Here is a 228,733-nt window from a genome sequence, read left to right as displayed (position 1 = left end):
CGACGTGCCTCACCTAATATGCCCGCGAAACACTTCCGGTGCATCACGTAAAAATGCCCGCGAAACGGAATCATCAGTTTCATGGGAAGTGGGCTATCAATGCGTGCCAGACACGAGATCACACGAAAGTTCGCGAAGCAGTATGCCGCAGCGGCCAAGAAGGAGAAGAGCCGTCTCCTTGACGAGGTATGCGCGATCACGGGCTGGTCCAGAGACAACGCGCGCAGACAGTTACAAGCTGCGCTGAAACCGCGTCGGGTAGGGGCCCGGCAACGTAAGCCGCGCCCGCTGAAGTACTCACATGACGCGTTGAAAGTGCTGCAGAAAGTGTGGGCGTTCGCGGGCGGGATCAGCGGGAAATACTTGGCCGCGTCAATGGAACTCCAACTCATGCTGCTGGAAGCGCACGGCGAACTGGTCCCAGGCCGGGGCAGGTACAGTCACCACGTCGCGGACGAGTTGCTGGCAATGTCACCGGCCACGATCGACCGCTACCTCGCCCCAGCCCGCGCGAGGGACCCACTCCGCGGGATCGCCACCACCACGCCAGGCCCGCTGCTGCGGAACTCGATCACGATCAGGAAAGCCGGTGACGAGATCGAGGCCGTACCCGGGTTCTTCGAGGGCGACACCGTCGCACACTGCGGGCCCGTCTTGAAGGGTGAGTTCTGTCGCAGTGTTGATCTCACCGACATGCACACCGGTTGGACGTACACGCGCTCGATCCGGAACAACGCACACCTGCACATTCGTGACGCCCTCGACCGATTCATCAGCGAAGTGCCGTTCGAGGTGACCGGGGTGGATTTTGATAACGGGTCCGAGTTCATCAACTACGACGTCATCGGTTGGGCTGCAGAACTTGACATCTACTTCACGAGGTCCCGGCCGTACAAGAAGAATGATCAGGCCACGATCGAGTCGAAAAACAATCAGATCGTGCGCCGGTACGCGTTCTACTGGAGGTACGACACCGCGCCTCTGCTGAAGCTATTGAACGAGTTATGGCCGCTGGTGAACGATCGCCATAATTTCCTCACCCCCACGAAGAAACCCATCGGTTGGGCGACCGATCAAAGGGGGCGCCGTAAACGTGTCTACGATGAGCTCGCGACACCATTCGACCGGCTCCAGCGTTCCGGTGTGCTCAGCGCCGAGAAGACCGCCGAGTTGACCGGGTACCGTGACAGCTTGAACCCGGCCCACATCGCTCGCGAGATCGACCGAATCCAGCAGCGCCTCACCTACCTCGCGGCCGAGAAGACTCGCACGCTCGAAGCGATCGAACTCGCGAAAGCACCAAACGCGGCAGCCGGGGTCAAGCCGGCCCGCGCGAGCAGGAAACAGGCAAGCTAAGCTCGAGAATTACGCGGGCATTCTTATGTGAGTCACCGGTGGTGTTTCGCGGGCATATTTATATGAGGTTCCTCGCGATCCGGGGCACCGAATCTCCCCAGATCTGCGCCCCAGATCCGCGCCCCTGATCCGCGCCCCTGATCCGCGTCCCAGTGGATCACCCGGCCGCCTGCGCCTTTTTCGCGCGCCGCAGCTCGTGCAGAATCGGCTCCGTGTAGCCGCTCGGCTGCGCAGCGCCCTCGACAATGAGCCTGCGCGCCGCGGTGAAGGCGATGCCGGGCGTGCGGCCGTCCGCGCCAAGCAACGCCTCATAGGTGGGGTCGCCGGAGTTCTGCCGATCCACCACCGATGCGAGCCGAGAGAGTGCCTCGTCGACCTGTGACTCGGTGATGATCCCGTGCGCGAGCCAGTTCGCGAGCAGCTGGCTCGAGATGCGCAGCGTCGCACGGTCCTCCATCAGCGCGACATCGTGAATGTCGGGCACCTTCGAGCAGCCGACACCCTGATCGACCCAGCGCACGACGTAGCCCAAGATCGATTGCACGTTATTCTCGACCTCGGTCGCGACCACTTCGGGTGTGAGATCACCGTCGCGCGCGAGCGGCACCTGCAGCAGCGTGTCGAGGCTATCAGTCGGCAGCGGCGGCAGCGACCGACGCGCCTCGAACGCGTCGAGCTGGTGGTAGTGCAGGGCGTGCAGCGTGGCGGCGGTGGGGGAGGGCACCCAGGCGGTCGAAGCGCCGGCCCGCACATGTCCGATCTTCTGTTCGAGCATGTCGTGCATGAGGTCGGGCATCGCCCACATCCCCTTGCCGATCTGCGCGCGCCCGTCGAGCCCGCACGCGACCCCGATCGCGACGTTGCGCGCCTCGTAGATGCCCAGCCACGGCTGCGTGCGAATGTCGCCCTTGGGCAGCATGGTCCCGGCGTAGAGCGAGGTGTGGATCTCATCGCCCGTGCGGTCGAGGAACCCCGTGTTGATGAACACCACCCGGTCGCTTGCCGACTGAATGCACGCGGCGAGGTTCACCGAGGTGCGGCGCTCCTCGTCCATGATCCCGATTTTCACGGTCTTCGCGGGAAGGCCGTAGAGTCGCTCGACCCGCTCGAAGAGCTCGACGGCGAAGGTGACCTCGGCGGGCCCGTGCATCTTCGGCTTCACGATGTAGATGGATCCGGTGCGCGAGTTGCCTCCTGCACTCTTCCCGCGCAGGTCATGCAGCGACCCGAGCACCGTCATGATCGCGTCGAGGATCCCCTCGAAGGTCTCCTCGCCCGCGCGATCGCGCACCGCGTCGGTGCGCATGAGATGCCCCACATTGCGCACAAAAAGGGTGGATCGGCCCGGCAGTACGAGCGGTTCGCCACCCGGGGCAGTGTACTGGCGGTCGGGGTTGAGGGTTCGCGTGAAGCTGCGGCCACCCTTGCTGACGGTCTCGGCGAGGGTGCCATCCATGAGACCCCGCCAGTTGCGGTATCCGAGCACCTTGTCTGCCGCGTCGACCGCGGCGACCGAGTCCTCGAGATCCATGATGGTGGTGAGCGCGGATTCGACCAGGATGTCTTCGACACCCGCGCGGTCGGTGCGTCCGATGCGCCCAGCCGGGTCAATGACGATCTCGAGGTGTAGGCCGTGATGGCGCAGCAGCACCGCGGTGGGAGCGCCCTCCTCACCACGGTACCCGGCGAAGGCCTGCGGGTCGACGAGCGTCGTAGTCTCGTCGCGCCCGAATACTACGCGAAGCGCGCCCTCCGAAACCGTGTACGCCGACGCATCCGCGTGTGACCCGCGTGCAAGCGGGGCGACGCTATCAAGCATGTCGCGTCCGAACGCAATTACGGCCGCGCCCCGCTCAGCGTTGTACTCGGCGCCAGGGGCGAGGTCGCCCGTTTGATCGATGGCATCGGTGCCGTACAGCGCGTCGTAGAGGGAACCCCAGCGGGCGTTGACCGCGTTCAACGCGAAACGTGCATTGAGGAGGGGTACCACGAGCTGCGGGCCAGCGAGGGTGGCGATTTCTGGATCGACGCCGGTCGTGGTGACCGCGCAGGTGTCGGGCTCTGGCTCGAGATAGCCGATCTCGGCGAGGAACTCGCGGTACTCGGCCCTGTCGGGGATGCCAGGCCGGGCCCGATGAAACTCGTCGATCTGGCGCTGCAGGTCGTCTCGGACCCGCAAGAGCTCAGCGTTCTTCGGCCCGAGATCGTGAATGATCTCGCTGACACCGCTCCAGAATTCCTCGGGCGTGAGGCCCGACTGATCGAGCGATTCCTCGACGAACGTTGCGAGGGCCGGGTCGACGGTGAGGTCTGAGTGGGTCAGGGGCTGGGGCACGGTGTTTCTCCGATCTGCTGGGCGCCTGAGCGCTGGCGCCAGGGGTGTCGAAGTCGAGTCTAGACAGCGGATCCATAATTTGAAATACTGATTCCGTAATGTGAAATACGATGAGAAGTATTTCGACCTTGGTCGGTGCTGTTGCCAGATCGGGGCGCGCGATAGCGACCCAAGATCTTGAATGAGACCGGGCAGGCCGGTGTGGGTCATCAACAACAAATAATGGAGTTGGCGTGAGCGGAACCGAATCTGGAGGCGTGCAGTCGGTGGAGCGAGCCTTCGACGTGCTGGAAGCTCTGGCCAGGGCCGAGCACGAACTCACGGTCGCCGAGGTCGCTGCCGCCACACAGCTTGCCGCGCCGACGGCGCATCGACTCCTTCGCACCCTGCTGAGCCGCGGCTACGTGCAGCAAACAGACTCTCGTGGCTACGCACTCGGCTCTGGCCTGATCCACCTGGGAAAGCGTGCGACACCCGAACTTGCGACCCTGGCGCAGGGCGTGCTCGCTGACCTCGAAGAGGCATCGGAGGAGACGGCGAACCTCGCGGTGCTCGACGGTGACCTGGTGGCCTACATTGCTCAGATGCCCTCGCGCCATCGCATGCGCATATTCACCGAGGTCGGCCGGCGGGTGCTGCCTCATGCTTCGGGCGTCGGTAAAGCTATTCTTTCGACGCTGCCCGAGACGCGGGTGCGGGAAATCATTGCACGAACGGGGCTGCCGAAGTACACCCCATCGACCCTGACAACAGACTCTGCGCTGCTGGCAGACCTGCGCGAGTCACGCCGTCGCGGTTTTGCCGTAGACGACGGAGAGCAGGAGGTGGGCGTGCGCTGCATCGCCGTCCCGATACCCGGGTCGTCGCCCCCCGCAGCCGTGTCAATTTCGGGTCCGGTCGCCCGGGTTACCGACGCGAAGAGCAGCGCATTGACCGTGGCGCTCATGCGGGCGGCCGCGAGTCTCGCCTCGGCTGCAACCCGCGGCTGAAGTGTGTGACCTAGGCTTGCAGCGTGACCCAGAAATCGTCGCTGCGCGCCATTCCGACTGCCGATCGCGCGTGGCTGCTTGCCGCGCTCGCCGATGCATTGCAGGGTGGGGCGCCCGTGCTGCCGGTGAGCGAGGGGGCCGACCCGGAGGCGATCCGCCGGCTCCAGTACGAGACATTGCCTCCGGGCACCGCGCTCGTCGTGCGTACCTCGGGCTCGAGTGGCGTGCCCAAGGCAGTCGCGCTTTCGGCCGATGCCCTGCGCGCGAGCGCGGAGGCGACTCACGAGGCCTTTGGTGGCGCTGGGCAGTGGCTCGTCGCGCTTCCCCCACACCTGATTTCCGGGCTTCAGATGCTCGTGCGCAGCGCGGTAAGTGGCATCGCCCCCGAGTTCTTCGACGGCCCGTTCGACCCGGCCGAACTGCTCGCGCGCGCCGAACACATGCGGCACGAGCGACGGTACGTGTCGCTTGTGCCCGTGCAGTTCACGCGCCTGTTGACGCTCGCAGAGGTGGATCCCGCCGCCGCTGATGTCTTGCGTTCGTTCGACGCGGTGCTCGTGGGCGGTCAGGCGGTGACGCTCGAGATGCGTCGCCGGGCGCACGACCTGGGCATCGCGCTCAGGCGGAGCTATGGCATGACCGAGACGGCCGGCGGTTGCGTCTACGACGGTGTCGAGATCGGCGACACCCGGGTGCGCATTCGGGGCGGAGAGGTGCAGCTCGCGGGCCCGACGCTCGCGCTCGGCTACGTGGGCGACGCGAAGCTCACGGCGGATCGCTTTATTTCCGACCAGGGCGTGCGCTGGTACCGCACCGGAGATGCCGGCCACCTGCTTGGCGGAATGCTCACCGTCACTGGTCGTCTCGACCGGGTGATCATTTCGGGCGGCGTGAACGTCTCGCTCGACGAGATCGAGCGTGTCGCGAGTGGGCATCTGGGCGGTGCGGCGGTCGCCGCGGTGGGCATCGCCGACCCCGAGTGGGGAGAGCGGCCGGTGCTCGTGATTGAGGGGCTGGATCACGTGATCCACGAGCGAACCGAAGAGCTGGGAGCGGCTCTGCGCGCGCAACTGGGCCCCGCGGCGATCCCGGCGCGGTTCGCCCTGCTCGCGGAGCTGCCTCGTCTCGAGGGCGGGAAGCCCGACCTGCGAAAGATCGCGGCCCTCGTAAGTTGAACATGGAGACCGTCCACGAGGAAACACTGCACTGCGTGTAGGAATTTCCCACAATTCGGTGCACGGTGTCCTAGACTTACCTCACTTCTGAGGCGGCTGTCCTCGGTAATTGTGTGCGCAACGGGGACGCACAGAGGGAGAAACGCTATGGACTCCGCAACAGAGAAGCAGCTCGAGGCCCGCGAGCGCCCAGTCGTCGGGCCCGCGGTGGCGCTCACCGCGCCGGTGATGTTCGCCTACGCGAGCCATTTTTTACTCTTCCACCGGGTGACGGGTCGCAGCATCGAGTTGCTTCAGCGCGCATTTCCGCGTCGCTTTCCGGCGGCACGTGACCAGGTGGTGCTCGACGCATCCTACCCGGGCGAGGGATCGGTACTTGGGCGATTTGTGGAGGCCGGTTATCTCGAGACCGCGCCTCGCGTTCCGCACCGGAATCACGCCGGGTGGATCGTGCCCGCAGGCGCGAGAGACCTTCTTGCGCATGAACTTCTGCGTTACAGTTCGGTGAACCACGAGGAGGGTCGGCTTCACGAATCGCTGTCAGCGAGCGATGCCCTGCTCGGCTTTCGCGCACCCCTGTTGGAGACGTTAAAATCCGCCGCGGCCGATACCGCAGACGATGAGCCGCTGATTGGAGAGCTTGCGGTGCAGCTGCGGTTCGCCAGTGACTGGGCCGAACTCGAGCATCTTTGGTATCGCTACGGCATGCGCATCATGGTGACAGACCCGCTCGCAACCCACACCGCTTTCGGCGCGCTTCCGGAGCCGGTACTGCATCAGTTTCCCGGCCTGTGGCTGGCGCATGTCTACGTCGAGTCGACGTCGGTGATGCAGCGCGTTCGCGACCTTCCCGAGGGGGAAGACCTCGATCTGCTCGTTGAACGGCTGTCTCTTCAGGTTACCGAGTGCACAGCTGCACTTGGGCCGAGGTGGCGCGAGTTGAGTTCGCCAGATGCCCGGGTGCACGTTGGCGTGAACTGGATGCGTTTCCAACGGCTGCGCGGCGATTTTGCGGGTGCGCAGGAGACCCTGGGCGAGCTCCAACAACAGGTTCAGGCCGCGGCCCCGCTGAGTCGGCCCGCCTCGGATCGGAATCGAGCATTTTTCAAACTGGAACAGGGCATTCTTCACTTTTTCGTGGAGCGATGGCCCGAGGCGATGGAGTCCCTGCGGGAGGCGACGCTCCTCTGGCAACGGCCGGGCTATGGCGATTACGTGCCGGCCTTCGCGTTCGCGTTGATGGGGTTGATGCACGAACTACGCGGGTCGCGGGATCGCGCCGCGGAGTGCCTCGTGCAGGCTCAGGGCATCTTCGGTGAGGTGCAGGATTATGCCTATGTTTCGGTGCTGACAACGACGGTTGAGGCCATGCTCGCCCTCGACCGGCTAGAGACTGATCGCGCCCGTGAACTCCTCGACAGGATTGAGCGAACCGCCCCAGAATCTGAGCTGTGGCCGATTGTGCTGCTCGCGCGTCACTGGACCGATGTGATCTCTGGAGACCCAGCAGCGACGGCAAGAAAGCAGGAACAGCTGAGCGGCCGCGCGACCGGCGCTGGGCGACTCAGCCCGCTGGCTGTGCGGCTGGTGCACCGCGTACGCGTCGAGACGCTGCTTGCGCAGGGCCAGGCGCAGCGTGCGCGGGCAGTGTTGGAGCGGCAGACTTCGTCGTCGCACGGCTGCTGGGCGCGGGTGTCGCTCATGGGAGGGCGCAACGAACAGGCCCTGAGGTACGTCGATATCGTGGTGCACGATTCGCGTGCTTCGGCGCGCGATCGCGCACAGGCGCACCTCATCGGGGCGGCCGCGCAGCATGCGCGTGGTGACGATTCCGCGGTGGATCACGCGTGTTCGGCGGCGGTGGAAGAGATGCGCCAGGCCGGCACTCTCCTCCCGCTCGCGACCTTGCCGCCGGGCGTGCGTGTCGAGCTCGTCGAGCGCTGTGCGCGCAAGCCCGGTTGGCAGGAGCTGCTGCTCGATCTGGGACTGACACCCGCAGCTGCTGCGGGCCGGTTCGCCGCACTTGCCGGGGGATTTCCCGATCGCGCGGTGCTCGTTGACCTCACATTGCGAGAGGGCGAGCTGCTGATGCTTCTCGATCAGCGGCTCACACAGACTGAGATCGCACGCAGGCTGCACCTCGCGCTCTCCACCGTGAAGAAGCAAGTGGCTGGTCTGTATCGCAAGCTCGGCGTCGAGTCACATGGTGCAGCGCTCGAACAGGCCTATCGCATCGGTCTCTTCGACAACGCATAGGCGGATCACGCTCAGCGCGCTCCTGCTCTCACGTACATTCGGCGCATCGACGGTACCGATTTAGGTACCGCATCGCCGTCACGCGACGTGGCCTGCGCCTCAGACCGCTATAACTGTGCCCGGTCTCGACCCCAATTTCACGGGTCAGTACACGGCGAAAGGGCACACGACATGTCACTGCGGGGTACCCAAAGCGGTGCGTGTCACGTTGCTGATCCACACTCGTCATCTACCGCGGGGGATCCCGGATCTCATCGCCTGTGGCCTCGCTCAGGTTGCTGTCGGCGAGAGCCTGGATAGCTGCTCCAACTTGGGGTGCCAAAAGAACTTTCAAAAATATATTTCAACTTCGCGTCATATTCGCGACCCAACAGGACTCTCTCTGAGTGGGTCCACAACTTTTGGGCTCATTGGAAGACGTAGCCAAGGGGGCTTGTCATGAAGGGTTCACGTTCCAGACCCGCGTTTATTGCCGCACTCGTACTGGTTTCCTTATCGACTGCAATGGGTGTCGCCGGCTGTACTTCAGTGCCGAGCGCCGAGCAGGTGCGTGTCAATCAGGCCTACGATCAGGTTTCCGCAGATCCGGAGCTGCAGCTGCAGTTGCAGGGGCTGTCGGACAGGATCGACCGGGGGCTTGTGGAAGCCACGCGGGCTGACATCACATTTCATTCGGAAGTTCTTCACACCGCTCAGGTCGTGATCATCCTCGTCGACGAGGAGACAGCGCCATCGCCACAGGATCTCTCGACGGTGCTCGACGAGCTCGAGCGGTTCACCGCCTCAGAAATTACGGAGTGGTCGGTGACTGCGATGTCACCGACCGGAGCGACGGTTTCTCTCGCCTCAGCGGCCGACGCTGCCGGGGTTCCTGCTGAACAGGTATCCCCGTTCGGGGCCATCAGCATCGCAACTGCTTCACCTCAGGGGGAATGATCATGGATTACACACCGCAACATGCACGGGTGTCTCGCATCCGACGCGACAGGCGGAAGGTGGCAGCTGCGCTGCTCTCCTTCCTCTTGGTCGCTGGGGCAACGCTGCTCGGCACCACGAGCGCGCAGGCAGCCAGCGTTGGCTCTATCGCGATCACCACCTCGTCTCCGGCTATTCAGGAGGTGTCAAGCGTCTTCAATTTCGAGGTCACGTGGTCGTGTTCAGGCCTGACTGACGAGGACTGTTTCAACCCGCGGATCGATATTCCGATCTCACTAAACAATCTCCCCGGTGGCATTGAAGACATGGACTCTTGGGGTGTCACCATCACGCCGCCGAGCCCCTCCACAGCGAATTTCACCTCGACGGTGGTGCGCACCCCCACGGGGTTGACTGTGCAGCTGACTTCCACGCGCACGGTTCCTGCCGGTGCTCAGGAAATGCTCCTGGTTTCCGTCCGCCCCCACCCTTCGACCGGTGACGGTGTCGGATTCACCTTCGGCCCGGCCACATTCAGCTCACCCAGCTTTCCCTCCGTCATCTCAAACAGCCTGAGTGGATCAGTGACGGCACGTGACCTGCTGCCCATCCAGAAGGTTTTCCTGGGCGGGAGCGCCGCATCGGGAGCGACCACGGCTCGGGCCACGTACCAAATCACCCCGAACATCGCCGGCGTCTGGAACCCTGCCACGAACCAGTGGGCCTCATGCTCATCCCAGGACAACAACCGGAACGTCACAGATACCGCTGTCGCCGGCACGGTACAGATCGTGGATCAGCTCCCTCCGGAGGTGACGTTCGTGTCAGCCACCGGTGGCGGGGTGTACGATCCAGGCACCCATTCGGTTACCTGGTCAGACTGCTCAAATTATCTTGAGCAGCCGTACTTCGTGGTCGTAGAGATGCCTGCCGCAGCAAACGCTGCTGACCCCGCCTACCTCAACCCGATCACAAACACGGTCACTCGGTCCTTCATGGACACCGCAGGGGTGCCGCAGTCATCAACCAGCACGGTCAACCACAACAACATTTTTCAGGCACGACCCGACCCTCTCTTTGCAAAATGTGGCGAAGGTCGAGTGATCCCCAATGCGTCGCAACCTTCGCCGGCCGGACAGTGCCGATGGCGATTCTCACCCACCTTCGCGTACTCAGGCGCCTTGGGAGTTCACTACTACAGGATGAGTGCAACACGGCTGCTGCAGGGTGACGAGGTCACGATCACTGACTGGGTGCCGTGCCAGTCAAATCCCAACCCCGCAGGGTTTGGTTCTGATACCGGATGTCTCGATCCGCTTGAGCGCATCACCGATCTGCGGTTCACATCCACTGCTGGGTCATCCTCGGCCCGCACGATTGGGTATCAGGAGCTGACATTGTTTTTGAGCGATGGCACGCAACAGGTCTTTGATGCCACCACCCCCATCGCCTCCCTCTCTCCGCTTCCTGCCGCACCTGCGGGAACCACGTACGTTGGATTCAGTGTGCGGCTGAACGCGCTCACGCTTGATGGTGCGGTGCAGGTGGAGATGGACACGAGGGTGGAGCCTGGCGCTGATCGCGACATGGACCTGCGAAACACCGTCTCGATGTCAGTGGCCAACCCCACTTCGTCGTACTTCTATGAGGATGATGCAACCGGCATCGGCGCCGTGCGCGCTGGCATTTCGGGAACCTCGTACGCAAGCATCAACGCGTCAGGTTCGGGAATCCGTTACGCAAACGGTTCATTCGGGGCGTATGCCCTCGACCCGAACATCGCCTACCCGACGTACACGCAGGTGCTTCCTGCCGGATACAAGGTAGCCGGAGACTCACTCAACTCGATCATTGTGAATGACGCAGAGGGGCGATCCAACCGCAGCCACTACGACATCGAGTTCGTGCCGGAAGACCCTGCGACGGGAACCCCAGCACTGGTGCGGTTCACTCCGCTGCCAGGCACTCCCGCAGTTCCGGCTGATCCGTCCCAGGGATGGCCGTATGTGAGCGTCAGAATCACACTGGAACGCACCTGGGGCAACCAGTACGGAGCGCTCTACACCGAGTCGTACTCTTCGGTGACGGGCGACACCGGCGGACAGATGGCGAACTGTTTGCAGTACTCCCCATTTGTGGTGGGTGACCCTCGTGACCTTGACGGTGACGGACTGACCACCGGAGACACCGGCTGCCTGTCGCTCGGAGGCGCAACCTTCAGCTCTCCATTGGCTCCCGCAACCAGCGTGGTCACGAAGCATGTACGCGATGTGAACTCCGCAGCATGGTCGGGCGCAAACCAGGTTGCCGGCATCACCTCAGGAGCCGCGGAGTACCTGGTGCACTGGGAGAATTCGGGCCAGCCTGCTCTGTCTGACGTTGTGCTTTATGACCTTCTGCCACACGTCGGAGATACCGGAGCAACCGAAGCCAATACTGGCTCGCGTGGCAGCGCGTTCACCCCCGTGTTTGACGGTCTGAGCCGTGCAATTCCCGCAGGGGCAAACGTCGCCTACTCGGCGTCAAGCAACCCATGCCGTCCGGAAGTTTTCCCGTCGCAGCCCTCCTGCGATAACGACTGGACTGCCGACCCCGCAACGCTCGGCGGGAATGCGAATGTCAAAGCGCTGCGCATCACCCTCCCGGGCAACTGGGCGTCAGGATCCAGCGTCAACATCGGATTCCGCATGCTGGTGCCCTCAGGAACCACCAGCGGTGATGTTGCCTGGAACACGGTTGCGCAACGCGCACTCAACGGTGGCGTCCCGTTGGTCTCCGCAGAAACTGCGCGAACCGGCATCATGTCTCCCGCTGAAGTGCGCGTCGAGAAGTCGAGCCCACAAGCAGGGAGCGAGCTCGGCGTCGGCGAGATTGTGAGCTACGAGATCACCGCGGAGAACCGTCTCGAGACACTCGCAAACGGAGTGCGCGTGGTCGACGATCTCAGTGAGGTATTGCAGCACGCAATATACAACGATGATGCAACCGCCACATCAGGTGCCGTCGCCTGGGATCCGATTGCAGAGCAGTTGATCTGGACCGGCAACCTGGGGGTCGGTGACGAGGCAACAATTCGCTTCACCGTTACCACGACCAGCCCCACGCCCTCAACCGGACTCACCAACCGCGTCATCGGGAACATTGGCACCCTGCCAACCAACTGTGTGACCGGTCTTGAGCCAGAATGTACCGTGCAGGCATGGGTCGTTGCGCCTGAGGTGGGCCTGGTGAAGTCCGCGGTGGGAGTTGCGGAAGGTTCCACGATCAACGGCTTCACCGATGTGACCTGGAACTACCTGGTGACGAACACCGGCAATGAGCCGCTGGAAGCTCTCCTGGTTACAGATGACCAGGGCGTGGCAGTCACCTGCCCGGCCACGACCCTCGCGGTCGGAGCCTCCATCACGTGCACCGGAACCGGAAACATCGGAAACGGGGCAAGCTACGAGAACATCGGTGGTGTCGAAGGGGTGGGCGCCATCACCGGTGACCCCACCGCAACGGCAGATCCGTGGTCGGTCAACATTGACCCCGTCGAGCCCACGGTTCAGATTGTGAAGAGCGCGAACGGCATCGCGGAGGGAGCCGCAGTGCTCGCTCTGACCGACGTAACGTGGACGTATGCGGTCACGAACACCGGAGAGGAACCACTCACCGGCCTGGTCGTCACTGACGATCAAGGGGTCGCGGTCTCGTGCCCAGCAGCAGATCTCGCCGTCGGAGCAAGCATGGATTGCACCGGTACGGGTTCGGTCGGAATCCAAGCCTCCTATGCAAACACGGGAATGGTCATCGGAATCGGCACTCTCTCTGGTGGAGCGGTTACCGATGACGACGACTGGTCTGCGATCGTCACACCGCTCTCGCGCACGTTGTCGCTCGTGAAGTCCTCCCCGGACGTCACCGAAGGCGGCATGATCGACGGGTACTCGGTCATCAGCTGGGACTACTTGGTCACCAACACTGGCCAGGAACCCGTCGTTGATCTGACAGTCGTAGATGATCAGGGCGTGACCGTCGATTGCCCTATTACCTCCCTCGCTTCCGGCGCTTCGGTGACGTGCACGGGAAGTGGATCAGTCGGTGCCGGTCCGGAATACCGAAACGTCGCCACCGCTCAGGCGGTCGGCGCGATCACCGCTGGTCAGGTTTCCGCAGTCGATGATTGGTCTGTGGGCGTTCGCCCCCTGACCGTGAACGTCACGATCGACAAGCGATCCACCAACGCCACCGAAGGGACGCAGGTTCGCCCGAACACTCTTGTGGATTGGACATACCTGGTCACGAACACGGGAGAGGAGACGCTGCTCGATCTTGATGTCACCGACGATCAAGGAGTTGCCGTCACCTGCCCGCATACACAACTGCTGCCAGGTGAGTCGATGACGTGCCTTGGAAGCGGTTCGGTTGGCGGGGAAGGTGAGTACGTCAACGTCGGTGCTGTGATCGGCGAATCCGAGCTCAGCTCCACTCCGGTGAACGCCGAGGATCCGTGGACGATCACCGTCCGGGAACTGGTTCCGGCGATCTCCATTGTGAAGGGCGCACTCAACGCAGTAGATGGCGGGAGTGTGCGGGCCGACACGGTCGTGGATTGGCAGTACGCGGTCACGAACACGGGAGAAGAAGTACTCACCGACATCGTGGTCACCGACGATCAAGGCGTGACAGTGACCTGCCCCGTGACGGACTTGCTCCCCGGAGCGAGCATGGTGTGTGAGGGCAGTGGTTCCATTGGCCGCGGGGCGAGCTACACCAACATTGGTGCGGTGGTTGGTACCGGGGTGCTCACCGGCGGTGACGTCACCGCAGAAGATGAATGGACTGTGAGCGTCACGATGCCAACGCCGCTCGTCTCGCTCGTGAAGGATGCTGACGGGATCGCGGTCGGCGCCACACTTCCCGAGAACACGGTGGTGAGTTGGACCTACACCGTCATGAACACCGGCGAGGAAACCCTGCAGCAGATTGAGGTGACTGATGACCAAGGTGTCCAAGTCACCTGCCCGGCTACAGTCTTGGAACCTGGTGAATCGATGGAGTGCACCGGATCAGGCTCCATCGGAGACGGTGCCACCTACGAGAACATCGGTTTGGTTCTCGCGGTCGGTGCGGTCAGCGGAGGTGAAGTCGAGGATGAGTCGACCTGGACTGTTGTGGTGAGCGACCCGCCAGTCCCGAGCACCCCATCGCTGACACCTCCGGCAACCCCACCTGCGACACCGCCGGTTTCGGTGCTCGAGCACACCGGTGGACCGGGTCAGATCGGTCTCCTGATGGTTGCGCTCGCACTCATTGGTTGCGGACTGATTGCGACAGGAGCGAGCCGCCTGCGGAAGCACGAGGAGTGATCCGCTAACCCCCAAGATCGGCCCCGGTGAACAGTGTCATCCTCACAACTCACCGGGGCTGAGTCCCGCGCGCGGCTAGGATCGTTGCGGAGTGAGGAGTGTTCCATGAACGCAGCGACCAGAGACGGACGTAAGTCGGGCAACCCGGCAAAGCGCGCCGCCGCGACCATGCAGGTTCGCACCAGCGGCTCCCCCACAATTACCTGGCGCAACTGGGTGGCAGGGGCACGGCTTCGCACGTTGCCGCTCGCCGTCGCGCCGGTCGCGGCCGGAGCGGGCATCGCACATATGGTGCAGGCATTCTCCTGGCCACTGACTCTGCTTGCGCTGGGTGTCGCGGTGTTCCTGCAGATCGGCGTCAATTTCGCAAACGATTACTCAGACGGTATCCGCGGCACCGACGAATTTCGGGTCGGGCCTGCAAGGCTCACTGGTTCGGGGCTTGTCGATCCCAAGCGGGTGCTCGCCACCGCGCTCGTATTCTTTGCGCTCGCCGCAGCGTGCGGGCTCGTCGCCGTGCTCCTGAGTGGGCGCTGGTGGTTTCTTGCGCTTGGTGCCGTCGCCATCGTCGCCGCGTGGTTCTACACCGGCGGTAAACGACCCTATGGGTACGCCGGGCTCGGCGAGGTGGTTGTGTTTATCTTCTTCGGGCTCGTCGCCACGGTGGGTACCACCTGGCTGCAAACCGACGTGCAGACTCAGGAAGTCTGGTGGGCAGGTGCCGGGGTGGGGCTATTCGCCGTCGCCGTGCTGATCGCCAATAACACCCGCGATATCGCCACCGATCGGCTCGCAGGCAAGCACACACTCTCCGTCCGCATCGGGGATCGCGCATCCCGAATTCTCTACGTCGTGTGTGTGCTGCTCCCATTTGCGGTTCCCGCGCTGTACGGGGCGGTGCATCCGGGCATGCTACTCGTCTGGCTGGTGCTCATCATCGTGATCCCGAGCTGCGTGATCACGCTCTGGGCGCGCACCGCGCGCGAGCTCATTATTGTGCTGGGGTTGACCAGCCTCGCCGCACTTGCCTACGGCGTTCTACTCGGCATCGCGTTTGCGTTCTAGGAGGCTCTGATGATCAACGGACAGGTTTCTCACTGGTGGCAGCAGGTCGGCGCTCCAGTTCCACGACCCGAGTTGCCCGGCGACCTCACTGCCGATGTGGCCATTGTGGGGGCAGGCTACACAGGCCTTTGGGCCGCCTACTACCTCAAACAGGCCAGGCCCGAGCTCAGGGTGGTCGTGATCGAGCAGCGACACGTCGGGTACGGCGCGTCTGGGCGCAACGGCGGGTGGCTCACCAATGCCATCACCGGCGGGCGAGAGCAATACGTGCCGAGCCACGGACGAGATGCCGCCGAGCGTTTCCAACGTGCCATGAACGAGACGGTGGATGAGGTGATTCGTGTCTCCACAGCCGAAGGCATCGACGCGGATATCCAAAAGGGCGGCGAGTTCAACGTCGCCTACACGCCGGCGCAAGAGGCGAGGATCCGCTCCTTTGCCGCATCTGAGCAGCAGTGGGCGCACACCGATCTTGAGTTGCTGGAAGCGTCAGCCGCGACGGAGAAGATTAATGTTGCGCACACTCGCGCCGCAGTCTGGCACCCACACTGCGCGCGGATTCAGCCGGCAAAGCTCGCCGCAGGGCTCGCCGATGCCGTCGAGCGTCTCGGTGTGGAAATCTACGAGCGAACCCGTGCGGTCGAAATCGCCCCGCACCGCGTGCGAACGACGCATGGCACAGTGTCTGCCGACATCGTGGTGCGCGCCACCGAGGGATTCACCGCGAATCTCGCAGGCCTACACCGGCTCTGGCTGCCCATGAACTCATCGCTCATCGCAACCGAACCACTCTCGTCCGAGGTCTGGGACGAGTTGAACTGGAGCCAGGGGGAAACCCTGGGGGATTTCGCCCACGTCTACATGTATGCCCAGCGCACGGCTGACGACCGGATCGCGATTGGAGGGCGCGGTGTGCCCTACAAATTCGGCTCCAAGACCGACACCGATGGGCAGACCCCTGCGGTGACGGTGGAAACGCTGAGCGAAATCATGCACCGATTCTTCCCGGCCACCCGAGGCGCCGAGATTGACCACGTCTGGTCGGGTGTGCTGGGCGTGCCCCGCGACTGGGCCGCGACGGTGGGTCTCGACCGTCAGACCGGGCTCGCATGGGCCGGCGGATACGTTGGAACCGGCGTCACCGCCACGAACCTCGCCGGGCGCACGCTCACCGATCTGATTCTCGAGCGTGACACCGAACTTGCTGGGCTTCCCTGGGTCAACCATCGTGTGCGCAAGTGGGAACCCGAGCCGCTGCGCTGGATCGCAACGAAGGGCCTATATGCGGCATACGGCATCGCCGACCGCACGGAGCTGGCTGGTCGCGCGAAGACCTCCCCGATTGCTCACCTGGCCGACGTGGTCACCGGCCGACACTGAGCGGGTTCGCCACGAGGCTTCGCGTGCCTCGTGTGCGTAGGGGTCTATTGGGCTTCTCGGGGCGCGTTCCCGTGGTCTGAGGCAGCGCCTTCCGAAGATCCGCCGTCGAGCGCCGCGTCCTCAGCAATGTCATCTGCGGTGCGGCCGCGGTGTCGCCACTCGTACACGCCGACAGAAGCCGCTTCGCGCGGTTTGGAGAGAAAGATGATCGAGAGAGAAACCGCCGCGAGTGTGGCCACAACTGCTGCAAGCCACCAAGGCCATCCGATGAGCATGAGCGCTGCGAAGGGCACGGCAAATACAGCGAGGCGCGCGAGTGAGTAGACGATCCAGGCGGTGCGAGGTTTCACATCCGTGAGTGTACCGACTGCTGCTGAGCAGCCACCCAGCGGGCGTGCTCTCAGGGGCGATGGGTAGCATAAGGGCATGGTGCGGTTCTTGATTATTGGTGCCGTGATCGCAGTGGCGTTTATCCTCTACGCGCTAGTCGACGCGGCGATGACCGACGCGTCCAGGGCGCGCGGGGTGCCGAAACCTGTGTGGGTGGTGCTCGTCGTGGTTTTGCCGGTGATCGGCGCGATCCTCTGGTTTGCGATCGGCAAGGGGCGGCCGGGGGCGGCTCAGGTGGCAGGTCCTGCGCCAGACGACGATCCGCGCTTCACCGGCGCAAAGCTCAGCGATGCCGAACTCGAGCGACTGCGAGAGCTTGAGGAACGTCTGCACGCGCTCGACGAGGAGACGTTTCCCGGCGAGAGCACTGACCACCCCGACAGTGAAAACGAGCCGGAAAGCGGCGCGGGCGAAGACCAGTCGGAAAAGAAGTGACATCCGTTTCACCAGCCTCGGTATTTGCCGTCGGACTGTTGGCCGAGTTCATCCGTGGCGGAGTTCGCGATGTCGTGGTGTGCCCGGGATCTCGGTCGCAGGCCCTCGCCCTCGCGGCTGCTGAGGCGGAAGGCGCGGGGGCGTTGCGCCTCCATGTCCGCCTCGATGAGCGCTCCGCAGGTTTCTTCGCACTCGGCATCGCTCGCGAAACGGGCTTTCCAGCCCCGGTGATCGTCACGAGTGGCACCGCGGTCGCAAATCTCATGCCTGCCGTTCTCGAAGCACACGAGAGTCGCGTCCCACTGATGCTCCTCACAGCCGATCGTCCGACTGAGCTTCGCGGGATTCGCAGCAACCAGACCACGAGGCAGGCTGGCCTCTTCGAGCGGTTTGCGCGACTGTCGCTCGACGTACCGGCTCCCGAGCGGGCGGATCCCATCCGCACTAGTTCGGGCTTCGCTCTGTCACTCGATCCGGTAGAGATCGCCCAGAGGGCTCTCGCTGCCGCTTGCGGGGCGCCCGGTCGGCAGCCCGCGGGTCCTGTGCACCTCAACATCGCATTCCGTGAGCCCCTCTCCGGGTCAACGGAAGAGATCGGCTCTGTTCCCGTCGGGTGGGAGACCATTGCGAGTGACGCTGCACCTGCATCGGAGAATCGCTCCGGCGAGACCGACACGAGCGACTCGGAAACTTACATCCATTCAGGTGATGCGCTCACCGTCGTGATCGCAGGCGAAGGAGCAGGGCCGGAAGCCGAACAATTCGCGCGCGCGGCGGGGCTGCCTCTGCTCGCCGAGGTGGTGAGTAGCGCTCGATTCGGACGTGAAGCGATCACCTCATACGCCTCGCTGATCGATGACCCTCAGGTAGGGGAGTTGGTTGAGCGCGCGATCGTATTCGGGCACCCGACGCTTACCCGGCAGCTTCCGTCGCTCCTTCGGCGAAGCGATGTTGATGTCGTCGTGGTTGACCCGCACGCAGGCGCGGGGGCCGAGCACTACGACCCCAGTGGAGAGGCGCGGATCGTTCGTTCCGCAAAGGTCTCCGACACATATTCTTCGAGGAGCATGCACCGCTGGTTGGGTGCCTGGGTGGTGGCTGATCGCGCCCTGCGCGAGCAGCGATCCACTGGGCACACGCCTGACCCGTCGGCGAGTCGCGGCGCGGACTACAAACAACTGGCCGCGCTAGCTCGCGCTGAAGTGGCGGCGCGACGTGAGCCAGTGACCCGTGAAATGCTTGTGGAGAGCACCTGGCGTGCGACGTGGCCGCACGACCGGCTGGTCCTGGCCGCCTCGAGGCTCGTGCGCGTGCTAGATGGGATTGCCGCGCCACGGCACATTCGGGTGCACGCGAACCGCGGGCTTGCGGGCATCGACGGTACTGTTGCGACCGCACTCGGCATCGCCTCCGCAAGTCAACGGGACGAGCGCTCCGCGCATATGACCGGGGTGACGCGCGTGCTGATCGGCGATCTCGCGCTCTTGCATGATGCAGGTTCGCTCCTGTTGCCCGAATGTGAGCCGCACCCGCGCGTGCAAGTGATCGTCGGAAATGACGGCGGAGGCACGATCTTTGACACCCTCGAGGCCGCGAGTACCGCTCCCCGCGAGGCGTTCGACCGGGTGATGTTTACCCCACAACGGGTGGATCTCGAGCGCCTCGCGACCGCCTACGGATGGCAATATCAGTGCGTGAAGACCCGGGGTGAACTCGAGGCGCTGTTCACCCGACCGGTGACCGGGCCGACCATCGTCGAGGTACCGCTCGCCCGCTGAGAGACTCCACACGGGCACCGCCCTCGGGACGTTTGGGAACACGGCGAGGTAGGCCATCGTGAGGCTTCGCTCCGCTACGCGCCAAACGCCTCGGCAATGGGAGTGAACTTCGACACAGTTTCTCCAAACTCGCGGTCGGGATCAGAGCCCGCCACGATCCCACCACCAGCGGTCGCAGTAACCTCGAGTCGCCCCTGGTCGGTAGGGGTCACCTGAGCGCAGCGCAGCGCGATAACCCACTCGCCGTCGCCGTCGGCGTCGATCCACCCGACTGCGCCAGCGTAGCGACCGCGGTCAAACGGCTCGATCTCGGCGATCGATGCCACGGCCTGGCTGGTGGGGGTTCCCGCCACGGCTGCGGTTGGATGCAGTGCGGCGGTGAGCTCGAGCGACGTGCCGCCGGCACCGGGAGTCGCGCCCAGATCGGTCGCGAGGTGCCAGACGTTGGGTAGTTGCAGCGCGAAGGGTTCCTCGCTCGTGTGCAGCTTGGCGACGTGCGGAGCGAGCGCCGTCACCACACTCTGCACCGCGAAGGAGTGTTCGTGCTGTTCCTTGGTGCTTGTGAGGAGTTCGTCGCGCGCACGCGCATCGGCCGCTGGATCGGGCCTGCGCGCTCGCGTGCCTGCAAGTACCCGAGCCGAGATCGCGCCATCGGTCTGACGAATGAGTGTTTCTGGACTCGCTCCGATCAGGCCATCGACCGCGAACGTCCAACAGTCGTCGTAGCGTTCGGCGAGGCGCCGCAGCGGCACGCGCAGATCGTCTTCGGCGCGGATCCACCCGTGAACCTGGCGCGAAAGCACGATCTTTTCGACCGAACCGCGGGCAATGCGGGCGGAGGCCTCCCGTACCCCGGCCAGGTACGCGGCATTCGGTTCCGTTGTGGGCAGGTCTGTGCCGATCCACGCACCGATCGGTGACGAGGCGGGCAAGAGCGGATCGCGGCCGATCGGCGCTTCGGCGATCTCGGTGACCCAGGCCGTGCCGCGATGCCGTGCCACGATCATGCGCGGCACAATCAGCACGCTAGTCGATTCGCTTGCCGACGAGAAGGCGAAGGTGCCGAACGCAAGCAAGCCGCTGCCGGGCAGTCTTACCGAATCGTCTACCTCGGCCGCGGCCGCGATGCTGCGCCAGACGGCGCTCGCTTGCGTGAAACGATCGGGGCCGGTGAAGCTCAGCCGCTGGGTTTCGCCGATGCCCACGCAGCCGCGATCGCCACGCGTCCACAGCAGCGGCTGGGAGGAATCGGCGAAGCTGAGCAGGTCGTCGAGTGAGGGCAGGGAAGCCAGAGGGCGCGTGACCGCATAGAGGCGGTGCGGCGATCCACTGTTCATCCCACTAACCTACCCGGTGAGCTCGTGAACTCAGCGTGCGCGCAGGGCATGACCGGCTAGCATAGGGGGGTGACCCGCCCCGATACGGCCACCAAGCTGGCCACCGACGTTTCCACGATGTTCGATGAGGTGTCTCCGCGCTACGACCTCATTAACGACGTGCTTTCGGCCGGAAATTCGCGCCTCTGGCGCATTGCAATGACCCGCGCCCTGCAGCCTCGAAAGGGTATGCGAGTGCTCGACCTTGCCGCGGGCACCGGCACGTCAAGCGCGGCGATTGCGCAGCACGGTGCGCACGTCACCGCGGCCGATTTCTCCGAGGGCATGCTGGCTGTGGGCCGCGAGCGGCAGTCGGGCAACGAGCTCATTGACTTTGTGTGGGCCGATGCCACTGAACTGCCGTTTGACGACGCGAGTTTCGACGCGGCCACGATCTCGTTCGGGCTGCGCAATGTCACCGAGCCGAAACGGGCGATCGCCGAGATGAAGCGCGTCGTGAAGCCGGGCGGGCGAATCGTGATTTGTGAGTTCTCCAGGCCGGCTGATGCGATTCGCGGGCCCTACACCGCCTACTCGCGTCACGTGCTGCCGCGCATCGCCGGGGCGCTGAACAAGAGCGCTGAGGAGGCATACCGCTACCTGAACGAGTCGATCGAGAAGTGGCCGGCGCAGGATGAGCTCGCGGCCTGGATGCGTGAGGCGGGACTTGAACGGGTCGCGTACCGCAACCTGACGTTCGGCATCGTCGCGCTGCATCGCGGGTTTGTGCCGCGCGCGGCTGATGCGGCAGGCGGTGCATCTTGACACTGCCCATTGCCGAAGACACGGCGACACAGGCGCTCCCCATGCGCCTGTTCCAGGGTCCGGCCGAGCGCAAGCATTCACAGCGCATGCGTGAGCAACTCGCGCTGATCGAATCGGGGCTGCTCGAGCACCTGAGCTTCGCTTCGGAGGTCGCCGATGCGCCCGCAAGGTACCTTGCGGAGGCGGGCGGAAAGCGGATCCGCCCCATGCTCACGCTGCTCACCAGCGAATTGGGAGACGGCCCGAACGACCTGGTGCGGCGAGCCGCGCAGTCGGTCGAGCTCACGCACCTCGCATCGCTCTATCACGACGACGTGATGGACGATGCGAAGATGCGGCGAGGGGTGCCAGCCGCGCAGACGGTCTGGACGAACTCGGTCGCGATTCTCGCTGGCGATCTGTTGTTCGCGCGCGCTTCAACCCTTGCCTCGGGCATGGGCGAGGAAGCGATTCAGCTGCAGGCACGCACCTTCGAGCGGCTCTGCCTCGGGCAGTTGCACGAGACGGTTGGCCCGCAGCCCGGCGAAGATCCGATGGCTCACTATCTGCAGGTACTCGCAGACAAGACGGGCGCACTCATCGCGACTGCAGCCCGCATGGGAGTCATGTTCTCAGGGGCGCCCACAGAATATGCCGATCCGGTTATGGAATACGGCGAGCGGATCGGTGTCGCCTTCCAGCTCATCGACGACGTGATCGATCTGTCGCCGAAGGCGGATCTCACGGGCAAGCGTGCGGGAACCGATCTGCGCGCTGGAGTGGTCACGATGCCGCTGCTCCTGTTGCGTGCGCTGGCGGCGACGAACCCCGCCGATGCCGAGCTGCTGGCTCGCATTGAGGCCGGTGTGGCACAGATCGCCGAGGGTGCGGATCCGGGAATTCTCGACCCCGAGGTTGAGGCGTTGCATCGTCACGAAGTCACGACCGAGACCGAGGCTGAGGCTCGCCGTTGGGCCGCAGACGCGGTAGTTGCGCTCGATCCACTGCCGAAGTCGGTTATCAAGCGCGGGCTTGAGCGAATGGCCGAGTCGATCGTGACGCGCGAGGGCTAGCAGGGCCGGCTTCGGCCGTGAGTTGTGGAAGAAGTGAGACGTCTCGTCCGCGGTGTATACCAGTGGGGGAATGGAAGGAACTCAGTATGACCAAGATGCGACTGGCAATCGTCGGTGCGGGCCCGGCCGGAATCTACGCGGCAGACCTCCTGATCAAGGCGGAGCGCGACTTCGATGTCGAGATTGACCTGTTTGAGCAGCTTCCTGCACCCTACGGACTCGTTCGCTACGGAGTCTCGCCTGACCATCCGCGCATCAAGGGAATTGTCACCGCACTGCGCGAGGTGCTCGACCGCGCTCGTCCCGACACCGGTGACACTGATACCGACGCTGACGGGGAAGGTGTTCCGAGCGGCACTGTTCGTTACTTCGGCAATGTGCGCTACGGCGAAGACATCACGCTGGAAGACCTGAAGCGGCACTATCACGCGGTGATCTTCTCGACCGGCGCGATCCGCGATGCATCACTGAGCATTCCCGGGATTGATGCGGAGGGCTCATACGGCGCCGCCGACTTCGTGAGCTGGTTCGATGGGCACCCTGACGTGCCACGCACCTGGCCGCTCGAGGCAGCCGAGGTTGCGGTGATCGGCAACGGCAATGTGGCTCTCGATGTCTCGCGCATGCTGATTAAGCACGCAGACGACCTGCTTCCCACCGAGATACCCGCGAATGTCTACGAGGGTCTCGCAGCCAACCCGATCACCGATCTGCACCTGTTCGGACGCCGCGGCCCCGCGTACGTGAAGTTCACACCCCTTGAGCTGCGCGAACTGGGCGAGGTGCGTGACGTCGACATGGTGATCGACGAGCGCGACTTCGCATTCGACGACCCGTACGCCACCGAGGTGCTGGGTAAGAACAAGCAGGTGCTCGTCATGACCCGCGTCATGAACCAGTGGCGTGAGGCGCAGAAGGAGCGTGAAGCCTCCGGCCAGCACGCGTCGCGCCGTCTGCACATGCACTTCTGGTCGAAGCCCGTCGCGGTGGTCACCGAGAACGGGCGCGTGGCCGGCCTGAAGATCGAGCGCACCGCGCCCGACGGCCAGGGTGGCATTCTCGACACCGGTGAGTTTGAGGTCATTCCCGTGCAGTCGCTGTATCGCGCGATCGGGTACTTTGGGTCACCGCTCGAAGAGATCCCCTTCGACGACGAGCGCGGGGTGATTCCCAACGCGCAGGGCAGGGTGCTGGGCGCAGACGGCGAGCCGGTACCCGGGGTGTACGCAACGGGGTGGATCAAGCGCGGCCCCGTGGGCCTCATTGGGCACACCAAGAGCGATGCCATGGAGACGATCGAGTGTCTGCTCGCGGATCGCGAGAGCTGGTGGCAACCCATCGATCCGTCGCTCGAGGCTGTTCCCGCGCTGCTTGAATCGCGCAACGTGCCCTACACGACCATCGAAGGGTGGCAGCGGCTTGACGAGCACGAGCTGGCGCTCGGCGAGGCCGAGGGCCGCACCCGCATCAAGGTTGTACCGCGCGAGGAGATGACCCGGGTTTCCCGCGGGGAATAGTGCTCCCGGCTACCCGTCGGTCTGATGTCTGCCCGGAAGAGCCGCGGCAAGGGCGCTGAGCGTCTCGCTCGTGCCGCCCTCGATGCGGGTGTGCAGGGACGGCCGGCGATCCACCGCGGTCGGGCCACGATTGATCACCGCGATCGGGATGCCACGGGCCTCGGCCCGGTGTACGAGGCGGATCCCGGTGTTTACCGCAAGCGAGGACCCCGCAATGATGAGCAGGCGGGCATCGGCGATGATCCGCTCGGCGTGCGCGAATACGGGCTTGGGTACGTGTTCGCCGAAATACACCACGTCGGGGCGCAGCGTGCCCCCGCAGGCCGGGCATACCGGCACCCGCACGCTGTCGGTATCTGACACGTCGGCATCGCCGTCTGGGTTTGTGGGTGCGTGAGCGTTGCGCTCCACAAATCCGGGGTTCGCGGCATCGAACCAGGCGAGTGTCTCGGTGCGGGTGAAACGGTGCCCCTCGTCTACGCACCGCATCGTGGAACCGCTGCCGTGCAGTTCGGCGACGTTTTGGGCACCCGCAGCCGTGTGTAACCCGTCGACGTTCTGGGTGATCACCCCGGTGAGGTGGCCCGACTGTTCGAGGTGGGCCACAGCCTCGTGCCCGGCATTCGCGCGCAGGTGCGCCATGCGCAGCGCCCCGATGCGGGCACCGGCCCAGAAGCGGCTGCGATACCTGGCATCGGTGGTGAACTGCTCGATGTTCATGGGGGTGCGGGGAGGGGAACCCGTGCCACGGTAGTCGGAGATTCCTGAATCGGTGCTGATGCCGGCGCCGGTCAGGATCGCCGCGGGGCCTGCCTCGAAGAGACTGGCCAGTCGTTCGAGGTGCTCGCGCGGTGCGGGGTTCTCGGATTCGCGCCCGGCATCGGCGTGACTGTGCGCGTCGCGATCCACTGTGTGCATGATGACAGGGTAGCCGGGTGACCTTTTTTACTCATGCCGGCCACTGCCACCTCTGGCACCTCTGTCAGTACCTCCAACCGGTCACGTCTCAGAATCCGCGCAGGTTCCCCTCGGTATAGCTGGTGAATACCGGGACAAACCTGCACAAATCCAGCGTGAGATGTGGTTTCCGGGGGTGTGGATAACTTCTGCGGAGCATCTGAGCAAACTCGTAGGGTGAGCACATGCGGAAACCTCAACCTATTCCCGGGCTACGTGCCGGAGAACTCGCAACGGTCCAGTCGCTGCGACTCGCCGGGGTATCGCAGTCGCGGCTCTCGCGTACAGATGTTCATCGCCCGTTGCGCGGCGTGGTGAGGCTGGGAGGGGACCAATCGCAGTCCGATTTTGCGGAGAAGGTGGCGGCGCTCAGGGTATTGCTTCGCGAGGGCCACTTCATCTCGAGATGGACCGCAGCGGTATTGCTGGGGATGCCCGTGACCGGCGGCACTGAGTTCCTGGACGTTGGCGCGATCCGCCCGAGACGACCGCCAAGTCGCCCTGAGATTCGTGGGCACCAACTCGGCGCGGGAGTACTGCTCGACGTTCCATCGAAGCCACCCTTGCTTCCACATCCCGCCGATGTGTGGGCATCGCTCGGCGCAGTTGCCACAGTTGATGAACTCGTGATCGCCGGGGATTACTTGATTTCTGGTCAGAGTCGCTGGGACGAGCCGATGGTCAGCCGTGAGGAACTTGCGGCCGCGATCGGGCGATTCGCTGGTTGTTCCGGGGTGACCAAGCTGACCAAGGCCATCCCGCAGCTCCGAACTGGTGTTGAGTCGCCTGCCGAATCAAAGACCCGCGTGCTCATCGTGAGGTCGGGCTTGCCCGAACCACGCACGAGCTGCCCGGTAGCTGTGCGGGGGCGCACTCTATATGCCGACCTCGGGTACCCCCAGTGGCGCATTGCGATTGAATATGAAGGGGCGTACCACTTCACAAACGGTGTCGAACAGGCACGCAGAGATAATGACCGTGCCGAAGCAATGCGCGATGCAGGGTGGCGCGGGGGCGACCGCATCGAAGGCAGCCGCGAGTAGGATCGAAAGCATGGCAACCGCGCGCGAACAGCTCATCGAACTCATCAAGACCGAGGCCGTCTTCCACGGCGACTTCACCCTCACGAGTGGCAAGAAAGCAAGCTACTACATCGACCTCCGCAAGCTGAGTCTCGACCACCGGGCGGCCCCGCTGATTGGCCAGGTCATGCTCGACCTCATCGACGACATCGATGGCGTCGTCGCGGTGGGCGGGCTCACGATGGGGGCTGATCCGATCGCATCAGCGATCATGCACCAGGGGGTCGCGCGTGGCAAGATTTACGACGCGTTCGTGGTGCGTAAGGAGCCCAAGGATCACGGCCGCGGTCGGCAGGTTGAGGGCCCTGATCTTGCGGGCAAGCGCGTGGTCGTGGTCGAGGATACTTCTACGACGGGCGGGTCACCCCTCGCGGCGATCGAGGCGCTCGAAAAGGTGGGTGCCGAGGTGGTCGCGGTCGCTGTGGTGGTGGATCGCCAGGCCCCTGCGAAAGCGCGGATTGAGGCGGCCGGCTACGAGTATCGCCACGCAATCGGGCTCAGCGACCTGGGCCTCGACCCGCAGTGACCGAAATCCTGCGCCCCCGTCCACTGCCGCTCATCATAATTGGCATCGCGGCTGGCCTGCTTTCAGGCATGTTTGGCATTGGCGGCGGCACGCTGATCGTGCCGGCCCTGGTGCTCTGGCTCGGCATGTCGCAGCGCCTTGCCGCGGGTACGTCGGTCGCCGCCATCCTTCCTACCGCGGTGGTCGGTGCGATCACCTATGGGGTGCAGGGCAACGTTGACTGGATCGCCGCGGCATGCCTCGCTGTCGGTATCATCGCGGGTGCCCAGCTCGGCAGCTTCCTGCTCGCGAAGTTACGCATCTCGGTGCTGCAGTGGAGCTTCATGGTGTTCCTCGCGGTGATCATCGTGAGCCTGTGGTTCGTGGTTCCGCAGCGCGATGCCCAGATCGACATGGGCGTGGTTCCGGTGATCATGCTCATTGTGACTGGTTTCGTTACCGGCATCCTGTCGGGACTCTTGGGCGTAGGCGGCGGTATCGTTGTTGTGCCGATTCTCATGTTCTTCTTTGGCGCGAGCGATCTCACAGCAAAGGGCACCTCGCTCGTCATGATGATCCCCGGTTCTATCTCGGGCACCCTCGGCAACGCGCGTCGACGCAACGTGGATCTGCGCACCGCCCTGTACGTGGGTATCACGGCGAGCGTATGCGTGCCCGGGGGTGCGTTTCTCGCTGCCTGGGTTGACCCGTTCTGGGGCAACGTCGCGTTCTCGGTTTACCTTGCGATTCTGCTGGCGCAACTGCTGATGCGGCAACTGCGCCGCCGTCGCAGTGAGTGAAGAGATGCCTGAAAATACCTGATCAAACGGGTATTTGTGCTCCCTGGGTTGAAGTTGTCTCGCCTCCGCGCTACGTTGATAGAGGTATGTTTTCCGCAAAAGAACTACTCGAGACCACCCGCTCACCTCAACGCGAGATTGAAATTCTCGCCCCCGAGATTGACCATGGCGCCGATATCTGGCGAGTCGCCAAGGCCGCTTCCGAGCTCGACCTGAACTCGTCGTACATGTATCTGCTGTTCGCCCGTGACTTCGCACACACCTGTCGGATCGCGCTTGTCGAGGGCGAGGTTGCCGGATTTGTGCTTGCGTATCGGCGCACGGAAGATCCGAGCTGTCTGTTTGTATGGCAGGTTGCCGTCGATGTTGCCTATCGCGGCGAAGGCCTTGCCCGTCGCATGCTCAACGACCTCATCATCTCCTCGGTGTTTGACGAGACCCCGGTGCGCACGATCGAGACAACGATCACCGACGACAACATCGCCTCACGCCGGCTCTTCACTGATCTTGCCGAGCGCTGGAACACCGTTCTCAAAACCCGCGCACTGTTTGATGAGAGTCATTTTCCAGACGATCACGACGCAGAGCGACTGCACTTGATCGGCCCGATCGACCAGGCCAGCTCGACAGGCCCGATCGCCTCGGTCGCCCCACTCGGCTCAGCCGCGCGCGCGTAGCGTCCCACGCGAATCCTCGCGCAGCCTGGGAATAGCTCCCAGCCACGACGCTTCATCGCGCCGTGACATCGTGCCGTCGTCGTCGCGGCGAACGTACCTGGAGGTACCACGCAATGTCCGTTATCGAACAATCCGACACTTCCATTTTCACGTCACTCGAGTCACAGGTTCGCAGTTACTCGCGTTCGTGGCCGGTGGTGTTTGACCGAGCCTTGGGAAGCACTATGTACGACGAGTCAGGGAATGGGTACCTTGATTTCTTCGCTGGTGCCGGAGCCCTGAACTATGGGCACAGCAATCCCCTCCTGAAGAAGGCCCTGATCGATTACCTCTCGAGCGACAGGGTGATCCACTCGCTCGATATGTTCACCACCGCACGCCGCGACTTTCTGCGGGCATTCGACGAAATAATACTGAAGCCGCGAGAACTTGACTATCGGGTCATTTTTCCCGGCCCGGGCGGAACAAACGCGGTCGAGGCAGCCCTGAAACTCGCGCGGAAGGTGACGGGTCGCGAGTCGATCGTGAACTTCACCAATGCATTCCACGGCATGACACTGGGTGCACTGTCCGTCACTGGCAACGCGCTGAAACGAGGCGGCGCGGGGGTGCCCTTGGTGCACGCAACACCGATGCCGTTCGACGACTACTTTCAGCAGGATTACCCGGATTTCTTTTACTTCAAGCGGCTGCTCGCTGACAGTGGCAGCGGTTTGAACATCCCCGCCGCCGTGATCGTCGAGTCGGTGCAAGGTGAGGGCGGAATCAATGCCGCCCGCGCCGAGTGGCTGAGAGGGCTCTCCGAGCTATGCCAGGAGAACGGAATTCTGCTGATCCTCGACGATGTGCAGATGGGCTGTGGGCGCACCGGAGGGTTCTTTAGCTTTGAGGAAGCTGGCATCAAGCCAGATATGGTCTGCCTGTCAAAGTCGATCAGTGGATCAGGCCTCCCTCTTGCGCTCACCCTCGTGAAGCCTGAGCTCGACATCTGGGAACCAGGAGAACACAACGGCACGTTCCGCGGCATCGCTCCGGCGTTCGAGACGGCCAGGGTCGCGATCGAAGAGTATTGGCAGGATCGCGGTTTGGAGGAGTCCACCCTCGCGAAGGGGCTGCGCGTGGAGAGTCGGTTTAATGCGATTGCGGCCAGCCATGAGGCCGCTGGCCTCGTGCCGAAGGGGCGCGGTTTGGCCCGAGGGCTGCAGATGCCAAGTGGGGAGCTTGCGAGCCGGGTGTCTCAGATCGCGTTCGAAAACCGCCTGCTCGTCGAAACCTCTGGGCCCGAGGGTGAAGTGGTGAAGGTGATGCCGCCCTTGACCATCGCCGACGGTGAGCTTGATCGTGGACTTGACATCGTGGCGAATGCGGTTGCTGAAGCGCTTGCTGAACACGGAACGGGCTGACGTGCCCGCACGCGAAGCACCAGACGATTCAACGACCCGGAAGGATTCTCATGATCGTACGAACCCTAGATTCCATCACCGACACTGAAGCCGACGTGCAGTCCGAGAACTGGCGCAGCAAGCGCATCATCCTCGCAAAAGAGGGGGTGGGCTTTTCGGTGCACGAGACGACACTCTACGCTGGCACGGAATCTGAGTTCTGCTACCAGAACCACATCGAGGCTGTGTTCATCGTTGAGGGGGAGGGCGAGATTGAGGATCTCGGCACGGGGGAAGTGCATGCGCTTGCGCCGGGCACGCTCTATCTCCTGAACGATCACGATCGGCACCGGGTGCGCCCGCGCACCGATGTTCGTACCGTGTGCATCTTCAATCCACCGGTCACCGGCCGAGAGGTTCATGACGAGAACGGCGTCTACCCCCTGATCACCGAGGCAGCGGGCGGGGAGCTGCGCGATCGGCCGACTGCCGCAGAGCAGCCAGCGCCAAGATAGCCGGATCTGAGAACAGTAAGAGAACGACAAAGGAGAACTGGAACTATGACCACTCACCAAGAAGATCTCTACCCAACTCGCTTGAGTGAAGCGCGAGAGCGGCTTGAACGGCCGCATCCCGCCGTCTGGGGAAGCGCCGAGGACGGACCCTTCTCGCAGGAAGAACTCGATGCCCATGAGGCACGCGGTTTCACCATCATCGATGAGTTCATTTCGCAGGAGGAAGTGGATCGCTACTCCCAGGAGCTCGACCGTCTCGCCAGTGATCCCGCACTCGAATCCGACGAACGCGTCGTGCGCGAGCGCAGCACCGGTGACGTTCGATCGATATTCGCGGTGCAGCAGTTGAGCGAACTCATGGACGCGCTCTCGCGTGACGAGCGACTCCTTGACCGTGCGCGCCAGATCGTGGGCGGCGACGTGTACCTTCACCAGACCCGCATCAACTACATGCCGGGGTTTAAGGGCACGGGGTTCTACTGGCACTCAGACTTCGAGACCTGGCACGCGGAAGATGGAATGCCGATTCCTCGCAGCGTCAGCTGCTCCATCGCGATGACCGACAACTACCCCTTCAATGGTGGGCTCATGGTGATGCCTGGCTCGCACAAGACCTATGTCTCCTCTGTCGGAGAGACGCCGGCGGACAACCACAAAGCTTCCCTGCAAGCACAGGAGGTCGGCGTTCCGACCGAGGCCGACATCACCTACTTGGCCGAGAAGTACGGTATTGATCAGTTCACCGGAAAGGCGGGGTCTGCCCTCTGGTTTGATTCGAACATCATGCACGGCTCCGGTAGCAACATCACACCGTTCCCGCGCTCGAACATCTTTATGGTGTTCAACAGTGTTGAAAACTCCCTGCAGGATCCGTATGCTGCTCCGGCCCCGCGGCCCGAGCACATTGCGCACCGCGACTTTGCGCCGCTGAAGTCCGCGGTGTAAATCACACTGCCGCACTGCAGGCAGTTGCGCAGGCGCACCAAGTGGCGCCTACGAGGTGACAGTAGATGTCGTTTTGGCGCGTCAATCCGACATCTACTGCCCACGTGCACGGAGCGGAAGCGCCAGGTAACGCGGCACGGCGCAGCGGCGGCACGCTGAGCGGTGCAGCGGGGGCCGCGCGATCCACCCAGGTATTGGGGATGCGCCCGGAGCGCAAGATCGACAAGATAGACCCATGGGTAAGAACAACTGGACCGACGCGGCACCGGATCTGCTGCGCGTGGGGGCGGGTTTCTCACTTGCAGAGGTTGACCCCGACAGCACACCGGGTTTCGCTGGGAAGAACGGGGATGGCGCGAGGGCGCTCGCTGAGGGCCACAGTGAGCTCGGTGCGCTCCAAGAACGCCTGTACGCGTCGACACGCTCGGGCGCGCGAAACGAATCCGTGCTGCTCGTGCTGCAGGCGATGGATACCGCGGGCAAGGGCGGCATCGTGCGCCATGTCGTCGGCATGATGGACCCGCAGGGGGTGACGGTCGCCGCATTCAAGAAGCCGACGACCACCGAGCTCGCCCACGACTTCCTCTGGCGGATCGAGAAGCGGTTGCCCGAGCGCGGGTTCATCGGGGTGTTTGATCGCTCCCACTATGAAGATGTGCTGATTGGCAAAGTGCGGCAGCTGGCACCAAAATCCGAGATCGAACGCCGATACGATGCGATCAACGATTTCGAGAGTCTGGTCGTCGACTCGGGCACCCGCATCATCAAGGTGATGCTGCACATCTCCCGCGATGAGCAGCGCGGGCGCCTCGCCGAGCGTCTCGAACGCCCCGACAAGCATTGGAAGTACAACCCGGGCGACGTCGACGAACGATTGCTGTGGGACGACTACATGCACGCGTACCAGACCGTGTTCGAGCGAACGTCGACCGAGGTCGCACCATGGTACGTGGTGCCCGCAAACGCGAAATGGTACGCCCGCCTTGCGGTGCAGGAACTCCTGCTGGCCGAACTGCACAGGATCGACCCGCAGTGGCCCGCAGCCGATTTCGACATCGAGGTGGAGAAGCGCCGGCTCGCCCAAAGCTGAGGCGCAACGAACTCGCTCGTGTGCTCCCCGGCCGCTGCTGGCAGACTAGAGCCATGCATGAGCGCGCAGGCGAACTCGCCAGGGAAGAAGACCTCGTCGACCTTGAGGCGCTGCTCGCGGCCTTCAGCGAGATTGTGCCCGATCCGGCCGATCCGGCACAGCGGGTCGCCTTCGGCACGTCTGGGCATCGCGGCTCGTCGTTGAGTGGGTCATTTAATGAGGCACACATCGTCGCGATGAGTCGGGCCATCGCCGAATACCGCGCCGCGCAGGGCATCGAAGGTCCCCTGTTCCTGGGCGCAGACACACACCCGCTTTCGGCACCCGCAGAGGAGGTGGCCCGCGAGGTACTTGCGGCAGCCGGGGTGCACGTGCTCGCCGCTGCAGGCACCGGAGACGAAACGTACGTGCCAACGCCGGCGCTCAGTCACGCGATCCTCACGCACAATCGAGACCGCGGCGCACACGACCCAGAACTCGCCGATGGCGTGGTCGTGACGCCGAGCCACAACCCGCCCCGCGATGGCGGGTTTAAATACAATCCGCCACACGGCGGCCCGGCCGACACCGATGCGACGGGGTGGATCGCGCAGCGCGCAAACGAGATCCTCGCCCGGGGCACCCATACCGTTCCCCGCGCCGGCCTCCCCGGGGTGGAGTCGGCACCGATTGGTCTCTACGACTTTCTCGGCGAGTACGTCGACTCGCTCGACCAGGTCATCGATTTCGACGCGATCCGCCGCGAGAAGGTACGCATCGGCGCGCACCCGCTGGGGGGCGCGAGCGTCGCCTACTGGAGCGCGATCCGCGACCGCTACGATATCGACCTCACCGTGCTCGGCCCGGGGGTCGACCCGCGTTGGGCGTTCATGCACCTCGACTGGGACGGCAAGATCCGCATGGATCCGTCGTCGACGCAGGTGATGGCGACGGTCGCCGACTACCGCGACGAGTTCGACATCGTCACCGGCAACGACGCCGATGCCGACCGTCACGGGATCGTGACCCGAGACGCGGGGCTCATGAACCCCAATCACTTCCTCGCGGTCGCCATCGACTACCTCCTGACGCATCGGCCCGACTGGCCGACTGCCGCGGGCATCGGGAAGACCCTCGTGTCCTCTGCGATTATCGATCGGGTCGTCGCCGCCCACGGTCGAACCCTGCTCGAGGTGCCGGTCGGGTTCAAGTGGTTCGTGCCGGGTCTCGCGGGCGGAACGGTCGTGTTTGGCGGCGAGGAGAGCGCCGGAGCCTCCTTCCAACGCTTCGACGGCACCGCGTGGAGCACCGATAAAGATGGCATCATCATGGCTCTCCTCGCCGCCGAGATCCAGGCGGTGACCGGGCAGTCGCCGAGCGAGAGGTACGCTGCGCTCACGGAGCGTTTCGGGGCCCCCGCTTACGCCCGCACGGACGCCCCCGCAACCCCAGAGCAGAAGGCGAAGCTCTCGGCGCTGACCCCCTCGGCGGTCACTGACACCGAACTCGCCGGCGACCCGATCATCGCGATCCTCACGGAGGCACCGGGTAACGGCGCGGGCATCGGCGGGTTGAAGGTGCAGACCGAACACGCCTGGTTTGCGGCGCGCCCGAGTGGCACCGAAGACGTAATGAAGATTTACGCCGAGTCATTCAGAGGGGCGGATCACCTCGCCCGAGTGCAGGATGCCGCCCGTCAGCTCGTCGACCGGGCGCTACGCTAAGAGGCATGCCCGAGACCCCCGCACCGCCTCGCCGTTACAGCTACCTGGGCCCGGCCGGCACGTTCACCGAGGCCGCACTGAAGCAGGTGCCTGAGGCCGTGGGGCAGGAGTGGAACCCGGTCTCGAACGTGGGCGAGGCCCTCAGCGACGTAATCACCGGCTTCAGTGACGCGGCGATGATCGCGATCGAGAACTCGATCGACGGAGGGGTCACGGTCGCGCAGGACGCACTTGCGACGATTCCGGGTCTGCAAATCTTCGGCGAGTACCTGGTTCCGGTGCGGTTCGTTCTCGTGGCGCGCCCCGGCACCCGGCTCGAAGACATCACCGTGGTTGCTGGGCATCCGGTGGCGTACGGGCAGTGTCGCGCGTGGCTCGACGATCAACTGCCGAGGCACCGCCACCTTCCGGCCACCTCGAATGTGCAGGCCGCGGCCGACCTGTTCGAGCCGGCGGCCGGCGCAAACGCCGCGATCGCCCCGCCCGGTATCGAAGAGCATTACGACGTCGAGGTTTTGGCAGAGGGCATCGCGGAGAACCCCGACGCGGTCACGCGCTTCGTGCTGGTCGGGCGCACTGCACCAGTGGGCGAGCCCACCGGTGCCGACAAGACGAGCCTGATCGTCGAGCTGCCGGAGGATCGGGCGGGTGCCCTGCTCGAGTTGCTCGAACAGTTCGCCACCCGGGGTGTGAACCTCACGCTGCTTGCCTCGCGACCCATCGGCGACCGCATGGGACGCTACCGTTTCGTAATCGATGCGGAGGGCCACGTGCGCGACGAACGGGTTGCTGATGCGCTCCTCGGCGTCAAACGATACAGCCCGCGCGTCGTGTTCCTCGGCTCGTACCCGCGCGCCGACCGCATCGCCGCGACCACGCATGCGGTGCACGACGACGGCGCGTTCCGTGATGCCCGCGAGTGGCTGCACGGGGTCACCGAAGGTCGCGTGGCCGCAGAGGGTGTCTCCGAAGCTCGTGCCTCGAGCAGCGGATCAGCCGACTGACTTCCACTCGGGCAGCATCCGCAAGAGGAGTGAACCGGGGTCAACTCGACCGCTTGCCGCGAGGGCCAGCCCGAAATCGTCGCCGTCGAGCTGAATGGGCTCGGGATGATGCACCGACAGCGCGAATCGCTTCGAGCGCAGGTACGTGATCGACCGAGTGTCGTTCACCAGGTCGATGATCTGACGGCCGGCCTTGGATTTGCGAAGCACCCCGTTCTCCCAGCCGATCTTGCGCCAGATCCGCAGCCACGAGAACGCACCGAGCGGGTTGAGGGCGACGACATCGAGATACCCGTCGTCGAACTTTGCGTCGGGTATGAGGAGTACGCCACCCGGCATGAGCCCGCAGTTACCGATCATGACCGTGTAGACCGAGAGTGACTGCGCTGGCGACCCGTCGAAGGAGTACTGAATCTCCAGGGGGGAGTCTTTCAGCATCGTCCTGACCCCGGCATCCACGTAGGCCAGCCATCCAAGCCGCTTCTTCAAGCTCGAGCTGGTGGTCGAGATGGTGCGTGCGTCAAGCCCCATCCCCGCGAGCACGAGAAAGACGTGCTCGTTCTCGGATTCGTCCTCGCGAGTGATGGTAATCACTCCCAGATCGATCGGCCGATTCGCCCCCTGAAACGCGGCGCGCACCGCCACCTCGATGTCACCCAGTGGCATCCCGATATTCCGCGCCAAGAGATTGCCGGTGCCCAGAGGCACCACCGCGAGCGGAATACCTGATCCACGCAGCACCTCGGCGACCGCACGCACGGTGCCATCGCCACCCGCGGCGAGCACCATGTTCGCACCGTCTGAGACTGCCTGCTTGGCCGCACCGGTGCCCGAGTCTGCTTCGGCGGTCGGGTACCAACGGGTGGGTGACCAGCCGTTTGCCGACTGGAACCTGCCCACCACCGACCGCAGACGCGCCAGATCGGTCTTGAGTGGGTGGTACACGACTGCCGCGGCGGGCTGGGTGCCAACACGGGAGTTCAGCATCCTTCAACGTTACCGCCCAGCACCCTCTCGATTGCCCTGACTAGACTGAAGGGGTGATCGATCCAGTCTTGCTCCGCGCAGATCCTGAGGCCGTCAAGCGTTCCCAGCGCGCCCGAGGCAACAATGAGTCGGTGGTGGATCTGGCGCTCGCCGCAGACGCAGCGCGTCGATCCGCCCTCACCGAATTCGAGCGGCTCCGTGCTGAACAGAACGAGTTTGGCAAACGCGTGAAGGTCGCCGGCAAGGAAGATAAGCCCGCCTTAATTTCCCAGGCCCAACAGTTGGCCGCCGCGGTGAAGGCCGCCGATGCTCGCGCGAAGGAAGCGGAAGCGGAGTTCGAGCGGGTCGCCGGGAGCATCCAGAACCTGATCATCGACGGAGTGCCAGCGGGCGGCGAGGAGAACTTCGTCACGCTGCGTGAGGTCGGCACGCTCCCGGTGTTTGACTTCGAGCCGCGTGACCACCTCGAACTTGGCGAACTGCTCGGTGCGATCGACATGGAGCGGGGGGCAAAGGTCTCCGGCTCGCGGTTCTACTTCCTCCGCGGAGTCGGTGCCAGGCTTGAGCTTGCCCTCATGAGCCTCGCGCTCGACCGCGCGCTCGCCCACGGGTTCATTCCGCTCATCACCCCCACCCTGGTAAAGCCCGAGATCATGCGCGGCACCGGCTTCCTCGGTGAGCACGCGGCCGAGGTCTATCACCTCCCAGAAGACGACCTGTTTCTCACCGGCACGAGCGAGGTTGCCCTCGCCGGGTACCACTCAGACGAGATCATCGACCTCTCTGCGGGGGCACTGCGTTACGCCGGGTGGTCCACCTGCTACCGCCGTGAGGCGGGTTCGCACGGAAAAGACACGCGCGGCATTCTGCGCGTGCACCAGTTCAATAAACTCGAAATGTTCGTCTACGCCGACCCGAAGGATGCCGAGGCCGAGCACCAGCGTCTCGTGGGCTGGCAGGAGGAGATGCTGCAGGCGCTTGGCCTGCACTACCGGGTTATCGACGTCGCAGCTGGTGACCTCGGTTCGAGCGCCGCGCGCAAGTTCGACATTGAGGCGTGGGTGCCCACCCAGGGCGCGTACCGCGAGCTGACTTCTACGAGCAACTGCACGACCTACCAGTCTCGCAGGCTGGCAACTCGGCACCGCGGAGAGAACGGCAAGACCGAGCCCGTCGCGACGCTCAACGGCACGCTCGCAACGACCCGGTGGATCGTCGCACTGCTCGAGACCCATCAGCAGGCCGACGGCAGTGTTCTCGTGCCCGAGGCGCTTCGGCCATACCTCGGCGGGCTAGCCGTGCTGGCACCCGTGGCCCCCGCGCAAAAGGCGTAGGGTATGACCGGTTCAGCGACTGACGCCAGTTCGGTGACGACCGTTCGGCCCGACGAGAAACACCTCATCGCGCTCGACATCGACGGCACCATCATGAACCACGGAGCGCTTGCGCACGGGGCTGATAACGAGGGCGGGCACATCGACCAGGAGCTCGCTGACGCGATCCGCACCCTGCATCGGGTGGGTCACGAGGTGGTGATCGCGACCGGGCGATCGACCGATTCGACGCTGCCCGTGGTCGAGCACCTGCGCATTCGCCCAGACTGGGTGGTGGCCGCGAACGGGGCGGTGACGCTGAAGCGTGATCCGCTCGCGACTCGGGCCTACCGTCGTGAGTACGTGGAGGCCTTTGACCCGACCGAGGCGCTGCTGCGGATCCGCACGCATCTCGTGAAGGCGCACTATGCGGTGGAACTCGCCGACGGCGGGTTCCTGTACACCGACGAGATTCCGAGCGGTACCTTGCCATCGGCGCAGCGTCGGGTGTCGTTTGACGAGCTGCTCGGAGTGCAGGCATCGCGTGTCGTGGTGGTGTCACCCGACTACCGGCTCGAGGAGTTCTTGCAGGTCGTCGAAACGATGGGTCTGACTAGTGTCACCTACGCCGTCGGGCGTACCGCGTGGCTCGATATCGCCCCGCACGGGGTGACCAAGGCCAGCGCGCTGGAGACCATCGCCGGACGGATGAATATCGATGACGCGCGCATTTTCGCCGCGGGTGACGGGCACAACGATCTCGACATGCTGCGTTGGGCTGGTCGGTTTGGTGACTCCGTAGCGATGGGGCAGTCGGCGCCCGAAGTGCAGGCGGCGGCGACCCGTGTCACGGGCACGATTGACGAGCAGGGGCTGCTTTCGGCGCTCAGAGATCGCTTCGCTGACATACTCGCCCGCTGATTCCAGTAAGCTCTTCCTCGGAGGGTTGTCCGAGCGGCCGAAGGAGCTTGTCTTGAAAACAAGTGGGCGGAAACGCCTCAGGAGTTCGAATCTCCTACCCTCCGCCATCTGAAAGGGCCTCGCGTGCGCGGGGCCCTTTCTGCGTGCTACTGATCCAGCAGTCGCACAGAGGAACGCGCTACAGTCGAAACTTGCGCGGATCCACTCGCGCGGAGACACGGGAGCGAAGGGCACGACATGGGGCAGGCGAAGCGCCGGGCGGAGGGATCGCCCACGAGTGTGCGGCATGGCGTGCTGCGTCGGTCGAACTCCTGGGCCAATGCTGCCAAGGTGCTGCTGACAGCCGTCATTGTTGTGGCGCTCAGTGGCGTTTCCGTCGCCGCGTATGCGGTGTGGGGGCTCGTGCAGGGCGTGCAAACGGTCGACCTCGTTGCACCCGCCGAAGACCCAGAAGCGGTGGGAGCTGGCGTGCAGTCTCTTGACGGAGCGTTGACGGTACTGCTTGTCGGATCGGACTCACGCGCGGGGCAGTCACTTGACGACGGTGAGGAGGGCGAGCTTAATGATGTGAACCTCCTGCTGCACGTCTCCGCCGATCACCAGAACGCCACCGTGGTGAGCTTTCCGCGAGACCTCATGGTGCCGATTCCGAGCTGCCCAGGGCCCAATGGCGAGCCGAACTACTACGCAGCGATGAGCGAGCAGCAGCTGAACTCGGCACTGTCGTACGGCGGCCTGCCGTGTGTCGCTCTCACTATTGAGAAACTCACCGGCATGCCGGTTCCCTATGCCGGACTCGTGACCTTCGATGGCGTGATCGCCGTGTCGAACGCAATTGGCGGGGTTGAGGTGTGCCTCATCGAGCCGATTAGCGATGATTACACGGGGCTGTATCTCCCTGCTGGCGACGTGACGCTGCAGGGGTATGACGCGCTCGCTTACCTGCGCACCCGGCACGGCGTCGGAAACGGCAGTGACGTGAGCCGCATCAGCAACCAGCAGATCTTCATGTCGTCGCTCGTGCGCGAGATGCGCAGCGCCGACACCCTGACGAACCCTGTCAAGGTGTATGGCCTCGCGAAGGCCGGGGTCGAGAATATGACCCTGTCGAGCAACATGGCGACGGTACAGTTCATGCAGGCCCTCGCGGGTACCGTTGCCGACATTGATCTCGAGCGGATCAACTTCGTGCAGTACCCGAGCTTCAGCCACCCGTATCAAGAGGGGCGACTGACACCTGATTATCCTTCGGCTGACACGCTGATTGAGATTCTCCTTGCCGGGCAGCCGTTCGAGGTCGGCAGCATGGGCGAGGGGGTCGCCACCGTTGATCCGGAAGGTGCAGTCGACGCAGCACCCTCTGATGGTGCCGGGGTACCGGGTGAGGTCACGGACCCCGCGGCACCGACCGATGGAACGACCCCGCCGGCTGATGGAACCGCAGTGGAGACCGGGCCGGTCGTCTTGCCACAGAACATCACCGGTCAGAGCGCGGCGACAGAGACCTGTTCCCAGGGGCGCACGCAGTATTAACCGGTTTCGGGCGCTCTCCGTATCTTGCCCCGCGCTGCGGGCCATTTCGGTCTGCAGGGAGTCAATTTCCGGTGAGGCCTTGGGGTGGCATAGGATAGTTCTCGGAGACGTGCCGGAGCGGCCGAACGGACTTCACTGCTAATGAAGGGTGGGGGTTAAACTCCACCGGGGGTTCAAATCCCCCCGTCTCCGCCAGAGAACACCCCCCGAAATCGCTGAAATCATGCAAATCTCGGGGGGTTTCTTACTTCTTGCGCTGGGGGCGGGACAACCCGGGTTATTGAGGCGTTTGGGTGTGGGAGTTGGGGGTTGCGGTTTATAGGACAGAAATAGTTGCCGGCCAAAAGAGTAGGTAGCGTTGGGCGTGTCAGCCTCTACCCACCTACCCGTGGCGTAGCCAGATCCCTCTATGCCGCGACCGGCGCTGAGGGGCCAGAATGTGTTCTTCCACGGGTCGTGCGATAACAGATTTTGGCCTTTCGCGGCCAGGGATCGGGCGAGGATGTCAGACCGGCGACAGTCGAGCGTGTACGCAAGCTTCCGAAGCTCGGTGAACCAGGCTGGCGTGGTCGCTCTCACCGTGCCGATGAACTCCAGCAACCGCTTCCGCCCGAGACCCGCATGCTTCTCTCGGTACGCGGCTAAAACCTGCTGATACACGCGCCATGTCCACCACACATCCGCATGACGTGGGTCAGTGAACACTGCATTCAGTCGTGCTTTCACCCGCACCAAGCACCAGCGTCGGGGACGATATCTTTGCCAACTCTCCAGGGCGCTTCACTTTGTGGATACGATGTATCTTGGTCTCAACAAGCTTGTCGATACGACTTCTGAATGGGTGAGATTGGTGTCCGATGAGGCTATAGAATTTGACCTCGTTGCAACCCGAGATCGGCTTCAAGACCAGCTCGGAACTGATTCTGCATCGTTACATCAGGTATTAAAGCTTGCCGATCTCGGGGTTGTATTGCTTGCGTGGCGTAACGGTCCGGTTGAAGACCTGCACGCAGGCTCTGGTCCGCTGAGCGACGGGGATATGCTGCGGATCAACTCGTATACGACATGGCGAATAAGAGGAATCACTGATCGATGGCGACGAGAAACGTCGCCATCTGAAGGCCTGGCTAGCTTCGCACCACAGTCTGTCTCATATGAGGACTTCGAATCTCTCGCCATCCGCTGGTACCGATGGTTGGTGCGCCCCAACCGAGTTCTCCCGGGCAACGTAACGTTGAGCGCCATTGCTGGACCGGAACTCCATGAACTGCAGTCGCATGTTGACAGCACCTTGGGTGGGATACTGCACCTCGCTGAGCAGAAAGGAGCCGCAGGTGCATTGCTACTTCTTGCGACGCAAGGCGCATTTCAGGCTTCCCAATGGTGGGGGCATCCACGATGGCCTCAGCTTGTCGACCGCTTTATCGTCGCCCTGGATGATGCAGGTGACGATCACTGGAGAACTGCATCTGACAGGTGGGACAGGCTGTATCCTGAACCTCCTGAGGTAGCAGATCGCCGGCATTTTCGGACATCGCTTCGGACAGCACCTTGGGGGCTTGAACCGGAAACTGCCGAATGGGTTGTTAGAGCAGGAATTGGCTTTACGCGACTCGTGGAAGATCGGTGACTTTCGCAGAACTGGTTGTGCATGTACCGCGAAGAGATCTTTAGGATTCTCAGGTCTCCGCATGTACCCTTGTCCTCCTAGCTGCCTACAGATACCCCTGATGTGTCAGGAGTTAGGAAGGTCGCGTGTTGGCGAATGAGGTTGCATCTCCGACAGTCTCCTAACATGCAGCAGCAGGAGAGTACACCTACAACGAGCTGCGCAACCTCGCACAGCTCGCAGCATCAGAGTCTGCCCAGATTTCGTAAGCGGTTAGTCGTTCGAACTAGGCGAGCACATTCCCGTACTGAGCACCTCGATAGTGTGCCAATTCACCTGAGCAGTTGAGCGACGTAGGCTCGGCGTCGTGCGAGGTCTGGCGCATAGGGCCCGCCAGCCGGGAGGACGAAATCGCGGGCGAGCACGTCAAGATCCTGCTCCTTCCAGCGCCGTGCGAGGTCGTCACGGTTGGCTGGTGACAGCTGCGCTGCCACATCCAGGCCGAGCAGCCGGACCGCGGCAACCTCGGCGTCCATCTCCAAGTAGGTGAGCACCTCGAACCCGGCGTCGGTGTCGTAGACGCGATCTTGAATTTCAGGTGCCTCCTGGTACCAGAACGCTGCGAGGGCGAGGTCTTTCGCGTCCTTGTCATACCCGTAATAGACGGAGCGATCGATCCAGGACCGCATCTTCAAAGCGACGTACCCTGCCGGCTGCGGCAGCCGGATGGTCTGCCCATTCGGCAAGGCCAGCGGGAGCGCGCGTTCGTAGACGTCTCGGAACCCGAACACCACCAGTTCTTCCCCGCGCGGGGCAGGGCTGCTGATGCCATCGGGATCCTCGACCTCGCCGAACGGCATGATGTCCACTGCGATGCCCGCGATCCGGTACCGGATCCCGTTGCTGCCGATCCGGGAGAAGCATGCCTCGATCCGTTCTGAGATCGTCCAGTCGCTCACCGCGATCCCGAGGTCGGTGTCCGTGGTCGCTCGGGCTGGGAACGTGTGTCCGAAAGCCGCGTGCAAGACATCGCGGCACCCGGCACCCACCAGGAGGATGCTGTCTGGATCCACGCCGACCTTCGCGGTTAGCTCCTCTACGACCGGGGTGATCACGTCGTAGATGCGCGCGTCGACACGCTCCAGATCGATCATCGTTGCTGCTCCCGGAACTGCTCGGCCGCGTCGCGCTGGCGGCTGTCGTTCGATGCGAGCAAGTCGGCGTAGACCAGCAGCCACGGCGCTTCATGGACCCCGGGTCCGGTGGGTGCATCGGGTGACTGCCAGAACTGGCGTCGGAGGAAGATGTTCGGCTGCGCCTCGTTCCTGCGCCACCGATTCGCGCGGATCAGCTCCGTCGGGAACTCGTCCGTGTACAGCACCACGGTCTCAGGCCGCAGCAGGCCCGGTACCGCAGCCTCACCGCTCACAAATACCATTGTCCCGCCCGGCTCGAAGCCCTGCCACTGGCCGGAGAAGCGTCCGGTCTTCGCTTCCACCCCGAGGCTCGTCGGGAAGGCTGTCGCCCACTGATCGATCAGACGATCCCGCTGTGACCGTACAAGCTGACGGCGATCATCCAAGAACCCGTACTGCGTGAGCAACTCCAGGGTCTCCTGCGCCTGCCCGAGTGACACCCCTGCCGTTCTCGCGATCTCGCGGATCGGGCTCTCGAGGAGTTCGGGCCAAGACAGGATCGCGAAGATCACTTGCGAGCGCTTCGCGCTGAACAGGTTCACCCCTCCACGAGTCAACCGCGGCAGGCCTGCAAGGACGGGCGCCTGCGGGCGCCTGCCTCGCACGTCGATGCGAACGCCGTCGAACGTGATGAACGCGTTGCCTGCAGCGTCGAGGTAGTTGATGCCCAACTGCCGGAACATCTCCGCGCTCCGCTCCGTCACTCGAGGACCCAGCAGCAGCAAACGCTCGTTCCCCAGGAAATGGGGCTTCGCCCAGTCCAGTGAGGAGACGATGAGTGTGTCGGCATACCCCACGCGATAGGCTGCACGCCCTTGCTCGTGGGAGAGCGTAACTGGCACCGTCTCCCGGGGGGAGATTTCGGTGAGATCGATCGGTTCCAGGAACCTCAGTCCGAACTCGTCGAACCGCTCCGCCAGTTCTCGTGCGAGCTGCTCGTCCATCACGCACCTTCCGTTCGATTTAGCCTCATGTTCATTCTAAATGAAAAAGCCGTAAGAATGAACAGTGTGGTGGTGGTAGTGGTGTACAAGCGCCGATCCTGCTCGAGGGGTTTTCGGAACGCATCCCCAGTTCAGCCTGGTGAGTATATCCAGGCTGAACTAATGCAACGCATCACCACAAGAGCCCTCATCCATCCAGCACTTCCGCACGCCCGTAGCACAGCAGAAGTGGGTGCATCTGAGGCAATGCCTCGCACTCCAATCGGCACTCACTGGCGCATATCCTGCAAGCGGCTCCGTAGTGGTCGCTACGCGCCTCGACCCCAATCAAAGCAATACTGGGCGAGCGCCAGCGTGAAGGCGGCATGGAGGACTGCGCGTACCCCCTTGCCATGAGCCGAGCGCCGTTGGTCGCCAGCGATGATGTCGCGACTCATCGGTCAACGATCACGGCATGGGGGGTTGTCATCGATGTCGCGACTCATGTGCCAACGATCATGGAGCAGATCGGCTGGGGAGCTTGTCAACGATGTGGTGAATTCGGACACCCCCGTCTCCGCCACAGAACACCCCCCCCCGAAATCGCTGAAATCATGCGGATCTGGGGGGGTTTCTTACTTCTTGCGCTGGGGGCGTGACAACCCGGGGTATCGAGGCGTTCGGGAGTTGGGGGTTACCGGCCAAAAGAGTAGGTAGCGTTGGGCGTGTCAGCCTCTGCCCACCTACCCGTGGCGTAGCCAGATCCTTCCACGCCGCGACCGAGGCTGAGGGGCCAGAATGTGTTATTCCACGGGCCGTGCGACAACAGATTCTGGCCTTTCGCGGCCAAGAATCGGGAGTGTCTGGGCACGTGGGGGTGGACATGTGTGTGCAAGTTTGGAGATGAGGCAGACCTCGCGTTTCCATTCTCTTGAGTGCCCTCAATTCTGAACCTAATGGTTGAAAGGAGGCGACACGCGGTTTGTGAGGCGCGAACACCGAGACACGCCTGCACGATCTTCTCGCCTTCAGCGCTTCAGCGAGGGCACTTCAAATGGGTCGGCTTTCCTGGACCACCGCGGTCAATCCGGTGGTCTTTCATGGAGGTAGCGCACACCGGGCACGTCGGATTGGCGGCTGGTACGTAGGCTGGCTCGTTCGGATCGCCGAGTTGTGCCGTTCCTTCGAACTGGTAGAACAACCGTCTCCAGGCGGCCCAAAACCCTGGTTGCCCATCCCAAGGTGTGGAATGCCACAGCTGTCTTTTTCGTTTGCGCACAAACAAAACAGTAGCAGATTTCATTAGGGCACGAACGGGTTAGGATCATGACTATGGACGATGCCCCGGAAGACGCGCTCGAACTAGACCGGCAAGTCTGTTTTGCCCTTGCCGCAGCCAGCAGAGGTGTCATCGGGATCTATCGGCCGATCCTTGAACCGCTCGGTCTTACCCATCCTCAGTACCTCGTCATGTTGGCGCTTTGGGGCGATAGCCCACTGCGCTTCGGAGAACTTGCGGAAATGCTTTGGCTCGATCCGGCTACGCTGTCTCCGATCGTGAAACGACTCGAACAGCGTGGCCTCATCGAGCGGGTGCCGATTGACGGTGATGAGCGCACGTTTGCTCTGGTGCTGACCGAGGTCGGTGGGGCTCTACGCGAGCAGGCGCTTTCCGTGCCCCCCGCCGTTATCGCGCGGCTCGGCCTACCTGTGGAGCGACTCATGGCACTTCGCGACGAGCTTGCGACGGTGATCGCAGCAGTCGGGAAATCTGGCTGAGCGCGCTCCTCGTGATCGAGGCGCCTGGCACTCGGCGCGGCATCACCGGAGAGCTTCGGCCGTTTAGGTGCCTGTGACAGTCGGGAGCCAGGACTGGTAATCGTCAACCCAGCGTTCGATGATGCTCGCTGCGTAATGGGTAGGATCCCACCCCGCGTAGAGCGAAATGCACAGTCGCGACCCATCAGGCAGCACGGGGATCGCCTGCAGCAATCTCCACGCCCTGCTCCTACAGGACGCGAATGACCGACTCGACTGCATGCCCCTGAGTGTGCATCTGAGCAATGAATCCCACGATCACCGGGTGCGGGGGCCTGGCCTATCCGCTAAGAATGTCGTCGCTGCTTCCAGCATCGCGATATCTTCCCGAAGGTGTTTGTTTTCCGCCTTCAACCGCTTAATTTCGGCATGCTCTTTGCTGGTGCGGCCTCCTGGTTCACCGGCATCGATGTTGGCTTGCCGCACCCAACGCCGCAGCGTTTCGGCACCGACGCCTTCCTGATGTGCGACCGCGACGATGGCCTGCGCACTTGAAAGGTACTCGCTGCGATGCTAACGCACGAGCCTGACGGCACGCTCGCGGAGCGCGGGATCGATTTTCTTTGGCATGATGCCATCCTTTCAACTCGAAAAGATGCGGCACCAAACCTGGAGCGATTCACCTCCCAGATTGCTGAAATCATGCGGATGGGGGGCCTGCTTCTTGCGCCGGGCGCGTGACAACCGCGTTTTGCCGATGTTCCGGAAGATGCGCCGTGCCGTTCACGTTTTGCGGGTGTACACATGGCTGAGATTGAGCCGCTTGCCTGGCTCAAATTCGATGTCATTCCGCCCACAAAGATTTGGTCACTCACATCTATGTCGAGGCTGCCGTGGTTCACCTCCGAGAGGTCTGCGCTCTACACGTAACGATTCTGGTTGCGGTAGCGACCCGCCGACATCACGCGAGGCAATCACGCGGACTCTAGTGTCAACGTCTTTTCCGAAGCCGCCCCCTCTCGCAGTTGAGTGTGTGCAGCCCGATCACAACTCGAGTTTGAGTAAAAAATGAATGTTCACTACCGATTTCTAATCAACATCACCTCGATGCGCGAGGGTAGTGTTCGGTAAGGCATGTGGCGCAGCATGAAATATGATTCCGATATATCAAATAAACAAAAGGATGTTGTCGGACTTGAGTCCCTGGAAGCCGCTGTGAAATTACTTCGTGGACAATCTGACAATTTCAATAGTACACTCTCATCATTCTCGTACTTTTCTGGCGACGTTAAAGCATCGCGAAAAGGGTGCCAGAGTTACCCGCGCGTCATCGGCGCTCCTCAGCGCAGTGCCGCCCCGAAAGAAAGGAAACCCATGACCCAGATCATTACGCATTGGGTGGACGGAGCACCGTACTCAGGTTCTCCGGAAGACAGCATCCCCGTCGAGAACCCTGCTACCGGACAGGTGGTGGGCGAGCTTCTTGCGGCCAGCCAGGCAGATCTGGACCATACCGTTGCTATTGCGAGACGGGCGCAGCTCGCATGGCAGAAGGTTTCCTTAGCTAAGCGCACGGAAATCATGTTCAAGATGCGCAGCCTGGTTCTGGAGAGCCAGGACGCCCTCGCCAAAGCGATCGTCGCCGAGCATGGCAAGGACTACAACGACGCGATTGGTGAGATCCAACGAGGTCGAGAAACCTTAGACTTTGCCTGCGGAATCAACGCAGCACTGAAGGGCGAGCACTCCTTCGACACGTCGAGCAATGTCGACATCCACAGCATTCGACAGCCGGTCGGTGTCGTGGCTGGCATCTGCCCCTTCAACTTCCCGGTGATGGTGCCCATGTGGATGCATCCCGTCGCAATCGCCACGGGAAACGCATTCATTCTGAAGCCAGCGAGTTCCACACCCACCGCATCGCTCATGATCGCAGAGCTGTATGCTCAGGCCGGCCTGCCGGCTGGGGTGTTCAACGTCCTGTCGGGCACGAGAAACCTGGTCACCGAAATCCTGGAACACCCGGGAATCGACGCAATCTCCTTCGTTGGATCCACACCAGTTGCTGAGATCGTCATGGAGCGCGCAACCGCCACCGGAAAGCGCGTTCAAGCGCTTGGCGGAGCAAACAACCACGCGATTGTCATGCCCGACGCAGACCTCAACTTCGCCGCCGGGCATATCTCCGCGGCAGCATTCGGCGCAGCGGGCGAACGGTGTATGGCGCTGCCTGTGGTTGTTGCTGTTGGTGGCATCGGCCCGAAGCTGGCCGAGATGGTCAAGCTTCACGCGGAGAAGATCACGGTGGGCTATGGGCTCGATGCCGGGGTCAACATGGGGCCGGTGATCACACGCCAGAACCAGCAACGAATTAGCGAGTGGATCACGGAGGCCGAACGAGCAGGCGCTTCCGTCGTGTTCGACGGTCGCAACTTCAGCGTTGAGGGGTACCCGGATGGCTTTTGGCTCGGACCGACGATCCTTGACGAAGTGCCCCTTGAATGCAGGGTCTACTGCGAGGAGGTGTTCGGGCCTGTGCTCACCATTGTGCACGCCGATACCTATGAGGACGCTATCGCCCTGGTGAATGCTTCCCCATTCGGCAACGGTTCAGCAATCTTCACCAACGACGGCGGTGTCGCACGACGATTCTCACTCGATGTGCAAGCTGGCATGGTGGGCATCAACGTCCCGATTCCTACGCCGGTTGCCTACTACTCATTCGGCGGCTGGAAGGCCTCACTGCTCGGGGACACCCACATCCACGGCCCCGAGGGCGTCAAGTTCTACACCCGACTCAAGGCAATCACCTCCCGTTGGCCGTCGGAGTCGGGTCTCTACGCCGCCAGCATGTCCTTCCGAAGAGAAGAGTAGCCCTCCGTCGCTCCCCGACCAGAGATGGCGGTTTACGAGGCATGACGAGATCGGCAGCCACTCCTGGTCGCGGGACGCGACTCCCCTGGTCCACCACATACATACCCTGACTGGAACGCATCGCACGAACTGAGCCTTCCGACAGCACTGCTATCCAAGGAAACACCTTGCAACCATCACAGTATCAAGCTCCCATCATCCTCGTTGCCCCGCACCAATTCCCCCACCTCGATCGCGAAGAGAGATTGGCTGCAGAGTTGAATGCCGAACTCCGCGTCGCAACCTCGGTCGAAGATTTTCAGCGGCACCTGCCCGAAGCAACCATCGTGATGTTGACGCCCTACGCATCCGTCCGCGCAGAGGATTTCTCCCTAATGAGTCAGTGTCGGGGCGTTATTCGATATGGAATCGGATACGACAACATTGATATTGGAGCCGCAAAGGAATTTGGAGTTCCCGTCTCAATCGTGCCTGATGCCTCGACGCAAGAGGTCGCATTTCATGCGCTGACCCTCGGGTTAGCTCTGGTTCGGCAGCTTCCCGTCGCCGACGCGACAGTTCGGTCGGGGGGCTGGGCAGGAAACCTGTTAATGGACGCGCCTGCCCTTGAGGAGCTCGAAGTCGGCATCGTGGGACTGGGCCGTATCGGCATGAAGGTTGCACGCTTGTACGCCGCGCTCGGTGCGAGAGTTCGCGGATACGACCCCTATGTCGATTGTGAGTTCTCAGCAGATCTCGACGACATCATCACCAAATCCGACGTGCTCTCCCTGCATGTGCCTGCCTCCACGGAGAACTCCCATTTCTTGGGCGCGAAACGACTGAGCCAGATACGGTCGACAGCCGTCGTCGTGAATGTGTCGCGAGGCGCGCTCATTGACGAAGTCAGCCTCAGTGAGGCCCTTCGCACGGGGCGAATCGGAGGAGCCGGTCTTGACGTTTTCTCGTCAGAGCCGCTTCCCACTGACCACCCGCTTCGCGAGACGCCAGCGACCATCTTGACCCCGCACATTGCCTGGAGATCTCAGCGGGCACTTGGCGCACTCCAGGAGGCCGCCGTGTTGCGGGCGCGACAGGCGCTCACTGGAGCCACCATCGCCGACCTCGTGTAGTGAGGCCAGCGGAAGACTCGGGCATTCACACCTGAATCGCTCAAATTCGGAAAACAATAGGAGGAGTCATCATGGGAAATCTCGAAGGCAAGGTCGCTTTCATCACCGGTGCGGCGCGAGGTCAAGGCCGATCTCACGCAGTCCGGCTCGCGCAAGAAGGCGCCGATATCATTGCCGTAGATATTTGTGAGGACATCGCTAACATGCCCTATTCCATGGGCACCGAAGACGACTTGCAAGAAACGGTTCTGCAGGTCGAAGCACACGATCGACAGATCCGGACGTTCAAAGCAGACGTACGCGACCGTGAGTCGTTGGAGGCCGCGTTCCTTGCTGGCTCCGAGGAACTAGGTGGCGTGGATATCGTTCTCGCAAATGCAGGTGTGGCAACGCTCACGCTCAATCCTCACGCGAGTGATTGGTATGACGTTCTCAATATCAACTTGACCGGCGTTTACCACACCGTCGACATCGCGGTACCCCAAATGATTGAGCAAGGTCGTGGTGGCTCGATCGTTCTCACGAGCTCGACCGCTGGGCTCATTGGCATTGGCGGCAACACCCCAGGCGGGCTTGCGTACACCGCAAGCAAACACGGGCTCGTTGGCCTCATGCGCGCATACGCCAACTATCTCGCTCCGCATAATATCCGGGTGAACACTGTCCACCCAACCGGAATCGGTACGCCGATGGTCGCGGGTCCTGCCGCTCAAGAGTGGTTGGCTGCGGCGGGCGACAACACACTCACGAACGCACTGCCAGTCGGACTGATCGAAGAGATCGACATTTCGAATGCGATCGCATGGCTGGTGTCAGATCATGCTCGGTACGTCACAGGGGTGACGTTGCCTGTCGACGCGGGTTGTGTGAACAAGGCCTAATCAGGCGCCACACCGTGCGCCGCACTGCGGCCTCCGACTCGAGAATCGCGTGCGGCTGAAATCTGTCGCTGGCCCTCAAAAAGGATGAACGAATGAGTACCTTTGCAACCACGAGCCCCCGCGATGGGGCTGAACTTTCTAACTATCACACCATGACGAAAGATGAACGCGCGGCGAGCGTTGATCGCTCTGCTGCTGCATTCGAGAGCTGGTCACGCGCGACTCTCGAGGAGCGCGCCAGAGTCTTGCGTGAGATCGCACGCCTGCATCGCGAACGTGTCGATCAGCTTGCAGTACTTGCAGCGAACGAGATGGGGAAACCCATCTCGCAGGGCCGCGCAGAAGTAGAGCAGCTCGCAAAGATTTTTGATTTCTATGCGGATCATGGACCCGAATTTCTTCAGGATGAGCACCTCGAACATGTCGAGGGTGGGCGGGCTCTGGTGCGTTCCGCGCCCCTGGGCCCTGTTCTCGGTGTGATGCCGTGGAACTTTCCGTACTACCAAGTAGCCCGCTTCGTTGCCCCGAACCTATTGCTCGGCAACACCATACTCTTGAAGCATGCACGCTCCTGCGCAGCTACGTCGATCGAGATTGCCCGAATCATCGCTGAAGCGGGTGCCCCCGAAGGTGTGTATGAGAATCTCCTCGTCAGCGGTCCAGACATCAACGAGTTCATCGCAGACCCCCGAGTTCGCGCGGTCTCCCTCACAGGGTCCGAGGAGGCGGGGCGTTCGGTAGCGCTCAGCGCGGCACAGCACCTCAAGAAGTGTGTGCTCGAACTTGGTGGCTCAGACCCGTTCATCGTGCTGCCCGACGCAGATATCGATAGCGCAGTTGAATTCGCCTCAAGCGGTCGTTTCAATAACGCCGGTCAGGCGTGCACGTCTGCCAAACGAATGATCGTGCACGCCGATGTCTGGGATGAGTTTCTCGAGAAGTTCCTCTCGGAGACGCAGAAGTGGAGCACCGGCGATCCACTCGAAGAATCAACGAAACTTGGCCCGCTCTCCTCTGAGGCTGTTCGCTTCGATGTTGCGAGCCAGGTCGACGATGCTGTCTCCAAGGGGGCGCGGGTACACGCGGGCGGCAGCGTTCCGGAAGGGCCCGGATCGTACTATCCGGCTACGGTTCTCACCGGTGTCACGCCTGAGATGCGGGCGTACCGCGAGGAACTCTTCGGACCGGTTGCTGTGCTCTATCGGGTGAGTTCGGAGGACGAGGCGATCGCCCTCGCAAACGATACGCCGTTTGGCCTCGGCGCTGTCGTATTCTCTTCTGACCCCGAGAAAGCCGAACGAATCGCAAATGCCCTCGACACAGGAATGGTGGGGCTCAACACCACCCTTCGTAGTCAGCCTGGGCTTCCCTTCGGCGGCGTGAAGGACTCGGGTTTTGGTCGCGAGCTCGGACGCTTCGGCCTCGAGGAATTCGCGAATAAGAAGCTGCTGCGATACGCGCAATAGGCAGCCAGCGCACGCTCGTGCGTGATGTCGCCCCCGTCGGTGGACTGAGCAATCAGGTTCACCGACGGGGGCTTGTTCATGAGAGATTGAGCTTGTTGCGTGTAATTTTCCGTCACAACAGCGATGGTCTTGGCTGGCGAATTGCCGGCCAAGACCATCGCTGAGTGTGCGTTCACACGTTGCCGGTCGACCTCCGCTTCGAGACGTCAACACCTCTGAAATAGCGCTATGCGACCTCATCGAATACAACGACGCCGCGACCCAAAATCTTTCCGTCAGCGAGGTCTTTATACGCCTCGTTGATGTGATCCAGCGAGTAGCGGTTCGTCACGAGCTTCTCCACCGACAGCGCTCCCTCTGCGGCAAGACTCACCACTGCTGGCAGGTCGACTCGTGTTCGTCCACCGTAGGAACCTTGCATCGACTGTCCGCGACGCACCAAGCCATTGATCGGGACAGAAACTTCAGAATCTGAAGCCGACAGGCCAACCGCTACACCGCGGCCACCTTCGCCCAATACCCGCATTGCCTGCCCGAGCGTGAGGGGACTCCCGAGCGCGTCAAACGCGACGTCGACTCCGCCCCCCGAGAGCGCCTGTACCGCCTCAATCACGTTCGTCTCGTTGCGAGCGTTGATAGTATGCGTCGCTCCCAGCTGCGCGGCAAGTTCCAACTTTCGCTCGTCAACATCGACGGCAATCACCTGACGAGCGCCAAGTGACGCCAAGACCTGGGTGATACTTAAGCCCACGCCACCGACCGCGATGACGCACGCAGAAAGCCCCGCAACATCTCCAGCTCCACGCACGACCGCTCCATATCCGGTCATTCCCGCACAGCCCAGCACTGCGGCCGTGACCAAGTCGACTTGGTCGTCAACCTTCGCCAGAGCACTGACCGGAATCACGGCATATTCTGCGAAACCTGCCGCTGAATACATGTTCAGACGGTTCCCCTCGCCATCTACCAGACGAGAAGTCCCATCGAGCAGGTTTCCCTTGAGCCTGTTCTCTGTGAAGAAGACTTCACAAATGTCATCCCGCCCCTGCGTGCACCTGGCACACGTCGTGCACGGCATGATGAAGCCGCCCACCACTCGGTCTCCCAGCTCGAAACCCTCGGTTTCAGCCCCCAGTGATACCACCACGCCGCTGAGCTCGTGCCCCATCACTGCGGGGCGTGGGAAATCGATCTCTCCTTTGAGTACGTGAAGATCGGAATGACACACCCCACACGCGCTGACTCGAAGCAATGCTTCGCCTGACTTCGGCTGCGGCACCGGAATTCGCTCAAGGGTGAAACTCCGATCCGAACTCGATCGTGTCACTGCAGCCAACATGGTCTGCCCGGGTACGATTCCGTTTACTTCAATGTCCATCACTGATCCTCACTCTCAATTTCTCTCATGAACAACCTCTTATGCGCGATGAATTCGCGATGGCGTGCCATCGCAGACTCACTGGTCTCCATTCGTCGCGGAGCTGCCGAAAGATTCGCACCTCGGTCGGCACACCGATCTAGGTAATCTCCAGCGGTCGCAACTGCGCGACCAATCTCCGTTCGAGTCGCTCCCAAATCGTCTGGGGGTCGAAGTGTCGAACCGGGGTTCGGTCGATCTCGTGGATGAAGGCCCCGTGACAGTTCTGAGCGACGATTGCGGCCTCGATGTCTTCTCGGAGGCTACGGTTTTCCTGTCCCTCGCGAATGATCGATGTCAGCAGACGAATACTGCGGTCCCCCTGAGCGATGTGCCGTGCAACATCGGGAGCATCCGGGGAGAAACCCTCTCTCAAGTACAGAGCAGCGTTCACCGGGTTCTGCAGGTAGAAATCGCAGCGCAGTCGGTAGGCCGCCAATGCGCGCTCGGTGAAGTGCTTTCCCGTAACATTGTTGCCAGCGTTGAAACGGGCCTCCGCGTCATTCTCCTCAGCTCGTGTCAGGATTTCATCAAGCCGATCTCCGTACACCATAGTGAGCAGGGTTTGCTTGCTCTGGATATACCGAAAGAGTGTCGACTCTCCGACACCTGCTGCGGCCGCCACCTCTTTCGTGGTGATCTCGTCGAACGTCTTGGTAAGAAGGAGTTTGCCTGCTTCTTCCTCGATTCTATTTCGTTGTCGCAGCTTGGAGGCCTGCCGAACACCAACCTTCGGTGGCTCTGGTATTGAGGCGAATTCTTGCTTCATGTGGTTGAACTATCCTTCCCAGATAGTCACTCAATCACGGAATTCCGCAGTACGCCAATGTCCTGCACTTCAACTTCAATGACATCACCCGGCTGTAGCCACACCGGTGGAACGCGTTTCGCACCGATTCCGGCTGGGGTACCGGTGGCTATAATGTCTCCCGGCGCAAGTTCACAGTAGGTCGAAAGGTAGCTCACAATCCGTGCAAATGAAAAGATCAGCAAGCCCGTATGCGAACGCTGCATCTCAGTTCCATTTAGTCTCGTGATGACCTCAAGAGGGGATGCCACATCGAGCTCAGTGGTCGTCACGAGGCACGGGCCGCAGGGAGTCGACGCGTCGAGCGACTTTCCGAGCGTCCATTGGGTCCCGCGGTACTGGACATCTCTCGCAGTGATGTCATTCAGTACCGTGAATCCAGCGATGTGTTCGTGTGCTGAATCTTCGGGAATGGACCGGCCTGAACGCCCGATCACTATCGCAATCTCACCTTCAAAGTCGAGCTGATCAGTGATCGAGCGAGCCGGAATATCACACCTAGGCCCGGTAAGCGATCGTGGAAGCTTCGCGAATACGTCCGGGAACTTGGGTAAGTTTCGCTCGGTTTCCGCCACATGATCCAGATAATTGAGGCCGACACACAGCACCTTCTCGGGGTCGGCGATCGGACTGAGAAGTTCAAGCTCGTCGACCAGACCGACACGATGAAGTGTGGTGTCGACTGCACGCAACGCCTGCTCGACCCCAGCAAGATCGCCACCATACAGTTCCAGGAACTCTCGCGCGTTCCGCGTGGCAGTCAAACCGAGACGCTGGAGAGCGAATTCCAAATCACAGACTACGCCCTCGCTGGAGACGACCCCCGCGCGGTCTTCCGTGCCCGAGCGGTAAGTGACGAGCTTCATGTTGTTCCCTTACTTAGGTGGGTGACTTCTGCACACCGGTCAGCGACTGGTGCGTGTCTGGCTCATGTTCCGATTCGCCGCTTCGGCCGAATAAAGGAGTATGCGAGCATTGCGACAAGAATCAGGATGCCCTGCAGCAGGTACTGCCAAAGCTGATCCATACGGAAGAAGACGGTCGCGTTCAGTACCTGAACGAGCAGTATTGAACCGAGTAGCGTTCCGATGAAGGTTCCCCTTCCACCAAAAATGCTGGTGCCCCCGAGAACTACGGCAGTAATGCTGGTCAAGGTGTAGCCGATGCCCTGTGCGGCATCACCAACGCCAAGTTGCTGCGCCAGCACGATTGCCCCCATGAAGGTCAACACTGACCCGGCGACGAATCCGCCGATCACAGTCCAGTTCACCCCGATACCGATTTGTCTGGCATTCGACTCACTCGATCCGACAGCGCGAAGCACCATTCCCCAACGGGTCTTTCGCAGCGAGATCTCCAGCCCAATGGTCACAACGACGAGCACGATAAAGACGACTGGCACAGCACCAAGGGTGGCCCCGAGGAAATCGATAACCTCTCGATCGACCGTGCCGCCCGGGCGTGGGCGAAGCACGAAGCTCACACCCTGCAACCCAATGTACAGAGCCAGAGTCGCAGCAATTGAGGTGAAATGCACGTACCGAATAAGCGAGCCGTTGATGAGTCCGACAGCCACGGAAACCAGCAGCATCACCGAGAAACCCAGCAGTATGGACCCCAGCGCAGATCCATCGCTGAAGAAGAACGTTCCGACAACCACGAGCAAACCGGCTAGTGGGCCCACGGATAGGTCGATCCCTCCCAGCATCATGACAATCGTTTGTCCGAGCGCAATGAATCCGAGGGCAGACACCGACAGCATCATCGTCTTGAGGTTAAAAGAATTCAGGTAATTGCCATTCTGTGCCAGCACGAGAGCGCCAAGCCCGAGAATGACAAGAGTGATCAGGACGATCGGAGGCAACTCACCGTTCAGGAGACGGTCGAACTTTCGCGCTGGCCGACTGTCGCCAACCGCGGCAATTGAGGCCGTACGGGTCGACACTGCAGTGTGCACCATCTTCTCTTCATCGACCTCATCGCCCTGAAGCTCGAGGATCGCTCGACCACGCGACATCACGAGAACCTTGTCACACAGTCCTTCGAGTTCTTTTGCGTCAGATGACACGACAATTACCGGAGTACCATCCAACGAAATCTTGCGCAGAATTTCGTAGATTTCCGCACGCGCGCCAACGTCGACGCCCTGAGTGGGCTCGTCTGCCACCACCATGATGGGGTCACCGAGCACGGTCCGAGCCATGACAATTTTCTGCTGGTTACCGCCGGAAAGTGCAGAGGTTGGCGCCTCTAGCGAAGGCGCTTTGACGCGGAGCGACTGGAGTGAGTTGGAGACGGCGGCCACCTCACGGTTGCGGCTCATCAAGGGGCCCGCGACGAACTTCTTGAGCGAGGAAAACGCGGTGTTCTCTCGAACTGAGAAATCTAGGATAAGGCCTTCGTTATGTCGATCGGCCGGCATGTAGCCGGTCTTATTCCGCAATTCGCGAGAAGACAAAGATCGACCATCTATGCTCACGTGCCCATCGAAATGGTCGAGGCCGACCAGTGCTCGCACCAGCTCAGTCTGGCCGTTGCCAACGACCCCGGCAATGCCGACAATCTCCCCGGGCCGGGCGCTGAACGAGATGTCGGCGAATGCCCCCCCGGTCAGTCCTTCCACAATGAGGTTCGGGCTCTCATTTGTGAATGTGGCTTTCGCTGGAAACGCCGAAGCGAGGCGCCTGCCAACCACGAGCGACAACAGCTCTTCGTCGGAGACCTCGTCGATGCCGATGTCGGCCTTTGCAAGCTTTCCGTCTCGCAAGACAGTCACCCGATTTGCCAGATCACGCACCTCTGCCATGCGATGAGTTATGTAGATAACAGCGGTTCCCGACTCGACCACTTGCCGGACAATGCCGTACAGAAGCTCTACTGAATCGCTTCCGAGTGGGGCGGTGGGCTCATCGAGCACCAGCACCTTCGGGCTGCTGGCAAGCGCCTTCGCGATCTCTAACAAGTGGCGTTCCGCCACACTCAAACGTTCAACACGTTCATCGAGATGCGCTTTGAGCGCCACGCGATCAATCAAAGCCTGCGCGTGTGACCTTCGATCTGATTTGGGAAGGGCCCGTGCGGGGAGTGAGATCAAGAGATTCTCGTACACCGTCAGATCGGGCACGACCGCCGGATGCTGGTGCACGATCGCGATACCGGCGTCTCGGGCTGTCGTCGGTGTGAGCGAGGTGTGCTCCTCCCCGCCGACCACAATCGATCCATTGTCTGGGCCAAACATCCCTGTTGCGATGTTCATCAGAGTCGACTTGCCCGCACCATTCTCGCCGAGCAGCGCGTGCACCTCACCCGAGTACGCAGTGAGAGACACATCCTGAAGCGCCAGAGTTCCGCCGAAGCTCTTGCTGATTCCTTCAAGGATCAGCGCTGCCGTTGTGAGTCCCTTGGCTTGGGTGTCCATGACCCTGCCGGTATCCGTCGTGTTCACGTGAACGTCCTTCCAAATTCCGTGGCCGGTGCGGGGGCGTCAATCATGTGCACGTGACGCCCCCGCAGGTGAGCTATCCGAACAGCTTCACCAGCTCTTCAGCGGGGAGTTCACCTGACAGGTGAACGTCAAGCGGGAGCGTAGGGTCACACTGCACTGGGTACTCCTCAGAGGTCGAATCTTCAAATGTTTCAACGCTGAACTGCTCACTTGGTTCGACACCCCCCGTTGCGATCGCAACCGCATGCTGAATTGCAAGTCGCACGTGATCAATGCCGGTCGTCACTGTGAAGACATTGAAGCCAGGGTTCGCCTCGTGATTTTCTGTCCAGAAGCAGCCGAGCGCGTGACCGTCCTCCGCAGCGATCGAGGGCATCGGAAGCCCCGCACTCTCGAAGGCCTGAAGTCCACCAATAAATGATGAGCCATAAGAACCAACGATCACATCAATGTCAGGGTACTTCGCTGCCGCCGCAGTCAAGACTTGCTGAGTCTTCGCCGGATCCCAGTCAGTCACTTCGAACGGCTGTTCCCCAACCCACTGATACTTCGCATCGGTGAGTACCGAGTCCACACCTCGACGCTCCTCTGTCGACTGGTACCCACCCGCCGGACCACCGGCGAAGATCAGGGTCGCCCCATCAGGATAGGTTTCCTTGATCCAGTTACCCCAGAGCACACCCGAATCGAACGGAGCAGATGGAACGAACAGGTCGTAGTCCTCGCCAGCCTCTCCGCCAACATCTGAACGATATGGCACCATTACCACGCCGGCCTCGTAGGCGCTGCGGATTGCTGGCAGCACGGGCTCACCCATGTCTGCAAAGACGACCATCGCGTTCACACCGGTAGCGGTCATCGCGTTGATGTCCGAGATGGCCTTCTGTGTATCACCCTGAGCATCTGCGTATTCAAATGATGTGACACTCGGGCACTTTGCGACCTCTTCCTCGGCCGAAGCGACAGCGATCTGACGCCACGGGTTGCCGCCGAAGCCGTCGAGCATCGCAAGACTGATCTCCTTGTCAGTGCCGCACCACTCCGGAATATCGCCTTGGGCGACAGCGCCTGCTTCCGACGCGGGCTCACTTGAACTCGCACATCCAGTGAGAATAAGTGCACTCGCCACGAACGCCGAAAGTCCGAGGGTCTTCTTCTTGAATGTCATCATTGCCATCCTTCTCGCTTGTTTTATACCGTCACGTTGAAAGTGTTTCGACGTGAATTCTTCAATGTCCTACACGGGTGCGGGCACCGCGCGATTCTCACGCGCAACGCCCGGTAGTTTCTCGATCAATCGCTTCCAATCGACGGAGTAGATCGCCACACCGACACCGAATGCAAAAGCCTGCACAAGTGTCTGTGCCGCGGAGGTCACGCCCAGCGCCAGGGTGAACTGGTTGAGCTGAGTGAGGAAGAGCGCTGCAAGTGAGGTCGCGACAGGGAATCCCTTACCGCCGCTCAATGCCGTACCGGCGAGCACCACCACCGCGACTGAGGGTAAGAGATAGCTGTTTCCGAGGTACGCCGTCGGCTGCGCCACAATCCCTACGAGAAGCGTGCCTGCGACTGCATAGAGCAATTGCGCGCCAACGTACGCAGCCCCCTTGTAGACTCGCGTTTGCACCCCAGCAGCCTTCATCACGCTGCTGCTTGCACCGACGGCCTCGAACCGCCGACCCGCAGCAGTCTTCTTGAGCACAAGCCCGACCAGCGCAACCACGAGAATCGCAACAATTGCCGAGTTGGGGATACCGAGTACCGAACTGTTGGTGAACGCAGAAATGCTACCGCTTGAGCTCCGAGGCACCCCGCCAGAGACTCCCAAAATGATTCCCATTAGCAGTGCATTTGTACCCAGTGTCGCAATGATCGCGCTGAGGTTCAGCCACCCAATGAGCAGAGCGTTGAGCAGCCCCGCCCCAATGGCACATAAGAACGCGACTCCGATTGCGAGTGGAATCTTGCTGTCGTCGCCATATGAAATGTAGGCAATGAGCACAACGGACAAGGAAATGGAGCCGGGAGCTGACAAATCAAATCCGGCTTGCTGAACAACCAGCATCTGTCCCAACCCAACGACTGCCAGCACTGCCGCGAACGGCAACATTCCTGCAACCGCACCCGACGACAAACTCGATGGTGCCCAGATAAGGCTGGCAAGCAAGAGCAGGGCTATTGCGCCGAGAGTCGTATAGAACCCTCTGCGATTCGCTGCGCGAGATCCAACTGGCAACGACGAACTCAACTCAACATTCATGATGTAGTTCCTCAAAATCATTTCGGACTGGTGAGAGCGCCGCGGGTGTAACTCCCGACCGTCGGCGAGTTATTTCAATCTGCGAACTCAGCTGAGAGCCCTCATGTGCGCGCGGCGCGCTGAAGGCTGGCTCGACGTAGCGCCCGGCCATTTCTGAATACGAGTCGCTCAACCTGTGAGCGCGTGGATTAGCTGTGTCGTAACGCCACCGACGGCACCGCGATTCGATAGGACGAGAATCCCGACGCTGTCTCCTCATTCATCAGCGCAATGTATTCGCGAAGGGCGCCTGTGAAGTAGCTCGCCGTTCGTGACTTCTTCTTCCCCGGGATATTTGCCCCGAAGATCCACGAAGAGGTTTCAAGGAAGAGAGACCCTTCGAGCAGGTCCAAGCAACGCTGCAGCCACTCCTCTTCCGCCTCGGCGGTGAGTTCGATCGACGAACCTCCGTGCTCCGTCAGGTTCTGGAGTGCACGGGTAATGAAGCGCACCTGCAGGCCGATTGCCATCGGGAGGTTCACAAAGGGGCCGAGCGGCCCAAGGACCATGAACATGTTCGGGAATCCCGAAACAGAAACTCCAAACTGCGCTGCCGCGCCGTCTGCCCAGTGTTCGTTGAGAGCAACCCCATTTCGACCTCGAATGTCTAGCGACCGGTAGCTTCCCTCGATCGCGTCAAATCCGGTAGCGAGCACGAGCACGTCGAGATCGTGAAGGGCCCCGTCTTCCGTGATCACCCCGTCTGGGGTGAACTCGCGGATGGGGTTCTCACTGGTTCGCACAAGCGTGACATTCGGCTGATTGAAGATCTCGAAGTATCCCGAGTCACAGATCGGTCGGCGAGCAAAGATCTCGGTCGGGAGAAGCTTCCGCGCAGTCTCCGGATCTACGACGATCTCTTCAATCTTCCGCTTGATGAACCGGGCCGCCGCATCATTCGCCTCGGGATCGCCGAGTACGTCTGCGAAGGTTTCATGTGTGAAGGTAAAGTTTCCGCCCTTCCTCCACGCTGCTTCAAAAATGGCGTCGGCTTCTTCTGGTGAGAAATCGGCGTACTTGCGTGTCACCTCGTCCACATCAAAGCCAATTGCGCTCTGTTCCATCCGATCCCACAGCGCCTGGGGGTTCGCTTTAAAAGCGTGCAGTTCCTCGGTGGTGTACTGGCGGTTCCCGGCCGGAACACTGTACTGAGGAGTGCGCTGGAAGGACGTGAGGTGACCGACCGACTTGGCGAGCTGCGTCATCAGCTGCACGCCAGTGGACCCGTTGCCAATTACTCCTACCTTCTTGCCCGCCAGCTCAAGGTCAGCAGGCCAGTCAGCAGTGTGGACAATCTGCCCAGCGAACTTCTCAATACCGGGGATGTCAGGCACGTTCTTCTGCGACAGCAGCCCCAGCGCGGTGATGAGGAAACGCGAGCGAATGGTGCCGCGCGAAGTTTCTGAAACCCACTCCTCGTTCTCCTCGTCAAACGTTGAGCTCATGAGTTCGGTGCTCAGTGCGATGCGGTCTCGCAGATTCCAGAAGTCGACGGCCTTTTCGAGATACTCACGAATTTGAGGGGCCTGCACGTAGCGCGATTCGAAATCATTAATTTGGTAGAGATCATTTTCGAAGGGCAGCTGATACACGTGCGCCTGGGTATCGGACATTGCACCGGGGTAACGATTCCAGTACCAGGTACCACCAACGCCTGGCGCCTTGTCGATCACGATGGCTTCGAAACCGAGCTCTGCAGTCATTTTCCGCAGGCTCAGAATGCCTCCCAGACCTGCCCCGACAATGAGTACGTCAGTGCTCCGAGAACTTGTCAATTTCTCACTCCTTTGTGTGTCTCTTCGTTCGCAGTCTTGCGCCCGAGGAAAGAAATTATGAATGTATACTATCGCCTTTTTGACGCCTGTCTAGTGTCAATTTCCAAAAAATTTGTCACGATGTGACATGCATACATGCCAAACCTGACCACATGATGCCGCAACAATTTGGCCCGTGCCATCGTGGTTCGCATGACTATCCATAAGTGCGCTTATATTATTTAATTCGCGCTGAGTGCACTTTCCAGTACTTGAGGTTGCACACGCTTTTCATACGAGTACGGCGTTGGATCGAAGGCTCCGTTGAGCCGGCGAAAATGCGTCATGAAGTCGGGCCAAATGGTAGTGAGTCTCCCGTTTCTCGGATCGACGTACCAACTCTTGCACCCTCCTTGCGTCCACACCGTGTCTGACGCTTTGGCCTCGACCATTGCGACGAACTCCTCCTCGGCCTCACGACTCACTTCGATTCGCGAAGCACCGCGCTCGGTGAGCTCGCGAAGTGCACCAAGAATGTACTCGATCTGGCACTCGATGACGAAAATGATCGACCCCGCGCCGAGGCCAGAATTTGGTCCATTCATGATGAACAAGTTGGGGAATCCGTTGACGGTACTGCACGCATACGCTTGACCCCCACTCGCCCAGCGATCTGCAAGCAACTCGCCGTCAACGCCATACAACAGGTGCGAGATTGGGAGATCACTTGCTTCAAAACCGGTACTGACGATGAGCACGTCCAATTCCGTCCGCGTACCGTCGACGAGCACCACATCACTGCCTTCAATTCGATCAATACCCGTTGTCTCGAGAGCAACGTTTTCTCGAAGAAAGGTCGGGTAATACACGTTAGAGATCAGCAAACGTTTGCAGCCTAATTCATAGTCGGGAGTGAGCTTCTCTCGGAGCTCTCGATTTTCCACTTGCGCAGACAAATGATCGAGCGCGAGGTTGCGAACTCGATTGATGAACGTCTCGATGCCTTTTCGCTGGGGGAAACGGGCTTCATTCGCCCAAAAGAGCTCCTGCCGCACTTCCTGCATCAGCTCGGGCATCCGCTCAAACATTCGCTGTTCGGCCGCGGAGTACTCTCGATCCATCCGCGGAACCACGTATGGTGCGGATCGCTGGAAGACGGTGAGGTTGCCCGAGATCTTGGCAACCTCCGGGACGATCTGGATGGCTGACGCGCCCGTGCCGAGCACCCCAACTCGCTTACCCTCTAGATCCACATCGTGGTTCCAGCGAGCAGAGTGAAAGGTGGTTCCGGTGAAGTCGTGAATGCCCGGAATGTTCGGGAACTTGGGATCGGAGAGGTGTCCCGACGCCGCGATCAAAATCTCAGCGAGATAGTCGCCCTGCGATGTCTGTACCACCCACAGCTTCTCCTCCTCATTCCAGGTAGCCCGCTCAAGCGCGGTGTTGAAGCGAAGATGATTCGTGATTCCGCCGCGCTCAACACAATCCGCCATGTAGCCAAGAATTTCTGGTTGTGGCGCGTACACCCGACTCCAGTTCGGATTCGGCATGAATGAGTATGAGTACAGGTGCGACTGTATGTCGCACGCCGCTCCGGGGTACGTGTTATCTCTCCAGCTTCCCCCAAATGAACTTTCCCGTTCAATCAGCACAAAGGAAGATTCACCTTCCTGCTTCAGCTTGATTGCCATTCCGAGGCCGGAAAATCCGCTGCCCACGATCAGCACTCGAACCCGTTCAGCTTGGTTAGTCCCGTTCACGTCTCTCGCTCCATCTTTCATACAGGGGTAGTGTCAGGTGTCCGTCGCACTCAGGCGATCGTTCGTGAATACACGCTCCCTGGCGCGTACTCGTCGGGACGCTCGATGAATTGGTCGATCAGCGCGAAGAGCTCGGCCGGTCGCTCATGCACGACTGCATGACCCGCTGGAACCTCGGCGTATCGAGAGTTCTTAATGGCGCCGAATATCTCGCGTGAACGCCCCACTTGCACCATCTGGTCATGCGAGCACCCGATCACGAGTGTTGGAACGTCAACTACGCAAGCCTCTTGTTCAATGTCGATGCTCCGCAATAGCTGAATGAGTGGCTGAGGGTACGGGTTAACCGAGCCGCTGCGTTCAAGAAGCTCCTCATATTCATTCTGGGTGCGCCCGCTGATGTAGCTCGATGAGTAGCTCGCGAACTGGGTGAAACTCGGAACCAGGTCGGGGGCCGATTCGACAAGGCGATCGTATAGGTCGAGACGCTGCGCCTGATGGCGATCCGTCTTCATCCAACCAGCTATCGAGACCAGCTGATCTACCAGGCGCGGGTAGCGTGCCGCCGCTGCGATCGCGATGACCGCGCCGAGTGAGTACCCAACAAGTACGACCTTCTGCCCCGGGGAGGTCTCCTCGATCACAGAATGCACCTGCTCGACGTAGTCATCTACGGAGAGTGAAGCGTCGCTTGCAGGTTGACTGAGGTTGATGCCCACGACACGGTACTGGAATGCGAGCATGGGGAACAGTGCCCAGAAGTTCTTTTCGATAGTTGATCCAGTTCCATGAACCAGCACTATTGTTGCCTTTTCGGCACCGCTGATGCTGTCTAGAAACTTCACTGAAGATCCGTTGATGTCAATCTCACGTTCAATGAGGTTCGGATAGAGCTTCATTCGTACTCCCTTGAATTCGCGTCCGCTCGGTGACGCATCGTCGTTATTTTGCAATAGTCAACTATCAAATCCAGTCAAATTCGATCGAGAAGATATTCCAATGGATCATCAATCTCATATGCATATTGGACTCTCTGGCGAACTCCGATTCAAAAATAACGATAGCGCACATTCATAATGTAGTCACAAGATCTTCCTTTCGCAAGTGAACATCTCTCACATGAACCGCGGTGGGTTACTTCAGGCAAGGCAATACACCCGGAGCCTTGTCGGAAAGATGCGCACTTGCCGTGGTGGACTTAGCCTGTGGGGGGCCTGAATTCGGTTGCTACGCCGGAAAGCACGTCGCCATTGCGCGTTGGAGAGCTCGGGTGGTTTCAATAGCCATCCCGGTGTCGGGTGGAAGTCTCCGGTATTTTGCCGTGAAGATTCACCTGGGATTCTGATACTGAGACCCGATCTGTTGAGGCCTTAGTGGGCCTGGGCTTCCGTCCCGCCAGGCGGTCTACGTTTCACCATGATTTGCCCACCTCGGCTTGGGTTCGGTGACAACATGGTGACAACAATCTTCAAAGAACGGTGTGTATTCTGCGAAGCTCTGGACGCCCAAGATGAATCGCCGCAGGTTTGGTGCCGCATCTTTTCGAGTTGAAAGGATGGCATCATGCCAAAGAAAATCGATCCCGCGCTCCGCGAGCGCGCAGTCAGGCTCGTGCGTGAGCATCGCAGCGAATACCCGTCAAGCGCACGGCGGCGGCCTCGGCGTTGGCAGCCGCCGAGGCGGACCCCGTGATTTGGGTCGGCGGCACGGCGAACTCGTGCTCAGCGCCGAACAGGTTTCCGCGAAGCGTTCGAACCCGGCAGGCATGATTGGGCAGTGCACCATGAACCCGTCGGCCGTGCTCTCGGCGAAGAGCGCCTCGAGTTGGTCGGCTACCTCTACCGGATTGCCGAGTGCGAGCGGTACGCCCGAATTGGTCATCGAGCGCGCTGCATCGGCGAGCGTCGAACCTGTCTCGGCTGCCGACTCCTTAAGTAGCTGGATTAGGCCGATGGAGCCCTGTTCGGGAACCGGCAGATCTGCGACCGGCAGATTGAGTGGGTAGTCGCGCAGATTGATGCCGGTGAGCGAGGATGCGGAGTCGATCGCTTGGTCGAGATCCACCAGGTCATTGACGGCCTTCCAATCTGCGCGTGCCTGCTCGGTGGACTCTGCCACTATGACCGTCACGGCGGGCACAACGAGCACCTTGCCGCCGCGTTCCGCCGCGGCCGCATCGGCCCGGATGGTCTGGGCGCTGGCCTTAAGCTGTTCGGCTGTGCGTGACATGATAAACACGACATCGGCGAACCGGGCTGCTAGCTTGCGGCCGGCGGGGGAGGCGCCGGCCTGGAGAATCACCGGCCGTCCCTGTGGGCTCTGTGCGACCGGCAGCGGACCGACGACCTGCACATGCGCGCCGGCGTACTCGAACTTGTCCAGTGCATCGGTGTCAACGAACCTACCGGTCTCCTTCTCGAGCAGCACCGCACTTTCCGGGGTGCTGCCCCAGAGCCGGGAGCACGCCTCAAGCATCTCGGTCGCGCGGGCGTATCGATCCTCACGACTCGGCAATTCGCGACCATACTTCTGCGCTTCGCGCGGCGACTGCCCAGTTACTACGTTCCAAGCTATGCGGCCCTGACTGATCGAATCGAGAGTGCCCACCTGGCGTGCGATATTAAACGCGTCGTTCACCGACGAGTTCTGCGTGATGCCAATACCGAGGTTGCTCGTCTCGTGCGCAATGATCGAGGCCACCGGTACGAGATCGAGCAGGTGAAAGTGCCCGCGCTTCGCGTAGTCCGAATCGAACTCGGCACCGTCGGCGAAGAACACCGCGTCGAACTTCGCATCTTCGAGCACCTTCGCCCATTTGGCAAGCTGCGCGGCATTGAAGAACCCAAGCTCAGAATCGGGGTGACGCCACCCGCCCTGGTGATACGCGATGGGGCCGGCCGCGAACCAGCCAATGAGATGCATCTTTCGTGACATTGAAACAGCCTTTGCTAGCGAGAGTGTGTGCGAGGTAAGGAAAGGAAACGATGGGGTGTCAGGCCACGATCAGGCCGCTGCCCGAGTAAAAGACCCCGTCACGGTAGATCATCGCCGGATCCTCCGCTGCCTGTGCCGCGACGACTTCGCCGATAAAAACAGTATGAGTTCCGACATCATGTCGTTGACGGATGAGCAACTCGAACGTACCGCTCGCGCCGTGAATGAGCGGGCTGCCGGTCTGTCCGGGGCTCCACTCGATTCCGGCGAACTTGTCTCCGCCCGAACGTGCAAACTGTTTAACGATACGCAACTGCGTCGAAGCAAGGATGTTGATGGCGCAGCTCTCGGCTGCCGCCAACCATTCGTACGTTGCGGATCCACGGTTCACCGCAACGAGTACGTGCGGCGGATCGAGTGAAACGCTCGAGAACGCGTTCACGGCGAGCCCGGTAGGCGATCCGTCAGGTCGCGCGACCGTGACCACGGTTACCCCGGTCGGGTAGTTGCGGTGCACTTGCTTGATGACATCCGTCAGATCAACGGCGACGGCAGGTGCTGGGGGCGAGAGATATGCAGTGGGCATGATCGAAACTCCTCGTCGAATTTGGTAACGTGTGCCTTCACTTGCCAGCTCAGGGCGGCATGCAGGTCTGACGCTGGTACCTCATCATTCTTTAGGCTGTTACTGCGCACCGATGTGCCGACCGGGCAGCACAGTTGACCTTGGCTGCATTCCGAATCGGGCAATTGAAGATTCCGTTCCCCTGGCGTGTGCAGGTAGCTGGGAATGTGAATGGTTCACGGTCCTGTGTTTCGGAGTTCTCGGGTGGCCGTAGGCGCTGTCGGCTTCGGGGTCCTCCGATAGTTCCGGCATGCCTAGCCTTCTGGGCTCTCCTCAAGACTTAACCGCGTCTTGAAGCCACGTTTCCACTCGGGGCTGACATGCTGCGAGTCTTCAGCGAGAGCCCGTAGCATCGAATCATGAGCGACCCGACTGCGGATGACTACGAGCGGGCGAACCGCATCGGTCGACCCATCGGCCGCTTCATGGCAAAGTGGCGAGGGCGGATCCGCGAGAACCCCTGGCTCAACGTCGTCTATCGCGTGCTCATCACGCTCATCGGGGCCGCTGTAATCATCATCGGGCTCATTCTGGTGCCGCTGCCCGGCCCCGGGTGGCTAATCGTGTTTGTGGGGCTCACGATCCTGGGTTCAGAGTTTCACTGGGCGAGGCGCTTCACCAGCTGGCTGCGCATGCAGCTCGCCAAGTTTTGGGCATGGTGGAAGGCGCGTCGTGCTCGCCGCGATGCTTCGGGTGAAGACCTCGGCAAATGAAGAAGTCCCGGTTGGCCAACGCCAACCGGGACTTCTTGATCCACTGATTACTTAATAATCGGGAAGTTAAACACGAACTCGGGGTGACCGCCCTTGCGGTACGCATCGGGTGCCTTCGCGGCCGCCATGATGTGGAAGACAAAGAGCACGACCGAAGCGATCCAAATGAGCAGGCCCAGGATCCATCCGATGTAAGGGATCATGCCGATAATCCAGCCAACGACCACCACGCCGGTGCGAATCAGCGAAAAGTTAAAGTTTGCGACGTGGAACTCATTCGCGCGCTGGTTGCCCTTGTCTTTCTCAATCATCCAGAAGATGAGCGCGGGGAGCCAGGTGAAAAACACCGACAGCCAGTAGTTCAGCGTGATGGTGTTGGCGGGGTCAGTCGCTGTCGCCTGCGGCTGCTGGTAGCCCTGCTGAGGCTGCTGCGGCTGCTGGTAGCCCTGCTGGGGCTGCTGCGGCTGCTGCGGCTGCTGGTAGCCCTGCTGGGGCTGCTGCGGCTGCTGGTAGGCGCCAGCCGGAGGCGCCTGGTACTGCGGGGCGGCTGGCGGCGGCACCGGCGCCGCGGGCTGCTCAGGTGCGGCAGCCTCGGGCTGAGCGGGAGTGGGCTGCGCGGCAGCTTCGCCGGCGGCGTGCTGGTCGGCGGCCTGGCCGTTGTTTTCTTCGGGGGGCAGCGTAGTCATTGAAGTCTCCTCAATGTGACATGTACGTAGTACACAAGCTACCGCAAGAACCGCGCGCCGCGGTAGAGCGATCAGAGGGTGTGTACAAATGTGTGGTGTGAAGTTGCGGCGCCGTGCCGAGAAGCCGTGCCTAGAAGAGATCGGGGCTCGGCGTCGCACCCTGCAGAATCGCGACGTCGGCGTGCCGGTCGAAGCGGTACCCGATGCCCCGCACGGTGCGCACGATGTCTTGGTACTGAGCCAGCTTCACCCGCAGCCGCCGCACGTGCACGTCAATGGTGCGCTCGCTCGGGATCTCGCTCTCTGCGGCATCGGCCCAGAGCGAAGTGATGAGCTCATCGCGGCTGACGGTGCGTCCCTCGCGCAGCACGAAGTACTGCAGGAGTTCGAATTCGCGGAAAGTGAGTGGTGCCGCCACGTTGTCGAGCAACACACGCTTGCGGGAGAGATCGATAGTGACTCCGCTGGCCGCGCGATCCTGACTCTCTTGAGCAGTCTGCTTCTGGCGAGCGATTGCGGCAGGGTCGCCGAGCGCCAGGCGCACCACGTCGACGTCGCGACCGCCCGCACCCTCGGGCGCCAGCGCTACCGCGGCGTACGTCTCAGCGGCGGGGGAGAGCTGCGCGACAAGCTCCTTGATCTGGGCGACGATGGCTCCGAGTTTTGGGTCTCCGTCTTCGATCTTGTCGTCGGAGAGGCCCACGTAGAGCGCGAATCCGCGCACCTCGGTGCCTTCGGGCACGCGGCGCTCGGGAACGGGTGCGAGATCGGCGACGAAGTCGGGGCGGGCCTGGTCGAGAGTCTGGGTCGTCATGATGAAGTCCTTACAGCGTTTGCCGCGAGATTCGGCGGCGGTGCGGCCGTCAGCCGCTGATGTGCGTGGCGAGCGCGGTTCGAGTCAGTCGAACCGGTACTCGGTGGATCGCGGCCGAAGCCGCGGCGGGCACCCAACCTCCGCAAAATGCGGGTAGGAGTGCGGGCGGGAAATCCTTGCTACATGCACATTCGACAGCGCATCGCACCACGGCGGCACATCATGCCAGCCTCCCCAAAGTTCACCTCAAGGGCGTACTGGGATGTCGTGATGCGAGTCATAACGCTCAGTTAACCAAATCATTGCCCGATGTGTCAACTCTGCGCCTCGCCTGCTCAGTCCGCAGTGCCGTACAGACGGTCGCCCGCATCGCCGAGACCCGGCACAATGTATGCCTGCTCGTTGAGGCCCTCATCCAGTGCGCCAAGCACGAGCGTGACCTGCCGGTCGCCAGCAGCCTCGCGGATCGCCTCGACACCCTCGGGGGTACCGAGCAGGCAGATCGCGGTGACGTCGTCGGCGCCCCGGTCGAACAGGAACTTGATGGCCGCCGCCAGCGATCCACCGGTCGCGAGCATCGGGTCAAGCACGAAGCACTGTCGGCCCGAGAGTGAGTCTGGCAAGCGCTCGGCGTACGTGACTGGCTGGAGGGTCTCCTCGTCGCGCACCATTCCAAGAAAGCCGACCTCCGCGGTCGGCACGAGCTTCACCATCCCCTCCAACATGCCGAGGCCGGCGCGAAGGATCGGTACGACGAGTGGGAGCGGATGCGTGAGTTGCACGCCCGTGGTGGTGGCGACCGGAGTCTCGATGGTGCAGGGCTCGACGCGAACCTCTCGGGTTGCCTCGTACGCGAGCAGCGTCATGAGCTCTTCGGTCAGCATGCGGAAGGTGGGTTGCGGGGTCTTCGCATCGCGCAGAACCGTAAGCTTGTGAGTGATCAGCGGGTGTTCCGCGATGACGAGACGCATGGCACAACCCTACCGAAGAAGGTCCGAGTGAACTCGATTCCGGTGAGCCCGGCCGAAGCCGCGCACATGGAACTCGCGCTTGAGCAGGCCGAGCTGGCGGCGGCGGAAGGCGAGATTCCGGTCGGCGCGGTTGTCATCGATTCGGAGGGCCTCGTGATCGGTGCTGGGCGCAATGCGCGCGAGGCAGGGCAAGACCCGACGGCTCACGCCGAGGTGCTCGCGATCCGTCAGGCTGCGGCCGCGCTTGGCGACCGTCATCTCGATGGGTGCACCCTCGTGGTGACGCTCGAGCCGTGCGTCATGTGCGCCGGGGTGATTCTCGCCGCCCGAGTGCCGCGCGTGGTATTCGGGGCTTGGGACGAAAAGGCGGGCGCCGTAGGCAGCGTGTACGACCTGCTGCGCGATGGACGCCTGCCGCATCCCGTGCCCGAGGTCGTCGCCGGTGTGCGCGCCGACGAGTGCGCACAGCTCCTTGCCGACTTCTTCGCAACACGCCGGTAGCGAGGCCCCGAACTCGGCGCTTCAGTCCTCGAGCGCGCGATAGAGAACCTCCGGGAGTAGCCCCGGCCAAAGCGAGCGGTTAGTCGCTCGACAGCATCACCACCGAACTCGTGGTGGGTTGAGTTGCGTTGGGGTCGATCCACACGTCTGGCTCGATGTAGATAATGCGGGCCGCTGGCACCGCCTCGCGCACGCGGCGCTCGGCGAGATTCACGATAACCGAGACTTCCTTCATCGTGCGATCGGCTGCGAGACTGACCTTCGCGCCGATCATGAACTCGTCGGGACCGACGTACAGGGTCTTCATGTGGATGATGCGGTCGACATCGCTGCTCGCGAGGAGGGCCGCCTCGATCTTCGCGACATCACCATCGCTGGCACCCTCGCCGACGAGCAGGCTCTTAACCTCCCAGCCGATCACCGCGGCAATGAGGATCAGCAGCACGCCAATCGCGATCGTTGCCGCGCCGTCAAACACACTGTTGCCGGTCAGCACGGTGAGGCCTACGCCAAAGAATGCGATGATGAGGCCCAGCAGGGCTCCGACATCCTCGAGCAGCACGACGGGAAGTTCGGGCGCCTTAGACTTCCGGATAAAGGCCATCCAGCTGGAGTTGCCCTTGTGCGGCCGGCTCTCTTTGATCGCGGTGCGTAGCGAGAAACTCTCGAGCACGATGGCGATCGTGAGCACGAGCAGCGGTAGCCACCAGAATTCAAGGGGATGCGGATCGCGAATCTTTGCGATCCCCTCGTACACTGAGAACACCCCGCCCATGGCAAAGAGCACAATCGCCACCACGAATGCGTACACGTAACGCACCCGCCCGTACCCGAACGGATGCTCCTTGTCGGCCTTTTGCTTTGCGCGCTTGCCGCCGAGGAGGAGAAGGAGCTGATTGGCGGCATCGGCGACCGAGTGCACGCTTTCTGCAAGCATCGAGGAGGAGCCGGAGAAGATCCACGCGATGAACTTCGTAATTGCGATGCCCGTGTTCGCGAGAAATGCCGCGATGATCGCTTTGCTTCCGCCGGTAGCGCTCATAGTAGATGGATCCCTTCGTCGCAATGCCTCCATCCTAGACTTGGTGAGTATGAGCAATACATCTGACAGTCAGGCACTCCCGCGCGTCGCGATGCTGGGGGTCGGATCCATGGGCGGAGCGATTCTCGCGGGCCTCCGAGGCCCGGGCGAGCACACCAGTGGCCCCATCACGGTGACGGTGAATTCGGTGGCCAGCGCCGCCGCGTTTGCGGATGCCGATGATGTCGTTGCGTATGCGGCTGAGGAGACAGCGGAAGCTAACCGCTGGGCTGTGCGCGGGGCCCAGCTCGTGATTCTGGCGGTGAAACCCTGGCTCATTCACGACGTTTTGCGCGAGGTCGCTGACGATCTCGAACCCGAGGCCATCGTGGTGAGCGTCGCCGCTGGCATCACCACCGCCAGCATGGAGGCCATCGTGCCCGCAACTGTGTCCGTGGTGCGCGCCATGCCCAACACGCCCGCAAATGTCGGCCGAGGGGTCACCGGGGTGGCGGGGGGTGCTTCAGCAAGCGCAGGCGCGGTTGATGTCGTGCGCCGACTTTTCCAGACCGTTGGAGCGGTCATCGTGCTGGGGGAGGAGCGTCTTGATGCACTCGGTGCGGTGTCGGGATCGGGCCCGGCGTACCTGTTTCTCTTCGTTGAGGAGTTTCAGGCTGCCGCCGAACGACTCGGTTTCTCGGCCGAGGAAGCCAAGGTGCTGGCGCAGGGCACCGTGATGGGTGCCACGGAGCTGCTGTCGCGATCCACTGAGAGCCCTGCCCAATTGCGCCGCAACGTCACGAGTCCGAACGGCACCACCGAGCGTGCAATCGAGGTGTTGCAAAGCGGCGAGTGGGGTGCGCTGTTCGACCGCGCCTTTGCCGCGGCAATGGCGCGATCTCGGGAGATCGCGCAGGGATAGACACCTACGCGATCGCCGCGAAGCGCTCGACGTCAGCTCCGGCACCCGACACGATGATGAGGTCGTGTGTCGAGATCACCGTGTCTTGCGTGGCGTGCGTGAAAGGCTGCCCTGGAGTCTTCACGCCGACCACCGTGATGCGATAGCGCGTGCGCACCCCGCTGGACTTGAGCGACAGGCCACGGATGGATCGCGGCGGGTACATCTTTGCGATGACGTAGTTGTCGTCGAACTGTATGAAGTCGAGCATGCTGCCGCTCAACAGGTGGGCAACGCGCTCGCCTGCCTCGCGCTCGGGATAGATCACGTGATTCACGCCGATGCGCTCGAGGATCTTGCCGTGCGACTGCGAGATCGCCTTGGCCCAGATCTGCGGCACCCCCAGGTCGACGAGGTTGGCGGCGATGAGCACGCTCGCCTCGATCGAGGCTCCAGTGGCCACGACCGCGATCTTGAAGTCCGCTGCACCGATCTGGCGCAGCGCCTCAATCGACTTGGCATCTGCTTGCACCGCGTGGGTGACTCGGTCAGACCACTTCTGCACGAGGGCAGCATCGGTATCGACCACGAGCACCTCGCGGTCTTGGCGGTCGAGTTGACCGGCGGTCGCGGCGCCGAAGCGGCCGAGCCCGATCACGATTACGGGTGCGTCAGAGCGGATGTCAACCAACGATCGGCCTTTCTTCGGGCAAGCGGAACATGCGGCGGCGACTGGTTGCCGCGATGGCGGCGGCGAGCGTCACCGTACCGACACGCCCCGCCCACATGGTGGCGGAGAGCACGTATTTTCCAGCATCCGGGAGCGCCTCGGAGACCCCCGTGGAGAGGCCACAGGTGCCAAATGCCGAGATCACCTCGAACAGCACGAGGTCGAGGGGGAGCTTGGTCATGTGCAAAATTGCGATCGATGCGGCTGCCACGATAGTGGATCCCCAGATCACGATCGAGACAGCAAGGCGGAGCACCTCGGTTGGGATCCGCCGCTCAAACGCCTGCATGTCTTGGTAGCCGCGAGCCTCGGCGTACGCCGCCAGGAAGAGCACGGCGATCGTGGTGACCTTGATGCCGCCGGCGGTGGAGGCCGATCCACCCCCGACAAACATGAGCATGTCCATCACCAGAAGGGTTGACCCGTTCATCTCGCTCGGATCCATGATGCCGAGTCCGCCCGAACGCGTCATGACTGAGGTGTAGCCAGCCGACATGATGGTCTGCCAGAAGCCCTGACTGCCGAGCGTTTGACTGTTGTTGTATTCGAGTGCGCCAATGCCGAGCCAACCGAGGAACACAAAGGCGATCGTCGTGGTGAGCGTGAGCTTTGCGTGGAGGCCGAGCCGCTTGTTGCGCTTCCATCCACGACCAGCGACCATGCGGTAGAGGGCGAAGATCACCGGGAACCCGATGCTTCCCAGAAATACCCCGACGGCGAGCACCGTCAGCAGGTAGAAATCGGTCGCGAACGGTTCGAGGCCGCTTTCGATGGGGACGAACCCGGTATTTGTGAAGGCTGAGGCGGCGAGGTAAAAGCCGTTCCACAGGGCAGAACCGAACCCGAACCCCTCCATCATCAGCCGGGGAACGATCAGCAGCGTGAGTGCCGCCTCGATCACGAGCAGGCTGACAGCAACCGCAGCGAGCAGGCCGCCGATATCGCCGAGACCCACGGCCTGACTCTCGCTGGTGCCCTTACTCGTGCGCGCCGGGTTCGTATCTGCCGCAGCGAGGAGCCGCTGGCGCAGACCGAGGCGACGGGTGACAGTGAGCCCGAGCATGCTCGCGAGGGTGAGAACCCCAATTCCGCCGATCTGGAACCCGGCGAGAATCACGATGTTTCCAAAGACAGACCAGTGCGTCGCCATGTTGACGGTGGTGAGGCCGGTCACGCAAATGGCAGAGACCGCGGTGAAGAGCGCATCGGCCAGCGGGGTGATTTCTCCTCGTGCGCTCGCGAACGGAAGGGAAAGGAGCGCCGTCCACAGCAGGATCAATGCCGTGAAGACGAGCAGGGCGAAGCGGGCAGGCGAGGATTCAATCAGGGCGTGCAGCCATGATTTCTGTGTCGATGGTGCCGAGGCTCGTCGAGCCCGCGTGAGCGCCCTCACACAACCTTCTTCCCGTAGTTCGCACCCGGTTTGGCGAGTTTGCCGCAGGCCGCAGCAACCGCACAGGTCATGCTACAACGCGGATCGCGTTTGCTCAGATACTCTTGTGGCTATGCCAGACATATTCGGGGTCATTGCGGACGCGACCAGGCGAGATATTTTGCAGGTACTCCTCGAACGGCATGTGCAGGATTCAGAGATCAGCGTCTCTGAAATCGTGACTCAGCTTGAGATGAGCCAGCCCACCGTCTCGAAACACCTCAAGGTGTTGCGAGAGGCGGAGCTGGTGTCGGTTCGGGAGGAGGGGCAGCATCGCTACTACTCGCTCAACCCCGAGCCGCTCGAGATGATCGAAGATTTCGTCATCCCGTTTCTTTCGGTGGGTTTTGACACTGAGGTGACCGTCGAATATGTGTCGGAGTCTGGCGAGATCATGACCGACCCTGAGGGGCGCTTCGGAGACGGTTATGGCGACGAAGCGCTTGAAGAGGAAGTGCTCCCCGACTCCACGGCCGCCGCGGCGGAGCGGATCGGGCGTGTCGCCGCGCGCGCCGAGCACCGCGTAAAAGAACTCGTAGCTCGCTTCAAACTGCGGGAATAGGGCGCTCGGGCGGGTCTTCTCGATCCACTTCAGAGTGCACGGTTCGCGCTCGCACCCCCGTCGCGGTATTATTGATGTTTTGTGGGCCACAAACTGGCGGCCCTATAGACGTTGTGAGGTTACCGTGGGTTCAGTCATCAAGAAGCGTCGCAAGCGCATGTCCAAGAAGAAGCACCGCAAGTTGCTTCGTAAGACGCGTCACCAGCGCCGCAACAAAAAGTAGTCAGCGCGCCTTACGGCGCGTTGGTGGCGGGCGTCGGGCTCTGCTCGGCGCCTTTGCTGTGCCCGAATGTTTTGCCGCGGCCTAGACTGGTTCCGTGTCGAAGCCCGTTGCCATCACGCTGCTCTCTAAGCCGGGGTGTCACCTGTGCGACGACGCGCGCGCAGTGATCACAGGCGTCTGTAGTGAACTCGCAGAGCGCGGCATCATTGCGACGCTTGACGAACGTGACATCCTGACTGACCCCGAGCTCGCGCGGCTGCACGCAGAAGACATTCCCGTGGTGCTCATCGGGGGCAGACGCCACGCGATCTGGCGCGTCGATCCGCAGAAGCTCACTCGGGCGGTCGAGCGTGCGTCGGGCTGGCGCGGCGTGTTCTCGCGTGCCACATAGAAATGTGGATCGCTCGGCGATCCACAAACACACCGTACCCGCACTACAACCCGAAGGAACCCCATGACCCTGCGCCACGTTGTCACCTGGAAGCTCAGCGGCGAGAGTCGGGAAGCGCGTGACGCGCAGGCCACCGAGATCATCGCGGCGCTGTCGCCACTCGCCGAGACCGTGCCGAGCGTGCGTGCCATCTCGGTGCACCGCAACGACCTGTTCGATGGTGACAACTGGGACGTGACGCTGATCGCCGACTTCGACGATGCCGAGGGGCTCGCCGCGTACGTGGTGCACCCCGAACACGTTGCGGCGGGTGCAGTCATCAAGCGGCACGCGGCGGGTCGCGTGGCTACCGACTTCACGGTGTAGTCGGTGGCACCCGCTCCGACGCGCTTCCCGGTCGCTGGTGACGTCGCGGCGCTCACCCTGCATGACGGCAAGCTGTGCGTGTTGCTCGTCGAGCGGAAGTTCGAGCCGTTCGTGGGGCAACTGGCGCTCCCCGGTGGATTCGTCGAGCCCGGGGAGATGATCGAGGATGCGGCACGGCGTGAACTCGCCGAGGAAACGGGCCTCACCGACACGCCCGGGATCTTCGTGCAGCTCGGGGCCTACGGGCTCGCCCATCGCGACCCACGCGGCGACACGCTGAGCGTCGTGTACCTCGCGATCTCGGAGGAGTTTGCCGAGGTGAGCGCCGGCGACGACGCGGCAACCGCCGATTGGTACCCGGTCTTTCTGGCACTTTCGCCCGGGCAGCTTGCCTTCGATCACGAGCGGATTCTGCGTGATGCACTCGCTCGGGCCGCTGAGCTGCTCGGCACCGGCGGATCCACTGCGGTTTTCAACCCTTCGTTCGTGCGCGACATGTGCGCCGCGCTCGCCACGCTGGTGACATAGGCGGTTCCGGTTCCGGCATACTCGGCCGCTCGGCGTCCTTGTTGCTCGGCTCCGCGGCCCTCCGGTGCCCCGGCACGGGCGTAAGTGGCGCTTTCGACCTGGTCGAAGCAGCCAATTGCGCCCTCCCAGGCTGAGGTGGATCCCTGTCTGGCGCGCGTGAACCGGGATACGCTCGGGGTGTCACACCTCGTGACCCTCACGGTGTGATCTCATCGAGCTCATTGATTCCGTGGCAGCGACGAACAGGGGTAGGCATGGCATTCACCATCACCGACGGCGGCATCGAAACGGCGCTTACCGAACGGCTCGGTCAGGAGCTGCCGGAGTTCGCCGCGTTTGTGCTGCTCGGTACTGACGAGGGGCGCGCCGCGCTGCGCGAGTACTATCGCCCGTTTCTCGAGATCGCGGCGACCACCGGCACCCCAATCGTGCTCGACACGCCCACCTGGCGCGCGAATCCAGACTGGGGGGCTGCGCTGGGGTACGACGCGCTGGGGCTCGCGCGGGTAAACACAGAGGCTGTCGCACTCACTCGTGAGTGCGCCCGCGAATTCGGTGCTGGTGCCACCGTGCAGATCGGGGGCTGCGTTGGTCCGCGCTTCGACGACTGGGTAGCCGAGCAGCGCATGGCGGCCGATGCGGCGGAGGTGTACCACGCGCCGCAGGTGCGAGCGCTCGCAGGGGCCAGGGTGGATCGCATCACCGCCGTCACTATGCAAGACGCTGCCGAGGCGACGGGTATCGTGCGGGCAGCCAGGACGCTCGGAGTGCCGGTCGTCGTGTCGTTCACGGTCGGCGCCAACGGGCGCCTGGCCGATGGGGCCACGCTGGGCGAGGCGATCCACTCGGTGGATATTGCGACGGGTGGCTACGCCGGTGGCTTTCTCGTGAATTGCGCCCACCCGAGTGAGGCGGTCAGAGCGATTGAGGTGACGTCGGGCTGGCAAGACGCGAGTTCCCTGCCACTGAGCGAGGTTCAGGCCGCTGATGGGGCGAAGACGCTGGCGGATCGCCTCGTCGGGTTCCGCCTCAACGCTGCGGTACACGGAGACGACGCGCCGGGGGATGCCCCCGAGGCGTTCGCGACCGGAGTTGCCAGTCTGCGAACGCTCGCGCCCGCAGCCCAGACGTTCGGTGGCTGTTGCGGCACCGATGCGCCACACATCGCGGCCCTGGCCGCTGCACTGAGCGCTAGGTCGGAGTGGCCGTGAGGCGGCGTTCGAGCTCGTCGAGAATGACATCGAGCCCGTAGCTGAACTCGTCGGTGAAGACGTAGTCTCGCCCGGAGGTGAGCGTCGTCACGAGCTCGGCGAGGTGCGGATATTGCTCGATCAGCGGCATGAACTCGTTAGCGAAGTCACCCGCAGACTCGCTCGCCGACGGGTCGAACGGCAGGCTCTGCTCGGTGAGGGCGAAGCCGTAGACGTAAGCGTCGATCGCTGAGAACGCGTGCGAGGCGAGCATCACGGAGAAGCCGCCCCGGCGAAGGCAACCGATCACCGCGTCGTGGTGGGTGAGGAGGGCGGGGCCCGGGTTGGCCCGAGATTCAATCAGTCCGAGCGCCCAGGGGTGAGCGGTGAGCACTGCCCTGGCCGAGGCGGCCCTTCTCACCATTCCCGCGCGCCAACTGTCTTCCGGCGTGGGCAGCTCGATCTGCGCAAAGACCCAGTCGACGAGGGCATCGAGGAGTTCGTCCTTGTTCGCGATGTGGTGGTAGAGCGACATCGCCTCGACGCCCAGCTCGCGACCCACGCGCCGCATGCTGACTCCGGTCAGGCCACCGCTGTCTGCGGCAGCGGCAGCGGCCTGCACGATGCTCGCTCTGCTGAGCGGTGTCCGTTGCTGCATTCTGCCTCCTTGCGTTCTTACGACTGTAAGGTTACAGTACTCCTGACGGCTTACAGGTGTAAGGAGAGAACATGCAGGCAGCAGTGGTGCGGCGGTACGGGGCGCCCGAGGTAGTCGAAATTGTGGATCAGCCCACGCCCGAGCCGAAGCGCGGCGAGGTGCTGGTGCGTGTCGAGGCGGTCGCCGTGACTGCGGCCGACGGACGTCTGCGGGCTGGGCGCTTCCCCCGCGGCTTCGGTGTGGTGGCGAAGCTCGGCTTCGGGTTCACTGGACCGCGCACGCACGTGCTCGGCATCGCCTACTCCGGCGTGATTGAGCGGGTGGGCGAAGTGGTCACCGGCTTCGCTCCAGGTGACGAGGTCGCCGGCATGAACGGGAAGACGCTCGGCATGCACGCCCAGGTTGCGGCGGTGCCGGTGGATCGCGTCGCTCTGAAGCCCGCTGGCCTTAGCCACGCAGACGCGGCCGGGGTGCTCTTTGGCGGCACCGCGGCGCTCTATTTCTTGCGGGATCGAGCTGGGCTGAGGCCGGGTCAGACCGTGATGGTCAACGGGGCCTCTGGTGCCGTGGGCAGCGCGGCGGTGCAGCTCGCGCGGCATTTTGGCGCCACTGTGACCGCCGTCACGAGCGCAGCGAATGCGGAACTCATGCGCCGAATTGGTGCTGAGTCGGTCATCGACTATTCCGTCACGCCGGTCGCCGAACTTGCGGCGCTTGGCCAGAGCTACGACGTGGTGTTCGACGCTGTCGGAAACATCGACCGCGAGTTGGGCCTCAGCCTGTTGGGCCCGGACGGCACGCTCGTGCTCGCAGCTGCTGACCTCGTCGACACGGTGCGTGCGCGCGGTCGAGTGGTCGCGGGCGTCGCGCCGGAGCGCCCCGCTGACTTCGCGGAGCTCATGCGTCTGGTTGTTGAAGGGCAGCTCGATCCACTGACCCGCAGCCTGGGTTCGCTCAACGCGCTCGTGGAAGCGCACCGCATTGTCGACTCGGGCCATAAGGTCGGCAACATCGTGGTGCTCCCGAACGCCTCCTAAGGCAGCAGGCGCGTCGGGCCGCGGAAGAGGTAGGCCCGCCGAGCTTGGAGCGACGATCATTTCTGATCGTCGCGCGAGGCGAGCCGAGGTCGTCTCGACCTCGGGGGGTCACCTTCTGTTTAGGGGAGCAACCGAGTTGGTCCCCTAAACAGGTAGGTGACCTCGCGGATCGACGACTGCTGCAGCAGCAGCATCAGCACCCGGCCGAGGCCCATGCCGAACCCGCCGTGCGGGGGCACCCCGTAGCGGAAGAAGTCGAGGTAGAACGACAGCTCCTCTGGATCCATCCCCTTCTCGATCGCCTGCGCCTCGAGCACGTCGATGCGGTGCTCGCGCTGCGCACCGGTTGAGATCTCGACACCGCGGTAGATGAGGTCGTAGCTCTTGGTGAGCTCGGCGTCACCCTCGTGACGCATGTGGTAGAACGGGCGGATCGACGAGGCGTAGTCTGTGAGGAACACGAAGTCGTGCCCGAATTTCTCCTTGGCATAGGCGGCAATCTGGCGCTCGCCCTCGGGGTCCATGTCTGCATCGGCGCGAGGCACCTCGTAGCCGCGCTCCTTCACGATCTCTTTCGCCTCGGCGAGCGGGATCCGCGGGAACGGGCGCGACGGCACCGCAACTTCAATGCCGAAGAGCTTGTGGATCGCCTCCCCGTGCTTCTCCTTCACCGCTGCGAGGCCGGCAACCATGAGCTCCTCGTGCAGCTCCATCACATCCTCGTGCGAGTCGATCCAGCTGAACTCGGTGTCGATCGAGGTGAACTCGGTTGCGTGGCGCGAGGTGAACGAGGGGTCGGCGCGGAAGGCCGGGCCCACCTCGAAGATGCCGCCGAAGCCTGCTGCCTGCGCCATCTGCTTGAAGAACTGGGGGCTCTGAGCAAGATAGGCGGTACGCTCGAAGTACTCGACCTCAAAGAGCTCGGCGCGCGACTCGGACGCACTCGCCATCAGCTTCGGGGTCTGGATCTCGATGAAGTCGCGCTCGATCCACACCTGGCGCAACGCGTTCAGGAACGTGGTCTGGATGCGGAAGATGAGGTTCTGCTCGGGGCGACGCAGGTCGAGGAAGCGCCAATCCATGCGCACGTCAAGGCCCGAGTCTTCGGCGACCGGGTTGTCGGGAAGTGCGCTCGCGATAACCTCTATGTCTTCGATCTGGATCTCGACACCGCCGAGCTTGACGCGCTCGTTGTGCTGCAACTCGCCCGTCACGGAGACGAAGGTGCCGTGGGTGAGGTCGCTGATGGTCTGAGTGCGGGGCACCAGGATGTCGGAGCGTGGGTTCTCGGGGTCGGTCTCGCGCAGCACGCCGCCGTTCACGAGCTGCACGGCGCCGCTCTCGTCGCGCAGCACGACGAACTGCACGTAGCGCTGGTCGCGCACCTTCTCGACCCATCCGGCCACTCGCACGGGGCCGTCGGTACGCGCGGCCAGGTCCTTGATCAATACACGCTCAGTCACCCGGCCAGTCTACCCGCGTCGGTGGTGCGGCGCTTCGCGCCGTGCGTCTCTGATTCCAGCCCCAGGGTGGACGTGTGCGCAGGGTTGAGACGCGCTGAACCCTGCGCGAGCGTCCACCCCGACGGACTGCGCCCGGTGCCATGCGGCCCTCGACATTGTGTGGCGCGGGATCGAGGCGAGCGGCGGGAGTTCACAGGCGGGGCAAACCTAGAATGGCTGTGTGAGCGACAAACTCTTGCACCTGGTGCGCCACGGCGAGGTACACAACCCCGATGGCGTGCTCTACGGTCGCATGCCAGGGTTTGGGTTGTCAGAACTCGGCGCGCGCATGGCCGAGTCCGCGGCGCTCGAATTGGCCGCGGCTGACCGGAAAATCGGTCGGCTGATCGCTTCGCCGCTGATGCGCGCGCAGCAGTCGGCAGACCCGATCGCGCAGACCTTCGGTCTCGAGACCGCGACCGACGAACGCATCATTGAACCAACCAATGCCTTCGAGGGCCAGGTCAACCGCGGTGGGGCAGCCTTCAAGAACCCGCGCTACTGGTACCGCTTCTGGAACCCGTTGCGCCCCAGCTGGGGTGAGCCCTATCGCAGCATCGCGACCCGCGTGCGCGAGGCCATGAATGAGGCGTGGGAGTCGACCCGCGAGGGCGACATCGTGATGGTGAGCCATCAGGCTGTGATTTGGGCCGCGCATCTTGACGTTGCCGGCAAATCGCTCGCGCACAATCCTGCGCACCGGCGCTGTGCGCTCTCGAGCATCACGAGCTTCGAGCAGCGGGGCGGCCGGTGGTTCGAGGTCGACTATCGCACTCCCGCGGCCGACTTGCTGGGCGACGCGATCGATATCGGGGCGGTGTAGCGATGAATATGTTTGATGGTGCATATGGTGGATCGCGGCGTGGCGGGGGAATTGGCCGCACCCGCGCCCTGGCGACTTTGCTCGCGCTGCCCCTGGCTGCCGCGCTGGGGCTTGGGCTCGCGGGATGCTCGACGGGTGAGGCCGACACGCTTGCGCAGCAGTGGGAAGATTCGGGCGAGAAGGGCTTCGTCTCGGGCGACGGTTCGTCGCTGAGTATCGCCCCCGCCGAGCGCACTGAGCCGGTGGAATTCTCGGGCATCACCGAGTATGGTGACGAGCTGGGGTCGGCCGACACACTGGGCTCGGTCACCGTGGTGAATTTCTGGTACGCCGGATGCGCTCCCTGCCGCGCCGAAGCGCCCGACCTGGTTGCCGCGTACGACGAGTTCGCGCCGCAGGGTGTGCAGTTTGTTGGGGTGAATACGCGCGATCAGAGTGCGCAAGCAACTCAGTTCGCCAAGGAGTTCGGAGTCCAATACGCCTCGATCATGGATTCTGCCGGGGGCCGAGCGGTGCAGCGGGCGTTCGCTGGTCAGGTGCCGCTCAACGCGGTGCCGACCACGCTGGTGCTCGACACCGAAGGGCGCGTCGCCCATCGGGTGCTGGGGCAACTCGCCGGGGAATCGCAGCTGCGCACCCTGATCAACGAAACCCTCGCTGAGGGCTAGCCAGATCCACTTAGCGGCGTATGCCGATCGGTACATGTTTCGATTCTGAAGGAGCTAGCGCGTGGATGTGACTGATCTCGTGGCGGACGGGCAACTGCTCGTCGCCTCCGTGATCGCACTCGCTGCCGGTCTCGTCTCGTTCGTCTCCCCGTGTGTGTTGCCGCTCGTGCCGGGGTATCTCGCCTACGTCAGCGCCTCTGCCAGCTCCGCAGGCAGGACCTCGGGAAACGGAACGCTCCTCACCGATGCCCGACGCACTCGCCGGCGCATGGTGTTCGGCGCACTGCTGTTCGTGGCCGGATTCACCGCGGTGTTCGTCGCGATCCTCTCACTCGCGGGGAGCGTCGGCTCGTGGCTGATTCAGTGGGAAGACCCAATCACGCGCATCATGGGGGCTCTCATCATCGTCATGGGCCTCGTATTCATCGGCGCGTTCGGTCGAATGCAACGCACGACCCGGTTGAAACTCAAGCCACGCCTGGGCCTCGTGGGCGCACCGCTGCTGGGTGCCGTATTCGCGATCGGCTGGACCCCGTGTATCGGCCCGACGCTGTCGGTCATCGGCTCACTCGCACTGCAGGGTGGTACGGCTGGGCGCGGTGCCTGGCTCGCCCTGATGTATAGCATTGGGCTCGGTGCGCCATTCGTGCTCGCCGCCTTTGGGTTCGGGTGGATGACCACCGCGACCAACTTCTTCAAGCGTCATATTCGCACGGTAAACCTCATCGGCGGCGTGCTGCTGATTATCATCGGGGTACTTATGCTCAGCGGGGTATGGATCCAAATCATGTATGCACTCCAGGCGGTGATGTCGAGCTTTGTCCCGGCCCTCTGATTACGAAGACGGACGTGGCGGACGCGGTTCCGCCACCGTCGAATCCCCCGAACTCGGCCTACGCGGCTGGGGTCGCTGGTTTTGGCGACAGCTCACCAGCATGCGTGTCGCGCTCATTTTGCTCCTGCTCCTCGCGGTCGCGACGATCCCGGGTTCCCTGGTGCCGCAGCGCGGCGCCGACCCGAATGGCGTGCTGCAGTACGAAGCGGATCACCCCACGCTGTTCCCCATTCTTGATGCGTTTCCGATCCAGGCGTTCGACGTGTACTCGTCGGTCTGGTTCTCGTCGATCTACCTCTTGCTCTTCATTTCGCTCATCGGCTGCGTTCTGCCGCGCATCATCCACCATTGGAAAGCGCTCCGCAGCGCTCCACCGCGCACACCCGCGAGGCTCCAGCGCATGGCCGGATTCGCCGAGCAGCGGCTCTCAAATCCGAACGCGACTGATGCCGAGCGTGAAGAGTTCGCTGAGCGCGCGATCGCCGAGGCACAGGCGATCCTGCGCCAGCAGCGGTACCGCACCGAGGTGCAGCGATCCACGAGCAGAAGCGGGCAGCACGAGATCTCGGTGTCGGCCGAGCGTGGGTATCTGCGCGAGACCGGAAACCTGGTGTTTCACCTCGCGCTCGTCGGGGTGCTCGTGAGCGTGGCCATCGGAGGTGCCTTCACATTCAATGGGCAGAAAGTGCTGGTCGAGGGCGAGACGATGGTCAATCAACTCATCGACTACGATTCGGCGACTTCGGGCACCTCGTTCAGGGACGCGAGCCTGGAGCCATTTGGTATGCGGCTTGACTCGCTTGAGGTCGACTACGTTACTCCGGAAGACGGGAATCTCGACGCGATCGGCCTGGTGCGCGAGTACCGCGCAAACGTCACCCTGATCAACCCGGACGCCAGCGAAGTGATCGACGTGATCCGCGTGAATCACCCGCTTCGCGTGCACGGTTCGCCGATTTATCTCATCGCAAACGGGTATGCGCCCACCCTCACGATTCGCGACGCGGGCGGCGAGATCGTCTACAGCGAGTCGATGCCGTTCATCCCCCAGGATCAGAACCTCACCTCGCTCGGTGTCGTGAAGGTGCCGTATGGGCTTGAGTTCGAGGGGGAGCCAACGCAGCTCGGGCTGCGCGGATTCTTCTATCCCTCGAAGATCGATCTCGAGTCGGGTGCCTACAGCTCCAGCTACCCCGATCTGACGAACCCGGTGCTGACGCTCGACGCGTTCGTGGGTGACCTGGGTATCGACGCGGGCCTGCCGCAGTCGGTCTACGCCCTCGACACCGCGAACATGCAGCAGCTCACCGGGCGTGCGATCGAGGTCGACTCGCTTGAGCTCACACTGGGTGACACCGTGGATCTGCCCGGCGGCATGGGAACCATTTCCTTCGAGGCCGCACCGCGGTATGCCTCGTTCGACGTCATGCAGAACCCCGCCCAGGAGTGGGTGCTGATATTCGCCCTGCTCGCCCTCGCGGGACTCGGCGCATCGCTCTTCGTGCCGCGCCGCCGCATGTGGGTGAAGGCGCTTCCCGTGGCAGACGGTGTGGTGCTGCAGTACGCGGCGCTCGCGCGTGGCGACGACCCGGCGCTCGAGCGGGCGACGGAGCAGCTGCGCGACAACCACCGCGCCCGGCTGTAGCTCGCGCTGCTACTTCGCGTCGGAGGCCGATTGCGCCTTCTGCGAGAAGTAGACCGGGATCAGCGACAGCAAGATGATGATCGTCGCGACCACGTTCACCTGGTTAGCCTCGTTCGGGCGCGCCATCTGGTTCATGAACCAGAGCGGCAGCGTCTCCACCCCGGGAGGGGCGGTGAAGATGGTCACCACAACCTCATCGAACGACAGCGCAAAGGCCAGCAGGCCACCCGCGATGAACGCGCTCCGAAACTGGGGGAAGGTCACGAGGCGGAACGTCTGACCGAGGCCAGCACCGAGATCCATCGAGGCCTCTTCAAGATTGGGGTTCATGCGACGCAGCCGGGCGATCACGTTATTGAACACCATGACCACGCAGAAGGTGGCGTGCGCGATGATCATGCCCGCGTAGCCCACCTTGATGCCGATCGGGTCAAGCACCTGGTAGAACGTGTTCGACAGCGCGACACCGGTGACGATACCGGGCAGGGTGATCGGCAGGATGATGAGCAGGTTGACCACGTCGCGGCCAAAGAACTTGAACCGCTGCAGGGCGAACGCGGAAAGCGTGCCGAGCACCAGCGCGATCGCGGTGGCGCCGAGCGCTACCACCACCGAGTTGAAGACGGCGGCGTGCACGGCGGGGTTCGTGAGCGCCTTCTCCCACCACACGAGCGAGAAACCCGAGATGGGCCACCCGGCGATGCGGCTGGGGTTGAAGGAGTTCATGACGATCACGAGCAGCGGCACGTACGTGCTGATGATCACGAGCGCAGCGATGACGGTGAGGGTGATCTTGGCGCCTCGGCCGAGTCTCAACATTGCGATTCCCCTTCGGGCCTAGATGTTCTCGAGCGCGCCGGTGCGGCGAACGGCGAGCAAGTAGATGAGCACGAGCACGATCGGCACGACCGAAAAGGCGGCGGCGACCGGTGGGTTCAGGTTGATGTTCGAGGCGATGATGGTGCCGATCATCTGGGTGGATCCACCAACGAACTTCGCCGCGATGTAATCACCGAGGCTGAGGGAGAAGGTGAAGATCGACCCGGCGATCAGCGCAGGCTTCATGAGCGGCAGCATGACCGACACGATCGTGCGCATGCCGCGTGCCCCGAGGTCGGCCGAAGCATCGAACAGGTTCGCAGGTATCTGCGAGACAGCCACGTATACCGGAATCGCCATGTAGGGAAACCAGAGGTAGACGAGCGCGATGATGGTGACGGTGATGCCGTAGCCGGGGCTCTGGATTCCGAGTGGGCCAAAGAGCCAGTTGAAGAATCCGCCCTCGCTGAACACGATGCGTACCGAGAGGATCTTGACGAGGTACCCGGCCCAGAGTGGCAGGGTGACGGCGACGGCGAGTAGCGCGCGCATCCAGGGGCTCGCGAGCTTCGCCATAAAGATGGCGAGCGGCACGGCGAAGACGGCGCAGATCACGGTCACGGCGGCGGCGATGCCGAGCGTGCGGATCGACGCAGAGACGTAGGCGGGAACAGTGAAGAGATTCACGAAGTTATCGAGGGTGAACCCGGGCTTCACCTTTGAGGTGAACGGATCGGTGACCCAGAACGCGGTGACGAGGAGAAACGCGAGCGAGAGAATGTACACGCCGACGAGCCACACCATGGGCAGCGTCAGCAGCGCGGCCAGGCGCCCCTTCGGGTGGCGTTGCAGCGCCGACGAAAGCGGCTTTGGCTTCGTCGAGAGCGAGAACTGGGTAGTCACGTCGATCCTCATCTGGTGAGCGGAAAACTCGGGTGTGGCGGGCCAGGTGCGCCTGGCGGGTCGTGCAGCCCCGGTACGTTGATGCCGTAGGGGCGGGGGAGTGTGGGGACTGGCCGATCCACCATCAGATCAGCGGATCGGCCAGCCCACTCACGGGGTTAACCCTTGACGGTTGCCCAGGCGTCCGTCCACTGCTGGAAATTTGTGCAGGTGACGTCGGTGCGGCCGTCGATGCACTGCTCGATGGGGGTGGTCCAGAACCAGACCTTCGAGAAGTACTCTTCGTCCTCGGCGTTGAACAGCTCACAGTGAGCTGCTGCCTCGTCGCTGGTGTCGCAGAACGCGGCGTTGGCCGGAGCCATACCGAAGTTCATCGCAATCTTGCCGTTGACCTCGGCGCTGGAGGTGTAATCCATCCAGGCGTAGCCACAGTTGGGGTTGTTGGCATCGGCGGCAAGCATCCACGCGTCAGACCAGCCGGTCGAGCCCTCCTCGGGCAGGGTGCCCTGCAGGTTCGGGTTCTCGGACAGCTTGCGCAGGACCTCCCACGAGGTGCCAACGGTCACGTCGCCCCCGTTGAACGCGGTGATCTGCTTCACCGGGTCGGCCCAGTAGTCGCCGATGATCTCGTTCTGCTGCTTCAGCAGGTCGACTGCGGCGGCAAGCTGCTCCTCGTCGAGGGCGTAGGGGTTCTCGATGCCCAGATCGGGCTGCGTGGCCATCAGGTAGACGGCGGCATCGGCGATGTAGATCGGCGCGTCGTATGCGATGATGCTGCCGGCGGCGGGGGAGTCAGCTTCCCACGCGATGTCCCAGCTGGTGGGTGCCTCGGTGATGACCTGATCGTTCCACTGCAGGATGTTCGCGCCGCGGCCGATGGGTACGCCGTAGGGCACGCCGTTCAGCGTGTCGTAGATCTGACCCTGCATGCCCTCGACAATGTCGTCGCCGAAGTTGGGGATGAGATCCTGGTTGAGGGGCTGCACGTCGCCGCCGACGATGAGGCGGAGGCTTGCGTCGCCGGATGCCGAGACGAGGTCGTAGTTGCCGGTGCGCATGAGCTGCACCATCTCATCGCTCGTGCCGGCAACCTTGCGGTTTACCTTGCAGCCGGTTTCCTCGGTGAAGGTATCGGCCCACTCGGGCTCAACGAAGCCCGACCACGCGACGATGTTGACCTCGTTCTCGAACTCGCCGAGCTCCTCCATCATGGGGATCTCGGGCACGTCGATCTGCAGACCACCACTCTCGGATGCGGTGTCGGCGGTTGCGCAGCCCGTCAGGGCGAGCGCCAGTGCGGCCGCTGCGGCGGCGGGCACTGCCAGCTTGTTCTTCATCGGTACTCCTTTGTGTTGATGCGCCCATTCGGGCCCGGGGTGTGTGGTTTGTAAGTCTGGGTGTCTGTTTGTTTTCAGGTGCGGGGTGGATCGCGTCGCGCGATGCACGCCGCGCTAGGCGGGAACGCTGACGGGGCCGGGCACCGCGGTCGCGTGATCGCGTCGGAACCGCACGCTCACCGTGTCGCCACGGTTCACGCCGGGTTCGGTGCGGGGTGTGTGGGAGTTCTGCTTTTCAGCGATGATGCGAATGCCGTCGACGGTATCGACGAGGTAACGCGTATGCGCCCCGGCGTATACGGTCTCGGCCACGGTGCCGGCGAGCGCCACGGTGTCGGCATCGGTGGGGGAGGTCGGATCCGCCAATTGCACGCGCTCGGGACGCAGGCTGTGCACCGCTCCGCTGCCGAGCACCCGCTGCGACAGCTCGGCCGGCAGGATGTTGGTGACACCGAGGAAGCGGGCGACGAACTCGGTCTGCGGGAACTCGTAGACCTCCCGCGGCGAGCCGACCTGCTCGATCTTGCCGTTGTTGAAGACGGCGACCCGGTCGGAGAGCGTGAGCGCCTCCTCCTGATCGTGCGTCACGAAAATGAAGGTAATGCCGACTTCGCGCTGGATCTGCTTGAGTTCGATCTGCATCTGCTCGCGCAACTGCTTGTCGAGGGCGCCGAGCGGCTCGTCGAGCAGCAGCACCTTGGGCCGCAGGATGAGGGCACGGGCGAGCGCGATGCGCTGACGCTGGCCGCCCGACAGCTGCGTCGGCTTGCGGTCGGCAACGTGACCGAGCTGCACCTGCTCGAGCGCTTCCGAGACGAGTTTTACGCGGGTGGCCTTGTCGACCTTGCGCACGGTGAGTCCGTAGGCGACGTTCTCGGCGATGGTCAGGTGCGGGAAGAGTGCGTAGTCCTGGAAGACCGTGTTGACCTCGCGGTCGAAGGGCGCCGTGCGGGTCACATCCTGCCCGTGCAGCAGGATCTTGCCCGCGGTCGGCTCTTCGAACCCCGCGATCATGCGGAGCACCGTGGTCTTTCCCGAGCCTGAGGGGCCGAGCATTGAGAAGAATTCGCCACCGCGAATGTCGATGTCGAGATCTTTCACCGCGGTGAGATCGCCGAATTGCTTCGCGATTCCCTGCAGTGAGACTGCGGCTTCGGTGGGGGCGTCGTGCGCCGTGCTGGGCTGAGCCATGATGTCGTGTTTCTCCTCAACAACGATGTCGAACGTTCAGAAGGCTAACATACGGTTTTAGATGTATAGTCATCGAAGCGGTGGATCACGCATCACGATTCGGTCACATCGCCCGGGGTTTGCCCGGGTCGTGGGGTCGGGGCAGTACAGCCTGAAAGGCTGTCCGATCCACTTGCTGCGGGTGAGAACCCTGAGCGCAGACTCAGTGTTGCCGCGCCCGCACCGTGCCACACTCGACGACGAGGAAAGAAGGGAGGGCGACCTGTGTCGATCACAGCTCAGCGCTCCCCACATTCCGCCTCCAGCCGTCTGCGCAACGCCGCCTTCGCCCCAATCGGCGACGAGGGTCGGGCCGAACTCGTCGAGACGCGCCTCGTGCAGGCGATCTCTTCGGGAGCCTTCGTCGAAGGCGATCGGCTGCCGAGCGAAAACGAACTGTCGCAGTTGTTTGGGGTCGCGGTCGTGACCGTGCGCGAAGCGCTGGGCACGCTCCGTCACCGCGGGTTGATCGAAACACGTCGGGGCCGCAATGGCGGCAGTTTCGTGCGCTCCAGCCTCGGTGCGGTTGTTGAGGTGAACGCGCGCATGCTCATTGAGATGCCGCGGGTCGATCTCGCTGACCTGGGGGTGCTGTACGAGGTGATCACCGCGGCCTGCGCAGAGTACGCCTGTCTTCGCGCGACACCCGACGAGCTGGATGCCGTGCACCATGTGCTTGCCGCGGCACGTGAACTCCCCGCCGACGCGTGGCGGCGGCGCATCACCGACGTGCAGCTCGAACTTGCTGCGCTGAGTCAGTCGGTTCGCTTGACTTCAGAACACGTGCGCGTGCAGGCGGAGTTCACGCCGTTGCTCGCGCTGCAAGACCTCGACCTCGAGCAACGCCACTTCACCCATGATTCGCTCATTGCGCAGATTGAGGCGATTCGCACCGGCGATGTTGCGCAGGTGCGCGCGGTGGTGCGCCGCAGCATCCGCGGTTCGGTTCGGTGGCTCGGCGCATTTCGCGCCGAACTCATCTCGCAGCCGGCGGGTACCTCCCTTCGTGACACACTTGAGGCATACCGCGCGCGCGCCGAAGCCGCGGGGAGTGCAGGGGAGGCCGCGTGAACGAGCGCACGACGCAGACTACTGATCCAGTCGTCACCGTCATGTCAACGGTCGATCAGTTCTTCGACGGGGTCTTCGCGCCACTTGAGGCATGGCTGCCCACATTAACCGAGCAGCTAGCGGATCGCCTGGCACAGGGCGGTATCACCGGGGCGCAGCTCGCGACCCTCACCGAGGCCGACGCGCGCCGGGTGCTCGCGACCTCGGATCGCCCCATATACGGTGCAGGCTACTGCGCGACCGAGTCGATCGTCACCGAGGGGAATCCACTGGCCTGGTGGCAGGGCGCCGACCGAAGCTTGCTCGCTTCCTCGACATTCGGCCCGGGCCAGGCTGCCATCGACTTGCACCGGCTCGAGTGGTACCGCGTGCCGGCCGAAACCCTCGAGCGGCACGTTGCCGGCCCGTTCGTTGACTACCTGTGCTCAAACGAAATCACGGTGACGGTGGCTCTGCCGGTGATGCTCGACGGTGAGTTCGCAGGAGTGGTGTGTGCCGACGTGCTGATTGCCTCGCTCGAGAAATTGCTCTTGCCGGCGGTTGAGGGGCTCGGCGACGCCGCGCTGGTGAATACGAGCGGCCGGGTCGTGGTGTCGGCGGATGTCGCCTACGAGACCGGGGATCGCTACGCCGGGGTCGGCTTCGAGTCCGATCTCGATGCGCTCGGGGACGAGGTGCGAGTGGTGCGATCCACTCGTTACCCCTTCGCGTTGCTCGTGCCTGTGCGGTAGCGCGGGAATTCATCAGACGGAAGGGATAAACTGCCGCTCGTGCTGGAAACGCTGGAACACTACTCCACCCTCTCTCTGTATTCGGCCATGGCCGTGTACGCCATCGCGTTCGTGTTTTTCGCGGTGGATCTTGCCAACCGCAGTGGGGGTGTTGCCCCGGCGCAGGCTGCCGCCCCGGCGGCCACCACGGGTGCGGCCTCCGGATCCACCCTCACAATCACTCGCGCGCAGGCCCCGGCGGCGGCGCAGACATCGCGGGCACCCCGCTCGCGCTCGCTGCGCATTGGCTTCGCCCTCACCGTGGTCGCCTTCGTGTTTCACGCCGCGGCGACCGTTCTGCGCGGTATCGCCGCTGAGCGTGTGCCGTTCGCGAACATGTACGAGTTCTCTCTCACCGCTACGCTCTCGATTGTCGCGGTCTATCTGCTGATGCAGTTCTTTGTGGATCTGCGCTTCCTCGGTGTGCTCATCACCGGCCTCGCACTGCTCTTTCTCGGCGTGACGAAGGTCAACTACTACGTCGACATCGTGCCGCTGCCACCGGCCCTCGATACGTATTGGCTCGTGCTGCACATCATGGTGGCCGTGCTTGCCGTGGGCTTCCTAACGATTTCGTTCGGGCTCTCGGTGGTGCAGTTGCTGCAGACGAACCGCGAAAACAAGGTCAAGGCGGGCAACACCTCGAGCATGCGCTTTATGTCAACCCTGCCCGATGCGCTGCGGCTCGAAGACTCTGCCTACCGAATGGCCATCATCGGCTTCGTGTTTTGGAGCTTCACGCTGATCGCCGGATCCATCTGGGCCGAACGCGCCTGGAGTCGGTACTGGGGCTGGGACACGAAAGAGGTCTGGACCTTCGTGATCTGGGTGCTCTACGCGGGCTTCATTCACGCACGCGCCACCCGCGGCTGGCGCGGCACGCGCTCTGCGTGGTTGTCGATCGTGGCGTATTCGGCCGTGATTTTCAACTACACGATCGTGAACGTATTCTTCAAGGGCCTGCACGCCTACTCAGGCCTCTAGGCGCAGGTGATCAGTCGGCGCCGTTGAAGCGGTGCAGGAGCGCCCGCAAGTGGGCGAGATCGGACTCGTCCCAGCCGGCGAAGCGCTCCGCGTAGTCGCTGGCCATGCGACCACGTAAATCCTCGATGGCCGCCGCTCCAGCCTTGCTGAGCGTGAGCAACTGCATGCGCTTGTCTTCCGCCGTGGGCGCAACCTCCACGAGCCCGAGCTCACGCAGTTTGGTGACCTGGCGGCTGACGGTCGCTTTATCCATGTCGAGGTGCTGAGCTACCTCTGTGGCGGTGATCTGGCCGCATCGGGTGATGCGCTGCAGCACCATGAGCCCCACGCCCTTGAGGTCGGGATGCACGTTTCCGGCGTGTCCGGCCCACCGGCTCCGGGCGAAGGCAAACGCGGCCGCGAATTCGCCCGCGATATCACGGATCACCTCAGCGACAGGGGGATCGGGAACGCGCGAGGGTGCACTCGAGTCTCCCGCGGTTCCTGAGCTACCCGATTCCCTCAGGTCACTCGAGGTGCCGGTTGCCCCTTGCTCGCTCACGCGTCGAGCCTAGCCGCTCGCTCATTCTCCGCAACCTGCTCGGCAAGTCGCTGTGCGTTCGACTTTGTGCCGAGCGGGATGTTCGGCAGCAGGGCGATCGCGATGATCGCGATCAGGGCGATCGGAGTGGCGGCGAGAAAGAGGTTGCCGATCCCGTGTCCGTAGGCCGTTTCGACCACAAGCTTGATGGGCCCGGGAAGCTCAGCGAGCTTGGGAATTGCCCCGCCCGCCAGCACGTCTGAACCCACCAGTTGATCGGGCGAAAGCTTCGCAAGCTCCTCCCGAATGTAGGTGACCACCTGGCTGGCCAGGATTGCGCCGAGCACAGACATGCCAGCGGTGCCGCCGATGGTGCGGAAGAAGCTCACGCCCGAACTGGCGGCACCCATCTGGTGAGGATCCACCGTGTTCTGCACGATCAGCACCAGGTTTTGCATGCACAGACCGACGCCAGCACCCAGGATGAACATGGACACGCTGACGTACCAGAACGACGTGTCGTACCGCAGCTGGCCGAGCAGGAGGAGGCCGACGAACATCATGACGGCACCGGCCACCATGAAGGCCTTCCACTTGCCGAAGCGCGTGATGAGTTGCCCGGCAATCGTAGAGGTGAGGAGCAAGCCGGCCATCATGGGAATGGTGAGGAGGCCCGACTCGGTAGGAGTCTTGCCGCGCGCGAGCTGCATATACTGCCCGAGGAATACAGATGTTCCGAACATCGCGAGCCCCACTGAGAGGCTGGCAATAACCGACATAGTGAAGGTGCGATTCTTGAACAGGGTGAGCGGAATGAGTGGTTCTTCCACCTTGAGTTCGACGGCCACCGCAATGACCAACACGAGAAGCCCGCCGACAGACATCAGCATTGATGGCCAGGACAGCCAGTCGAAGGCCGATCCACCCAGGGTCACCCAAATGAGCAGGCTGGAGAATCCCGTCGAAATCAGCGCGGCGCCCCAGTAGTCGATCTTCACCCTCCGCTTGACCGTGTAGAGGTTGAGGGTGCGCTGCAGCATGATGATCGCGACGAGGGCGATCGGGGCGGCAACGTAGAAGTTCCAGCGCCAGCCGATGGTGTCGGTGATGAACCCGCCGAGCAGGGGGCCGCCGACCGTCGCGAGGGCCATCACTGCACCCATGATGCCGGCGTACTTGCCGCGTTCACGTGGACTGATGATCTCGGCGAGCACAATCTGACCGAGGGCCGGGATGCCGCCAGCACCGATGCCCTGCACCACGCGGAACGCGATGAGCCAGGCGGGGTCGGTCGCCATGCCCGCGAGCGCCGAGCCGAGGGTGAAGATGACGAGTGAGAGCTGAAGGAGGAGCTTCTTGCTCGTGAGATCTGCGAGCTTGCCCCAAATGGGCGTGCTGATCGCCGAGGCGAGCATGGCCGCGGTGACGACCCAGGTGAACGCTGCCTGATCGCCGCCAAGATCGGCGATGATCAGGGGCATCGAGGTGCCGATGACGGTCATCGACAGCATCGAGACGCCCATGCTCAAGAAGAGGCCGGTGAGGGCGAGGTTCTTGGCGCGGCCCTCGAGAGCCCACGGTCGTTGCTCGGGGGTGCTGGCACTGGTGGTTGTGGCTTTGGCTTTGGCTCTGGTGCGGGGCATCTGTGGGCGGGTCCTCAGTTGGCTGGCGGATCGGCGGCGCCACCCGAAATCTGACCTCCGGGGCGCGCGCTTTGGTTGATGAAAGTCAACTATATGCGATTGGTTGATGTAAATCAACTAGTTGCTCGCGGATCCCGCGGCGTGCGGCAGAATGGGAGACATGGCTCAACACGCAGGCAACGCAGGCATTTCCGGCACATCCGGCACATCCGATGCCCGCGACACGGGCGAGAACCCCGGCATCATTCGTATCGGCGTAATCGGCGGGGGGCAGCTGGCCCGCATGATGATGCCGCCCGCGATCCACCTGGGTCTGCGAATCAGCGTGCTCGCAGAAACGCCGAGGTCGAGCGCCGACCGGGCGGCCGACGTTGTGGGCGACTACCGCGACCCCGAGACCGTGTACGCCTTCGCGAACACCGTCGACGTGGTGACCTTTGATCACGAACACGTGCCGCAACCGATTCTGCGCGAACTCGAGGCACGAGGCGTGCAGGTGCACCCGCGTCCGGAGGCGCTGCAGTACGCGCAAGACAAGATCCTCATGCGGCAAAAGCTCGCCGAGCTCGGCGTGCCCGTGCCCGATTGGGCGGCGGTCGAGACCGAGGCCGACCTGCAGGAGTTCATCGACGCACACGGCGGCCGCGCCGTGGTGAAGACCGCGCGCGGAGGGTACGACGGCAAGGGTGTGCGGGTGGTGTCGCAGGCCGACGAGGTGCGCGACTGGTTCACGACGCTCGCCGAAGACGGGCACGTGGGCCACCTGCTGGTCGAGGAGCTCGTCGAATTCACCCGCGAACTCTCGCAGCTAGTGGCGCGCCGCCCGAGCGGCGAAATGCGCACCTGGCCCGTGGTCGAAACCGTGCAAGAGGGCGGCGTATGCGCCGAGGTGCTCGCGCCCGCCCCCGTCGAGAACCCCGCGACGCTCGCGGAGGCGGCAAGAATCGGCCAGGTGGTCGCCGAAGGCGTGGGTGTCACCGGAGTGCTCGCGGTCGAGATGTTCGAAACAGTGGATCACCGCGTGCTCGTCAACGAGCTCGCCATGCGCCCGCACAACTCGGGGCACTTTTCGATCGAGGGCTCGATCACGAGCCAGTTCGAGCAGCACTTGCGCGCGGTGGCCGACCTGCCGCTCGGCGACACCTCAATGACCGCGCCAGCCGTGGTGATGGTGAATGTGCTCGGCGGGCCGGCCGAGGGCCCGATGCCGGTGCGGTACGCCGAGGCGCTCGCGGCGCACCCCCGCGCGAAGTTTCACAGCTACGACAAGCAGCCCAGGCCGGGCCGCAAGGTCGGCCACGTCACCGTGACCGGTGACGACCTGGAAACGGTGCGCGCGCAGGCCCGTGCCGCCGCCGCCGCCTTCAGCTAGGAGAGAGCGATGAGGGCTCTGGTGCCTGGCCTCGGCGCCCTGGGGCGGGCTCACCGTAATTACAGGGCGCAACGGAGCCGGGTTCCCCAGGCAAGTAGCATGGGGGCATGACTGAAGCGACCCCCCTTGTTGGCGTGATCATGGGTTCCGACTCCGATTTTTCGGTGATGAGCGACGCAGTCGACGTGCTGCGCGAGTTTGGGATCCCGCACGAGGTCGAGGTCGTGAGCGCCCATCGCACGCCCGACAAGATGGTGGCATACGCGCGCGAGGCTGCGGCCCGCGGGCTGAAGACCATCATCGCGGGGGCGGGCGGCGCCGCGCACCTGCCCGGAATGGTCGCCTCGATGACCACGCTTCCGGTGATCGGTGTGCCGGTGCCGCTGGCAAAGCTCGACGGGCTCGACTCGCTGCTCTCGATCGTGCAGATGCCCGGCGGCATTCCGGTGGCGACGGTGTCGATCGGCGGCGCGAAGAACGCAGGCCTCCTAGCTGTCCGTATCCTCGGCTCAACCGACCCGGCGCTCGCCGGCCAGCTCGAGGCTTACCAGGTGGGTCTCGCCGAGATGGTCGAGCAGAAGAACGAGGCGCTGAAGGCCCGCATCGCGGGCACCCTCAGCTAGTGGATCGCCAGTCACGAGGGTCCCGGGGCGTTGCGAGCTGATCCACCCCCGGCGAGTGAAACGGGTGACCCGCGCGTTGACGAGCGCAGCCCGGTCTATCGCCGCGCACTGATCGCCCTCTTTTTCGCTGGTGTCGCGACCTTCGCGCAGATGTACTCACCGCAGGCATTGCTACCCGAGATCGCACGCGAATTCGAGGTATCGGCGGGTGCTGCATCGTGGGTGATCGGTGCGACGACCATTGGCGTCGCGGTCGGCGTGGTGCCCTGGGCGCGGATGTCGGACCGGGTCGGCCGTGCGGTCGCGATGCGTGTCGCAATCACGCTCGCCGTGGTGGTGGGCGCGTCAGTCGCGGCCGCGCCCGGCTTCGAGGTGCTCGTCGCTGTGCGGTTCGTTGAGGGGCTCGCGCTCGCCGGGCTGCCCGCGCTCGCGGTGATGACGCTCGCCGAGACCGTGCGGCCGCGCGCGCTCGCCGCCGCGATCGGCTCGTACGTCGCCGGCACCACGATCGGCGGGCTCTCGGGTCGCCTGCTGGCGGGCTCGGCGAGCGAGGTGTGGGGCTGGCGCGGCGGTGTGCTTGCGGTGGCCCTGCTCGCGCTCGTCTCTGCCGTCGTTTTCCTGCTCGTGCTCCCGGCGACACGAGTGCCGCCCGCGGCGCCGATCCCCCTGTGGCGAGGGCTCGGCGACAACCTGCGCAGGCCCGGGGTGCTCGCGCTCGTTGCCCAGGGGTTTCTCCTGATGGGGGCGATGGTCGCGGCCTACAACGCGGTGTCGTTTCGATTGCAGCAGGCCCCGTTCGATCTCTCGGTGGCTCAGGTCTCGTGGATCTACCTCGTCTATCTCGCCGGTGCCGTCGCGTCGGCGCAGGTGTGGCGACTCACGCGTCGTCTCGGCTCGACGGGTGCGCTCACCGTCTGTGTTGCGGCGCTCGTCGCGGGCGCGGCCGTCTCGCTCGTGCAGGCGGTGCCCGCGGTGGTGGCGGGCATGGCGCTCATCACCGCCGGGTTCTTCGGCGCACACGCGGTATCGAATGGCCTCCTCAACTCGCGCGGTGGATCGGGGCGCAGCCTCACCCCGTCCCTCTACAACTGGGGCCTATATGCGGGCTCGAGCGTGCTCGGCTGGGCGGGCGGTGCGGCATTCACCGCGATCGGGTGGCCCGGCACCGCGGGCCTCGTCATCGCGGCGGCCGGCCTCGCAGTCGCCATCGCTCGGGCCTACGAGTCGCGATCCACAAATTCAATGTGACGCGATCCACAAATGCAATGTGACGCGAAATGTGGTGCGCTGGCCACCCAGGCCACAATTTGCGTCACATTGCTCGGTTTCAGCGTCAGATCGGCCGAGAAAACTCGCTAGGGGCGCAGGTCGAGGAAATCGCCAAGCCAGAGCCGCACCTCGGCCAAGCATTCGGGTGACACTGAGCCCGAAACGCGCGTGATCCGCTCGCGAGAGAGGGTGCGAGGTTGCTCGGTCATGACCCAGGATTCACGATCGAGGCCAGTCTCACCGCGCGCCGCAACGTGGTTGGGCCACTGCCGATCGACGCTGGTAATAGGCAAGCCGATCACCAGCGTGGTGACCGCGTCGAGGTAGCCAGTCGAGGCGATCACGAGCAATGGCCTGTGTCCTCCCTGCTCGCGCCCGCGCACCGGATCCAATGCAACCCAAGCGATGTCGCCCGGTGAAAGTTCAGGGTCACTCACTGACGGTCACTCAGAAGCATCTTCACGTGCTGCCCGCTCCCAGGCGGTCGTCTCGCTCTCGTAGCTTCGACGATCGTCTGGCTTGGTGCCCGAGATTGCCGACTTCAATGCTGCGAATCGCAGATCACGCTCAGCCATGTCGGCGAGTTGCTCGAGGTATGCGCCAAGGGTGAGCCCTGCCACGGTGGCCTGCCGCTTCAGCCGATCCCGAAGTTCATTGGGAACCTTGATGGTCGTTGTCATACTCAAAGTATGCCAGTGGTCGATCGCCGTCACCGGGGCGGGCGGGGGTGTAGGCGGGGCGACTCGCTCATCTTCCCCAAATTGTGGATCCTGCTCTGTGTTTCCATCAAGTTGGGGAAGCTGGTCGTAGACCCCACGCGATTTCGAGCAACCCGCGTGCCGCGTGCCGCTCTCATCCTCGGAGATTCGCGTAACTTCGAACTACAGCGCGGCGTGCAACTCCCAGAGCTGCCACGCGGTCGTGGCCCAGCTGAACGACCGGCTGCGATCCTCGGCGAGTACTCGCAGACTGTCGAGCTCGGCCTCCGGGCCGGTGAGCCGGGTGAGCTCATGCGCAAACGCCCCGGCCGAGTCGGCGGTCGTGCCGGCGTCGAGCGCGAGCTCGCCCGCGACCGGGCACTCGCTGTGCAGCACAGGTACCCCGGCGTCGAGTGCACCCAGTACCTCGTACCCGGTGCCGAGGAACTCCTGCGGAAGGGCAAGGAGAAGGGCGCCCGAGAGCACCACACCCATGTCAGTGAGCTCAGTGACCTGTACCTGGTGCACGCGCCCCTGCAAGCCCTCACCCATCTCGGTGAGCGCGGGTGCTGACCCCTGAGCCGGGGCCCCGGCCGTAGCCGTACTCGCACCGCCACTGGCGTGTGTCGATTTGTGTACGGAACCAGGTGCCGCGCTCTGCAGCACGACGAGGTCGGGAAGCGCGGGATCCGCCGCCATTGCGTCAAGGATCCACTCGAGCCTCCCGCGCGCGCCTCGCCCTGCGGTCGTCACGACGTAGCGCTCGGGAAGCCCAAGCTCGGCGCGCCGCGCAGAGGCAACATCCTCGTCGAGCGGCCGCGAAAAGGCTGAGGGCGCCGCCAACGGCAGCACCTGCACGGGAAGGTCAAGGCCATAGTGTTCGTGCAGCACCGTCGCGACCGCGTGGGTGGGCGTGAGTACCGCATCGGCGAAACGCAGCGCGCGTTTTACGAAGGCCCGGTACTGGCGCGCTTCTGAGGCCCCCATGAGTTCGGGCGCGAGCCACGCGAGGGCGTGCGGCACGGTGACCGATGTCTGTGTCGCGTCGTCTTCATGGCGTGCGCGCAGCGGCACGAGCGGTGTCACGGCGTGGACGAATTCGTCATCAAGTGGGCGCGCCGTCGGCCCGGTGCGCCAGAGAAATGGCAGCAGGTTTGCGCGCATCGGTAGGGTCTCGGCGCGCGCTCTGGGGCTCGCGAACGTGGGCAGTTCGCTCCCGTGCGCGAGCAGCAGCCGTGCGCTGCATCCACGCGGCGCGACCCGGGCGATGGCCTCGGTGAGGTCAAGCGCGGCGGCGGCGTGCGCGGCGGCCTCAAGGCCTGGCATTGGCTCGCCGATGAGCGTGAGCGTGGCCACTTTCCTCCTCGGCGCGTTGGTGCAGTGTTCTGGTCCCAGTCTACGGAATGTGCCAATGAACTTCCTGTGCACGGGCGTTTCGTGACGTGATTGTCGCCGGGTGGATCGCCACTCGCCCGGCAGCTTCACAGGCGCCGCGGCGTGAACCTCATACGCTTATCTCATGTGTGATCTCAGTGCCGGCAGCGTCGGGCGGCTTTCCGGTTCGGCTGATCCACAAGCGAACCTGGATGCCGGCGCGTGAGTCTCGATCTCGAACGGCCGCTGCGCAACCCTGATGCGAGCTCGCCGCCGCTGATGACGAAGCGCGCGCGCTGGTTGGTGCTGTGGGGGTTTGTGCTGCCGGGCAGCGCGCAGGTGCTTGCGGGCAATCGCAAGCTGGGGCGGTTCGGCCTGGGCGCAACCCTTGTGCTGCTCGCGCTGGCACTCGTCGGCGTGATCGGCATGTTGTTCGCGCAGGAGACGACGCTGTCGATCGTCACAAACAGCATCTTCCTACTGGTGCTGCAGGGCGTCATTTTTGCGTATGCGGTGCTGTGGCTCGTGCTCGGGTTCGACACGCTGCGGCTCACGCGGCTGGTGTCGGTCACGCCGAACTGGCGGGTGCCGGTGGCGATGCTCGCGGTGATTCTGACGGTGCTGCCAGTGGGAGCTGCGGCCTGGGCCGGGCTCACGGTGGGGGCTGCGCGTGGCGCGATCGGTGACATCTTCGGCGGCGGGGCACCCGCGGTCGAGGCGATTGACGGGCGCTACAACATCCTGCTCCTCGGTGCCGACGCGGGTGAGGATCGCGAGGGCCTTCGGCCCGACAGCATCTCGCTCGTCAGCGTCGATGCGGAGACCGGGCAGTCGGTCATAGTGGGCCTGCCGCGAGACCTCACTGAGATGCCGTTCCCCGAGACATCACCGCTGTATCCGGTGCATCCCAACGGCTTCTGCGTTGGGCCTAACGCCTTCGGCGAGTACGGTGGGTGTCTCACGACCGGCCAGCTGAACGGCCTCTACGCCGAGGTTGAACTGGATATTGATCCGCAGTACAGCTATCTTTACACCGACCTGTACCCGGATGCGACTTCGCGAGGGTCCTCGCCGGGTATCGAAGCAATGAAGGATGCGGTCACGGGTGCGACCGGACTGACCGTGCAGTTCTACGTGTTGGTCGACATGAGTGGCTTTGCGGCGCTCATTGATGCGCTGGGCGGAGTAACGATTGACGTGACGGAGCGGGTCCCGGTCGGCGGGCGTGAGGACGAGGTCACAGGCGAGTGGGTCGATATCGCTTGGTACATTGAGCCGGGCCTGCAAACGCTGAATGGCGACAATGCCCAGTGGTATGCGCGTTCGCGACACGGTTCCGCCGGGGGAGACTACGACCGGATGGTGCGGCAACGAGAATTGCAGGCCGCGATTCTGGCGCAGATGGATCCCGCAAACGTCTTGCTTCGATTCCAGGAGATCGCTGCGACCGGTTCAAACATCGTCGAAACCGATATTCCTGAGTCGATGCTCGGGCGCTTTGTTGACTTGGCGACACGCGCGAAGAACCACACTCCGGTGGCCGTTGAACTCACGCCCCCCGTGGTCGACCCGATGTACCCCGACTATCAGCAGATTCACCAACTCGTGCGCGATGGGGTGGCGCTGGCTTCGCCCGTGCCCGAGCCGGAATAGGCGGGAGTTTCTCGGAATGGCGCGCGGAGCGTATCGGGCCGTCTCGGCGTAGTCAGGGAGTGTGGGGCGGCTTCCCGCTCATCCCAGCTCGGCCATCGATCCAGCCCCGCAGGGCGCTGACCAGTTCAGGCGCCTTCCCCCGGAGCACCCGGCTGAGTGACTCACGCGCAACTCGTGAGCCGACCGCGGCGAGGTGAGGGAGCACAGGGATCGAGGCCCGTCGCGCGAACAGCGTCATGTTACGTATCCCCAGGTACGGGGGGTGGTCGCCCGGTTCCTGGTATGCGATGGCTTGGGGCACCACGAGGCTGCGGAAACCAGCCGCGTGCATGCGCCACCCCGTGTCGACGTCTTCGAAGTACAAGAAGTACTCCTCGGCGAGCCATCCGATCTCTTCCAGCGCCTCCGCGGAATGCATGACGATAGCGCCGTCCAGCCAGTCGACTCGATAGGGTTCCGCAGACAGCGCACGATCCCAGTGGATCCCACGGCCCCCCGGCGTCAGCCTGCCCCCGGCAGAAAACAGCCGGTCTCGGTCGCTGCTGCGGTAGAGCAGCGGGCCGACTGAGCCGATGCGGGTATCGGCCCCGAGCTCGCCGAGCAGCTGCTCGGCAAGCTCGGGGCCGAACTCACTGTCGTGGGTGAGTACGAGAAGTGCGCTCTTGCCGAGGTGATCCCGAGCTTCATTCACCGCTGCGCCATACCCCGGGTTATTCGGCCGAGAGACGAGGATCGTTCGATCCGAACAGGGCCACGCGTGCAGCTGCTCCTCGGCGAGCGTTCCCCCATTGTCGACGATCACGACGAGCCGAGGGGCTGTGCTTTGAGACACCAGTTGAGCGAGAACGTGTCGCACGAGTTCGCTGTTGCGGTAGGCAATGATGAGTGCCACGTAGTCGGTCATGGGGGGTCCTGCCGTGCAAGGGGTGATCTAGACTGGGCAGATGCCTGCCGCGTTCCGATCTTCTCCAGATCGGTCACTCCCAGTGGTGGTCAGTCTGACGAAGTATATCCCGTACCCCGCGGTGACTCATGCGGGTGGTGAGTATCTGCTCGCGCACTACCGGGCGCAGACCAAGATTGCCGCCGTGCGAGCGTTCGCACCAGACACCCCCATTAATCGAGACGCGCTGCCGCGCGCTTCGGGAGAACTCGCGGCACGGCTTCTCTCTGCAGCGCGACCGCCGCTGCGTGGCCTCTTCCTGCGAGTATTCCAGCTTGAATCGGTCTGGGCAGGCAGTGCAATTTACTGGCCGGTCCGTATGCTTTTCCGTTCAGGTCGGGCACCCTGGGGGGCGCTCTCGCAAGCTGATGTCGTTGAATTCCAGTGGTCCGAGATGATCGCGCTCGCCCCGCGCGTGCGTGAGCGGTTGGCGGGTGCACGGCTCGTCGGAGTCGCGCACGACATCATCACCCAACGGCTTGATCGGCAGGCGGCTGGAACGCGGAACACGATTGTTCGCGGGCTGCTGCGCCTCGCCGCTCGACGCAGTCGACGCAGAGAATCCCGAGATTTCGCTTCCCTCGATCTCTTGATCGTGTTCAGTGAGAAGGATGCTGCGCTGGCGCGAGAGCTGGCAGCAACAACTCGAGTCGAGGTGGTGCACCCGGGGCTCGGGCCAACGGATCCACACCCGCGCAACCCGGATACGGCTGAGCCGATCGTGCTATTTACCGGTGCCATGAATCGAACGGAGAATTGGCGATCGGTGCTCTGGTTTCTTGAGGAAATCTGGCCCTCAGTGGTGGCGCGCGTGCCGTCCGCGCGGTTCGTGATCGCTGGGGCGAATCCGCCTGAGGTGCTGGTCGCTCGGGCGGCGGCCAAACCACGGGTGGAACTCACGGGATTCGTAGAGTCGCTCGAGCCTTGGTACGCGCGTGCAAGCGTCTTCGTAGTGCCACTGGTGGCTGGAGCTGGTGTGAAGTTCAAGACAATTGACGCGATGCTCCGCGGTGTGCCGGTCGTGACCACCTCGGTCGGCGCGGAGGGTATCGATGCACACGAGCACTTCGCCGCAGTTACGGAAGACCCAGCGAAATTCGCTGATGCACTCGTGGGGCAGCTTCTCAACTCCGACCAGCAGCGCACTCAGCGTGCGCAGCTGTGGGCAGAGGGCACCTACGGAAGTGCGGCATTTGAGGACAGGATTCGAGAGCTGTATGGCGACTTCTTCGGTTAGTAACGTACACCGGGGGCGCGTTGTCGCGGTGATTTCGGCCTACCGGCCAACCGCCGAACTCGTGGCACACTGCACGCAACTCACCCCTCAGGTGTCTCGCATCATTGTCGTTGACGACGCGAGTGGGCCGGGCGCCGATCCCGTGCTGAGAGCGCTGGAATCGATCGACGTGACGGTGGTACGCCAGCCGGAAAACCTGGGTATTGGGGCCGCAATGAACTGCGGCTTCGACCTGGCGCAGAGCGGCGCCCATGAGCTGGTGGTGACGTTCGATCAGGATTCGTGGGTACCGGAGGGGTACATCGACGCACTCATCAACGAGTTCGACGCGCAGGTATCGGCCGGCCATCGTGTCGGGATGGTGGCACCCGAGTACTTCTCGTCAACGCCCCAAACTCGCGGTGAGCGTTCTGAGTCATATGTGCAGGCCTACGCCCCGATTCAGTCGGGCCTGCTGATGCCGGTTGCGGCCCTGGTCGAGCTCGGCCCGCAGCGGGCCGACTACTTCATCGACCTGGTCGATACCGAATACTTCCTCAGAGCGAGGCGTTCCGGTTACATCGCGTTGTGCGCGCCGGGGCTCACCTTGCCGCACGGCTTCGGGCATCGCCTGTACGTGCACGCGTTTGGCCGGCGATTGCGCAAGCGATCGGGTCGGCCCCGCATGGTGGCCGTCAGCACCCCCTTTCGGTATTACTACCGGGTGCGCAATCGCATTGCAATGAACCGCGAGTACGCGAAAGACCCTGAATTCGGGCGCCTCCTTCGCCGTGACACCCGGTCCGACCTGTTGCTCGACTTTGGTGTCGCTCTGTACAGTGCCCGCGGCAAGTTCGCGCTCCTCCGGGTCATGTGCGCTGGCCTGCGAGATGGGCTTCGGGGCCGCCTGGGGAAGATTCCGCAGCACGTTGCCGAGAAGGCTTCGCGGGTGACGTGGCGTCATCCGGTCATCGAGGAGTCTTGATCGTGGATGCCTGTGTGCGGCGACGAAAAGATTGTGAAGCGGGCGGATCGCTACTCTATGGCTGTGTGTTGTGAATGAACGTGGTGGAGAAAGACAACCCCGAGTCGATGCTTGGTAGGTATCGTGGATATCGAGACCAAGGCGAAAGAACATACTCCGGTGGCCGTCGAGTCGATACCGTCGATGGTGGATCCTATGTACCCGACTGCGCGCAGATTCAGAGGCTTGTTGCCGACGGGGTCGCGGCCGCCTCCCCGCACCCTGAGGAGGGCTAGCCCGGAGAATCTGCGACGGGTACTCCGCTTTTTAGCACGCGGGTTTCGGCTTTCTGGGCGGGGTGCCAGCGCTAAGGGCTCGAATCTGGAAGCGGCGTAGTGTGCGTCGCGAACTGATGTGCGAGTTCTTCGAGGCTGAATTTGTCTTGCGCGGCAAAGATCACGAGGGCGAACGCTTCATCATTCGAAAACGTCACTTGGCGACCGTTGAGCCGCAGAAACGTGAACGTGAGTAGCAGCGAGAGACGCTTGTTGCCGTCGAACTGCGCATGATTCTGTGCGAGCGAGCTGAGAAGTGCGGCGGCCTTGAGCTCTAGCGTTGCATACGCATCCTCACCAAACAGGCTCGTCGCTGGTCTCGCGAGAGCTGAGAAGAGCAGGCCGCGATCGCGTACACGGAGCCCAAGATGCTCGACTACTGCAATGGCTTGAGGAGGGTCGATGTAGACCGTCATGCGTCGGCGAGTCGGCGGATCGCGTCGGCGTATTCCGCGCCAATTATGTCCACCGCACTCAACACGGCTGCGGTCTTTGCCTCCTCGGCAATCAATCGTTCGGCGGCCTCGATGAGTACGGCGTGCTTTGATGTGTGCCGCGCGCGCGCGAGGAGTTCGAGCTTCGTGTCGAGTTCCTCCGGAAGCCTTACAGTCATCGCCATACCAAAATGGTACCGAGATACCTGACTGGTATCAATGGCGATTGCGCAACCTTTGCGCGAGGGGCGCACGACGAAATGCCGCGCCATGGTCGATATCAGCGCGTCGGCCGCAGACTGGGTTTGACCAGAGACCCTGAGCGGGGTGTCAACTACACGCGCATCGCGCCGCGAGCGAGTAGTAACTGGTCGGCGCGGCTGAGTTCAGCAGCCTCCGCATAGTGGCCCACCAACTGGTCACACAGTGCGGCCCACGTGCGTTCGCGCACGGAGAGCCGCGCGGCCGACGCAAACGCGGCGCGCTTGGCATCGTCGCCGGTGAGGTCGGTCACGCGGGCGCGCAGCTCGGCCAGATTGTCTGGCTCGTATAGCCATCCGTTCACGCTGCTACGCACGAGGTCGACGGGGCCGCCGCGGCCGGTGGCGACCACGGGCATGCCGCTCGCGAGCGCTTCCTGCACCGTTTGGCAGAACGTCTCGGACTCGCCCGGGTGCACGAAAACGTCGAAGCTGGCCATCGCTTCGGCGAGTTCGGTGCCATCCAGAAATCCGGTGAAGTGCGCGTTGGGCAGCAGTCGCTCGAGCTCCGGCCGGCTGGGCCCGTCTCCCACGATCACGAGGCGCACTCCGGGCAGGTCGTGGAGCGCGGCGAGATCCTCGTCCTGCTTTTCGGGGGCGAGGCGCCCCACGTAGCCGACCAGTAACTGGCCTTGCCCGACTTGCTCGCGCCAGGTCTCGCTGCGGCGCGCGGGGGTGAATCGCTCGGCGTCGACCCCTCGCCCCCAGCGGCGCAGGCGTTCGACCCCCAGCTCGCTGAGGTGTGTGTGCGCCGATGTCGAGGGCACGAGCGTAAGGGTGGATCGACGGTGCAGTCGGGCGATGTGCGCCGCGGCGAGGGGAGCGACCCCGGGGATCCCGTACTTCTCGGTGTAGGCGACGATGTCAGTTTGATAGACGGCGACCGAGGGGATGCCTAACGCGTCGGCGGCAAGCACCCCGTTCCATCCGAGCAACAGCGGTGAGGCGAGGTGCACGATGTCGGCGCCGAACGATACAAGTGACTGCGCGATCTTCGCGGGGCGCGTGAACACCATGCGCACCTCGGGGTAGGACGGGAGCGGATACGACCGCAGCAACTCAGTGCGGGCACCGTGGAGGTCGGCCTCGATGGCTCCCGCGTCCGGGGCCAGCACCAGGAGCTCGTGGCCGGCCGCGCCAAGGTGTTTGAGCACCTGCATGACCGAGCCTGTGACGCCGTTCATGTGGGGGAGGAAGGATTCAGCAATCAGAGCGATCTTCACACCTCAATGGTGGCGGCTCCCGGCCTCAGGAATCGTGAAAAGCGCTCCCCACCACCAAGTGTTCACGCACCCCACACCTCGGGGTCAAGTTGGTGAATCTTCGGCGCTCGAAATCTCGCACTGGCCCGGCTTCCCCGGCTCGACTGTCAGCAACTCACCCGGCTAGTCGTTCAGGCGTCAGCGATGCGCCTTGTCTCGGCGCGCAACTCATCTGGATCAAACCCGAGTTCACGGGTCAATTCTTCAAGTGGGCGAGTCGCAATTTCACCACGGCGGATCGCAGCGACCTCGTCTGCGAGAAAAACACTGGTGCACATGGGGTACATCGTAACTGTTACTCCTCAAATTGCTCACGCGGAGAATGCTCAAAGCGATGTGTGCGGCGCCGTGTGCCTCAAGTTCAAGACAGATGGCTTCGCCAGAGTGGATCGCGCCCCTAGCGTGCGAGGTACGCGGTAAGCGCGTCTCGCGCGTCGCGCGGTGTGAATCCGGTGGTCTCTATCTTGTCGAGCGACAGGGTGCTGAAGAGCGGACGCGGGGCAACCTGCTTGCCAGCGAAGTACTCGGCTGTGGTGGTGCCGCTGACGCGCTCAGGGTCGTGCCCGGTGCCCGAGTAGACGAGCTTCGCGATGTCGGCCCACGACATCACGGGACCTTCGTTCGTGAGGTTGTAGGTGCCAAAGGCAGCGCGCGACTGCAGCAGGTGCACGATGCCACCGGCGATGTCTACGGTGAAGCTGAGGCGCCCAATCTGATCATTCACAACGCTCGGATCGATGCCACGCTCGGCGAGCGAGGCCATCGTGCGCACGAAGTTGTTGCCGTCGCCGATCACCCAGCTGGTGCGCACGATGTAGTGCCGCGGCACCGTCGACACCAGCGCGTCGCCCGCGGCCTTGGTCTGGCCGTAGACGCCGAGCGGGGAGAAGTCGTCGGTCTCCAGGTACATGCGCTTGGTTCCGTCAAACACGTAGTCGCTCGAGACGTGCACCAGGGTCAGGCCCTGCTCTGTGGCGATGCGCGCAAGCCGGGCCACGCCGGTGACGTTCGCGTCCCACGCGTCGCGTCGCCCCTCGGGGGTCTCGGCAGCATCAACGGCGGTGTAGGCGGCGGCGTTGATCACGGTGTCGTAGTCGGCCCACCGCACGCGATCGAGCGTCTCTTCGTTGAAGAGGTCGATGCGGCTGCGATCCGCAAAATCAGCGTGGGGGAGCGCCTGCTGCAGCGCTCGACCCAGCTGACCGTTCGCACCGAGCACGAGCGTGCGCTTCGGCTTCATCGGCACGACATCTGCGAGCACCGGGTGGGCGAGATCCTTCTCCGAGCGCTCGGCCTCCTCGAGGGGAATCGGCCATTCGATCGCGGCGGTCGGGTCGGCAAGGTTCAAGAAGGTGTATTCACTCTGCGCCTCGGCGCTCCAGTGCGCGTTGACCAGGTACACATACGCGGTGTTGTCTTCGAGCGTCTGGTAGGAGTTGCCCACGCCACGTGGCACGAAGATCGCGGTCGACGGGTCGAGCTCGGCGGTGAAGACCGTGCCGAAGGTGTCACCCTCGCGCAGATCCACCCATGCGCCGAAGATCTTGCCGGTCGCGACCGAGACAAACTTGTCCCACGGCTCCGCGTGAATGCCGCGCGTGGCACCCCGCTTGTCGTTGAACGAGATGTTGTTCTGCACCGGCCCGAAATCAGGCAGGCCGAGGGCGACCATCTTCTCGCGCTGCCAGTTCTCTTTGAACCAGCCGCGGTTGTCACCGTGCACGGGCAGGTCGAGCAGCACGAGCCCAGGAATGGTGGTTTCGCGGATCGCGAGTGGCTTGGCGGCCATGCTCACTGCCCCTGTTCTTTGTACTTCGCTTCGGTCGCGGCCTTTTGCGGTTGCCACCACTCGGGGTTGTTGCGGTACCAATCGATGGTGGCGGCGAGGCCCTTTTCGAAGTCGGGGAAGGACGGTTGCCAGCGGAGTTCGTCGCGCAGCTTCGTGCTGTCAATCGCGTAACGCAGGTCGTGGCCGGGGCGGTCGACGACGTGTTCGTAGGCATCTGCGGGCTGCCCCATGGTGGTGAGGATCAGCTCCAGCACCTCCTTGTTGTTCTTTTCTCCGTCTGCGCCGATGAGGTAGGTCTCGCCGATGCGGCCGGCTTCGACGATGCGCAGCACGGCAGAGGAGTGGTCGTCGGCGTGGATCCAATCGCGCACGTTGAGGCCTTCGCCGTAGAGCTTCGGGCGGTCGCCGACCAGGATGTTGGTGATCTGGCGCGGGATGAACTTCTCGACGTGCTGGCGCGGGCCGTAATTGTTTGAGCAGTTAGAGATGGTGGCCTGTACGCCGAATGAACGAACCCACGCGCGCACCAGTAGGTCGCTGCCCGCCTTGGTGGACGAGTAGGGCGAGGAAGGGTTGTAGGGGGTCTGCTCGGTGAACCGCTCGGGGTCGTCGAGCTCGAGGTCGCCGTACACCTCGTCGGTGGAGATGTGATGGTACCGCTTCTCGTGGCGACGCACGGCCTCGAGCAGCGTATAAGTACCCACGATGTTGGTGTCAAGGAACGGGCGCGGGTCGTGCAGCGAGTTGTCGTTGTGCGACTCGGCGGCGTAGTGCACCACCACGTCGGTGTCGGCGATCAGTCGGTCGACCAGCGGGGCATCGCAGATATCACCGTGAACCACGGTGACGCGGTTTTCGGGAAGACCCGCGAGCGAGGCCTCGTTGCCGGCGTAGGTGAACTTGTCGAGCACGGTTACCACGTCGTCGGTGTTCGCGACGAGGTAATGCACGAAGTTGGAGCCGATAAAGCCAGCTCCGCCGGTCACGAGAATCTTGCGGGCCACTGAGGTCCTCCTGCGTTAGTACGTGTCTCTGCACGCAGACATACGCTCTCAGTCTAACTTCGGGTCGCTGCGCGAACCTTGAGCGCGCCTCGCACTCTGAGCCCGGCGGTGATCCCCCAGCGCAGCGGGGCGTTCCACGCCCCCGCGTAGCGCTTGTTCATGAAGCGGATAGCGCTCTTCGTCATCGCCCGCTCCACGACGACGGCATGCTTCTTCGTGGAGTGTGCGCCCGAGTGTTCGACTGACACCGCGGGCTCGAAGACGTTGGTGAGACCGAGCCCCCCGATCCGCCACCCGAGGTCAATGTCCTCGAAGTGCATGAAGTACGCTTCGTCCCAGCCGCCGAGATTCTCGAAGACCGAGCGTTTCACCATGACTGCTGCGCCAGAGAGGGAACCTGCAGTGCGCCGCTCGTTGTAGTGTGCGGCATCTTGATAGGCACGCGTCCAGGGGTTCCCCGGCCAGATCTTGCTGAACAGCGCGTGGCCTACGCCGGTGCCAACCGATGGAATGTTTCGAGCTGAGGGGTACACGCTGCCGTCTTCATTCAGGATGCGTGGGCCGATGCTCCCGGCATCCGGATCGCCCAGCAGCGAGGCGGCGAGTTGACCGATGGCGGGTTCAACGAAACGCACGTCGGGATTGCAGAAGAAGTAGGCATCGAGGGGGGTGTGTGCGGCGACCCCGAGCTTCAGCGCACGCACCCCGGCGTTCATGCCGGCGCCGTAGCCAGGGTTTGCAGGGATTGGCACATACTGGGCACCGTAGCGCTGCGCGATGCCCTGCACACTCTCGTGATCCGGCTTGTTGTCGACTACCACGACGGGGAGGTCGCCGTGGTACTCGCGCAAGCTGCGGAGAAATACCGTGAGCGCGTCGCCTGATCCGTAGCTCACCGTCACCACGCCCACATTGGTCAGCGGATTTGAGTGCGGGGGAACGGCTTCTGGCATGGCACCCATCTTATGGACTAGGGATTCAGGTCGAGCCCTGCATGCCTTCGATAAGCTTGCCCTTGATCTGTGGAAAGGACGTGCTCCATGAAGGGCATCATTCTCGCTGGTGGTTCTGGCACCCGGCTCTGGCCCATCACGAAGGGCATTTCGAAACAGCTCATGCCCATTTTCGACAAGCCCATGGTCTACTACCCTCTATCGACCCTCATGATGGCCGGCATTCGTGAGGTCCTCATCATCACGACCCCCGAGTACAACGACCAATTCCGCGCACTTTTCGGTGACGGGTCGCAGCTGGGAATGCGGATTGGGTACGCGGTGCAGCCTTCTCCGGAGGGTCTTGCGCAGGCCTTCATCATCGGTGAGGACTTTGTTGGAGACGACAGCGTGGCGCTCGTGCTTGGAGACAACATCTTTCACGGTGTCGGTCTGGGGACGAGTCTGCGCAAGAACAACGAGGTCGACGGTGCTCTGGTGTTCGCATATCACGTGGCAGAGCCGCAGGCGTACGGTGTCATAGAGTTTGATGAGCGCATGCGCGCGGTGTCCATTGAAGAGAAACCGCAGCAACCTAAGAGCAACTACGCCATTCCCGGCCTGTATTTCTATGACAATGACGTGGTGCGGATCGCGAAGACCATTCAGCCGAGCGCCCGAGGCGAGCTTGAGATCTCGAGCGTCAACGAGGCGTACCTGAACGCCGGGAAGCTCTCGGTGCAGGTGCTGGACCGCGGAACCGCGTGGCTCGACACCGGCACATTCGAATCGATGATGCAGGCCGCCGAGTACGTGCGGGTAATCGAAGAACGCCAGGGGTTCAAAATCGGCTGCATTGAGGAAATCGCGTGGCGCAACGGGTGGATCAATGACGCGCAACTCGCCGAGCTTGCGGCCCCACTGCAGAAAAGTGGCTACGGCCGGTACCTGTCAACGCTGAGCGAGTGAGGCGGGGCGACGCTGTTCGCGTTCCTGCCACTGCGCGATGTCGTCGGCGAGAATGCCGCTCCATGCTGCTTGGCTGACACTTAAGAGGAGGTCGCCGGCCGCGTACGCTGCTTCGAGCGCGGTGATCTGCCCGGTATCTATCCCTTGCCGCTGCATGCCGATGGAGTTGATGCCGTGAATGCGTACCGGCGACCCAAAGGCCTTCACGTACGGTGGAAGGTCTCGGGCGACGGGCGTTCCCATGCCGATCATGCAGCCCGCGCCAATGTACGTGCGCTGGTGCACGGCCGCGTTCATGCCGATATTGACTCGATCGCCAATCACGCAGTGCCCACCGATGCTCACTCCAGCGCTGACCGTGCTCCCCTCGCCGAGCAGCACGTCGTGCGCCAGGTACGCGCGATTGAGCACCCAAGCACCCGCACCCACGGTTGTTGCTCGGTAACTTCCCTGGTGGATCACCGCACCTTCGCGGATCACGGCACCTTGGGCGATCCTCACGCCTGAGTGTTCCAGATCACCGGCCCATGCGGCGTTTTGTGGCTGGTCCGTCATCTCCGGAGGTGCGCCGACCTGTGCGCCTGCCCCAATGTAGACATCGTCCTCGATGATGCAGGGGCCAAGTATTACGGCTCCCGGGCCTATCGTGAGCCGTTCGCCGAGTTGAACCCCCGGGCCGATAATAGCGTCAGAACTGATGCGCGATTCAGGTGATAGGGGATTCATGACTGGCCATCCTCTGAGGTTTCTTCTTGCTTCCCGGTGCGATCGTCGAGGCGGGCTTCCATGAGAGCTACCGCACGCGCGAGATCTGTTACCCGGGCATCGCTTCGCGCTTTGGCACGCACCACGGACACGGCAAAGAGCATGCACGCGATTATGAACACGTAGAGCAAGAGATCTGTGCCGCGGCCGATGCCGAGGAGATTTGCGATGGTGGTCAAGGCGGCGGGGAACACGATCGCAAGTATCGCGGCGACGACGAAAAGCATCGCAAGGATTCGTTTCACAGCGAGGGATCCGTCCCCCGGAAGGAAGCGAATTGCAAGGATCGCTGCGAACGCAACGCCAAAAATCAGTATGAACTGGAAAATTGTCATGGATGCCTACCGAATGATGAGATCGATCAAGATGTTGACAGAGTTCAGCAGTGACTGACCTTTGGCTTTGGAATAGTCGGTGTACAGCACCTCGACGGGCTGTTCGGCATACGGCAAGCCCGTCCTTCCAAGCTGCACGATTATCTCTGTGCCGTGCGCCATCCGATCTTGCTTCAGCTTTATTTGCCGCAGCGCATCCTCGCGGATCACGCGCAGGCCGTTGTGGGCATCAGTCAATCGGGTCTTGGTCGTCCAATTTGTCACCGCGACGGCAGTCTTCAGCACGGCCTTCTTTAGTATCCCGGGTTTGGAGCGCTCATCAAGGAATCGCGATCCAAAGACGATGGCGAGGTCTTCTGTTCGCGCGCGATCGGCCATGACTGCAGCGTCTTCAACTCTATGTTGGCCGTCGGCATCGAAAGTCACCACGTAGCGCGCACCCCGTTCGAGTGCGAACTCGAACCCGGTTTGTAACGCCGCTCCCTGACCGAGGTTAATCGGGTGAGTAACGGTTTTCGCTCCCACAGATCTGGCGAGGGCACCCCCGCCGTCGTTTGAGCCGTCGTCGATGCAGACGACGTTCGGGAAGACAGGGAGGAGGCCCGCCACAACCCCGGCGATCACGGTAGCCTCGTTATACAGGGGGATCACTACCCAGACATCGCGGTTCGGTACGCTCGGGTGCGAGCGCGGGTTCGCTATCTGGGTCATGGAGCCATTCTGGCAGACACGATCTGTGTCAGCGGATCCAGGCTAGTGGCGTTCCAGAGTTCACTAGGTACTGGAGTTGGCGATTGAATGCCCCTAAACTCTAGACATTCAATTGAAACTAGAGACTTTTTTGTCTCGGGGCGGGAAAATCCATGAAGCAACGGTATAGACACCTGCGCTTATTGCTGGTGTCCTTTGCGGTAGCTCTTGCTGTATTGGTTAGCCCTTTGGCAGAAACTGCGACTCCCGCTCAAGCCGTGGTCACGGGCTTTAATCCGGGAAATATCGTCTCTGACTCCGTCTTTTACAACGGGGCAGCGATGAGTGCTTCGGAAGTTCAGGTGTTCCTTAACCAACGGATCGCGGCGACGTCAGATGGTCGCTGCACAATTGGCGACCCCGGCCGGGGGGCATGGAGCGCTTGGGGCAGCACTTTCATTGCAAGTGTGTGCATGAAGGATGCTCACTTCGCTACAGCTTCTCGCGCGGCCAACGCCTATTGCGCGGCGTATCCGGGATCTGCGTGGGAATCGACCTCGAGCATCATCGCCAAGGTTGGCCAAGCGTGTGGAATTAGCCCGAAGGTATTGCTCGTGATGCTTGAGAAAGAGCAGTCACTCGTTTCTGACACGTTTCCTACGGCACGTCAGTACAACTTTGCGATGGGATACGCCTGTCCGGATAGCGGCCCCAATAACTCGGCAAACTGCGACCCATCCCAGACAGGTTTCTTTCAACAGGTATATCGCGCCGCATGGCAGCTAAAGGTTTATCGGGCTTTTCCCAATAGTTATAACTACAAGCCTTTCCAGGTAAACACGATCCAGTGGCACCCAAATCGCGATTGTGGAACCTCGCAGGTCTACATCGAAAACTGGGCAACTGCTGCTCTCTACATTTACACCCCCTATCGTCCGAATCAGGCTGCCCTCAACGCCGGCTGGGGTACCGGCGATGCGTGTTCAAGCTACGGTAACCGCAACTTCTATAACTTCTACAAGTCGTGGTTCGGCAGCCCGCATGCTTCGATACCAGTCAATGGCAAAATTGCCGAAGGCTGGCGGGAGCTCGGGGGAACAGACGGCACATTTGGTGATCCAGTTGCCGCCGCACAATCCTCTCCGGCTCACGGGGGAGGGACTTACCAGAAATTCGAAGGCGGGATTATCTTCGCTGAGAATAGGTCTGGCCAGTATTCGTGGATGAGTTACGGACCATTTCTGGAAAACTATGAGAACGCTGGTTTCGTAAGCGGTTCCTGGGGTTGGCCGACAGGAAAGGCAGCGTGCCGTCTTGTAAACGGAGGGTGCACAATGCCGTTCCAGAATGGAACGGTGGCCTACAGCCCGTCGACCGGATCAATGCTGATTCCCGAAAAACTGTTCCAGGAATGGTTGCGTCTTGGCGGCGTAGCTAGCGAACTGGGGTACCCGCTAGAATCCTCTGTCGTTGGTGCTGGAAACGCGGTTTCTCAGAAATTCGTCGGAGGGTATCTTGGATGGTCACTTGCGGCTGGAGCGCAGAGAGTTCCTGCAGCCATAACTTCAGCGTGGCTCGCGGCTGGCGGCGTGCAGGCTCTCGGTGTTCCAACGGAGCCTGCAAAAGCAATTTCGGCCAACGGAGGTGGCACAGCACACGAACTGAGTAACGGCACCATCTGGGTTTCGCCGCAGGGTACGGTGCAGATGTCGAATGGTCCGTTCAAGGCTCAGTATCTTGCTGCTGGCGGGCCTTCGGGTTCGTGGGGGTGGCCGAAGACGAATGCAGCATGTCGCCTAGTTGAGGGTGGCTGCTACATGGAGTTCCAGTTCGGTACGGGAATGTGGTCGGCTGGTACGGGGCTTGTGCTGGTTTCGAATGAGGCCTTCGCGATTTGGAATCGTGAGGGTGGTTCCTTTGGGTATCCCATTGCTCCTCCGGTGACCGTGTCGGCCAATGGTGGTGGGGTGGTGCAGGAGTTCACTCGTGGGGCCGTCTGGGCATCGCCGCAGGGTACGGTGCAGATGTCGAATGGTCCGTTCAAAGCTGGTTATCTCTCAGCCGGCGGCCCCGCAGGTCTGTGGGGTTGGCCAGTGAATAACGCAGTGTGTGAAGCTGACAGCTGCTCAATGGGATTCCAGAACGGACTGGTCAATTATCAATCGGGTGAATTCTCTTTCACTCCACGAGGATGAACGTGGCAGTCTTGGGATTCCACTGCCGTCACGAAAATAGCCGGGAGTGATGAATGGCTCCGATAGATAACAGTGGCTTGGGCATCCTGGGTGCCGGCGGGCAGGCTCGAGAACTTGTCGAATACTGCGGCCGAGAAGCGGCCTTTCATGCGGTGCATCGTCAGTACATAAGTGTGGGTTCAGCGTTGGTCGACGTTGAAGATCCGCCTGAACATCTACGCAATGTGCCTGTTGTCGTCGGTGTTGGTGCGCCAGCCGCTAAACGACAACTCGTGGAAGCCTGGCCAGGAAAAATTTTCGAGACAATCCTTGGCCCGATGTGCAGAGTGGCTACCTCCGCGAGACTTGAAATTGGGTGTGTGATTGCACCATTTGCAGCATTGATGGCGGAGACAAGAATCGGGCAGCATGTCCTTGTCAACACGGCTGCAATTGTTTCTCACGAGACGCTAGTTGAAGATTACGTCACAATCTCACCGCGCGCGGTGATTGGAGGGAACTGTACGATTCTTCGGGGGGCGTTTATAGGTATTGGGGCGACAGTCAGAGACAACGTAACGATCGGCGCCGGTGCAGTTATCGGCGCTGGAGCGGTGGTCATACGGGATGTCGGCGAGAACGAAGTCGTTGCGGGTGTGCCTGCGCGAAGGCTGCGCCTTGCGACGGGCTGGCTCAGGGAAATCTGATGAGCCAACTTGTGAATACAGGACGCGGGCGCGCCCCTCGGATACTCCATTTGACACATGACAACATGTTCATCGCTCGACTTTCTGGCTACTTGGAGCAGGTCCTTCCCGGGTCGAGCGATTTCGTAATTCTCATCACCGGCGAGGTCTTCAAACATCCTGTCAAAGGACGGCTGTTGGCAGCTACGCCCTCAGTGGACGAGATCCTTGCGTTGGTTTCGTCGAAAGTCAATCAGTATGACTACTTCGTCGTCCACTACTTGATTCCCGAGTGGGCAGACCTAATCCCTTCCGTGGAGAAGAGTGTACGGGTTATTTGGAGTGGCTTCGGGGGAGATTATTACGGGAGTGACATATCGCCCGATGACGGAATTCTCGCACCGCTAACAGCCGAGCTCGTGGGTAGTTGGGCACCCAAGCTCCGGATAACCGGTCGGATAGCGCAGAAGTTAGCAGGCTATCGACAGGGATCCCCTAAGAGACGCGCGGTGAAGCGTGTGGACGCCTTCTCGGCGCCAGTGCCCACAGACCTGAAGATTATGCGAGCTCGCTACTCTCAGTTTCGTGGAGATTATGTGCAACTGTCCTATGCCACGTCAGAGGAGTCAGCGGGCGACGCGCTTAACCCAACTGGTGAGAACATCCTTGTTGGGAATTCCGCAAGTCCAAGCAACAATCACTTAGACGTTTTTGAACAGCTTGCAGGCGCCAAAGATCCGGGCAGAAAGGTCCTGGTCCCTCTGAGTTACGGTGAACCGCAGGTCTACCGTGAGGCCATTATTGCTGCGGGCGTCAAACACTTTGGTGAGGATTTCGTACCCATTCTCGACTTTATGCCTTTGGATGACTACAACCGTCTCATCTCGAGTTGCTCATTCGTGATCATGGGCCATCGTCGTCAGCAAGGACTGGGAAATATTCTGGCTGCCCTGCTCAGCGGGTCCACGCTCATATTAGACCGGGCAAATCCAGTACATGAGTATCTCTCTCAACTTGGTGTGCGGTTGACAACGCTCGATGATCTTTCGCATCGCACCATTCAGGAAACTAGGCTCGAGCCAGATGACGTGATCGCGAATCGGGCTCTCGTAGAGCAATCGTGGGCTCGCTCGACTGTACTTGAGAACCTACGGAATACCTTCAACGCGTCGTGAGTGGAGTTCTGGCCTAGTTGACCTGCCTAAAGATCTGCGCGAAGTTAGGGCTGGCTACAAGCACACTAGTGTGGTTGGCATGATGCCCCGTGTGCCGTTTATCCGCCCAACGATGCCTGAAGCAGGAAAACTCGCTTCCGACTTCGAATCGATTTCCGCTGCCAACTGGTACACAAATTTCGGGCCTCAGGAGCAGGCCTTTCGGCGCGGGATCTCCAGTTTCATCGGGAATTCTCCGGACGTCGTGACGGTCGCCAACGCGACGACCGGAATCATGACAGCACTGGCGGCGCTCCTCCCGCGCGGCGAGGGTGCAGAGTCGATCGCGACAGCGTCATTCACCTTTGCTGCCGGTGCGCAGGCAGTCTTATGGCACGGATATCGTCCTGCCTGGATTGATATCGACCTCACCACGCTTCAGCCGTCCCTTGATTCGCTCTTCGACCTCATGCAGCGGGACCCAAGTATCAAGGCAATCCTGCTGACGAACTCATTTGGTATCGGCAACCCAAGAGTTCCAGAGTGGGAAGCCGCAGCAGCGGCACACGGTATTCCCCTGATCATTGATTCTGCACCGGGCTTTGGCTCGGAGTACCCCTCTGGAGAGTTGCTCGGGACGAGGGGAAACTGTGAGATTTTCTCTTTTCATGCGACCAAGCCTTTTGCTATTGGAGAAGGAGGCGCCGTGGTCACCAGGGACGCTTCTCTCGCCGAGCGCATCAGAGAAATCACGAACTTTGGATTTCACGGGAAACCGGCGGAGGCGGTGTTGCCGGGTCTCAATGGGAAGCTTCAAGAAATAAATGCCGCAATAGGGCTTCGGCAGTTGGCAAATTTTGACAACACTCTGCGTGAGAGGCGGCGCTTGCTATCCCGCTACGCCGAGCGACTCGACGGTTCAGAGTTTTCGTTGGCACCAGGCGCGATCGTGTCTTCGGGGGGTTTTGCTCCGATCGTCGTCGCTGACTCCCAGAGGAGGGACGCTGCCCTGGAACACCTGGACGACGCAGGCGTTGACGCTCGAAGCTATTACTCCCCGCCGGTTCATTCGCACCACATATTTCAAAGATTCCAACCTCTTGTAGACCTGAGAAACTCCGAGGATCTTGCCCGCCGAATGATTTCGTTGCCAGTTCTTCCGGGGATGACCGACGATGAATTCGATCGTGTGTGTTCAGCCGTTGAGGAGTCAGTGGAGCGTGTCTGACGGACCGACATGCCTGAGCGAAGAAGCGGCTCATCTCGAGACTCCCGTGGATGGAGCGCCCACCGGGTAGCTCGGAGGGGCACCTCGCAGATATAGGCCGAGTAGGATTGCCGTCATGGAAAAAGATTTCATTCCGCCCGCAAGACCAATTATTGGGGACGAAGAGCGCGCAGCTGTAGATCGCGTCATGCGATCCGGCATGATTGCTCAAGGTCCTGAGGTTGCGGCGTTCGAGCAAGAGTTCGCTGACCATTTCGTGCAGGGTCGAGTAACGGTGGCGGTAAATTCGGGCACCAGCGGACAGCATCTGGGCTTGCTCGCTGCGGGTGTGGGTGCGGGCGACGAAGTGATCGTGCCCTCCTTTACCTTCGCTGCCACGGGCAATTCAGTTGCACTGACCGGTGCCACCCCGGTGTTTGCCGATATCGAACCAGACTATTTCTCACTCGCTGCAGACTCCGTGCGAGCCGCCATCACTCCGCGTACCAAGGGGATCATGCCAGTGCACTTGTACGGGCACCCATTCCTCGTCGATGAAATCGAAGCCATTGCTCTGGAGCACGGGCTCGCGATCTATGAGGATGCTGCCCAGGCTCACGGTGCGAGTTGGAAGGGTCGACCGGTTGGCACCATCGGGGATTTTGCCATGTTCAGTCTTTACCCGACGAAGAATATGACCTCGGGTGAGGGGGGCATGGTGAGTTGTGCTTCCGATGTCATTGCACGAAACGTGCGGTTGCTGCGCAATCAGGGTATGGAGAAGCAGTACGAGAACGAGGTAGTCGGATTCAATGCTCGTATGACTGACATACACGCGGCAATTGGTCGCGTGCAACTCACGAAGGTCGACGCTTGGACAGCGCTGCGTCAAAGAAATGCCGCGACATTGGATGCAGGACTGTCAACTCTGGCAGAAGTGCAAACGCCGAAGGTAGCAGATGGTGCCGTGCATGTGTACCACCAGTACACCATTCGTGTGGCCGCTGCCGAACGCGATCGCATTCGTCGGGCGCTCCAGGAGGAACATCAGGTCGGATCGGGTGTCTACTACCCGATCCCGAATCATCGGTTGCCTTCTCTCGCGAAATTCGCGCCGGGTCTCGATCTTCCAGAAACTGAGCGTGCTGCGAGTGAGGTGCTGTCTTTGCCAGTACATCCATCGCTCAGTGAGGGCGACCTCGAGCGAATTGTGCAGGCAGTGACAGCTGTAGTTAAGGCAGGTGCGTAATGACGCTCAGAGCAGGGCTTCTCGGTGTGGGAATGATGGGCCGTCACCATGCCCGAGTGCTGCGTGAAGTTGAGGGTGTGGAGCTCACTGCAATTGCCGACCCGGGTGGCGACCCGCACGGGGTCTCCGGTGGCCTCGAGGTGCTGCCGGATGTGGAGGCATTGATTGCTGCTGGCATTGACATTGCGATCGTGGCTGTACCAACTCAGTTTCATTTCGAGGCTGCAATGAAACTCGCTGAAGCCGGTGTGCACACGTTGGTTGAAAAGCCCATTGCGCACACACTGGACGCAGCTGAAAAGATGGTTGATGCGTTCGAGTCCCGCGGACTTGTCGGTGCGGTGGGGCACGTGGAACGTTTTAATCCCGCACTACAGGACTTGCGCAGACGTTTAGAAGCTGGCGAGCTGGGCGAGGTGTACCAGATTGCAACCCGTCGACAAAGCACCTTCCCGGCGAGAATCGCCGACGTAGGGGTGGGGAAGGATCTTGCCTCGCACGACATCGATCTGACCTCTTGGGTGGCCCAGTCTGAGTATGCGGCTGCATTCGCGCAAATTGCAACAAAGAGCGGTCGTGCGCACGAAGATATGATCGCGATTACTGGGCGATTGGCGAATGGCATCATCGTGAACCACCTCGTGAATTGGCTGAGCCCCATGAAAGAGCGGATTACCGCAGTCACAGGCGAGCGTGGAACGTTCGTTGCGGACACCGCTACGGGAGATCTCACCTTCTACGCGAACGGAACGTTCCCGCTCGAGTGGGCCTCGATCTCCACCTTCCGTGGAGTCTCTGAGGGGGACATCACACGCTACTCCTTGGTGAAGCGGGAGCCCCTGCGTGTTGAGCAAGAAGCATTCCGTGACGCAGTCCTCGGTCAGCCGACTGATATTGTCACGATGAGGCAGGGTCTCCATACGCTCGCGGTCGTAGAAGGAGCTCTTCACTCCGCAGCCAGCGGCGAATCCATCACTTTTTAAACCGCAAGGATCTTCATGAAACGCGTATGGCCGGCCCTGAAAGAGCTGTTGCCGCTCCTTCCCCTAGGAGCGCAACGGTATTTCGTTTGGTACATGATCGCTACTACGCTGATTACTGCGCTTGATGTGATCGCCATGTCACTCTTAGCGATCATTATTGGGCCAGCTTTGACCGGCGGAACCCTCAATCTGCCGGTCATCGGTGAGGTTTCAGGCGAGCTGGCACCGACAATTGCGTTGATCGCCTGTTTGATGATCATTTCGAAGTCAGCATTGTCTCTGCTGCTTCACTGGTTCGCCACGCGCAGATTTGCGCGATATGAGCTAGAAATTGGCGATCGGATGTTTAAGGCATACATCAACTCGTCGTGGGAAGAACGTTCGAAGCGGACAGTCGCGGAGATTACGCGAATTGCTGATGGCGGTATCGCCAACACCATGGCCGGATTCCTGCTTCCGCTCATGCGCGTGCCGAGCTCCATCTTCACGTTTGTACTCATAATTGTGGTGCTCTTCGCAGTTGATCCGGTGACATCCATAATCGCTTTGGTCTACCTCACATTCGTGGCGCTTGTCGTGCACCAGGTGGTGACCAAGCGCGCTCTTGAAGCTGCTGTGGTGAACCGTAATTTCAGCTACCGGGTAGCCATCTTGATGACGGAGATGATGGAGGCGCTCAAGGAACTGAGCCTGCGCAACCGCCTCGGCCAGGTCGCAGACATCGTGACCCAGAACAGAAATAGGTCCGTTCGAGCTCGAGCCAACGGCTCATTCCTCAGCATCGTTCCTGGGTTTGCCTTCGAAGCCGCGCTCATCGGCGGGGTTATTCTTATCGGTGGAGTCTCATTCATGCAGGGTGGCATGGTTGCCGCCTTGGCATCCGTAGCTCTCTTTGCAGCCACAGGATTTCGGTTGATCCCAGCGATCACCGGAATTCAGGGTGGAATTGTGCAGGCGGTCGCGACGCTCCCATCGGTTGATGACGTTGTCGGCGACCTCACCGCCGCGGAGAAAGACATGCGGGCATCACAGCCTCCGGCCGACACCGAGGAATTGGGTGAGGATCCCGCGGAGCTGCGCCTGACCGATGTTCGTTTCCGGTATCCGAGCGCTGAAGCAGATGTGATCCAGGGCATGAGTTTGACGATTCCGCTCGGGAGTTCGCTCGGAATCGTGGGGCCGTCGGGCGCAGGAAAGTCCACCCTCATCGATCTCATCCTCGGACTGAGTCAGGCTTCATCCGGGCAGATCTCGATTGACGGAAAGCCGCTGGCGTCGGTGCTGCGACAGTGGCGCGGGCGTGTGGGATATGTGCCACAGCGGGTCGCTCTGTTTGATGGCACGATCGCGCAGAACGTCGCGTTGACCTGGACCGATGAAATTGACCGCGAGCGGGTGGCGTACGCGCTCGAGCGCGCTCAGCTCACCTCGCTTGTGGCATCCCGCACGAACGGTATTGACGAGAGAATCGGCGAGCGCGGTGTATCGCTGTCGGGCGGACAGCAACAGCGCCTCGGAATCGCGCGTGCGTTGTACGCCGATCCACTCGTCCTGGTCTTGGACGAGGCAACGAGCTCTCTCGACACGAAGACCGAGGCAGAGGTGACCAAGGCGATCCAATCGCTGAAAGGGGAAGTCACCCTCATCTCCGTTGCACACCGTTTGTCGACGATCAAGAACTATGACCGTATTTGCTACCTCGACGACGGCATCATCGTCTCGCAGGGCACCTTCAACGAGGTGGCGGGGCAATTGCCTGCGTTTGCCGAGCAGGTCACGCTCGCGGGCCTGGGCGTGCAGCCGTAAGGGGAATGTAGGAGAGGCGAACACCGGACAAGGGTCGCGGGTGTCTACCCGGCTGACGGGCGCGGCCCGCCAGGTAGACTCTTCGCATGTTGAGTTCGGGTCGGCCATAGGACCATCCCGTAATGAATAGAAATCGACTCCCGCGCTGGGTGAACGCGGTCATTGACGCGATCGCGGACGCTCCGATGAGCCCGATTGGCAGGGTCGCTGCTCGGCGGATGGGAAAGCCCGCACCTCGGGGAAGCGTGCCTGCCACGAGCTTTGCCCCCTGTGCTCGACGTGTCCTCATCACCCCCGTCAACTACTCCGGTCAGGCCACCGCCTGGGCACGATCCCTCGAAGCTGAACTCCCAGATCTCTCAGCAAGAAGCGCCGCCATCGACGTGCCGGGCGGGTTCTCATTTCCGGCAGACCTGATCGTACCGGTCGCGACATTCCACAATGATCCGGACTGGCAACACAGACAGTTCGAAGCGGCCGCTGGCGCGACACACGTCTTGATCGAGGCTGAAGAACCGATATTTGGTCGCCTGCTGGGCCGATCGGTGGAATCCCAAGCCGAGGCGCTCCGTCAACGGGGGGTGGACGTGGCGTTCATGGCTCATGGCACGGATGTACGGTTGCCGTCACGGCACGTGCGCTCCAACCCCTGGTCCCATTTTGCCGATACGGATATTTACGTGCCGCGCTTGGAAGCGCTCGCCGCCCGCAATATCGCGCTGCTCTCCCGTTTCGGAGCGCCAGTGTTCGTGTCGACGCCCGACCTCCTGCGTGACCTGCCCGATGCACAGTGGTGCCCGGTCGTTATCGAGCCCGGGCGCTGGCACACCCCACATCGGGACGCAATGAGTCGCCCCCTGCGTGTGGCCCATGCGCCCTCGGTCGGCGCGGTCAAGGGAACCGAACTGATGATGCCGGTGCTTGAGCGGCTCGCGTCTGAGGGTGTGATCGCGCTCGATCTCCTGCGCGGTGTGCCCTCGGCCGAGATGCCGGAGGTGTTTCAGCAGGCTGATGTCGTGATCGATCAGCTGCGTATCGGCTCGTACGGGGTTGCGGCATGCGAGGCGATGGCTGCCGGTGCCGTGGTCGTGGGGCATGTCAGCGATGCCGTGAGAGATCTCGTGTCGCAGCACACGGGGCGTGCCCTCCCCATCGTGGAGGCGAATCCAGAGAGCATTGAATCGGTGTTGCGTGGTCTTGCCGCTCGCGATGACCTCTCTGGCTTTCGTGCGCAGGGGCTCGAGTTTGTGCGAGAGATCCACGATGGGCGCCGATCCGCGGAGGTGCTGCGGACGCACTGGATTGAACGAGAACGAAAGGTGGCGCGCGATGCATCCGATCGCTGAACGAGTTTGGCGCCTGGTTCCGAAGTGCCTGCAGGATGCCATCGCGTCCGGCGTTGACCGGCTCCAGGGGGTCACGCCTCCGCCCGCCCCGGTACCCGATGTCACCAAGCAGTTTCGGGTGCTGATCGGACCGGTGAACTACGCGGGCCAGGGCTACCGCTGGGCTCGCGCCCTGGAGTCGACTGGAGTCGTCTCAGCCCGCAACTACGTGCATACGGGCAATAATCCGTTTGGCTACAGTGCAGATCATCTCGTCACCTGGCGCACATCTGAGCACTCTCGAGCCTGGCAGAAATCGATGCTTGCTGAGATCGAGCGCAGCTACACGCACGTGCTCATTGAGGCATGCTTTCCGATTCTGGGGGGCATGTTTGGCGGTGATGTCCGGCGTCAGGTCGAGGTGATCCGTGCCGCCGGTGTCAGCGTCGGCGTGGTGGGCCACGGCACCGATGTTCGCCTGCCCTCCTCGCATCTCGCACAGACGAAGTACTCGCACTTTGGTGCAGGCGCGTCTGCGTGGGCTCCCGTCGATCGGATTGAGCAGACCGTCGCAGAGAACCTTGCCCTCATTGCCGACCTCGATGCCCCCACGTTCGTCTCAACCCCTGGGCTGCTTTCGGACCTCCCTCGGGCACACCTGCTCGGGGTGGTCATTGAGCCGGAGGTGTGGGCGACTGAGCGCCCAGTGCTGGTGCGTGAGCGGCCACGTGTGGTGCATGCCCCGACCCAGACGCATGTCAAGGGCACGGATCTCATTCGGCCGGTACTGCGACGCCTGCACGCCGAGGGGCTGATCGAATACGTCGAACTCGAGGGGATCTCGCACGCCGCGATGCCCGACGTATTCGCGGATGCCGACATCGTGCTTGACCAGTTCCGCATCGGAGACTACGGGGTTGGTGCGTGTGAGGCAATGGCTTCGGGCAGACTGGTGCTCACCTACCTCACCGCAGAGGTACGAGCCGAAGTGGGTGCGCAGGCAGGAATGGCCATTCCGATCCCTGAGGTCACCATCGACAGTCTCGAGCAGGTGATGCGCGACATAGTGGATCGGCGCCAGCACTACCGGGACCTGGCCGCTCAGGGGCCGGAGTACGTGCGACGGCTGCACAACGGCGACTTCTCCTCGACCGTGCTGTTGCGTGAATTCCTGGAGAAGTGACATGCGCGTCATGATCGTCTCCCGCATTTATCGACCCGAACCGTCGGCCGCTTCCTTGTTCCTGGGGGCGGTGGCAGATCGGCTGCTCAGCGACGGGCACCGGGTGGATGTGCTGACCGCGGCCCCGCCCCGCGGGAGTGTGGCGGGTTCCCGAGGCGAACGCATCCGTACCTTCCCGGTGCTGCGTGATGCGAACGGGTATGTGCGGGGCATCGTGCAGTACCTGAGCTTTGACCTTCCACTCGTGTTTCGGCTGTTGTTCGCTCGGCGGGCCGACGTGGTGCTGGTGGAGCCACCTCCGACTACTGGTGCGGTGGTGCGGATGGTGTGTGCAGTGCGCCGCATGCCCTACGTGTACGACGCCGCAGATATCTGGTCAGACGCGGCTCAGCTGGAGCCGGTTTCGCCGCTCGTCGTGCGGGTGCTGCGCTGGGTCGAAGGGCTCGCGCTGCGGGGCGCGGCTCACACGGTGACCATTTCGCAGGGCGTCGCCACTCGCGTTCGAGCCTTTAGCGTGGTGCGGCCCGTCACGGTGACGGGCTTTGGGGCCGATATGCAGGAGTTCCATTACGAGGCGGGTGAGCCGCAGCGGCTCTTCGTCTACGCGGGAAGCTATGCGCCCGCGCACGGTGCAGAGGTCCTCGTCGGAGCATTCGCCAAGTTCCTGCAATCCCATCCCGGGTACACGCTCCGCTTCGTCGGCAATGGGGTCGAACGGCCACTCGTCGAGTCCAGAGCCGCCGAATTGGGGGTGACGGCGAGCATCGAGTATCTTGACCCCGTTTCGCCAGCCGAACTCCTCCCGCATCTGGGAGCCGCAGTCGCGAGCCTGGCGACCATCAAGCCCGGTACCGTGTACGAGTACTCCTACGCCTCAAAAGCCTTCTCCTCATTGGCGGCAGGATGTCCGGTGCTGTTTGCGGGGCCGGGGCCCACTGCCGACCTCATTGACTCGGCGAACGAACACGTGCGTGCGGGCCTCAGCTGCGCCTACGACGAGGGCGCGATCGCCCTGGCGATGAGTGAGCTGGCTGACGACCCGGTGCGCGCAGAGCACCGGCAAGCCCTGAGCCGTTGGACCGCGGCCGAGCACTCGATGGTCGCGGTGGCTGACCGTGTGGCGGGCGTGCTTCTGACCCTGAAGGGAAACGCCAATGGCTCGGATGCTCAATAGGATCACAGATTGGCTCATGCGCCGACGCGCATCGTTGCCCGGCTGGGTCAACCGCATGATGGAATCCGTCGCGCGTAACCCGGATGGCTTCGTGGGACGACTCGCTGGCCGTCTGTTGCGGGGGAAGGATCCGGAGCCGACCTCCGTGCCCGAGCAAGCAGTGCGTCTGTACATTGCCCCGACCAACTATTCAGGTCAGGGCTACGCCTGGGCGCGAGCCGTCGAACGGGCAGACTCGGGAATCGGCGCGCGGAATATGGCCGTGGAGATTCCGGGTGGATTCGGCTTCGCTGCAGACACGCACGTTCCGATCGCATCGGTGAACGCCTCAGCCGAATGGGCCGAGGCCGAGTGGGCCGTGGTCACCAGCTTCACCCACGTGCTCGTGGAGGCGGAGCGCTCGATCTTCGGGAGACGTTTCGATCGCGATCTGCGGAAGGAAATCGCGGCACTGGAGCAGCGGGGAATCAGTGTGGCTTTCCTGTGTCACGGCACCGATATTCGCGACCCAGCCGCGCACGCTACCCGGACCCCGTGGTCGCCGTACCCCCAAGATCCTCGCACCGACACCCTGCAGGCTGATGCGCTGGCCAATCATCGGTTGCTCGCGGACCTGCGTCGACCCACATTCGTCTCCACTCCGGATCTCATCGATGATGTGCCGTGGGCACGATGGTGTCCGGTCGTCGTGGACGCAACCCCGTTTGCCGCCGGGGAGCCGTTCACCCGCCCGATTCCGCGGGTATTGCACGTCTCGAGCTCAGCGGTGCAGAAGGGCACCCACCTCATCGCGCCCGTGGTGCAGGCACTGAGCAGTCAGGGGCTGATCGAGTACCAACCGGTGACGGGTGCGGCTGCCGCCGACATGCCAGCGCTGTACGCGGGGGCCGATATCGTGCTCGATCAGTTCCGACTGGGTTCATACGGGGTGGCCGCGTGCGAGGCCATGGCGGCGGGCCGGGTGGTCGTCGGACATGTGCTTCCCAGCGTTCGCGAGCGAGTGCGCAACGACTGCGGCCACGAGTTACCCATCGTCGAGGCAACCCCAGACACGCTGGCAGCCGTGTTGACCGAGCTCATCACCGATCGCGAACGCTCCCGCGCAATCGCCGCGCGTGGGCCAGGGTTTGTGGCTGCCGTGCACGATGGGCGGCTGAGTGCGAATGCGTTGCTCGAAGGGTGGATCCGCGGCTCAGGCTGAAGGCTGTGCCAACCGGGCCTGATCTCGGGTATCTTTCCACTTCCGCATCCGTTTCTCGACCGGACGTTCGAGGAAGGAATGCAGCGCCCAGGCAGCAATCAGATCGACCGCGAGGATGGCAAGAAGCCAGCCGAGGTTTCGCCAGCTCGGTGGCTGCGGACCTAAGATTCTCAGGGCAAGGTAGATGAACGTTGCGTGGATGAGGTAGAAGGCGAACGACCATTCACCGAGCTTGATTTGCAGTTTCGACTCGAAGAATGACTTCTTGTCACGGAGCGTTTGCGCGGCCAACGAGACGATGGCAAGGGCACATGCGACGGTGAACAGTTCGTTCGTGAACGCCGGAAGTTGGCGAAGCAGAGGGAATGCGTCCAGGTAGCCGTTATTGATGAGCACCAACACGACGATCACGGCGGCCATTGATCCCACTCCCACGATGGGGTGGAACCGCGGACGCCAACCGTTGCGCATTGCCCACGCCAGGGCCATTCCCAGCACGAACTCCGGCAGCCGTTCCACGGGCAGTGGGAGGAGCCCGAGGATCGATCCCGGCCACAGCACCATGCCGATTCGGTATCCGAACGCGTAGATGACCGTGCCGGCGGCGAAGAGCAGGGCGCCGCGAGTGGCCAGAGGCACCAGCACTCGCGAGATCCACGGATGCAGCGCATAGAAGAAGGCCTCACAGGTGAGCGTCCACGCGGCCGGATTCCCCGAAAAGAGGATGACCGGATTGCTGGACCATCCCTGGAGGAGAAGAACAGAAATGAGCAGGATACCGAGGTCGAAGGGCTTCAGGAAGCTCCCCTCGGGGATGGCGCTCAGGGTATAAAAGACGGGGATGGCCAGCGCCAACGCGACGATGTGGAGCGGCCAGATCCGCGCGAACCTGCGCCAATAGAAGGTTGAGGTGGGCACCGCGGGTCGTGCCGACCAGGTGAGCACGAAACCCGACAGCACGAAGAAGAAAGTGACACCCAGGTAGCCGTAGTCAAAGACAGCTGTCGCTGGCCCCGGAAGCGGGGCAAACACCCTCATGTGGTAGAAGAACACCACGAAAGCGGCCCACCAGCGCAGGCCGGTCAGCGCGTCGAGTCGGCGTGTCTTCTGCGCGAGCACGTGAGAGGAAGACAGCGCATTAACCTTTCGCCGGGTGAATGTAACGCCGTTTATCCTACCGATAAGATCAGGCATCATGGATGCTCCGATCGTTGATGCAGTGATTGCCGTGCACAGTTCGACTCGCCCCATCGCGCGGGCGGTTGCTTCAATCGTCGATCACACGAGCGCTCCGGTGCGGGTGAGCGTCGTAGCTCACAACATCGATCCAGAGATCATTCGGTCGAACCTCGGCGAATACGCGTCGCATCAGCGAGTGCGGCTGCTGTCGCTGCACGACGGGATCCACTCGCCAGCTGGCCCGATGAATCACGGGCTCGATGCCGCCACGGCCCGCTTCGTGACCGTCATCGGGTCTGACGACGAGCTCGCGCCGGGCGCCATTGATTCGTGGCTCGCCCTGCAGCGGGAGACCGATGCATCCACCGTGATCACGAGAATCCGCATGGGTGCACGCGGAAACGATCCATATCCGCCGGTGCGCATGGGCCGACGTCAGCGCTCGCTGGATCCGGTGAAAGACAGACTGGCATATCGGAGTGCGCCACTGGGCCTGGTCGACCGTGAGCGGTTTCCGCAACTGAGATTCACAGAGGGCTTGGCTTCCGGCGAGGACCTCGCCTTTTCGGCGACCCTGTGGTTCACGGGCCGAGCCATCGCCTACGACCTGGTCGGGCCACCGTATGTGGTGCATGAGGATGCGAGTGATCGGGTGACGTTCGCACCGCGCAGCGTGGCCGACGATTTCGCGTTTCTCGATGCGATCGAATCTCAGCCCTGGTTCGGGTCCCTCAGCGCGCGAGGCCGCACCGCCCTGGCGGTGAAGATTCTGCGCGTCCACTTCTTTGATGCCGTCTTGGCGCGGCTGCGCAGTGACGAGGGGCTGCTGGCACATCGCGAGGGGCTGCGCGAGGTACTGGATCGGCTTGCGGTATGGGCGCCCGGGGGTGTGGGCCTGCTCGCGCGGGCTGATCGACGTGTTCTGGATGAGCTCGAGGCAGCATCGCCCAACGGTGAGCGCATCCTGCACTTGCTGGATGCGCGATGGAACTATCGTTCGGTTGACGGAGCCTTCCCCAAGAACCTCTTGCTGGCACTGCATCGGCAGGCACCGCTGCGCACCCTGTGGGCTGGCATGCGCGCGATGAGCACGATGAGCGCGAGCTGAGACTCGCGAAGTGTCTCGAGGCTCGACGACGGGAGTTGGGCTAGGCGGGCAGCCCTGTTGGAGGCGATCCCACCACAAGCCGAGCCACTCCCGTCCACAGTGCGGGATCGGTGGCGTTACGCCCGTCGATCAGGAGCCGAATGCCGGGGAAATCGTTCGCACCCAGGCCGCGGTACTCGGCATGGTCGGTCTGCAGCACTGCCAGATCGATGGGACTACCGAGCGTGAACGACTCGAACCCGTAGCTCAGGAGCTCCTCATTGCTGTAGAGCGGATCGTGCACGGAGACCTCGGCGCCCCGATCGCGAAGTGCCTTGACCGTCGGGAAGACACCAGAAAACGCGGTCTCCTTGACCCCACCTCGGTAGGAGGCGCCGAGCACTACGGCCCGCATGCCCGCAAATGAGCCGAGCAGGCGTTCTCCGTCGCTGACTAACCGCTCTGGCATCAACGCGTTGGCGGCGCGAGCGGTGCTGACGATATCGGCGTGCGGGTCTGTGCTCAGATACAGTCGCGGGTACACCGGAATGCAGTGCCCCCCGACGGCGATACCCGGCTGGTGGATGTGGCTGAAGGGCTGCGTATTGCAGGCCGCGATCACAGCATGGACATCAATGTCGTGTGCTGCCGCATACAACGCGAACTGATTCGCCAAGCCAATGTTGACATCGCGGTACGTGGTTTCTGCGAGTTTTGCCATCTCCGCGGCTTCGGCAGAGCCGAGGTCCCAGACCCCGTTGGGAGTGGTGAGGTCATCACGTCGATCGAACTGCAGCACCGCCTCATAGAATTCCCGTGCCCGACGCGAACCCTCGGGAGACAGGCCACCGATGAGCTTGGGATACTTGCGGAGATCCGCGAAGATTCGGCCAGAGTACACGCGCTCGGGAGAGAACACGACGTGGAAGTCGCTGCCCTCGATGAGCCGAGACTCCGCCTCAAGCGCCGGCGTGAACCGGCCGCGCGTGGTGCCGACGGGGAGGGTGGTCTCGTAGCTGATGAGAGTGCCGGGTGTGAGGTGCTGTGCGATCGAGGAAGTTGCCGCGTCCATCCAGGTGAAATCGGGGAGGCTCGTTTCTTCGTCAACCACCAGGGGCACAACGACGACGACCACGTCAGCACCTGGAATCGCCTCAGCAAAATCCGTGGTAGCCCGGAGCCGCCCGCTGGCAACGACCGCGCTGAGCTTTTCGGCCAGATGGGCTTCGCCCGGGAAATGGGGCACGCCCTCGTTGACGGAGCGAACGGTGTTCGGGTTGAGATCCACCCCGATGACTTCGTGCCCCGACGTGGCGAACTGAGTGGCGAGAGGGAGCCCGATCTTGCCGAGCGCCACGACGGCGATACGCATGGGTTCGATCCTATCGAACGTCCGGAGTGGCCCCGTGAGTCATCGGGCGCGGTCGAGCAACTCTGCGACCACTCGTTGCGCGGCGTGACCGTCACCGTAGGGCACCGCCTCGGTGTCTGCCGGGCGGGGGCGGGTGACCGCCGCGACGATTTCGCTGTGCGTTTGGGCGAGTACGTTCCAGCCCAGATCGATCGTTTCCGTCCACTCGGTTTCGGTGCGGAGAGTGGTGCAGGGCACCCGAAGCAGGAAGGCCTCCTTTTGGAGACCGCCGGAGTCGGTGATGACCCCCGCGCTTGAGAGCGCTGCCGCCACCAAATCGTTGTATCCCAGTGGCGCGTGGGGGTGCAGCATTCCGCGTGCGAGCTCAATGCCGTGGCTGGCGGCCTTCGCGATGAGTCGCGGGTGGGCGAGCAGAATCACCGGGGAATCGAGCGCGGCCAGCGCCGAAACAATCTCAGCCAGGCGCTCAGGATCGTCCGTGTTGTCGGCGCGGTGAAGGGTTGCCAAGTAGTATTCGCCAGGCCCAGCGAGGTCACCGAATAGTGAGGAATTTCGCTGCGATACCCTGTCGCGTGCAGAGAGCAGCACGTCGGTCATCACATCGCCCACGAGTACCGATCTCGCTGCGAGACCCTCGTGCGCGAGGTGGCCCATCGCGACTTCCGTGGGCGCAAGCAGCAGGTCCGCAACGTGGTCCGTGACGACCCGGTTGTGTTCTTCCGGCATCCGCCGATTGAAGCTCCGCAACCCCGCCTCGAGATGGGCCAAGGGGAGGTGCATTTTCACTGCGCTCAGCGCCGCAGCGACGGTGGAGTTCGTGTCTCCATACGCCAGCACCCAATCGGTCTGATGCTCGTCGAGAATGGGATCGAGTGCGGTGAGCATTGAGCCCGTCTGCGCTCCGTGTGATCCACTGCCGATCCCCAAATGCACATTCGGAGCACTGATGCCGAGCTCGGTGAAGAACACGTCGGAAAGCATGGGGTCGTAGTGCTGACCGGTGTGCACGATGACGTGTTCGACACCCGCTTCGCGCATCGCGTGATCGATGGGAGCGAGCTTCACGAATTGGGGGCGTGCCCCGACAACACTCAAGACTTTCACGGGGTTCCCCTCTCGTTTTCGTGGAGCAGGCGGCGGGCGGTCTGTACCCAGAAGTGATGGTGGCTGTCGCCGGAGAGTTCTGCGGCTGCGCGAGCGGACGCTAGTTTGGCAGCACCCACCTCAGAGGCATCGAACGACTCGACTGCCGCGACGATGTCGTCTTCTTCGAAACCGGAGGTGACCCGTCCCAGTTGGTGCCGTGTCACGAGCCCGGCCATCTCTGGGGACGGTCCGGTCAAGACTCCGAGGCGAGCTTGAACAAAGTCGAAGAACTTGTTGGGAAGCACATACTTGCTGTTCAACGTCGTCGGAGGGAGGACGAAGATGCCCACGTCATGTTGGTTCAGCGTTGGCACGATCTCAGCCTGTGGAACTGCCGGGTGGATAGTGATTCGATCCCCGAGTTGCGCTGCGAGATCGACGAGTCCCCTGTGAAATAGCGGATCATTTGGTACGAGGTACAGATCGAGGGTGACATCTCTCTTTGCGCGCGCGATCGCGCGCATGGTTCGCCGCAACCCGCGGCCAGGTTGTGAGTTTCCGCTGTGGACGTAGCGGATCGGGGTACTCACCGGTGACGCGGCAAGCTCCCAGGAGGGTCCGGCGTTCGTGACCACAGTGGGGTCGATGCCGAGCTCACGGTACTGCTCGGCAATGAGCGGAGAGACAACGCTCGTGGACGAGACTCCCCGCACCGCACGATCATGCAACCAATTCAGATACCGTTGCTGGCGGTGGGCCTCTTCCGTTCCATCGTCAAAAACGAGCCCCGGAAAGTACTCGTGCAGGTCCACGTGGAGCGCATTGCGCGGTACCCGCCCGGTGACGAGACGCGCGGCATCCGCATTGTTCGCGATGGCAGCGTCGAACGTTCGGCCTCGCAACGCGGCCGCCGCTTGCCGCACATAGGGGATCCGCCGGTACGACCAGGCGAAGGCCTCTCGCTCACGGGCCTGAGTGTCGAGGAACTGCATCAGCCTTCCGGTGGCGTAGAATCCCGCTGGGTCGAGCTGGATGTGCTCGACGTCCGGATGCGGTGAGGGCCCGAACGAGCACGTGGTGACCTGTCCCACCTCCAACGCGGCGCGAACTTGCTTGATCGCCCTCGGGTCTCGACCGATGTCGGTGAACGAAACGATCAAAATGCGTGGACTCACGAGCGGGTTCCCTGCGTCTTGACGATCTGCGCGATTGCGTCTGCCCAGCCTTCAACCTGAGTCTGCGCAGAGAGTTCGAATGCCGCGGCATCTGAGGCGTGCTTTCGTGCGTCGACCGCTGATGGGGTCAGCGAGTCAAGGACCCGCACGATTGCATCCTCCTCAAATGACTCGGTGACCCAACCGAGGTCGTGTTCCCGCACAGTAAGGGCCATCTCGGGTGATGGGCCAACGATGACGCCGAGGCGTGCCTGAACGAAATCAAAGAACTTATTGGGCAACGCCAGGGCATTGTTTTCGCTCGTGGGGGGCAGGACGTGAATGCCGACGTCATACGTATTGAGTGTCTCAATGAGCCGATCTTGGGTGACCGGGTCGTGCACGGTAATACGTGGGCCCAGCATGGCCGAAAGCTCCACGACCTCGGCCAACTCAGCAACGTTCTGCTTCATGAGATAGAGGTCAAGGGTCACCTCGACCTGGGTGCGTGCAACCGCGCGCATAATCGACTCGAGGCCCCGATCTCGAAAAGGATTCCCGCTGTGTACGAGGCGGATCGGGTATCGGGTTGTGTGCGCCGCCAACCGCTGCGGGGGGGACGCATTCGTCACGACCCCACTGTGCACTCCATAAGCCACGTAGCGCTCGGCGATCAGTTTGCCCACCGTTGTCGCGGAAGCCGCTGGTGCACAGTGCGTGCGTACCAGCCACTCCCAGTACCGTGTCTGGCGGCGCCCGAGCTTGCTGTCAGGCTGCGGGAGGCCAGGGAAGAACTCATGAAGATCAGCATGGACTCGCTTCGCACCGACCAGCTCAGATGCGATGCCAACTGCGTCCGCATCATTCGCGATTGCTGCATCAAACTGCTTGCCAGAAAGGAGCTGACGAGTCTGCACCACGATGGGGAGACGACGGTACGTCCACGCAAAGTTCTCACGCTCTCGTGCCCGTTCATCGAGGTACTGCCTCATTCGCCCCCGATGTGGCACAAAACTCGGATCCAGTTCAACGTGCGTCACAAGGGGATGTGGGCGAGGCCCGGGGCCGCAGGTGGTCACATCGTAGTCATTCGCGAACCTGCGGACCTGCTTCATGACCCGCGGGTCGATGCTGATGTCATAAAAGGAGAGAATCAGCAGCCGCGGCTTCATCGACTGCTCGCCGATCGATCAGTATCTGAGCGTGTAAGTGCGAAGCAGAACGAAACCGGCAGCATGGCTCCATTCTAGCCGCGGCGTGATCCGCCATTCTCAGCCCTCAACGCGCGCGCAAATGAGTTTTCAGTCCTGCTCGCCGGCCGCCAAACGATAGTAGGTGGGGATGACCGAAGGTATGTCCGTTGTGCCGAGAACCGGGAGTATCCAGAATGAGTCCTGCGTCATCTGGAACCAATACCCGGTGTCATAGGCGAGGGGGAAATTGGGGATGGTGCCGTCGACACACTGCGGGAGTTCCTCGGCGGGTGCCGAGCCGATGCTGAGTAACACCGGACCAGCACCTACTAAGCTCGCCGAGGTGAGGTATCTCGCGTAGAGATCTTCAGAAATGCCCAATTCCCAGGTGCCCGTGAACTCGTGGCAGCCCCAGCGCCCGGCCCAGCTGCCGTCTTGCAAAAAGTCGATGATGACGAGTTCTGACGCCGAGCCTGGCCCCGCCCATCGTCCCACCAATGATGGCGCTCCGGTGCTCTCGCGAGCCAGAACCATGACTTTTCGATCAGTGCCGCGGACGATGAGCCGGCCGTTCGCGTCGATGTGCATCGATTCGGCGCTGGCCACGCCTTCGGGGATCGGGACGTTGTTGCAGCCAACCTGGGTCATCGCGCCAGCCCCGAGACTGTTGAACGTTCCGTCCGTCTCGAGCGTCCATCCCCCCGATGTGTTGTTGCAGCCATCAGATGCGCGCCACTGCCCGAAGTCGGTGAACTCCACGAACGCATTTTGGTTTGCGGGTTCCGGTGCCCGCCACACACCGATCAGTTCCGCTGCCGACGCGGGGATGGTAGGAGCCGTCTGCGTGGGTGCAGGGCCCTCGTCTGGCGCCCGAGGAGCAGACGTAATGCACGCAGAAACTGACAATATGGTGGCGGCCGCGAGGCCGAGTATGGCGAAGGAGGAGACGCGCTTGAGGACTGTCATCGGATCTCCCTGACTGAGTAGCTGACGTTGTCTGGATCGTATCGGCATGAGGAATACATTGATAGATGCGGTGTTCCTGCTCCAGACTCAGGATGTGGCGGCGCACAGCGCCCGCCGCGGTTCACAGCCAGGGGCAGAGTAGGCTCGGCGGCACGAGGAAGCTACGGAGGATCGATCGGTGAAAAGCCTGTGGAACACGCTCAACGAGCTGTTCAAAGTGCTCCCCACGGGATCGAAGCGCTTCTATGTCGGGTACTCCGTACTCACGGGGATGCTCGCGATCCTAGACTCTGTCGCGCTCGCACTGATCATCGTGGTCAGCGCGCCGATCGCCACAGGCCGTGGTCTCGAACTTCCCGTGATCGGCGAGGTGCCGCAGTCGGCCACTCCGGCCCTGGTCGTGGCGATCTGCGTGTTGTTCGTGTCGAAGAGCGTCTTTGCGCTGGTGCTCCATCGCAGGGCCACGCGTCGGTTCGCTCGCTATGAGCTTGAGGTCGGCGACCGTCTCTTCAGTTCCTACATTCATTCGAGTTGGGAACGTCGTTCACAGCTCAGCACACCCGAGGTCACGCGAATCGTCGACACTTCGATGGCAAATACCAACCTGGGTTTCTTGCTGCAGATCTCGATGATTCCCGGCAATGTGATGACGTTCTTCGCCACCATTCTGGTGCTGGTTATCGCGCAACCGGTGACCGCATTGATCGCGATGGTCTATCTCCTCGGGGTCGCCCTGTTCATGACCCGGCTGGTGGGTCGCAAGGCCAAGCGTGCTGGCGAGACCAACCGAAACCTGGTCTATCGCATCGCCACGATCATGACCGAGATGGTGGACGCGCTCAAAGAGGTGACTCTCCGCAACAAGCTGGGGGAGATCAGTGGGGTCGTGTCGCGTGAGCGACGGGTCGCGACCGATGCTCGGGCCGACATGGCGTTCCTCAGTCAGGTGCCGAAGTATGCGTTCGAGGCTGCATTGATCCTCGGGGTCTTGCTGATTGGTGGGGTCGCCTACGTCATGGGTGGGCTGGGGGGAGCCACTGTCGCAATCGGCCTGTTCGCGGTCACCGGTTTCCGTGTGCTCCCGGCCTTGAACGGAATCCAATCGTGTCTCACCTCCGCCGCCGCAAACGAGGTGTACGCGCTCGACGTGATCCGGGAACTGACTCAAGATCAGCCAGGTGATAAGGTCGAGCGGATCGTTGCAGACCCTCGGGTACTCCCGGCGGCGCCGCGGCAGCTGGAACTTCGTGGGGTGAGCTTTCGCTACCCGGACGCAGAGGAAGACGTGCTTGACGGGATCTCGCTCACGATCCCCATCGGGTCGAGTCTGGCGGTTGTCGGGCCCTCGGGGGCCGGCAAGTCGACCCTCATCGACATCCTCCTGGGGCTCAGCGAGCCCACGAGCGGTGGACTGTTCCTCGACGACATTCCGCTGCCAGAGGTGCTTGCCCAGTGGCGCAGGCGTGTGGGATACGTGCCGCAGCGCGTGGCGCTCTTCGACGGGACCCTCGCGCAGAACGTCGCGCTCACCTGGGAGGCGGAGTACGATCCGGTTCGGGTGCACCGTGCACTCGAACGCGCTCATCTGAGCGCGTTGGCGAGAGGCGCAGATGGGCTCAACCGGCGCATCGGCGAGCGCGGCGACGCGATCTCGGGAGGCCAGCAGCAGCGGATCGGTATCGCCAGGGCCCTCTACTCAGACCCGCTGGTCATGGTGATGGATGAGGCCACCAGTTCCCTTGACACCGCCACCGAGAGCCGGGTGACGCAGTCCATGCGTGAGTTGCAGGGCGAGGTCACGTTCATCACGGTCGCCCACCGGCTCGCCACCATCCGTGAATACGATCAGGTGTGTTACCTCGACAGGGGGCGTATTCGTGGCAAGGGATCCTTCGATGAGGTGGTGTCTCAGGTTCCCGACTTTGCCTTGCAGGCACGGCTCGCCGGGCTCGCTGACTGAGTGTGTGTGGTCCGACCGGGTGGGCACAGCACGTCGGGCCGAGGTGAGGGATCTTCGAGGTAGCGGGGCCTCCTGGCTAGGATGATTCCGATGAGCACAGGCACCGAACCTTCAGCCGCACCGTCTCCGGGCGCGGAATCCAGCCGCCGCCGTGCACGCACTCGCGTGCTCGTGGTGACGGGTGATGTGCTCGGGGCGAAGATGGCCGGGCCCGCGATTCGGGCCTGGGAGATGGCGAAGGCGCTGCACGCCGTGTGCGATGTGCGCCTGGTCTCGACCCAGGGTTCAACGCTGCAACACGGGGAGTTTCTCGTCGCCGCCGTTGACGAGGCCGCGCTGCGCACGCTCGTGGACTGGTGCGAAGTGCTGGTCTTCCAGGGGTATACGCTCTCGACGTTCCCGTGGATCCGCACCACCGACACCATCATCGTTGCCGATATCTATGACCCCATGCACCTGGAGTTTCTTGAGCAGGGCAAGGACCATGCCCCGCGCAACCGGGTGAAGCAGACGAAGTACATCTCAGAAGTACTGAATGTGCAGTTGGAACTCGCCGACTACATGCTGTGCGCATCTGAAAAGCAGCGAGACTTCTGGCTGGGGCACCTGGCAAGCCTCGCGCGGATCAACCCGCCGAACTACGACCGCGACCCGAGCCTGCGCCAGCTGCTCGACGTCGCCCCATTCGGCATCTCGGACACACCCGCCGAGCACACTCGCCACGCGATCAAGGGGGCGGTGCCGGGCATCGCCCCTGACGATCAAGTGATCATTTGGGGAGGAGGGATCTACAACTGGTTTGATCCGCTCACTCTGATTCGAGCGGTGGCGCAACTGGTGGATCGCCACCCGAAGCTTCGACTGTATTTTCTCGGAGTCAAGCATCCAAACCCCGAGGTTCCGGCCATGCGCATGGCGGCCGCAGCGATGCAACTCGCCGATGACCTCGGGTTGCGAGACTCGCACGTCTTCTTCAATACCGAGTGGGTGGACTACGACGATCGGGTGAACTACCTGCTCGACGCCGATCTCGGCGTGAGTACCCACTTCGAGCACGTCGAAACCGCGTTCAGCTTTCGAACTCGGATCCTCGATTACCTGTGGGCCGGCCTGCCGATCGTAGCGACCGATGGTGATACGTTCGCGGGGCTCATTCGTGAGCACGAGCTGGGTGCGGTCGTTGCGCCGGAAGACGTGGAGGGGCTTGCGCTGGCCATCGAGTCGGTGCTCTATGGACCCGATCTCGCAGCTACCTCAGGTCGCGTGCGGACATTCGGGGAGACCTTCACCTGGAGCAGGACACTGCGCCCGCTCATCGATTTCTGCGTTGCCCCGGCGCCCGCGGCGGACCGCGAGCTGCGGAGCTCCCCGCTCAGGTCGCAAGCGAAGCGCTACGTGGGTCGACTGCGCCACACGACGTTCTGGCGACACACCGAGGCGCAGCGCACCTTCCTGCTTCGCCTCGCTGGCAGACGGTGAGGCTGCGGGTCTTCTCGGTCTCGTCTGCATCAGCTCGGATAGCATTCTTGCAGCACACGCAGAGCTGAACGAGGAGCGCGCACGCATGAAGTTACGCCGGTGGCAACGATTCGCCCTAGCCGTGGCCACCGCGGTGTTCGCCTTCATCGGTTTGGGTGCCTGGGCGATCGCGTCGCCGGTCGGCGCGGCCCCCGACGACGATTACCATCTTGCGAGCATCTGGTGCGCGTGGGGCGAGCGAGCTGACCTCTGCGCTCCAGGCGATACCGAGGACGAACGAGTCGTGCCGGAACGCCTGGTGGAAGCATCGGACTGTTTCTGGGGCTCTGCCGAGAAGAGCGCCGCGTGCTGGGTGACGGACGAGACCGACGTCAGTACCTCGCGGGGCAATTTCACCGGTCATTACCCGCCGGTGTTTTATGCGGTGATGGGCATGTTCGCGAGCCCTGACATCGCAGTTTCGACCGTACTCATGCGTCTCTTCAACGCTGCGGTGTTCGTCGGGGCCGTATCGGCGATCATCGCCCTCCTGAGGCCGGGGCAACGCGGCCCGATCATCTGGGGTGCGCTCGTCACGCTGGTTCCGCTCGGGGTGTTCATCATTCCGAGTGTCAACCCGAGTAGTTGGGCAGTGCTCGCCGGTCTCACTGTGTGGATCGCCACATACGGCTTCTTCACCGCAGCATCGCGGCCGAGAGCCGCGGCGCTCGCCGCCCTCGCCGTGGTGTTGGGAGCGATGGGTGCTGGTGCGCGGGGGGATTCGGCGGTCTACGTGGCCTTCGGTGGGGTCATCGCGGCGATCCTCGCGTTTGAGAAGAGCCGAAGCTGGCTGAAACGGGCGCTCCTTCCGCTGGGACTCATCATCATCGGCGCATTCTTCTTCCTGACTGCCACGCAATCCACCGGCGCAGCAACGGCCGGGGCCGCGGTCGGGCTAGCGGGTGCGGGTGGATCCAGCGCCGATCCGGTTGAGCCGGTCTCGCAGTGGGGCACGGTGCTGGCCAATTTCCTTGATCTTCCCTGGCTGTGGACGGGCGGCACCGGCACGTGGGCGCTTGGATGGCTCGATACGCCGGTGCCCAACTCGGTGTGGGTAGTGATGATCGGGTTGCTGTTCGCAGTGGTGCTCTGGGGGCTGCAAGTGACGAATTGGCGCAAGGGAATCGCCATCTCGTTGACGTTGCTCGCGCTCATTGCGGTTCCCCTCTATGTGCTGTATGGCTTGTACGCTCGCGTCGGTGACCAGGTGCAGCCTCGGTACCTGCTCCCGCTTGTGGTGATCTGTGTCAGCGTGGTCGTGGTGGGCTTCACCAGCGACACCCTCGGACTGAACAGGTTACAAACGGGCGTGATTTTCGCCGGGATTGCGCTGGCCTATGCACTCTCGCTGCACAACAACATGCGGAGATATATCTCGGGTTTGGGGGATTCGTCGTTCAACCTCAACGCCGACATCGAGTGGTGGTGGAGCATGCCCCTGCAACCAATGACCGTTTGGTTGCTCGGGTGTTTGGCGTTTGTGTTGATGCTGATGGGCCTCTTCGTGTTCCTGCACTCGGACAGTGCTCGGATGAAGAGTGCGAAGCTGGAGACGAAGGCTGCCCTCTGACATAGCCAACACACAGGTGATGCGAGTGCCCCGATAGCATGGTGAACATGCGCGTCTTGCTCACCGGCGGTGCCGGGTACATCGGCAGTCACACGGCTCTCGTTCTGCTTGAGCAGGGGCACGAGGTGGTCGTGCTTGACGATCTCTCGAATAGCAGCCGCGAGTCGGTGCGCCGGGTCGAGGAACTCACGGGGCAGCAGATCACCTTCGTGCAGGCCGACCTCACCGACCCGCACGCCACCCGTGCCGGGCTCGACGGCATCGCGTTCGATGCCGTGATCCACTTCGCTGGTCTGAAAGCCGTGGGGGAGTCGGTCGAGCAGCCCACCCGCTACTACCGCGTGAACCTCGACTCGACCCTCGTGCTGCTCGACCTGATGCGCGAGCGCGACGTGACCCGGCTCGTCTTCAGTTCGTCGGCGACGGTCTATGGCGACCCGCAGACCCCGCTGATCGCGGAGACGCACCCCGTCGGCGTTGGGCTGACGAACCCCTACGGCTGGACGAAAGCGATGAACGAGCAGATCATCCGCGACGCGGCCGCGGCCTGGCCCGTGCTCGCCGCCGTGAACCTGCGCTATTTCAACCCGGTCGGCGCACACCCCTCAGGGCGCATTGGCGAAGACCCGAGCGGGATCCCGAATAACCTCATGCCGTTTGTTGTGCAGGTCGCGGTGGGCCGGCGTGAGCGCCTCGCGGTGTTTGGTGACGATTACCCGACGGTCGACGGGACCGGGGTGCGCGATTACATTCACGTGATGGATCTTGCCGAGGGGCACGTCGCCGCGCTCACGCATGCCGAGCCCGGGGTGCAGGCGTTCAACCTGGGGTCGGGCGTGGGCACGAGCGTGCTCGAAGCCGTGCGGGGCTTTGAGGCGGCCTCGGGGCGTGCGGTGCCGTACGCGATCCACCCGCGGCGAGCCGGTGATCTCGCGACGGTGGTGGCGGATCCCGCCCTCGCGTTTTCGCGGCTCGGGTGGCGCACGACGCGGTCGTTCGCCGAGGCGTGCCGCGATGCGTGGGCGTGGCAGTCGGCGAACCCGCGGGGGTACGCGGGGTAGGTGGCAGCGCCCGGCTGCTTGCTCGCGCCTTATCTCGGCCTCTCTCGACCTCCATCTTCGCTGAGAGGCCAAAATCTGCTGTGCTGCCAGGTGCTGGGCAGCAGATTGTGACGTTTCGACGTACGTGACGGACTTGTGCGCGCGAGTTTATGGTTCGACGGGTTGCGACACCTGCACCCAGAGCATCGTCTCGTTCTTCGAAGCGTCACCGTCGGGTTCGGGCTCGGTGAGGTACTCCTCCCAAGCGAGGCCGGTGGGCACGAAACCCTGCTCCTCGATCCACGCGTAGAGCTTGCCGTAAGCCGCTCCGAGGCCGTCATAGTCGCCGAGTGCGAGCAGGCGTGCCGCGCGACCCTCCGGAATGGTCTCGCCGTGAACCTCGCCGTCGCCTGCGAATGCCACGGCGACCGGGACCGCGACCGACATGTCGAAGGACTCCCCAGGCTCGCCGTGCGTCACCCCGAGCGGCGCCGACGCTGGCGCGATGCCAGCCTTACCGAGGGCGGCGAAGATCTTTGGAAATGCAGAATCGAAGAGGCCGCGGATCTCTTCCAGTTTCACCCGTGCCCGCACCGATGCGAGGTGCAGTTCGGGGTTCGTGACCAATTCGGGCGTGAGCTGCTCTGACATGGGGGTCTCGATCCACTAGGTAGCTATGTGCACCCAGGGTAAGACTCCGCGCGGGAGACGGCAAGGGTGCGGCGTGAGACGTCTCGCAGAACGAGCTAACGAGAGGCCTGAGCTACTGCGAAAGCCCCTGCAGGCGGCCCACAACTTGCCACACCGCGATGGTGAGGTCGGGGCAGGTCTCGGCGATCTCGCGCAGCAGCGCGAACTCGAGCTCGTCGGCGTTGGTGCGGTGGGCTGGCGCGTCTTCGGCGGTGCCGCGCCCCGCGAGCCGTGCCATCGCAAACTCGGCCAACTGGCCCCGCTCTTCCAGCATCTCGTTCTCAAGCTCGCGCACCACAAACTCGTCGACGCTCGGAATGTCGATGAGGGTGAGTAGCGGATCCTCGCCGTTGCGTCCCTCGCGTTCGAGGATCGCGTCGCGCTCAATCCGCGCGAATGCGCGTAGCTGCTCGAGGCGTTCGGTGGGCAAGTTCACGGTTCAAGCGTAACGTCATTCCCTGTGCGCCTTGCCTCGGAATTGGAGGGGGTGCCTCTCACTCGACGGTCGATGCGCGCGGAATCGGCACCCGCCGCCACGGCAGCCGCTTCTCTTCCGATTCCTGCGAGGGCAGCTCGAAGTCATAGCGCGACTTCACCGCGAAGATAATGAGCAGCAGCCAGCCACTCTCGATCAGGAGACGACTCTCGGTGATCGACTGCACGACGAGCGCCACCATGACGAGCCACGGCCACAGCGCGCTGGTCGCGTACGGGAGAGCTGGCCCCGGCCCGCGCCGGGGCTGATCCACCGCGCGAAACCAGACTCGCATGAGGGTCAGCGCAACAAGAGGGGCGAATACCAGCACACCCACGAGGCCGAGCTGCAGCCAGACATCGATCCACGCGTTGTGTGCGCTCATCACCGGGATGCCGGCCTTCGTGTCGAGCCCGTCAAACGGCTCCACCCAGGTGGGCCAGTAGCTCACCCAGCCCCAACCGAACCAGGGGTGCTGCTCGATGAGCTGCCACACCTTGGCCCAGGTGTCGGCACGGCCGGTGAGGTCGCCGCTCTTTCCGAGGAGGCCGAAGAGGGCGTCGCGGGCAAAGATCGCAGCAAGCGCTGCCGCCGTCACGAGACCGACACCCGTGAAGTAAACGCGCTTGCGGCGCTCGGGCCCGAGGCGCCGCGCCCACAGCGCAAACGCGAGCGCCACCAGCACGGCGGCGAGCGCTACCCACACGGTCGCGCTGCGCGTGAGCAGCAGCGTGAGCACCGCCATCGCCACCCAGAACCAGCCAAACCCGGTGCGCACGAGCCCCGCGCGTAACTGAATGCCGAAGACGATGAGGCCCAGGAGGCCGACGAATCCGAACAGCACCGAGTTCGCAACCAGCCCCTGAATTGGGCCACCCGCAAACAGCAGGTCGCGGCTCCAATACAGGATGTTGAGTTCTTTGCCCTCGGGCTGCTCAACCCACCACGAGAGCAGCGGCTCGCGCACCACCCAGGCGACCCACAGTTCAAACGCGAACGACAGCCCGATGACGTAGCGCAGGGCCGTCGCGAAGGTGCGCAGCAGTTCGTGCCAGCTCAGCACGAACGCGAGAACCACCGCCACAGCGGTCGTGACGAGCTGCGTGATCACCCCGAGCACCGACTCGAATTGGTAGGCCGACCAGAAGATCGACAGCGCCGCGAGAATCAGAAACCAGTAGATGGGCGAGGGGAGCCGGTACCAGCGAAAGCGCTCGGGCTTCACCTTCACGACGAGCACGATGCTCACCGCGAAGATCACCCCGCAGAGCACGAAGAACGCGGGCAACCCGACGATGTACCGCACCCCGTTGCCGCCGAGCGTGAAGGCGAAGACCACGATCGCGAACGCGCTCACACCCAATCGGGTCTTGCTTCTGGCCATAGTGGGTATGGTAGTTCATGGCGGCGCTCCGCTCGTTTCGCTCGTGGATCGCTGCGCCTGACGGCGCAGCCCTTCCGCCGCTCGTGTTGCCATACCCATCATGCTGATCCTCATCGAAAATGCCCCGCGTGCGTACGCCTGGGGCTCCCGCGACGCGCTGCCCGAGTTGCTCGGCACCGCGCCCACTGGCGAGCCGCAAGCGGAGCTCTGGCTCGGGGCACACCCGGGCGCGCCCGCGACGGTTGCGAAGGCGACACCGGTGCATCGCACCCTCATCGACCTCATCGAGGCGGATCCCGATCGCTATGGAGTGGGGGGCGGGCAACTGCCGTTCTTGCTCAAGATCCTCGCGATCGGCGGCCCGCTGTCGCTGCAGGTACACCCCAACCGCGCGCAGGCCGAGGCGGGCTTCGCGCGTGAGGAGGCAGCGGGCGTGCCGCGCGATGCACCCGAGCGCAACTACGGCGACCCGAATCACAAACCCGAGTTGCTCGTCGCACTCAGTGAGGTGTCAGCGCTCAGTGGTTTCCGAGACCTCTCCGAGGCCCGCGCCGATTTGCGGGCCCTCACCGCGGCCGCGCCGGCTGGCGCGGGGCGTGAGGCGCTCGCCGGAGCGGCGGCACGCTGTACCGGGCGGCCAGGCGCCGCACGCTCAGAGTTTCTCGCCTGGGCGCTGCGCGGCGGTGACGACGTGGGTGCTGCGATTCGCGCGATCCACACGGCCGTGCGCGCCGACGAAGGTGCGTGGATCGACGCACACCGCCTCGCGGCGCTGCGCGACCTCACCGCCAGTTACCCTGGCGACCCCGGGGTGCTCGTGTCGCTGCTGCTGCACCTCGTGCGGCTCGCTCCGGGCGAGGCAATCTACCTGGGTGCGCGGCAGCTGCATGCCTATCTCAGTGGGCTTGCGGTCGAGGTGATGGCGGCATCTGACAATGTGCTGCGCGCCGGGCTGACGCCGAAACACATTGATGTCGACGAGTTGCTGCAGGTGACCGACCCGGCGGAGCTTGATGAGCCCCGTCACGCCGCGCGCCAGGTCTGCCGAGGCCTCGTGGCGTGGGAGCCAGCCGTGCCGGACTTCAAGCTCATGCGTGCGAGGCTGCGCGCCCCGGGCGACATCGAGAGCAACACCGGAGAGATCTTTCTCGAAAGTGCGGATCGCGCCGAGTCCGTGGTGCTTGATGCACCGCACCCGCTCGTGCTCGTGGTGACCGATGGGCGGGTGCGTGTTGAGCGGCCTGGTGACGGTGAGGTGGCGAGTGTGCGCCGCGGGCAGTCGCTGTACGTCTCGTCGGGGGAGCCGATTGAGCTGAGCGGCGCGGGCGAGGCCTTCGTGGCGACGGTGGGCGACGGCTGGGCCTGATCCGCCCCGCCGCACAGCACCGTCGGGGATATGACTCTGGTCGGATGGATGTGGTTGATTCCGCCCGACTGGAGTGAGATCCCCGACGGGGGTGCGGGGCCGGGGCAGCCGGGTGAAGGTGTGCGGCCCATGTTGGAGCCCACCACCCAGTAGCGCATAGTCTCGGCGTGTCGCAAAGCCTCAAGTAACACTTGAGGCTTTAAGATTTCCGGCTTGACTTGAGCGAACCACACCGATGTAATTATGGAAGCGCGGCGAACCAGCACGGCGAACCCCGACACCGAAGAGAGAGGAGCGCACAGCATGACGCAGCATTCTCTGAACTCGCAGGTACCGAGTAACTGGTTTGTTGACCCGGTTCACCTTGGCCTGCCCGGTGTGCGCCGCACCGAAGACGACGAACAACTCTCCTGGCAGACCGACGCCCTGTGCGCGCAGACTGACCCCGAGGCCTTCTTCCCCGAAAAGGGCGGGAGCACTCGCGAGGCAAAGCGCATTTGCGACGGCTGCGAGGTGCGCAGCGAGTGCCTCGATTACGCGCTCGCAAACGACGAACGCTTTGGCATCTGGGGCGGCCTCTCCGAGCGCGAGCGCCGGAAGCTGCGCCGCGACGCGGTGTGAAGGCTCGCCGCACCGAAAACCGGCCTTCGCTCGCCACGCGCCTAGTCTTGGCTTGATATGCGCAGCACAGTGACCGCCGTTCTCGTCGCCCGTTCCGGCGGCGACTGGCTTGACCAAACCATCGCGAGCCTGAGCTCGCAAACTCGCGCGCCCGACCGCATCATCGCGGTGGTGACGGGCGGCAGCGAGAAGGTCGCCGCGCAACTCGCTCAGGCGGGCATCGAGCGGATCGTCACGGCCAGCGGGCAGCTCCCTTTTGGCGAGGCGGTGCGTCGGGGGGTCTCGGTGATCCCCGCAGACCACGCAGCGACCACCCAAGCCGCCGCCGCATCCACGCGAGACGTATCAGCAACCACGCCAGACGCCAGAACAACCGGTGCGTCGTTCGGTGAGTGGCTGTGGCTGCTCAGCGAAGATTCGGCGCCCGAACCTCGCGCGCTCGAGCTCATCCTGGCCACCGTGCAGCGTTCCCCGTCGGTCGCCGTCGCCGGGCCAAAGCTCGTCGACTGGGATCACCCCGAGCGCATCATCGAGCTGGGCCAAAGCCTCACCCACGGTGGTGAGCGGTGGCTGCTGCGCCGACAAGAACTCGACCAACAGCAGTACGACCACCTACAAGACGTGCTGGGCGTCGGCCCGGTCGGCATGCTGGTGCGCCGAGACGTATGGGCGCAGCTCGATGGCTTTGACCCCGCGCTCCCCGTCTACGACGACGGTCTTGACTTCAGCGTGCGTGCGAGGCTCGCCGGGTACCGCGTGATCGTTGCGCCTGCGTCTCGGGTGCGTTTTGCGCAGCTGGGTATCGCGGGTCCGCGAGTCGACCGGTCGCGCCGGGTGATGCGTGTCGCGCACCGGCAGGCGCGCACCTCGCATCTGCACCGCCGCATCGCCTATGCGCCGGGGCTGCTCGCGCTGTTCATGTGGCTCGGGCTGCCGTTTGTGGCGGTGGCTCGCGTCGGCTGGGCGCTGATCCGCGAACAACCCGGGTACATGCTCGGCGAGTTCACCGCGGCGCTGCGCGTGTTCTTCCGGCCGGGTGCACTCCTCGCTTCCAGGCGGCGGATCAGGGCAAATCAGCAGGCGGGGTGGGCCGCCGTGCGCCCGCTGCGCATCGACCCCAAATCTGTGCGCACCGCGCGCATGATCGATCGCGAGGCGATTCTCGCGTCGCAGGGCAGACTCGCACGCGAGCTGCATTTCATCCAGACCGGGGGACTCGCGGTCTTTGGCGCGTCGATCGTCGCCGCACTTGCGCTGTGCTGGTGGGCGGTCACGCAGACCAGCCTGCTGGGCGGCGGGCTCGCCCCGCTCAGCCCGATCGGCGAGCTGTGGCAGAACACGCGAACGATCGAGGGCGTTCCGGCGGATCCCTTCGCCTGGGTACTCGCGGTGCTCGGCAGTTTCACGTTTTGGAACCCCTCGCACGCGGTGGTGCTCTTTACGGTCGCGGCGATTCCGCTCGCCGCGCTCGGTGGCTGGATCTGGGGCGCGCAGCTCACCGAATCGCCCGCGGGTCGCGCGCTCGTGGGCCTCGGTTGGGCGCTCAGCCCGGTGCTGCTCGGCTCACTTGACGCGGGTCGTTTCCCCACGTTGATCCTCGCCGTCGTGCTGCCGTGGCTGCTCCTCGCGGCCACCAGATGCCGCGAGTCGTGGAGCTGGGCGGGCGTTGCATCGCTGCTCGCCGCGATCGCGCTGGCGTGTGCACCGGTGCTGATTCCCGCGGCGCTCGTGCTGCTGGTGGTCGGGCTGGTCAGCTCGGTGCGCGGCATCGCTCGCGTGCTTGCCACCGCACTCGCCCCGCTCGTGCTCTTCGCCCCCAAGCTTGTCGCGACCCTCACCGCGGATCCGCTGAATCTGCTGCTCGACCCGGGTATCACCACCGCGTTTGCCCCGGCGAACCCGTGGCAGCTGATGCTCGGGTTCCCTGAGTTCGGGCTCGACGGCTGGGGAGGGATTCTCGACACCATCGGTCTCGGCGGCCCGCCCGCCACGCTGCTCGTCGGGGTGCTCCTGCTGCCCATCGTGCTGCTCGCGGTGCTCGGTCTTGTCACCGGCAAGGTGCACTTCACGGTCTTGCACGCGGTGTTGGGCGGGCTTGGCCTCCTCACCGCCGTCTTCTCGTCGAAGCTGCAGTTGCTCAGCGACGGCGCAGCCCCCGTGGCGCTATGGACGGGTTCGGGGCTCGCGCTGTACTGGATCGCGGTACTCGGGCTCGCTGGCATCGGCACCACCGTGTTGCGCCGCGCCGCCGCCCCCGTCGTCGCCGTTGGTCTCGTGCTCGCACTCGTCGCGGTGTCGCCCATCGCGATTCGCCTGGCGACCGCCCAGACCGATCTCGCCGCGGGTGGCACCCAGATGCCCGCCCTCGTGCAGGCGGCCGGCGCTGTGAATCCTGGGCAACGCACGCTCGTGCTCACTGCCACCGGCGAGCAGGCGGTGCGCGCCGAGCTCGTGACGGGCACGGGGCTGCGCCTCGATCAGGTGCGCACGGCCGACCGGGTCACGCAGTCCACCGATGAAGACCAGTGGATCGCCCAGCTCGTCGGCGACCTCGCCAGCACTGGCAACGACGACGAATTGCAGGCGAATCTCGCCGAGGCAGGTGTCGGATTCGTGCTGCTGAATCTCGACGGCGACAGCACCGAGCGGGCCCTGCTGCAGGCCGCGTTCGATCAGAGTGCGGCGCTCACGAGCGCCGGGCAGACCAGTCACGGGTTGCTCTGGCGGGTGTCTGGTGTCGAAATTGAGGCGGTCACCACCGAACCCGCAGATACGAACGCCTGGCTCAGCGGCACGAACTTCAGTGGTCAGGCCGTGTGGTGGGTGCAGGTTGTCGTGTTGCTTGCAATGTTCCTCCTCGCTTTGCCCACCGGCGAGGTCACCGAGCGCCCCGAGCGGCGCCGCAAGCCAGGCAGGCTCGCCGTGGGCGCCCCCGGAGCCCCGACCGAGGCCGAGGTCGCCGAAGAGCGGGCCGATCCGCTGCCCGAAGAGCCCACCGAGGGGAGCGCGCGATGAGCGAGAAAACCAACAGCGTGCTGCGCGGAAGCTTGCGAGCTACCACCGGGCTGGTCATTCTGGCTGTTTCAGCCGCAGCCGTCTTGGTGCTCGGCACCGCGCCGCTGCCCACGATCGAGCGCTCTCCCGTGGCTCTCACCGTCGACACGATGCAGGGTGCAGAACGCGACATCGTGTGCGCCGGCGCATTCGCAGTGCTGGGGGCGGATCCCACCCGGCCCTCCACCTCGATTCCGGTCGGGGAGGCCGCGGTGACCGTGGCCGGCACGCTCACGACACAGGGCGAGTTGCTGCGGCAAGAGGCCGGGGGCACCGCCCCGCAGGTGCTGGGCGTGCCCGCGGGCGACCGCTTTGCCGCTGCGCAGACGCAAACTGTCACGACCGACACTCTGCGGGGACTCAGCGCGAGCGCCTGTGCAGAACCCACGAACGAGCAGTGGCTCGTCGGCGGTGCCACCACCTTGGGAATCACGACCACGGTGAACCTCGGCAACCCCTCCGCGGTTCCAGCCACAGTCCAGCTCACCGTGTTCGATGAGAACGGCGCGGTCGACTCGCAGCAAACCAGTGGGGTGCTCGTGCCCGCGGGGAGCGATCGCGTGGTGTCGATGAATGGGTATGCGCCCGGGCGTGAGCAGCTCGCGGTGCGCATCGTGAGCACCGGTGCCGCAGTCACGGCAACCCTCGGCGTGGCCCACGTTACTGAGCTCACTTCGTTTGCGGTCGACACCGCGACGAGGCAGATCGCACCCAACCCGACCCTAGTGATTCCAGGTCTCACGAATCTCAGCGACCACGATCACGGACCGGGCGATGCTGGCGAGCTTGACCCATTCTCGGTGCGTTTCCGGGTGCTCGCGCCCGGTGGGGAATCGGGCACCGCGAGCGTGCGTGCGCTGTTCCCCGACGGCTCGAGCGAGGACCTGGCAACCATCGAGTACGGCGATACCGCGGTGGCTGATGTGCCCATCGCGCACTGGCCAGAAGAGGCGAACGCGGCCATCATTACGGCCTCCGATCCACTGGTGGGTGGCGCATTTGGCTCCGCCGATCAGGGCCCCGAGCATGACTACGCATGGTTCGCCCCGGCACCCCTCCTCGACGCCGACAGCGAGATCGCCGTGGCGGTCGTTCCCGGTGGGCAGCTCGTGCTCGTGAACCCGGGCACCGAGGCCGCCGAGGTGCGCATCGCCGACACCGCCATAGAAAGTGATCGTGCGGCCTCGCGACTCACGGTGCCAGCCGGCGGAGCGGCGATCGCACAGGCACCCGCCTCGGCCCTCGTGACGAGTGACGTGCCGATCGTCATGGGCGTGCGGCTGGCCGCGGGCGGCAACATCGCGGGCTACCCCGTGATCGAGCTCAACGAGCGCGCGAGCACCATCACGGTCTTTACCCGCTAGGCGGCCGGGTGCGCCGCGGGTGAGGCGGACGGTGCCGGTTGCGCCTGGCCTGGTGCCGAGCTGTCGTGCGCAATGAGCTCCCACCCGTCGGGAGGCGTGAGCGCGTCGCGGTGTCGGGCGCAGAGGTCGAGCGCCGGGGGCGTACGCAGCGGGCTCAGCGGACCCACCGCCATCACCCGGTCGGGATAATCCGCGGTGAGCGTCGCCTCGGCGACCGCGCCGCAACTGACTCGCGCGCACAGGCGATCGTGCGCCCGCGCGGCTGCACGATCTGCGCCGGCGTGATCCACCCCAGCGTGGTCAGCATGCGTGTGATCCGACTGCGAAACTGGCGCCTCGGCCTCGCTCGCAGCCTCGTGCGCGTCGGGTTCGAGCCAACTGTGCGGATCATCGGGGGTCACCCCCTCAGCGTAGACTGGCTGCATGTTTGGGCGGTCGAAGCGGCGCGGTGAGCCGGGAGGCGCGGCGGGAGTGCCGCCGGTATTCGGCGCACCTGCCGCACCGGCGAAGCGGCACGGGCGCAGGCCGATCCGCTCATCGACGTCCGGTTCCCAGCTGCCCAACCCCGACAGCCGCATTGCCCGGTTCGAGCTCGACGCGCGCGGCGCGCTGCACCTGCTGCAGCACCACCTCGGCGACGAACTGCAGGGCGTGCACATCGGCTTCGCGACCGCGCCCACGGGCAACGGTGAAAGCGAGCAGCCGCTGTATTACGCGGTGGATCGGGCCGCACGCACCATCATCCTCTTCCGCATGCCCATTCAGCGCGCCCGGGGTCTGCACGTCGACGATGCCGAGCATCGGAGGCTGTTCGTTGAGCACTGCGTGCACCGCGCGGTGTGCGAGTACCTGGGGCTGAGCCCCTGGGACGTGCTGCCAGGGCGCTTCGATCACTTCTAGGTCGGGCCGGTTCGCCGCGCAGCGAGCACAGCCCGCTCACAGGAGGACTACAGGTCTGAATCGGCGATCCGCAGCCCAGAAGCAGACATAATGGGAGCATGAGCGCACGCATACTGGTGGTCGATGACGATAGGCAGTTGTCAGAAATGCTGGGCATGGTGCTGCAGGGCGAGGGGTTTCTGACCGAGCACGCGTCGGATGGCACTGAGGCGGTCGAGCTGTTTCAGAAGGGGCGCCCCGACCTCGTGCTGCTCGATTTGATGCTGCCCGGCATCGACGGTATCGAAGTGTGCACTCAGATTCGTGCGGAATCTGGTGTGCCGATCATTATGCTCACCGCGCGCAGCGACACGACCGACGTCGTGCGCGGCCTCGAAGCCGGAGCCGACGACTACGTGGTGAAGCCGTTCAACCCGGTTGAGCTCATCGCGCGCATTCGGGCGCGTCTGCGGGAGCCGCAACAGGTCAACGGTGAGAATCTGCGCATCGGCGACCTCGACATCGACGTGGCGGCCCACGAGGTGCGTCGCGGTAGCCAGCCCATTTCGCTCACACCGCTAGAGTTTGACCTGCTCGTGATCCTGGCGCGTAAGCCGCAGCAGGTGTTCACGCGAGAGGTGTTGCTCGAGAAGGTGTGGGGCTATCACTACAAGGCCGACACGCGCCTGGTGAACGTGCACGTGCAGCGGCTGCGCGCCAAGATCGAGCAAGATCCCGACCGCCCGACCATCGTGACCACCGTGCGCGGGGTGGGCTACCGCGCCGGCGGCACCGGCGACTAGCGCATGACGAGCGGCACCGGTCGCTCGCAGCTGGTGCTGCGGCTGCGCCGCCTCAAGATCGGGTGGATCCGCACAACCAATCCCGTGCTCGGCCCGCTGCGGCGGCGCTGGTCGCGGTCGCTGAAGCTGCGCACCATGACCATCACGGGCATGATCACCGGGGTGATGATTCTCATCTCCGGAACGTTTATTCTCACGAGCATCGGCGACGACCTCTACAACTCGCGCCGCGATCAAGTGCTGCAAGACTCGGCGCGGGCAACGCTCGCGGCGCAGCGGCTTGTCGATGCGTCGGACGCGAGCGACCGGGGGGCGCTCTCCGCGCTCGTCACTTCAGTGCGACGCACCGTGCAAGACACGTCATCGAGCGGGCTGATCTACGTGCGCCGGCAACCCGGGCAAGAAACGTCACCGCAGGCTCCCGCCGACTTCTACACCTCCACGCAGGTGGTTGATGCCGTGAGCCCGGATCTGTCTGAGGCCCTGCTTAAGGGGGAATCGCCGCAATTTTGGCAGGCGGTGACACTCGCCGACGAAGTGGGAAACCCGGTGCCGGGCGTGCTCGTGGCATCGAGCCTGGTGTTCCCCGCGGGGGCCGGCACCTACGATCTTTTCATCGGGTACAGCATGGCGGAAACGGAGCAAACCCTCGGGTTTGTCACGCGCACGCTGTCGTTCACCGCGTTGATTCTGATGCTGCTGATCGGGGCGCTCGTGTGGAGCATCTCGCGCATCGTGTTTCGGCCGATCCGCGCGGCGGCCGACACGAGTCGGCGGCTCTCGGCCGGGGAGAACGACGCGCGCATGCCGCTGCAAAACGATGAGCACTTTGATGTGCTCTCCAAGAATTTCAACGACATGGCCGACACCCTGCAGGCACGCATCGATGAGCTCGATGAGCTCTCGGAGATGCAACAGCGCTTCGTATCTGATGTGTCGCACGAACTGCGCACCCCACTCACCACGATTCGCCTCGCCGCCGAGGTGCTCAAAGGCAGCGCCATGGCCGATTGCCCGCAAGCGCGAGCCATCGAGGTGCTCGGCACCCAGGTCGATCGCTTCGAGACGCTCCTCGCCGACCTCCTCGAGATCTCACGCTACGATGCCGGGCGCGTCACACTCGAGACCGAACCCACGAACCTTGTCATGCTGACGCAGACGGTCGTGGACGGCCTGCAACCCCTGTCATCGAGCCTGATTGAGGTGCGGCCGCTGGGCGGCTACGGCGCGGTCGATGTCGATGCGCGCCGAATCCGCAGAATCGTCTCAAACCTCGTCGGCAATGCCATCGAACACGGTGAGGGGAAGCCCATTGTGGTGACCATCGACTCCAATGCCTCAGCCATTGCGATCGCGGTGCGCGACTGGGGAGTGGGACTGCGACCCGACGACGTCGACCGAGTGTTTGACCGATTCTGGCGCGCCGACCCGTCGCGCAAGCGCACCCTCGGGGGCACGGGGCTCGGGCTCGCAATCGCCCGTGAAGACGCTGCAGTGCATGGCGGGCTCCTCGAGGCCTGGTCGAGGCTCGGCGAGGGGTCGCAGTTTCGTCTTACCCTGCCGCGCGGCGATCAGATCGCCGCGTTCGTCTCACCCATCCCGCTCGTACCCGACGATGTCACCCCCGACGAGGGTGACCCGCAGGCGACCGGGGGCTGGCTGCGCCGCCCCTGGCGCAACGTCACAAAGGGGAAGAAGTAGTGCGACGGCGGGCGATCCACCAGAGAATGCGAACGCGCGTTAGCTTGGCGACGCTGCTGGTCTGTGTGAGCCTCGGCCTGGCGGGATGCCAGGCGATACCGAGCTCGGGGCCGGTGAATGAGGGCCTGAAGAGCCTGAGCCAGGCCGACCAGCCCGTGCAGTTCAATCCTGGTGGACCCACAGAAGATGCCAGCCAAGAAGACATCGTGCGGGGTTTCGTGAGCGCCGCCGCGTCGAGCGCCGACGACTATGCGACCGCGCGTGAGTTTCTCGCTCCGGAGTACGCCGACGAATGGGATCCCTCGCTCGGGGTTCTCGTCGATGAGGGCACGCAGCAATACCGCGAGGCCGAGGAAAACGTGGGGGTGCTCTCACTCTCGGTGATCGCGAGCGTCGACGAGCGGGGAACCCTGCAAGGCGTGGGGCCCGGTGCCGCGACCGAGGTGCGGTTCGAGTTCGCCGAGATCGGTGGTCAGTGGCGGATCGCCTCCGCGCCGGCCGGGATCATCCTGGACAAGAGCACTTTTGCGGCGGTCTGGACCCCACTGCAACTCTATTTCTTGAGCGCAGACAACCGCCTGGTGTCTGACACGCGCTGGTTCTTGAACCGGGCCACCATCAGCACCCAGGTGGTGGGTGAGCTGCTCGCCGGGCCGACCGAGCAGATGGTAGAGGTATTGCACAGCGCGATGCCGGCCGGTACCGCGCTCGCCGCCGGCGCCGTGCCCGTGGTTGATGGGACTGCGCGAATCGACCTCTCGGCCGAGCTGCTCGATGCCGATGCCACGACCATGGAACTCGTGAAGCGGCAGCTCGGGGCGAGCCTGCAGGCGGTGCCGAACGTGGCACGATTCGAGCTGCTCGTCAACGGCTCGCTGATTGATCAGGGCCCAGTGGTCGCCGCCGACACGACCTCCCCGACCGCCGAGAACCTGTATGTTGCGGCGTTGAAAGACGGGGTCTTTGGTCAGATTCGGGCCGGGCAGGTGACGCTGCTCCCAGGCATCGGTACGAGGATCGCCCAGCTGCAGCCGAGCGCTGTGACGCTCGCACCCGATCGGGGCAGTGCGGCCGTGCTGCACCAGGGCATCGTGAGCTGGGTGTCGCCCGACGACCAGGTGCAGGTCGATCTGCGTGGGGGGTTACTCGCGCCGAGCCTCGACCGCTTCGGATATGTGTGGAGCTACTCGTCCGCGAGCCCGGGCGAGATTCTGGTCACGAAGCCGGGGGAACGGACCCTGCAACTGCAGATGCCATGGCTGGGCGGTCGACAGCCGGTGGCCGTGCGTGTGTCGCAGGGCGGGAATCGTGTGGCCGTGCTGGTCGTAGATTCAGCTTCACCGGAGCAGAGCAAGGTGCTGGTTGGGGGAATCTCGCGCGATGCCGCCGGGGTGCCGCTCGCGCTCACAGGTGCCGCGAGTGTTGAACTCTGGGCCGCGGGAACCCCAATTGATCTTGACTGGATCGATGATGAGCGCTTCGTTGCGCTCACACGAAACGGGGTCTCGGGCAAGCTCACGCAGGGGGTACTCGGGCAGTTCGCGGTGGAATCTGGCACCGTGCCCGGAGCGGTGGCGGTGAGCGGTGGGGGGATCCGCTCGTTGCTGCGGGTGCTCGACGACGACGGTCGGCTCTACTCCCCGCAGGGCAGCGGTTGGCAGCGGCAGCTCGACGGGATCGCCCTCGTGGCGAAGGTAGGGTAAGGGCTCTCTCCCTCTCCCTCTCCCTCTTTCTCTCTGCCTCTCCCTCCCTCCCTCTCTCTCTCTGCCCCTCCCTCCCTCCCTCCCTCCCTCCCTCCCTCCCTCCCTCTCCCTTTCCCTCTCCCTCTCTCCCTCTTTCCCGTCGCTCGGAGATCTGCACAATCCAGGAGCAAATCGGCCATATGGGTCCTGGATATCCGAAAGGTCCGAGTAAGCGGAAGACCCCAGTCAGGCCGCGCGGTGAGTCTGCTGGTCGCTCTCCCTGAGCCCAGAGCCCAGAGCCCTGTGCTCGGCTGCTCGAAGACATCCCGCGCACAGGGTCGAAATCTGGAGATACGTCTGCAACTTCTCTACAGATACTCGCCTGGAGCAGTTGAACCTCGGAGGGGAGTCCAAGCTGGAGGTATGCACCCAAAATCAATGTTGCGTCAGCTCGGCGGAGTGGCCCCCGTGTCCAAGCTCGTTGATCTGGGTGTGAGCAGATATCACCTGAAATTGGAGGTGAAGGCCGGCACCATTCGATCAGTCCGCCGCGGGTGGGTCGCCCTTCCTGAAGCTGACCCTCAGCTCCTCCTCGCGGCGAGCACAGGTACTATCCTCACCTGCATCACGCAGGCAAAGAGGCTGGGGCTGTGGGTCCTCCACGAAGATGCGCCGCATCTGGCGGCCCCACATCCACATTCAGAAGTCAAAGATCGCCGGGGTGTTATTCACTGGGCTCAACCGGTATTGCAGCGAGAGCCGGGGGCACTGTTCGATCCCGTTGAAAATGTCTTGGATATTGTCGGCATGTGCCAGCCGTTCGAGATTGCGCTCGCGGTTTGGGAATCGGCGCTTCACGCCAAGATGGTGGATCTGCAATCCCTTGCCTACCTGTCGTACAGGGGTAGATCTCGTCGGCTCCTCGAGGAAAGTCAGCCGTATTCAGATTCCGGGTTGGAGACGTTTGTGCGGGTCAGGCTGCAGTGGTTGAGAGTTCCTATCGAACCGCAGGCTTGGATTCATGGACATCGAGTCGACTTCCTGATTGATGGCTGGCTGGTGCTGCAGATTGACGGCGGTCACCACGTGGGGGCGCAGCGTACCGAAGACATTCGACACGATGCAGAGCTAATGCTTCGCGGCTATCAGGTGATCCGCTGCTCGTATGAGCAGGTAGTGCATCGGTGGCCAGAGGTCCAAGGGTTGATTCAGCGTGCGCTTGCGCGTGGAAGGTCTCCCGCTCGCTAGGAGAACTGCAGAATGCGGGGTCTGGTGAGTACGTTTTGATCCTGAAATGCGGAAATCTCCGAGTGAACGGAGGCGAAAGAAGAGAGAGGGATGGCTGCGGGTGAGAGCAGAGGGAGAAGGGGGAGGGATGGCTGCGGGTGAGAGCAGAGGAAGAAGGAGGAAGAGCAGGAAGTCTGGGAGAGGGATGGCTGGGAGCGGCATGGCTGGACGTGGGGATGAACTTCTGGGTCGCGTGATCCACTGGTTGCGAGAAGTGTTGCTTGATGCCCTGGCGCTGTTGTGGCCGACCCAGTGTGTGAACTGCGGCGCACCTGACCGAGACTGTTGCGACGGCTGCCGAAACGAACTGCGAGCCGGCAACGGCACCGCAGTCTGGGTCGTCACCCCGGCGGGGGTGCCCGCGTGCGTCGCGGGCCCCTACGAGGGCCCGCTTCGCGCCCAACTCGTCGCCTTCAAGCACGCCGGACACACCGGCTTCGCGCGCGAGTTGGGCGCGAGACTGAACGCCCCGCTGCGCGTGGCGATAAGCCTCGCACGCGCCCCGACCATGCCCCTGCTCGTGACCGTGCCCTCGCGAGCCGCGCGCGTGCGCCAGCGTGGGTACCGTCACGTCGACATGCTGGTGCGCGCGGCGCTGAGGTGCGGAACGTCTGCCCCGGTGACACCCGCAGCGTACAGCCCCGCATCCGGAAGTCCCGGAATCTCGTTCGCCCCGCATTCGCCCGGAATGCAGAGAACACCAAGAACTGCGCCCCGCCCCTGGCTCCTACCGCGGGCACTGAGCGCGCGTCCCGGCCGCACCTCACAGGTCGGACTCACTGCGACCCAGCGGCAGCGTAATGCGGCCCTCGTGGAGGTCACGCCGGCGGCAAGAACGATCTTGCGTGGACGAGAGGTGGTGTTAATCGACGATGTCGTCACCACCGGTGCCACTGTCGTAGCGGCGCATCGGGTGCTGACCGAGGCCGGGGCCCGGGTCATCGCCATCGTCGCGCTGTGCGCGGTTGAGCGACGCAGCGATCGCCAGGACGACCAGGCTGCTCCCCACCAGAGCAACGGCGAGCGTTCCTCATCAAATCCTGTGACACACCTACCGATTTTCGAGCCGAAGCACAACCGGGTGGAAAACGAACGGTGAACCAGAGTAGTGTTCGAGAAAGGCGTAACGGTGCGCTGTTAGAGGCCACCCGCCTGAACCCTAGGGAGGTCACCATGGATGTAAACATTCGCGGACGTAGTCTCGGAATTACTGAACGTTTCGAGAACTATGTGGGTTCAAAGACGGAAAAAATCGAGACGCTGCTGCCGAAGGTGCAGACGTTCGAGGTGATGGTGTCACGTTTGAGTGACCGCAGCCCACAGAACGGTGATCGCGTCGAGATCACGGTCATCGGCCCCGGCCCCGTCATCCGAGCGGAGAGCACCGGAGCCGACAAATACACGGCCTTCGACATCGCGTACGGCCGCATCCTCGAGCGGATCCGCCGTATGAAGGACCGTCGCAAGGTGCATCGTGGCCGCGGCCGTACTTCGCTCGGTGAAGCAGCTGCGAACGATTTTGAGAGCGTGGATCTGACTCCCGCACCCCTCGAAACCATTGAGGCGGTGGCCACCGGGAGCGTGCCAATCGTGACCGACGAACAGCAGCATGAAGATGATTACACACCGGTCGTCATCCGCTCGAAAGAGTTCCCGGCCGAGCGTGTGTCTGTTGAAGAAGCGGTCGATCAGATGGAGCTCGTCGGGCACGACTTCTTCCTCTTTGTGGAGAGCGAATCGGGCAAGCCCAGCGTGGTGTATCGCCGTAAGGGTTGGAATTACGGCGTAATTAGCCTCAGCGAACTGGCGTAATCTCAGGAGCCGCAGTTCACTAGCAGAAGCCCGGAGAAACGCGGGTGCACCGAGACGCCCAGCCTGATCAGTGGCTGGGCGTCTCTTCCGTGAGCTCGCCCGTGCTCGACGGGCCCGACTGGCACGACATTCCCGACTGGCCCGACGTGCTGCCCGTCTGGCCCGACATGTTCGTTGCTCGAGGCAGCCGTCCAGGCGCGAAGCGCAGCTGCCATCCCCACGTCAGAACGCGGCCGAGCGCCTCACACACGATCCCGAAGCTCATCTTCGAACGCCCCGCGCTCCGCTCGATAAACGTGATCGGCACTTCCGCGATCGGGCAGCCCAGTCGCTCAAGTGTCCACGCGAGTTCGACCTGAAAACCATACCCGTGCGAGCTGATCTGGTCGAGGTCGAGCCGCGATAACCACCGGGTGTCAATCACCCGGTATCCGCTGGTGATGTCTCGCAACTGAGACCGCAGTGCGACCCGGGCCACCCAGGTTCCGGTGCGTGAGATCCAGCGCCTGTGCCTGGGCCAGCCGCTGATGCGCCCGCCCTCGATCCAGCGAGTGCCGATGACGAGGCCTGCTCCGGCGCACGCGGTTGAAAGCAGGTCGGGCAACTGCTCGGGCAGGTGCGATCCGTCGCTGTCCATCTCGACCACGAATCGATAGCTGCCCGCGCGCGCGCGATGGAACCCGAGCACGTAGGCCGTGCCCAGCCCGAGCTTGCCCGATCGATGTGCCACGCGAACCCGCGGATCCGCCGCCGCTAGCGCGTCGGCAAGCTCACCCGTACCATCGGGGCTCGCATCATCGATGATGAGCAGGTCGGCACCGGGTGCCGCAGTTCGCACGCGGGACACAATCTCGCCGAGCGAACCGGCCTCGTTGTAGGTCGGCAGGATCACGAGGGTGCCCTCGCCAAATCCGCTCACTTCCACCCGCATTCTTCGCCGCCTTGTGGCTTTGATCTTACGGTGCAGTGGATCTCGCGAACTGTGCCAATGCCCCCTTCTTGGGTCGCGCGTGAAGAGGAACGGGTGGGAGGGAGGGCATTGCGCACCACCCCGGCCACTAGCCGGGCCGTGTGAGATACCCAGGTGCTCCGTGCCCGGGCTTGCTAGGCTGGGGCGTTGTCACAATTTGGCAACGGTGACACGGTGCACACCTCGCACCATCACCGCCCCACCACACAGGAGACACGACGTGGCGACAGTCCTCGAACGAGTCCTTCGCGTAGGCGAAGGGCGCACCCTGAAGAAGCTGCAACGGCTGGCTAAAACAGTCGGCGATCTGGAAGAGTCGTTTGCGGCGCTCAGCGACGAGGAACTGCGCGGCGAGACCGCCGAGTTCCGCGAGCGTCTCGAGAACGGCGAGTCGCTCGACGACCTGCTGCCTGAGGCGTTTGCCGCGGTGCGCGAAGCCGCGAAGCGCACCATCGGCCTGCGCCCCTTCGATGTGCAGGTCATGGGTGGCGCGAACCTGCACCTCGGAAACATCTCCGAGATGAAGACCGGTGAGGGCAAGACACTGGTGGCGACGATGCCCGCTTACCTCAACGCGCTTACCGGTAACGGTGTGCACATCGTTACGGTGAACGACTACCTGGCGAGCTACCAGAGCGACCTCATGGGTCGCATCTTTCGCGCCCTCGGCATGACCACCGGCTGCATCGTCGCGGGCCAGAACCCGACCGAACGGCGCAAGCAGTACGACGCCGACATCACCTACGGCACGAACAACGAGTTCGGCTTTGACTACCTGCGCGACAACATGGCGTCGACTTCGGTTGACCGGGTGCAGCGCGGGCACGCATTCGCGATTATCGACGAGGTCGACTCGATCCTCATCGATGAAGCGCGTACTCCGCTCATCATCTCGGGCCCCGCCTCGGGCGAGGCGAACCGCTGGTTCACCGAGTTCGCACGACTCGCGAAGAAGCTTGTCGCAGGTGTCGACTACGAGGTTGACGAGAAGAAGCGCACCATCGGTGTGCTTGAGCCCGGCATCGAGAAGGTCGAAGACTACCTCGGCATCACGAACCTCTACGAGTCGGTCAACACCCCGTTGATCTCGTTCCTCAATAACTCCATCAAGGCACGCGCGCTCTTCACCCGCGACAAAGATTACGTGGTGCTCAATGGCGAGGTCATGATCGTCGATGAGCACACCGGGCGCATTCTCGCCGGTCGTCGCTACAACGAGGGCATGCACCAGGCCATCGAGGCCAAGGAAGGGGTGCAGGTTAAGGCCGAGAACCAGATGCTCGCGACCGTCACCCTGCAGAACTACTTCCGCCTGTACGAGAAGCTGTCGGGTATGACGGGTACCGCCGAGACCGAGGCCGGCGAGTTTATGTCGACCTACAAGCTGGGCGTCGTTCCGATTCCGACGAACAAGCCGATGAAGCGGATCGACCAGTCCGACCTCGTCTACAAGAACGAAGAGACGAAATTCGCCGAGGTCGTCAAAGACATCGCGAAGCGTCACGAAGCCGGGCAGCCAGTCCTCGTCGGCACCACGAGCGTCGAGAAGAGCGAGTACCTGTCGCGCTTGCTCGCGAAGGCTGGTGTGCGTCACGAGGTGCTGAACGCGAAGAACCACGCACGCGAGGCTGCGATCATCGCTCAGGCTGGTCGACTCAGTGCGGTCACCGTGGCGACGAACATGGCCGGCCGCGGCACCGACATCATGCTCGGCGGCAACGTCGAGTTCCTCGCTGTGCAAGAGATGTCCGCGCGTGGGCTCTCGACGACCGAGACGCCCGATGAGTACGAGGCCGAGTGGGACGCGGTGTTCGAAGCCGTGAAAGCAACCGTTGATGTCGAGGCCGAGAAGGTCATCGCCGCCGGCGGACTCTACGTGCTCGGCACCGAGCGACACGAGTCGCGACGTATCGACAACCAGCTGCGCGGCCGTTCGGGCCGTCAGGGCGATCCGGGTGAGAGTCGCTTCTATCTGTCACTCACCGACGATCTGATGCGCTTGTTCAACTCGGGTGCAGCCGCCTCGCTCATGAACCGCGGCGGGTTCCCCGATGACATGGCCATCGAGTCGAAGCTCGTGAGCCGTGCGATTCAAAGCGCACAGAGCCAGGTCGAGCAGCGCAACAGCGAGATTCGCAAGAACGTGTTGAAATACGACGATGTGCTCAATCGCCAGCGCAAGGCAATCTACGCGGATCGCGCGCAGATCCTCGACGGCGAAGACATCAAGTCGCGCGTTGACGTCTTCCGCGAGCAGGTCATCTCCGCCATCATTGACTCGCACTCCGCTGCAAACGAGTGGGATTTTGACGCTCTCTGGAACGATCTGAAGCAGATCTACCCTGTCGGCCTGTCGGTCGATGAGGTGGTCGCGGAGAGCGGCAGCAAGGGCGTGGATCGCGACTTCCTCTTCCGCGAGATCCTCTCCGATGCGGAAGTGGCGTATGCGAAGCGTGAGCAGACGCTCGGCGATGAGGCAATGCGCGAACTTGAGCGCCGCGTTGTTCTCTCCACGATCGACCGTCGCTGGCGCGATCATCTCTACGAGATGGACTACCTGAAGGAGGGGATCGGCCTGCGCGCAATGGCGCAGCGTGATCCACTCATCGAGTATCAGCGTGAGGGGTACACCCTCTTTCAGAGCACCATGGGGCAGATCAAGGAGGAGGCCCTCGGCCTGCTGTACAACCTTGAGGTGCAGGTACGCCCGGCCGAGGGGCCGCAGGATCACGTGCACATCGAGGGTGGTGGGCTCGAGAAGGAAGAACCGCTCGACACCTCCAAGCTCAGCTACATCGCCCCCGATGAAGACGGGAGCACCGAGGTGAGCGGGCCGGGTGCTCAACGGGCTGCGACCACCGGTGCTGCGGCCCGGGCGCGCAAGGGTGCCGCGGCCGCGGCGCCACAGCCCCAGCAGCGCGGTGCATTCGGACAGCAGGTAGAGGGCGGCGACAGCCCCCAGAACCGCGCCCAGCGCCGAGCTTCGAAGAATAAGTAACGCGCGATCCACACGCGAACCGTCGTCTGAAACAAACCTGCGCCAGGCGCGGGCCAACCATGGAGACAGCTATGGCAAACGAAAAACTCACGAAGAACGAGCGTCGCGAGCGGGCGCGCGAGCAGGCGCGTCTTGCCCGCGAGACCGAGAAGAAGCGCGAGAAGCGCAACCGACTGCTGCTGCAGGGCGGCGTTGTGCTCGGCGTGTTGGCGATCCTTGCGGTGGTGGGTCTCGTGCTTGCGCAGACGCTCAAGCCCGCGGGCCCCGGACCCGAGAATATGGCTTCGGGTGCGGTGACCTTCGGTGCTGACTTGAAAGTTATCGAGACGCCAGCGCTGCAGCCTGACGAGTCGCGCGAGGCGCCCGATCTCAGCTGGGATGAGTTGCCGATCGACGTGACCGTGTATGTCGACTACATGTGCCCGGCCTGCGGCGCCTTCGAGCAGACCTACGGCACGATGCTCGAGAACTACATCGGGTCGGGTGACATCACGCTGTCCGTGTTTCCGCTGAACTTCCTTGACGCGACTTCGATGGGCACGAAGTATTCGACGCGAGCCGCGAACCTCGTGAGCTGCGTGGTCGAGCAGCAGCCTGATGTCGCGTTTGCTTTGCACAACCGACTGCTCAGCGCGAACGTGCAGCCTTCCGAGGGTACCTCGGCGCTCACCGACGATCAGCTCGTTGAGCAGGCCGAGCTCGCTGGCGCGACTGCAGACACCGAGCTGCGTCAGTGTGTGAAGGATCAGCGCTTTGCCGACTTCATCTCGGGTAACACGAAGAAGGCCACCGAGACTGGCCTGTGGGGGCTCGCCGAAGGCGCGCGCTTGCTTGATGCCAGCGGCCAGAACCTGCAGCCCGAGAATGAGCCGCAGCGTCTCATCAGCACGCCCACCGTGATCGTCAACGGTGAGCAGTGGTCTTCGGGCCGCGACGGTGACCTTGAGGCCTACATTTTGAAGGTGAAGGCCGCGCTCGAGGGGAACGGGGCCGACACGGCTCCCGCAGCCGAGGCGGACACGCCAGCAGAAACAGAGTAAACTAGGCGGGTGGCCGACACGCTCGGTCACCCTTTGCCGCCTTAGCTCATCTGGTAGAGCAGCGCCCTTGTAAAGCGCAGGTGGTCGGTTCGAGTCCGACAGGCGGCTCCACTCGAGAGGCCCACATTTGTGGGCCTCTCTCGTTTCGCCACCTGCCGGACTCTGAACCGACCCGGGTGAAGCGCAGCTTCACCCGCTTCCGGCGAGCAACGCGTTGCGTTGCTCTGATCGCCGAAAGCAAGTCCGACAGGCGGCTCTGAAGCAAGAACGCAATGCGTTCCTGCCAGGAGTCGGCCCCGCCTGAGCGGGGCCCCACGGAGCGCAGCGCGGGGTGGGCTCCACTCTAGAGGCCTACATTTGTGGGCCTCTTTCGTTTCGCCGCCTGCCGGACTCTGAACCGACCCGGGTGAAGCGCAGCTTCACCGAGCACGGGCACCATTGAACCTGCAGATTGCTCTTTTGCCTGCAGTTCTGGGGAAGAACTGCAGGTTCAACGTTACAGTGCCGGTTCTAGCGAGTTTGTGCAGGTCGGGGATGGCCGCGATGCACCAGGGGTAGGGTGAACGGGTGACCCCAAGCAAACAGAGCCTTCCAGTGTGGGCAGCGCTCCTGGGGTCGGGTGTAGCTGGAACCCTGGTGGCGCTGCAGTCCCGGGTCAATGGCGGCCTGAGCCAGGAACTCGGAAACGGCTACGTGACTGCGGCCGTATCGTTTGGCTCGGGTTTGGTGATCATGGTGCTCGCCGTGGTTGTCTCGGCCCGAGGGCGACGCGGGATCCACAAGCTGCGAACTGAGCTCGCATCAAAGCACCTGCCGATTTGGGCGCTTACCGGCGGTCTCTGCGGTGCGTTTTTCGTGCTCGGGCAGGGGTTGGTGGCACCGCTGCTCGGGCTGGCGCTCTTCACCGTGGGCATTGTCGGCGGTCAGGTGCTCGGCGGGCTGGTTATAGACAAGGTTGGCCTCGGCCCGGGGGGCAAAGTGCGACCGAGTCCGCAGCGCCTTATCGGCACGGTGCTTGCGATCGTGGCAGTGGTGCTTTCGGTGCTCGCTGACCTGAGCACGCCCGGAGGTGAGAGCCCGAAGTTGTGGCTCGTGCTGATCCCGGTGGCCGCCGGGCTTGCCATTGCGTGGCAGTCGGCAGTGAACGGCCTCGTGCGATCAGCATCGCAGAGCGCGACCGCGGCGACATTCGTGAACTTCTTGGTTGGCACAGCGGTACTCGTGCTGGCAGCCTCGGTCTCGGTTGGGCTCCAAGGGTGGCCGCAGACGTGGCCCAGCGAGCCCTGGTATTACGTCGGCGGATTCGTGGGCACGATTTTCATCGGGGTCGCGGCGATGCTTGTTCGCGCCGCCGGGGTGCTGCTGCTCAGCATGTCCAACGTGGCGGGCCAGCTCATTGCTTCGGTCGCCTTTGATGCCGGCATCCCCCTCGCCGGGGGAGTCACACCGGGGCTCCTTGCGGGGGCCGCGGTCGCGCTGCTCGCGGTGACGATCGCCGCGCTGCCCAGGCGGTCTACGCGGGGGTGATCACGCGATCCACTGTGAATCGCAATACCGCTTCGCTGCAAATGCGAGTGCAGTGTTGACAACATGGGGTGTTCTCAAAAGTGGATCGAGCCCATCTTCAGGGACATTTTCCGCGTCAACTTGCATCATCAGACGATATTCGTCAGACTAAGTTCTGGCGCCGAGGTTAGGGTTGCCTCAGTAAAGTCCGACGAGGGGCCCGTTGGGTCCCTTTTGTTCGGTCTGCGCGCATTTTCCGGTGTTCGAACAGGGAGCGGTTCCGCATGTCATTAGGGAAGAAGATCCGCGGCGGTTTCGCTGCGTTGCTTTCCGCATCACTCATCCTGAGCGGTGCGCTGCTTGTCGCACCAGCGGCCTCGGCTGAAGAAGGGCCCGAGACGCCCCCCGTGCCCGCAACCGCGATCGCAACAGTGCAAGCGGCATCCGCGGTTGGGTTGACCGTGCAGGTGGCGGTGTCAGGTGTACTGCCTTCCACCCTGCCTTCACCACAGAATGTGGGGGTCTACGTTTCCGTAGTCGAGGCTGGATCGACTGCCGCCTTGGCAACCGCGGCCCCGATCTATAATGCAGCAATTGTGGATGGCGCAACCGCGGCAACGCTTTCCGTCCCAGCCTCCAAGCTTGACCGCGCAAAGGCTTACGAAACCCTTGTATGGTACGCACACGGAGAGGTCACCACTGATTCGCTTGTCGCCCGTGCGGACATCATGGTGAACCCTGATCAATGGGATCTCGTCTTTCCTGCTGTCGTTCAGGACCCGGAGCACGAGGGTGGAGACGACAGCTCGGCTACCGGCGATTCAACTTTGCTTGATCCACAGACACCTGATTTTGGGGTGACGGTTTCGAAGACTGTGGGTGTCACCGATGGGGAATCGGTGGAGATCTCGGGTGTGCTTCCAGCGGTGATCGCGAATGGTGGTGTCGATAAAAACACGTCGATTTACACCATGTGGTGTGTGATGCCTGCTGAGGGACAGCGTGCGTCTGGGACGGACTGCGATAGTACGAAGCAGAAGTGGCTGATGCATACTTCTGAGTCACGTCAGCCTGCGGTGGGCTCGGTAGTTGATGGTGTGTGGACCTTTACGACCTCGATGACGGTGCCGTCGTCGTTCGGTGATCATGAGTGCTTGGCTGATGGGGCTGAGCAGTGTGGTGTGTTTGTTCGTTTGGGGCATAGTTTCACGGGTGAGGGGTCGACGCAGTTTGATCAGTTCATCCCGGTCACCTTCGCAGAGCCGAGCGAAGAAGGACTTACCGCGCGGATCGGCACGATCACCCCGGGCGAGGGCCTGAAGATTGATGTCGTTGCGAGCGGACTGCCCAGCGGTATCCCCTTTGCCTACGTCGCGGTGTTCGAGAAGCCCGCTGTGGCTGGATCGCAACTGGAGATGAACGCCTTCACCCCGGTTTCAGATGGCTCACTCAGCACCTCGCTTGAGGTGCCCATCGCCTCGCTCGACCGCACCAGGAGCTATGAGGTGGTCACTTGGAAGCAGCATTCCACCCTGAATGAGGAGAATCTCTACCAGCGAGTGGATTTGCAGGTAGCGGATTCGCAGTGGGACGATCTATTCGCGACCCCGATCAAGCCGGCCCCGATCCCGCAGCCCGCACCGGCACCCGCGCCAGCTTCGCAGAGCGCCGGATCCCTCACCTGGGGCATCTCGACGAGCTTCGCAAGGTATGTCACCGGCGACGTCGCGAGCGGTACCATCACCACGAGCGGTGTGGGCGGCGGCCGCGGCGGCTACGTTTTCCCGCAGGCCAGCGGTGGCTCGTGGAACGCGCAAACGCAGACGGGTTCCATCCCGTTCTCGGGCGTGGTCACCTTCACGGGCCACAAGGGCGCGCTCAGCCGAACTGTCAGCAACCCGGTGATCACGGTGACGAGCGCCACAAGCGCGACGATCTCCGTCTCGGGCCAGCCATTCGGCACTCTGAACCTTGCCGCCGCCTCCAAGAGCGTCGGCGCGAACGGCGAGATCACCTGGAGCGGTGTTCCGGTGAGCGGCGGTTTCGGCTACGGGAGCTACGATCTCGCGGCGGATCCGCTGACCTTCACCGTGGGAGCCGTGAGCGGCGCGACCTTCGGATCCACCAGCGTCACCGCCCCGGTGAACATTCAGCGCACCGCGGCACCGGCGCCTCCGGCCACGAGCGGCGTGCGGGTCATCACCCAGTCGAATGAACTCGTCGCCGGCGGCGAGATCGAGTTCGAGGCATCCGGTTTCCAGCCGGGCGAGCGAGGCATTCTCGTGGTGATGTACTCCGAGCCGACCGTGCTCGACACGAACGCGGGTGCTGATGCGAACGGTGTGGTGCGGTGGATCGGCACCCTGCCCGACGATCTCACGGGTGAGCACACCATCACCCTGCAGGGCAGCATCAACGTCGGAAAGGTGATCACAATCGCCGCCGCAGAGCAGGTCAAGAAGACCGCGTTCAACACGGCTGAAGTTGAAGACGCTCAGATCGCCGAGGTGCAGGCCGCCGGTGTCTCAGATAGCGATGGCCCCGGCTGGGTAATCTGGGCAAGTGCGCTCGCTCTGCTTGTTGTGGCAGGTGGCCTGACCGCCCTGGTTGTGTCACAGCGCCGCAACGCAGGAGGGGGCACGCTATGAGGAACAAGCGACGCAGAATCCCCGCAATTGTCGGCACCGCCGCAGTGATCGGCTCTGCGCTTCTCATGCCCGTGTCAGCGAGCGCCACACCGGCCCTGGCTGAGGGGGAGGGCGAGACTCCCTCCGCCTGCCAGGTCGAAACCGCGACCCTCAATTGGGGCCTGAAGCAGAGCTTCCGCCAGTACATCACCGGAGCAATCGCAGGTGGGGGTTGGGAAGTCTACGGCGACGCCACCTATGTCACGCCATCACTCACCGAGACGGGTGCCGTGGAAGACGGCACCGACCTCTTCCAATGGAGTGACGGAACGGGTGAGGTCGCCAGCACGCTCGACACCGGCACCATCGCGTTTGCGGGGGGCGTGCACTTCAGCGGGCACGATGGCGGGCTCGAACTGAACATCGCGAATCCCGCGATCGAATTCGAGGGCCCAGACACCGGCTACCTGCTCCTTGAAGTGAGCGAGGCACCCGCCGGTGAGGCTGGCACACAGGTGCGCGCGGCGAAGCTCGACCTCGCCGAGAACGTGGCTGCGAGCGGGCAGGAACTGAGCATCACGCGCGCGACCGTGCGATTGACGGCCGAGGGTGCCGCGGCCTTCAACGGGGACACCGACCGGGGAACGTACGTCGCAGGCGAGGAGATGGATCCGCTGTATGTGCAGGCCACAGTCACCGGGTGCGAGCTCGGCGAGATAGTCGCGGTGGATCAGCCCTCAGACTCTGCAGAAGACGCCGCCGTGACCCCCATTTCCGCAGCGCCGGAAGCGGCGCCCGCGGTACCGTGGGTGCCCATCATTATCGGTGGCGTTGCGCTGATCGTCATCGGCATCGCCGCGGGAATGCTCATCGCGGGCCGCGGGAAGGGCGGGGCCACGCCTCCTCCGGGCATTCAGGACTAACCTCAACAGCGCCGAGGGGTCGCAATTCCACCACGTTCGTGAATCGCGCGGTGGGGTTGCGACCCCTCGGTGTTGAATCAGGCGAGGTGGATCAGGCTCCGCGCAGGTCCAGGCGAGGTGCGGATCAGGCTTCGCGTGGATCAGGCTCCGCGCAGCGGGAGGACGATGCCCTTGCCGGTGACCGGGTGCGGAATGACCTCCACCGCGGTCTCGTAGACGTCAGAGATGATCCCCGCGGTGAGGACGCGCTCGGGTGCGTCGCAGGCGACGATACGCCCGGCGCGCAGCAGCGCGATGCGGTCGGCGTAGGCCGCCGCGAGGTTCAGGTCGTGCAACACCACCAGCACCGCATCGCCGGCCTCGGCGCGCGAGCGCGCGAGAGACAGCACCGCCTCCTGGTGCCCGAGGTCGAGCGCCGCGGTGGGCTCGTCGAGCATGAGCACGCCCGTGCGCCCGGCCATGACGCGGGCGAACGAAACGCGCGCGCGCTCACCGCCCGAGAGTGACGGCACGCGGCGATTACCGAGGTGCCCGATGTCTGCCGCGGCGATCGACTCGGAGATCGCCGAGTTGTCGTCGTCTTCGAGGGGGGTGCGGCGCCACGGTGCGCGACCCATTTCCACGACCTGGTGCACGGTAAAGGGAAAGAGCACCTGGTTGTCTTGCAGCAGCACGCTGCGGCGGCGGGCGAGGTCGGTAAGCGACCATTCGGTGATGTCGCGCCCCGCGAACTCGATGCGGCCGCCATCCGGCACTACATCGCCAGACAGGAGGCTGAGCAGTGTCGACTTCCCGGCACCGTTGGGCCCGAGGAGCGCGAGGACCTCGCCAGCACGCAGCTCGAGCGAAACCCCGTCGAGGAGCTTGCGCGATCCGCGCACCAATTCGACTCCGTGGGCGGCGCACACGACAGCGCCAGGCGTTGTGCGCTCGGGCGTGAGAAAGTGTCGTGCGTTCATTAGCCCCACCCTCCGCTGCGCTTTCGGGTGCGCCTGAGGAGCCAGAAGAAGAATGGCCCACCGACGAGCGAGGTGAGCATGCCAATGGGCAGATCCGCCATGGGAACAATGGTGCGCGCGCCCAAATCGGCGAGGGTCAGGAGCAGTGCGCCACCCAGCGCGCTCGCGGTGACGAGCGGGAGGTGGGCGGGGCCGAGCACCATGCGCATGAGGTGTGGAATCACGAGGCCGACGAACGCGATGATGCCCGCGAAGGCGACCGCCGCCCCGACGAGGAGCGACACCAACACGATCACCCCGATGCGAAGCACCTCCACGTTGACGCCGAGGTGACGCGCGTTGCGCTCGCCGAGTGATAGGAGGTCGAGCTTGCGGGCGACCATGTACGAGATGAGAAGGCCGAGCGCGATGACGGGTGCGACGATGATCACCTGTGACCAGCGGCTGCCGGCCATGCTGCCGAGCTGCCAGAACACGATCTGCTCGCGCGACTGCGTGTCGCCCAGGAAGGTGAGGAGGGCGATGGCCGCGCCCGCGATCGCGTTCACGGCGATGCCGGTGAGCACGAGCGTCACCACCTCTGTCTTGCCGTCGGCGCGGCTCATGAAGTAGACGAGCAACGTCGCCCCGAGGCCCGCGATGAAGGCAAACACCGCCGTTGTCCACTCGCCGAAGAACGTGAGGCCGAACACGATACTGAGACCCGCGCCGACCGCGGCACCGGAAGAAACACCAATGACCCCGGGCTCTGCGAGCGGGTTGCCGAAGACCGCCTGCATGAGCAGGCCCGCGACCGCGAGGCCCGCGCCTACCAGGGCAGCCATCACCACCCGGGGAAAGCGGATGGCCCACAGTGTCTGGTCACCCGCAGGGTGCGTGGGGAGGGGGAACCAATCAATTCCGATCGGCTGCAGGAGTGACCCCAGCACTTCACTCGGGGGAATCGCGAGCTGGCCGGTACCCGCCGAGGCCAGGAGTGCAAAGACGAGCGCCACCCACAGGCCAGTGAAGAGGATCGCTTTCGACGCTGCGTGCCGCGAGGCGGGAGCGGCTGGGCGCGGAAGCGTCATGCGAAACAGGGTTCTTTCTGAGCTGGTGGATCCGGGTCAGGCGGCCTGAGACCGGCCTGTCAGGCTGGGGAGAAGCTTGCGTTCAACTTCATCATATGTATCTTAGCTAAGCTGACTTGGTCGTTCGCAGTGAGGCCGAGGGTCACGCACTCGTGGGGCCCGGAAAGACCGAAAGAGGTTCAGATGACACACCCGCGCGACTCCCGCCGCACCCGCGCGTCACTCGTTGCCGCAGCCCTCGTCATGGGTCTCGGCCTCACGGCGTGTCAGACGGGTTCGATCACGGGCAACGAGGTCGCCTCGGTCACAGTGGATCTACCTCCGCTCTCGGAACTCACCCCGATCGCAGAGCCCGCTGCATGGGAGGGGCCGAGCACCGCGCCCATCGGCGGACCCACACTCTTGCCGGTGGCAAACAACCCCGAACAGGTGCTGCCGGCGACCGTGACATCGCACGACCACATCGGCGATACCGAGGTGGTCGTCGAGGATGCCTCGCGTGTGCTCGCGATTTCAATGACGGGTACGCTCGCGGAGCTCACCTATGCGTTTGGGCTGGGGGACACCCTGATCGGTCGTGACGTCTCAACGAACCTGCCGGGCCTCGCGGACCTCCCGGTGGTCACCGGCACCGGCCACACGCTTGATACCGAAGGGATTGTGGCGCTCCAGCCGACTCTGGTGCTTACCGATAACTCGGTGGGATCTGCCGATGTCATGCTTCAACTGCGCGACGTGGGCATCGATGTCGTTGTGATCGAGCGGGCAAACAACCCGGAGACTACCTACGAGACCGCGCGCCAGGTGGCCGCCGCCCTGGGAGTTGCTCCGCTTGCAGAGACCCTCATCGCAGAACTCGACCAGGCGATTACCGAGAAGGTGGCGGAGATCGCGCAGCTTGCTCCTGCCGATCAGTCACTCCACCCGCGGGTTGCGTTCCTGTACATTCGCGGCCAGTCGGGGGTCTACTATCTCTTCGGTGACGGCAGTAGCGCCACAAGCCTGCTCGATGGACTCGGGGTGGTTGATGTCGCGCAAGAGATTGGCTGGGTCGGCGAGAAGCCGATGACTGACGAGGCGCTTGTCGCAGCCGATCCAGACATCATCGTGGTGATGACAAAGGGCCTGAAGAGCTCCGGCGGCGTCGACGGGTTGATCGCGGCGCAGCCGAGCATCGCACTCACCACGGCTGGCAAGAATCGCCGCATCATCGATGCCGACGACACGCTCATCTTCGCCGGCGGCACCCGGATTCCCGACATCCTTGACGGTTTGGCGCGCGCCATTTACGCTCCAGATTCACTCCCCGATGCCTCCGCCTCCTAGCGGATCGCGGCCCTCCGGGCCGGCGCAGCGACTGGGGGTGCTGTCAGGCTCGCGAGTGTAGTCTGGGGTGGTTCTGTCTGCGGATCCACTGTGGATAGGTGTTTGGTTCAGTGCGATAGGGGAGGGCGAGTGGCGCCACATCACGGTGACGTCGAGGCACCGCGTCAGTCGCGGCAGACTCTCCCGGAAGATCGCTTTGACCGGCTACCGAAAAGCCGCCGCGTGGGGGCCCACCGCATCGCCGCGAGGCCGCACAGGTTCTGGTTCTATCTCGTGGCGGTCGTCATTGGTGTCGTGGTGCTGAGCGCCGCCGGAATCGTGGCCGTGCAGGTCTTTGGCACGAACGTCGGCACCTTCACGAGTGATCAGGCGGAGCCGGGCGCGGCTCCCGCACAGATCGAGGGAGTACTTGACCCCGAGGCCACGGTTGCGATTCTGAACGGCACCGAGACGCCGAACCTGCAGGCGGGCCTGGAAGAGGTCATTACCGAGAATGCCTGGGGCAAGATCGCATTCGTCGAGTATGCGGCCTCGCGAGACGTGCAGATATCTGCGGTGTTCTACAGCGCACCGGAAGACGAGGGGGCAGCGGCCGGTCTCGCCAAAGAACTCGGTGGGGTCTCGTACTATCAAAGCCCGAACTACGCGGAGTATGGTGTCAGGCTTGTGGTGCTTCTGGGAGCGGATTACGCGGGGCCTGGCTTCGATCAGGCCGAGAACATCACCGCGCGACTTGAGAGTTCGGGCGAGGGATCCGAGCTTCCTGCGGAGTAGCGCCGCGGAGTTTTGGGTGTTCGCCCGTAGCGTGCGTCGCCGCTTGCACTCTCGGTGCGTGAGTGCCAAGATTGACTTAGCAGTCGGTTCACCTGAGTGCTAAGAACTCATGCTTCGGCGCATCCGTTTGGGCGCGCCACCGGAAGACTCCCTGGAGGGATGAACACATGGCAAAGATTATTGCGTTTGACGAGGAAGCACGACGCGGACTTGAGCGCGGACTCAATATCCTCGCTGATGCCGTCAAGGTGACGCTCGGCCCGCGCGGCCGCAACGTCGTTCTCGAGAAGAAGTGGGGCGCACCCACAATCACTAACGACGGTGTGTCGATCGCGAAGGAGATCGAGCTCGACGATCCGTTCGAGAAGATCGGTGCTGAGCTCGTCAAGGAGGTCGCTAAGAAGACCGACGACGTCGCGGGTGATGGCACCACCACCGCAACCGTGCTTGCTCAGGCGCTCGTGCGCGAGGGCCTGCGCAACGTTGCCGCTGGCAGCGACCCGATCGCGATCAAGAAGGGCATCGAGAAGGCAGTGAACGCTGTGATCTCGCAGCTCCTCGCGAACGCCAAGGAGATCGAGACCACCGACGAGATCGCGGCGACCGCATCCATCTCTGCTGCAGATGAGCAGATCGGCAAGCTCATCGCCGAGGCCATCGACAAGGTGGGCAAGGAAGGCGTTGTCACCGTCGAGGAGTCGAACACGTTCGGCACCGAGCTCGAGCTCACCGAGGGCATGCGCTTCGACAAGGGCTACCTGTCGGCATACTTCGTCACCGACGCCGATCGTCAGGAAGCTGTGTTCGAGGATCCCTACATCCTCCTCGTCAACAGCAAGGTCTCGAGCATCAAGGATCTCCTCCCGGTCGTTGACCCCGTAATCCAGTCGGGCAAGCAGCTGCTCATCATCGCTGAGGACGTCGAGGGTGAAGCCCTTGCGACCCTCGTGCTGAACAAGATCCGTGGCATCTTCAAGTCGGTCGCCGTCAAGGCTCCCGGCTTCGGCGATCGCCGCAAGGCCATGCTTCAGGACATCGCGATCCTCACCGGCGCGACCGTCATCTCCGAGGAGGTCGGTCTCAAGCTCGAGAACGCCACCCTCGACATGCTCGGCACCGCTCGCAAGGTCATCATCACCAAGGACGAGACCACCATCGTGCAGGGTGGCGGCGACGAAGAGCAGATCGCCGGTCGCGTGACCCAGATCCGCCGCGAGATCGAGAACACCGACAGCGACTACGATCGCGAGAAGCTGCAGGAGCGCCTCGCGAAGCTTGCCGGCGGCGTGGCAGTCATCAAGGCTGGCGCGGCCACCGAGGTTGAGCTCAAGGAGCGCAAGCACCGCATCGAAGATGCCGTGCGTAACGCCAAGGCTGCAGTCGAAGAGGGCGTTCTGCCCGGCGGCGGTGTCGCGCTGATCCAGGCCGGCAAGGTCGCCTTCGGGTCGCTCAGCCTGGCGGGTGACGAGGCTGTGGGTGCACGTATCGTCGAGGTCGCCATCGAGGCACCGCTGCGTCAGATTGCGCTCAACGCTGGCCTCGAGCCGGGTGTTGTTGTGGATCGCGTATCCAGCCTGCCGAATGGCCACGGCCTGAACGCCGCGACCGGTGAGTACGGTGACCTGATTGCTCAGGGCATCCTCGACCCGGCTAAGGTGACCCGCTCGGCTCTGCAGAACGCAGCGTCGATCGCAGGCCTCTTCCTCACCACCGAGGTTGTTGTCGCTGACAAGCCCGAGCCCGCGGCTGCACCCATGGGTGACCCGAGCGGCGGCATGGACTTCTAAGTCCGAGCACTCCGAGTGGGAGTTGCCTGATCCCTGGGATTAGCGTCAGCTCAACTTGAACAGAGACCGGGGTCGCACCGAAAGGTGCGGCCCCGGTTTTTTTTGTGCATGCCCTCCGACGTAGGGCGCAAGTGGTTGGTTCCCGCGCATGCAAGCAACCACTCGCGCCCGACTGCGAGGGGCCCATCCCGTGAGCGGGGGAGGGGCGCATTCCGTGAGCGGGGCGAGGGGCGCATCCCGTGAGCGGGGCGAGGGGCCGAAGCGGGGGAGGGTGATCTGCGCGCTACGCGCGCGATCCCGAGTACGCGACCTCTTCAAGGGGCAGTTCGACCCTGAAGGTTGCCCCGCCCCCGGGTGTCTCGTGGGAGCTCACCGTGCCACCGTGTGCTGCAATGATGGATTGCACGATCGACAGCCCCAGCCCCGTCCCACCGGTTTCCCGATTTCGGGAGTTGTCTGCTCGCCAGAACCGATCGAAGATCTTTGAGCGGAACTGCTCAGGGATTCCCTCGCCGTGGTCGATAACTTCGAAGAGTCCAACGCCCCGCTCGGCATCGGCGCGAACGGAAATCTCGAGCGGACTCCCCTCGGGGCTGTAGCGCAATGCGTTGCCGATAAGGTTCGTCATGACCTGACGCACCTTGTGCTCATCGCCTGTCACCACCGGCTCGCTCGGGTCTCCCAGCACCGTCACCTCCCGGTCTGGTGCCTGTGCCCGAGTATCGAGGGCAGCGTCGGCAGCGAGCTGATTAAGCGGGAGCGGCGTGAGCTTCAGCGGGCGCCGCTCATCAAGTCGTGCGAGAGCTAGGAGATCCTCCACGAGCGAGGTCATGCGGATCGCTTCCTTCTCGATCCGCTCCATGGCCTGCCCCACCTGCGCCTCGTCTTGCAGGGCACCCATGCGATACAGCTCGGCGTAGCCGCGCACCGACACCAGTGGCGTGCGCAACTCGTGGCCAGCATCGCCGATGAAGCGCCGCATCTGTTCGATGGTGCGCGCTCGTTCGGAGAAGGAATTGTCGATGTGATCGAGCATCACATTCAGCGACTGGCCCAGGTGGCCCACCTCGGTGTGTGGGCTCGCGACCATGATGCGTTTGGAGAAGTTACCGCGCGAGATCTCGAGCGCGGTGCGCTCCACCTCGGCGAGCGGAGCAAACGTGGTGGTGACGAGGATACGCGTGAGTGCAGCCCCCAGGAGGAGCACCGCCAAGCTGAACCCAGTGAAGACCACGGTAAATCGTGCCATTACCTGGTTTGCATTTGACGTCGACGAGGAGATGAGCAGGATGCCCCCCGGCACTCCCTCGCTGGACATGATGGGAATGGCGACAGTGCGCCACTCGATGCCGTCCTCGCTGGTCAGCGTGAACACCCCGTCGCCCGTTCCCTGCGCCCACTCGGGAGTGAGGGGAGGTAGTTCGGGCACGGTGCGATTGTCGTCGCCCTGCTCGTTATCGTGCAGCAGCTTGCCATTTGCATCGAGCACAGCAACGTAATACCGGTTGCTCGCGTTCCGTACGTCGTAACTCGTCAGCGAACTCGTGTCTGCACCGGGGGCAAGTATCTCGGTGGGGTCTGCCCGAATCTGCCGCAACTCGGCATCTTGCACGTTGATGAGTTGTGGCCGTAGGAATGACTGCGTGCCAATACCGGCCACGATCAAACCGAGCGACAGGATGAACACCGTCACACCAGTGATCTTCGTGCGCAGTGAAACATCGGCCCAGCGCTGCGCGAGCGATCGCTGCGGATCAGGGGCATCAGGTGTGCCGATCGGTCCAGTATGCGAAGGCACCCTCCCGGTCGCTATCGCGCCGGTGCGTGCAGACGCATCGGCAGAACCAGCGGGCCCCGCTTGCTGCCCCACGACGCCCTACTTGGCGTCGGTCTTCAGCATGTATCCGAAGCCGCGCTTGGTCTGAATCAATGACTCTTCGGTGAGCGGATCAAGCTTCCGACGCAGGTAGGAGATGTACGACTCAACGATTCCGGCATCGCCATTGAAGTCGTACTCCCAAACGTGATCGAGAATCTGGGCCTTTGAGAGAACCCGGTTCGCGTTCTGCATCAGGTAGCGCAGCAGCTTGAACTCCGTCGGGCTGAGCTCGACGGGCGTACCGCCCACATTTACCTCGTGCGTGTCTTGATCGAGCACGATGGGTCCGGTCTCGAGCACCGCTTCTTCGTCCTCTTGAATTGTGCGGCGGAGGATGGCCTTAATGCGCGCGATGATCTCGTCGAGGCTGAACGGCTTCGTTACGTAGTCGTCGCCGCCTACGGTGAGCCCCTGCACCTTATCTTCCACGTCATCTTTTGCCGTGAGGAAGAGGATCGGAGCCGTGTAGCCCGCCGAGCGCAGCCGTTTGGTCACGCTGAAGCCGTTCATGTCGGGCAGCATCACGTCAAGAATGATGAGGTCGGGCTCTTCCTCAAGCACCGCAGAAATGGTCTGTGCCCCATTCCCCACTGAACGCACCCCGAATCCCGCGAAGCGCAAGCTCGTGCTAAGCAACTCGCGAATGTTCGGTTCGTCGTCAACGATCAGAATCCTGGGACCCTTTGGCTGAGTAGTCATAACCCCAGTATCTGACAGTTCGCTATGCTTCCGCTGAAAAATCTTCCCAGTGGATCGCGAGACTAAAGCTCGTCAGCGTTCATGATCGTGTAGGCGTATCCCTGCTCGGCCAGGAAGCGCTGCCGATTCTGCGCAAAATCCTGGTCGACCGTGTCGCGGGTGACGAGCGTGTAGAACGACGCAGATGCCCCGTTGGGCTTCGGGCGGAGGAGTCGACCCAGACGTTGTGCCTCCTCTTGCCGCGACCCGAACGAGCCCGAGATTTGAATCGCCACAGAGGCATCGGGAAGATCCACTGAGAAGTTGGCGACCTTTGAGACGACAAGCAGTCGCTCGCGACCCTCACGAAACTCGTTGAACAGGCGTTCGCGCTCGTCGACCGGTGTCTGGCCGGTAATGAGTGGGCAGCCGAGCGACTCCGCCATCGATTCGAGCTGATCGATGTACTGACCGATGACGAGCACGCTTTCGCCCGCGTGACGCTCGATGATGCGGCGCGCAATCGTCTCCTTCACTGAGGCGCTGGAGGCGATGCGGTAACGATCCTGATCCTCGGCGATGGAATAGTCAAAGCGCTCGCTCTCGGCAAGCTCGACGCGCACCTCGAAGCACTCGGCCGGGGCGATGAAGCCCTGCGCCTCGATGTCTTTCCATGCGGCGTCGTAGCGCTTCGGGCCGATGAGGCTGAACACGTCGCCCTCACGGCCATCCTCGCGCACGAGCGTCGCGGTGAGGCCGATACGACGGCGGGCCTGGAGCTCTGCGGTGAGCTTAAACACGGGTGCCGGCAGCAGGTGCACCTCGTCGTAGACGATGAGACCCCAGTCGTGTGCGTTGAGGAGGGACAGGTGCGCGTACTCGCCACGGCGTTTGGCGGTGAGGATCTGGTAGGTCGCAATGGTGACCGCGCGTACCTCCTTCACCTGGCCCGAGTACTCGCCAATTTCATCTTCGGTGAGGCTCGTGCGCCTGAGCAATTCGTCTCGCCACTGCCGCGCCGAAACCGCATTGGTGACGAGAATGAGCGTCTTGGCGCCCACGGCGGCCATTGCGCCCGCACCCACGATGGTCTTCCCCGCGCCGCAGGGCAGCACCACGACACCCGATCCGCCCAATGAAAACGCGTCGACCGCCTTCTGCTGGTAGTCGCGCATGTGCCAGCCATCTTGCACCAACTCGATGCTGTGCGGTTCGCCGGGGGTGTAGCCGGCTAGGTCTTCAGCAGGCCACCCGCGCGCTACCAGTTCTTGCTTGAGCTGGCCGCGCGCCCATGCGGCGACGGGATACGTGCGCTCGTCGATCTTGTTGCCGAGGAGTGGTGCGATCTTCTTGGCGCTCGCAATTTCGCGCAGAATGGCCGGTTCGTCGCTGCGCACTACGAGTTCGCTGTTTGCGTCTGCCGGGTCGAGACGTTCAATCGTGAGGCGACCGTAGCGGCGCATGGTGTCTGCGATTTCGCCAGACACGGAAGTCGGTACCGGAAACTTCGCATACCGATCGAGGGTCGCGACGATTTCTTCGGCGGTGTGGCCCGCGGCTCGTGCGTTCCAGAGGCCGAGCCGCGTCACTCGGTAGGTGTGGATGTGTTCGGGCGCGCGTTCAAGCTCCGCGAACACCGCGAGCTCGTGGCGCGCGTCCTCGGCATCGGGATGTGCCACCTCGAGAAGGACGGTGTGATCGCTCTGAACGATCAGGGGGCCAAGAGTCATAACAGACCAGTTTACGCGGGTACTGGCGCGACTGCGACGATCGCAGACAGCGGCAAGGTACGCTCGACGCCCGCCACCTGATCCGTCGCGCGCAGGCGACCACCGGTGAGGGCAACAGGTAGCAGGGTGAACGTGCGCTCGTCGCTTCCCGCGGCTGCGGTGACCTGCACGGGGCTCTTATCGCGGATCGCGAGCTCAAGCTTGCGGCTCAGATCGCCCGCCCCCGACGCGGCCTGCGTGGCCTCAAACACCCGGTCTGCGAGCGCATCGAGGTCGGCCGCCACATCGCGCGTGGTCTCAAAGGTGGGGGCCGACGTGACCCTTCGCGGGTTGGCCGCCGCGGCATCGCGAGCGGCGGTCGCGCGAGCTCGTCCATCGGAGACCCATGCGTCGCCCGGCCGGGCGTGCGCATCTGCCGGCCACCTCGCGCGATTCAGGTCGGTGAGGATGAAATCAAGCGGCTGCGGGATGCCCGTGAGCGACACCCGGGCAAGGAACGTGCGAATCGACTCGGTGCTATACCCGTGCTGCAGCGCCCGGGTCAGCGAGGCCAAGGTCAAGCGCATGACGGCCGCAGTGCCGAGTTGCTCGGTCTCGGCAATCTCGGCGAGCGCCTGCTCGTCGGCGGGCATGAGTGGCCCGGGAACCACGACCGAGAGATCGGGCTGTACGTAGACCCCGGTGACGGGCTCTGGCAAGTCGCGGGTGGCGATCTCAAGCGCGGAAGCTCGATCGCCGGCAAAGAGAAACAGTGCAGCCGGGGAGAGTTGGCCGTGCGCGGTGAGCCCGAGCACCTCGGCGGTGGCGGCGTAGTCGGCGGCCGCGTCGCGAGCGGTTGCGGGAAGCAGTGGATACTCATAAGCAAGCAGTGCCCCGGCCGCGAGTTCCAGGTCGCCTGAGGCCAAATCAAGCGCTCGTCGAACCTGAGGATCTAGCTTCTGCGTGAACGCCCATGCGAGATCGAGCCACCGTTCGGGGTAGGGCTGCCCCAGCCAATCGGCGGCACGCTCTGACGTGACGAGCACCACAGTGGAGCCACCCGGGCGACCGGCTGCCATGGGTTCGGCGAGGCCGGCGAGCTGCAGCACCGAGAGCAAGTGCCCGGTGCTCGCCGCGTCGCCGTGGGTGCTCTCTGCGAGGCCCCGCACTGCGGTGGCCGTGACCGTCCCCTTGCGGCTGAGGCGAGGCGGCTGAGCCGCAAGCACGCGGAGCAACGCCGCGGCACGCCGCACGGATGTCAAGGCGTCGCCGAACCAGCGAGACGTGTCTGCCGGGTGGTGTGGCGCGACCCTGTCAGAAGTCGAGAGGACATCGTTGCCGAGCGCGCGCTCCAATGCCTCGGTGATTTCAGGCACGTGGATGGTCGCGCCCGTGTGTTCGTCGCGACCGACAAGCCCCTGCATGCGCAGGGTTGCGAGCGCCGCGGGATCCACCCCGGACTCACCAACTGCAGCGAGGGTCTGCAGTGCGAGGAGGCCATCGCGATCCACTGTGGCAATAGCCCGCGACACCGATTCGGGGCGCAGCAGCTCGATAGCTAAGCCGAGTGGGTCGTGCACGGAGCCGGGTGTCTGCACGCGGCGTATGTCGAGCAGACCGCGCACCTCGGCGCGACTGAGCTGCGCAATTGATGCTGCCAGTGCGAGTGTGCCACTCATGAATGTACCGTCCCGCTACTTCTCGCCCCGGCGCGAGCCTCGGCGACTGAAATTGAGCACCAATAGAATCATGAGGAGAACGAACCCGATGGGCAGCCCTACGTAAGAGATCCACACCACCACCGGCCACATGCTCGCGGCGAGCGCATCGCGTCCGGCAACCATGGCGACCACGAGCGTGGTGAGATATGCCGCCACGGCGACCGCGATAATCGTGAGCGAGGAATAGGCGAGCAGTCGCTCAAAGACGGGAAACTTGCTGGAGTCTGTAGACATCCTTCGTATTCTACCGCGAGGGTTCTCGCCGCGACCGGCGGGCACCGAGTGTGGGCAGGTAGACTGGGGGGATTGAATCGGGGCCAGTGCCCCGAAACTGTGCGTGAGCGCGCCCGCGAGAGACGCGGCCAGGCGCTAAAAGTGAAAGGGCGGGTCATGCCGAACGGCAAGGTCAGGTTCTACGACGAGGAAAAGGGCTTCGGCTTCATTCAGGGTGACGACGGACAGCAGGTATACCTGCACAACTCTGTGCTGCCCGCAGATCACGAGGTTGTCGCGGGAACGCGTGTCGAGTTCAGCGTTGCCGAGGGTCGACGTGGCCCACAGGCGCTTTCGGTGCGGGTCATCGACACGCCAAAACTGGCGCGCCGCAACCGCAAGTCGGCCGACGAGATGGCGATTATCATCGAAGACCTGGTGAAGCTGCTCGACGGGCTGGGCGAGCGGTTGAAGCACGGGCAATACCCGGAGCGGCAGCAGGCGCGCCAGGTTGCGACCATGCTGCGTCGGGTTGCGGACGACTTCGATGTCTGAGACGAACGAGGCCGTCGACGCTCGCGAGGCCGTCGAAGCCCGCGAAGCCGGAGCGCTGAGCGAGACGGTTGGGGTCGACGATGCTGCGCCGAACGAGGCGGATTCCGCGTACGTAATTCCTACGGACGGGGTCGATTCACCGGTTGAGGCTGAGGCTGTGACGGAGATCGAGGCCGCGGCCGAAGTTGCGGCTGACTCTGTACCTATCGGAGCGATGGTGGATCCCGAGCCCGCCGCACAAATTGAGCCTGATCCGGTGTTGCTCGCCGCGCGTGAACAGGCGCGAGCTGCGCTCGCCGAGATCACCGCCCCGCAGACCATTGGAGCTGAAGACGGACACGAGGCTCACGAAGCGCACGTGCTCACGCTCTACTTCGAATGCCGATTGGCCGGCTACCCGGGATGGCGTTGGGCGGCGACTCTGGCGCGAGTCGATGAGGAATCTGACATTAACGTGCTCGAGGTTGAGCTGCTTCCCGGAGCTGGTGCGGTGATTGCGCCGGAATGGGTGCCTTGGTCACAGCGTCTGGCTCAGTTTCGGGAAACGCAATCCCGCCAAGCCGTCGACGAGGCCACTGCCGCCGAAGAAGCAGCGGCCGAACTCGCCGATGAGGATGAGATCGATCCCGAAGATGACCTGCTGGAGAACGATTTCAGTGACTTCGACGACGAGATTGACGGCGTCGACATCGACGAAGAAGACGATGAGTCCGACGATGATGATGAATCAGACGAAGACGATGCGTCTGACGACGATGACGATGAATCCGGCGATGAAAACGAAGACTCTGACGATAGCTCAGACGATGAAGAATCGGAAGACGAGTAGCCGTATCTGATCAGAACGAAGCCCAACTCCCCTCGAGGGGAGTTGGGCTTCGTTCATTTCCCGACCCTTGCGTCGTGCGTGTTCGTCAAATTGATGCACTCGATCCACTTCTGCAGGACGTGCAAGAAGATACGTAATTTGCACCGATGTCCTGACTCCCTGACCCTTCCTAACCTGTGGGGGAATTCGGGGGTTACGGCGTCGATGAAGGTGTCGAGGTTCAGACTCCCAATCAACGCGGCGGCAGTTGCGGCAGGGGGCGTACTAAAACAAATTGGTCACTGGCGAGTGAATGCTCGTCTCGCGACCGAGAGTTTTGGCTCTTCGCTTCGCAGTTGCACCCGGGCCATGGGGGCACAAGGTGTACAGACAGAGTATCGTCAAGGATCGCACTCGCAAGCTGATCGCTATCTTCAGCGTGAGTGCATTTCTCATGTTGGGGGCATCCCCGGCTCTTGCGGAGGAGGTGCCAGCAGATCCTTCGGCGGTTCCGGCCGCGCCGGTCGAACCGACGCCCGAACCGACGCCCGAACCAGCGCCCGAGCCTGCGCCGGAAGTACCTGCGCCGGAAGTACCTGCGCCGCCCCCTGAGCCATTACCCCCAGTGGAACCAGTTCCAGAACCGGCTCTTCCCGTTGAGTCCGTTTCGCCCACTGATTCTGCGACTCCTAGTGCATCTGTGCCGGAGCAGTCGGATCTTGGGGAGCCGCCGGCTGAGGATCCGCTCCCTGATGTCGTTGTTCCCGCTACTGAGCCAAGTTTCCTTCGGTGGAGAGTTACCGATGGGGCGGACGGGCTGGTTGGAAACACCACTCTTGAGGTTCAGGGTCCACGCAACAACGGGATTGCGGATGACGGTGTCGACAGCCAATGGCAGGAGGGCGTCGTCGCAACGGTTGTCGACAACGTCGGGCAGGGTGGATACTCAGGGCTCGATCTCGACCCGGTCGCCGGCCAATTCATGCTCGAGCAAGTCGCCCCCGATGCAAACCCGGTAGCCACTCACGACCTGGTCACTGGTGAGTCGTATCGAGTGCGCCCGATTGATGCCCCAGACGGCTTCACTACCGAAGGCGTGGAATGGCTCGTGCTCGACAGTGCTGCAGACCCACCAATGTCGACCCTGCAGCTGCCGAATCCACCACCCGCGGAGCTGAAGACCGCCGCCCCGAGTGCGGAACCGGAAATGATTGTCATGGCAGCACCTCCCGGTGCAGACCCCAAGGGCGCCTACCAGCCCAGCTTTGACAGCAGTGACCCCGTGACCTGGTACTCCGCGGGAAGCCCGGCAGAAGCGACCGAGATCAACTCCTTCACCTCGTCGTTCACACAGTCGGGAGTGAACTGGATCTTGGGCGCGACATGGACCCGGCCCAGCGCCACCGGCGCCAAGGGGTGGTCGATTGAATACACGGTGGCACCAGAACGATGGGGTGCTGCATCTGGAACCACGCTCGTTCCGCAACCGGATCGTTCGCAGGGCGGGATGGTGATCATCATCGAGAACAGCAACGCACAGAACTACACGACGCAGCGATGCACATACACTTCTGCGGCGACGTATCCCGGTACCTGCGTTCCTGTTGCAAACGTCCTTTCCTCGCCTGATGGCGGATTCACGATGGTGCTGAGCCTTACGCTCACCCCAGAATTCGTGGGCCAACAGGGTTGCCCGTCAACACTAGGTTCCACGGGATATATCCGGTCATGGACTGGCAACAAGAACATCCAGGCGTGGGTCGCGCCGGTGACGGTTAACCCCCCGTCGACCTGCGACGTGCCGATTGAAGTGAGTAAGACAACGGTTTCAGTGACCGGAGCCACCACGACTCTTGTGGACGACTGGACGTTCACCGGCGAGAAGTCTGAACTCAGTCCAGGCTCGTTGATCGGGACTGCCTCGCAGACGACTAGCCTCTCAAACAGTCACCTGGCCAATTGGATCATGCGGTTCACCGACGAAGAGCAGACTGCCATGGTGACACTTTCCGAGACGGTCAAGCCGGGATGGACGCTTACCCAGGTCATCTGCAATACCGTCGACCTCACGAGCTCAATTGTGGTCTCAGGCGATCAGGCATCAGTGAGCCTCAACGTGACACAGGGTGGAGTCAAACAGTCCTGTGCGTTCACTAACACCGAGACCCCGAAACCAGCTGATGTCACCTGGTCGAAGATCGCAGAGGGCACGGAAACGTTGCTCGGCGGATCTGAGTGGACGCTGACGGGCCCTGAAGTCCCCGCGGATACATTAGTGGTTGACTGCACCTCCGCACCCTGCGCGGTCGGTGCCTTCCTTGACCAGGATCCCATCGCGGGTCAGTTCAAGCTCATGGATCTGCCCTGGGGAGATTACACCCTGACGGAATTCAAGCCCCCTGTCGGCTACTCCGGAGTCGGATACTTCGAGTTCACTATTGATGTGTCCAACGGCGGCACCACTGTCGACTTGGGTGACGCGACGAACAGCCCCCTCCCGGGCGCGGTCTCGTGGTCGAAGGTCGATGCGGTGAACGGCGACTTGCTCGGCGGATCCGAGTGGAAGATCGTGGGTCCAGCTCCCGCGCTCACGGAAGTTGCGATTGTCGACTGCACGACCGCACCGTGCCTCGGCCCCGACGTGGATCCGATTTCTGGCCAGTTCGAGCTCGAAGAGCTCGAATGGGGTAGCTACACAGTCACAGAAACAAAGGCGCCCCCGGGGTACATCGGAGGCGTGGAGTTCACCTTCACGGTTGATGCGCTGAACGCAGGAACGGTCATCGACAAGGGCGACTTCGAGAACGAGCAGCAGCCGGGTGTTGCACTGCCGCTCACTGGAGGGCTTGGTTCCGACATCTTCAATATCGCGGGCGCAGGAATCGCACTACTTGCCCTCATCCTCGCGGCAACGTACGCGATCCGTCTCCGCCGAATTCCGGAGGTGATGTGACCACAGCAGAGCGACATGGGGGAGTCGCCGGCCGGGATCCACACCCTGAGCCACGACCAACAATCTCAAATACCAATCTCATGAACCGGACGAGCAGAGTTGCCGCCCGACGAGAGGAAAAGATCATGGATCAAGGAAATCGGGGGCGGCTCGCGAAGCGAGCGCTCGCCGCACTGGGAGCCACAGCTCTCGTGCTCATCGGTACCGTCACATTCAGTAGCGCGGCCTCCGCGGAGGAAGAACTGGCAGTACCCGTCGGGCCCAGCATTTCGAACATTACTGGCACCACGGGCACCCTCACCATCCACAAGCATGCGGGTGACCCGGGCGAGGCTGGCAACGGCACCGTCATCACCGACCCGGCAAAGATCGAAGCTCTCGGGGCGGGACTTGAGGGTGTGATGTTCAGTATTGAACGAGTCACCTTCGACGGCTCGCCGATCGACCTGACGACCACGGAAGGTTGGGACGTTGCGCAAGATGCGACGGTCGCGAAAGTGCTCGGTGGACTCGACGACTTCGGCAAGGTTGCCGCAACGACAGCGACGACGCTCGCGGGCGGAATCGCGGTCATCCCGACCCTTCCCTACGGCATGTATCTCGTGACCGAGACGAGCCCAGGCCCGAACCAGATCGTCACCCCAATTCAGCCATTCCTGGTCACGGTGCCTTACCCGCAGGCCAGCGACAGCACGTGGCTGTACGACGTGCACGTTTACCCCAAAAACAAGCTCAACACGACAACGCCCGAGAAGACGGTGGCGGAACCCGATGCGCTGGTTCTCGGTTCCACAGTGGACTGGACCATCACGGCACCGATTCCTGAGCTCGGCATGGGGGGTACCTACAACAAGTTCGTCATCACCGACACCCTGGATCCGCGGCTCACGCTCACCGGCGCCGTGGTGAAGATCGATGACATGGTGCTTGAATTTGAGACGCACTACGAAGTCACCGGAAACGTGGTCATTACGCTCACCGGGGCTGGTTTGGCGCTCTTGGCCGGTGCCGACAATGTCACTGTTGAGGCATCCACCACGGTGGATTCCCTCGGGGACGGCGAGACGGGTGGTCTGATTCCGAACCAGGCGATCGTGAACGTCAACGACTCGATACGCGAGACCGGGTACCCGCAGACCAACTGGGGTCCACTGAAGGTCATCAAGCAGGCTGCAGTGGCACCGAACAACACGTTGCAGGGCGCGGAATTCACGCTGCACGAGTCGAAGGATGGCCCCGTGCTTGACGAAGTGGGAACGCTCATCACCGACGTGAATGGTGAAATCGTCGTTGACGGCCTGTGGGTGGGAAATAACGCCACGCTCTCGAAGACATACTGGCTGCAGGAGACCAAGGCTCCCGCGGGTTACGTTCTTCCCACCGGTGATGCCGCGTGGACTGAGGTCACCGTCAATGCAGGCGCAGCCAGCACCGTGGTGCCAGTGGTCATCAACAACACGCAGCAAAGCGCACCGCGACTGCCCCTTACGGGTTCGACCGGAACCGCCGCGTTCATGATCGGTGGAATCGCACTGCTCCTCACCGCAGGCGGAGTGGCACTCGCCACTGCCCGGCGCAAGCAGAGCGTCTCGAAGCAGTAGTCGCCGCTGACGGGGCGGGGAGAAATGCGCTTCCCGCCCCACCGCACCACCACACAACTTCATTCACTTCACTTCATTTGATCGGGGGACATCATGAGCATCGTCGCAACGCATGAGCCGCACGCGGCACCCTCCGTTGCGATGGTGCGTTCATGGAGGTTCCCACGGTTCGCATTTCTCACGGCGCTCGTCGCGCTGCTGGGGCTCCTGGTATTCATGTATCCGAGCGTTGCTGCTTGGTTCGCGCAGTACAACCAATCCATGATCATCGCTTCTGTCGGTACCTCGCTTGAGCAGGAGCCACCGACCAGGCTTGAATCTGAGATCCTGCGGGCCCGCAGCTACAACGAGGCGCTGGTGGGCGGCGCGCTCGTGGCGCCAAACTCCAACCTGCCGACAAGCGACGGGGCCGAGAATAGCGACCTCGAATATGCGAGCCTCCTGAGGGCAGATGCTGACGGCACGATGGGTCGCCTTCGGGTTCCGAGCATCAATGTGGATCTCCCCATCTTCCACGGCACCTCTGATGAAACGCTTGAGCGGGGCGTGGGGCACCTGCAGGGCACGTCCCTGCCGGTGGGTGGGGTCTCCCAGCACTCGGTGCTCACTGCGCATCGCGGGCTCGCAAATGCCGAGATGTTCAACCACCTCGACCAGGTCAAAGTAGGAGACTCGTTCACCGTCGAAGTGTTCGGCGAGGTGCTTACCTATCGGGTCGTGTCCACCCAGGTCGTGCAGCCAGATGAATCCCAGGCGCTCAGGCCGCAGCTTGGCAACGATCTCATGACCCTCGTGACCTGCACCCCGTTAGGCATCAATAGCCATCGCATCCTCGTCACCGGGGAGCGAATTATCCCCACACCAATCGGCGACGTCGAACGAGCCGGCGCAAATCCGGACGTGCCTGGTTTTCCCTGGTGGGCCGTCGGCCTCGGAGGCGGAGTACTCCTCCTCTCTGCATACGTGTGGCGCATGGGACGCATCGAGGAGGTCGTGCCGACGTAGAGATTTCAAAGCCCGGGGCGGTGGGAGGTCCCCCCTATAACTTCCACCGTCCCGCACCAGAGCGTGGTGACGCGTCACCGTTCGCGCAGATGGAGTCCATAGCCCGTCAGCCCGTAACGAACGCCAGTACCACGTCTCGCCGCCGGGTCCGACTGCCTCAGGGCAGCAGGACCCGGCGGTCTATTGTCTTGGTGCGGTTCGTCGATGCGACGACCGCTTAGGTATCGGGCCTACTAGGCCGTGTTGATTAACTCTGTGTTGATCCAGATCAGGATCGATGCCAACGCCACACTCGCACGATAGTTCCGTGCGAGCTTGTCAGACCGCATCGCGATCCCGCGCCACTGCTTCAACCTGTTGAAACATCGCTCGACCACGTTCCGCCCTCGATAGCGTCGCTGCTGTTCCTCACCGAACTCGATCGGTCGGCCCGGCCGCTTGCTGCGGTGCTTGATCTGATCGGCACGCTCAGGAATTGTTGCTGCGATTCCGCGCGCACGCAGCCATGCCCGGTTCGCCCGCGAGGGGTACCCCTTATCGGCGAGCACACGGTCCGGGCGGGAACGCGCGCGTCCTCGTTCTCGTGGCACCCGAATATCGTCCAGCGTTACAGCGAACATCGTGGTGTCATTCACGTTCCCCGCGGTCACGACCATCCCCAGCGGGCGGCCTTTCCCGTCCGCGACCAGGTGCACCTTTGTCGTGAGGCCTCCACGCGATCGCCCGATCGCGTGGTCATCAGGCTCCGCGAGCGGATTCTTGTAATTCGACAGATCCCTTTTTTACGCGCGGCAATGTCGCACCGTGCTGATGCACGCGCGCGATCGTCGAATCAATCGACACGACCCAGTCAATCGCCCCGAGCCGATCAGCTTGCTTCTGCACCTCAGCGAGCATCCGCTCCCAGGTGCCAGCCTCGGCCCACCTCGTGAAGCGTTTGTAGATCGTGTTCCACTTTCCGAACCGTTCTGGCACGTCCCGCCAGGGGGCACCGGTCCGGTATTTCCATGTCATGCCCTCGACCGCGAGCCGGTGATTCGACCATGGGCGAGAACGCCCATCAGGAACCGGCATCAATGGCTCGAGCACCGCCCACACTTCATCAGGGATCTCTTGACGTACTGCCATGGGTCAAGTTTCCCCGAAAAGCACCTCAGAAAACTTGATCAACACGCCCTAGCCCAGGCGCTCGAGCACGTAATCAATGCAGCCGGTCAGCGCACGCACGTCGTTGGGGTCAATAGCGGTGAACGTCGCCACGCGCAGCTGATTGCGGCCCAGCTTGCGATAGGGATCGGTGTCGACCACTCCGTTGGCGCGCAACGCCGTCGAGATCGCAGCTGCGTCTACCGACTCGTCGAAATCGATAGTGACGACGACGTTGGACCGATGATCGGGATTCGAAACAAAGGGAGTCGCCACCGAGGACTTCTCCGCCCAGTCGTAGAGCACCGCAGAAGACTCTGCCGTGCGGGCGGCGGCCCAGCCCAGGCCACCCTGCGCATTGATCCACCGCACCTGCTCGTCCATCATCGCGAGGGTTGCGACGGCCGGCGTGTTAAGCGTCTGGTTCTTGCGTGAGTTCTCGATTGCGCCGGCGAGGTTGAGCGTCTCTGGGATGTAACGACCCGAGGCGGTGACCCGCTCGATCCGCTCGATCGCTGCGGGCGAGACCAGTGCAAACCAGATGCCACCGTCGCTCGCGAAGTTCTTCTGAGGAGAGAAATAGTAGACGTCGGTCTCGGAGGCATCGAAATCGAGGCCACCGGCGCCGCTCGTCGCATCAACTACGGTGAGCGCGCCCGCATCGCCGTGCACGCGCCGCACCTCGGCCATCACGCCCGTGGAGGTTTCGTTGTGAGGGTAAGCGTAGACATCGACGCCTTCGGTGGGGAGCACCTCGGAGCGTGATCCACCATCTGCTGTGCGCACATCGGGTGCCTCGAGGAACGGTGCGGCCGCGGCGGCCTTCCCGAACTTCGCGCCGAACTCGCCGAACGCGAGGTGTTGGCTGCGACGCTCGATGAGTGAGTGCACCGCCGAATCCCAAAAGGTCGTAGCGCCACCGTTCGCCAAGAGGATCTCGTACCCCTCGGGCGCGCGGAACAATTCAGACAGGCCGTTGCGCAAGCTCCCGACCAGGTTCTTGACTGGTGCCTGGCGATGGGAGGTGCCCAGCACTCCCGGCTGTTGGGTCGCGAGAAACGCAAGCTGCTCGTCCCTCACCTTCGAGGGGCCGCAACCAAAGCGACCGTCGGCGGGCAGGAGATTCGCGGGGATGGTGATGTCAGCCATGCGCCAATTCTACGTTGTGCGCACCCCTCAACGGAGTGCCGAGCGGGCCCCATGGCCTAAACTGAGTCGCGGCACAGCATGTGGAAGGCGGCAATGACTGATCTCATTGATACGACCGAGATGTACCTTCGCACCATCCTCGAGCTCGAGGAGGAGGGCATCGTGCCGCTGCGCGCGCGCATTTCTGAGCGCCTAGGGCATTCTGGTCCGACCGTTTCTCAGACCATCGGTCGCATGGAGCGCGACGGGCTCGTGGTCGTCAGTGGCGATCGGCACCTCGAACTTACCGACGAGGGGCGAACGAAGGCCGTTCGCGTCATGCGCAAGCACCGCCTGGCTGAACGCCTGCTCGCTGACGTGATCGGCCTTGAATGGGAATACGTTCACGAGGAGGCGTGTCGTTGGGAGCACGTGATCAGTGAGCAAGTTGAGCGCAAGCTGATCGGCATCCTTGGCAACCCCACCGAATCGCCCTATGGCAACCTGATCCCTGGCCTTGATGAACTCGGATTGCGCGCCTCGATATCTCCCCAAGCCGGGGCGAAGAGCGCGCTCACCCTGTTCTCGAACGGTCCCGAGCCGGTAACCGCGCGGATCCGCAATCTCGCAGAACCTGCGCAGGTCGACCCTGAACTCCTGCGCCTCCTTAATCAGGCAGGTATCAGGCCCGGCGCGACGGCAAGCTTTGCCTACGTCGATGGTCTGGTGCGGGTTACGGTAAACCCCGCTTCCACGGTGGATCCGCATACCGATCCCGTTGTCATCGACCTTCCCGGCGAGATCGCCGCCCACATCTTCGTATCCGAATAAAACCACCCAACCGACTGTTGCGGTGGGCCCATAGCGGGCTGCCGCAGATGGAGCAGATAGACCACAGAGGAGAACCTGTGTCACGTATTACCCCCGAAGCGCACGTGAGTGCCGTAGCTGAAGCCGTCGAGACTCGCAGCCCGCACGAGCCTGAGTTCATGCAGGCCGTCGACGAGGTGCTGGATAGCTTGGTGCCAGTGCTCCAAGAACACCCCGAGTTTATCGAAGCGGGGATTCTGGAGCGTCTGGTCGAACCCGAGCGGCAGATCATGTTCCGGGTGCCATGGGTGGATGATGAGGGACAGGTCCGGGTGAACCGCGGCTTCCGCGTGCAGTTCAACTCGGCGTTGGGGCCGTTCAAGGGGGGCCTCCGCTTCCACCCCACAGTAAACCTCTCGGTGATCAAGTTCCTCGGTTTCGAGCAGATCTTTAAGAATGCGCTGACCCGGCAGCGAATCGGAGGTGCCAAAGGTGGATCCGATTTTGATCCACAGGGCAAGAGCACGGCCGAGGTGATGCGCTTCTGCCAGAGCTACATGAATGAGCTCTACCGCTACATCGGCGAGCACGTGGACGTGCCCGCGGGCGACATTGGCGTGGGCGCGCGTGAAATCGGCTTCCTCTTCGGTCAGTACCGTCGCATCACCAACCAGCACGAATCGGGGGTGCTCACCGGCAAAGGTAAGGGTTGGGGTGGCGCGGAGGTGCGCACCCAGGCAACGGGCTACGGCGCGGTGTTTTTTGCGCAAGAGATGTTGGCGCGCACCGGCGAGGGGCTTGAGGGGCGTCGAGCGATTGTCTCGGGGTCGGGCAACGTCGCGATCTACGTCATTGAGAAGGTCGCCCAGCTTGGCGGCACCGCAATCACCGCCTCCGATTCGTCGGGCTATGTGGTGGATGAGCAGGGGATTGATCTCGAGCTGCTCAAGCAGGTCAAGGAGGTTGACCGGGCCCGCATTTCTGAGTACGCCGAGCGGCGGCCGAGCGCTCGCTTTGTCGCTGGTGGATCAGTCTGGGACGTACCCGGCGACCTTGCCTTCCCCTGTGCGACGCAAAACGAACTCACCGAAGCCGGTGCCAGATCGCTGCTCGATGGCGGCGTGCGGGCCGTTGCAGAGGGCGCGAACATGCCCACGACGCCCGATGCCGTTGCGCTGTTCCAGCAGGCAGGCGTGCTGTTCGCGCCGGGTAAGGCTGCGAACGCCGGTGGGGTCGCCACCTCGGCGCTTGAGATGAGCCAGAACGCTTCTCGTGACAGCTGGGACTTTGAGCAGAGCGAGTTGAAACTGCACCGCATCATGCGAGATGTGCACGACGCGAGCTACGCCGCTTCGGAGCGTTACGGGCGTCCGGGGGACTACGTGCTCGGCGCGAATTCGGCTGGGTTTGTGACAGTTGCGCAGGCGATGCTCGATCAGGGCGTGGTCTAACCAGATTCAGGCAAAACCGGGCTCAAAACCCTCAACCCACAGTTGAGGTTTTGCTCGATCTCGAACAATCTGTCACTCAGACTTCCTCGGTTTTATGCGGTTTTTTCGCCTCCCTGAGAGAAATCGCATCTGAGTGTGACAATTCCGTGATCTTCGGTTAGGCTCGAAAGAGGTTTTGGCCCCCGCGGGCCGTACTCCCACCAAAACACAGGCAAACGTAAGGTTTATTGACTCGTGACTCAGCACACCGGCACAATTCAGGCGTCCGGTACTGAGGTAGTGGCCCAGACGGCATCCGCTCCTCGTACCCGTTCGCTTAAGCATCTCGCTCGCATGGTTGGCGCAGGCGCACTCAGCGTCGGCATGGTGGGTGTGTTCGCACTTCCCGCATACGCGGCTCCCGATACCTCGGGCATGCCCGACGGTTTTGCCATGGCTGCAGAATCGCAGTCGCTCCTGACCGAAGATGGCGCAGATGCACTGGTTCCCGTTGAGGCAGTGGCGGCAGAGGTGAGCTCAGTGGTTCTCGCGCAGGAGAAGGCTGCAGAGGAAGCGGCTCGTGTAGCAGAGGAAGCGGCTCGCACGGCACAGGCTACAGGTGCCGGTGTCGCGACGGCAACCGCAGCTCGGGCCGACGTTCCCTCAGGTGCCGGTGCCGCGGGCATCGTCTCCGCAGCGTACGCGCAGCTCGGTCAGTTCCAAGACTGCACGGCGCTCGTCGAGCGTTCGTTGCGCGCAGTGGGCATCCCTGCGGGTGACCTTGGCACGCGGGTGGGCGAGTACACCGCTCTGGGCGGTACCCTGGTTACCAATGGTGCCTATGCGCCTGGAGATGTGCTGATCTGGTCGGGCGTTCACGTGGCGATCTACATCGGCAACGGCCAGGCCGTGCACGGTGGATACAACGGCAACCAGACTGTGGTCGCCAGTGCGTTCTTGAATGGTGCACCGAGCGGCGTAGTTCGCTTCTAGGTTTCTTCGGCCTCACGGCTCGAATGGGGCATCGCCACCGGCGGTGCCCCATTTTCGTGCCATCGTTGTCGGTTCGCTAGACTCGTTCTGTTTGCCCCAGTAGCTCAGTGGATAGAGCACTTCTCTCCTAAAGAAGGTGTCGTAGGTTCGATTCCTATCTGGGGCACTTTTCTCAATGTGCGAAGCATCGCTTCGCACGAAAAGTGCCCGCGGGCCTCTGGCCCGCCGAAGCTTTGAACGCGAAGCGATGCTTCGCGTGCTTCGTGCCCGCGGGCCCACCGGCCCGCCTGCACACCCTTTCGTAGGGCGCTAGTGGCGGCTTCGCGACGCAGGAAACAGCCACTGGTGCCCTACCCATGCTCTCAAGTGGTGAGGCAGCGCTGAGAGAAACTCGGAAGAGCGCACGAAGTGCCGGGTCAGGTCGCGGCGAGGGGCGGGTTGACCAGCAGTTCGACGCGCCCTGCCAGGTACGTGTCGAGCGTGGCGGCCCCGTCGAGTGATGCCCCCGGTCGCCAGCGTACGCGCAGCTCTCCGCCCCATACGCCGACGGGAAGCGCGAGATCGGCAGACAGGGTTGTACCTGCTGGAGCTGGGGTGCCAGGCCCGTCAGGCGAATCGAGCAGGGCAGGCGGGCCGGCAGCGTCGCCGGGCTGGTTGTGCCGAGTGACGAGTTCCACCAACCGGATCGGCGCGGCATCGAAGTTCACTGGGGTGCCCGCCGGGTACCCGCCGTCTAGGGCTGCAGCGGCAAGCTCGCGCCGTTCCTCACGCGATGCCGACTGGTAGCCTGGGCGGCCTCGTTCTGCAGCCCGGGTCGCACGCCCAGCCGCATATAGGGTGCCGTCGGTGCCGAGCAACAGGGCACCCAGGCGCCACACCTCGCCCAGCGGGCGCATGGTCGCGGCCCGAGGGAGCACGAGCCATCGCCGCCCGGCGGGCACGAACTCCGCGAGTGCCTCTGGCTCGACCCCGGCAGCTTGCAACCTGCCAACAGCCGCGAGGCTGTCGCGCATCGCGCGATCCACCAGCTGTTGCCCACTCACCCCGCCAGTGTATTCCGTCTGCCCCACGGGGCCTTCGCAACAGGGCTATTCTGACCTGATGCCCACTCCCCGTTCCGCGGCGCAGGCCGCGACGCGATCTGCGACCCTCCGGGCCGTGCTGCTGGTGCTCAGCGGCTCGATCGGAATGCAGATCGCCGCAGTGCTGGCGATCGGGGTCTTTGACACGGTCGGCGTGTTGGGTACGAGCGGACTGCGCTTCGCGATCGCCGCCGCCTTCCTCCTCGTGCTTTTCCGGCCACGGCTCACCGGTCGCACCCGCGAGGAGTGGATGGGAATCGTGATCTACGGGGCCGCGATGGCTGCGATGAATGTGTTTCTGTATCTCGCAATCGCGCGCATCCCGCTGGGCATCGCCGTCACGATCGACTTCCTGGGGCCTTGCCTGGTCGCGTTCTTCGCATCGCGGCGCCTGCGCGAAGGGCTCCTCGCGCTCGTTGCCTTCGGTGGGGTCGCGCTGATCGCGGGCCTCGGGGGGTCACTCGACCCACTCGGTCTCGTGTTCGCGGCTCTCGCAGCGGTCTGTTTTGGCTTGTACACGGTTCTGGCAGCGCGCGTCGGAAAGAGCGCGGGTGGGCTGCCGAGCGTGGCGCTCTCGGTCGCCGTGGCAGCGGTGCTCACTCTCCCGTTCTCGGTCCCGGCGATCTCCAGTGCCGGGCCAGCCGACTGGGGAGTGCTCGCGCTCTCCGCGCTCGTGGGTATGGCGCTGGCCTTCACGGTGGACACGCTCGCGGCGAAGCTCACCTCCGCACGAGTGATCGGCGTGCTCTTCGCCTTCGACCCGGTGGTCGGCACGCTCGTCGGTGTGCTGTTTCTCGGACAGATCCTCACGGCCCCGGTTGTGGTGGGGATCGCTCTGGTGGTCGCTGCCGGCGCGGGAATTGTCTGGTTCGCGGGGCAGCATCAGCCGCGCCTAGACTGATCTGGTGGCAGGGAACGGGGCGATCGAAACCTTCGAGGTCGAGCGAAAGTATGCGGTGTCTTCGCGGGCCGAGCTTCCCGGCAGCCCCGCGTTCACCGCCGTGGGCCTCCGGCTCATCGAGCCCGAGAGCTTCACGCTCGAGGCCATCTACTTCGACACCCCCGACGCGGCGCTCGGCCTGCAGCGGGTCGCAGTGCGCAAACGGGTGGGCGGCAAAGACGAGGGCTGGCACATGAAGCTCAAGGGTGCAGATGGCTCACGCGAGCTCGTGTGGCCGCTGGCCGAGACGATGCCCGATGGTTTGCTGCGCGAAATTGTGGATCGCATCGGCAAGCACGACACCGATCGCCTGATCGCGGTGGCGACCATGCGCACCCTTCGCACCATCGTTCGGGTGTGGCGGGATGCGGGGGTCTCGGGCGTATCCGCACTCGCACCCTCACCCGCACCCGCACCCGCATCCGCTGCCGATGCACTGGGGGCAAACGGCACCACCGGTTCCCCCGAGCAACCGGGTGAGTGGCTGATCGAGCTCGCCGATGACCGGGTCGTCGCAACGAATGCACTGAGCGGCGAAGAACGTAGCTGGCGCGAGTGGGAGGCAGAGCTCGCCCCCGGGGCCTCGCTCGAACTGCTCGAATTGGTCGAGCCGCTCCTCATCGGCGCCGGCGCCGAACGCGTGCGCGGCACCTCGAAGCTTCAGCGCGCGATGGGCCGCCCGAGCGACGGCGCGTCTTGACACGCGGAGTGACCACGCTGCCCGACGCACGGAATCGGCGCTGGTTCGCGAAAACTGACACGAATTCAGTGTCAGGCCTGCCGTCTCGCGGCTGATCCGCGTAGGGTGGAAGCATGGCATCCAAAGGATCCCGAGGCTCGGGAAAGCGTGACTCAGACGGCACCTCGCCCGCGGCGAGACGCAAGCAGGTGATCGTTGGCCTGATTATCGGCGCCATCGTTGGCACGGTGATTGGCTTTTTCACCCAGTTCTGGCTGTGGGTGCCTGCAGGGCTCGCGCTTGGGCTCGCCTCGGGTGTCATGATCAAGCCCCCAGCTGAGTAGTTTGCTTCACCTGGTCACCCCGTAAGTTCGCAGAGGAACCCATGGAATCCACGATTTTTGAGACCAACCGTCCGGCAGCGCGTATCGTCGAGGAATCCCTCGCAGATACAAAACACGCGGTGTTCTGGACTGAGGACATTCAGGCATCAGCCGCACGCTACCCGATCGTTGACGGAGACCTGAGGGCCGACGACGTGGTGGTCGGCGGCGGGTACGCGGGCCTCTGGACCGCGATCAAGCTGAAGACCGAACATCCGGAACGCCGGGTCGTCTTGCTCGAGGCGAAGCGCGTGGGCTGGGCTGCCTCGGGGCGCAATGGCGGTTTTTGCGAGGCGAGCATCACACACGGCGAGCCCAACGCCGAAAGTCGATGGCCCGACGAGGTGGGCACGCTAAAGAGGCTCGGATACGAGAATCTCGACGCGATCGAGCGCTTCGTGACCGAGCACGGGCTCGATGTTGAGTTCGAGCGCACCGGGCAGCTTTCCGTCGCGAACGAGCCCTACCAAGCTGACTGGGTGACCGAAGAGGAAGGCGACGCCGACACGGTGGTACTGACCGCTGAAGAGGTCAGGCAGCGCTTGCACTCGCCCACTTTCTTGGGTGGCACCTTCCACCCCAGGGAAAACGCCAACGTGCATCCCGCTAAGCTCGCGGCGGAGCTGGCGCGGCATGCCGCGAGCATCGGGGTGGAGCTCTACGAGAACAGCCGAGTGACGGGGCTGGAGGGCGACGCCGGGGCACCGATCCACCTGCAAACACCGCGTGGAACTATCACCGCCGAGCGGGCTGCGCTCTGCACGAACATCTTTCCGTCGCTGCTCAAGCGATACGCCTTTCACACGGTTCCCGTCTACGACTACGTGCTCATGACCGAGCCGCTCACCGACGAGCAACTCGCCTCCATCGGGTGGGAGGGGCGCGAGGGAGTCGCCGACATGGCGAACCAGTTTCACTACTTCAGGCTCACCGGCGACAACCGGATCCTCTGGGGCGGGTACGACGCGGTGTACCACGTGGGCGGGCGGATCAAGGCCGAGTACGAAGACCGCATGGAGAGCCACCGCAAGCTCGCCAGTCATTTCTTCACCACGTTCCCGCAGCTCGCGGGAGTGAAGTTCTCGCATCGCTGGGCCGGGGTGATCGACACGAGCACGAGGTTCTGCGCGTTCTTCGGGCAGGCGTTCGGGGGGCGCGTGCAATACGTGGCTGGCTTCACGGGGCTTGGCGTGGGAGCCACGCACTTCGCTGCGGATGTGATCGTTGACCGACTCGAGGGGCGATCCACCGAGCGCACCGAGCTGCAGATGGTGCGTGAAATGCCGCTGCCATTCCCGCCCGAGCCGGCGGCATCGATTGGCATCAACTTGACCCGGTGGTCGCTCGACCGAGCCGACCACAATCACGGCAAGCGCAACGTGTTACTCAAGACCCTCGATGCGCTTGGCCTCGGTTTCGACTCGTAAGGAGCCAGGACGATGACTGAATTGCTTCCCGAAGGGCTCAACGGCGTGGTGCACGGTCGCGGCGCGATTGTCGCGCTCTCTCCCGTGCCCGCCGAAGAGGTTGATTACGGATCGCCCCGGCAGGGATCGGTCGAGCTTGGCCGGCTGGGCAACGTGGAGACGGGCATCTGGGAGCTGCGCGACGGTGCGGTGCTCGACACCGAGGTCGACGAGCTCTTCGTCGTGATCTCGGGTGGGGCCACCATCAAGCTGCTGGACGAGAACCGCAGCGTCGAGGTGAAGACCGGCGACGTGATGCGGCTCACCGCCGGCACGAAGACGCGCTGGATCGTGAAAGATCACATCCGCAAGATCTACCTCGCACTCGAATAGCCTGGCATGGGGGCCGGTGCGCGCAGCGATGGCACCCCGAGCCCCGACAACCTTGAGGAGAACCCATGGCATTCACATGGAAGCAGCACGGAGACGGCTCGAGCGTACAGCCCGACGCAATTGTGATGCCAGAGGAGCGACTGAGCTGGCCCAAGACCATTGGGTTCGGTGCCCAGCACGTGGTGGCGATGTTTGGTGCCACCTTCCTCGTGCCGCTCATTACGGGGTTCAGCCCCACTGCGACCCTGTTCTTCTCGGGCCTCGGCACGATCCTCTTCCTGCTCATCACAGGCAACCGACTTCCCAGCTACCTCGGCTCGTCATTCGCGTTCATCGCGCCCATCGGTGTCGCCGTGGGCTCCGGTGGTGACCTGTCGCGCGCCTCGTTCGGTATCCTCGCGATCGGACTCCTCCTCGCGCTCATCGGCCTCCTGGTGCATAAGGTAGGCACCGGGTGGATCAATGCACTCATGCCCCCAGTCGTCATGGGCTCGATCGTCGCGCTCATTGGCTTCAATCTTGCCCCCGCGGTGAAGAACAACTGGACAGCCGAGGGGATCCAGGGTGTCGCCTGGCATTCTTCCGTCATCGCCCTCATCACGCTCGCATCGATTATCTTGATTACGGTGCTCTTCCGTGGCCTGATCGGTCGTCTCTCGATCGTGCTCGGTGTCGTTGTCGGCTATATCGCCGCGGTGCTCTTCGGTGAGGTTGACTTCGTCTCGGTGAGCAACGCCGCGTGGCTCGGCCTGCCCGAGTTCCACCTCGCAGCGAATCCGTTCTCTGACCCCACCCTGTGGGGCCTCCTGCCCGTCTTCCTGCCCGTTGTGCTCGTGCTCATCGCCGAGAACGTCGGCCACATCAAGAGCGTCGGACTCATGGTGAAGCGAGACCTCGACCCGGTGACCGGGCGGGCGCTGTTCGCCGACGGTCTCGCGACGATGTTCGCCGGCTTCGGGGGTGGATCGGGAACCACCACCTATGGCGAAAACATCGGCGTGATGGCGGCCACCCGCGTCTACTCCACCGCCGCATATTGGGTCGCAGGCATCATTGCGGTGCTGCTGAGCTTCTCGCCAAAAATCGGCGCGGTCATCAACACGATTCCCGCGGGGGTGCTCGGTGGGGTGACGGTGGTGCTTTACGGCCTCATCGGCCTGATCGGCGTGAAGATCTGGATTGACTACAAGGTCGATTTCTCTAAGCCCATCAACCAGTTCCCAGCGGCGGTGGCGCTGATCATCGGCATCGCTGATTTCTCCGTGCAGTTCGGTGCGATCGTGTTCAACGGCATCGCCCTCGGCACGATCGCTGCGATCGTCGTCTACCACCTCATGGCGCTCGTTTCACGGGCCCGCGGTACGTACGAGGTTGCTACCCCGATCGAGCCCGTTGCGGGCGAGACGAGCAAGTAGCCGCGCTCCTTCAACGCCGGAGCCATCCACCATGGATGTGGGGGGCGGCTTTGCGCAACGCAGGCGGAAAACGCCGAGCGCCTTCCGGGCAAAACTGCCGGTGACGCTTAGGGTGGCGGTGTGTGGAGTGTGGATCGGCGCCGTCGTCAGGGCGCAAACGTGAACGAGGCGGAGGCCCCAGTGGCCACCGCCGAGACTCCAATGCCTGAGGGCTCGCTCGCGCCAAAGCCGGATACCCCGCCGCAACCCGAGTCGGAGTTCCCCACCGAACCCATCCTCGCCACGCCAGCCCTCGCGGGGCCGCTCGCGGCGGTCGATGCGTTCGCCACGGAGCACGAGGACTGGCGACGGGAGCTTGCCGCCATCGGCGGGCGCAGCCCGTTGCTGCACTTTGACGATCAGCCCGCAAACCGCATCGAGCTTTCGACCACGCACCCCGGCGGGATGCCACAGTTCATCACCGGCCAGAAGATCCTGCTGTCCGCGCTGATTCGCGACGACCTCGCGCTGCGATATGCGCGGGTTGCCGCGGGGCGCGTCACCGATAAGGCCGCCGAGATGCGCGCGGTGCGCGGACTCGAAACCGTGCATCTGGGTATCGGAATTGCCAAGTGGCAGTTCGAGGGCGAGGAGTACTGTGCGCCGGTGCTGCTGCGCCCGCTCGCGATTCGTCGCTACGGCCGCGACTTCGAACTGAAGCTCAAGAAGCCACTCACCGTGAACCGCGAATTGCTGGGTGCCTTGCGCGAGCAGTTTGGGATAACTGTGAACGCACGCACCCTACTCGAGCTCTCCCAGTCGGAGGGCGTGTTCAAGCCCCAGCCGGTCATCGATCGCCTGCGGCAGATGGTCACCGGGGTACCCGAGTTCGTGGTGCAACCGCGGCTCATCGCTTCCTCGTTCGCCGACGTGTCACGGCACATGGTGAGCGACGCGAAGAACCTCGAATCACCGGTCTTGCAGGCCATATGCGGCAGCGAGGTGGCCAAGCAGCAACTGGTCGACGCGTACCGCCCGGTCTCGCCGACCTGGCCGAACGATCGCGCCCCGGAGACTGACCGACACCTCTACGACGCTGATGCCGAGCAGAACGATGTGCTCGCGCAGATTGGCGCAGGGCACTCGTTGGTGGTGCGCACCCTGCCCGGAACCGGGGGCACACAGACCGTGGTGAACGCCATCGGAGAGCTCGTGCGCGCCGGCAAACGCGTGCTCGTAGTGTCGCCGCGCCGATCCACACTCGATGGCATTGGACACCGGCTCTCGCGAGCCGGCCTGTCGGGGCTCGCGGTAACGCCGCGACTGCTGCGCCGCAACCTCGTCGAGGCCATCAGCCGCAACGAGTCCGCGCGGAGCGAGCCGCTGCGCGATGTCGACGACGCGCTGGTGCGGCTGCGCGGGGTGCTGCTCGACTATCAGGATGCGCTGACCGCGCGCGACCAGCGCTTCGGTGCGTCGCCGATAGATGCGCTGCGAGAACTGACACGGCTGGCACTACTCCCGACCCCGCCGAGCACAACGGTGCGGCTGAACGATGAGGCTCTCGGTCACCTCACGCTTGATCGCAGTTCGATTGCAGAAGACATCACCGAGGCCGCCCGCCTCGGCCAGTTTCAGTATGGGCCTGAGGATTCGCCGTGGTACGGCGTGAGCTTCGCGACGACCGAGGCGGCGCGATCCGCATATTCACTCGCGGTGGATCTCGCCGAGTCTGAACTCCCGCGACTCATTTCTCTCGCCAACGAGGTCGTCGAACAGACGACGCTCCGGCCGTACGAGACGATCGCCGAACTGGGTGTCTACTTGCGCCTCCTCATGGGCATCCGTGAGACCCTCGACCGGTTCACCCCCGAGGTCTACGATCGCTCACTCACCGAGGTCATCGCGGCCCACGCCCCGCGCGGCGAAGAGATGTCGAAGGCGAATAAGCGGCGTTTGCGCAAACTTGCGCGCGAATACGTGCGGCCCGGTGTGCACATCACCGACATGTACGCGCGGCTCGTGCAGATTCAGCAGCAGCGGGTGCTGTGGCAGCGCTACAGCACCGTTGTGGGTGCGCGTCCCGAGGTGCCGGTGGGCATCGCCGATGTGGCCACGGCGTATCAGGCGGCCTACCAAGATCTCGATGAGCTTGACCGGGTGCTGGGCAACGAGCACGACAGCGACCGCCTCCGCAACCTGCCGTTGACCACCCTCGCCCGGCGCACGACCGACCTCGCCCGCGAGAGCGAGGTGCTGCACAACATTCAGGAGCGAACCGCGATTGTGGAGCGGTTGCGGGCCGCGCAACTCGAGCCCCTGATCGATGATCTGTCGGCTCGGCACGTGCCCGCGAGCAATGTCGCGGCAGAACTTGAGCAGGCCTGGTGGCAGTCCGCGCTCGAGCGAATGCTGCAGACCAACGAGGCGCTGCTCAGTGCAAATACCGGAGTGATCGAGCGACTCGAGGCTGATTTCCGTCTCGTGGACGACGCGCACGCGAGCGCGAACGGCCCGCAGCTTGCGGTGAAGCTCGCCGACGCGTGGCGCATCGCCGTGGTTGACGCTCGCACCGAGGCGCTCGCGCTTCGCGAGCAGTTGCGCAGCGGCGACGTGTCCTTGCACTCGCTCGCACAGCACGCTCCCACGCTGATGGGCGCGCTCGCTCCGGTGTGGGTGTTGTCGCCCTACGAGGTTGCCCAGCTGCCGGCGGAGTTGCGTTTCGACACGACCCTTCTCGTCGATGCCGGGGCGACCACCCTGGTCGAGAACGTCGGCGCGATCAAGCGCGCGGCCCAGGTGGTTGCCTTTGGCGACGGGGTCACCCAGTCTCCTTCACCGTTCGAAATCGCCGTGCGAACCCCCGCAGCAGATGGCGATACCGACGTGCCAACAGTGGATCTGGAGGCCCTGCACAAGCAGTCGACCTTCGCCCAGCTGCGAGCCGTACTGCCCGAGCTCGCCCTTACGCGCAGCTACCGCGCGGGAGGCGAAGACCTCACGAGTCTCGTCAACACTCGGTTCTACGACGGGGAGATCGAGTCGCTGCCGTGGGCGGGTACCTTCCTGGGCCACTCCAGCATCACCCTTGAATTCGTGAGCGCCGGGCACGGGCTTCCCGACCCGCAGACCGGCGCGGTCGAGAGCACCGACGCCGAGGTTGAGCGCGTCGTGCAACTCGTGCTCGAGCACGCAAGCGTGCGGCCGCGCGAGTCGCTCATGGTCATTACCGCGAGCGACCGGCACGCGGTGCGGGTGTACCAGGCCGTCCTCCACGCCTTCTCGAAGCTTCCGCAGTATCGCGAGTTCTTGCTGGGGGAGCGGGCCGAACCGTTCGCCGTGCTCACGCTCGAACAGGCGATGGCGCAGAGCCGTGACCGGGTGATCTTCTCCATTGGTTACGGTCGCACCCCGCACGGGCGGGTGCTCTCGAACTTCGGTGCGCTGGGGCGCCCGGGCGGCGAACGGCTCGTGGCCGTCGCCATGACGCGCGCGCGCCGAGCCATGACCATCGTGAGCTGCTTCCGGCCCGCTGACCTCGACTCCGCGCGGATCAAGCACGGAGTGGTGGAGCTTGCCGAATTGCTGGCGCTCGAGCACCCCGTGGCCGAACCGGCAACGCTTCCCGCCGAGCGCGACCCGATGCTCGGCGAGCTCGCCGACCGGCTTGAGAAGCTCGGCCTTTCTGTCGAACTCGACTACCGCGGGGTGATTCCGCTGGCGGCCTCGCTCGGCGAACGTGCGATCGCGATCGATCTCGACTTCACGGGCAGCGAGCAGAGCCTGCGCGACGCGCTGCGGCTTCGCCCGTCGGTGCTGCGTCGTCTCGGCTGGCACTACCACCGGGTGCACAGCTTCGATCTCTTCGCCGACCCCGAGCGGGTGGCGCTGCGGGTCGCGGGTATTCTCGGCTACGACGCCGAGGTTGAGGCCGCCGCTGACGCGCAAGGAAACGGTTCTGCGCCTGCCCCCAACGCAAAGGCTGCTTCCGACTTCGCTGGCGAGAGGCAGGCTGCGCAACCCGTGGATCGAGACGGGCAATTCCAGGCCCCGGGCGACGCATCCGGGTTCTGATGCCCGATCCACAATTCGACAGGTCAGAATCTGCGGGTTCACGCGACGAGCACCCGCAGAAATTGACCCCTCGGCGGGATGCCACGGGACGTAGATCCCGACGTGCGACGCTCCCGGCGCCGGTGGGGAGTGATCCCGCGCCCTACGATCCGCCCGCAGCAGACCGGCCCGAGACGGAAAACGACGCGCGCCTGCGAGAAGACAAGCCGCCACACTGGGGCTAGTTTCGCCTGCTGATCAGGGTGGTTTTGCAGGTCATGCTGGTCATGCTGGTTTGGCTGGTTTGGCAGGTCAGGCTGGTTTGGCAGGTCAGGCTGGTCTCGCAGGTCATGCCGTGCGTAGCGGCACCGCGATTCCGAAGCGAGATAGGGCGTGAGTGGCTGCTTCCCAGCCTAGGAAGCAGCCGCCCACGCCCACTCAAAACGAGACCGGCGCAGAATACGAGAACCCGACCCTCGGAACCGAAAACCTAGGCGCGGGGACGCTCGTTCTGCGCGCGCAGAAGGTCGCGGATCTCGGTCAGCAGCTCCTGCTCGTTCGGCGGCGCGTCAGGCTCGGCGCCGGCCTGCTTGCGCTCGCGCATGGTGTTGATTGGCAGCACGAACACGAAGTACACGACCGCCGCGACAATGACGAAATTCAGCAGGGCCCCGATGACCGCGCCGAAGGCGATGGCGCCACCGCCGGGAAGCCCAACCATGAGCGCGGTGTCCAGAGAGTCAGCCTGGAAAAACATGCCGATAATCGGTGTGAACAGCGCCTCAACAACCTTGGCAATCACCGCGTTGAAGGCGGCACCAATGACCACCGCGACCGCGAGATCAATGACGTTGCCGCGCATGATGAAATCACGAAAACCCTTGAGCATGATGCTCTCCTCTCTATGGGTGTGAGAGGTAGTCTACGCGGCGGAGGAAGCGCTTGTGCTTGTTGACGCGCCGGAGCCGCCGGAGCCGCCGGGGGTGCTTGATCCACCGGACTTGCTCGACCCGGAGGATTCAGATGAACTCGATGAACTTCCGGAGGCAGCGCCTGCTCCGCTCCCTGCGCGGGAATCTGTGCGGTAGAAGCCCGAGCCATTGAACGTCACTCCGAGCTTGCCGAACACCTTGCGCAGCTTCCCGCCGCACTCGGGGCAGTCGGTCAGCGTGTCGTCGGAGAACGCCTGGTAGATGTCAAAAGCGTGATCGCAATCACTGCAGCGGTAGGCATAGGTAGGCACAGCTACTCAGTCTACCCGTTGAGTTGTGGATCTCCCTGGCCGAATAGCACCGTGCGCTCGGGAGTGACGACTCCGTTCACGGGCACATCGTGCGCCTCGCACGGGAGCTCCGCCAGAAACTCGGATTCGTGGACGATTGCGAAGACCGGCGGGCGCCTCCGCAGGGTGCTCAGGTTGCGGTCAAAGTAGCCTTTGCCCCAGCCCAGGCGCACCCCGCGTTGATCCACCGCGCACGCGGGAATGAGCATGAGGTCGACTTCGCTCACCGCAAGCGGGCTGAGGTGTTCGCCAAGCGGTTCGGGGATCCCAAATGCTCCCGAGACGGTGCCATCCGCAAGGGGGCGAATCCAATCGAGCAGGCCATCTTCTCTTGCCGAGGGCAAGAGCACATCGATGTCGTGCGCGCGAGCCCATGCGAGGAAGGCGGTGGTGTCGGGCTCGCCGAACACCGGGAGGTAGCAGGCAAGTGAGCGTGCGTCGAGGCGTGTCACCAGGGCCACGAGCTGCTCGGTGAGGGAGGCCGCGGCGACTTGCCGATCGCCGAGGCTGCGGGCCATGCGTTCAGCACGAACCAGTTGGCGGATCCGCCGTTTTTCACTATCGATTCGTGAGTCTCGCATACTCGCAAGTCTACGGGCAGGCTAGTCTATTGCTATGAGCATTGCGCCCGAATTGACCGGCAGTTCCGTGACGAAAGCCGTGATTCCCGCGGCGGGCCTGGGTACTCGGTTTTTACCCGCGACGAAGGCCATGCCGAAGGAGATGTTGCCGATCGTCGATAAGCCGGCGATCCAGTATGTGGTCGAGGAAGCCGCAAACGCGGGCGTGCGTGACGTGCTGATTGTCACCGGCCGCAACAAAGGCAACCTCTCGAACCATTTCGATAGCGTTCCCGAGCTTGAGGCGACCCTGCAACGCAAGGGCGACACCGATCGGCTCGATCGAGTGCACGCCTCAAGCGAGCTTGCCGAGGTGCATTTCTTGCGGCAAGGGCAGCCGCTGGGACTCGGCCACGCGGTGGGGCGCGCGCGTATGCATGTGGGCAACGAATCGTTCGCCGTGCTGCTCGGTGACGACCTGATCGACGAGCGCGATCCGCTGCTCACCCGAATGATCGAGGTGCATGATCAGCGAGAGGCGACCGTGGTCGCACTGATGGAGGTGCCGGAAGAGCTCATTCATCTCTACGGCTGCGCCGCTGTGAACGCGACCGCTGACCCTGACGTGGTCGAGGTTACCGCGCTCGTGGAGAAGCCCAGCCCGGCGGAGGCTCCATCGAATCTTGCAGTGATCGGCCGTTACGTGCTGCGGCCCGAGATCTTTGACGTGATTGATCGGCTGGAACCGGGTCGCGGCGGCGAGTATCAGCTCACGGACGCGTTGAACGTGCTCGCGAACGGAGACGGGGATCGACCGGTGTATGGGGTGGTCTTTCGCGGGCGCCGATACGACACCGGCGATCGGGCGAGCTGGATTAAAGCAAACCTGCTGTTGGGCGTCGATAATGAGGAACTCGGCGCAGAGCTCAGCGACTGGGTCATCGAACTCGCAGAGCAGTTGCGCGCTCGCCGCAGCCACTGAGCCATACGCTGGTCGCATGAGCCCACTGCCGCACCCGATCGAGGCGCCCGCGCCCATGACGGCGGGGCGGATCGGCCTGCGCCTGATCCACCGTCGAGATGCGGCGGTGCTTGAGCGGCTGCTGAAGGAGAACCGGGCGTGGCTCGAGCCCTGGGAAGCGACCTACCCCGGCGGTGGGGGAACGGTGCCGGGTTCGGTCTCGATGCGGCCGACGATTCAGATCCTCAGGCGGCAGTTGCGAATGGGCGTCGGCATCACGTTTGTGGTCACGTTCGACCGTCTCGTCGTGGGTCAACTGAGCGTCTCTGAAATTAGCGGCGGTGCCATGCGATCTGCCCAGATCGGCTATTGGGTGTCCCGACACGTGGCAGGGCAAGGCATTACCCCCGTGGCGGTCGCGCTCGCGATCGACTACCTCTTTCACCACCTGCGCCTGCATCGGGTTGAAATCTGTATTCGACCCGAGAACGCAGCGTCTCTGCGGGTGGTGGCGAAGCTCGGTCTGCGACACGAGGGCGAAAGGCAGCGATACATCCACATCGCTGGTGACTGGCGTGACCACTCGTGTTTTGCGGTCACTCGGGAGGAAGTGCCGCTGGGGATGCTCATGCGACTCGGCGCGGCAACCCCATAGAGTGCCTACGAAACCGTACAGTGACCCCTATGACAGGCGGCATATTCGGTGGCGGAGTGATCTTCGTGGTGGCAGCCCTGTTGTGGGCGGCCGTCCTGGTTCCGAGCTGGGTGCGCAGGCGCGAGTTTCGCGCGGCTGAACGCAATGCCATCAGGCTCCAGCGAACGCTGCGGGTGCTGGCCGAGACCGCCGAGGTGCCGACCGAAGTGCGTGTCGAAGCGACAGCGCGGGAAGCACTCGCACGCGAGAAGCTCCTGCGTACCGCGCAGCGGCAGCAGGAGGCTGAGCGAAAGGCCCAGCTGTCAGAGGCACGCGCCGCGCAGGTGCGAGCCGAGATTCGCGCCCAGCAAATGAAGCGCAAGCAGGCCGCTGTGAGTCGCGCAGCTCGCTTGCGCAGGCCAGTCGTACGCCGCGTTCGTGCGTTTGCCGCGTTGGCGGCGGTACTCGCGCTAGTTGGCGTGCTGATTGGGGCGGGAGTCGCGCTGGCAGGCCAGGGGACGGCGCTCGTGCTTGCCTCCGCGTCTGTCGCCGCCGCCGCTATGGGCGCGCTCGTGTTACTCGCCCCTGGGCGGGTCAGAGTCGCTGAGATTCCTGCTGAGCAGGCCGTGGTTGCGGCGGTGGAGGTGCAGGCCCCGCCGGTCGCAGTCTCGGAACCGCGGGGGGAGTCGGCCGCCGCTGCCGCACACGCTGCCGCGCAGGCCGCGGCTCGGGCACGCAGCGAGCATGCCCGCGCGATGGCGCGTGCGCGTGCAGAGAGGCCACCGGCGCGCCAGAACCAGCCGAATTCGATGCTGCTCGAGCACGTACTCGAGCAGGCCCGGGTGGATCGCGCCAGTGCCGAAGCAACCTCCGTCGCCGGCGCGCCGACTGCTCAGTCTGCGGCATCCGAGACCGAGTCCGCTCCTGCTCTGTCGTCCACGAATGCGGCGCAGCCCGAATCCCCAGTCTCTGCCGTCGCGCAGGCGCGCTCTCAGCAGCTCGCGACCGCGGAGCGACTGCGGAAAATGGGCATGGTGGGTGACACGAGCGAGGGCATGCTCGATTTGGATGCGGTGCTGCGCGCGCGGCGTAACGCAAGCTAACAGCGATTCCGTATCGATTTCACCAACTTTCCAACGCTTACTCTCGCCGAGCTTGGAGGAAAGTGCCATGATAAACACATGACAAACCCACCTTCAGAATTCCCGGCCTCACCGTCGCAGCCAGACGCAGGCGGCCCCACAGGCGTGCCACAGCCCCAGAATCCACAGCCTCCGGTGTATCCCCAGACACCGCAGCAGCCACCCACGTACTCGCAGCCATCGGTGCCGCAGGCCCCGGCCTACCCGCCCGCAGGAGGCCCGCCCCAGGCCCCACAATACGCGCAGGGGCAGCAGTACCCACAGCCACCGCAGGGGCCGGTGACACCAAAGGGGCTTGCCATCACGGCGCTCATTCTCGGTATTGCCGCACTGATCTTCGCCTGGGTGCCGTTCCTCGGCTTCATCCTGGGTGCGGTGGGTGTGATTCTCGGCATCATGGCGCTGGTGAAGAAGCAACCGAAGGGACTCGGACTCACGGGTCTCATCCTTTCCGCTGTGGCGGTCATTGCTGGATTGATCGTCACGATCATTGCCGCGGTGGCCCTCTTCTCATTCGGGGCAGCCATTGAGGAGCTTGAGACTGCTCCCACGCAAATCGAATCTCCGAGCACGCCCAGCGAGTCCACGCCAGAGACCGAGCCGGATTCCCCAGTGATGGAGGACTTCCCTGAGGTGAGCGCGGCGGAGCTGGCAGAGATTGTGAGTGATCCTGACGCCTGGGCAGGCACTGACCTCACGCTGTTCGGCACGGTTGTTCAGTATGACGAGGGCACCGGATTGTGCAGCATTAGACTCTTCACCGGCCACGCCGCAGAGACTGATCCCGAGCTATACGAGCACAACACTCTCGCCTACGCTGGCGACTGGGAGAGTGACTGCCCCGTGCTCGACCCGGTCTATGTTGACGACAACGTGGCGATGGCAGTGACGGTTCTCGGCGAGGAAGTCTACGAAACCTCTGCGGGTGAGTCGATTTCTGCCCTGCAGGTTGAGTTGTGGGCCGTGGAAGTACTGTAATTTCGCGTGGTGACGGGCGCGCTGTTAAGCTGACTGGGTCCTCGGGTCTTTAGCTCAGTTGGTAGAGCGCTTCGTTCGCAATGAAGAGGTCAGCGGTTCGATTCCGCTAAGATCCACGGCGAACATAGGGCCCCGCAAATGCGGGGCCCTATGCGTGTGTCCGATCAGGGAAACGCACCGATCCGCTCCCAAGGTGCTCCCATGCTCGCGGGCTACACTCCCTGCTATGGACAACTGGTGGGTGAACGCACTCTGGTCGATAACTCCGACTGTGCTGATCGGTGTGTTCTTTGCGGTCATTTTGCGGCTCATTCTGCGTGCAGACCGAAATGAGCGACGCATTTACCGCGAGATGGAGGCACAGGAGCGTGAGCGACTGGGGCTCCCGCAACGCACGGCACCTCCCGGTACCGATTCCTAACGCGCGAACCCACTAGAGTAACCTCAGGCAGGTTACCCGGGTGGAGGTGTCGATGCACTCGACAGTGAGTCTTATCGGCGCGTTTCTGACCGAAACCCCTGATTCAGCGGGGTATTGGGAAGGTATCAACTGGCCCTGGGCGTGGACAGTCTTCGTGCTCATCGTCGACAATGTGATTCGCGTTGTTGCTGTCTTTGTGGTGCCCCGCAACCGTCGCCCAACCTCAGGCATGGCCTGGCTTATGGCGATCTTCTTTTTGCCGGTTCCCGGGCTCTTGCTGTTCCTCTTGATCGGTGGAAACAGGCTTCCGCGGAAGCGACGCAAGATGCAGGAGGCCACGAACCGACTCGTCAGCGGCCTCACCGAACAAGAAGGTTTTGTGTTGGGTACCTCGCTACCCGAACTGCCTGCCGGCCTGCGCAACGCGGTCATGCTCGGCCGCTCTCTCGGGGCTCAACCGATGGTGCGCGGGAATACCGCCTCAATCAGCATCGACTATGAAGGCTCGCTTGCCCAGATGGCAGAAGCGATTCGCGAGTCTAAGTCTTACGTGCACATCGAGTTCTATATTTTGGTGCTCGATGACGCAACCCGCGACGTATTCGAAGCGATGCGAGAAGCAGTCGGTCGAGGCGTCATTGTTCGCGTGCTTCTCGATCACGTCTCCGCGGTGCGAAATCCCGGATACAAACGCACCGCGAAGTTCCTCGACGAGATCGGGGCACAATGGACGTATATGTTGCCGGTACGCCCGTGGCGCGGGCAATGGCAGCGGCCCGACCTGCGCAACCATAGGAAGCTCCTCGTTGTCGACGGCAGGGTCGGATTCATGGGGTCGCAGAACCTCGTCGATTCGAGCTACAACAAACCATCCAATCGTCGGCGCGGACTGCATTGGAAAGACCTTATGGTGCGCCTGGAAGGCCCGGTTGTGCTTGGGCTTGAGGCGGTGTTTCTCGGCGACTGGTACCTCGAGACAGGGGAGTCCCTCACCGACTACCTGAAGTCAGAGGCCTCGTTGCAGACCCCCGGAGCACTTGATTGTCAGATCCTGCCGAGCGGACCCGGGTACGGCAGTGAGAATAATCTGCAGGTGTTTACCTCGCTGATGTACACTGCGGCCAGGCGGCTCAGCATCACCAGCCCGTATTTCGTTCCTGACGGGTCCATCATGCACGCACTCCGCGCGGCCACAGCCCGCGGGGTTGAGGTCGAGCTTTTCGTATCAGAGACGGGCGACCAGCCGGTCGTCTACCATGCACAACGCTCGTACTACGAGGAGCTCCTGCGGGCCGGCGTGCGCATTTTTATGTTCCGGCCGCCCTATATCTTGCACTCGAAACACTTCACGATTGACGATTCGGTCGCGGTGGTCGGTTCTTCGAACATGGATCAGCGCTCCTTCAACCTCAACATGGAGGTCTCGATGGTCGTGAACGGCGAGGAGTTTGTGCGAGAACTCGACAAAGTGGTCGCCTACTATCACGAGAACTCTCGGGAGCTCACGCTTGAAGAATGGGAGAGGCAGTCGTTGCCCTCCCAGATGTTAGACGGGCTCGCACGGCTGACATCGGCGCTGCAGTGATGCTCAGGGTGCGAGCGTGAGTAGGTCGCCCACCTCGCACCCGAGCGCCTCGCAAATCGCGGTGAGGGTTGAGAAGCGGATCGCGCGTGCCCGGTCATTCTTGAGCACCGACAGGTTCACGACGCTGACCCCGACGGCATCGCTGAGCTGAGTCAGGGTCATGCCGCGAGAGGTAAGGAGCTCATCGAGGCGGCAGTGGATCCGGTGCCCGGCCTCGGGCGTTGCGGGGCTCACACGAGCCCCTCGGTCTCGCGGCGGAGTCGATCGCCGACGCTGAACGCGGTGATCGCGATGGACGCGGCGAATGCGCCCATGAAGTAGGGGAGCGGCTCAACAGCGAGCACGAAGGTGTTCTCAAAGCTGCGGTCGGACAGGAGTGCAATCGCTCCGTTCGCCACCATATTGCCGAAGAACGGCACGAGGGCGGCGCCGGCGAGGGCAGTGATCGCGGCAGTCGCGACCCAGCGCGTCTGGGATTGGCTGAAGATCACTCCACGGAGAATGTTGCGAGCCACGCAAATGAGGCACACGACGACGGTGGTGACCGTCACGAGGAGCACTGTAGCTTCGAGCAGGCCGGCGCCGAGCGAGGCGATCGGTAGTTCGGGGGCGAGGACGATGGCTCGATCCAATTGCACCGAGACCGCCGCGCCAGCAGGCCCCATGGGTACCTCGGCGGCGGTGTCTACAAACTGAGCGGCGACTTCCACTGGCCCGGTGCCGAGCAGCTCCACCCAGCGCTGCACGACGCTGTATGCGGTCACTGCGACGATCGCGACCCCGATGAGCATGAACAGGACGATGCCGGCGCGGTCGCCACGCGACGGCCGATCCACTCGGGTATCTGCCGACTGCCCGCGATTCGGGGTGGAGCTGTGGATATTGTCGGTCACGGCGTGTCCCTTTCTGAGCGTTCAATTGCCTGAGCTTATCGTTTGTCGTTGGTATCGCTTATCGATATGTTTGCATGTTTTTGCACGACATGTCAATACGGGAGGAGGAGCCCGGTCTGAGGCCGCCCGTCACGCCTCTGGCGAACACCGACGCGGGATCCACCTTCGCTGCGTACGCTGTTGGTATCGGCCGAGCACGCACCCCTCGACGCACCTCGGCCACAGGAGGTTAGAGATGTTCGAGAGATTCACCGACCGTGCCCGTCGGGTGGTTGTGCTTGCCCAAGAAGAGGCAAAGATGCTCAACCACAACTACATCGGTACCGAGCACATACTGCTTGGGCTGATTCATGAGGGCGAGGGCGTCGCCGCGAAGGCGCTTGAGCAACTCGAGATTTCGCTCGACGCGGTGCGCGAGCAGGTCACTGACATTATCGGCACCGGTCAGCAGCCGCCCGCTGGTCACATTCCCTTCACGCCGCGCGCCAAGAAGGTGCTTGAGTTGAGCCTGCGCGAGGCGCTGCAGCTCGGCCACAACTACATCGGTACCGAGCACATTCTGCTCGGCCTCATCCGTGAGGGTGAGGGAGTGGCCGCGCAGGTGCTCGTCAAGCTCGGGGCCGATCTAAACCGTGTGCGTCAGACCGTGATCCAGTTACTTTCCGGCTACCAGGCGGGCAAGGAATCGGTCAGCGTTGGCGCTTCGGAGAGTACCGGGGCCGAGGCAAAGGGTTCGCAGGTGCTCGACCAGTTTGGTCGCAATCTCACCCAAGCTGCTCGTGAGGGCAAGCTTGACCCGGTCATCGGGCGCGAGAAAGAGGTTGAGCGGGTCATGCAGATCCTCTCCCGCCGTTCAAAGAACAACCCAGTGCTCATCGGCGAACCTGGCGTGGGCAAGACCGCCGTGGTCGAGGGGCTGGCGCAGGCCATCGTCAAGGGTGAGGTGCCCGAGACGCTGAAAGACAAGCAGCTCTACATTCTTGATCTGAGTTCGCTCATCGCTGGCAGCCGCTACCGCGGCGACTTCGAGGAACGTCTCAAGAAGGTCACGAAAGAGATCCGCACGCGCGGTGACATCATCATCTTCATCGATGAGATCCACACCCTGGTCGGCGCAGGAGCGGCCGAGGGCGCGATCGACGCGGCCAATATTTTGAAGCCGCTGCTCGCGCGCGGTGAGTTGCAGACCATCGGTGCGACTACGCTCGACGAGTACCGCAAGCACTTCGAGAAGGATGCGGCGCTCGAGCGCCGTTTCCAGTCGGTGATGGTGAACGAGCCCTCGCTGCAGCACTCGATCAACATCTTGAAGGGTCTGCGCGACCGCTACGAGGCACATCACAAGGTGTCGATCACAGATGCGGCCATTGTCGCCGCGGTGAACCTGGCGGATCGTTACGTGCAAGATCGCTTCCTGCCCGACAAGGCTATTGACCTGATCGACGAGGCGGGCGCGCGTCTGCGCCTGTCGATCTTGTCGAGCCCGCCCGAACTCCGCGAGTTCGACGAGAAGATCGCGGTGGTGCGCGCCGACAAGGAAAAGGCCATCGAGGATCAGGACTTCGAGAAGGCTGCGGGCCTGCGCGATGAGGAAAAGAAGCTCATCGCCGAACGCCTGCGTTTGGAAAAGCAGTGGCGTAAGGGCGAGGTCGAAACGACGGCAGAGGTGGACGAGGGCCTGATCGCCGAGGTGCTCGCACAGGCCACCGGCATCCCCGTCTTCAAGCTCACGGAGGAAGAAACCTCCCGCCTGCGGTTCATGGAGGAGGCCCTGCACCAGCGGGTCATCGGCCAGAACGAGGCGATCTCGGCGCTCGCGAAGACGATACGTCGTCAACGCGCGGGCCTGAAGGATCCGAAGCGCCCGTCTGGCTCATTCATCTTCGCCGGCCCCACGGGTGTCGGCAAGACCGAGCTGGCAAAGGCGCTCGCCGAGTTCCTCTTCGACGACGAGAGCGCGATGATCTCGCTCGACATGTCGGAGTACGGCGAGAAGCACACCGTGTCGCGACTCTTCGGTGCCCCTCCCGGCTTCGTTGGTTTCGAAGAAGGTGGCCAGCTCACCGAGAAGGTGCGCCGGAAGCCATTCTCTGTGGTGCTCTTCGACGAGATCGAAAAGGCGCACCCCGATATCTTCAACTCGCTGTTGCAGATTCTCGAGGAGGGTCGACTCACCGACGGTCAGGGTCGCGTCGTCGACTTCAAGAACACCGTGATCATCATGACCACCAACCTGGGTTCTTCCGCGATCGCCGGTGGTCCGGTTGGGTTCCAGATCGAGGGTGACTCTCAGATCGGCTACGAGACGATGAAGGGCAAGGTGAACGAGGAACTGAAGAAGCACTTCAAGCCCGAGTTCCTGAACCGCGTCGACGATGTGATCGTCTTCCCGCAGCTCTCCAAGCCCGAGCTGCTGCAGATCGTGGGCCTCTTCGTGAAGTCGCTCGCGGATCGCTTGCTCGATCGCGATATTCGCATCGAGGTCTCTGTGCCCGCACGCGAGCGACTCATCGAGATCGGGTACGACCCCACGCTGGGTGCGCGCCCGTTGCGCCGTGCGGTGCAGAGAGAGATTGAGGATCGGCTCTCCGAGCGAATTCTCGGGGCCGAGCTGCTCGCGGGCGACCTGGTCACGGTCGACTTTGTGGATGGCCAGTTCACCTTCGAGAGCGATGGCAAGTCGAAAGATCACGGCAGCACGTCGGCCTCGTCGGCCGCAGCCGTCGCCTCGACCGCTCCCACGATCGAGTAGCACCTCCGCCAACGGCAGGAACCCCGCGACCTCATGGTCGTGGGGTTCCTGCCGTTGTGGCCTGGAAGCCTGCCCACGGAAGTGTGGTGGGGCGGCCTCGCTGTGAGCCGCTCTTGGCGATGAACGCCGATCCACCCCATTAGACTCTCTGCATGACTCAGGCCGCCGACGTGCGGGTGCGCCCCGCCCGCACCACCGACATCCCGATTATGGTCACACTCATGCAGCCGCTCGTCGAGCGACGCATTCTGCTCGGCAAAGACCTCGTCGAGCTCTACGGGGCGGTGCCCGAGTTTGTGGTTGCGGTAGATGCTGCAGATGAGGTCATCGGGTTTGGGGCGCTCCACGTGATGTGGGAACACCTGGGCGAGGTGCGCACTCTGGGGGTCTCCGAGCAGTGGCTCGGTCGGGGGGTCGGCCATCGCCTACTGGAGGCTTTGGAGGAACGCGCCCGCGACCTGGGGCTCAATCAGCTGTTCTGCCTCACGTTCGAGGTTGACTTCTTCAGTCGTCACGGGTTCGCGGAGGTTGGTGAAGACACCGAGCTGGTCGCGGCAGACGTGTACGCCGAGCTGCTGCGCTCACACGACGAGGGCGTCGCCGAGTTTCTCGACCTGGCGCGCGTGAAACCAAACACCCTCGGCAACACGCGCATGTTGAAGGCCCTGTAAGGCCGCTCCCCGGGTTACCCTGGCGACATGAGCACGCTGCGGGAACCGGTTGGGCCGAAAGATAAAAAGGTCTACGTCAGGCGCCGCCTGCTGGTGCTCGCCGCCCTCCTTGCCGTGGCCATCGCGGTGGTGTTGGTGATCGTGAAACCAGGCTCGAGCGGCGGAGCCGCGGGTGCCCGCGAGGTCGAAGTGCCCGAAGATCTGGTTTCCGTCGAGAAGCGAGAAACCGAGGAAGCGGATCCCACGGCGATTGCCGCGTGCGCTGACTCGCAGCTTCGGGTGACTCCGGTGACCGATCGCGACAGCTACGCCGCGGGCGAGCTGCCGAAGCTCTCGCTCAGTGTCGAGAATGTCGGCGAGGTTGACTGTCAGGCAGACCTCGGCACGGCGGGCATGAGCTTCGAGATTACGAGCGGTGCGGATCAGGTCTGGAGATCCATTGATTGCCAGGAGAACCCCGATCACCGCGCGGTGGTTGTGCAGCCGGGCAAGCCGCTGTCGACCGAGACGCTCGAATGGGATCGCACGCGGTCAAGCCCCGAGTCGTGTGAGATCACGCGGGATCCGGTCGGCGCCGGGGGTGCCACCTATCACCTGCGGGTTGCGGTCGGCGGGGTGAATGGCGAGGGCACCGCACCCTTCCTGCTCTACTGAGGTGTGGCTTTTCGATCGTCTGTGCCGACAGTGAGTTCAGTGTCGAGGCGGTCTTCGAGGCGCAGCGCGATCCACAGCTCGGCCCGATCGTCGGGGTCTGCGAGTGAGCGATTAAGGAGCGACTCGATGCGCGCGAGCCGGGTGCGTACGGTATTGCGATGCACACCCAGGTGGTCGGCGCAGGCACCTCGATTGCCCTGATGAGCCAGGAACGAGCGGAGGGTGGCGCGCAGCGTCGCACGCTCATCGTCGCTCAGGCCGTGTGGATCGTCGTCGCGCCCGCTTGGGGTGTGCTGCAAGGGGCCTAGCATCGCCCCAATCACCGCCCGCGCTGGCGCGCCCTCGCCTTTGCTTTGTCCCGTTCCCGCCGTGCTCGGTGCCCGCAGGAGCGCCCCGAGCACGGCCGAGTCGCGGTCGGCATGAATGATGCGCGGGCTGCGCGGCTCTTGGTAGAGCTGCTCGATGGCCGACAGCGTGGGCAAGTGGGCTTCGAGCGAGTGAAAGCTGGACATGCTTGCCTCGAGCGGAGCGGCGACCCCGACCACGGCATCGAGCCCGTGCGAGGAGGCGACCTCGAGCGCATGCTCGGTCGGTGCGCCATCGGTGATGATCTGCCACGCGCGCGCCACGCCGGGGGAGGGCTCGGTCGGAAGCGCGACGAGCCTTGCAATGCCGCCGCGCGGTTCAGCGCGCCACGCGGAGATCGCATCGGGGCTGCCCTGCACTGCGATGACGCGCAGCAGCGGCGGCACGGTCACCGTGGGGTCGAGCAGGTGGAGCAGACCCGGGGCGTGCCGGTCGCCGTCAAACAGTGCTTGGGTGAGTCGCGACCAGCGTTGCGCCTCCCTTTCGCCAGCCCGTTCCTGGCCGCGATACTCGACGCTCATGACAATCGCGCCTGCGGTGAGTGCGGCGCGCGCCTCCGGGCCGAGCGGACCACCGGCGACCGTGAGGCGACGCCCCGCCCCGATGTCCAGGCTTGTGAACTCGGGTGATGAAAGGGAGACTTCCCGTGAGCTCCTGGCTCCTCCCGCGGGTATCGCGACTTCCTCTCCGGCATCGCCGTCGAAGTGGGTCGGAAAGCCTGCGGTGCCAGCGATGACCGTGTCGGCGCGGCTCAGCACCGCAACTTGCCTCCCCGTCGCCGCGGCCACTGCGGAGACGACACCCGCGGGGCCGGTCTCGCCGAACGCGTGATCGAGGATCCGCTGCTGCGCGAGGAGCGCCTCGTGGGCTGCGCGCAGCTCATCGACGTTGAGCAGGGAACTCACGGCCTTGCTGATGGCGATGAAGGGGGTGGGCGGCGGCACCTCGATGAGCGCGACCCGGTAGGTGCTGGCGGCGCTGCGCAGCGGATCGGGGATGTGCTCGTGCACGACGCCAATGCCAAAGCCGATCGCGGCCACACGGGCGCGGCTGAGATCCGCGACGAAGTCTCGCCACCTGGGGTCGTCAGCCGACAGGCTGAGGCCGGTAGTGAGCACGAGCTCGCCCCCGTCGAGGTACTCGCTGAGATCCACGAGCTCGGTGGTGGAGACCCAACTGATTTCTGGATCACCCGCGCCGGATTGCACGAGCCTGAGCCCGAGCCCCGGCTGGGTGAGCAACTGCGAGAGGGATGGCATGTGCCATTTTTGCACAAATCTAGGTATTGATCTGTGCAAGAACCGCACTGTGTGTGATGCAATGCGAGCGTAGCATGGCACTCAGAACCGACGGATGGGCGGTTCGCATCGCATCACGCAGGAGGATCTCGAAGTGCAGCCAGGTCAGGAAGCCCCAGTGTCGCAAGCCGACGGCCCGCTCGCGGGGATTCGCGTCGCCGATTTCTCGCGAGTCTTGGCCGGCCCACACGCCACAATGATCCTCGCGGATCTGGGGGCAGACGTGATCAAGATCGAGGCGCCCGAGGGCGACGGTACCCGTCAGTGGTCGCCCCCGGTGAATGCGGTCGGGCAGAGCACCTACTTCGCGGGCGTGAACCGCGGGAAGCGTTCGGTCGTGTGCGACCTGCGATCCGCGGATGGGCTCGAGCGGGCGCACCAGCTCGCGCTCACCGCCGACGTGGTCATCGAGAACTTTAAGCCTGGAACCATGGAGAAGTTTGGCCTGGGCTACGAGGCGCTCGCCGCCGAGAACCCCGGCCTGGTGTACTGCTCGATCTCGGGCTTCGGCGACACCGCGGGGATGGATCTGCCCGGCTACGATCTGCTGGTGCAGGCGGTCGGCGGGCTCATGAGCATCACCGGGCAGAGCGATGCTGACGGGGGAGAACCTACCAAGGTCGGTGTCGCCCTCGTCGACATCCTGACCGGGCTGAACTCGGTTATCGGCATCCAGGCTGCCCTCATGGCACGTGACACCGCGGGTTCCGCCACGGCTGGTCGCGGCCAGCACGTGAAGGTGACCCTGCTCGGGTCGCTGCTCTCGGCGCTCGCGAATCAATCCTCATCGACCCTCGAGACCGGAGTCTCGCCTGGTCGCATGGGCAACGCGCACCCCTCGATCAGCCCGTACGAGACACTCCAGGCGGCGGATCAGGCGGTCGCCCTGGCCGTCGGCACCGATGGTCAGTTCGTCCGCCTATGCGCGGTGCTTGGCGTACCCGAGGTCGCGGCAGATCCCCGCTTCGCCGACAACCCGAGCCGTGTCGCGCACCGCGCCGAGCTGCGAGAGGTGCTCGAGGGTCGCCTGCGCACGAGGCCCGCCGCCGAGTGGATCGCGGAGTTCACCGTCCAGAACATTCCGGCTGGCCGCGTGAACACCATCGCGCAGGCCATCGAGCTGGCGGAGTCGCTGGAGCTGGCTCCCGTCGCGACCACCCCCGCGATCGGGCCCGACGGAGCAGCGCATCCGCTTCGATCGATCGCGCTGCCTATCTCCTTCTCGGCGACCCCGCCCCGCTATCAGGCCCCGCCGCCCGGTCTCGGCGAGCACCAAGAGGATGCCGGATGGCGCTGAGTCCGAATTACTGAGCCTGCGCCCTGGGCGACCCGGCCAGACTGCTGGCCGATCCACTATCGAACCGAGAAACACCGCAAGAATCGCAACCCAACGGACATTGCAAGACACTCCAGACACCGCACTTCACACAAAGGATCCGGACATGACCACCACAATTGACCAACTGTTCAACGTCGCCGACTTCGTCACCGAGGAGGAGCGCGAGTGGCAGATGAAGGCGCGCGAGTTCGCGCAGACCCGCATCCGCCCGATCATCGACCAGGCGTTCGAAGACCGCCGCCTGCCGGTGGAGCTGCTGCCCGAGGTGGGCGAACTCGGCGCGTTCGGCATGTACATGCACGGGTACGGGCTGAAGGGCGCGTCGTCGGTTGCGTATGGCCTGGTCGCGATGGAGTTCGAGGCGGTTGACTCGGGCTTCCGTACGGCGCTGTCGGTGCAGGGCTCGCTCGCGATGGGCGCGATCTACAAGTTTGGTTCTGAAGAGCAGAAGCAGCAGTGGCTGCCCGCGATGGGCCGGGGCGAGGCGATCGGGTTCTTCGGTCTCACCGAACCGCAGGGTGGATCCGACCCCAACACCATGATCACTACTGCCCGCCGCGATGGCGACGAGTGGGTACTCAACGGCAAGAAGCGGTGGATCGGCCTCGCCACCATCGCCCAGGTCGGCGTGATCTGGGCGAAGGACGAGGAGGGCATCGTGCGCGGGTTCGTCGTGCCGACGGAGACCCCCGGCTTTCAGGCCACCGCGATTGAGAACAAGCTCTCGATGCGTGCCTCGCTGCAGACCGAGATCGAGCTGAACGACGTGCGCCTCCCTGCCGATGCGATCCTGCCCGGCGCAAAGGGGCTGTCGGCTCCGTTCAAGTGCCTGAACGAGGCCCGGTACGGTATCGCCTGGGGCGTCATGGGCGCGGCGCGCGCGTGCCTGGAGGTGGCCATTGAGCGCTCGCAGACCCGCATGGTGTTTGGTGCGCCGATCGGCGGCAAGCAGCTCATTCAGGGCCAGCTCGCCGACATGTTCCTCGAGTACCAGAAGGGCACGCTGCTTGCGCTGCACCTGGGCCGCCTGAAGGATGCCGGGAACCTCTCCTACGGCCAGATTTCGGTGGGCAAGCTCAACAACGTGCGCGAGGCCATCAAGATCGCCTCGAACGCTCGCTCGATCCTGGGTGGCGACGGCATCACCGATGACTTCCCAGTGATGCGCCACATGGCGAACCTCGAGTCGGTGCGCACCTACGAAGGCACCGATGAGGTGCACCAGCTCGTCATCGGCCGCGAACTGACGGGCATCGCAGCGTTCGCCTAGGCGGATCGCCCCACCCAGCAGGGCATGCGCTGCGCGGGATTGGTTGAGTCGGGGGTGGTGTGATCCACCCCCGCTTTTGCGTTCCTTCCGGCCCCTCCTGGCCTGGCTCGTCCCGGCCCCTCCATCAGCCTCATTTCGCTCTCGTGCCCTCCTCGTCCCTCCGTTCATGGCATGACTTTCCCCAAGTTGATGCGCGATCCACCCATCACCCGCATGTTCGGGAAAGTCGTCGCGTTAACTGGCAGCTCCCGGGGGCGGTCTGGTCCCGACTTTCCCCAAGTTGATGCTCGGGACTCTCCGCTACCGCAATTTGGGGCAACTGGATCGAAGCTCCGTGGCGGATGTTGCTGCACCCGCACGCACATGGGGCTGCACCCGCAGGTTCATGTTGCTGTACCCAGAGGTATTTGCGGTGCACCCTGGGCAGCTCCGAGTAGCGTTCGCCGCTCACAGGCAAACAGTGAGGGGAGTTCTCCACGGATGCCGAGCGTACCCCGATGTGGAGTTCAAACCCGCGGCAAGCTTGTCGCCATGTCTCCCCACAGAATCGAAGTGCCTGTAACCTTCCCAAGCGCGTTCTTGCGTTCAAATGGCATCGCAGCTGGGCTTTCCGAGTGGGTACTCCGGAGCCCCCGGTTTAATCGTCCATTTCACGGGGTCCGTACCGCAGTCGTTCAGCAACCACCAGGAGCGGCAGGAACCTTAACAGCAAATACAACTGCTCTTCACCTTGCTGCTGCGCGCGACTACTATCCGCGGCTGCGCGACACCGAGATCTACAGCCACGAGACGGCATTACTCCTCCTCGGCTGCCCAATCCGTGCGGCACGCCGCCCGCATGTGTCTGTACTGGCCCCGCGCAACGCGAGTCGCACGCGAGGCGTGGTGGGGCATCAGCACGGCGCACCAATTTCGTGCGTCCTGGTGGATCAGCACCTCCCTGTGGCGCCACCGCAGCAGGCGCTCCTTCAGGCGGTGCCATCTATGAGCCTCGCAGAGGTCGTCGTCGCGATTGATTATCTCCTGCGGCCACGGGGTCCACGCGACCGCACACGCCCAAAACTCACGATGGCGGAACTCGACGCGCTGACGCGTACGCCAAATCAGCGCTGTGGGCACCGGTTGCGCTTGGCCGCGAGCTTGGCGCGCATCGGTGCCGAATCAAGGATGGAGACGCTGCTTCGACTGATTCTCGCCGCCTACGGGCTTGACGACGGATTCGAACTACAGGTCGATCTCTCTGATGACCGCGGGTGGATCGGCCGATTCGACCTGGTCCATGCCGCCCATCGGCTCATCGTGGAGTATGACGGCGAGCAGCACCGCACAGATGCCAGACAATACGCGAAGGATGAGCGACGCATATCGCGTGCGTGGAAGGCCGGTTATCAGGTGTTGCGGTTTCGATACCCGGAGGTCGCGCAAAATCCGGAGGTGGCCGCGCTCGCCGTCGCGGAAGCCCTGGGGGTGCAGTTGCGGACCCTGGAGCCTGGAATCACGGGGCTCCTCACTTGGCGCTGAGGGGGAGCTTCCCCAAATTGCGGGAAACCACCTGCCTGAACATCAATCTTGGGAAAGTAGTGTCGCGCAACCCAGGGGTAAGCATGAAGAAGCATGGAGAAGGTGAAGTCCGTTGTTGTGGGGAGGGGGAAGCCTGTGGGCATCTGCGTGACCGAGTCATCTGAAGCTGATGTGCGGAGCGTGCCGATAATTCGGACTATCGATCTCACATCTAGACTTTTCGTCAACCGAGGTCTGTTTGCCGGAGTAGAGGTGCCTGATGCTGATGCTGATGCTGATGCTGATTCGGAGTGGTGATGCGTGAGGGTGACGCGGGCGCGATCCACAGTGGATCGCGCGAACCGCACCTCGAAAGTGGCGTTCGGGTGCGTGCCGACCGCCTGGAGCGGGTGCCGTGGCGTGCGGTCGCGGCATTCGTGGTCATTGCGGTGGTACTCGCCTGGCTCGTGGCCTCGCCGATCTGGCTGATGGGTGGCACTGCGTCCCCGGAGCTGGGCCTGTGGATCCAGTTGCTCGGTATTCCGATGATGTTCACCCCCGCGGTCGCGACCCTCGTGGTTGTCTTCACCATGAAAGTGCCGAAGGGGGAGCGGCTGCGCTTTCTCGGCATGTGGCCTCTGCGGCCAGCGAAGCGGATGATCTGGTTCACGGTCGCTGCGCTGCTGGTGCCGCCGATGATCGTCGCCGCGGGGCTGTTTCTCTCGGCGGCGCTCGGGTTCACGACACTCGATCTAGTGAGCTTCTCGGGCTTCGCCGCGATGCTCGATGCGCAACTTGCGGCGCTCGATCCCGCGCTGCGTGAACAGGCCGGTGAGCTGCCGCCGCTCGGACTCCTCGTTGCGCTCCAGCTGCTGTCGATTCCCTTGGGTGGCCTGATCAACGCGCTCTTTGCATTTGGCGAGGAGGTGGGGTGGCGCGGTTGGCTGCTGCCCGCGCTGCTGCCCCTCGGCACCTGGCCGGCGCTGCTCATCTCGGGTGTGATCTGGGGGGTGTGGCACTCGCCGTTGATCCTCTTGGGGTACAACTTCGGGTACACCGATTGGCGCGGGGTGGCGCTCATGACCGGCGGCTGCGTGGCATGGGGTGTGCTCTTTGGTTGGGCCCGCCTACGCTCAGGATCGGTGTGGCCTGCCGTGATCGGCCACGGCGCGCTCAACGCGGCGGCCGGCCTGGGCTTGCTTCTCGTCGCGGTGGGCACAGAATTGCCGATGTGGCTCGTGGGCCCGCTCGGCGTCGTGGTCTGGGCCGTGATCGCGGTGATCGTGATCGTACTGGTGCTGACCGGGCAGTTACGGGTGCAGCCCGAGCTCGCTCCGGCTCGCGCGCGGCCACAGGTGGCCGAGCAAGCGAAGCCGGCCCCGCAGTCGCAGCCTCGGCCTGAGCTACGCGAGCACTGAGCGGTCGAACGGGTCGACGCTGATGCCCTGCGTGAGCACGGTGCGGCACCATTCCTTGGCCGAGTGCAGGCTGTGGTCGCGGTAGTTGCCGCAGCTCTTGGCGTCGGTGCCGGGCACGTCGTCCCAGGTCACGCGCTCGACGATGTCCTCGAGCGAGGCCCTGATCGCGGCAGCTACCTCGGCGGGCTCGGGCTCGCCCCACACGATGAGGTGAAACCCGGTGCGGCAGCCAAACGGCGAGATGTCGATAACGCCGCTCAGGCGGGTGCGCAGCAGCCCGGCGATCGTGTGCTCGATGGTGTGGAGGCCAGCGGTGGGGATCTCTCCCGCGTTGGGCTGCACCAGCCGAATGTCGTAATTGGTGATGGCGTCACCCTTGGGCCCGTGCTCCACGGCGATCTTCCGCACGTAGGGGGCGCGCACCAGAGTGTGGTCGAGCGCGAAGCTTTCTACCTCGGCCAGTTCGACATCACTCATGCGTTGCTCCTCGATTCGATGGTGGATCCCCGTGCGCCTGGCGGCGCCCGGGAGTTCTCGCGTACTTAACGCTACGCGATCCACCAGCGCATCTGCGGAGGATTACGCCGCGGTACGGCTAAGAGCGATGCTCGCGGCTACGCCGGAGCGATCGATCTGCACGTCCCAGCCATGCCGTGACAGCGCAGCGAGGTCGCCCTCGGCAGCGTCGATTCGGTCGGTCTCGACCAAATACAGGGTGCGGCCGCTTGAGCGGTAGACCGAGCGGTGGGTTGCCCATTCGGGTACGCGGGGGCGGCTTCCGTCGCCGAGCGCGTGATAGGGGGTGTGAAGTGCCATGAGATTGTTCGACATGATGTTCCTTTCGAACGCGCGGTCATTGCGCGTTGCAAACGATTCGCCTTACGGCTGATTCTGGATCGCGAAGGCTGCCAGCGAGTAAACGCAAGGTGGCGATCTGAGCCTGCTCAATGAACGATGAGCGGCGTTGTGAGCGGAAGACCGGAGTAGTGGATTCCGCGGCTGTCGGGCGCATGCGGATCACAGTTTTCCTGCTCAGCCTTCCATCATACGTTATATCTGCTGGAATTGCTACAATGGATTGTTTGGGCTTGTTGTCGCAGTGAGTTGAGGAGGTGGCTGATGGCTGAAAAGTCTTTGCTGGTGTTTGCGCACAGCGACGAGGCGACTGCCTTCGCGCAGGCTGGCGTGCCGCACCTGCTCACCGGGGTGGGCAAGGTGAATGCGGCGATGAGCCTGACCGATGCGATCTTCGCCGCGGGGTTGCGCGATATCGAGCGCGTGGTGGTGCTGGGCACCGCTGGCGTGGTGAGCGATGGGCCCTCTCTCGATGTGGTCTATCAGATTTCCGCGGCCGTGCAGCATGACTTCTCGCTGCCCTCGCCGCGGCTCGAACCAGCAGGCGAATTGCTTGCCGAGACGGCCGTGATCGCGACGGGCGACGTGTTCGTGAAGAGCGACGAACAGCGCCGGTTGATCGCCGAGCTTGGTGCGTCGCTCGTCGACATGGAGACGTACGCGTATGCGAGCGTGTGCGCGAGGCTCGGGGTGCCGCTGCAGGTGTTCAAGGCACCGTCTGATTTTGCCGACAGTTCGACCACCGATGAAGAGTGGGACACGGTGGTGTTTACGAAGAGCGACCAGTTGTTTGCGTTTGCGCAGGCGAGACTGCCCGAACTGCTCGGGTAGTCACCACCCTCACGGATGGCTCCGGCCGCCTGCCTCGCAGCTCCGCTGCTTCTGCGTCTCCACCGCTCGATTCGCGATTCAGGCCCGCTTCACGTAAGCTTTTCCGCGGTGACGTGTCCGAGCGGCCGAAGGTGCGACTCTCGAAAAGTCGTGTAGGGTAACCCCCTACCGTGGGTTCAAATCCCACCGTCACCGCCAGAGAAAACCCCCGAAAATCGTTGGAAAATCAACGGAGTTCGGGGGTTTCTTCATTCCCAGACTGGCCTTGTGCTAACACTGTGCTAACACTTGAACGAGCACGCGCTTGATCGAGCGCATCTGCGACCGTGTCGAGGTCGTCATCGAACAGCTCGCTGTATACGTCGAGTGTCATCGCCGCCGACGCATGACCGAGCATTCTCTGAACCGCTTTCACGTTCGCACCCGCACTGATCGCGAGGCTCGCTGCAGTGTGCCGAAGGTCGTGAGGTGTGACCCGCGGGAAGACCGGCCCAGGCTCTTCGCCACGCTCTTCAGCTTCCGCAGCGGCCGTCTGATCTGCCTCTCGCAAACGCTGAACCGCGCCCGCGAACCAACCCTTCACCGAGTTCGGCAAACGCATATGAAGCACGCCATCGCCCCATAGAAGCTGATCGTCTCGTTTGCCCTTCATCGCCTCAGTGATCGCCGGGGCAAGAAATGCAGGGAAGGGAACCGATCTCGACTCATGCGTCTTCGGGGTGCCGACCTCGATGATCGAACCGACCATCACCGCATTCTCTTCGACGCTCACACGCCGCCGCTTCATGTCGACGTTCCTGACCCTCAACCCGGTCGCTTCGCCCCACCGCAGGCCCGTATACGCGAGGAAGAGCACCAGGTTCGGATACTGCGACTCCCGAGCAAGCCGGTCGACCATCTCGTGAGTGAGATACACCTTCGCCTTGCCAGTCTTCCGAGGAAGAGACACGTCTCGAGCGACATTGCGAGTCAGCCGACGATCCTTCACCGCAATATCGAGGATCGCAGCGAGTACCCCGTAGGCCCTGAGTACCGTCGTCGCGCTGAGGGTCGTCGACAACTCCGATACCCATGCCTGCACTTCGCTGTGCCGAATGCCACCGACCCCACGCTGACCCCACTTCGGCTCAACATGAATACGCCACGCAGAATCGACCGGCCGATAACTCGACGGCTTCATCACCGACTTCCGAGCCGCGATCCACTGAGCGCCGAGCCTGCCGATCGTCGCCTTCGCGTCATGGGGGTCGACGTACTCGCCGCGATGTTTGGAGCCTTCGACCTCGTTGAGATACTGCTCAGCGTCGCGCTTCCGAGTGAAGCCGCGCTTCATCACTTGCTTATTCGTCGGGTCGCGATACATCACCGCATAGCGGGGCTTCTTGTCGGTCTTGACCGCGTAGGAGAAGACGCTACCCATCTCGATCAATTACGTCTTTTAATGCTGCTCGGAGCGCTTCCTCGTCACGTTTTAAGCATTCAAAAAGTAGCGAAGAGAACTTGCCGCTCACGTCGAGACCTTCTCTTGACACTTGAGCCTCGAGGTCAATCAGGGGGCCTAGTCGATGTATCTGTGCTGGGCCTTCTAATTCGATGACGTCCCGTATCCAATCTGCTTGACGCTCGGATATCACGACAGCAGCGTCGGCTTGCTGCGCCATATGCAGGAGCGCTCTTGCGTAGCGGGTGCCGTTGTCTTCGAGTTCTTCCCGAATGAGTCCGACCCGCTCAAGCGTCGGGTCCAAGTTCGGTGAACCGTCAGTGTCGATGAACTGGTCGAGCGTGAAACCAAGCGAATCGGCAAGGTCAACAGCTTCGCCGAAAATCACTCGTCGATTACCAGTCTCGATCTTGTAGACCGTCTGCTGCCTGAAGTCGTGCCCGCGCGCTTTCATGCGCTGTGCGAGATCGTCTTGTGAGAGTTTTTGCTGCTCGCGAATCTCTCGCAGACGTATGGCGAATTGGTCGTCGAAAGAAGACATGACCCGAGTGTAACCCAAAAGGGTTTTAGAAGGATAGACAACTTCGGTGTAACCCTGATATGGTTTTAGTGAGTCAAACCAGAAAGGAGTTTCAAATGACCACAATCACCAAAACAGCGACCGTCTATCTGACGCCCGAGCAGGTGTGCGAGATCATCCCGGGCATGACCAAGGGGAATCTTGCTCAGCTTCGGTTCAAGGGCATCGGGCCGAAGTTCTACAAGCCCACCCCGCGCGTCGTCTTGTACTCGCGCGACCAGATCATCGCCTGGGTCGAAGGCTCAGAGCGCACAGGCACCGCTGAGGCGTAAGCATGAGCACCACCCTCGACCAAACCCGCTCCAACGTAAGGAACATCATGAACAACACTCACCCGGTTCACCGAATCAGTAAGACGCACACCGAAGCCCCCTGCGGCGACCTGCACGATGTCGTGAACGCGCTCACCGGCGCGCTCACTGAAGTTATGGCGATGGACATTCCAAGCGACTACGCGCTCGCCGAGCTTGTCTGGCTCGCCGGTCGGTCAAAAGCTGAAGCGACCGGCGTACTAGCGAGACGACTGAATGTCGACTTCTACGATCTCATCGACGCGATGGACGACCCCAACAGCAACGCCGCCGCCGAGCTACGCGACCGACTGAACGGGCTCGTCACTGGCCTTGTGGAGCACCCATAATGCCCGCCGCAAAGAAGAAGGCCCCGATCGAGTTGCAGCTCGACGAGGCCAATACCGATAACCCATTCCCGTATCAAAAAGAAGGAGCAACGATGAATGCCAGTATCCCAGAGATCGCGGTGAACTTCGACATCACGGCGTACCTTACGTATATTGATCGCGTAGCCCGAGTCGTGCCTCACATACTTTGATCGCATACTCTTACGCTGAACCGGTATGAACAAGGGTGTGGTGTCAGTGCCGACACGAATCGAAGTCACCAAACAACTCAAACAGGCCTATAAGACCGCGAGCAGGTCCGAGAAATCGAAGATTCTGGATCAGTTCTGCGCAACCACCGGTCTGTCTCGGGTGTCAGCCAGGCGTTATCTCACCAGACCGCATTTGGGCGTGAAGAATGTCTCCCAGCTCGATCGTCGCCGTCACCGCCCAACGACGTACTCTGCAGCATCGAAACGGGTGCTGGTGTGGCTGTGGAAGGTCATGATGTACCCGTGCGGGAAATATATGCACGAGATGATCCCCGCGTGGATCCCCCAGCTCGAAGCCCATGGTGAGCTCCGCAATGGTAAGCACGACTACAGTCCCGAGGTGCGTGCCGAGCTCTTACGCATGTCCGCCGCGACGATCGATCGCTACCTGCAAGAGCACCGGCGAGCACTCGATCTGAAAGGGATCTCGGCCACCCGCTCTGGCGCGCTGCTACGTACCTCGATCACGATCCGGAAAGCGGGCGACGAGGCAGAACACGAGCCGGGATTCATGGAGTGCGACACGGTCGCGCATTGCGGCCCAACACTGAAAGGCGAGTTCGCGAGGACCCTCACCGCGACCTGCGTGCACACCGGGTGGACGCACCTGGAAGTGTTGCGGAACAACGCGCGCGTGCACATGATCACAGCTCTCGAGCGTCTCGAGGCTGCGTTACCGTTCGCGATTGCCGGGTTGGACTGCGATAACGGGAGCGAGTTCATCAACGACAAAGTCGTTGAATGGGCCCGCGGCCGAAAGATCTTCTTCACGAGGTCTCGGCCATACAAGAAGAACGATCAAGCGGTCGTGGAATCAAAGAACAACCACATCGTCCGTAAGTACGGCTTCTACTACCGTTACGACACCACCGACGAACGAGAAGTCCTCGAACGGCTTTGGCATGTCGTGATGCTGAAGATGAACTTCTTCACGCCCACGAAGAAACCAGTGGGGTGGGAAGCTGATGGGCAAGGGCGTAGGCGGCGAGTGTATGACGCTCCCCGGACCCCGTATGAGCGGTTACTCGAGTCCGGCATACTTTCCCTGCAGCAAACGCGAGAGCTAGAAAAGACGTATGCGAAGCTCAACCCGGTCGAGCTGAGCCGTGACATTGTCAGGTATCAGGGCATGCTCATGACCAAAGCCGGGTGGAAGACCGAGGTCCTGACGGCCGAGGTCGAAGAATCGAAGAGACGACGGCGCGGGCGACAGTCGGGCGGGGTGAAACTCCGCTCGGCTTGAACGCGGGGTTACGCGATCAATCTATGTGAGGCACAAGATGAACTACGCGATCATCTTGACATGAGGCACTACG

Annotated in this window: 202 protein-coding genes, 6 tRNA genes and 1 pseudogene; 130 read left to right on the top strand and 79 right to left on the bottom strand. The window is 63.3% G+C overall.

Translation table 11 applies throughout. The annotated features are described in order from the left end of the window. Positions 1 to 99 precede the first annotated feature (99 nt). On the top strand, positions 100 to 1,356 hold the full coding sequence (locus ACR0R4_RS02915; RefSeq protein WP_433645266.1) for an integrase catalytic domain-containing protein: 1,257 nt from the start codon (positions 100 to 102) through the stop codon (positions 1,354 to 1,356). A gap of 157 nt (positions 1,357 to 1,513) precedes the next feature. On the opposite strand, the gene ACR0R4_RS02910 is transcribed toward ACR0R4_RS02915, so the two are convergent. Beyond that, the gene (locus tag ACR0R4_RS02910) at positions 1,514 to 3,691 is read right to left on the bottom strand and encodes a malate synthase G (RefSeq protein WP_433645835.1); all 2,178 of its coding nucleotides are present in this window, start codon (positions 3,689 to 3,691) and stop codon (positions 1,514 to 1,516) included. 233 nt (positions 3,692 to 3,924) lie between these two features. Here ACR0R4_RS02910 and ACR0R4_RS02905 point away from each other — a divergent pair, with 233 nt between their 5' ends. From ACR0R4_RS02905 to ACR0R4_RS02875, 7 genes are all read left to right on the top strand, one after another. After that, on the top strand, positions 3,925 to 4,680 hold the full coding sequence (locus tag ACR0R4_RS02905; protein WP_433645834.1) for an IclR family transcriptional regulator: 756 nt from the start codon (positions 3,925 to 3,927) through the stop codon (positions 4,678 to 4,680). 23 nt (positions 4,681 to 4,703) lie between these two features. Next, positions 4,704 to 5,855, top strand: coding sequence for an AMP-binding protein (locus ACR0R4_RS02900; RefSeq protein ID WP_433645833.1), 1,152 nt, complete (start codon positions 4,704 to 4,706; stop codon positions 5,853 to 5,855). Between the two features lie 147 nt (positions 5,856 to 6,002). Beyond that, complete coding sequence (locus tag ACR0R4_RS02895) at positions 6,003 to 8,111, top strand: helix-turn-helix transcriptional regulator (protein ID WP_433645832.1); 2,109 nt, start codon at positions 6,003 to 6,005, stop codon at positions 8,109 to 8,111. 438 nt (positions 8,112 to 8,549) lie between these two features. Beyond that, the gene (locus ACR0R4_RS02890; protein WP_433645831.1) at positions 8,550 to 9,047 is read left to right on the top strand and encodes a hypothetical protein; all 498 of its coding nucleotides are present in this window, start codon (positions 8,550 to 8,552) and stop codon (positions 9,045 to 9,047) included. Positions 9,048 to 9,049: 2 nt separating this feature from the next. Beyond that, positions 9,050 to 14,377, top strand: coding sequence for a CLIPPER-2 domain-containing protein (locus ACR0R4_RS02885; protein ID WP_433645830.1), 5,328 nt, complete (start codon positions 9,050 to 9,052; stop codon positions 14,375 to 14,377). Positions 14,378 to 14,482: 105 nt separating this feature from the next. Then, positions 14,483 to 15,442, top strand: a complete 960-nt coding sequence (locus tag ACR0R4_RS02880) for a 1,4-dihydroxy-2-naphthoate polyprenyltransferase (protein ID WP_433645829.1) — start codon at positions 14,483 to 14,485, stop codon at positions 15,440 to 15,442. A gap of 9 nt (positions 15,443 to 15,451) precedes the next feature. Further along, positions 15,452 to 16,822, top strand: a complete 1,371-nt coding sequence (locus ACR0R4_RS02875; RefSeq protein WP_433645828.1) for an NAD(P)/FAD-dependent oxidoreductase — start codon at positions 15,452 to 15,454, stop codon at positions 16,820 to 16,822. A gap of 44 nt (positions 16,823 to 16,866) precedes the next feature. Here ACR0R4_RS02875 and ACR0R4_RS02870 read toward each other — a convergent pair whose 3' ends face one another. Then, positions 16,867 to 17,172 (bottom strand): DUF4229 domain-containing protein, encoded by a 306-nt coding sequence (locus tag ACR0R4_RS02870; protein WP_433645827.1) that lies wholly within the window; start codon positions 17,170 to 17,172, stop codon positions 16,867 to 16,869. Positions 17,173 to 17,248: 76 nt separating this feature from the next. Between ACR0R4_RS02870 and ACR0R4_RS02865 the strand changes: the two genes are divergently transcribed. Further along, a complete protein-coding gene (locus ACR0R4_RS02865) occupies positions 17,249 to 17,647 on the top strand; it encodes a PLDc N-terminal domain-containing protein (protein ID WP_433645826.1) in 399 nt (132 codons plus the stop codon). Further along, entirely contained in the window at positions 17,644 to 19,425 is a 1,782-nt protein-coding gene (menD, locus tag ACR0R4_RS02860; RefSeq protein WP_433645825.1) for a 2-succinyl-5-enolpyruvyl-6-hydroxy-3-cyclohexene-1-carboxylic-acid synthase, read from the top strand. The genes ACR0R4_RS02865 and menD overlap by 4 nt, the downstream gene beginning before the upstream one ends. Before the next feature lie 74 nt (positions 19,426 to 19,499). On the opposite strand, the gene ACR0R4_RS02855 is transcribed toward menD, so the two are convergent. Then, entirely contained in the window at positions 19,500 to 20,762 is a 1,263-nt protein-coding gene (locus ACR0R4_RS02855) for an isochorismate synthase (protein WP_433645824.1), read from the bottom strand. Between the two features lie 69 nt (positions 20,763 to 20,831). Between ACR0R4_RS02855 and ACR0R4_RS02850 the strand changes: the two genes are divergently transcribed. From ACR0R4_RS02850 to ACR0R4_RS02840, 3 genes are all read left to right on the top strand, one after another. Next, positions 20,832 to 21,566 carry a class I SAM-dependent methyltransferase gene (locus tag ACR0R4_RS02850; RefSeq protein ID WP_433645823.1) on the top strand — a complete coding sequence of 245 codons (735 nt, stop codon included), beginning with the start codon at positions 20,832 to 20,834 and terminating at the stop codon, positions 21,564 to 21,566. A gap of 41 nt (positions 21,567 to 21,607) precedes the next feature. Continuing rightward, a complete protein-coding gene (locus tag ACR0R4_RS02845) occupies positions 21,608 to 22,618 on the top strand; it encodes a polyprenyl synthetase family protein (protein ID WP_433645843.1) in 1,011 nt (336 codons plus the stop codon). Positions 22,619 to 22,704: 86 nt separating this feature from the next. Further along, entirely contained in the window at positions 22,705 to 24,135 is a 1,431-nt protein-coding gene (locus ACR0R4_RS02840; protein WP_433645822.1) for an FAD-dependent oxidoreductase, read from the top strand. A 9-nt stretch (positions 24,136 to 24,144) separates the two neighbouring features. Here ACR0R4_RS02840 and ACR0R4_RS02835 read toward each other — a convergent pair whose 3' ends face one another. Then, the gene (locus ACR0R4_RS02835) at positions 24,145 to 25,053 is read right to left on the bottom strand and encodes a Sir2 family NAD-dependent protein deacetylase (RefSeq protein WP_433645821.1); all 909 of its coding nucleotides are present in this window, start codon (positions 25,051 to 25,053) and stop codon (positions 24,145 to 24,147) included. A gap of 224 nt (positions 25,054 to 25,277) precedes the next feature. Here ACR0R4_RS02835 and ACR0R4_RS02830 point away from each other — a divergent pair, with 224 nt between their 5' ends. The 10 genes from ACR0R4_RS02830 (at position 25,278) to pheA (ending at position 34,795) form a co-directional block, all read left to right on the top strand. Further along, positions 25,278 to 26,135, top strand: coding sequence for a putative endonuclease domain-containing protein (locus tag ACR0R4_RS02830; RefSeq protein WP_433645820.1), 858 nt, complete (start codon positions 25,278 to 25,280; stop codon positions 26,133 to 26,135). 10 nt (positions 26,136 to 26,145) lie between these two features. Beyond that, positions 26,146 to 26,700: an orotate phosphoribosyltransferase gene (gene pyrE / locus ACR0R4_RS02825; RefSeq protein WP_433645819.1), complete on the top strand. Its 555-nt coding sequence runs from the start codon at positions 26,146 to 26,148 to the stop codon at positions 26,698 to 26,700. Beyond that, a complete protein-coding gene (locus ACR0R4_RS02820; RefSeq protein WP_433645818.1) occupies positions 26,697 to 27,479 on the top strand; it encodes a sulfite exporter TauE/SafE family protein in 783 nt (260 codons plus the stop codon). The genes pyrE and ACR0R4_RS02820 overlap by 4 nt, the downstream gene beginning before the upstream one ends. Before the next feature lie 86 nt (positions 27,480 to 27,565). Next, positions 27,566 to 28,156, top strand: coding sequence for a diaminobutyrate acetyltransferase (gene ectA / locus ACR0R4_RS02815; RefSeq protein ID WP_433645817.1), 591 nt, complete (start codon positions 27,566 to 27,568; stop codon positions 28,154 to 28,156). Between the two features lie 113 nt (positions 28,157 to 28,269). Then, positions 28,270 to 29,559 carry a diaminobutyrate--2-oxoglutarate transaminase gene (gene ectB, locus ACR0R4_RS02810; protein ID WP_433645816.1) on the top strand — a complete coding sequence of 430 codons (1,290 nt, stop codon included), beginning with the start codon at positions 28,270 to 28,272 and terminating at the stop codon, positions 29,557 to 29,559. 50 nt (positions 29,560 to 29,609) lie between these two features. After that, on the top strand, positions 29,610 to 30,053 hold the full coding sequence (locus ACR0R4_RS02805; protein WP_433645815.1) for an ectoine synthase: 444 nt from the start codon (positions 29,610 to 29,612) through the stop codon (positions 30,051 to 30,053). A 45-nt stretch (positions 30,054 to 30,098) separates the two neighbouring features. After that, positions 30,099 to 30,998: an ectoine hydroxylase gene (gene thpD / locus ACR0R4_RS02800; protein ID WP_433645814.1), complete on the top strand. Its 900-nt coding sequence runs from the start codon at positions 30,099 to 30,101 to the stop codon at positions 30,996 to 30,998. A 235-nt stretch (positions 30,999 to 31,233) separates the two neighbouring features. Then, positions 31,234 to 32,088 carry a polyphosphate kinase 2 family protein gene (locus ACR0R4_RS02795; protein ID WP_433645813.1) on the top strand — a complete coding sequence of 285 codons (855 nt, stop codon included), beginning with the start codon at positions 31,234 to 31,236 and terminating at the stop codon, positions 32,086 to 32,088. A gap of 53 nt (positions 32,089 to 32,141) precedes the next feature. After that, complete coding sequence (gene pgm, locus ACR0R4_RS02790; protein WP_433645812.1) at positions 32,142 to 33,791, top strand: phosphoglucomutase (alpha-D-glucose-1,6-bisphosphate-dependent); 1,650 nt, start codon at positions 32,142 to 32,144, stop codon at positions 33,789 to 33,791. Positions 33,792 to 33,796: 5 nt separating this feature from the next. After that, entirely contained in the window at positions 33,797 to 34,795 is a 999-nt protein-coding gene (gene pheA / locus ACR0R4_RS02785; RefSeq protein WP_433645811.1) for a prephenate dehydratase, read from the top strand. Here the strand turns inward: pheA and ACR0R4_RS02780 are convergent. After that, positions 34,784 to 35,782: a diacylglycerol/lipid kinase family protein gene (locus ACR0R4_RS02780; RefSeq protein WP_433645810.1), complete on the bottom strand. Its 999-nt coding sequence runs from the start codon at positions 35,780 to 35,782 to the stop codon at positions 34,784 to 34,786. The two genes, pheA and ACR0R4_RS02780, sit on opposite strands and share 12 nt — an antisense overlap. 53 nt (positions 35,783 to 35,835) lie before the next feature. Between ACR0R4_RS02780 and serS the strand changes: the two genes are divergently transcribed. The 5 genes from serS to ACR0R4_RS02755 all read left to right on the top strand — a co-directional run bounded on the left by serS (position 35,836) and on the right by ACR0R4_RS02755 (position 39,744). Further along, on the top strand, positions 35,836 to 37,116 hold the full coding sequence (gene serS, locus ACR0R4_RS02775; RefSeq protein WP_433645809.1) for a serine--tRNA ligase: 1,281 nt from the start codon (positions 35,836 to 35,838) through the stop codon (positions 37,114 to 37,116). 3 nt (positions 37,117 to 37,119) lie between these two features. Next, positions 37,120 to 38,016, top strand: coding sequence for an HAD family hydrolase (locus tag ACR0R4_RS02770; RefSeq protein WP_433645808.1), 897 nt, complete (start codon positions 37,120 to 37,122; stop codon positions 38,014 to 38,016). A gap of 19 nt (positions 38,017 to 38,035) precedes the next feature. Beyond that, positions 38,036 to 38,123, top strand: a tRNA-Ser gene (locus tag ACR0R4_RS02765). Between the two features lie 130 nt (positions 38,124 to 38,253). Further along, a complete protein-coding gene (locus ACR0R4_RS02760; protein ID WP_433645807.1) occupies positions 38,254 to 39,549 on the top strand; it encodes an LCP family protein in 1,296 nt (431 codons plus the stop codon). Between the two features lie 103 nt (positions 39,550 to 39,652). Then, positions 39,653 to 39,744 (top strand) — tRNA-Ser (locus ACR0R4_RS02755). A 1,746-nt stretch (positions 39,745 to 41,490) separates the two neighbouring features. Here the strand turns inward: ACR0R4_RS02755 and ACR0R4_RS02750 are convergent. The 3 genes from ACR0R4_RS02750 to ACR0R4_RS02740 all read right to left on the bottom strand — a co-directional run bounded on the left by ACR0R4_RS02750 (position 41,491) and on the right by ACR0R4_RS02740 (position 43,735). Further along, positions 41,491 to 42,312: a hypothetical protein gene (locus ACR0R4_RS02750; RefSeq protein WP_433645806.1), complete on the bottom strand. Its 822-nt coding sequence runs from the start codon at positions 42,310 to 42,312 to the stop codon at positions 41,491 to 41,493. After that, positions 42,309 to 43,298, bottom strand: coding sequence for a type IV toxin-antitoxin system AbiEi family antitoxin (locus ACR0R4_RS02745; protein ID WP_433645805.1), 990 nt, complete (start codon positions 43,296 to 43,298; stop codon positions 42,309 to 42,311). The genes ACR0R4_RS02750 and ACR0R4_RS02745 overlap by 4 nt, the downstream gene beginning before the upstream one ends. 308 nt (positions 43,299 to 43,606) lie before the next feature. Beyond that, positions 43,607 to 43,735 (bottom strand): hypothetical protein, encoded by a 129-nt coding sequence (locus ACR0R4_RS02740; RefSeq protein ID WP_433645804.1) that lies wholly within the window; start codon positions 43,733 to 43,735, stop codon positions 43,607 to 43,609. An 874-nt stretch (positions 43,736 to 44,609) separates the two neighbouring features. Here ACR0R4_RS02740 and ACR0R4_RS02735 point away from each other — a divergent pair. Next, positions 44,610 to 45,056, top strand: a complete 447-nt coding sequence (locus tag ACR0R4_RS02735) for a MarR family winged helix-turn-helix transcriptional regulator (protein WP_433645842.1) — start codon at positions 44,610 to 44,612, stop codon at positions 45,054 to 45,056. 232 nt (positions 45,057 to 45,288) lie between these two features. Here the strand turns inward: ACR0R4_RS02735 and ACR0R4_RS02730 are convergent. Next, positions 45,289 to 45,665 (bottom strand): annotated as a pseudogene (locus ACR0R4_RS02730) (transposase); the annotation flags it as partial. 744 nt (positions 45,666 to 46,409) lie between these two features. Here ACR0R4_RS02730 and ACR0R4_RS02725 point away from each other — a divergent pair. The 4 genes from ACR0R4_RS02725 (at position 46,410) to ACR0R4_RS02710 (ending at position 51,368) form a co-directional block, all read left to right on the top strand. Next, on the top strand, positions 46,410 to 47,909 hold the full coding sequence (locus ACR0R4_RS02725; RefSeq protein WP_433645803.1) for a CoA-acylating methylmalonate-semialdehyde dehydrogenase: 1,500 nt from the start codon (positions 46,410 to 46,412) through the stop codon (positions 47,907 to 47,909). Between the two features lie 167 nt (positions 47,910 to 48,076). Continuing rightward, positions 48,077 to 49,021, top strand: a complete 945-nt coding sequence (locus ACR0R4_RS02720; protein ID WP_433645802.1) for a C-terminal binding protein — start codon at positions 48,077 to 48,079, stop codon at positions 49,019 to 49,021. Positions 49,022 to 49,092: 71 nt separating this feature from the next. After that, positions 49,093 to 49,902, top strand: coding sequence for a mycofactocin-coupled SDR family oxidoreductase (locus tag ACR0R4_RS02715; protein WP_433645801.1), 810 nt, complete (start codon positions 49,093 to 49,095; stop codon positions 49,900 to 49,902). Positions 49,903 to 49,994: 92 nt separating this feature from the next. Continuing rightward, a complete protein-coding gene (locus ACR0R4_RS02710; RefSeq protein WP_433645800.1) occupies positions 49,995 to 51,368 on the top strand; it encodes an NAD-dependent succinate-semialdehyde dehydrogenase in 1,374 nt (457 codons plus the stop codon). A gap of 226 nt (positions 51,369 to 51,594) precedes the next feature. On the opposite strand, the gene ACR0R4_RS02705 is transcribed toward ACR0R4_RS02710, so the two are convergent. From ACR0R4_RS02705 to ACR0R4_RS02655, 11 genes are all read right to left on the bottom strand, one after another. Next, on the bottom strand, positions 51,595 to 52,746 hold the full coding sequence (locus tag ACR0R4_RS02705; protein ID WP_433645799.1) for a zinc-binding dehydrogenase: 1,152 nt from the start codon (positions 52,744 to 52,746) through the stop codon (positions 51,595 to 51,597). A gap of 139 nt (positions 52,747 to 52,885) precedes the next feature. Continuing rightward, positions 52,886 to 53,554 carry a TetR/AcrR family transcriptional regulator gene (locus ACR0R4_RS02700; RefSeq protein ID WP_433645798.1) on the bottom strand — a complete coding sequence of 223 codons (669 nt, stop codon included), beginning with the start codon at positions 53,552 to 53,554 and terminating at the stop codon, positions 52,886 to 52,888. A gap of 26 nt (positions 53,555 to 53,580) precedes the next feature. Further along, positions 53,581 to 54,459 carry a fumarylacetoacetate hydrolase family protein gene (locus ACR0R4_RS02695; RefSeq protein ID WP_433645797.1) on the bottom strand — a complete coding sequence of 293 codons (879 nt, stop codon included), beginning with the start codon at positions 54,457 to 54,459 and terminating at the stop codon, positions 53,581 to 53,583. A gap of 62 nt (positions 54,460 to 54,521) precedes the next feature. Further along, positions 54,522 to 57,038 (bottom strand): ATP-binding cassette domain-containing protein, encoded by a 2,517-nt coding sequence (locus ACR0R4_RS02690; protein ID WP_433645796.1) that lies wholly within the window; start codon positions 57,036 to 57,038, stop codon positions 54,522 to 54,524. 73 nt (positions 57,039 to 57,111) lie between these two features. Beyond that, positions 57,112 to 58,206, bottom strand: coding sequence for a substrate-binding domain-containing protein (locus ACR0R4_RS02685; protein ID WP_433645795.1), 1,095 nt, complete (start codon positions 58,204 to 58,206; stop codon positions 57,112 to 57,114). Positions 58,207 to 58,275: 69 nt separating this feature from the next. Then, complete coding sequence (locus ACR0R4_RS02680; RefSeq protein ID WP_433645794.1) at positions 58,276 to 59,298, bottom strand: ABC transporter permease; 1,023 nt, start codon at positions 59,296 to 59,298, stop codon at positions 58,276 to 58,278. A 188-nt stretch (positions 59,299 to 59,486) separates the two neighbouring features. After that, entirely contained in the window at positions 59,487 to 61,112 is a 1,626-nt protein-coding gene (locus tag ACR0R4_RS02675) for a flavin-containing monooxygenase (protein ID WP_433645793.1), read from the bottom strand. Between the two features lie 221 nt (positions 61,113 to 61,333). After that, entirely contained in the window at positions 61,334 to 62,851 is a 1,518-nt protein-coding gene (locus tag ACR0R4_RS02670) for a flavin-containing monooxygenase (protein ID WP_433645792.1), read from the bottom strand. Positions 62,852 to 62,901: 50 nt separating this feature from the next. After that, positions 62,902 to 63,750, bottom strand: coding sequence for an alpha/beta fold hydrolase (locus ACR0R4_RS02665; protein WP_433645791.1), 849 nt, complete (start codon positions 63,748 to 63,750; stop codon positions 62,902 to 62,904). 739 nt (positions 63,751 to 64,489) lie between these two features. Further along, positions 64,490 to 65,773 (bottom strand): NtaA/DmoA family FMN-dependent monooxygenase, encoded by a 1,284-nt coding sequence (locus ACR0R4_RS02660; RefSeq protein ID WP_433645841.1) that lies wholly within the window; start codon positions 65,771 to 65,773, stop codon positions 64,490 to 64,492. A gap of 70 nt (positions 65,774 to 65,843) precedes the next feature. Beyond that, a complete protein-coding gene (locus ACR0R4_RS02655; protein ID WP_433645790.1) occupies positions 65,844 to 66,371 on the bottom strand; it encodes a flavin reductase family protein in 528 nt (175 codons plus the stop codon). 398 nt (positions 66,372 to 66,769) lie between these two features. Here ACR0R4_RS02655 and ACR0R4_RS02650 point away from each other — a divergent pair, with 398 nt between their 5' ends. After that, entirely contained in the window at positions 66,770 to 67,123 is a 354-nt protein-coding gene (locus ACR0R4_RS02650) for a TIGR02611 family protein (RefSeq protein WP_433645789.1), read from the top strand. 47 nt (positions 67,124 to 67,170) lie between these two features. Here ACR0R4_RS02650 and ACR0R4_RS02645 read toward each other — a convergent pair whose 3' ends face one another. From ACR0R4_RS02645 to upp, 3 genes are all read right to left on the bottom strand, one after another. Continuing rightward, on the bottom strand, positions 67,171 to 67,809 hold the full coding sequence (locus tag ACR0R4_RS02645) for a magnetosome magnetite crystal formation protein family (RefSeq protein ID WP_433645788.1): 639 nt from the start codon (positions 67,807 to 67,809) through the stop codon (positions 67,171 to 67,173). Positions 67,810 to 67,939: 130 nt separating this feature from the next. Continuing rightward, positions 67,940 to 68,623 (bottom strand): winged helix-turn-helix domain-containing protein, encoded by a 684-nt coding sequence (locus ACR0R4_RS02640; RefSeq protein ID WP_433645787.1) that lies wholly within the window; start codon positions 68,621 to 68,623, stop codon positions 67,940 to 67,942. Between the two features lie 335 nt (positions 68,624 to 68,958). Then, on the bottom strand, positions 68,959 to 69,594 hold the full coding sequence (gene upp, locus ACR0R4_RS02635; RefSeq protein ID WP_433645786.1) for a uracil phosphoribosyltransferase: 636 nt from the start codon (positions 69,592 to 69,594) through the stop codon (positions 68,959 to 68,961). A gap of 66 nt (positions 69,595 to 69,660) precedes the next feature. On the opposite strand from upp, the gene ACR0R4_RS02630 reads away from it, so the two are divergent. After that, positions 69,661 to 70,095: a nucleoside deaminase gene (locus tag ACR0R4_RS02630; protein WP_433645840.1), complete on the top strand. Its 435-nt coding sequence runs from the start codon at positions 69,661 to 69,663 to the stop codon at positions 70,093 to 70,095. Between the two features lie 79 nt (positions 70,096 to 70,174). Here the strand turns inward: ACR0R4_RS02630 and ACR0R4_RS02625 are convergent, their stop codons facing one another. Next, positions 70,175 to 71,137, bottom strand: a complete 963-nt coding sequence (locus ACR0R4_RS02625; protein WP_433645785.1) for a cation diffusion facilitator family transporter — start codon at positions 71,135 to 71,137, stop codon at positions 70,175 to 70,177. A gap of 49 nt (positions 71,138 to 71,186) precedes the next feature. Between ACR0R4_RS02625 and proC the strand changes: the two genes are divergently transcribed. Next, positions 71,187 to 72,038, top strand: coding sequence for a pyrroline-5-carboxylate reductase (proC, locus tag ACR0R4_RS02620; RefSeq protein ID WP_433645784.1), 852 nt, complete (start codon positions 71,187 to 71,189; stop codon positions 72,036 to 72,038). A 4-nt stretch (positions 72,039 to 72,042) separates the two neighbouring features. Here the strand turns inward: proC and ACR0R4_RS02615 are convergent, their stop codons facing one another. Both ACR0R4_RS02615 and ACR0R4_RS02610 read right to left on the bottom strand, forming a co-directional pair. Next, positions 72,043 to 72,708: a potassium channel family protein gene (locus ACR0R4_RS02615; RefSeq protein WP_433645783.1), complete on the bottom strand. Its 666-nt coding sequence runs from the start codon at positions 72,706 to 72,708 to the stop codon at positions 72,043 to 72,045. Next, positions 72,701 to 74,074: a TrkH family potassium uptake protein gene (locus ACR0R4_RS02610; protein WP_433645839.1), complete on the bottom strand. Its 1,374-nt coding sequence runs from the start codon at positions 74,072 to 74,074 to the stop codon at positions 72,701 to 72,703. Before ACR0R4_RS02610 ends, ACR0R4_RS02615 begins: the two co-directional genes overlap by 8 nt. Before the next feature lie 178 nt (positions 74,075 to 74,252). Between ACR0R4_RS02610 and ACR0R4_RS02605 the strand changes: the two genes are divergently transcribed. The 6 genes from ACR0R4_RS02605 to ACR0R4_RS02580 all read left to right on the top strand — a co-directional run bounded on the left by ACR0R4_RS02605 (position 74,253) and on the right by ACR0R4_RS02580 (position 77,460). Continuing rightward, positions 74,253 to 74,741, top strand: coding sequence for an ArsR/SmtB family transcription factor (locus ACR0R4_RS02605; RefSeq protein ID WP_433645782.1), 489 nt, complete (start codon positions 74,253 to 74,255; stop codon positions 74,739 to 74,741). A 124-nt stretch (positions 74,742 to 74,865) separates the two neighbouring features. Continuing rightward, a complete protein-coding gene (locus ACR0R4_RS02600; RefSeq protein ID WP_005504750.1) occupies positions 74,866 to 74,964 on the top strand; it encodes a 30S ribosomal protein bS22 in 99 nt (32 codons plus the stop codon). A gap of 94 nt (positions 74,965 to 75,058) precedes the next feature. Further along, on the top strand, positions 75,059 to 75,355 hold the full coding sequence (locus tag ACR0R4_RS02595; RefSeq protein ID WP_433645781.1) for a glutaredoxin family protein: 297 nt from the start codon (positions 75,059 to 75,061) through the stop codon (positions 75,353 to 75,355). A gap of 63 nt (positions 75,356 to 75,418) precedes the next feature. Continuing rightward, positions 75,419 to 75,721 carry a Dabb family protein gene (locus ACR0R4_RS02590; RefSeq protein WP_433645780.1) on the top strand — a complete coding sequence of 101 codons (303 nt, stop codon included), beginning with the start codon at positions 75,419 to 75,421 and terminating at the stop codon, positions 75,719 to 75,721. Positions 75,722 to 75,724: 3 nt separating this feature from the next. Then, positions 75,725 to 76,249 carry an NUDIX domain-containing protein gene (locus ACR0R4_RS02585; RefSeq protein ID WP_433645779.1) on the top strand — a complete coding sequence of 175 codons (525 nt, stop codon included), beginning with the start codon at positions 75,725 to 75,727 and terminating at the stop codon, positions 76,247 to 76,249. A 254-nt stretch (positions 76,250 to 76,503) separates the two neighbouring features. Beyond that, complete coding sequence (locus ACR0R4_RS02580; protein ID WP_433645778.1) at positions 76,504 to 77,460, top strand: homocysteine S-methyltransferase family protein; 957 nt, start codon at positions 76,504 to 76,506, stop codon at positions 77,458 to 77,460. On the opposite strand, the gene ACR0R4_RS02575 is transcribed toward ACR0R4_RS02580, so the two are convergent. After that, on the bottom strand, positions 77,441 to 78,097 hold the full coding sequence (locus ACR0R4_RS02575; RefSeq protein ID WP_433645777.1) for a TetR/AcrR family transcriptional regulator: 657 nt from the start codon (positions 78,095 to 78,097) through the stop codon (positions 77,441 to 77,443). The genes ACR0R4_RS02580 and ACR0R4_RS02575 overlap by 20 nt on opposite strands. A gap of 71 nt (positions 78,098 to 78,168) precedes the next feature. On the opposite strand from ACR0R4_RS02575, the gene ACR0R4_RS02570 reads away from it, so the two are divergent. Beyond that, complete coding sequence (locus tag ACR0R4_RS02570) at positions 78,169 to 79,134, top strand: NAD(P)-dependent alcohol dehydrogenase (RefSeq protein WP_433645776.1); 966 nt, start codon at positions 78,169 to 78,171, stop codon at positions 79,132 to 79,134. A gap of 119 nt (positions 79,135 to 79,253) precedes the next feature. Here ACR0R4_RS02570 and aspS read toward each other — a convergent pair whose 3' ends face one another. After that, positions 79,254 to 80,597: an aspartate--tRNA(Asn) ligase gene (gene aspS, locus ACR0R4_RS02565; protein ID WP_433645775.1), complete on the bottom strand. Its 1,344-nt coding sequence runs from the start codon at positions 80,595 to 80,597 to the stop codon at positions 79,254 to 79,256. A gap of 220 nt (positions 80,598 to 80,817) precedes the next feature. On the opposite strand from aspS, the gene ACR0R4_RS02560 reads away from it, so the two are divergent. From ACR0R4_RS02560 to resB, 4 genes are all read left to right on the top strand, one after another. Continuing rightward, positions 80,818 to 81,459 (top strand): histidine phosphatase family protein, encoded by a 642-nt coding sequence (locus tag ACR0R4_RS02560; RefSeq protein WP_433645774.1) that lies wholly within the window; start codon positions 80,818 to 80,820, stop codon positions 81,457 to 81,459. Positions 81,460 to 81,461: 2 nt separating this feature from the next. After that, the gene (locus ACR0R4_RS02555) at positions 81,462 to 82,127 is read left to right on the top strand and encodes a TlpA family protein disulfide reductase (RefSeq protein WP_433645773.1); all 666 of its coding nucleotides are present in this window, start codon (positions 81,462 to 81,464) and stop codon (positions 82,125 to 82,127) included. A 61-nt stretch (positions 82,128 to 82,188) separates the two neighbouring features. Beyond that, a complete protein-coding gene (locus tag ACR0R4_RS02550) occupies positions 82,189 to 82,962 on the top strand; it encodes a cytochrome c biogenesis CcdA family protein (RefSeq protein ID WP_433645772.1) in 774 nt (257 codons plus the stop codon). Then, positions 82,946 to 84,607 carry a cytochrome c biogenesis protein ResB gene (resB, locus tag ACR0R4_RS02545; RefSeq protein WP_433645771.1) on the top strand — a complete coding sequence of 554 codons (1,662 nt, stop codon included), beginning with the start codon at positions 82,946 to 82,948 and terminating at the stop codon, positions 84,605 to 84,607. The genes ACR0R4_RS02550 and resB overlap by 17 nt, the downstream gene beginning before the upstream one ends. A gap of 9 nt (positions 84,608 to 84,616) precedes the next feature. Here resB and ACR0R4_RS02540 read toward each other — a convergent pair whose 3' ends face one another. The 4 genes from ACR0R4_RS02540 to ACR0R4_RS02525 form a co-directional block, all read right to left on the bottom strand. Next, positions 84,617 to 85,426: an ABC transporter permease gene (locus ACR0R4_RS02540; RefSeq protein WP_433645770.1), complete on the bottom strand. Its 810-nt coding sequence runs from the start codon at positions 85,424 to 85,426 to the stop codon at positions 84,617 to 84,619. A gap of 18 nt (positions 85,427 to 85,444) precedes the next feature. Further along, positions 85,445 to 86,329 carry an ABC transporter permease gene (locus ACR0R4_RS02535; RefSeq protein ID WP_433645769.1) on the bottom strand — a complete coding sequence of 295 codons (885 nt, stop codon included), beginning with the start codon at positions 86,327 to 86,329 and terminating at the stop codon, positions 85,445 to 85,447. 158 nt (positions 86,330 to 86,487) lie between these two features. Next, positions 86,488 to 87,666, bottom strand: a complete 1,179-nt coding sequence (locus tag ACR0R4_RS02530) for a type 2 periplasmic-binding domain-containing protein (protein WP_433645768.1) — start codon at positions 87,664 to 87,666, stop codon at positions 86,488 to 86,490. A gap of 114 nt (positions 87,667 to 87,780) precedes the next feature. Then, the gene (locus ACR0R4_RS02525; RefSeq protein WP_433645767.1) at positions 87,781 to 88,857 is read right to left on the bottom strand and encodes an ABC transporter ATP-binding protein; all 1,077 of its coding nucleotides are present in this window, start codon (positions 88,855 to 88,857) and stop codon (positions 87,781 to 87,783) included. Positions 88,858 to 89,121: 264 nt separating this feature from the next. On the opposite strand from ACR0R4_RS02525, the gene ACR0R4_RS02520 reads away from it, so the two are divergent. From ACR0R4_RS02520 to ccsB, 3 genes are read left to right on the top strand one after another with little or no spacing between them, the layout of a single operon-like run. Further along, entirely contained in the window at positions 89,122 to 89,967 is an 846-nt protein-coding gene (locus tag ACR0R4_RS02520; RefSeq protein WP_433645766.1) for a FadR/GntR family transcriptional regulator, read from the top strand. Beyond that, positions 89,964 to 90,698 (top strand): cache domain-containing protein, encoded by a 735-nt coding sequence (locus tag ACR0R4_RS02515; protein WP_433645765.1) that lies wholly within the window; start codon positions 89,964 to 89,966, stop codon positions 90,696 to 90,698. Before ACR0R4_RS02520 ends, ACR0R4_RS02515 begins: the two co-directional genes overlap by 4 nt. Before the next feature lie 39 nt (positions 90,699 to 90,737). Then, a complete protein-coding gene (ccsB, locus tag ACR0R4_RS02510) occupies positions 90,738 to 91,721 on the top strand; it encodes a c-type cytochrome biogenesis protein CcsB (RefSeq protein ID WP_433645764.1) in 984 nt (327 codons plus the stop codon). A gap of 10 nt (positions 91,722 to 91,731) precedes the next feature. On the opposite strand, the gene ACR0R4_RS02505 is transcribed toward ccsB, so the two are convergent. Both ACR0R4_RS02505 and ACR0R4_RS02500 read right to left on the bottom strand, forming a co-directional pair. Then, positions 91,732 to 92,262, bottom strand: a complete 531-nt coding sequence (locus ACR0R4_RS02505; protein ID WP_433645763.1) for a MarR family winged helix-turn-helix transcriptional regulator — start codon at positions 92,260 to 92,262, stop codon at positions 91,732 to 91,734. After that, positions 92,259 to 93,884, bottom strand: a complete 1,626-nt coding sequence (locus ACR0R4_RS02500; protein WP_433645762.1) for an MDR family MFS transporter — start codon at positions 93,882 to 93,884, stop codon at positions 92,259 to 92,261. Before ACR0R4_RS02500 ends, ACR0R4_RS02505 begins: the two co-directional genes overlap by 4 nt. A gap of 283 nt (positions 93,885 to 94,167) precedes the next feature. Here ACR0R4_RS02500 and ACR0R4_RS02495 point away from each other — a divergent pair, with 283 nt between their 5' ends. The 3 genes from ACR0R4_RS02495 to ACR0R4_RS02485 all read left to right on the top strand — a co-directional run bounded on the left by ACR0R4_RS02495 (position 94,168) and on the right by ACR0R4_RS02485 (position 97,127). After that, positions 94,168 to 95,256: a 5-(carboxyamino)imidazole ribonucleotide synthase gene (locus ACR0R4_RS02495; protein WP_433645838.1), complete on the top strand. Its 1,089-nt coding sequence runs from the start codon at positions 94,168 to 94,170 to the stop codon at positions 95,254 to 95,256. A 107-nt stretch (positions 95,257 to 95,363) separates the two neighbouring features. Further along, entirely contained in the window at positions 95,364 to 95,879 is a 516-nt protein-coding gene (purE, locus tag ACR0R4_RS02490; RefSeq protein ID WP_433645761.1) for a 5-(carboxyamino)imidazole ribonucleotide mutase, read from the top strand. A 30-nt stretch (positions 95,880 to 95,909) separates the two neighbouring features. Next, a complete protein-coding gene (locus tag ACR0R4_RS02485; RefSeq protein WP_433645760.1) occupies positions 95,910 to 97,127 on the top strand; it encodes an MFS transporter in 1,218 nt (405 codons plus the stop codon). 107 nt (positions 97,128 to 97,234) lie between these two features. Here ACR0R4_RS02485 and ACR0R4_RS02480 read toward each other — a convergent pair whose 3' ends face one another. The 3 genes from ACR0R4_RS02480 to ACR0R4_RS02470 all read right to left on the bottom strand — a co-directional run bounded on the left by ACR0R4_RS02480 (position 97,235) and on the right by ACR0R4_RS02470 (position 99,202). Then, on the bottom strand, positions 97,235 to 97,585 hold the full coding sequence (locus tag ACR0R4_RS02480; protein ID WP_433645759.1) for a type II toxin-antitoxin system PemK/MazF family toxin: 351 nt from the start codon (positions 97,583 to 97,585) through the stop codon (positions 97,235 to 97,237). Between the two features lie 6 nt (positions 97,586 to 97,591). Next, positions 97,592 to 97,828, bottom strand: coding sequence for a hypothetical protein (locus tag ACR0R4_RS02475; RefSeq protein ID WP_433645758.1), 237 nt, complete (start codon positions 97,826 to 97,828; stop codon positions 97,592 to 97,594). Positions 97,829 to 98,029: 201 nt separating this feature from the next. Next, on the bottom strand, positions 98,030 to 99,202 hold the full coding sequence (locus tag ACR0R4_RS02470) for a glycosyltransferase family protein (protein ID WP_433645757.1): 1,173 nt from the start codon (positions 99,200 to 99,202) through the stop codon (positions 98,030 to 98,032). A 240-nt stretch (positions 99,203 to 99,442) separates the two neighbouring features. Between ACR0R4_RS02470 and ACR0R4_RS02465 the strand changes: the two genes are divergently transcribed. After that, entirely contained in the window at positions 99,443 to 100,873 is a 1,431-nt protein-coding gene (locus ACR0R4_RS02465; protein ID WP_433645756.1) for an LCP family protein, read from the top strand. A gap of 52 nt (positions 100,874 to 100,925) precedes the next feature. Here ACR0R4_RS02465 and ACR0R4_RS02460 read toward each other — a convergent pair whose 3' ends face one another. Beyond that, entirely contained in the window at positions 100,926 to 101,777 is an 852-nt protein-coding gene (locus tag ACR0R4_RS02460; protein WP_433645755.1) for a glycosyltransferase family 2 protein, read from the bottom strand. 40 nt (positions 101,778 to 101,817) lie between these two features. Here ACR0R4_RS02460 and ACR0R4_RS02455 point away from each other — a divergent pair, with 40 nt between their 5' ends. Both ACR0R4_RS02455 and ACR0R4_RS02450 read left to right on the top strand, forming a co-directional pair. Next, positions 101,818 to 103,053 (top strand): glycosyltransferase, encoded by a 1,236-nt coding sequence (locus ACR0R4_RS02455; RefSeq protein ID WP_433645754.1) that lies wholly within the window; start codon positions 101,818 to 101,820, stop codon positions 103,051 to 103,053. Beyond that, a complete protein-coding gene (locus ACR0R4_RS02450; protein WP_433645753.1) occupies positions 103,034 to 104,017 on the top strand; it encodes a glycosyltransferase in 984 nt (327 codons plus the stop codon). Before ACR0R4_RS02455 ends, ACR0R4_RS02450 begins: the two co-directional genes overlap by 20 nt. Positions 104,018 to 104,363: 346 nt before the next feature. Here the strand turns inward: ACR0R4_RS02450 and ACR0R4_RS02445 are convergent, their stop codons facing one another. From ACR0R4_RS02445 to ACR0R4_RS02415, 7 genes are all read right to left on the bottom strand, one after another. Continuing rightward, positions 104,364 to 104,747 (bottom strand): type II toxin-antitoxin system death-on-curing family toxin, encoded by a 384-nt coding sequence (locus tag ACR0R4_RS02445; protein ID WP_433645752.1) that lies wholly within the window; start codon positions 104,745 to 104,747, stop codon positions 104,364 to 104,366. Then, positions 104,744 to 104,950 carry a ribbon-helix-helix protein, CopG family gene (locus ACR0R4_RS02440; protein WP_433645751.1) on the bottom strand — a complete coding sequence of 69 codons (207 nt, stop codon included), beginning with the start codon at positions 104,948 to 104,950 and terminating at the stop codon, positions 104,744 to 104,746. The genes ACR0R4_RS02445 and ACR0R4_RS02440 overlap by 4 nt, the downstream gene beginning before the upstream one ends. 149 nt (positions 104,951 to 105,099) lie before the next feature. Beyond that, on the bottom strand, positions 105,100 to 106,248 hold the full coding sequence (locus tag ACR0R4_RS02435; protein ID WP_433645750.1) for a glycosyltransferase family 4 protein: 1,149 nt from the start codon (positions 106,246 to 106,248) through the stop codon (positions 105,100 to 105,102). A gap of 170 nt (positions 106,249 to 106,418) precedes the next feature. Continuing rightward, a complete protein-coding gene (locus ACR0R4_RS02430) occupies positions 106,419 to 106,565 on the bottom strand; it encodes a hypothetical protein (RefSeq protein ID WP_433645749.1) in 147 nt (48 codons plus the stop codon). A gap of 119 nt (positions 106,566 to 106,684) precedes the next feature. Beyond that, positions 106,685 to 108,076, bottom strand: coding sequence for a sugar nucleotide-binding protein (locus tag ACR0R4_RS02425; protein ID WP_433645748.1), 1,392 nt, complete (start codon positions 108,074 to 108,076; stop codon positions 106,685 to 106,687). Between the two features lie 2 nt (positions 108,077 to 108,078). Next, positions 108,079 to 109,080, bottom strand: a complete 1,002-nt coding sequence (gene rfbB, locus ACR0R4_RS02420) for a dTDP-glucose 4,6-dehydratase (protein WP_433645747.1) — start codon at positions 109,078 to 109,080, stop codon at positions 108,079 to 108,081. Between the two features lie 53 nt (positions 109,081 to 109,133). Further along, complete coding sequence (locus ACR0R4_RS02415) at positions 109,134 to 110,033, bottom strand: glycosyltransferase (RefSeq protein ID WP_433645746.1); 900 nt, start codon at positions 110,031 to 110,033, stop codon at positions 109,134 to 109,136. Positions 110,034 to 110,120: 87 nt separating this feature from the next. Between ACR0R4_RS02415 and rfbA the strand changes: the two genes are divergently transcribed. Next, positions 110,121 to 110,981: a glucose-1-phosphate thymidylyltransferase RfbA gene (gene rfbA / locus ACR0R4_RS02410; RefSeq protein ID WP_433645745.1), complete on the top strand. Its 861-nt coding sequence runs from the start codon at positions 110,121 to 110,123 to the stop codon at positions 110,979 to 110,981. Here rfbA and ACR0R4_RS02405 read toward each other — a convergent pair. From ACR0R4_RS02405 to ACR0R4_RS02395, 3 genes are read right to left on the bottom strand one after another with little or no spacing between them, the layout of a single operon-like run. After that, positions 110,964 to 111,707, bottom strand: a complete 744-nt coding sequence (locus ACR0R4_RS02405) for a DapH/DapD/GlmU-related protein (protein WP_433645744.1) — start codon at positions 111,705 to 111,707, stop codon at positions 110,964 to 110,966. The genes rfbA and ACR0R4_RS02405 overlap by 18 nt on opposite strands. Beyond that, positions 111,704 to 112,081 carry a DUF2304 domain-containing protein gene (locus ACR0R4_RS02400; protein WP_433645743.1) on the bottom strand — a complete coding sequence of 126 codons (378 nt, stop codon included), beginning with the start codon at positions 112,079 to 112,081 and terminating at the stop codon, positions 111,704 to 111,706. The genes ACR0R4_RS02405 and ACR0R4_RS02400 overlap by 4 nt, the downstream gene beginning before the upstream one ends. A 6-nt stretch (positions 112,082 to 112,087) precedes the next feature. After that, positions 112,088 to 112,792: a glycosyltransferase family 2 protein gene (locus ACR0R4_RS02395; protein WP_433645742.1), complete on the bottom strand. Its 705-nt coding sequence runs from the start codon at positions 112,790 to 112,792 to the stop codon at positions 112,088 to 112,090. Between the two features lie 152 nt (positions 112,793 to 112,944). On the opposite strand from ACR0R4_RS02395, the gene ACR0R4_RS02390 reads away from it, so the two are divergent. From ACR0R4_RS02390 to ACR0R4_RS02340, 11 genes are all read left to right on the top strand, one after another. Then, positions 112,945 to 114,966 (top strand): LasA N-terminal domain-containing protein, encoded by a 2,022-nt coding sequence (locus tag ACR0R4_RS02390; protein WP_433645741.1) that lies wholly within the window; start codon positions 112,945 to 112,947, stop codon positions 114,964 to 114,966. Positions 114,967 to 115,019: 53 nt separating this feature from the next. Beyond that, positions 115,020 to 115,652 carry an LbetaH domain-containing protein gene (locus tag ACR0R4_RS02385; RefSeq protein WP_433645740.1) on the top strand — a complete coding sequence of 211 codons (633 nt, stop codon included), beginning with the start codon at positions 115,020 to 115,022 and terminating at the stop codon, positions 115,650 to 115,652. A 65-nt stretch (positions 115,653 to 115,717) separates the two neighbouring features. Beyond that, positions 115,718 to 116,806, top strand: coding sequence for a TDP-N-acetylfucosamine:lipid II N-acetylfucosaminyltransferase family protein (locus tag ACR0R4_RS02380; protein WP_433645739.1), 1,089 nt, complete (start codon positions 115,718 to 115,720; stop codon positions 116,804 to 116,806). Between the two features lie 79 nt (positions 116,807 to 116,885). After that, positions 116,886 to 118,013: a DegT/DnrJ/EryC1/StrS family aminotransferase gene (locus ACR0R4_RS02375; RefSeq protein ID WP_433645738.1), complete on the top strand. Its 1,128-nt coding sequence runs from the start codon at positions 116,886 to 116,888 to the stop codon at positions 118,011 to 118,013. Positions 118,014 to 118,128: 115 nt separating this feature from the next. After that, positions 118,129 to 119,241, top strand: a complete 1,113-nt coding sequence (locus ACR0R4_RS02370; protein ID WP_433645737.1) for a DegT/DnrJ/EryC1/StrS family aminotransferase — start codon at positions 118,129 to 118,131, stop codon at positions 119,239 to 119,241. Further along, positions 119,241 to 120,224, top strand: coding sequence for a Gfo/Idh/MocA family oxidoreductase (locus ACR0R4_RS02365; RefSeq protein WP_433645736.1), 984 nt, complete (start codon positions 119,241 to 119,243; stop codon positions 120,222 to 120,224). The genes ACR0R4_RS02370 and ACR0R4_RS02365 overlap by 1 nt, the downstream gene beginning before the upstream one ends. Before the next feature lie 15 nt (positions 120,225 to 120,239). Next, positions 120,240 to 122,030, top strand: a complete 1,791-nt coding sequence (locus ACR0R4_RS02360; RefSeq protein WP_433645735.1) for an ABC transporter ATP-binding protein — start codon at positions 120,240 to 120,242, stop codon at positions 122,028 to 122,030. A gap of 122 nt (positions 122,031 to 122,152) precedes the next feature. Continuing rightward, positions 122,153 to 123,376: a hypothetical protein gene (locus ACR0R4_RS02355; protein WP_433645734.1), complete on the top strand. Its 1,224-nt coding sequence runs from the start codon at positions 122,153 to 122,155 to the stop codon at positions 123,374 to 123,376. Further along, a complete protein-coding gene (locus ACR0R4_RS02350) occupies positions 123,360 to 124,538 on the top strand; it encodes a glycosyltransferase (RefSeq protein WP_433645733.1) in 1,179 nt (392 codons plus the stop codon). Before ACR0R4_RS02355 ends, ACR0R4_RS02350 begins: the two co-directional genes overlap by 17 nt. A 1-nt stretch (position 124,539) precedes the next feature. Then, positions 124,540 to 125,712 carry a glycosyltransferase family 4 protein gene (locus ACR0R4_RS02345; RefSeq protein WP_433645732.1) on the top strand — a complete coding sequence of 391 codons (1,173 nt, stop codon included), beginning with the start codon at positions 124,540 to 124,542 and terminating at the stop codon, positions 125,710 to 125,712. A 16-nt stretch (positions 125,713 to 125,728) separates the two neighbouring features. After that, a complete protein-coding gene (locus ACR0R4_RS02340) occupies positions 125,729 to 126,913 on the top strand; it encodes a glycosyltransferase (RefSeq protein ID WP_433645731.1) in 1,185 nt (394 codons plus the stop codon). Here ACR0R4_RS02340 and ACR0R4_RS02335 read toward each other — a convergent pair. Continuing rightward, positions 126,905 to 128,032: an acyltransferase family protein gene (locus tag ACR0R4_RS02335; RefSeq protein ID WP_433645730.1), complete on the bottom strand. Its 1,128-nt coding sequence runs from the start codon at positions 128,030 to 128,032 to the stop codon at positions 126,905 to 126,907. The two genes, ACR0R4_RS02340 and ACR0R4_RS02335, sit on opposite strands and share 9 nt — an antisense overlap. Before the next feature lie 76 nt (positions 128,033 to 128,108). On the opposite strand from ACR0R4_RS02335, the gene ACR0R4_RS02330 reads away from it, so the two are divergent. Further along, positions 128,109 to 129,200, top strand: a complete 1,092-nt coding sequence (locus tag ACR0R4_RS02330; RefSeq protein ID WP_433645729.1) for a glycosyltransferase — start codon at positions 128,109 to 128,111, stop codon at positions 129,198 to 129,200. Positions 129,201 to 129,240: 40 nt separating this feature from the next. On the opposite strand, the gene ACR0R4_RS02325 is transcribed toward ACR0R4_RS02330, so the two are convergent. The 5 genes from ACR0R4_RS02325 to ACR0R4_RS02305 form a co-directional block, all read right to left on the bottom strand. Continuing rightward, positions 129,241 to 130,551 (bottom strand): nucleotide sugar dehydrogenase, encoded by a 1,311-nt coding sequence (locus tag ACR0R4_RS02325; protein ID WP_433645728.1) that lies wholly within the window; start codon positions 130,549 to 130,551, stop codon positions 129,241 to 129,243. A 39-nt stretch (positions 130,552 to 130,590) separates the two neighbouring features. Further along, on the bottom strand, positions 130,591 to 131,655 hold the full coding sequence (gene wecB / locus ACR0R4_RS02320; protein WP_433645727.1) for a non-hydrolyzing UDP-N-acetylglucosamine 2-epimerase: 1,065 nt from the start codon (positions 131,653 to 131,655) through the stop codon (positions 130,591 to 130,593). Further along, entirely contained in the window at positions 131,652 to 132,812 is a 1,161-nt protein-coding gene (locus tag ACR0R4_RS02315; RefSeq protein ID WP_433645726.1) for a glycosyltransferase family protein, read from the bottom strand. The genes wecB and ACR0R4_RS02315 overlap by 4 nt, the downstream gene beginning before the upstream one ends. Beyond that, positions 132,809 to 133,963: a glycosyltransferase family protein gene (locus tag ACR0R4_RS02310; RefSeq protein ID WP_433645725.1), complete on the bottom strand. Its 1,155-nt coding sequence runs from the start codon at positions 133,961 to 133,963 to the stop codon at positions 132,809 to 132,811. The genes ACR0R4_RS02315 and ACR0R4_RS02310 overlap by 4 nt, the downstream gene beginning before the upstream one ends. A 129-nt stretch (positions 133,964 to 134,092) precedes the next feature. Beyond that, positions 134,093 to 134,950, bottom strand: coding sequence for a hypothetical protein (locus ACR0R4_RS02305; protein ID WP_433645724.1), 858 nt, complete (start codon positions 134,948 to 134,950; stop codon positions 134,093 to 134,095). A gap of 178 nt (positions 134,951 to 135,128) precedes the next feature. Here ACR0R4_RS02305 and ACR0R4_RS02300 point away from each other — a divergent pair, with 178 nt between their 5' ends. The 4 genes from ACR0R4_RS02300 to galE all read left to right on the top strand — a co-directional run bounded on the left by ACR0R4_RS02300 (position 135,129) and on the right by galE (position 141,059). Next, positions 135,129 to 136,910: an ABC transporter ATP-binding protein gene (locus ACR0R4_RS02300; protein WP_433645723.1), complete on the top strand. Its 1,782-nt coding sequence runs from the start codon at positions 135,129 to 135,131 to the stop codon at positions 136,908 to 136,910. A gap of 90 nt (positions 136,911 to 137,000) precedes the next feature. Beyond that, complete coding sequence (locus tag ACR0R4_RS02295) at positions 137,001 to 138,389, top strand: glycosyltransferase family 4 protein (protein ID WP_433645722.1); 1,389 nt, start codon at positions 137,001 to 137,003, stop codon at positions 138,387 to 138,389. 85 nt (positions 138,390 to 138,474) lie between these two features. Next, the gene (locus ACR0R4_RS02290) at positions 138,475 to 139,998 is read left to right on the top strand and encodes a DUF2142 domain-containing protein (protein WP_433645721.1); all 1,524 of its coding nucleotides are present in this window, start codon (positions 138,475 to 138,477) and stop codon (positions 139,996 to 139,998) included. A 47-nt stretch (positions 139,999 to 140,045) separates the two neighbouring features. Continuing rightward, positions 140,046 to 141,059 carry a UDP-glucose 4-epimerase GalE gene (galE, locus tag ACR0R4_RS02285; RefSeq protein ID WP_433645720.1) on the top strand — a complete coding sequence of 338 codons (1,014 nt, stop codon included), beginning with the start codon at positions 140,046 to 140,048 and terminating at the stop codon, positions 141,057 to 141,059. Between the two features lie 147 nt (positions 141,060 to 141,206). Here galE and ACR0R4_RS02280 read toward each other — a convergent pair whose 3' ends face one another. The 3 genes from ACR0R4_RS02280 to ACR0R4_RS02270 form a co-directional block, all read right to left on the bottom strand. Then, positions 141,207 to 141,689, bottom strand: coding sequence for a GyrI-like domain-containing protein (locus tag ACR0R4_RS02280; protein ID WP_433645718.1), 483 nt, complete (start codon positions 141,687 to 141,689; stop codon positions 141,207 to 141,209). Positions 141,690 to 141,801: 112 nt separating this feature from the next. After that, the gene (locus ACR0R4_RS02275; RefSeq protein ID WP_433645717.1) at positions 141,802 to 142,164 is read right to left on the bottom strand and encodes a hypothetical protein; all 363 of its coding nucleotides are present in this window, start codon (positions 142,162 to 142,164) and stop codon (positions 141,802 to 141,804) included. A gap of 58 nt (positions 142,165 to 142,222) precedes the next feature. Next, positions 142,223 to 143,587, bottom strand: a complete 1,365-nt coding sequence (locus ACR0R4_RS02270) for an O-antigen ligase family protein (RefSeq protein WP_433645716.1) — start codon at positions 143,585 to 143,587, stop codon at positions 142,223 to 142,225. 100 nt (positions 143,588 to 143,687) lie between these two features. Between ACR0R4_RS02270 and manA the strand changes: the two genes are divergently transcribed. The 4 genes from manA (at position 143,688) to ACR0R4_RS02250 (ending at position 149,992) form a co-directional block, all read left to right on the top strand. Next, positions 143,688 to 144,953 (top strand): mannose-6-phosphate isomerase, class I, encoded by a 1,266-nt coding sequence (gene manA / locus ACR0R4_RS02265; protein WP_433645715.1) that lies wholly within the window; start codon positions 143,688 to 143,690, stop codon positions 144,951 to 144,953. A gap of 303 nt (positions 144,954 to 145,256) precedes the next feature. Then, positions 145,257 to 145,574: a WhiB family transcriptional regulator gene (locus ACR0R4_RS02260; protein ID WP_433645714.1), complete on the top strand. Its 318-nt coding sequence runs from the start codon at positions 145,257 to 145,259 to the stop codon at positions 145,572 to 145,574. A 57-nt stretch (positions 145,575 to 145,631) separates the two neighbouring features. Then, entirely contained in the window at positions 145,632 to 148,589 is a 2,958-nt protein-coding gene (locus ACR0R4_RS02255; RefSeq protein ID WP_433645713.1) for a glycosyltransferase, read from the top strand. Then, the gene (locus tag ACR0R4_RS02250) at positions 148,586 to 149,992 is read left to right on the top strand and encodes a DUF5719 family protein (protein WP_433645712.1); all 1,407 of its coding nucleotides are present in this window, start codon (positions 148,586 to 148,588) and stop codon (positions 149,990 to 149,992) included. The genes ACR0R4_RS02255 and ACR0R4_RS02250 overlap by 4 nt, the downstream gene beginning before the upstream one ends. On the opposite strand, the gene ACR0R4_RS02245 is transcribed toward ACR0R4_RS02250, so the two are convergent. Then, a complete protein-coding gene (locus tag ACR0R4_RS02245; protein WP_433645711.1) occupies positions 149,989 to 150,393 on the bottom strand; it encodes a DUF3499 family protein in 405 nt (134 codons plus the stop codon). The two genes, ACR0R4_RS02250 and ACR0R4_RS02245, sit on opposite strands and share 4 nt — an antisense overlap. Positions 150,394 to 150,415: 22 nt before the next feature. Between ACR0R4_RS02245 and ACR0R4_RS02240 the strand changes: the two genes are divergently transcribed. The 7 genes from ACR0R4_RS02240 (at position 150,416) to hpf (ending at position 158,156) form a co-directional block, all read left to right on the top strand. Then, positions 150,416 to 150,892, top strand: a complete 477-nt coding sequence (locus tag ACR0R4_RS02240; RefSeq protein WP_433645710.1) for a metallopeptidase family protein — start codon at positions 150,416 to 150,418, stop codon at positions 150,890 to 150,892. A 98-nt stretch (positions 150,893 to 150,990) separates the two neighbouring features. Next, entirely contained in the window at positions 150,991 to 151,674 is a 684-nt protein-coding gene (mtrA, locus tag ACR0R4_RS02235; protein WP_433645709.1) for an MtrAB system response regulator MtrA, read from the top strand. Between the two features lie 3 nt (positions 151,675 to 151,677). After that, complete coding sequence (gene mtrB, locus ACR0R4_RS02230; protein WP_433645708.1) at positions 151,678 to 153,375, top strand: MtrAB system histidine kinase MtrB; 1,698 nt, start codon at positions 151,678 to 151,680, stop codon at positions 153,373 to 153,375. Between the two features lie 44 nt (positions 153,376 to 153,419). Beyond that, a complete protein-coding gene (locus ACR0R4_RS02225) occupies positions 153,420 to 155,078 on the top strand; it encodes an LpqB family beta-propeller domain-containing protein (RefSeq protein ID WP_433645707.1) in 1,659 nt (552 codons plus the stop codon). A gap of 417 nt (positions 155,079 to 155,495) precedes the next feature. Continuing rightward, the gene (locus ACR0R4_RS02220; protein WP_433645706.1) at positions 155,496 to 156,305 is read left to right on the top strand and encodes an endonuclease domain-containing protein; all 810 of its coding nucleotides are present in this window, start codon (positions 155,496 to 155,498) and stop codon (positions 156,303 to 156,305) included. Between the two features lie 199 nt (positions 156,306 to 156,504). Then, positions 156,505 to 157,443: a ComF family protein gene (locus ACR0R4_RS02215; protein ID WP_433645705.1), complete on the top strand. Its 939-nt coding sequence runs from the start codon at positions 156,505 to 156,507 to the stop codon at positions 157,441 to 157,443. A 74-nt stretch (positions 157,444 to 157,517) separates the two neighbouring features. After that, on the top strand, positions 157,518 to 158,156 hold the full coding sequence (hpf, locus tag ACR0R4_RS02210) for a ribosome hibernation-promoting factor, HPF/YfiA family (RefSeq protein WP_433645704.1): 639 nt from the start codon (positions 157,518 to 157,520) through the stop codon (positions 158,154 to 158,156). 67 nt (positions 158,157 to 158,223) lie between these two features. Here the strand turns inward: hpf and ACR0R4_RS02205 are convergent, their stop codons facing one another. After that, entirely contained in the window at positions 158,224 to 159,087 is an 864-nt protein-coding gene (locus ACR0R4_RS02205; protein ID WP_433645703.1) for a polyprenol monophosphomannose synthase, read from the bottom strand. 259 nt (positions 159,088 to 159,346) lie between these two features. On the opposite strand from ACR0R4_RS02205, the gene secA reads away from it, so the two are divergent. The 6 genes from secA to ACR0R4_RS02175 all read left to right on the top strand — a co-directional run bounded on the left by secA (position 159,347) and on the right by ACR0R4_RS02175 (position 168,220). Then, a complete protein-coding gene (gene secA / locus ACR0R4_RS02200) occupies positions 159,347 to 162,124 on the top strand; it encodes a preprotein translocase subunit SecA (RefSeq protein ID WP_433645702.1) in 2,778 nt (925 codons plus the stop codon). Between the two features lie 71 nt (positions 162,125 to 162,195). Continuing rightward, on the top strand, positions 162,196 to 163,164 hold the full coding sequence (locus ACR0R4_RS02195) for a DsbA family protein (RefSeq protein WP_433645701.1): 969 nt from the start codon (positions 162,196 to 162,198) through the stop codon (positions 163,162 to 163,164). Between the two features lie 35 nt (positions 163,165 to 163,199). Further along, a tRNA-Thr gene (locus ACR0R4_RS02190) sits at positions 163,200 to 163,275 on the top strand. Positions 163,276 to 163,731: 456 nt separating this feature from the next. Further along, positions 163,732 to 164,691: a DMT family transporter gene (locus tag ACR0R4_RS02185; protein WP_433645700.1), complete on the top strand. Its 960-nt coding sequence runs from the start codon at positions 163,732 to 163,734 to the stop codon at positions 164,689 to 164,691. 263 nt (positions 164,692 to 164,954) lie between these two features. Next, the gene (locus tag ACR0R4_RS02180) at positions 164,955 to 167,318 is read left to right on the top strand and encodes an HtaA domain-containing protein (RefSeq protein ID WP_433645699.1); all 2,364 of its coding nucleotides are present in this window, start codon (positions 164,955 to 164,957) and stop codon (positions 167,316 to 167,318) included. Next, positions 167,315 to 168,220, top strand: coding sequence for an HtaA domain-containing protein (locus ACR0R4_RS02175; protein ID WP_433645698.1), 906 nt, complete (start codon positions 167,315 to 167,317; stop codon positions 168,218 to 168,220). Before ACR0R4_RS02180 ends, ACR0R4_RS02175 begins: the two co-directional genes overlap by 4 nt. A gap of 140 nt (positions 168,221 to 168,360) precedes the next feature. On the opposite strand, the gene ACR0R4_RS02170 is transcribed toward ACR0R4_RS02175, so the two are convergent. Next, on the bottom strand, positions 168,361 to 169,179 hold the full coding sequence (locus tag ACR0R4_RS02170) for a heme ABC transporter ATP-binding protein (protein ID WP_433645697.1): 819 nt from the start codon (positions 169,177 to 169,179) through the stop codon (positions 168,361 to 168,363). Beyond that, positions 169,179 to 170,249, bottom strand: coding sequence for a FecCD family ABC transporter permease (locus tag ACR0R4_RS02165; RefSeq protein ID WP_433645696.1), 1,071 nt, complete (start codon positions 170,247 to 170,249; stop codon positions 169,179 to 169,181). The genes ACR0R4_RS02170 and ACR0R4_RS02165 overlap by 1 nt, the downstream gene beginning before the upstream one ends. Positions 170,250 to 170,432: 183 nt before the next feature. Between ACR0R4_RS02165 and ACR0R4_RS02160 the strand changes: the two genes are divergently transcribed. The 3 genes from ACR0R4_RS02160 to groL all read left to right on the top strand — a co-directional run bounded on the left by ACR0R4_RS02160 (position 170,433) and on the right by groL (position 174,136). Further along, complete coding sequence (locus tag ACR0R4_RS02160) at positions 170,433 to 171,575, top strand: heme/hemin ABC transporter substrate-binding protein (protein WP_433645695.1); 1,143 nt, start codon at positions 170,433 to 170,435, stop codon at positions 171,573 to 171,575. 129 nt (positions 171,576 to 171,704) lie between these two features. Next, the gene (locus tag ACR0R4_RS02155; protein ID WP_433645694.1) at positions 171,705 to 172,349 is read left to right on the top strand and encodes a LytR C-terminal domain-containing protein; all 645 of its coding nucleotides are present in this window, start codon (positions 171,705 to 171,707) and stop codon (positions 172,347 to 172,349) included. A gap of 167 nt (positions 172,350 to 172,516) precedes the next feature. Then, entirely contained in the window at positions 172,517 to 174,136 is a 1,620-nt protein-coding gene (groL, locus tag ACR0R4_RS02150) for a chaperonin GroEL (protein WP_433645693.1), read from the top strand. Between the two features lie 283 nt (positions 174,137 to 174,419). On the opposite strand, the gene ACR0R4_RS02145 is transcribed toward groL, so the two are convergent. From ACR0R4_RS02145 to ACR0R4_RS02125, 5 genes are all read right to left on the bottom strand, one after another. After that, positions 174,420 to 176,006: a sensor histidine kinase gene (locus ACR0R4_RS02145; protein ID WP_433645692.1), complete on the bottom strand. Its 1,587-nt coding sequence runs from the start codon at positions 176,004 to 176,006 to the stop codon at positions 174,420 to 174,422. 6 nt (positions 176,007 to 176,012) lie between these two features. Next, positions 176,013 to 176,714 (bottom strand): response regulator transcription factor, encoded by a 702-nt coding sequence (locus tag ACR0R4_RS02140; RefSeq protein WP_433645691.1) that lies wholly within the window; start codon positions 176,712 to 176,714, stop codon positions 176,013 to 176,015. 62 nt (positions 176,715 to 176,776) lie between these two features. Further along, positions 176,777 to 178,423 carry a DNA repair helicase XPB gene (locus ACR0R4_RS02135; RefSeq protein WP_433645690.1) on the bottom strand — a complete coding sequence of 549 codons (1,647 nt, stop codon included), beginning with the start codon at positions 178,421 to 178,423 and terminating at the stop codon, positions 176,777 to 176,779. Between the two features lie 11 nt (positions 178,424 to 178,434). Next, positions 178,435 to 180,081 (bottom strand): helicase-associated domain-containing protein, encoded by a 1,647-nt coding sequence (locus tag ACR0R4_RS02130; RefSeq protein WP_433645689.1) that lies wholly within the window; start codon positions 180,079 to 180,081, stop codon positions 178,435 to 178,437. A gap of 15 nt (positions 180,082 to 180,096) precedes the next feature. Next, on the bottom strand, positions 180,097 to 180,357 hold the full coding sequence (locus tag ACR0R4_RS02125) for a hypothetical protein (RefSeq protein ID WP_433645688.1): 261 nt from the start codon (positions 180,355 to 180,357) through the stop codon (positions 180,097 to 180,099). A gap of 156 nt (positions 180,358 to 180,513) precedes the next feature. Here ACR0R4_RS02125 and ACR0R4_RS02120 point away from each other — a divergent pair, with 156 nt between their 5' ends. The 5 genes from ACR0R4_RS02120 to ACR0R4_RS02100 all read left to right on the top strand — a co-directional run bounded on the left by ACR0R4_RS02120 (position 180,514) and on the right by ACR0R4_RS02100 (position 187,258). Continuing rightward, positions 180,514 to 180,891 carry a cold-shock protein gene (locus ACR0R4_RS02120; protein WP_433645837.1) on the top strand — a complete coding sequence of 126 codons (378 nt, stop codon included), beginning with the start codon at positions 180,514 to 180,516 and terminating at the stop codon, positions 180,889 to 180,891. Further along, positions 180,884 to 181,720 (top strand): DUF3027 domain-containing protein, encoded by an 837-nt coding sequence (locus ACR0R4_RS02115; RefSeq protein WP_433645687.1) that lies wholly within the window; start codon positions 180,884 to 180,886, stop codon positions 181,718 to 181,720. The genes ACR0R4_RS02120 and ACR0R4_RS02115 overlap by 8 nt, the downstream gene beginning before the upstream one ends. Before the next feature lie 679 nt (positions 181,721 to 182,399). Then, complete coding sequence (locus tag ACR0R4_RS02110; protein WP_433645686.1) at positions 182,400 to 184,652, top strand: MSCRAMM family protein; 2,253 nt, start codon at positions 182,400 to 182,402, stop codon at positions 184,650 to 184,652. 125 nt (positions 184,653 to 184,777) lie between these two features. After that, complete coding sequence (locus tag ACR0R4_RS02105; RefSeq protein ID WP_433645685.1) at positions 184,778 to 186,253, top strand: SpaH/EbpB family LPXTG-anchored major pilin; 1,476 nt, start codon at positions 184,778 to 184,780, stop codon at positions 186,251 to 186,253. A gap of 93 nt (positions 186,254 to 186,346) precedes the next feature. Further along, entirely contained in the window at positions 186,347 to 187,258 is a 912-nt protein-coding gene (locus tag ACR0R4_RS02100) for a class C sortase (RefSeq protein ID WP_433645684.1), read from the top strand. Between the two features lie 233 nt (positions 187,259 to 187,491). Here the strand turns inward: ACR0R4_RS02100 and ACR0R4_RS02095 are convergent. Further along, positions 187,492 to 188,386 (bottom strand): IS5 family transposase gene (locus ACR0R4_RS02095; RefSeq protein WP_433645683.1). Its coding sequence is split into 2 segments (ribosomal slippage): positions 187,492 to 188,029 and positions 188,028 to 188,386, totalling 897 coding nucleotides; the frame shifts between segments, so codons are not numbered across the junction. Between the two features lie 48 nt (positions 188,387 to 188,434). Further along, complete coding sequence (gene serC, locus ACR0R4_RS02090; protein ID WP_433645682.1) at positions 188,435 to 189,553, bottom strand: phosphoserine transaminase; 1,119 nt, start codon at positions 189,551 to 189,553, stop codon at positions 188,435 to 188,437. Positions 189,554 to 189,646: 93 nt separating this feature from the next. Between serC and ACR0R4_RS02085 the strand changes: the two genes are divergently transcribed. From ACR0R4_RS02085 to ACR0R4_RS02070, 4 genes are all read left to right on the top strand, one after another. Beyond that, on the top strand, positions 189,647 to 190,363 hold the full coding sequence (locus tag ACR0R4_RS02085) for an iron-dependent transcriptional repressor DtxR (RefSeq protein ID WP_433645681.1): 717 nt from the start codon (positions 189,647 to 189,649) through the stop codon (positions 190,361 to 190,363). A gap of 77 nt (positions 190,364 to 190,440) precedes the next feature. Continuing rightward, entirely contained in the window at positions 190,441 to 191,793 is a 1,353-nt protein-coding gene (gene gdhA / locus ACR0R4_RS02080; protein ID WP_433645680.1) for an NADP-specific glutamate dehydrogenase, read from the top strand. Positions 191,794 to 192,027: 234 nt separating this feature from the next. Continuing rightward, positions 192,028 to 192,765, top strand: a complete 738-nt coding sequence (locus ACR0R4_RS02075) for an NlpC/P60 family protein (protein ID WP_433645679.1) — start codon at positions 192,028 to 192,030, stop codon at positions 192,763 to 192,765. A gap of 93 nt (positions 192,766 to 192,858) precedes the next feature. Further along, positions 192,859 to 192,931 (top strand) — tRNA-Arg (locus ACR0R4_RS02070). Between the two features lie 250 nt (positions 192,932 to 193,181). On the opposite strand, the gene ACR0R4_RS02065 is transcribed toward ACR0R4_RS02070, so the two are convergent. Beyond that, positions 193,182 to 193,808 (bottom strand): hypothetical protein, encoded by a 627-nt coding sequence (locus ACR0R4_RS02065; RefSeq protein WP_433645678.1) that lies wholly within the window; start codon positions 193,806 to 193,808, stop codon positions 193,182 to 193,184. A gap of 58 nt (positions 193,809 to 193,866) precedes the next feature. Here ACR0R4_RS02065 and ACR0R4_RS02060 point away from each other — a divergent pair, with 58 nt between their 5' ends. From ACR0R4_RS02060 to ACR0R4_RS02030, 7 genes are all read left to right on the top strand, one after another. Continuing rightward, a complete protein-coding gene (locus ACR0R4_RS02060) occupies positions 193,867 to 194,748 on the top strand; it encodes an EamA family transporter (protein ID WP_433645677.1) in 882 nt (293 codons plus the stop codon). 4 nt (positions 194,749 to 194,752) lie between these two features. Continuing rightward, positions 194,753 to 195,487 carry a CYTH domain-containing protein gene (locus ACR0R4_RS02055; RefSeq protein WP_433645676.1) on the top strand — a complete coding sequence of 245 codons (735 nt, stop codon included), beginning with the start codon at positions 194,753 to 194,755 and terminating at the stop codon, positions 195,485 to 195,487. Positions 195,488 to 195,600: 113 nt separating this feature from the next. Further along, positions 195,601 to 195,810, top strand: coding sequence for an HPP family protein (locus tag ACR0R4_RS02050; protein WP_433645675.1), 210 nt, complete (start codon positions 195,601 to 195,603; stop codon positions 195,808 to 195,810). 41 nt (positions 195,811 to 195,851) lie between these two features. Next, on the top strand, positions 195,852 to 197,276 hold the full coding sequence (locus ACR0R4_RS02045) for an NAD(P)/FAD-dependent oxidoreductase (protein ID WP_433645674.1): 1,425 nt from the start codon (positions 195,852 to 195,854) through the stop codon (positions 197,274 to 197,276). Positions 197,277 to 197,288: 12 nt separating this feature from the next. After that, positions 197,289 to 197,648 (top strand): cupin domain-containing protein, encoded by a 360-nt coding sequence (locus tag ACR0R4_RS02040; protein WP_433645673.1) that lies wholly within the window; start codon positions 197,289 to 197,291, stop codon positions 197,646 to 197,648. A 65-nt stretch (positions 197,649 to 197,713) separates the two neighbouring features. After that, positions 197,714 to 199,063, top strand: a complete 1,350-nt coding sequence (locus ACR0R4_RS02035; protein WP_433645672.1) for a uracil-xanthine permease family protein — start codon at positions 197,714 to 197,716, stop codon at positions 199,061 to 199,063. Between the two features lie 120 nt (positions 199,064 to 199,183). Beyond that, a complete protein-coding gene (locus ACR0R4_RS02030; RefSeq protein ID WP_433645671.1) occupies positions 199,184 to 203,116 on the top strand; it encodes an AAA family ATPase in 3,933 nt (1,310 codons plus the stop codon). A 469-nt stretch (positions 203,117 to 203,585) separates the two neighbouring features. Here the strand turns inward: ACR0R4_RS02030 and mscL are convergent, their stop codons facing one another. The 3 genes from mscL to ACR0R4_RS02015 are packed head-to-tail and all read right to left on the bottom strand — an operon-like array spanning position 203,586 to position 204,958. After that, positions 203,586 to 203,984 carry a large conductance mechanosensitive channel protein MscL gene (mscL, locus tag ACR0R4_RS02025; protein ID WP_433645670.1) on the bottom strand — a complete coding sequence of 133 codons (399 nt, stop codon included), beginning with the start codon at positions 203,982 to 203,984 and terminating at the stop codon, positions 203,586 to 203,588. A gap of 33 nt (positions 203,985 to 204,017) precedes the next feature. Beyond that, positions 204,018 to 204,338, bottom strand: a complete 321-nt coding sequence (locus tag ACR0R4_RS02020; RefSeq protein ID WP_433645669.1) for an FmdB family zinc ribbon protein — start codon at positions 204,336 to 204,338, stop codon at positions 204,018 to 204,020. An 11-nt stretch (positions 204,339 to 204,349) separates the two neighbouring features. After that, a complete protein-coding gene (locus tag ACR0R4_RS02015) occupies positions 204,350 to 204,958 on the bottom strand; it encodes a 5-formyltetrahydrofolate cyclo-ligase (protein ID WP_433645668.1) in 609 nt (202 codons plus the stop codon). Between the two features lie 34 nt (positions 204,959 to 204,992). Here ACR0R4_RS02015 and ACR0R4_RS02010 point away from each other — a divergent pair, with 34 nt between their 5' ends. The 7 genes from ACR0R4_RS02010 to cls all read left to right on the top strand — a co-directional run bounded on the left by ACR0R4_RS02010 (position 204,993) and on the right by cls (position 210,658). Next, positions 204,993 to 205,919 carry a UTP--glucose-1-phosphate uridylyltransferase gene (locus ACR0R4_RS02010; protein WP_433645667.1) on the top strand — a complete coding sequence of 309 codons (927 nt, stop codon included), beginning with the start codon at positions 204,993 to 204,995 and terminating at the stop codon, positions 205,917 to 205,919. A gap of 16 nt (positions 205,920 to 205,935) precedes the next feature. After that, the gene (locus ACR0R4_RS02005) at positions 205,936 to 206,553 is read left to right on the top strand and encodes a GNAT family N-acetyltransferase (RefSeq protein ID WP_433645666.1); all 618 of its coding nucleotides are present in this window, start codon (positions 205,936 to 205,938) and stop codon (positions 206,551 to 206,553) included. Between the two features lie 29 nt (positions 206,554 to 206,582). After that, positions 206,583 to 207,635 (top strand): hypothetical protein, encoded by a 1,053-nt coding sequence (locus ACR0R4_RS02000; protein ID WP_433645665.1) that lies wholly within the window; start codon positions 206,583 to 206,585, stop codon positions 207,633 to 207,635. Between the two features lie 174 nt (positions 207,636 to 207,809). After that, the gene (locus tag ACR0R4_RS01995) at positions 207,810 to 208,652 is read left to right on the top strand and encodes a hypothetical protein (protein WP_433645664.1); all 843 of its coding nucleotides are present in this window, start codon (positions 207,810 to 207,812) and stop codon (positions 208,650 to 208,652) included. Positions 208,653 to 208,695: 43 nt separating this feature from the next. After that, positions 208,696 to 208,768: transfer RNA gene (locus ACR0R4_RS01990), tRNA-Ala, on the top strand. Between the two features lie 110 nt (positions 208,769 to 208,878). Then, positions 208,879 to 209,073 (top strand): hypothetical protein, encoded by a 195-nt coding sequence (locus ACR0R4_RS01985; RefSeq protein WP_433645663.1) that lies wholly within the window; start codon positions 208,879 to 208,881, stop codon positions 209,071 to 209,073. 52 nt (positions 209,074 to 209,125) lie between these two features. Further along, positions 209,126 to 210,658 carry a cardiolipin synthase gene (gene cls, locus ACR0R4_RS01980; protein WP_433645662.1) on the top strand — a complete coding sequence of 511 codons (1,533 nt, stop codon included), beginning with the start codon at positions 209,126 to 209,128 and terminating at the stop codon, positions 210,656 to 210,658. Between the two features lie 3 nt (positions 210,659 to 210,661). Here cls and ACR0R4_RS01975 read toward each other — a convergent pair whose 3' ends face one another. Continuing rightward, positions 210,662 to 210,892, bottom strand: coding sequence for a helix-turn-helix domain-containing protein (locus ACR0R4_RS01975; protein WP_433645661.1), 231 nt, complete (start codon positions 210,890 to 210,892; stop codon positions 210,662 to 210,664). Beyond that, positions 210,889 to 211,551 (bottom strand): hypothetical protein, encoded by a 663-nt coding sequence (locus tag ACR0R4_RS01970; RefSeq protein ID WP_433645660.1) that lies wholly within the window; start codon positions 211,549 to 211,551, stop codon positions 210,889 to 210,891. Before ACR0R4_RS01970 ends, ACR0R4_RS01975 begins: the two co-directional genes overlap by 4 nt. 235 nt (positions 211,552 to 211,786) lie before the next feature. Between ACR0R4_RS01970 and ACR0R4_RS01965 the strand changes: the two genes are divergently transcribed. The 3 genes from ACR0R4_RS01965 (at position 211,787) to ACR0R4_RS01955 (ending at position 215,628) form a co-directional block, all read left to right on the top strand. Further along, entirely contained in the window at positions 211,787 to 214,303 is a 2,517-nt protein-coding gene (locus ACR0R4_RS01965) for an ATP-dependent Clp protease ATP-binding subunit (RefSeq protein WP_433645659.1), read from the top strand. A 152-nt stretch (positions 214,304 to 214,455) separates the two neighbouring features. After that, positions 214,456 to 214,974: an amino-acid N-acetyltransferase gene (locus ACR0R4_RS01960; protein WP_433645658.1), complete on the top strand. Its 519-nt coding sequence runs from the start codon at positions 214,456 to 214,458 to the stop codon at positions 214,972 to 214,974. A gap of 27 nt (positions 214,975 to 215,001) precedes the next feature. Then, complete coding sequence (locus ACR0R4_RS01955; RefSeq protein ID WP_433645657.1) at positions 215,002 to 215,628, top strand: hypothetical protein; 627 nt, start codon at positions 215,002 to 215,004, stop codon at positions 215,626 to 215,628. Here the strand turns inward: ACR0R4_RS01955 and ACR0R4_RS01950 are convergent. Next, the gene (locus ACR0R4_RS01950) at positions 215,622 to 217,253 is read right to left on the bottom strand and encodes a PucR family transcriptional regulator ligand-binding domain-containing protein (protein WP_433645656.1); all 1,632 of its coding nucleotides are present in this window, start codon (positions 217,251 to 217,253) and stop codon (positions 215,622 to 215,624) included. The two genes, ACR0R4_RS01955 and ACR0R4_RS01950, sit on opposite strands and share 7 nt — an antisense overlap. A 94-nt stretch (positions 217,254 to 217,347) precedes the next feature. Here ACR0R4_RS01950 and ACR0R4_RS01945 point away from each other — a divergent pair, with 94 nt between their 5' ends. The 5 genes from ACR0R4_RS01945 (at position 217,348) to ACR0R4_RS01925 (ending at position 222,819) form a co-directional block, all read left to right on the top strand. Then, the gene (locus ACR0R4_RS01945; RefSeq protein WP_433645655.1) at positions 217,348 to 218,589 is read left to right on the top strand and encodes a CaiB/BaiF CoA transferase family protein; all 1,242 of its coding nucleotides are present in this window, start codon (positions 217,348 to 217,350) and stop codon (positions 218,587 to 218,589) included. Positions 218,590 to 218,734: 145 nt separating this feature from the next. Then, positions 218,735 to 219,901, top strand: coding sequence for an acyl-CoA dehydrogenase family protein (locus tag ACR0R4_RS01940; protein ID WP_433645654.1), 1,167 nt, complete (start codon positions 218,735 to 218,737; stop codon positions 219,899 to 219,901). Between the two features lie 984 nt (positions 219,902 to 220,885). Next, positions 220,886 to 221,422, top strand: coding sequence for an endonuclease domain-containing protein (locus ACR0R4_RS01935; protein ID WP_433645653.1), 537 nt, complete (start codon positions 220,886 to 220,888; stop codon positions 221,420 to 221,422). Between the two features lie 93 nt (positions 221,423 to 221,515). Continuing rightward, entirely contained in the window at positions 221,516 to 221,719 is a 204-nt protein-coding gene (locus tag ACR0R4_RS01930) for a hypothetical protein (protein WP_433645652.1), read from the top strand. Continuing rightward, on the top strand, positions 221,719 to 222,819 hold the full coding sequence (locus ACR0R4_RS01925) for a CPBP family intramembrane glutamic endopeptidase (RefSeq protein WP_433645651.1): 1,101 nt from the start codon (positions 221,719 to 221,721) through the stop codon (positions 222,817 to 222,819). Before ACR0R4_RS01930 ends, ACR0R4_RS01925 begins: the two co-directional genes overlap by 1 nt. Here the strand turns inward: ACR0R4_RS01925 and ACR0R4_RS01920 are convergent. Together ACR0R4_RS01920 and ACR0R4_RS01915 are read right to left on the bottom strand one after the other, a co-directional pair. Next, on the bottom strand, positions 222,805 to 223,296 hold the full coding sequence (locus ACR0R4_RS01920; RefSeq protein WP_433645650.1) for an S-ribosylhomocysteine lyase: 492 nt from the start codon (positions 223,294 to 223,296) through the stop codon (positions 222,805 to 222,807). The two genes, ACR0R4_RS01925 and ACR0R4_RS01920, sit on opposite strands and share 15 nt — an antisense overlap. Positions 223,297 to 223,398: 102 nt before the next feature. After that, positions 223,399 to 223,650: a hypothetical protein gene (locus tag ACR0R4_RS01915; RefSeq protein WP_433645649.1), complete on the bottom strand. Its 252-nt coding sequence runs from the start codon at positions 223,648 to 223,650 to the stop codon at positions 223,399 to 223,401. Positions 223,651 to 223,938: 288 nt separating this feature from the next. Here ACR0R4_RS01915 and ACR0R4_RS01910 point away from each other — a divergent pair, with 288 nt between their 5' ends. Together ACR0R4_RS01910 and ACR0R4_RS01905 are read left to right on the top strand one after the other, a co-directional pair. Beyond that, positions 223,939 to 224,505 carry a phosphorylase family protein gene (locus tag ACR0R4_RS01910; protein WP_433645648.1) on the top strand — a complete coding sequence of 189 codons (567 nt, stop codon included), beginning with the start codon at positions 223,939 to 223,941 and terminating at the stop codon, positions 224,503 to 224,505. 107 nt (positions 224,506 to 224,612) lie between these two features. Beyond that, a tRNA-Ser gene (locus tag ACR0R4_RS01905) sits at positions 224,613 to 224,703 on the top strand. A gap of 28 nt (positions 224,704 to 224,731) precedes the next feature. On the opposite strand, the gene ACR0R4_RS01900 is transcribed toward ACR0R4_RS01905, so the two are convergent. Then, positions 224,732 to 225,925 (bottom strand): site-specific integrase, encoded by a 1,194-nt coding sequence (locus ACR0R4_RS01900; RefSeq protein WP_433645836.1) that lies wholly within the window; start codon positions 225,923 to 225,925, stop codon positions 224,732 to 224,734. Continuing rightward, complete coding sequence (locus ACR0R4_RS01895) at positions 225,918 to 226,487, bottom strand: helix-turn-helix domain-containing protein (RefSeq protein ID WP_433645647.1); 570 nt, start codon at positions 226,485 to 226,487, stop codon at positions 225,918 to 225,920. The genes ACR0R4_RS01900 and ACR0R4_RS01895 overlap by 8 nt, the downstream gene beginning before the upstream one ends. 95 nt (positions 226,488 to 226,582) lie before the next feature. Between ACR0R4_RS01895 and ACR0R4_RS01890 the strand changes: the two genes are divergently transcribed. The 4 genes from ACR0R4_RS01890 to ACR0R4_RS01875 are packed head-to-tail and all read left to right on the top strand — an operon-like array spanning position 226,583 to position 228,660. Further along, a complete protein-coding gene (locus ACR0R4_RS01890) occupies positions 226,583 to 226,798 on the top strand; it encodes a helix-turn-helix transcriptional regulator (RefSeq protein ID WP_433645646.1) in 216 nt (71 codons plus the stop codon). 47 nt (positions 226,799 to 226,845) lie between these two features. Beyond that, the gene (locus ACR0R4_RS01885; protein ID WP_433645645.1) at positions 226,846 to 227,166 is read left to right on the top strand and encodes a hypothetical protein; all 321 of its coding nucleotides are present in this window, start codon (positions 226,846 to 226,848) and stop codon (positions 227,164 to 227,166) included. After that, on the top strand, positions 227,166 to 227,357 hold the full coding sequence (locus ACR0R4_RS01880; RefSeq protein WP_433645644.1) for a hypothetical protein: 192 nt from the start codon (positions 227,166 to 227,168) through the stop codon (positions 227,355 to 227,357). Before ACR0R4_RS01885 ends, ACR0R4_RS01880 begins: the two co-directional genes overlap by 1 nt. A gap of 25 nt (positions 227,358 to 227,382) precedes the next feature. Then, positions 227,383 to 228,660 carry an integrase catalytic domain-containing protein gene (locus tag ACR0R4_RS01875; protein WP_433645643.1) on the top strand — a complete coding sequence of 426 codons (1,278 nt, stop codon included), beginning with the start codon at positions 227,383 to 227,385 and terminating at the stop codon, positions 228,658 to 228,660. Positions 228,661 to 228,733: the final 73 nt, after the last annotated feature.

This window comes from Leucobacter fengyongliangi (assembly GCF_050971685.1).
Classification (GTDB): domain Bacteria; phylum Actinomycetota; class Actinomycetes; order Actinomycetales; family Microbacteriaceae; genus Leucobacter.
This window is presented reverse-complemented; position numbering and strand designations above follow the sequence as displayed.

Coding starts and splice junctions, on each gene's coding strand:
- ACR0R4_RS02865 (WP_433645826.1), top strand. CDS start 17,249: ATGGTGCGGTTCTTGATTATTGGTGCCGTGATCGCAGTGGCGTTTATC.
- ACR0R4_RS02175 (WP_433645698.1), top strand. CDS start 167,315: ATGAGGAACAAGCGACGCAGAATCCCCGCAATTGTCGGCACCGCCGCA.
- ACR0R4_RS01890 (WP_433645646.1), top strand. CDS start 226,583: ATGACCACAATCACCAAAACAGCGACCGTCTATCTGACGCCCGAGCAG.
- ACR0R4_RS02590 (WP_433645780.1), top strand. CDS start 75,419: ATGACCCTGCGCCACGTTGTCACCTGGAAGCTCAGCGGCGAGAGTCGG.
- ACR0R4_RS02695 (WP_433645797.1), bottom strand. CDS start 54,459: ATGAAGCTCGTCACTTACCGCTCGGGCACGGAAGACCGCGCGGGGGTC.
- ACR0R4_RS02735 (WP_433645842.1), top strand. CDS start 44,610: ATGGACGATGCCCCGGAAGACGCGCTCGAACTAGACCGGCAAGTCTGT.
- ACR0R4_RS02050 (WP_433645675.1), top strand. CDS start 195,601: ATGGCATCCAAAGGATCCCGAGGCTCGGGAAAGCGTGACTCAGACGGC.
- ACR0R4_RS02440 (WP_433645751.1), bottom strand. CDS start 104,950: ATGGCGATGACTGTAAGGCTTCCGGAGGAACTCGACACGAAGCTCGAA.
- ACR0R4_RS01910 (WP_433645648.1), top strand. CDS start 223,939: ATGGCTGAAAAGTCTTTGCTGGTGTTTGCGCACAGCGACGAGGCGACT.
- ACR0R4_RS02220 (WP_433645706.1), top strand. CDS start 155,496: ATGTTGCGTCAGCTCGGCGGAGTGGCCCCCGTGTCCAAGCTCGTTGAT.
- ACR0R4_RS02180 (WP_433645699.1), top strand. CDS start 164,955: ATGTCATTAGGGAAGAAGATCCGCGGCGGTTTCGCTGCGTTGCTTTCC.
- ACR0R4_RS02580 (WP_433645778.1), top strand. CDS start 76,504: ATGGCATTCACCATCACCGACGGCGGCATCGAAACGGCGCTTACCGAA.
- ACR0R4_RS02310 (WP_433645725.1), bottom strand. CDS start 133,963: ATGAAGCCGCGGCTGCTGATTCTCTCCTTTTATGACATCAGCATCGAC.
- ACR0R4_RS02000 (WP_433645665.1), top strand. CDS start 206,583: ATGACAGGCGGCATATTCGGTGGCGGAGTGATCTTCGTGGTGGCAGCC.
- ACR0R4_RS02845 (WP_433645843.1), top strand. CDS start 21,608: ATGCGCCTGTTCCAGGGTCCGGCCGAGCGCAAGCATTCACAGCGCATG.
- ACR0R4_RS02415 (WP_433645746.1), bottom strand. CDS start 110,033: ATGCCAGAAGCCGTTCCCCCGCACTCAAATCCGCTGACCAATGTGGGC.
- ACR0R4_RS02215 (WP_433645705.1), top strand. CDS start 156,505: ATGGCTGGACGTGGGGATGAACTTCTGGGTCGCGTGATCCACTGGTTG.
- ACR0R4_RS02125 (WP_433645688.1), bottom strand. CDS start 180,357: ATGTCTACAGACTCCAGCAAGTTTCCCGTCTTTGAGCGACTGCTCGCC.
- ACR0R4_RS02005 (WP_433645666.1), top strand. CDS start 205,936: ATGAGCCCACTGCCGCACCCGATCGAGGCGCCCGCGCCCATGACGGCG.
- mtrA (WP_433645709.1), top strand. CDS start 150,991: ATGAGCGCACGCATACTGGTGGTCGATGACGATAGGCAGTTGTCAGAA.
- ACR0R4_RS02685 (WP_433645795.1), bottom strand. CDS start 58,206: ATGACATTCAAGAAGAAGACCCTCGGACTTTCGGCGTTCGTGGCGAGT.
- proC (WP_433645784.1), top strand. CDS start 71,187: ATGAGCAATACATCTGACAGTCAGGCACTCCCGCGCGTCGCGATGCTG.
- ACR0R4_RS02385 (WP_433645740.1), top strand. CDS start 115,020: ATGGCTCCGATAGATAACAGTGGCTTGGGCATCCTGGGTGCCGGCGGG.
- ACR0R4_RS02650 (WP_433645789.1), top strand. CDS start 66,770: ATGAGCGACCCGACTGCGGATGACTACGAGCGGGCGAACCGCATCGGT.
- ACR0R4_RS02750 (WP_433645806.1), bottom strand. CDS start 42,312: ATGATCGATCTGGAGCGTGTCGACGCGCGCATCTACGACGTGATCACC.
- ACR0R4_RS02780 (WP_433645810.1), bottom strand. CDS start 35,782: ATGCTGAACTCCCGTGTTGGCACCCAGCCCGCCGCGGCAGTCGTGTAC.
- manA (WP_433645715.1), top strand. CDS start 143,688: ATGCTGATCCTCATCGAAAATGCCCCGCGTGCGTACGCCTGGGGCTCC.
- ectA (WP_433645817.1), top strand. CDS start 27,566: ATGTTTTCCGCAAAAGAACTACTCGAGACCACCCGCTCACCTCAACGC.
- ACR0R4_RS02060 (WP_433645677.1), top strand. CDS start 193,867: ATGCCCACTCCCCGTTCCGCGGCGCAGGCCGCGACGCGATCTGCGACC.
- ACR0R4_RS02290 (WP_433645721.1), top strand. CDS start 138,475: ATGAAGTTACGCCGGTGGCAACGATTCGCCCTAGCCGTGGCCACCGCG.
- cls (WP_433645662.1), top strand. CDS start 209,126: ATGCACTCGACAGTGAGTCTTATCGGCGCGTTTCTGACCGAAACCCCT.
- ACR0R4_RS02540 (WP_433645770.1), bottom strand. CDS start 85,426: ATGTTGAGACTCGGCCGAGGCGCCAAGATCACCCTCACCGTCATCGCT.
- ACR0R4_RS01915 (WP_433645649.1), bottom strand. CDS start 223,650: ATGTCGAACAATCTCATGGCACTTCACACCCCCTATCACGCGCTCGGC.
- ACR0R4_RS02570 (WP_433645776.1), top strand. CDS start 78,169: ATGCAGGCAGCAGTGGTGCGGCGGTACGGGGCGCCCGAGGTAGTCGAA.
- ACR0R4_RS01950 (WP_433645656.1), bottom strand. CDS start 217,253: ATGCCATCCCTCTCGCAGTTGCTCACCCAGCCGGGGCTCGGGCTCAGG.
- ACR0R4_RS02010 (WP_433645667.1), top strand. CDS start 204,993: ATGAGCATTGCGCCCGAATTGACCGGCAGTTCCGTGACGAAAGCCGTG.
- ACR0R4_RS01880 (WP_433645644.1), top strand. CDS start 227,166: ATGCCCGCCGCAAAGAAGAAGGCCCCGATCGAGTTGCAGCTCGACGAG.
- ACR0R4_RS02140 (WP_433645691.1), bottom strand. CDS start 176,714: ATGACTACTCAGCCAAAGGGTCCCAGGATTCTGATCGTTGACGACGAA.
- hpf (WP_433645704.1), top strand. CDS start 157,518: ATGGATGTAAACATTCGCGGACGTAGTCTCGGAATTACTGAACGTTTC.
- ACR0R4_RS01955 (WP_433645657.1), top strand. CDS start 215,002: ATGAGCACGCTGCGGGAACCGGTTGGGCCGAAAGATAAAAAGGTCTAC.
- ACR0R4_RS02460 (WP_433645755.1), bottom strand. CDS start 101,777: ATGACCGACTACGTGGCACTCATCATTGCCTACCGCAACAGCGAACTC.
- ACR0R4_RS02135 (WP_433645690.1), bottom strand. CDS start 178,423: ATGACTCTTGGCCCCCTGATCGTTCAGAGCGATCACACCGTCCTTCTC.
- ACR0R4_RS02120 (WP_433645837.1), top strand. CDS start 180,514: ATGCCGAACGGCAAGGTCAGGTTCTACGACGAGGAAAAGGGCTTCGGC.
- rfbA (WP_433645745.1), top strand. CDS start 110,121: ATGAAGGGCATCATTCTCGCTGGTGGTTCTGGCACCCGGCTCTGGCCC.
- ACR0R4_RS02605 (WP_433645782.1), top strand. CDS start 74,253: ATGCCAGACATATTCGGGGTCATTGCGGACGCGACCAGGCGAGATATT.
- ACR0R4_RS02045 (WP_433645674.1), top strand. CDS start 195,852: ATGGAATCCACGATTTTTGAGACCAACCGTCCGGCAGCGCGTATCGTC.
- ACR0R4_RS02575 (WP_433645777.1), bottom strand. CDS start 78,097: ATGCAGCAACGGACACCGCTCAGCAGAGCGAGCATCGTGCAGGCCGCT.
- mtrB (WP_433645708.1), top strand. CDS start 151,678: ATGACGAGCGGCACCGGTCGCTCGCAGCTGGTGCTGCGGCTGCGCCGC.
- ACR0R4_RS02680 (WP_433645794.1), bottom strand. CDS start 59,298: ATGAATGTTGAGTTGAGTTCGTCGTTGCCAGTTGGATCTCGCGCAGCG.
- ACR0R4_RS02330 (WP_433645729.1), top strand. CDS start 128,109: ATGGATGCTCCGATCGTTGATGCAGTGATTGCCGTGCACAGTTCGACT.
- ACR0R4_RS02555 (WP_433645773.1), top strand. CDS start 81,462: ATGAATATGTTTGATGGTGCATATGGTGGATCGCGGCGTGGCGGGGGA.
- ACR0R4_RS01920 (WP_433645650.1), bottom strand. CDS start 223,296: ATGAGTGATGTCGAACTGGCCGAGGTAGAAAGCTTCGCGCTCGACCAC.
- ACR0R4_RS01930 (WP_433645652.1), top strand. CDS start 221,516: ATGGAGAAGGTGAAGTCCGTTGTTGTGGGGAGGGGGAAGCCTGTGGGC.
- ACR0R4_RS02270 (WP_433645716.1), bottom strand. CDS start 143,587: ATGGCCAGAAGCAAGACCCGATTGGGTGTGAGCGCGTTCGCGATCGTG.
- ACR0R4_RS01965 (WP_433645659.1), top strand. CDS start 211,787: ATGTTCGAGAGATTCACCGACCGTGCCCGTCGGGTGGTTGTGCTTGCC.
- ACR0R4_RS02495 (WP_433645838.1), top strand. CDS start 94,168: ATGATGATGCCGCCCGCGATCCACCTGGGTCTGCGAATCAGCGTGCTC.
- ACR0R4_RS02710 (WP_433645800.1), top strand. CDS start 49,995: ATGAGTACCTTTGCAACCACGAGCCCCCGCGATGGGGCTGAACTTTCT.
- ACR0R4_RS02455 (WP_433645754.1), top strand. CDS start 101,818: ATGCCTGCCGCGTTCCGATCTTCTCCAGATCGGTCACTCCCAGTGGTG.
- ACR0R4_RS01925 (WP_433645651.1), top strand. CDS start 221,719: ATGCGTGAGGGTGACGCGGGCGCGATCCACAGTGGATCGCGCGAACCG.
- ACR0R4_RS02855 (WP_433645824.1), bottom strand. CDS start 20,762: ATGAACAGTGGATCGCCGCACCGCCTCTATGCGGTCACGCGCCCTCTG.
- ACR0R4_RS02085 (WP_433645681.1), top strand. CDS start 189,647: ATGACTGATCTCATTGATACGACCGAGATGTACCTTCGCACCATCCTC.
- thpD (WP_433645814.1), top strand. CDS start 30,099: ATGACCACTCACCAAGAAGATCTCTACCCAACTCGCTTGAGTGAAGCG.
- ACR0R4_RS02445 (WP_433645752.1), bottom strand. CDS start 104,747: ATGACGGTCTACATCGACCCTCCTCAAGCCATTGCAGTAGTCGAGCAT.
- ACR0R4_RS02240 (WP_433645710.1), top strand. CDS start 150,416: ATGTTTGGGCGGTCGAAGCGGCGCGGTGAGCCGGGAGGCGCGGCGGGA.
- ACR0R4_RS02325 (WP_433645728.1), bottom strand. CDS start 130,551: ATGCGTATCGCCGTCGTGGCGCTCGGCAAGATCGGGCTCCCTCTCGCC.
- ACR0R4_RS02205 (WP_433645703.1), bottom strand. CDS start 159,087: ATGCGGGTGGAAGTGAGCGGATTTGGCGAGGGCACCCTCGTGATCCTG.
- ACR0R4_RS02625 (WP_433645785.1), bottom strand. CDS start 71,137: ATGAGCGCTACCGGCGGAAGCAAAGCGATCATCGCGGCATTTCTCGCG.
- ectB (WP_433645816.1), top strand. CDS start 28,270: ATGTCCGTTATCGAACAATCCGACACTTCCATTTTCACGTCACTCGAG.
- ACR0R4_RS02715 (WP_433645801.1), top strand. CDS start 49,093: ATGGGAAATCTCGAAGGCAAGGTCGCTTTCATCACCGGTGCGGCGCGA.
- ACR0R4_RS02390 (WP_433645741.1), top strand. CDS start 112,945: ATGAAGCAACGGTATAGACACCTGCGCTTATTGCTGGTGTCCTTTGCG.
- ACR0R4_RS01960 (WP_433645658.1), top strand. CDS start 214,456: ATGACTCAGGCCGCCGACGTGCGGGTGCGCCCCGCCCGCACCACCGAC.
- ACR0R4_RS02195 (WP_433645701.1), top strand. CDS start 162,196: ATGGCAAACGAAAAACTCACGAAGAACGAGCGTCGCGAGCGGGCGCGC.
- ACR0R4_RS01900 (WP_433645836.1), bottom strand. CDS start 225,925: ATGGGTAGCGTCTTCTCCTACGCGGTCAAGACCGACAAGAAGCCCCGC.
- ACR0R4_RS02405 (WP_433645744.1), bottom strand. CDS start 111,707: ATGAATCCCCTATCACCTGAATCGCGCATCAGTTCTGACGCTATTATC.
- serC (WP_433645682.1), bottom strand. CDS start 189,553: ATGGCTGACATCACCATCCCCGCGAATCTCCTGCCCGCCGACGGTCGC.
- ACR0R4_RS02450 (WP_433645753.1), top strand. CDS start 103,034: ATGGCGACTTCTTCGGTTAGTAACGTACACCGGGGGCGCGTTGTCGCG.
- ACR0R4_RS02345 (WP_433645732.1), top strand. CDS start 124,540: ATGCGCGTCATGATCGTCTCCCGCATTTATCGACCCGAACCGTCGGCC.
- ACR0R4_RS02700 (WP_433645798.1), bottom strand. CDS start 53,554: ATGAAGCAAGAATTCGCCTCAATACCAGAGCCACCGAAGGTTGGTGTT.
- ACR0R4_RS02655 (WP_433645790.1), bottom strand. CDS start 66,371: ATGCCCACTGCATATCTCTCGCCCCCAGCACCTGCCGTCGCCGTTGAT.
- ACR0R4_RS02740 (WP_433645804.1), bottom strand. CDS start 43,735: ATGAGTCGCGACATCATCGCTGGCGACCAACGGCGCTCGGCTCATGGC.
- ACR0R4_RS02250 (WP_433645712.1), top strand. CDS start 148,586: ATGAGCGAGAAAACCAACAGCGTGCTGCGCGGAAGCTTGCGAGCTACC.
- ACR0R4_RS02895 (WP_433645832.1), top strand. CDS start 6,003: ATGGACTCCGCAACAGAGAAGCAGCTCGAGGCCCGCGAGCGCCCAGTC.
- ACR0R4_RS01875 (WP_433645643.1), top strand. CDS start 227,383: ATGAACAAGGGTGTGGTGTCAGTGCCGACACGAATCGAAGTCACCAAA.
- ACR0R4_RS02805 (WP_433645815.1), top strand. CDS start 29,610: ATGATCGTACGAACCCTAGATTCCATCACCGACACTGAAGCCGACGTG.
- ACR0R4_RS02640 (WP_433645787.1), bottom strand. CDS start 68,623: ATGACGACCCAGACTCTCGACCAGGCCCGCCCCGACTTCGTCGCCGAT.
- ACR0R4_RS02170 (WP_433645697.1), bottom strand. CDS start 169,179: ATGAACGCACGACACTTTCTCACGCCCGAGCGCACAACGCCTGGCGCT.
- ACR0R4_RS02875 (WP_433645828.1), top strand. CDS start 15,452: ATGATCAACGGACAGGTTTCTCACTGGTGGCAGCAGGTCGGCGCTCCA.
- pgm (WP_433645812.1), top strand. CDS start 32,142: ATGCATGAGCGCGCAGGCGAACTCGCCAGGGAAGAAGACCTCGTCGAC.
- ACR0R4_RS01895 (WP_433645647.1), bottom strand. CDS start 226,487: ATGTCTTCTTTCGACGACCAATTCGCCATACGTCTGCGAGAGATTCGC.
- purE (WP_433645761.1), top strand. CDS start 95,364: ATGACTGAAGCGACCCCCCTTGTTGGCGTGATCATGGGTTCCGACTCC.
- ACR0R4_RS02915 (WP_433645266.1), top strand. CDS start 100: ATGCGTGCCAGACACGAGATCACACGAAAGTTCGCGAAGCAGTATGCC.
- ACR0R4_RS02380 (WP_433645739.1), top strand. CDS start 115,718: ATGTTCATCGCTCGACTTTCTGGCTACTTGGAGCAGGTCCTTCCCGGG.
- ACR0R4_RS02890 (WP_433645831.1), top strand. CDS start 8,550: ATGAAGGGTTCACGTTCCAGACCCGCGTTTATTGCCGCACTCGTACTG.
- ACR0R4_RS01935 (WP_433645653.1), top strand. CDS start 220,886: ATGAGCCTCGCAGAGGTCGTCGTCGCGATTGATTATCTCCTGCGGCCA.
- ACR0R4_RS02165 (WP_433645696.1), bottom strand. CDS start 170,249: ATGACGCTTCCGCGCCCAGCCGCTCCCGCCTCGCGGCACGCAGCGTCG.
- ACR0R4_RS02885 (WP_433645830.1), top strand. CDS start 9,050: ATGGATTACACACCGCAACATGCACGGGTGTCTCGCATCCGACGCGAC.
- ACR0R4_RS02255 (WP_433645713.1), top strand. CDS start 145,632: ATGCGCAGCACAGTGACCGCCGTTCTCGTCGCCCGTTCCGGCGGCGAC.
- groL (WP_433645693.1), top strand. CDS start 172,517: ATGGCAAAGATTATTGCGTTTGACGAGGAAGCACGACGCGGACTTGAG.
- ACR0R4_RS02705 (WP_433645799.1), bottom strand. CDS start 52,746: ATGGACATTGAAGTAAACGGAATCGTACCCGGGCAGACCATGTTGGCT.
- ACR0R4_RS02475 (WP_433645758.1), bottom strand. CDS start 97,828: ATGACAACGACCATCAAGGTTCCCAATGAACTTCGGGATCGGCTGAAG.
- ACR0R4_RS02375 (WP_433645738.1), top strand. CDS start 116,886: ATGATGCCCCGTGTGCCGTTTATCCGCCCAACGATGCCTGAAGCAGGA.
- ACR0R4_RS02040 (WP_433645673.1), top strand. CDS start 197,289: ATGACTGAATTGCTTCCCGAAGGGCTCAACGGCGTGGTGCACGGTCGC.
- ACR0R4_RS02400 (WP_433645743.1), bottom strand. CDS start 112,081: ATGACAATTTTCCAGTTCATACTGATTTTTGGCGTTGCGTTCGCAGCG.
- ACR0R4_RS02015 (WP_433645668.1), bottom strand. CDS start 204,958: ATGCGAGACTCACGAATCGATAGTGAAAAACGGCGGATCCGCCAACTG.
- ACR0R4_RS02880 (WP_433645829.1), top strand. CDS start 14,483: ATGAACGCAGCGACCAGAGACGGACGTAAGTCGGGCAACCCGGCAAAG.
- ACR0R4_RS02105 (WP_433645685.1), top strand. CDS start 184,778: ATGGATCAAGGAAATCGGGGGCGGCTCGCGAAGCGAGCGCTCGCCGCA.
- pheA (WP_433645811.1), top strand. CDS start 33,797: ATGCCCGAGACCCCCGCACCGCCTCGCCGTTACAGCTACCTGGGCCCG.
- ACR0R4_RS02500 (WP_433645762.1), bottom strand. CDS start 93,884: ATGCCCCGCACCAGAGCCAAAGCCAAAGCCACAACCACCAGTGCCAGC.
- ACR0R4_RS02725 (WP_433645803.1), top strand. CDS start 46,410: ATGACCCAGATCATTACGCATTGGGTGGACGGAGCACCGTACTCAGGT.
- ACR0R4_RS02795 (WP_433645813.1), top strand. CDS start 31,234: ATGGGTAAGAACAACTGGACCGACGCGGCACCGGATCTGCTGCGCGTG.
- ACR0R4_RS02665 (WP_433645791.1), bottom strand. CDS start 63,750: ATGAAGCTCTATCCGAACCTCATTGAACGTGAGATTGACATCAACGGA.
- pyrE (WP_433645819.1), top strand. CDS start 26,146: ATGGCAACCGCGCGCGAACAGCTCATCGAACTCATCAAGACCGAGGCC.
- ACR0R4_RS02360 (WP_433645735.1), top strand. CDS start 120,240: ATGAAACGCGTATGGCCGGCCCTGAAAGAGCTGTTGCCGCTCCTTCCC.
- ACR0R4_RS02280 (WP_433645718.1), bottom strand. CDS start 141,689: ATGTCAGAGCAGCTCACGCCCGAATTGGTCACGAACCCCGAACTGCAC.
- ACR0R4_RS02370 (WP_433645737.1), top strand. CDS start 118,129: ATGGAAAAAGATTTCATTCCGCCCGCAAGACCAATTATTGGGGACGAA.
- ACR0R4_RS02365 (WP_433645736.1), top strand. CDS start 119,241: ATGACGCTCAGAGCAGGGCTTCTCGGTGTGGGAATGATGGGCCGTCAC.
- ACR0R4_RS02425 (WP_433645748.1), bottom strand. CDS start 108,076: ATGGCCGCCAAGCCACTCGCGATCCGCGAAACCACCATTCCTGGGCTC.
- ACR0R4_RS02035 (WP_433645672.1), top strand. CDS start 197,714: ATGGCATTCACATGGAAGCAGCACGGAGACGGCTCGAGCGTACAGCCC.
- ACR0R4_RS02260 (WP_433645714.1), top strand. CDS start 145,257: ATGACGCAGCATTCTCTGAACTCGCAGGTACCGAGTAACTGGTTTGTT.
- ACR0R4_RS02630 (WP_433645840.1), top strand. CDS start 69,661: ATGGAACTCGCGCTTGAGCAGGCCGAGCTGGCGGCGGCGGAAGGCGAG.
- ACR0R4_RS01885 (WP_433645645.1), top strand. CDS start 226,846: ATGAACAACACTCACCCGGTTCACCGAATCAGTAAGACGCACACCGAA.
- ACR0R4_RS02355 (WP_433645734.1), top strand. CDS start 122,153: ATGAATAGAAATCGACTCCCGCGCTGGGTGAACGCGGTCATTGACGCG.
- ACR0R4_RS01945 (WP_433645655.1), top strand. CDS start 217,348: ATGGGCGGTTCGCATCGCATCACGCAGGAGGATCTCGAAGTGCAGCCA.
- mscL (WP_433645670.1), bottom strand. CDS start 203,984: ATGCTCAAGGGTTTTCGTGATTTCATCATGCGCGGCAACGTCATTGAT.
- ACR0R4_RS02395 (WP_433645742.1), bottom strand. CDS start 112,792: ATGACCCAGATAGCGAACCCGCGCTCGCACCCGAGCGTACCGAACCGC.
- ACR0R4_RS02100 (WP_433645684.1), top strand. CDS start 186,347: ATGAGCATCGTCGCAACGCATGAGCCGCACGCGGCACCCTCCGTTGCG.
- ACR0R4_RS02430 (WP_433645749.1), bottom strand. CDS start 106,565: ATGTGCACCAGTGTTTTTCTCGCAGACGAGGTCGCTGCGATCCGCCGT.
- ACR0R4_RS02745 (WP_433645805.1), bottom strand. CDS start 43,298: ATGGACGAGCAGCTCGCACGAGAACTGGCGGAGCGGTTCGACGAGTTC.
- upp (WP_433645786.1), bottom strand. CDS start 69,594: ATGCGTCTCGTCATCGCGGAACACCCGCTGATCACTCACAAGCTTACG.
- ACR0R4_RS02660 (WP_433645841.1), bottom strand. CDS start 65,773: ATGCATCTCATTGGCTGGTTCGCGGCCGGCCCCATCGCGTATCACCAG.
- ACR0R4_RS02115 (WP_433645687.1), top strand. CDS start 180,884: ATGTCTGAGACGAACGAGGCCGTCGACGCTCGCGAGGCCGTCGAAGCC.
- ACR0R4_RS02760 (WP_433645807.1), top strand. CDS start 38,254: ATGGGGCAGGCGAAGCGCCGGGCGGAGGGATCGCCCACGAGTGTGCGG.
- ACR0R4_RS02130 (WP_433645689.1), bottom strand. CDS start 180,081: ATGAGTGGCACACTCGCACTGGCAGCATCAATTGCGCAGCTCAGTCGC.
- ACR0R4_RS02160 (WP_433645695.1), top strand. CDS start 170,433: ATGACACACCCGCGCGACTCCCGCCGCACCCGCGCGTCACTCGTTGCC.
- ACR0R4_RS02530 (WP_433645768.1), bottom strand. CDS start 87,666: ATGAAGAACAAGCTGGCAGTGCCCGCCGCCGCAGCGGCCGCACTGGCG.
- galE (WP_433645720.1), top strand. CDS start 140,046: ATGCGCGTCTTGCTCACCGGCGGTGCCGGGTACATCGGCAGTCACACG.
- ACR0R4_RS02645 (WP_433645788.1), bottom strand. CDS start 67,809: ATGACTACGCTGCCCCCCGAAGAAAACAACGGCCAGGCCGCCGACCAG.
- ACR0R4_RS02840 (WP_433645822.1), top strand. CDS start 22,705: ATGACCAAGATGCGACTGGCAATCGTCGGTGCGGGCCCGGCCGGAATC.
- ACR0R4_RS02295 (WP_433645722.1), top strand. CDS start 137,001: ATGAGCACAGGCACCGAACCTTCAGCCGCACCGTCTCCGGGCGCGGAA.
- ACR0R4_RS01985 (WP_433645663.1), top strand. CDS start 208,879: ATGGACAACTGGTGGGTGAACGCACTCTGGTCGATAACTCCGACTGTG.
- ACR0R4_RS02770 (WP_433645808.1), top strand. CDS start 37,120: ATGACCGGTTCAGCGACTGACGCCAGTTCGGTGACGACCGTTCGGCCC.
- ACR0R4_RS02525 (WP_433645767.1), bottom strand. CDS start 88,857: ATGGCTCAGCCCAGCACGGCGCACGACGCCCCCACCGAAGCCGCAGTC.
- ACR0R4_RS02835 (WP_433645821.1), bottom strand. CDS start 25,053: ATGCACACAGTGGATCGCGACGCGCACAGTCACGCCGATGCCGGGCGC.
- ACR0R4_RS02830 (WP_433645820.1), top strand. CDS start 25,278: ATGCGGAAACCTCAACCTATTCCCGGGCTACGTGCCGGAGAACTCGCA.
- ACR0R4_RS01940 (WP_433645654.1), top strand. CDS start 218,735: ATGACCACCACAATTGACCAACTGTTCAACGTCGCCGACTTCGTCACC.
- ACR0R4_RS02340 (WP_433645731.1), top strand. CDS start 125,729: ATGCGCCGACGCGCATCGTTGCCCGGCTGGGTCAACCGCATGATGGAA.
- ACR0R4_RS02305 (WP_433645724.1), bottom strand. CDS start 134,950: ATGACAGTCCTCAAGCGCGTCTCCTCCTTCGCCATACTCGGCCTCGCG.
- ACR0R4_RS02350 (WP_433645733.1), top strand. CDS start 123,360: ATGCATCCGATCGCTGAACGAGTTTGGCGCCTGGTTCCGAAGTGCCTG.